The sequence below is a fragment of the Pseudomonas capeferrum genome (assembly GCF_000731675.1).
Lineage (GTDB): Bacteria > Pseudomonadota > Gammaproteobacteria > Pseudomonadales > Pseudomonadaceae > Aquipseudomonas > Aquipseudomonas capeferrum.
The window spans coordinates 2,444,272-2,674,957 of record NZ_JMIT01000001.1 but is presented as its reverse complement, the minus strand read 5'-3'; the positions used below and the strand labels follow the sequence as shown (position 1 = coordinate 2,674,957).

Annotated in this window: 186 protein-coding genes, 5 tRNA genes and 2 pseudogenes (2 of these 193 running past the window's edge); 124 read left to right on the top strand and 69 right to left on the bottom strand. The window is 62.5% G+C overall.

Annotation, left to right across the window (positions count from 1 at the left end; all coding sequences use genetic code 11):
• The 4 genes from PC358_RS11840 to PC358_RS11825 form a co-directional block, all read left to right on the top strand.
• On the top strand, window positions 1-52 hold the end of the coding sequence (locus PC358_RS11840; RefSeq protein ID WP_033699766.1) for an NAD(P)/FAD-dependent oxidoreductase. Its footprint begins 1,268 nt before the window's first position; 52 of the gene's 1,320 nt are visible here — the last part of the coding sequence; the start codon falls outside the window, past its left edge; it ends in the stop codon at window positions 50-52.
• A gap of 184 nt (window positions 53-236) precedes the next feature.
• Window positions 237-1,565: an MFS transporter gene (locus PC358_RS11835; protein ID WP_033699764.1), complete on the top strand. Its 1,329-nt coding sequence runs from the start codon at window positions 237-239 to the stop codon at window positions 1,563-1,565.
• Between the two features lie 74 nt (window positions 1,566-1,639).
• Window positions 1,640-2,524: a dihydrodipicolinate synthase family protein gene (locus PC358_RS11830; RefSeq protein ID WP_033699761.1), complete on the top strand. Its 885-nt coding sequence runs from the start codon at window positions 1,640-1,642 to the stop codon at window positions 2,522-2,524.
• 2 nt (window positions 2,525-2,526) lie between these two features.
• A complete protein-coding gene (locus PC358_RS11825) occupies window positions 2,527-4,017 on the top strand; it encodes an aldehyde dehydrogenase (RefSeq protein ID WP_033699759.1) in 1,491 nt (496 codons plus the stop codon).
• A gap of 110 nt (window positions 4,018-4,127) precedes the next feature.
• Here PC358_RS11825 and PC358_RS11820 read toward each other — a convergent pair whose 3' ends face one another.
• Both PC358_RS11820 and PC358_RS11815 read right to left on the bottom strand, forming a co-directional pair.
• The gene (locus PC358_RS11820) at window positions 4,128-4,598 is read right to left on the bottom strand and encodes an RNA methyltransferase (RefSeq protein ID WP_033699757.1); all 471 of its coding nucleotides are present in this window, start codon (window positions 4,596-4,598) and stop codon (window positions 4,128-4,130) included.
• Between the two features lie 71 nt (window positions 4,599-4,669).
• Entirely contained in the window at window positions 4,670-5,041 is a 372-nt protein-coding gene (locus PC358_RS11815) for a YajD family HNH nuclease (RefSeq protein WP_027594605.1), read from the bottom strand.
• 132 nt (window positions 5,042-5,173) lie between these two features.
• Between PC358_RS11815 and PC358_RS11810 the strand changes: the two genes are divergently transcribed.
• Entirely contained in the window at window positions 5,174-5,452 is a 279-nt protein-coding gene (locus tag PC358_RS11810; protein WP_033699755.1) for a hypothetical protein, read from the top strand.
• A gap of 38 nt (window positions 5,453-5,490) precedes the next feature.
• Here PC358_RS11810 and PC358_RS11805 read toward each other — a convergent pair whose 3' ends face one another.
• On the bottom strand, window positions 5,491-7,533 hold the full coding sequence (locus tag PC358_RS11805; protein WP_033699753.1) for a S9 family peptidase: 2,043 nt from the start codon (window positions 7,531-7,533) through the stop codon (window positions 5,491-5,493).
• 111 nt (window positions 7,534-7,644) lie between these two features.
• Between PC358_RS11805 and PC358_RS11800 the strand changes: the two genes are divergently transcribed.
• From PC358_RS11800 to PC358_RS11790, 3 genes are read left to right on the top strand one after another with little or no spacing between them, the layout of a single operon-like run.
• Window positions 7,645-8,139: a hypothetical protein gene (locus tag PC358_RS11800; RefSeq protein WP_033699750.1), complete on the top strand. Its 495-nt coding sequence runs from the start codon at window positions 7,645-7,647 to the stop codon at window positions 8,137-8,139.
• A gap of 14 nt (window positions 8,140-8,153) precedes the next feature.
• A complete protein-coding gene (locus tag PC358_RS11795) occupies window positions 8,154-8,927 on the top strand; it encodes a class II glutamine amidotransferase (RefSeq protein ID WP_033699748.1) in 774 nt (257 codons plus the stop codon).
• Window positions 8,928-8,936: 9 nt separating this feature from the next.
• Window positions 8,937-9,458 (top strand): DUF2937 family protein, encoded by a 522-nt coding sequence (locus tag PC358_RS11790; protein ID WP_033699746.1) that lies wholly within the window; start codon window positions 8,937-8,939, stop codon window positions 9,456-9,458.
• Between the two features lie 64 nt (window positions 9,459-9,522).
• Here PC358_RS11790 and PC358_RS11785 read toward each other — a convergent pair whose 3' ends face one another.
• Complete coding sequence (locus PC358_RS11785; protein WP_033699744.1) at window positions 9,523-10,440, bottom strand: LysR family transcriptional regulator; 918 nt, start codon at window positions 10,438-10,440, stop codon at window positions 9,523-9,525.
• Between the two features lie 131 nt (window positions 10,441-10,571).
• On the opposite strand from PC358_RS11785, the gene PC358_RS11780 reads away from it, so the two are divergent.
• The 5 genes from PC358_RS11780 (at window position 10,572) to PC358_RS27140 (ending at window position 15,178) form a co-directional block, all read left to right on the top strand.
• Window positions 10,572-11,858 (top strand): MFS transporter, encoded by a 1,287-nt coding sequence (locus PC358_RS11780; protein ID WP_033699742.1) that lies wholly within the window; start codon window positions 10,572-10,574, stop codon window positions 11,856-11,858.
• A 9-nt stretch (window positions 11,859-11,867) separates the two neighbouring features.
• On the top strand, window positions 11,868-12,647 hold the full coding sequence (locus tag PC358_RS11775) for a 5-oxoprolinase subunit PxpA (protein ID WP_033699740.1): 780 nt from the start codon (window positions 11,868-11,870) through the stop codon (window positions 12,645-12,647).
• Complete coding sequence (gene pxpB, locus PC358_RS11770; RefSeq protein ID WP_033699738.1) at window positions 12,644-13,339, top strand: 5-oxoprolinase subunit PxpB; 696 nt, start codon at window positions 12,644-12,646, stop codon at window positions 13,337-13,339. Before PC358_RS11775 ends, pxpB begins: the two co-directional genes overlap by 4 nt.
• Window positions 13,336-14,253: a 5-oxoprolinase subunit C family protein gene (locus PC358_RS11765; protein WP_033699735.1), complete on the top strand. Its 918-nt coding sequence runs from the start codon at window positions 13,336-13,338 to the stop codon at window positions 14,251-14,253. The genes pxpB and PC358_RS11765 overlap by 4 nt, the downstream gene beginning before the upstream one ends.
• A gap of 145 nt (window positions 14,254-14,398) precedes the next feature.
• Window positions 14,399-15,178 (top strand): RHS repeat-associated core domain-containing protein, encoded by a 780-nt coding sequence (locus tag PC358_RS27140; protein WP_077068506.1) that lies wholly within the window; start codon window positions 14,399-14,401, stop codon window positions 15,176-15,178.
• A gap of 45 nt (window positions 15,179-15,223) precedes the next feature.
• Here the strand turns inward: PC358_RS27140 and PC358_RS11760 are convergent, their stop codons facing one another.
• The 3 genes from PC358_RS11760 to PC358_RS11750 form a co-directional block, all read right to left on the bottom strand.
• On the bottom strand, window positions 15,224-16,402 hold the full coding sequence (locus PC358_RS11760) for a vWA domain-containing protein (RefSeq protein ID WP_033699733.1): 1,179 nt from the start codon (window positions 16,400-16,402) through the stop codon (window positions 15,224-15,226).
• A gap of 12 nt (window positions 16,403-16,414) precedes the next feature.
• Window positions 16,415-17,260, bottom strand: a complete 846-nt coding sequence (locus tag PC358_RS11755) for an AAA family ATPase (RefSeq protein ID WP_033699731.1) — start codon at window positions 17,258-17,260, stop codon at window positions 16,415-16,417.
• A gap of 196 nt (window positions 17,261-17,456) precedes the next feature.
• Window positions 17,457-18,530 (bottom strand): DUF748 domain-containing protein, encoded by a 1,074-nt coding sequence (locus PC358_RS11750; protein WP_033699729.1) that lies wholly within the window; start codon window positions 18,528-18,530, stop codon window positions 17,457-17,459.
• Between the two features lie 133 nt (window positions 18,531-18,663).
• Between PC358_RS11750 and cysK the strand changes: the two genes are divergently transcribed.
• On the top strand, window positions 18,664-19,638 hold the full coding sequence (gene cysK, locus PC358_RS11745) for a cysteine synthase A (protein ID WP_033699727.1): 975 nt from the start codon (window positions 18,664-18,666) through the stop codon (window positions 19,636-19,638).
• A 172-nt stretch (window positions 19,639-19,810) separates the two neighbouring features.
• Complete coding sequence (locus PC358_RS11740; RefSeq protein ID WP_033699725.1) at window positions 19,811-20,746, top strand: aspartyl/asparaginyl beta-hydroxylase domain-containing protein; 936 nt, start codon at window positions 19,811-19,813, stop codon at window positions 20,744-20,746.
• A 359-nt stretch (window positions 20,747-21,105) separates the two neighbouring features.
• Here the strand turns inward: PC358_RS11740 and PC358_RS11735 are convergent, their stop codons facing one another.
• Together PC358_RS11735 and azu are read right to left on the bottom strand one after the other, a co-directional pair.
• The gene (locus PC358_RS11735; protein ID WP_033699723.1) at window positions 21,106-22,758 is read right to left on the bottom strand and encodes a cyclic peptide export ABC transporter; all 1,653 of its coding nucleotides are present in this window, start codon (window positions 22,756-22,758) and stop codon (window positions 21,106-21,108) included.
• A 46-nt stretch (window positions 22,759-22,804) separates the two neighbouring features.
• Window positions 22,805-23,257, bottom strand: coding sequence for an azurin (gene azu, locus PC358_RS11730; protein ID WP_033699721.1), 453 nt, complete (start codon window positions 23,255-23,257; stop codon window positions 22,805-22,807).
• Between the two features lie 181 nt (window positions 23,258-23,438).
• Here azu and PC358_RS11725 point away from each other — a divergent pair, with 181 nt between their 5' ends.
• The 5 genes from PC358_RS11725 to PC358_RS26660 all read left to right on the top strand — a co-directional run bounded on the left by PC358_RS11725 (window position 23,439) and on the right by PC358_RS26660 (window position 60,435).
• Entirely contained in the window at window positions 23,439-24,422 is a 984-nt protein-coding gene (locus PC358_RS11725; RefSeq protein WP_033699720.1) for a TauD/TfdA family dioxygenase, read from the top strand.
• A gap of 397 nt (window positions 24,423-24,819) precedes the next feature.
• The gene (locus PC358_RS11720) at window positions 24,820-31,296 is read left to right on the top strand and encodes a non-ribosomal peptide synthetase (protein WP_033699717.1); all 6,477 of its coding nucleotides are present in this window, start codon (window positions 24,820-24,822) and stop codon (window positions 31,294-31,296) included.
• A gap of 1 nt (window position 31,297) precedes the next feature.
• Window positions 31,298-39,151 carry a non-ribosomal peptide synthetase gene (locus PC358_RS11715; RefSeq protein WP_033699715.1) on the top strand — a complete coding sequence of 2,618 codons (7,854 nt, stop codon included), beginning with the start codon at window positions 31,298-31,300 and terminating at the stop codon, window positions 39,149-39,151.
• A 259-nt stretch (window positions 39,152-39,410) separates the two neighbouring features.
• Window positions 39,411-42,764: a non-ribosomal peptide synthetase gene (locus tag PC358_RS11710; protein ID WP_033699713.1), complete on the top strand. Its 3,354-nt coding sequence runs from the start codon at window positions 39,411-39,413 to the stop codon at window positions 42,762-42,764.
• 22 nt (window positions 42,765-42,786) lie between these two features.
• The gene (locus PC358_RS26660; protein WP_050506090.1) at window positions 42,787-60,435 is read left to right on the top strand and encodes a non-ribosomal peptide synthase/polyketide synthase; all 17,649 of its coding nucleotides are present in this window, start codon (window positions 42,787-42,789) and stop codon (window positions 60,433-60,435) included.
• Between the two features lie 411 nt (window positions 60,436-60,846).
• Here the strand turns inward: PC358_RS26660 and PC358_RS11695 are convergent, their stop codons facing one another.
• The gene (locus tag PC358_RS11695) at window positions 60,847-63,306 is read right to left on the bottom strand and encodes a TonB-dependent siderophore receptor (protein ID WP_033699711.1); all 2,460 of its coding nucleotides are present in this window, start codon (window positions 63,304-63,306) and stop codon (window positions 60,847-60,849) included.
• A 128-nt stretch (window positions 63,307-63,434) separates the two neighbouring features.
• Entirely contained in the window at window positions 63,435-64,295 is an 861-nt protein-coding gene (gene pvdO, locus PC358_RS11690; protein WP_077068505.1) for a dihydropyoverdine dehydrogenase, read from the bottom strand.
• A gap of 441 nt (window positions 64,296-64,736) precedes the next feature.
• On the opposite strand from pvdO, the gene PC358_RS11685 reads away from it, so the two are divergent.
• On the top strand, window positions 64,737-65,618 hold the full coding sequence (locus tag PC358_RS11685) for a DMT family transporter (RefSeq protein WP_033699709.1): 882 nt from the start codon (window positions 64,737-64,739) through the stop codon (window positions 65,616-65,618).
• Between the two features lie 4 nt (window positions 65,619-65,622).
• On the opposite strand, the gene PC358_RS11680 is transcribed toward PC358_RS11685, so the two are convergent.
• Both PC358_RS11680 and PC358_RS11675 read right to left on the bottom strand, forming a co-directional pair.
• Entirely contained in the window at window positions 65,623-66,081 is a 459-nt protein-coding gene (locus PC358_RS11680) for a DUF4265 domain-containing protein (RefSeq protein ID WP_033699708.1), read from the bottom strand.
• 13 nt (window positions 66,082-66,094) lie between these two features.
• Complete coding sequence (locus tag PC358_RS11675; RefSeq protein ID WP_033699707.1) at window positions 66,095-66,970, bottom strand: DMT family transporter; 876 nt, start codon at window positions 66,968-66,970, stop codon at window positions 66,095-66,097.
• A gap of 149 nt (window positions 66,971-67,119) precedes the next feature.
• Here PC358_RS11675 and aceK point away from each other — a divergent pair, with 149 nt between their 5' ends.
• The gene (gene aceK / locus PC358_RS11670; protein WP_033699706.1) at window positions 67,120-68,835 is read left to right on the top strand and encodes a bifunctional isocitrate dehydrogenase kinase/phosphatase; all 1,716 of its coding nucleotides are present in this window, start codon (window positions 67,120-67,122) and stop codon (window positions 68,833-68,835) included.
• A 29-nt stretch (window positions 68,836-68,864) separates the two neighbouring features.
• Here aceK and PC358_RS11665 read toward each other — a convergent pair whose 3' ends face one another.
• Entirely contained in the window at window positions 68,865-69,725 is an 861-nt protein-coding gene (locus PC358_RS11665; RefSeq protein WP_033699705.1) for a DUF6279 family lipoprotein, read from the bottom strand.
• A 129-nt stretch (window positions 69,726-69,854) separates the two neighbouring features.
• On the opposite strand from PC358_RS11665, the gene PC358_RS11660 reads away from it, so the two are divergent.
• Window positions 69,855-70,691 carry a CvfB family protein gene (locus tag PC358_RS11660; protein WP_033699704.1) on the top strand — a complete coding sequence of 279 codons (837 nt, stop codon included), beginning with the start codon at window positions 69,855-69,857 and terminating at the stop codon, window positions 70,689-70,691.
• Here the strand turns inward: PC358_RS11660 and PC358_RS11655 are convergent, their stop codons facing one another.
• Window positions 70,692-71,072, bottom strand: coding sequence for a hypothetical protein (locus tag PC358_RS11655; protein ID WP_033699702.1), 381 nt, complete (start codon window positions 71,070-71,072; stop codon window positions 70,692-70,694).
• A gap of 118 nt (window positions 71,073-71,190) precedes the next feature.
• Window positions 71,191-72,663 (bottom strand): right-handed parallel beta-helix repeat-containing protein, encoded by a 1,473-nt coding sequence (locus tag PC358_RS11650; protein WP_033699701.1) that lies wholly within the window; start codon window positions 72,661-72,663, stop codon window positions 71,191-71,193.
• Window positions 72,664-72,907: 244 nt separating this feature from the next.
• On the opposite strand from PC358_RS11650, the gene PC358_RS11645 reads away from it, so the two are divergent.
• From PC358_RS11645 to def, 3 genes are all read left to right on the top strand, one after another.
• Window positions 72,908-73,087 (top strand): CsbD family protein, encoded by a 180-nt coding sequence (locus tag PC358_RS11645; protein WP_033699700.1) that lies wholly within the window; start codon window positions 72,908-72,910, stop codon window positions 73,085-73,087.
• Between the two features lie 198 nt (window positions 73,088-73,285).
• Window positions 73,286-74,245, top strand: a complete 960-nt coding sequence (locus tag PC358_RS11640; protein ID WP_033699699.1) for a YihY/virulence factor BrkB family protein — start codon at window positions 73,286-73,288, stop codon at window positions 74,243-74,245.
• A complete protein-coding gene (def, locus tag PC358_RS11635) occupies window positions 74,242-74,778 on the top strand; it encodes a peptide deformylase (protein WP_033699698.1) in 537 nt (178 codons plus the stop codon). Before PC358_RS11640 ends, def begins: the two co-directional genes overlap by 4 nt.
• Here def and PC358_RS11630 read toward each other — a convergent pair.
• Complete coding sequence (locus PC358_RS11630; RefSeq protein WP_033699697.1) at window positions 74,733-75,101, bottom strand: GNAT family N-acetyltransferase; 369 nt, start codon at window positions 75,099-75,101, stop codon at window positions 74,733-74,735. The genes def and PC358_RS11630 overlap by 46 nt on opposite strands.
• A gap of 376 nt (window positions 75,102-75,477) precedes the next feature.
• Here PC358_RS11630 and PC358_RS11625 point away from each other — a divergent pair, with 376 nt between their 5' ends.
• Window positions 75,478-75,735 carry a DUF2790 domain-containing protein gene (locus tag PC358_RS11625; RefSeq protein ID WP_033699696.1) on the top strand — a complete coding sequence of 86 codons (258 nt, stop codon included), beginning with the start codon at window positions 75,478-75,480 and terminating at the stop codon, window positions 75,733-75,735.
• Window positions 75,736-75,799: 64 nt separating this feature from the next.
• Here PC358_RS11625 and PC358_RS11620 read toward each other — a convergent pair whose 3' ends face one another.
• A complete protein-coding gene (locus PC358_RS11620) occupies window positions 75,800-77,161 on the bottom strand; it encodes an aminotransferase-like domain-containing protein (protein ID WP_081874737.1) in 1,362 nt (453 codons plus the stop codon).
• Between the two features lie 76 nt (window positions 77,162-77,237).
• On the opposite strand from PC358_RS11620, the gene PC358_RS11615 reads away from it, so the two are divergent.
• The 7 genes and pseudogenes from PC358_RS11615 (at window position 77,238) to PC358_RS11585 (ending at window position 82,113) form a co-directional block, all read left to right on the top strand.
• On the top strand, window positions 77,238-78,197 hold the full coding sequence (locus tag PC358_RS11615; RefSeq protein ID WP_033700196.1) for a threonine dehydratase: 960 nt from the start codon (window positions 77,238-77,240) through the stop codon (window positions 78,195-78,197).
• A gap of 117 nt (window positions 78,198-78,314) precedes the next feature.
• Window positions 78,315-78,959, top strand: a complete 645-nt coding sequence (locus tag PC358_RS11610) for a LysE family translocator (RefSeq protein ID WP_033699695.1) — start codon at window positions 78,315-78,317, stop codon at window positions 78,957-78,959.
• 6 nt (window positions 78,960-78,965) lie between these two features.
• Window positions 78,966-79,196 (top strand): annotated as a pseudogene (locus tag PC358_RS26655) (transposase); the annotation flags it as partial.
• 357 nt (window positions 79,197-79,553) lie between these two features.
• A complete protein-coding gene (locus PC358_RS11600) occupies window positions 79,554-79,979 on the top strand; it encodes a YybH family protein (protein WP_033699694.1) in 426 nt (141 codons plus the stop codon).
• 44 nt (window positions 79,980-80,023) lie between these two features.
• Window positions 80,024-80,368, top strand: coding sequence for a YciI family protein (locus PC358_RS11595; protein ID WP_033699692.1), 345 nt, complete (start codon window positions 80,024-80,026; stop codon window positions 80,366-80,368).
• Between the two features lie 21 nt (window positions 80,369-80,389).
• Window positions 80,390-80,875 carry an SRPBCC family protein gene (locus tag PC358_RS11590; protein ID WP_033699690.1) on the top strand — a complete coding sequence of 162 codons (486 nt, stop codon included), beginning with the start codon at window positions 80,390-80,392 and terminating at the stop codon, window positions 80,873-80,875.
• Complete coding sequence (locus PC358_RS11585; protein ID WP_033699688.1) at window positions 80,875-82,113, top strand: RNA polymerase sigma factor; 1,239 nt, start codon at window positions 80,875-80,877, stop codon at window positions 82,111-82,113. The genes PC358_RS11590 and PC358_RS11585 overlap by 1 nt, the downstream gene beginning before the upstream one ends.
• A 67-nt stretch (window positions 82,114-82,180) precedes the next feature.
• On the opposite strand, the gene PC358_RS11580 is transcribed toward PC358_RS11585, so the two are convergent.
• Together PC358_RS11580 and PC358_RS11575 are read right to left on the bottom strand one after the other, a co-directional pair.
• The gene (locus PC358_RS11580) at window positions 82,181-82,651 is read right to left on the bottom strand and encodes a MaoC family dehydratase (RefSeq protein WP_033699686.1); all 471 of its coding nucleotides are present in this window, start codon (window positions 82,649-82,651) and stop codon (window positions 82,181-82,183) included.
• Between the two features lie 35 nt (window positions 82,652-82,686).
• A complete protein-coding gene (locus PC358_RS11575) occupies window positions 82,687-83,631 on the bottom strand; it encodes an alpha/beta hydrolase (RefSeq protein ID WP_033699684.1) in 945 nt (314 codons plus the stop codon).
• A gap of 224 nt (window positions 83,632-83,855) precedes the next feature.
• Between PC358_RS11575 and fadD2 the strand changes: the two genes are divergently transcribed.
• Both fadD2 and fadD1 read left to right on the top strand, forming a co-directional pair.
• Window positions 83,856-85,544, top strand: a complete 1,689-nt coding sequence (fadD2, locus tag PC358_RS11570) for a long-chain-fatty-acid--CoA ligase FadD2 (RefSeq protein ID WP_033699682.1) — start codon at window positions 83,856-83,858, stop codon at window positions 85,542-85,544.
• 265 nt (window positions 85,545-85,809) lie between these two features.
• On the top strand, window positions 85,810-87,507 hold the full coding sequence (fadD1, locus tag PC358_RS11565; RefSeq protein ID WP_033699681.1) for a long-chain-fatty-acid--CoA ligase FadD1: 1,698 nt from the start codon (window positions 85,810-85,812) through the stop codon (window positions 87,505-87,507).
• A 167-nt stretch (window positions 87,508-87,674) separates the two neighbouring features.
• On the opposite strand, the gene PC358_RS11560 is transcribed toward fadD1, so the two are convergent.
• Entirely contained in the window at window positions 87,675-88,982 is a 1,308-nt protein-coding gene (locus PC358_RS11560; protein WP_033699680.1) for an NAD(P)/FAD-dependent oxidoreductase, read from the bottom strand.
• Window positions 88,983-89,007: 25 nt separating this feature from the next.
• Window positions 89,008-90,372, bottom strand: a complete 1,365-nt coding sequence (locus PC358_RS11555; protein ID WP_033700192.1) for a glutamine synthetase family protein — start codon at window positions 90,370-90,372, stop codon at window positions 89,008-89,010.
• A 445-nt stretch (window positions 90,373-90,817) separates the two neighbouring features.
• On the opposite strand from PC358_RS11555, the gene hrpA reads away from it, so the two are divergent.
• Window positions 90,818-94,723: an ATP-dependent RNA helicase HrpA gene (gene hrpA / locus PC358_RS11550; RefSeq protein WP_033699679.1), complete on the top strand. Its 3,906-nt coding sequence runs from the start codon at window positions 90,818-90,820 to the stop codon at window positions 94,721-94,723.
• A gap of 177 nt (window positions 94,724-94,900) precedes the next feature.
• Window positions 94,901-96,022, top strand: coding sequence for a beta-ketoacyl-ACP synthase III (locus PC358_RS11545; protein WP_033699677.1), 1,122 nt, complete (start codon window positions 94,901-94,903; stop codon window positions 96,020-96,022).
• A 139-nt stretch (window positions 96,023-96,161) separates the two neighbouring features.
• Here PC358_RS11545 and PC358_RS11540 read toward each other — a convergent pair whose 3' ends face one another.
• Window positions 96,162-97,406, bottom strand: coding sequence for a putative porin (locus PC358_RS11540; RefSeq protein ID WP_033699675.1), 1,245 nt, complete (start codon window positions 97,404-97,406; stop codon window positions 96,162-96,164).
• Window positions 97,407-97,668: 262 nt separating this feature from the next.
• On the opposite strand from PC358_RS11540, the gene PC358_RS11535 reads away from it, so the two are divergent.
• Entirely contained in the window at window positions 97,669-98,796 is a 1,128-nt protein-coding gene (locus PC358_RS11535) for a GNAT family N-acetyltransferase (RefSeq protein WP_033699673.1), read from the top strand.
• 27 nt (window positions 98,797-98,823) lie between these two features.
• On the opposite strand, the gene PC358_RS11530 is transcribed toward PC358_RS11535, so the two are convergent.
• The 4 genes from PC358_RS11530 to PC358_RS11515 form a co-directional block, all read right to left on the bottom strand.
• A complete protein-coding gene (locus PC358_RS11530; RefSeq protein ID WP_033699671.1) occupies window positions 98,824-100,656 on the bottom strand; it encodes an ABC transporter ATP-binding protein in 1,833 nt (610 codons plus the stop codon).
• A gap of 62 nt (window positions 100,657-100,718) precedes the next feature.
• Complete coding sequence (locus PC358_RS11525; RefSeq protein WP_033699669.1) at window positions 100,719-101,276, bottom strand: peptidylprolyl isomerase; 558 nt, start codon at window positions 101,274-101,276, stop codon at window positions 100,719-100,721.
• On the bottom strand, window positions 101,270-102,082 hold the full coding sequence (locus tag PC358_RS11520; protein ID WP_033699667.1) for an alpha/beta fold hydrolase: 813 nt from the start codon (window positions 102,080-102,082) through the stop codon (window positions 101,270-101,272). The genes PC358_RS11525 and PC358_RS11520 overlap by 7 nt, the downstream gene beginning before the upstream one ends.
• 13 nt (window positions 102,083-102,095) lie before the next feature.
• Window positions 102,096-103,019 (bottom strand): LysR family transcriptional regulator, encoded by a 924-nt coding sequence (locus tag PC358_RS11515; protein WP_033699665.1) that lies wholly within the window; start codon window positions 103,017-103,019, stop codon window positions 102,096-102,098.
• 48 nt (window positions 103,020-103,067) lie between these two features.
• Between PC358_RS11515 and PC358_RS11510 the strand changes: the two genes are divergently transcribed.
• From PC358_RS11510 to PC358_RS11495, 4 genes and pseudogenes are all read left to right on the top strand, one after another.
• Window positions 103,068-103,382, top strand: coding sequence for a hypothetical protein (locus PC358_RS11510; RefSeq protein ID WP_033699663.1), 315 nt, complete (start codon window positions 103,068-103,070; stop codon window positions 103,380-103,382).
• A 109-nt stretch (window positions 103,383-103,491) separates the two neighbouring features.
• The gene (locus tag PC358_RS11505; RefSeq protein ID WP_033699661.1) at window positions 103,492-104,091 is read left to right on the top strand and encodes an FMN-dependent NADH-azoreductase; all 600 of its coding nucleotides are present in this window, start codon (window positions 103,492-103,494) and stop codon (window positions 104,089-104,091) included.
• Between the two features lie 612 nt (window positions 104,092-104,703).
• A complete protein-coding gene (locus tag PC358_RS11500) occupies window positions 104,704-105,579 on the top strand; it encodes a carboxylate/amino acid/amine transporter (protein WP_033699658.1) in 876 nt (291 codons plus the stop codon).
• Between the two features lie 22 nt (window positions 105,580-105,601).
• Window positions 105,602-105,787, top strand: a pseudogene (locus PC358_RS11495) (AEC family transporter); the annotation flags it as partial.
• A 50-nt stretch (window positions 105,788-105,837) separates the two neighbouring features.
• On the opposite strand, the gene PC358_RS11490 reads toward PC358_RS11495, so the two are convergent.
• Window positions 105,838-107,139 (bottom strand): mechanosensitive ion channel family protein, encoded by a 1,302-nt coding sequence (locus tag PC358_RS11490; RefSeq protein WP_033699654.1) that lies wholly within the window; start codon window positions 107,137-107,139, stop codon window positions 105,838-105,840.
• A gap of 104 nt (window positions 107,140-107,243) precedes the next feature.
• On the opposite strand from PC358_RS11490, the gene PC358_RS11485 reads away from it, so the two are divergent.
• Window positions 107,244-108,605, top strand: coding sequence for a DEAD/DEAH box helicase (locus PC358_RS11485; protein ID WP_033699652.1), 1,362 nt, complete (start codon window positions 107,244-107,246; stop codon window positions 108,603-108,605).
• Between the two features lie 54 nt (window positions 108,606-108,659).
• On the opposite strand, the gene PC358_RS11480 is transcribed toward PC358_RS11485, so the two are convergent.
• Window positions 108,660-108,932 carry a hypothetical protein gene (locus PC358_RS11480; RefSeq protein WP_033699650.1) on the bottom strand — a complete coding sequence of 91 codons (273 nt, stop codon included), beginning with the start codon at window positions 108,930-108,932 and terminating at the stop codon, window positions 108,660-108,662.
• Window positions 108,933-109,178: 246 nt separating this feature from the next.
• Here PC358_RS11480 and PC358_RS11475 point away from each other — a divergent pair, with 246 nt between their 5' ends.
• The 4 genes from PC358_RS11475 to PC358_RS11460 all read left to right on the top strand — a co-directional run bounded on the left by PC358_RS11475 (window position 109,179) and on the right by PC358_RS11460 (window position 111,194).
• Window positions 109,179-109,457, top strand: coding sequence for a BrnT family toxin (locus PC358_RS11475; RefSeq protein ID WP_033699648.1), 279 nt, complete (start codon window positions 109,179-109,181; stop codon window positions 109,455-109,457).
• A complete protein-coding gene (locus PC358_RS11470) occupies window positions 109,435-109,689 on the top strand; it encodes a BrnA antitoxin family protein (protein ID WP_033699646.1) in 255 nt (84 codons plus the stop codon). The genes PC358_RS11475 and PC358_RS11470 overlap by 23 nt, the downstream gene beginning before the upstream one ends.
• A gap of 76 nt (window positions 109,690-109,765) precedes the next feature.
• The gene (locus tag PC358_RS11465; RefSeq protein WP_033699644.1) at window positions 109,766-110,161 is read left to right on the top strand and encodes a transcriptional regulator; all 396 of its coding nucleotides are present in this window, start codon (window positions 109,766-109,768) and stop codon (window positions 110,159-110,161) included.
• Window positions 110,162-110,267: 106 nt separating this feature from the next.
• Entirely contained in the window at window positions 110,268-111,194 is a 927-nt protein-coding gene (locus PC358_RS11460) for a DMT family transporter (RefSeq protein ID WP_033699642.1), read from the top strand.
• Between the two features lie 9 nt (window positions 111,195-111,203).
• Here PC358_RS11460 and PC358_RS11455 read toward each other — a convergent pair whose 3' ends face one another.
• Window positions 111,204-112,385 carry an MFS transporter gene (locus PC358_RS11455; protein WP_033699640.1) on the bottom strand — a complete coding sequence of 394 codons (1,182 nt, stop codon included), beginning with the start codon at window positions 112,383-112,385 and terminating at the stop codon, window positions 111,204-111,206.
• A 105-nt stretch (window positions 112,386-112,490) separates the two neighbouring features.
• Here PC358_RS11455 and ptrR point away from each other — a divergent pair, with 105 nt between their 5' ends.
• Together ptrR and PC358_RS28275 are read left to right on the top strand one after the other, a co-directional pair.
• The gene (gene ptrR / locus PC358_RS11450; protein ID WP_033699637.1) at window positions 112,491-113,384 is read left to right on the top strand and encodes a putrescine utilization regulator PtrR; all 894 of its coding nucleotides are present in this window, start codon (window positions 112,491-112,493) and stop codon (window positions 113,382-113,384) included.
• A 125-nt stretch (window positions 113,385-113,509) separates the two neighbouring features.
• Entirely contained in the window at window positions 113,510-113,638 is a 129-nt protein-coding gene (locus PC358_RS28275) for a PA1414 family protein (RefSeq protein ID WP_256214945.1), read from the top strand.
• 77 nt (window positions 113,639-113,715) lie between these two features.
• Here the strand turns inward: PC358_RS28275 and PC358_RS11445 are convergent, their stop codons facing one another.
• Window positions 113,716-115,095, bottom strand: a complete 1,380-nt coding sequence (locus PC358_RS11445) for a sodium:solute symporter family protein (RefSeq protein WP_033699635.1) — start codon at window positions 115,093-115,095, stop codon at window positions 113,716-113,718.
• 159 nt (window positions 115,096-115,254) lie between these two features.
• Complete coding sequence (gene speB, locus PC358_RS11440) at window positions 115,255-116,205, bottom strand: agmatinase (RefSeq protein ID WP_027593127.1); 951 nt, start codon at window positions 116,203-116,205, stop codon at window positions 115,255-115,257.
• A gap of 224 nt (window positions 116,206-116,429) precedes the next feature.
• Here speB and PC358_RS11435 point away from each other — a divergent pair, with 224 nt between their 5' ends.
• The 3 genes from PC358_RS11435 (at window position 116,430) to PC358_RS11425 (ending at window position 119,677) form a co-directional block, all read left to right on the top strand.
• The gene (locus tag PC358_RS11435; RefSeq protein WP_033699632.1) at window positions 116,430-117,323 is read left to right on the top strand and encodes a LysR family transcriptional regulator; all 894 of its coding nucleotides are present in this window, start codon (window positions 116,430-116,432) and stop codon (window positions 117,321-117,323) included.
• Window positions 117,324-117,458: 135 nt separating this feature from the next.
• A complete protein-coding gene (locus PC358_RS11430) occupies window positions 117,459-119,024 on the top strand; it encodes a methyl-accepting chemotaxis protein (protein WP_033699630.1) in 1,566 nt (521 codons plus the stop codon).
• A gap of 53 nt (window positions 119,025-119,077) precedes the next feature.
• Window positions 119,078-119,677: a tRNA-uridine aminocarboxypropyltransferase gene (locus tag PC358_RS11425; RefSeq protein WP_033699628.1), complete on the top strand. Its 600-nt coding sequence runs from the start codon at window positions 119,078-119,080 to the stop codon at window positions 119,675-119,677.
• A gap of 18 nt (window positions 119,678-119,695) precedes the next feature.
• Here the strand turns inward: PC358_RS11425 and PC358_RS11420 are convergent, their stop codons facing one another.
• The 3 genes from PC358_RS11420 to PC358_RS11410 all read right to left on the bottom strand — a co-directional run bounded on the left by PC358_RS11420 (window position 119,696) and on the right by PC358_RS11410 (window position 122,406).
• Window positions 119,696-121,069 (bottom strand): TolC family outer membrane protein, encoded by a 1,374-nt coding sequence (locus PC358_RS11420; protein WP_033699626.1) that lies wholly within the window; start codon window positions 121,067-121,069, stop codon window positions 119,696-119,698.
• Between the two features lie 376 nt (window positions 121,070-121,445).
• A complete protein-coding gene (locus PC358_RS11415) occupies window positions 121,446-121,811 on the bottom strand; it encodes a YbaN family protein (RefSeq protein ID WP_033699624.1) in 366 nt (121 codons plus the stop codon).
• Between the two features lie 7 nt (window positions 121,812-121,818).
• Window positions 121,819-122,406: a YecA/YgfB family protein gene (locus PC358_RS11410; RefSeq protein WP_033699623.1), complete on the bottom strand. Its 588-nt coding sequence runs from the start codon at window positions 122,404-122,406 to the stop codon at window positions 121,819-121,821.
• 245 nt (window positions 122,407-122,651) lie between these two features.
• Here PC358_RS11410 and recQ point away from each other — a divergent pair, with 245 nt between their 5' ends.
• The gene (gene recQ, locus PC358_RS11405; protein ID WP_033699621.1) at window positions 122,652-124,796 is read left to right on the top strand and encodes a DNA helicase RecQ; all 2,145 of its coding nucleotides are present in this window, start codon (window positions 122,652-122,654) and stop codon (window positions 124,794-124,796) included.
• A 150-nt stretch (window positions 124,797-124,946) separates the two neighbouring features.
• The gene (locus tag PC358_RS11400; protein WP_033699619.1) at window positions 124,947-125,384 is read left to right on the top strand and encodes a MarR family transcriptional regulator; all 438 of its coding nucleotides are present in this window, start codon (window positions 124,947-124,949) and stop codon (window positions 125,382-125,384) included.
• Between the two features lie 30 nt (window positions 125,385-125,414).
• Here PC358_RS11400 and PC358_RS11395 read toward each other — a convergent pair whose 3' ends face one another.
• A complete protein-coding gene (locus PC358_RS11395) occupies window positions 125,415-127,601 on the bottom strand; it encodes a patatin-like phospholipase family protein (RefSeq protein WP_033699617.1) in 2,187 nt (728 codons plus the stop codon).
• Between the two features lie 67 nt (window positions 127,602-127,668).
• Between PC358_RS11395 and PC358_RS11390 the strand changes: the two genes are divergently transcribed.
• Entirely contained in the window at window positions 127,669-127,950 is a 282-nt protein-coding gene (locus PC358_RS11390) for an Rdx family protein (RefSeq protein WP_033699616.1), read from the top strand.
• Here the strand turns inward: PC358_RS11390 and PC358_RS11385 are convergent, their stop codons facing one another.
• Window positions 127,951-128,841, bottom strand: coding sequence for a DMT family transporter (locus PC358_RS11385; RefSeq protein WP_033699614.1), 891 nt, complete (start codon window positions 128,839-128,841; stop codon window positions 127,951-127,953).
• A gap of 175 nt (window positions 128,842-129,016) precedes the next feature.
• Window positions 129,017-129,790: an AraC family transcriptional regulator gene (locus tag PC358_RS11380; protein WP_033699612.1), complete on the bottom strand. Its 774-nt coding sequence runs from the start codon at window positions 129,788-129,790 to the stop codon at window positions 129,017-129,019.
• A gap of 127 nt (window positions 129,791-129,917) precedes the next feature.
• Here PC358_RS11380 and PC358_RS11375 point away from each other — a divergent pair, with 127 nt between their 5' ends.
• Entirely contained in the window at window positions 129,918-130,730 is an 813-nt protein-coding gene (locus PC358_RS11375; RefSeq protein WP_033699610.1) for a UDP-2,3-diacylglucosamine diphosphatase, read from the top strand.
• A 40-nt stretch (window positions 130,731-130,770) separates the two neighbouring features.
• Here PC358_RS11375 and PC358_RS11370 read toward each other — a convergent pair whose 3' ends face one another.
• Window positions 130,771-131,082 (bottom strand): Mpo1-like protein, encoded by a 312-nt coding sequence (locus tag PC358_RS11370; RefSeq protein WP_033699608.1) that lies wholly within the window; start codon window positions 131,080-131,082, stop codon window positions 130,771-130,773.
• A 153-nt stretch (window positions 131,083-131,235) separates the two neighbouring features.
• On the opposite strand from PC358_RS11370, the gene PC358_RS11365 reads away from it, so the two are divergent.
• On the top strand, window positions 131,236-132,297 hold the full coding sequence (locus PC358_RS11365) for an AraC family transcriptional regulator (RefSeq protein ID WP_033699606.1): 1,062 nt from the start codon (window positions 131,236-131,238) through the stop codon (window positions 132,295-132,297).
• Here the strand turns inward: PC358_RS11365 and PC358_RS11360 are convergent.
• Window positions 132,254-133,708, bottom strand: coding sequence for a TrkH family potassium uptake protein (locus tag PC358_RS11360; RefSeq protein ID WP_033699604.1), 1,455 nt, complete (start codon window positions 133,706-133,708; stop codon window positions 132,254-132,256). The two genes, PC358_RS11365 and PC358_RS11360, sit on opposite strands and share 44 nt — an antisense overlap.
• Window positions 133,709-133,810: 102 nt before the next feature.
• Here PC358_RS11360 and PC358_RS11355 point away from each other — a divergent pair, with 102 nt between their 5' ends.
• Window positions 133,811-134,368, top strand: coding sequence for an NAD(P)H nitroreductase (locus tag PC358_RS11355; protein WP_033699602.1), 558 nt, complete (start codon window positions 133,811-133,813; stop codon window positions 134,366-134,368).
• A gap of 39 nt (window positions 134,369-134,407) precedes the next feature.
• Here PC358_RS11355 and PC358_RS11350 read toward each other — a convergent pair whose 3' ends face one another.
• The 5 genes from PC358_RS11350 to PC358_RS11330 form a co-directional block, all read right to left on the bottom strand.
• The gene (locus tag PC358_RS11350; protein ID WP_033699601.1) at window positions 134,408-135,745 is read right to left on the bottom strand and encodes a sensor histidine kinase; all 1,338 of its coding nucleotides are present in this window, start codon (window positions 135,743-135,745) and stop codon (window positions 134,408-134,410) included.
• Window positions 135,746-135,805: 60 nt separating this feature from the next.
• On the bottom strand, window positions 135,806-136,222 hold the full coding sequence (locus PC358_RS11345) for a Spy/CpxP family protein refolding chaperone (RefSeq protein ID WP_033699600.1): 417 nt from the start codon (window positions 136,220-136,222) through the stop codon (window positions 135,806-135,808).
• 141 nt (window positions 136,223-136,363) lie between these two features.
• Window positions 136,364-137,041 carry a response regulator transcription factor gene (locus PC358_RS11340; RefSeq protein ID WP_033699599.1) on the bottom strand — a complete coding sequence of 226 codons (678 nt, stop codon included), beginning with the start codon at window positions 137,039-137,041 and terminating at the stop codon, window positions 136,364-136,366.
• 145 nt (window positions 137,042-137,186) lie between these two features.
• Window positions 137,187-137,486, bottom strand: a complete 300-nt coding sequence (locus PC358_RS11335) for a YciI family protein (RefSeq protein WP_033699597.1) — start codon at window positions 137,484-137,486, stop codon at window positions 137,187-137,189.
• A 1-nt stretch (window position 137,487) separates the two neighbouring features.
• The gene (locus PC358_RS11330; protein WP_033699595.1) at window positions 137,488-138,081 is read right to left on the bottom strand and encodes a septation protein A; all 594 of its coding nucleotides are present in this window, start codon (window positions 138,079-138,081) and stop codon (window positions 137,488-137,490) included.
• A 67-nt stretch (window positions 138,082-138,148) separates the two neighbouring features.
• Here PC358_RS11330 and PC358_RS11325 point away from each other — a divergent pair, with 67 nt between their 5' ends.
• The 6 genes from PC358_RS11325 to PC358_RS11300 all read left to right on the top strand — a co-directional run bounded on the left by PC358_RS11325 (window position 138,149) and on the right by PC358_RS11300 (window position 144,745).
• Window positions 138,149-139,009, top strand: coding sequence for a PHP domain-containing protein (locus tag PC358_RS11325; protein ID WP_033699594.1), 861 nt, complete (start codon window positions 138,149-138,151; stop codon window positions 139,007-139,009).
• Window positions 139,010-139,022: 13 nt separating this feature from the next.
• Window positions 139,023-139,652: an L-threonylcarbamoyladenylate synthase gene (locus PC358_RS11320; protein WP_033700191.1), complete on the top strand. Its 630-nt coding sequence runs from the start codon at window positions 139,023-139,025 to the stop codon at window positions 139,650-139,652.
• A 92-nt stretch (window positions 139,653-139,744) separates the two neighbouring features.
• A complete protein-coding gene (locus PC358_RS11315; protein ID WP_162181148.1) occupies window positions 139,745-140,503 on the top strand; it encodes a segregation and condensation protein A in 759 nt (252 codons plus the stop codon).
• Complete coding sequence (gene scpB, locus PC358_RS11310) at window positions 140,490-141,275, top strand: SMC-Scp complex subunit ScpB (protein WP_033699591.1); 786 nt, start codon at window positions 140,490-140,492, stop codon at window positions 141,273-141,275. The genes PC358_RS11315 and scpB overlap by 14 nt, the downstream gene beginning before the upstream one ends.
• 274 nt (window positions 141,276-141,549) lie before the next feature.
• Window positions 141,550-142,680, top strand: a complete 1,131-nt coding sequence (gene rluB / locus PC358_RS11305; RefSeq protein WP_033699590.1) for a 23S rRNA pseudouridine(2605) synthase RluB — start codon at window positions 141,550-141,552, stop codon at window positions 142,678-142,680.
• A 643-nt stretch (window positions 142,681-143,323) separates the two neighbouring features.
• Window positions 143,324-144,745 carry an amino acid permease gene (locus tag PC358_RS11300; RefSeq protein WP_077068546.1) on the top strand — a complete coding sequence of 474 codons (1,422 nt, stop codon included), beginning with the start codon at window positions 143,324-143,326 and terminating at the stop codon, window positions 144,743-144,745.
• A 78-nt stretch (window positions 144,746-144,823) separates the two neighbouring features.
• On the opposite strand, the gene PC358_RS11295 is transcribed toward PC358_RS11300, so the two are convergent.
• Window positions 144,824-145,708: a LysR substrate-binding domain-containing protein gene (locus PC358_RS11295; RefSeq protein WP_033699588.1), complete on the bottom strand. Its 885-nt coding sequence runs from the start codon at window positions 145,706-145,708 to the stop codon at window positions 144,824-144,826.
• 151 nt (window positions 145,709-145,859) lie between these two features.
• Between PC358_RS11295 and ydiJ the strand changes: the two genes are divergently transcribed.
• Window positions 145,860-148,880, top strand: a complete 3,021-nt coding sequence (gene ydiJ / locus PC358_RS11290) for a D-2-hydroxyglutarate dehydrogenase YdiJ (protein WP_033699587.1) — start codon at window positions 145,860-145,862, stop codon at window positions 148,878-148,880.
• Window positions 148,881-148,939: 59 nt separating this feature from the next.
• On the opposite strand, the gene PC358_RS11285 is transcribed toward ydiJ, so the two are convergent.
• From PC358_RS11285 to phhA, 5 genes are all read right to left on the bottom strand, one after another.
• Window positions 148,940-150,142: an MFS transporter gene (locus PC358_RS11285; protein ID WP_033699586.1), complete on the bottom strand. Its 1,203-nt coding sequence runs from the start codon at window positions 150,140-150,142 to the stop codon at window positions 148,940-148,942.
• 103 nt (window positions 150,143-150,245) lie between these two features.
• Window positions 150,246-154,445: a deaminase domain-containing protein gene (locus PC358_RS11280; protein WP_033699584.1), complete on the bottom strand. Its 4,200-nt coding sequence runs from the start codon at window positions 154,443-154,445 to the stop codon at window positions 150,246-150,248.
• A gap of 151 nt (window positions 154,446-154,596) precedes the next feature.
• Entirely contained in the window at window positions 154,597-154,725 is a 129-nt protein-coding gene (locus tag PC358_RS28270) for a hypothetical protein (RefSeq protein ID WP_077068497.1), read from the bottom strand.
• Between the two features lie 232 nt (window positions 154,726-154,957).
• The gene (locus PC358_RS11275) at window positions 154,958-155,314 is read right to left on the bottom strand and encodes a 4a-hydroxytetrahydrobiopterin dehydratase (RefSeq protein ID WP_033699581.1); all 357 of its coding nucleotides are present in this window, start codon (window positions 155,312-155,314) and stop codon (window positions 154,958-154,960) included.
• Window positions 155,315-155,351: 37 nt separating this feature from the next.
• Window positions 155,352-156,140, bottom strand: coding sequence for a phenylalanine 4-monooxygenase (phhA, locus tag PC358_RS11270; RefSeq protein ID WP_033699579.1), 789 nt, complete (start codon window positions 156,138-156,140; stop codon window positions 155,352-155,354).
• A gap of 251 nt (window positions 156,141-156,391) precedes the next feature.
• Here phhA and PC358_RS11265 point away from each other — a divergent pair, with 251 nt between their 5' ends.
• A complete protein-coding gene (locus tag PC358_RS11265; protein WP_033699577.1) occupies window positions 156,392-157,951 on the top strand; it encodes a sigma-54-dependent phenylalanine hydroxylase transcriptional regulator PhhR in 1,560 nt (519 codons plus the stop codon).
• Window positions 157,952-158,031: 80 nt separating this feature from the next.
• Here PC358_RS11265 and PC358_RS11260 read toward each other — a convergent pair whose 3' ends face one another.
• Window positions 158,032-158,286, bottom strand: a complete 255-nt coding sequence (locus tag PC358_RS11260) for a DUF2790 domain-containing protein (protein ID WP_033699576.1) — start codon at window positions 158,284-158,286, stop codon at window positions 158,032-158,034.
• Window positions 158,287-158,402: 116 nt separating this feature from the next.
• Window positions 158,403-158,660 (bottom strand): hypothetical protein, encoded by a 258-nt coding sequence (locus PC358_RS27750; RefSeq protein WP_143500693.1) that lies wholly within the window; start codon window positions 158,658-158,660, stop codon window positions 158,403-158,405.
• A gap of 32 nt (window positions 158,661-158,692) precedes the next feature.
• Between PC358_RS27750 and acs the strand changes: the two genes are divergently transcribed.
• From acs to astE, 13 genes are all read left to right on the top strand, one after another.
• On the top strand, window positions 158,693-160,654 hold the full coding sequence (acs, locus tag PC358_RS11255; RefSeq protein WP_033699574.1) for an acetate--CoA ligase: 1,962 nt from the start codon (window positions 158,693-158,695) through the stop codon (window positions 160,652-160,654).
• 499 nt (window positions 160,655-161,153) lie between these two features.
• A complete protein-coding gene (locus PC358_RS11250) occupies window positions 161,154-161,939 on the top strand; it encodes an ABC transporter substrate-binding protein (RefSeq protein ID WP_033699573.1) in 786 nt (261 codons plus the stop codon).
• 88 nt (window positions 161,940-162,027) lie between these two features.
• Window positions 162,028-162,717, top strand: a complete 690-nt coding sequence (locus tag PC358_RS11245; protein WP_033699572.1) for an ABC transporter permease — start codon at window positions 162,028-162,030, stop codon at window positions 162,715-162,717.
• Window positions 162,714-163,412, top strand: a complete 699-nt coding sequence (locus PC358_RS11240) for an ABC transporter permease (protein ID WP_033699570.1) — start codon at window positions 162,714-162,716, stop codon at window positions 163,410-163,412. Before PC358_RS11245 ends, PC358_RS11240 begins: the two co-directional genes overlap by 4 nt.
• Window positions 163,413-163,434: 22 nt before the next feature.
• Window positions 163,435-164,199, top strand: coding sequence for an ABC transporter ATP-binding protein (locus tag PC358_RS11235; protein ID WP_033699569.1), 765 nt, complete (start codon window positions 163,435-163,437; stop codon window positions 164,197-164,199).
• A 102-nt stretch (window positions 164,200-164,301) separates the two neighbouring features.
• The gene (gene argR / locus PC358_RS11230) at window positions 164,302-165,282 is read left to right on the top strand and encodes a transcriptional regulator ArgR (RefSeq protein ID WP_033699568.1); all 981 of its coding nucleotides are present in this window, start codon (window positions 164,302-164,304) and stop codon (window positions 165,280-165,282) included.
• Window positions 165,283-165,546: 264 nt separating this feature from the next.
• The gene (locus tag PC358_RS11225) at window positions 165,547-166,767 is read left to right on the top strand and encodes an acetylornithine transaminase (RefSeq protein WP_033699566.1); all 1,221 of its coding nucleotides are present in this window, start codon (window positions 165,547-165,549) and stop codon (window positions 166,765-166,767) included.
• A gap of 142 nt (window positions 166,768-166,909) precedes the next feature.
• The gene (gene aruF / locus PC358_RS11220) at window positions 166,910-167,929 is read left to right on the top strand and encodes an arginine/ornithine succinyltransferase subunit alpha (RefSeq protein WP_033699565.1); all 1,020 of its coding nucleotides are present in this window, start codon (window positions 166,910-166,912) and stop codon (window positions 167,927-167,929) included.
• 86 nt (window positions 167,930-168,015) lie between these two features.
• Window positions 168,016-169,044: an arginine N-succinyltransferase gene (gene astA, locus PC358_RS11215; protein WP_033699564.1), complete on the top strand. Its 1,029-nt coding sequence runs from the start codon at window positions 168,016-168,018 to the stop codon at window positions 169,042-169,044.
• Window positions 169,045-170,508 (top strand): succinylglutamate-semialdehyde dehydrogenase, encoded by a 1,464-nt coding sequence (gene astD / locus PC358_RS11210; protein WP_033699563.1) that lies wholly within the window; start codon window positions 169,045-169,047, stop codon window positions 170,506-170,508.
• A gap of 23 nt (window positions 170,509-170,531) precedes the next feature.
• The gene (astB, locus tag PC358_RS11205) at window positions 170,532-171,881 is read left to right on the top strand and encodes an N-succinylarginine dihydrolase (protein ID WP_033699562.1); all 1,350 of its coding nucleotides are present in this window, start codon (window positions 170,532-170,534) and stop codon (window positions 171,879-171,881) included.
• Between the two features lie 14 nt (window positions 171,882-171,895).
• Entirely contained in the window at window positions 171,896-172,186 is a 291-nt protein-coding gene (locus PC358_RS11200) for a topoisomerase II (protein WP_033699561.1), read from the top strand.
• A gap of 10 nt (window positions 172,187-172,196) precedes the next feature.
• Window positions 172,197-173,204: a succinylglutamate desuccinylase gene (gene astE / locus PC358_RS11195; protein WP_033699560.1), complete on the top strand. Its 1,008-nt coding sequence runs from the start codon at window positions 172,197-172,199 to the stop codon at window positions 173,202-173,204.
• A gap of 5 nt (window positions 173,205-173,209) precedes the next feature.
• Here astE and PC358_RS11190 read toward each other — a convergent pair whose 3' ends face one another.
• Window positions 173,210-174,046, bottom strand: coding sequence for a hypothetical protein (locus tag PC358_RS11190; RefSeq protein ID WP_033699559.1), 837 nt, complete (start codon window positions 174,044-174,046; stop codon window positions 173,210-173,212).
• Window positions 174,047-174,470: 424 nt separating this feature from the next.
• Between PC358_RS11190 and alaS the strand changes: the two genes are divergently transcribed.
• The 8 genes from alaS to mgtE all read left to right on the top strand — a co-directional run bounded on the left by alaS (window position 174,471) and on the right by mgtE (window position 181,256).
• The gene (gene alaS, locus PC358_RS11185) at window positions 174,471-177,095 is read left to right on the top strand and encodes an alanine--tRNA ligase (protein ID WP_033699558.1); all 2,625 of its coding nucleotides are present in this window, start codon (window positions 174,471-174,473) and stop codon (window positions 177,093-177,095) included.
• 83 nt (window positions 177,096-177,178) lie between these two features.
• The gene (locus PC358_RS11180) at window positions 177,179-178,414 is read left to right on the top strand and encodes an aspartate kinase (RefSeq protein WP_033699557.1); all 1,236 of its coding nucleotides are present in this window, start codon (window positions 177,179-177,181) and stop codon (window positions 178,412-178,414) included.
• 163 nt (window positions 178,415-178,577) lie between these two features.
• The gene (gene csrA, locus PC358_RS11175; RefSeq protein WP_003254503.1) at window positions 178,578-178,766 is read left to right on the top strand and encodes a carbon storage regulator CsrA; all 189 of its coding nucleotides are present in this window, start codon (window positions 178,578-178,580) and stop codon (window positions 178,764-178,766) included.
• Window positions 178,767-178,838: 72 nt separating this feature from the next.
• Window positions 178,839-178,929: transfer RNA gene (locus PC358_RS11170), tRNA-Ser, on the top strand.
• A gap of 107 nt (window positions 178,930-179,036) precedes the next feature.
• Window positions 179,037-179,113 (top strand) — tRNA-Arg (locus PC358_RS11165).
• A gap of 72 nt (window positions 179,114-179,185) precedes the next feature.
• Window positions 179,186-179,262 (top strand) — tRNA-Arg (locus PC358_RS11160).
• Window positions 179,263-179,335: 73 nt separating this feature from the next.
• Window positions 179,336-179,412: transfer RNA gene (locus PC358_RS11155), tRNA-Arg, on the top strand.
• 401 nt (window positions 179,413-179,813) lie between these two features.
• Entirely contained in the window at window positions 179,814-181,256 is a 1,443-nt protein-coding gene (gene mgtE, locus PC358_RS11145; protein ID WP_033699555.1) for a magnesium transporter, read from the top strand.
• Window positions 181,257-181,352: 96 nt separating this feature from the next.
• On the opposite strand, the gene PC358_RS11140 is transcribed toward mgtE, so the two are convergent.
• On the bottom strand, window positions 181,353-181,679 hold the full coding sequence (locus PC358_RS11140; protein WP_033699552.1) for an Arc family DNA-binding protein: 327 nt from the start codon (window positions 181,677-181,679) through the stop codon (window positions 181,353-181,355).
• A gap of 72 nt (window positions 181,680-181,751) precedes the next feature.
• Here PC358_RS11140 and PC358_RS27110 point away from each other — a divergent pair, with 72 nt between their 5' ends.
• From PC358_RS27110 to PC358_RS11130, 3 genes are all read left to right on the top strand, one after another.
• Window positions 181,752-182,015, top strand: a complete 264-nt coding sequence (locus tag PC358_RS27110; RefSeq protein ID WP_077068496.1) for a hypothetical protein — start codon at window positions 181,752-181,754, stop codon at window positions 182,013-182,015.
• A gap of 12 nt (window positions 182,016-182,027) precedes the next feature.
• The gene (phnN, locus tag PC358_RS11135) at window positions 182,028-182,657 is read left to right on the top strand and encodes a phosphonate metabolism protein/1,5-bisphosphokinase (PRPP-forming) PhnN (protein WP_033699550.1); all 630 of its coding nucleotides are present in this window, start codon (window positions 182,028-182,030) and stop codon (window positions 182,655-182,657) included.
• Between the two features lie 87 nt (window positions 182,658-182,744).
• Window positions 182,745-182,821: transfer RNA gene (locus PC358_RS11130), tRNA-Arg, on the top strand.
• A 24-nt stretch (window positions 182,822-182,845) separates the two neighbouring features.
• On the opposite strand, the gene PC358_RS11125 is transcribed toward PC358_RS11130, so the two are convergent.
• From PC358_RS11125 to PC358_RS11105, 5 genes are all read right to left on the bottom strand, one after another.
• On the bottom strand, window positions 182,846-183,172 hold the full coding sequence (locus PC358_RS11125; RefSeq protein WP_033699548.1) for an AzlD domain-containing protein: 327 nt from the start codon (window positions 183,170-183,172) through the stop codon (window positions 182,846-182,848).
• On the bottom strand, window positions 183,169-183,912 hold the full coding sequence (locus PC358_RS11120; protein ID WP_033699547.1) for an AzlC family ABC transporter permease: 744 nt from the start codon (window positions 183,910-183,912) through the stop codon (window positions 183,169-183,171). The genes PC358_RS11125 and PC358_RS11120 overlap by 4 nt, the downstream gene beginning before the upstream one ends.
• Window positions 183,913-184,040: 128 nt before the next feature.
• Window positions 184,041-184,985 (bottom strand): dihydrodipicolinate synthase family protein, encoded by a 945-nt coding sequence (locus PC358_RS11115; RefSeq protein ID WP_420847908.1) that lies wholly within the window; start codon window positions 184,983-184,985, stop codon window positions 184,041-184,043.
• Between the two features lie 37 nt (window positions 184,986-185,022).
• A complete protein-coding gene (gene abaF, locus PC358_RS11110; RefSeq protein WP_033699544.1) occupies window positions 185,023-186,396 on the bottom strand; it encodes a fosfomycin efflux MFS transporter AbaF in 1,374 nt (457 codons plus the stop codon).
• A 185-nt stretch (window positions 186,397-186,581) separates the two neighbouring features.
• On the bottom strand, window positions 186,582-187,202 hold the full coding sequence (locus tag PC358_RS11105; RefSeq protein ID WP_152604616.1) for a GntR family transcriptional regulator: 621 nt from the start codon (window positions 187,200-187,202) through the stop codon (window positions 186,582-186,584).
• Window positions 187,203-187,482: 280 nt separating this feature from the next.
• Between PC358_RS11105 and PC358_RS11100 the strand changes: the two genes are divergently transcribed.
• The gene (locus tag PC358_RS11100; protein WP_050506089.1) at window positions 187,483-188,517 is read left to right on the top strand and encodes a sensor domain-containing diguanylate cyclase; all 1,035 of its coding nucleotides are present in this window, start codon (window positions 187,483-187,485) and stop codon (window positions 188,515-188,517) included.
• Window positions 188,518-188,589: 72 nt separating this feature from the next.
• On the opposite strand, the gene lpdA is transcribed toward PC358_RS11100, so the two are convergent.
• Genes lpdA through PC358_RS11080 form a run of 4 tightly spaced genes read right to left on the bottom strand, consistent with a single transcriptional unit; the run spans window position 188,590 to window position 193,551 of the window.
• On the bottom strand, window positions 188,590-189,969 hold the full coding sequence (gene lpdA, locus PC358_RS11095; RefSeq protein ID WP_033699542.1) for a dihydrolipoyl dehydrogenase: 1,380 nt from the start codon (window positions 189,967-189,969) through the stop codon (window positions 188,590-188,592).
• 2 nt (window positions 189,970-189,971) lie between these two features.
• The gene (locus tag PC358_RS11090) at window positions 189,972-191,258 is read right to left on the bottom strand and encodes a dihydrolipoamide acetyltransferase family protein (protein ID WP_033699540.1); all 1,287 of its coding nucleotides are present in this window, start codon (window positions 191,256-191,258) and stop codon (window positions 189,972-189,974) included.
• Window positions 191,259-192,317 carry an alpha-ketoacid dehydrogenase subunit beta gene (locus tag PC358_RS11085; protein ID WP_033699538.1) on the bottom strand — a complete coding sequence of 353 codons (1,059 nt, stop codon included), beginning with the start codon at window positions 192,315-192,317 and terminating at the stop codon, window positions 191,259-191,261. It lies immediately after the preceding gene.
• 1 nt (window position 192,318) lies between these two features.
• Window positions 192,319-193,551 carry a 3-methyl-2-oxobutanoate dehydrogenase (2-methylpropanoyl-transferring) subunit alpha gene (locus PC358_RS11080; RefSeq protein WP_033699536.1) on the bottom strand — a complete coding sequence of 411 codons (1,233 nt, stop codon included), beginning with the start codon at window positions 193,549-193,551 and terminating at the stop codon, window positions 192,319-192,321.
• A gap of 197 nt (window positions 193,552-193,748) precedes the next feature.
• Here PC358_RS11080 and bkdR point away from each other — a divergent pair, with 197 nt between their 5' ends.
• From bkdR to PC358_RS11065, 3 genes are all read left to right on the top strand, one after another.
• Window positions 193,749-194,234, top strand: coding sequence for a Bkd operon transcriptional regulator BkdR (gene bkdR / locus PC358_RS11075; protein WP_027593063.1), 486 nt, complete (start codon window positions 193,749-193,751; stop codon window positions 194,232-194,234).
• Between the two features lie 291 nt (window positions 194,235-194,525).
• Window positions 194,526-195,767 carry a glutamine synthetase family protein gene (locus PC358_RS11070; RefSeq protein ID WP_077068544.1) on the top strand — a complete coding sequence of 414 codons (1,242 nt, stop codon included), beginning with the start codon at window positions 194,526-194,528 and terminating at the stop codon, window positions 195,765-195,767.
• A 127-nt stretch (window positions 195,768-195,894) separates the two neighbouring features.
• On the top strand, window positions 195,895-197,235 hold the full coding sequence (locus PC358_RS11065) for an MFS transporter (protein ID WP_033699534.1): 1,341 nt from the start codon (window positions 195,895-195,897) through the stop codon (window positions 197,233-197,235).
• A 72-nt stretch (window positions 197,236-197,307) separates the two neighbouring features.
• Here PC358_RS11065 and PC358_RS11060 read toward each other — a convergent pair whose 3' ends face one another.
• The 5 genes from PC358_RS11060 to flgA all read right to left on the bottom strand — a co-directional run bounded on the left by PC358_RS11060 (window position 197,308) and on the right by flgA (window position 200,634).
• The gene (locus PC358_RS11060; protein WP_033699533.1) at window positions 197,308-197,886 is read right to left on the bottom strand and encodes a hypothetical protein; all 579 of its coding nucleotides are present in this window, start codon (window positions 197,884-197,886) and stop codon (window positions 197,308-197,310) included.
• Window positions 197,887-198,069: 183 nt separating this feature from the next.
• Entirely contained in the window at window positions 198,070-198,813 is a 744-nt protein-coding gene (locus PC358_RS11055) for a flagellar brake protein (RefSeq protein WP_033699532.1), read from the bottom strand.
• Between the two features lie 79 nt (window positions 198,814-198,892).
• Window positions 198,893-199,360 carry a flagella synthesis protein FlgN gene (locus PC358_RS11050; RefSeq protein ID WP_033699531.1) on the bottom strand — a complete coding sequence of 156 codons (468 nt, stop codon included), beginning with the start codon at window positions 199,358-199,360 and terminating at the stop codon, window positions 198,893-198,895.
• Window positions 199,361-199,410: 50 nt separating this feature from the next.
• Window positions 199,411-199,725 carry a flagellar biosynthesis anti-sigma factor FlgM gene (gene flgM, locus PC358_RS11045; protein ID WP_033699529.1) on the bottom strand — a complete coding sequence of 105 codons (315 nt, stop codon included), beginning with the start codon at window positions 199,723-199,725 and terminating at the stop codon, window positions 199,411-199,413.
• Between the two features lie 156 nt (window positions 199,726-199,881).
• The gene (gene flgA / locus PC358_RS11040; protein WP_033699528.1) at window positions 199,882-200,634 is read right to left on the bottom strand and encodes a flagellar basal body P-ring formation chaperone FlgA; all 753 of its coding nucleotides are present in this window, start codon (window positions 200,632-200,634) and stop codon (window positions 199,882-199,884) included.
• A 77-nt stretch (window positions 200,635-200,711) separates the two neighbouring features.
• Between flgA and PC358_RS11035 the strand changes: the two genes are divergently transcribed.
• The 29 genes from PC358_RS11035 to PC358_RS10900 all read left to right on the top strand — a co-directional run.
• Complete coding sequence (locus PC358_RS11035) at window positions 200,712-201,641, top strand: chemotaxis protein CheV (protein WP_033699526.1); 930 nt, start codon at window positions 200,712-200,714, stop codon at window positions 201,639-201,641.
• A 51-nt stretch (window positions 201,642-201,692) separates the two neighbouring features.
• Window positions 201,693-202,520, top strand: coding sequence for a protein-glutamate O-methyltransferase CheR (gene cheR / locus PC358_RS11030; protein ID WP_033699524.1), 828 nt, complete (start codon window positions 201,693-201,695; stop codon window positions 202,518-202,520).
• 296 nt (window positions 202,521-202,816) lie between these two features.
• Window positions 202,817-203,224: a flagellar basal body rod protein FlgB gene (flgB, locus tag PC358_RS11025; RefSeq protein WP_033699522.1), complete on the top strand. Its 408-nt coding sequence runs from the start codon at window positions 202,817-202,819 to the stop codon at window positions 203,222-203,224.
• 2 nt (window positions 203,225-203,226) lie between these two features.
• The gene (gene flgC, locus PC358_RS11020) at window positions 203,227-203,670 is read left to right on the top strand and encodes a flagellar basal body rod protein FlgC (RefSeq protein ID WP_033699519.1); all 444 of its coding nucleotides are present in this window, start codon (window positions 203,227-203,229) and stop codon (window positions 203,668-203,670) included.
• Between the two features lie 12 nt (window positions 203,671-203,682).
• The gene (flgD, locus tag PC358_RS11015; RefSeq protein ID WP_033699516.1) at window positions 203,683-204,384 is read left to right on the top strand and encodes a flagellar hook assembly protein FlgD; all 702 of its coding nucleotides are present in this window, start codon (window positions 203,683-203,685) and stop codon (window positions 204,382-204,384) included.
• A 27-nt stretch (window positions 204,385-204,411) separates the two neighbouring features.
• The gene (gene flgE, locus PC358_RS11010) at window positions 204,412-205,734 is read left to right on the top strand and encodes a flagellar hook protein FlgE (RefSeq protein ID WP_033699514.1); all 1,323 of its coding nucleotides are present in this window, start codon (window positions 204,412-204,414) and stop codon (window positions 205,732-205,734) included.
• 60 nt (window positions 205,735-205,794) lie between these two features.
• Complete coding sequence (locus tag PC358_RS28125) at window positions 205,795-205,986, top strand: hypothetical protein (RefSeq protein ID WP_077068494.1); 192 nt, start codon at window positions 205,795-205,797, stop codon at window positions 205,984-205,986.
• Window positions 205,987-206,144: 158 nt separating this feature from the next.
• Window positions 206,145-206,885 (top strand): flagellar basal body rod protein FlgF, encoded by a 741-nt coding sequence (locus tag PC358_RS11005; RefSeq protein ID WP_033699512.1) that lies wholly within the window; start codon window positions 206,145-206,147, stop codon window positions 206,883-206,885.
• Between the two features lie 46 nt (window positions 206,886-206,931).
• Window positions 206,932-207,717 carry a flagellar basal-body rod protein FlgG gene (gene flgG / locus PC358_RS11000; RefSeq protein WP_033699511.1) on the top strand — a complete coding sequence of 262 codons (786 nt, stop codon included), beginning with the start codon at window positions 206,932-206,934 and terminating at the stop codon, window positions 207,715-207,717.
• A gap of 48 nt (window positions 207,718-207,765) precedes the next feature.
• Window positions 207,766-208,461, top strand: a complete 696-nt coding sequence (flgH, locus tag PC358_RS10995) for a flagellar basal body L-ring protein FlgH (RefSeq protein ID WP_033699509.1) — start codon at window positions 207,766-207,768, stop codon at window positions 208,459-208,461.
• A gap of 12 nt (window positions 208,462-208,473) precedes the next feature.
• Window positions 208,474-209,583, top strand: a complete 1,110-nt coding sequence (locus tag PC358_RS10990) for a flagellar basal body P-ring protein FlgI (RefSeq protein ID WP_033700185.1) — start codon at window positions 208,474-208,476, stop codon at window positions 209,581-209,583.
• A 9-nt stretch (window positions 209,584-209,592) separates the two neighbouring features.
• The gene (flgJ, locus tag PC358_RS10985) at window positions 209,593-210,747 is read left to right on the top strand and encodes a flagellar assembly peptidoglycan hydrolase FlgJ (protein WP_033699507.1); all 1,155 of its coding nucleotides are present in this window, start codon (window positions 209,593-209,595) and stop codon (window positions 210,745-210,747) included.
• Window positions 210,748-210,759: 12 nt separating this feature from the next.
• Window positions 210,760-212,802 (top strand): flagellar hook-associated protein FlgK, encoded by a 2,043-nt coding sequence (gene flgK, locus PC358_RS10980; RefSeq protein WP_033699506.1) that lies wholly within the window; start codon window positions 210,760-210,762, stop codon window positions 212,800-212,802.
• 13 nt (window positions 212,803-212,815) lie between these two features.
• On the top strand, window positions 212,816-214,378 hold the full coding sequence (locus PC358_RS10975) for a flagellar hook-associated protein 3 (RefSeq protein ID WP_033699504.1): 1,563 nt from the start codon (window positions 212,816-212,818) through the stop codon (window positions 214,376-214,378).
• A gap of 401 nt (window positions 214,379-214,779) precedes the next feature.
• Complete coding sequence (locus tag PC358_RS10970; protein ID WP_033699503.1) at window positions 214,780-215,709, top strand: ketoacyl-ACP synthase III; 930 nt, start codon at window positions 214,780-214,782, stop codon at window positions 215,707-215,709.
• A gap of 305 nt (window positions 215,710-216,014) precedes the next feature.
• A complete protein-coding gene (locus PC358_RS10965; protein ID WP_033699502.1) occupies window positions 216,015-217,457 on the top strand; it encodes a flagellin N-terminal helical domain-containing protein in 1,443 nt (480 codons plus the stop codon).
• 76 nt (window positions 217,458-217,533) lie between these two features.
• On the top strand, window positions 217,534-217,887 hold the full coding sequence (locus PC358_RS10960) for a flagellar protein FlaG (protein WP_033699500.1): 354 nt from the start codon (window positions 217,534-217,536) through the stop codon (window positions 217,885-217,887).
• Between the two features lie 83 nt (window positions 217,888-217,970).
• Window positions 217,971-219,356, top strand: coding sequence for a flagellar filament capping protein FliD (fliD, locus tag PC358_RS10955; RefSeq protein ID WP_033699499.1), 1,386 nt, complete (start codon window positions 217,971-217,973; stop codon window positions 219,354-219,356).
• 128 nt (window positions 219,357-219,484) lie between these two features.
• The gene (gene fliS / locus PC358_RS10950; RefSeq protein ID WP_033699497.1) at window positions 219,485-219,886 is read left to right on the top strand and encodes a flagellar export chaperone FliS; all 402 of its coding nucleotides are present in this window, start codon (window positions 219,485-219,487) and stop codon (window positions 219,884-219,886) included.
• Window positions 219,887-219,901: 15 nt separating this feature from the next.
• Window positions 219,902-220,195 carry a flagellar protein FliT gene (gene fliT, locus PC358_RS10945; protein WP_033699495.1) on the top strand — a complete coding sequence of 98 codons (294 nt, stop codon included), beginning with the start codon at window positions 219,902-219,904 and terminating at the stop codon, window positions 220,193-220,195.
• Between the two features lie 168 nt (window positions 220,196-220,363).
• Window positions 220,364-221,839: a transcriptional regulator FleQ gene (gene fleQ, locus PC358_RS10940; protein ID WP_033699493.1), complete on the top strand. Its 1,476-nt coding sequence runs from the start codon at window positions 220,364-220,366 to the stop codon at window positions 221,837-221,839.
• A 239-nt stretch (window positions 221,840-222,078) separates the two neighbouring features.
• Window positions 222,079-222,849 carry a glucose-1-phosphate cytidylyltransferase gene (gene rfbF, locus PC358_RS10935; protein ID WP_033699490.1) on the top strand — a complete coding sequence of 257 codons (771 nt, stop codon included), beginning with the start codon at window positions 222,079-222,081 and terminating at the stop codon, window positions 222,847-222,849.
• Window positions 222,840-223,907 (top strand): CDP-glucose 4,6-dehydratase, encoded by a 1,068-nt coding sequence (gene rfbG / locus PC358_RS10930; protein ID WP_033699488.1) that lies wholly within the window; start codon window positions 222,840-222,842, stop codon window positions 223,905-223,907. The genes rfbF and rfbG overlap by 10 nt, the downstream gene beginning before the upstream one ends.
• On the top strand, window positions 223,900-225,225 hold the full coding sequence (rfbH, locus tag PC358_RS10925) for a lipopolysaccharide biosynthesis protein RfbH (RefSeq protein ID WP_033699487.1): 1,326 nt from the start codon (window positions 223,900-223,902) through the stop codon (window positions 225,223-225,225). Before rfbG ends, rfbH begins: the two co-directional genes overlap by 8 nt.
• A complete protein-coding gene (locus PC358_RS10920) occupies window positions 225,225-226,754 on the top strand; it encodes an N-acetylneuraminate synthase family protein (protein ID WP_050506088.1) in 1,530 nt (509 codons plus the stop codon). Before rfbH ends, PC358_RS10920 begins: the two co-directional genes overlap by 1 nt.
• A gap of 1 nt (window position 226,755) precedes the next feature.
• The gene (locus tag PC358_RS10915) at window positions 226,756-228,585 is read left to right on the top strand and encodes a thiamine pyrophosphate-binding protein (RefSeq protein WP_033699484.1); all 1,830 of its coding nucleotides are present in this window, start codon (window positions 226,756-226,758) and stop codon (window positions 228,583-228,585) included.
• The gene (locus tag PC358_RS10910) at window positions 228,585-229,220 is read left to right on the top strand and encodes an HAD family hydrolase (RefSeq protein WP_033699482.1); all 636 of its coding nucleotides are present in this window, start codon (window positions 228,585-228,587) and stop codon (window positions 229,218-229,220) included. The genes PC358_RS10915 and PC358_RS10910 overlap by 1 nt, the downstream gene beginning before the upstream one ends.
• 104 nt (window positions 229,221-229,324) lie before the next feature.
• Window positions 229,325-230,251, top strand: a complete 927-nt coding sequence (locus tag PC358_RS10905) for a class I SAM-dependent methyltransferase (protein WP_033699480.1) — start codon at window positions 229,325-229,327, stop codon at window positions 230,249-230,251.
• A protein-coding gene (locus PC358_RS10900) for an NAD-dependent epimerase/dehydratase family protein (RefSeq protein ID WP_241380839.1) crosses the window boundary here: on the top strand, window positions 230,202-230,686 show its start. It continues 595 nt past the right edge of the window; only the first 485 of its 1,080 coding nucleotides appear in the window; it begins with the start codon at window positions 230,202-230,204; the stop codon falls past the right edge of the window. The genes PC358_RS10905 and PC358_RS10900 overlap by 50 nt, the downstream gene beginning before the upstream one ends.

Sequence of the window (230,686 nt, the reverse complement as noted above, 5' to 3'; positions counted from 1 at the left end):
CTTGAACGCAAACTTGATGTGGGGGCAACTGCGCGCTGGCAAAGAAAGCTGATCCTTATCTGAGTTAGGCCATTGAACATTTAACGCCGGGTGTGAGTTAGCCGGCACGGGCGCGCTTTGCCCGAATTTGATGATCGAGATGCGCTGTCCGGTCACCCGGGGCTGAACCGTGTTTTCAGTTTCGCGGCCGCGCTCGCCTTGAATATGTGCATGCAGATGAAGTGGTAGGAACAATAATGACAAGTCCGAATATTTCGATTGAAGAAGTACCGATCAACCGCTTCCACCAGTTGCTGACCCTGCGCTCGGGTGGCGGATCGTTCGTCGATGGCTATGTGTTGAGCATCATTGGCGTGGCCATGGTGCAAATGTCTGCAGGCCTTGGCCTGAACAGCTTCTGGCAGGGCATGATCGCCGCCTCGGCGCTGATCGGCATTTTCTTCGGCGGCTTCTTCGGCGGTTGGTTGACTGACCGCTTTGGCCGCAAGCGGGTGTTCTTCGTAGGCCCGACCCTGTTCATCCTGGCCTCGCTTGCGCAATTCTGGGTGGAGTCGGCGCTGGCGTTGTTCCTGCTGCGGTTTGCCATCGGTATCGCAGTGGGCATCGAGTACCCGGTGGCCACTTCGCTGCTGGTGGAGTTCTTGCCGAAGAAGAACCGCGGCCCGCGCCTGGCTACCTTGACCGTGCTGTGGTTCGCCGGTGCCGCTACCGCCTACGTGGTCGGTGAAGCGCTGCTGCGCAACGGAGGCGAGGATGCCTGGCGCCTGGTGCTGGCCAGTGCAGCGGTGATCGGCGCGCTGCTGTTCGTCATGCGCCTGGGCACCCCGGAGTCGCCGCGCTGGTTGATCAGCAAAGGCCGTTCGTCCGAGGCCGAGCAGGTGATCAAGCGCGTCTATGGCGAGGGCTTCTCGCTGCGCAACCTGCCGGAAGAGCCCAAGGCCCGCAAGCTGTCGTTCTTCAGCCTGCTGCACTCCGGCTACGGCAAACGCATGCTGTTCGTCACCATGTTCTGGACCTGCTCGGTGATCCCGGTGTTCGCCGTGTACGCCTTCGCCCCGAAAGTGCTGGGTGCACTGAACCTGAAGGGTGACTGGGCATCGATCGGTTCGGTCGCCATCACCTGCCTGTTCGTGGTCGGTTGCATCGTCGGCACCCGCTTGCTGAACACCATTGGCCGGCGCACTACGCTGCTGCACAGCTTCTTCTGGTCGGGGCTGGCCCTGCTGGGCCTGGCGGCGTTCAGCAACGGCAACGAGATGCTCATCCTGGTGCTGTTCGGGGCCTATGCATTGTTCATTGGCGGTGCCCAAGTACTGCAGCTGGTCTACCCCAACGAGCTGTTCCCTACCGAAATCCGCGCTGGCGCCGTTGGCGTGGGCACCTCCATGTCGCGGGTCGGTGCTGCGGTCGGCACCTGGCTGGTCCCCATCGCCCTCGACAACTATGGCATCGGCGCAACCATGTATGCCGCTGCCGCCGTCACCTTTGTCGGCCTGGCCTTCTCCGTCGCCCTAGCACCGGAAACCCGTTCGCTGAACCTGCAGCAAGCAGCTTCGCTGACCTGAACCCATGACCACCGGCCGCAGCGTCGCACCGCTGCGGCCTCTACAACACTGATCAACGCACTGGAGAACCTACCGTGAAATTCGAAGGCATCTACACCCCGGCAATCACTCCGCTGGCTGCGGACGGTTCGATCGACAAGGCGGCGTTCGCCGAAGTGCTCGATTACCTGGTCGAATCGAAAATCCACGGCGTGATCATCGGTGGCTCCACCGGCGAGTACTACGCCCACACCGCGCAAGAGCGTATCGAACTGGCCGCCCAGGCCAAGGACGTGCTCAACGGCCGCCTGCCGCTGATCATCGGCACCGGCGCGATCCGCACCGAAGACTCGGTGGCGTTCGCCAAGCACGCCAAGGAAATCAAAGCCGATGCGCTGCTGGTGGGCACCCCGCCGTACGCGCTGCCGACCCAGCAGGAAATCGCCCTGCACGTCAAAGCGGTCGACGCTGTGCTCTACAACTACCCAGGCCGCATGAGCGTGAGCATGGGCGAAGCGTTCTTCGATGCGGTCGCCGATGTGAAAAACATCGTCGCCATCAAGGAAAGCTCTGGCGACATGGCCCAACTGCACCGGCTGGCCATCCAGCGCCCGAACATCCAGCTGTCGTGCGGCTGGGACGACCAGGCCCTGGAGTTCTTCGCCTGGGGCGCCCAAAGCTGGGTGTGCGCCGGCTCCAACTTCATCCCGCGGGAGCACGTGGCCCTGTTCGAGGCCTGCGTGGTCGAGAAAGACTTCGACAAAGGCCGCCGCATCATGAGCGCCATGATGCCGCTGATGGACTTCCTGGAAGGTGGCAAGTTCGTCCAGTCGATCAAGTACGGCGTGGCCCTGAACGGCCTGAGCACCGGTGGCGTGCGCAAGCCGCTGTCCGAGCTGGACGCTGCCGAGAAGCAGGCACTCGAGCGCGTGGTCACTGAACTCAAGCGCAACATCGCCCAGATCACCGGAGGTGCCTGAAAATGGCTGAATTACTGAGCAAGGCACAGTACGCGGCCATCGCCGCCGACCTGCAACTGCGTACCCAGGCGTTCATCGACGGTGAATTCCGCGATGCTGTCTCGGGCCGCACCTTCGTCACCAGCAACCCGGCCACCGGCAAGCAACTGGCCGAAGTCGCCGCTTGCGACGTGCAGGATGTCGACCTTGCCGTGGCAGCAGCCAAGCGCGTGTTCGAAGACGGTTCGTGGTCCAAGCTGCAACCGGGTGAGCGCAAGCACATCCTGCTGAAGTTCGCCCAGTTGCTGGAAGACCACAGCCATGAGCTGGCGGTACTGGAAGCGTTGGACAGCGGCAAGCCGGTCAGTGAATGCCAGAACGTCGACGTGCCGGAAACCATCCACACCATCCGCTGGCACGCCGAGCTGATCGACAAGATCTACGACAGCACCGCGCCGACCGGCAACGCTGCCGTGACCATGGTGGTGCGTGAAGCCATCGGTGTGGTCGGCCTGGTGCTGCCCTGGAACTTCCCGCTGCTGATGCTGGCCTGGAAGATCGCCCCGTCGCTGGCCGCCGGGTGCTCGATCGTGGTCAAGCCGGCCAAGGAAACCACCCTCAGCGCCCTGCGCGTGGCCGAACTGGCCCACCAGGCTGGCGTACCGGCGGGTGTGTTCAACCTGGTGCCTGGCGGTGGCCGTGAAGTGGGCGAAGCCATCGGCCGCCACATGGACATCCCGATGGTCAGCTTCACCGGCTCCACCGACACCGGCCGCCTGTTCCTGAAATACGCCGCCGAGTCCAACCTCAAGCGCATTGTCCTGGAGCTGGGGGGCAAGAACCCGGCCGTGGTCATGAATGACTGCGAAGACCTGGACGAAGTGGCCCAGTTCGTCACCGCCGGTGCGTTCTGGAACATGGGCGAGAATTGCTCGGCCTCTTCGCGCCTGATCGTGCACAAGGACGTCAAGGACGAACTGCTGACCCTGATTGGCAAGCACTTGAAGGACTGGAAGCTGGGCGACCCGCTCGACCCGGAAAACCGCCTGGGCGCGATGGTCAGCAAATCGCACTTCGAGAAGGTGAAGTCTTACCTGGAATATGCCGCCGAGCAGAAGCTCAACGTGGTGCAGGGCGGTGAGACCGAGCAGGGCGTGTTCGTGCAGCCGACCATCGTTGACGGGGTTACGCCTGACAATCGGTTGTTCGTCGAGGAAGTTTTCGGCCCAGTGTTGAGCGTAACGTCGTTCGAGACCATTGAGGAAGCGATCGAGCTGGCCAACGACACCGTCTACGGCCTGGCCGCTTCGGCCTACACCGGCAGCCTGCGCAATGCCTTGCGCCTGTCACGGGAAATCCGCGCGGGGGTGGTGACGGTGAACTGCTTTGGCGAGGGCGATGCGTCGACGCCGTTCGGTGGCTACAAAGAGTCCGGCTTTGGTGGGCGTGACAAGTCCATCTGGGCCCATGACCAGTACACGGAGTTGAAGACCATCTGGATCAACGCTGCGTGAGCTGACTGCAGGACGGTGCTGTTCTGACGGAGCTCAGCACCTGGCCGCTTCTGGTTTGTCTGTGCCGGCCTCTTCGCGGGGCCGGCATGAGCACCATCAGAAGTGGCTTTTTATTTGAACTTGGGCCCGGAACGGGTATTCAGGCCTTTGGCCAACCGGTCATACAGCACCACATTCACCGTCGCCGCCAGGTTCATGCAACCTTCGGTCGGGATGTAGATGGTTTCTTCACACCACGCCCGCACGCTGGCATCGAGGCTGCCGTCTTCCGGCCCGAAGATGTAGATGGCGCGATCCGGGTGGGTGTATTCGGGCAGCGGCCGTGCGCCTTCGACCAGTTCCACTGCCACAGGCGTGCAACCCAGCGGGATGATGCGCTGCAGGTCGTCGATGCCAATCAGGGGGATGTCGTAGTGCACACGCTTGGTGTCGGTGACGAAGTCGCGGGCGCGTTCATAGCGCTTGCCGGTGTAGAACACCGAGTTGACGCCGTAGCAACCTGCTGCGCGCATCACCGAGCCGACGTTTTCTGCCGACTTGGGGTTGAACAGGCCGATGCAGCTGTATCGTTTGTTTGCCACGTACCGGGGCCCTTCGCGTAAAAAGCGCGATTATACGGGCTCGCCGGTAGCAGCGGGGGGCGAATCGATGTTCAGTCTTTCTTCAGCAGACCCGCCAGCCCGGCAAACGGGTTGTGGGTGGCCTTGGCGATGCTCGGGGTGCTGGTCGAGCCTTCGCTGAAATACTGCTGGTCGGTATAGCGCGAGTGTTCGTTGTCGTGGCAGTACAGGCACAGCAACTCCCAGTTCGAACCGTCCTGCGGGTTGTTGTCGTGGTTGTGGTCACGGTGGTGCACCGTCAGCTCGCTCAGGCGCTTGCCGGCGAACTCGCGGGCGCAGCGGCCACACACATGCGGGTACATCTTCAGGGCCTTGTCGCGGTAGCCCATTTCTTTGTCGCGCTTGGCATCGGCGAGGATGCGGTCGAGGCGCGCGGTGGCGGCGGAAGTAGAGGCCGAGCTCATGGTGTTTCCTTTGTTCTGATCAGGCAAATGACGGTTATGCCACTGAGTCTAGCGCGCTTGCAGGCCAGGCGGACAGGCGAAAGCTGTCATTTAGGCGTAGCCTGTAGAAAGGTTCCCGACAGGAGGTTGCTGATGTTGCATGCGATCCTCGCCGCGTTGTTGCTGGCTGGCTTGCCCATGGCCGAAGCGGCCAGCACGCCACCCAGGCTCAATACACCCGTGCCCGGTGCGCCTGGCACGCCTACGCCCACGCCTTACCCGCAGATCACCCCAAGTACGCCGCCCAAGGCATACGACAGCCAGCCTGGCGCGCCGCTGTTGCCACCGATGCCGGTGCCGGGGCCCCCTAAAGACCAGCCTTTGCCGGGGTTGCGGCCAGAGCCGGCCAAGGTGCCGGTGGAGGAGGACTGAGGGTTTGTGAAAGGGGCGCAGAGCGCCCCCAGCATGGGTCAGTTCACGCCCAGTTCACCAAACACAAACGCATACTCCAGCGCCACATCCTTGAGCCCCTGGTACCGCCCACTCATGCCGCCATGCCCGGCGCCCATTTCGGTCTTGAGCAGCAGCAGGTTGTCATCGGTCTTGCGTGTGCGCAGGCGGGCCACCCACTTGGCCGCCTCCCAGTACTGCACGCGGCTGTCGTTGTAGCCAGCCACCACCAGCATGGCCGGGTAGGCCTGGGCCTTGACGTTCTCGTACGGGGCGTAGGCCTTGATGCGCTCATACACCTCAGGCTCCTGCGGGTTGCCCCATTCGTCGTACTCGGTGACGGTCAGCGGCAGGTCGGGGTCGAGCATGGTGTTGAGCACGTCGACGAAGGGCACTTCGGCGATCGCGCAGCGGAACAGCTCAGGGCGCAGGTTGAGCACCGCCCCCATCAGCAGCCCGCCGGCGCTACCACCACTGATCGCCAGGCGCTCGGGCGAGGTCACGCCTTCGGCGATCAGGTGCTCGGCACAGGCGATGAAGTCGGTGAAGCTGTTCTGCTTGTGTTCCTGTTTGCCGGCCCGGTACCAGGCCTCACCCAGTTCGCCGCCACCGCGCACATGGGCAATGGCGAAGGCCACGCCGCGCTGCAGCAGGCTCAGGCGCGCATGCGAGAACCACGGGTCGAGGCTTTCGCCATAGGCGCCGTAACCATACAGGTACAGCGGCACGGTCTTGCCCAGGTCTTCGCGGCGACGCACCAGGCTGATCGGTACCTGGGTGCCGTCCTGGGCGGTGGCCCACAGGCGCTGGCTGACATAGTCGTCGGCATCGAACACGCCCAGCACCGGGGTTTGCTTGAGCACCACCTGCGCACCGCTGGCCAGCTCCAGCTGGCGCACCTGGGCCGGGCGGTTGAGCGCTTCGTAACGCAGGCGCACGCGGCTGCTGGCGAATTCCAGGCTGTCTTGCACGTAAAGGCTGTAGGCCGCATCCGGCAATTCGACGCGATAGGCAGGCAGGCCCTGCGGGCGCACTTCGATGATCGGCAGGCCACCTTCGCGCAGGCTCAGGGTCAGCGCCCCCGCGTTGAGGCTCAGGCCCTCGAGCATGACCTTGTCGTTGTGCGGCACCAGCAGTTGCCAGCGATCACGGGTCGGGACCTGGTCGGCCGGGGCGTGGTAGAGGGCGAAGTTGATGCCGTCCTGGTTGCTGCGCACGAACCACTGCCACTGGCCATCGAGCTGGCCGTGGTCGGGGAAGTACTCATGGCCCTCCACCCGCGGCGCCAGGCAGGTGAACGGCAACTGCGGGGTTTGGGCATCGAGTACCCAGGCCTCGCTGGTGGTCTTGCTGTTGAGCAACAGCACCAGCTGGCGTTCGGAGCTTGTGCGGTAGCAATGCAGGAAGAAGCGGCCGTCCGGCTCTTCGAACACAGTCGGCGCGTCGCTGCCGCCCAAGGTGTGGCGGCGCAGGCGCCAGGGGCGGTGGGTGTCATCGAGTTCGGCGAAAAACAGCGTCTGGCTGTCATTGGCCCAGGTCAGGCTACCGTCGCAGTCCTCGAAGGGCAGGGCGGTGACACGGTCGTTGCCCAGGTCCTTGACGTACAGGGTGTAGACCTCATCGCCGCTGGTGTCGAGGCTGTAGGCCAGCAGGCGATGGTCGGGGCTGACGTTGAAGGCACCCAGCGACAGGAAGCCGCCGTTGGCCAGGGCGTTAGGGTCGAGCAGCAGTTGCTCGCGGCTTTCATCCACCGTGTTGGAGTCGTCGGCCGGGCGCGGGCAGCGGTAATGGCGTGGGTACTCGTCGCCGGCGGTGGTGCGGGTGTAGTACAGGTACGGGCCCCAGGGCGAGGGCAGTGACAGGTCGGTCTCGAGGATGCGGCCCTTGATTTCCTCGAACAGTTGTTCGCGCAATGGCGCCTGATGGGCCAGGCAGGCCTCCTGGTAGCTGTTTTCGGCCTGCAGGTAGTCGAGCACCTCGGGGGTGTCACGCTGCTGCAGCCAGGCATACGGGTCACTGGACTGGTCTGCGCGGGCAATGGGGGGCTGGGGCTGGGTGGGCATCTGCATTCTCTTGGCTGGGAGGTCGGCGCGGGCCTCCGAACAGCGGAGGGGCGCCTGCGCCCTGAAAAGTGTTTATCATAGGCAACTCTTTGCCTGGCTTGCACGAACACCATGACCGAGAACGACTATACCCTCGCCTGGGGCCTGTACGCCCTTGCCGCCCTGGGCTGCCTGCTGGTGGGCTTCAAGCTCACCGGATGGATGTGGCGCTGGCTGCGCGAACCGCTGCGGGTGATCCTGGCGGTGCTGCTGCTGACCCCGACCGTCGTCGACCCGGTCAAGGACAGCTTTGCCCCGGCGATTGCCATCACCGCCCTGGACGTTGCCTTCAAGGTGGGCAACAACGCCTGGCGCGCGGTTTCCGACTTTGCCATGTACGGCATGATCGCCTTTGCCCTCTACCTGCTCTTCGTGCTGTTGCGCTGGCCGCTGGAAAAGCGCGCCCGTGAGCGTCGCGAGCAAGCCGAGGCAGCGGCCAAGCGCCAGGCCGTCGAGGATGCCGACGTCACGGCCCAGGCCCCCTTGTCGGCCGAACGCCGCGACCGTTACCGCAACGATCCCCCTGCCGCACCTGCTGGCGGCGGCCGGGTCGAGCCTCGTCTGTAACCGGAGACACGCGCATGTGCGAATTGCTGGGCATGAGTGCCAACGTCCCCACCGACATCGTTTTCAGTTTCACCGGCCTGATGCAGCGCGGTGGCCGCACCGGCCCGCACCGTGATGGCTGGGGCATCGGCTTCTATGAGGGGCGCGGCCTGCGCCTGTTCCAGGACCCGGCGGCGAGCAGCGAGTCGGAAGTGGCCAACCTGGTGCAGCGTTACCCGATCAAGAGCGAAGTGGTCATCGGCCATATCCGCCAGGCCAATGTCGGCAGGGTTTGCCTGTCCAACACCCACCCGTTCGTGCGCGAAATGTGGGGCCGCAACTGGTGCTTTGCGCATAACGGCCAATTGGGCGAGTTCAAGGGTGAAGCCACCTTCTACCGGCCTGTGGGTGACACCGACAGCGAAGCGGCCTTCTGCGACCTGCTCAACCGCATTCGTGCGGCGTTCCCAGAGCCGGTCGCCGTGGAACAGCTGCTGCCGGTGCTGGTCGAAGCCTGTGCCGGCTACCGTGGCAAGGGCGTGTTCAACTGCATGCTCAGCGATGGCGACTGGCTGTTCTGCTTCTGCTCGACCAAGCTGGTGCACATCACCCGTCGCGCACCCTTTGGCGCTGCAAGGTTGAAGGATGTCGACCTGATCGTCGATTTTCACACCGAAACGACCCCCAATGACGTGGTCACGGTGATTGCCACCGAGGCCCTGACCGAGAACGAGACCTGGCAGCGTTACGCGCCGGGTCAATGGGCACTGTGGCGGCACGGAGAGTGCGTTGCGCAAGGCCAGAGCTAAGGACGCTGCATGTTCAGAAGTTACCTGCGGTTGTTGCTGTTCACGTTCGGCCTGCTGGCCGGTATCCAGGTTCCGGGGCTGATCAACGACTACAGCCAGCGGGTCGAGGCGCACCTGTTCGAGTCGCGCCAGGCGCTTGATGGCTTCAAGCAGACTGCCGAACGCTTCTTCAATGGCGACCTGCAGGCATTGCTGCGGCATTACCGCAGCAGTGACGACCCGGTGTTCAACAGTGATGCCAACAGCATCGAAAGCCTGATGATCCGCAATGAACTGCTGGAAAACGAATGGCAGGCGTTGCAGGGTTCGTGGGCCAGCCGCACCTGGCATGTGCTGGTGCAGCCAGACCCGCAAATGCGTGAAGAAACGCTGAAGGGCTACAGCTACCAGATACTGCTGGTGCCGGAAGCGATTGGCTGGGGCATTGGTGCCGGGTTTGTGCTGGCCTTCATGGTCGAGAGCCTGTTGCTTGCCATTGGCTGGGTAATCATGGGCGGGCGGCGCAGGGTGGTGAAGGAAAGCTGGCGCTGAGGTTGCACCGGGCTCTAGCGGTTGCTTGGGGCCTCATGGACACAGCATATCCAATGGCAAGCACCTACTGTGCAACCAGCACAATTCTCTGAGCCCCCACATCCCGCGCATACTGTTCCAGCACCTGCCGGCAAACCCCTACCACCTCATCCACCAATGCCACGCCGGTCTGCCAGGCCACCACCAGTTCCAGGCTCGGGGGTGGTTGCAAGCCCTCCAGCAGCACCAACTCACCAAGGCCCAGCTCCGCATCCACCAGCGCCGGTGGCAGCGCACCGATCGCGAAGCCGTCACGCAGTAGCCGGGTAATCGCCGCCACCGAGTTCACGCAATTCAAGCGCGGTGTTTGCACCCCTGCGCCCTGCAGCAGGCTGAGTACCTCCTGATGCGGCCGCGAGTTCTTCGAAAAGGTCACGATGCGCTCGCGGCCAAGCTCGGCCAGCGAGGCATAATCGCGCTGCTGGAGCGAGCCTGCAGCGACGATCCAGCCCATCGGGTAGCGCGCCAGGTCCAGGCTGCGGATCGACTGTTCGCGCAACAGGTCGGTCTGCAGGATCACATCGAGAAAGCCTTTTTGCAGCTGCTCGCGCAGGTTCAGCGCGGTATCGGCCACCAGCTCGATCTCAACCTGCGGGTAGCGTTCGGTCAACGCGGCCACCAGCGCGCTCATCCAGGTGTGGATCACCGTGTCCATCACGCCGATGCGGATGCGCCCGACCTTGGCCCGGTCGCTGTCCAACGACTGCTTCATGGCCTTGGCGGTGTCGAGCATACGCTCGGCGTACTCCAGCACCTTGCTGCCCTCTGGGGTCAGGCTGACGCCGCGTGAATCGCGCAGCAGCAGCTTGACGCCCAGGTCAGCCTCCAGCGCGGCGATGCGGCTGGAGACCGAGGCCTGGGTGGTGAACAGCTTTTCTGCCGTCAGACGGAAGCTCTTGAGCCGGGCGACCCAGACGAAGGTTTCGAGGAAGCGAAGGTTCATGATCAGTTTTTCTTGTTCCAGACCGGGGGTTTTTCTCGTTGGACGCAAGCCGCGCGGCCTCTGAACAATGATGCCCAGGCCGCGACGCATCTGGTCGCCCCATAAAACAATACCAACAAGCCGAGGCAAGCATGAACCCCACCGGCGTGCAGCAGCAGGTCGCTACACCTCCTTCGACCGGGCCCTTCGCCTGGTATCGCGACATCGACAAACAGCAACGGCGTACTTTCTGGAGCTGCAAGATCGGCTATGGCCTGGACGGCATGGACACGCAGATGCTCAGCTTCGTCATCCCCACGCTGATCCTGATTTGGGGCATCAGCACCGCCGAGGCCGGGCTGATCCACACCAGCACCCTGATCGCCTCGGCTGTCGGTGGCTGGGTCGCCGGCATCCTCTCCGACCGCATCGGCCGTGTTCGCACTCTGCAACTGACGGTGCTGTGGTTCGCGTTCTTCACCTTCCTTTGCGGCTTTGCGCAAAGCTACGAGCAACTGTTGATCGCCCGTACCCTGATGGGCTTTGGCTTTGGCGGCGAATGGACGGCGGGTGCGGTACTGATCGGTGAAGTGATCCGCGCCGAGCACCGCGGCAAGGCCGTGGGCATGGTGCAGTCGGGCTGGGCGCTCGGCTGGGGCCTGACGGCGATCCTCTATGCCTTGCTGTTCTCCTACCTGCCACCCGAGCAGGCCTGGCGTGCGTTGTTCCTGCTGGGTATCGTGCCGGCCGTGTTCGTGATCTTCGTGCGCCGTCTGGTCAAGGACCCTGAGGTGTACCGCGAGGCCAAGGCCGCTGCAAAGGCCGAGGCGCCGTCGCACTTCTACGAGATTTTCGCCCCTGGCATGCTCTGGACCACCGTACGCGCTTCTTTGCTGACCACCGGTGCGCTGGGCGGCTACTACGCGATCACCTCGTGGCTGCCGACCTTTCTCAAGAGCGAACGTGGCCTGAGCGTGCTGGGCACTGGTGGCTACCTGGCGATGGTGATCGTGGGGTCTTACATCGGCTATGTGGTCAGCGCTTATTTGTCTGACCTGCTGGGGCGCAAGAAAAACTTCATCCTGTTCGCCGTGGGCTCGTTCGTCATCGTGCTGCTGTACACGCAGATGCCGGTCAGCGATGGCGTGATGCTGTGGCTGGGCTTCCCGCTGGGTTTCTTTGCCTCGGGCATTTTCAGCGGCATGGGGGCCTTCCTGACCGAATTGTTCCCCACGCGCATCCGCGGCTCGGGGCAGGGGTTTTGCTACAACATCGGCAAGGTCATCGCTGCGCTGTTCCCGTTGCTGATCGGCATGCTTGGCGAGAAGGTGCCGCTGGGGCTGGGTATTGGCGTGTTCTCTGCGGTGTCGTATGGCGTGGTCATTCTGGCGGCGCTCAGCCTGCCGGAAACACGCGGCAAACAACTCCAGTCACGGTAAGGTAGGCCTATGAACATCGACAAGGGAGTCCGTGTGGTGGAACGCCTGCTTCTCAATTGCGACATGGGCGAAAGTTTCGGCAGTTGGCGCATGGGCCTGGACGCCGAGGTGATGCCGTATATCGATTGCGCCAACATCGCCTGCGGCTACCATGCCGGTGACCCCGGCATCATGCGCCGCACCGTGGAAATGGCCCTGGCGCATGGGGTGACCATCGGCGCGCATCCGGCCTACCCGGACCTGGTTGGCTTCGGCCGCCGCGCCATGGCCTGCAGCCAGGACGAAATCCGCGACCTGTTGCACTACCAGATCGGTGCGCTGGACGGCATCTGCAAGGTGCTCGGCGGCCGAGTGGCCTACGTCAAACCCCATGGTGCGCTGTACAACGACATGATGGCCGACCCGCTCAAGTTGCGCGCGGTGCTCGAAGCCGTGGCGGCCTACGACAGCAGCCTGCCGCTGATGCTCATGGCCACCGCCGATAACCGTGCAGCCCAGGCCCTGGGCGACGAAATTGGCGTGCCGCTGTGGTTTGAGGCCTTTGCCGACCGGGCCTACACCGCCAGCGGCCACCTGGTGTCGCGGCGCCTGCCTGGCGCCGTGCATCACGACCCGGCGCTGGTGGTCGAGCAGGCGCTGCGCCTGGCCCGTGGCGAAGCGCTGGTGGCGGACGATGGCAGTGCGCTGCACCTGCAGGCCAGCACCCTGTGCGTGCACGGCGACAACGACAGTTCAGTGGCGGCGGTGCGGCAGATCCGCCAAGCCCTCGATGCGCTGGAGCGGGCATGAAGCTGCGCATTGAAGTGGTCGCCATCGACAGCCTGATGGTGCGCCTGTTCGACACCATCGACGAAGCCAACATGCCGTGGATCCTCGCGGCCTGCCAGCGCTTGCATGCAGCCTTCGGCGAGCGGTTGATTGAGCTGGTGCCGTCCTACACCACCTTGATGGTGCAGTACGACAGTGCGCCGAGCACGGCGAGGGCGTTGATCGCCCAGGCGCTGGAGGGGTTGCAGCCTGATGCAGGCAACAGTGGTCGGCGCCATGAGATTGCGGTGTGGTACCACGCCAGTGTCGGCCCCGAGCTGCCTGCCTTGGCCAGCCGAAGCGGGCTGACCGAGGCCGAAGTGGTTCGCTTGCACACCGGGCGCGAGTACCCGGTTTTCGCCCTGGGCTTTGCGCCGGGCTTCGGCTTCATGGGGCTGGTGGACGAACGCCTGGCCACGCCGCGCCTGAGCACCCCTCGCAAGCGCGTGGCGGCTGGCAGCGTGGGCATTGCCGAGCGCCAGACCGCCGCTTACCCGGCGGTATCGCCAGGCGGCTGGAACCTGATCGGGCGCACCCCGGTGCGCCTGTTCGACCGTGAGCGCGAGGGCTACAGCCTGTTGCAACCGGGCGACCGGGTGCGCTTCGTGGCTGTATCCCACGCCGAGTTCATGGCGTTGGGCGGAGATGACAGCCCGCTGGAGGCACAGGCATGACGCAGTTGAAGATCGAAGCCAGCACCGCGCTGTGCCAGTTGCAGGATGCCGGGCGCTTTGGCGTGCGTCACCTGGGCGTGACCCAAGGTGGGGCGCTGGACTGGGTGGCGATGCACTGGGCCAACTGGCTGCTGGGCAATCCGCTGGGGGCGCCGGTGATCGAGGTAGCGCTGGGCGGATTCAGCGTGGTGGCTGAGCAGGATTGCGTACTGGGCTTGGCTGGCGCCGATCTGGATGCGCGGGTCGATGAACAGCCCCTGGCACCGTGGCGCAGTTTTGCCCTGGCCAAAGGTCAGCGCCTTACCCTGAAGCAGCCCAAGCAGGGCGTGCGGGCCTATCTTGCAGCCCCGGGCGGGTTCCAGGCAGGGTCTGTGCTGGGCAGTTGCGCCACGGTTGTCCGTGAAGCGCTGGGCGGCATTGATGGGCGCGGGGAAGCGCTGGGCAAAGGGCAGGTGCTCGCGTTTGCGGGTTCAGCACCGGCCCTGCGTGAAGTGCCCGAAGCGTTGCGACCCGTGTATTCGGCAAAGCCTGTGCTCGACCTGGTGATGGGCGCGCAGATTGGTGACTTCAGCGGTATGAGCCTGTTTGAAGCCTTCAACAGTGATTGGACTTTAGACAGCCGAGCAGACCGCATGGGTATCCGATTGCTTGGGCCACAGCTGGTCTATCAGGGTGCGGCGATGATCTCCGAAGGGATCCCGCTCGGGGCGGTGCAGGTGCCGCCAGATGGGCAGCCGATTGTGCTGCTCAATGACAGGCAGACCATTGGTGGGTACCCGCGGTTGGGGGCGTTGACGCCGTTGGCGTTGGCGCAACTGGCGCAGTGTATGCCGGGGGCGGCTGTGCGGCTTAGGGCAGTGGTTCAGGAAATGGCGTGGCAAGAGCATCAGGCCTGGGGCAAACGCTGGCAATGAGATGGGCTGACTGGCATTTTTACCAGTTGCCCAGTGCTGGCACTAACTCAATACTGGGGCGTAGCGATTCATAGGGTTGAACTTAACCTTATGACGAGGGGGATAATTCAATCCTCGGTCAGTGTGTGAAGCGCATGGCGGGGCGATGAAACTAGCAAACGGTGCGAGACCTGTGATTTACACGGCTTATGGTTTCAGCAAGCAGCATGCACCGTGGGTGAGTTTCAATGGTCAGCGGTATGATTTCATGATCGGGTGTTATCCACTGGGCAATGGCCATAGAAATTTCAGCCCTCTATTGATGCGCTTTTTGTCGCCGGATGCCCTCAGCCCCTTTGCCCAAGGTGGTCGCAACGCCTATGGATACTGTCTGGGCGACCCCATAAACGGTGATGATCCCACCGGTCGTATGCCCCGTTTCGCTAAAGTGTTTGGTGAAGTATTTTTCGGTAGACTTTCAAACGCGCAGCGACAGGAACAAACGAAGTTTTGGTCAAATCAACGCTTGCGAGAAGAGAAACGTCAGGCAGCCGTTAATTTTTCTGAATTTGAACGCCTGTTAGAACTGGAGGATCCAAAGTCCAAGCGTCTTAGGAAAATTGCCTACTTGAAGGCCCTTCCGGATAATTTATTCGAGCGTAGTAAGGCACGTTTAACGTTGGTCAGAGAAACTATTTCTTTGTTGGAAACAGCAGAATTTATTGCGAGCGGTACAATGCTTAGTCAGCCAATACCTGAAGGTATCTTGCCGTCCGATGTTGAGAGACTGAATCATTATCTTCAGGCTGCTTGGAAGTCTCAAGAGCCAGGCACAAGTGAGAGGGCGCGGATATCCCTGGTTGCTTTGCAGATGGCCTATGGAAGGCTGGCAGGTGAGACTAACAAGTTGCTTAATAAAAACCTACAGTATTTGCGTCGAGCCTAATAGGTGCACGGGGCTGCGAAAACCCACCGCAGGGGTGGGTTTTTTCTATTTCGACAGATACCGCATCCCATCCTCCAACCCCTGCAAGGTCAGCGGATACATCTTGTCCTCGATCAAATCCCGCACCAAATGCGTGGACGCGGTGTAGTCCCACGCCTGTTTCGGGTAGGGATTGATCCAGATGATCTTCTTGAATTTCTCCATGAAGCGCTGCATCCACACATACCCGGCTTCTTCGTTCCAGTGCTCGACGCTGCCACCGGGCTGGGTGATCTCGTAGGGCGCCATGGCCGCGTCGCCGACGAACACCACTTTGTAGTCATCGCCGTACTTGTGCAGCAGGTCGAAGGTGGAGAAGCGCTCCGACGTACGCCGCAGGTTGTTCTTCCACACCGACTCATACACGAAGTTATGGAAGTAGTAATACTCCAGGTGCTTGAACTCGGTCTTGCAGGCAGAAAACAGCTCTTCGCAGACTTTGACGTGGGCATCCATCGAGCCGCCGATGTCGAACAGCAACAGCAGCTTCACGGTGTTGCGCCGCTCCGGGCGCATCTGGATGTTCAGCAGCCCGGCGTCGCGGGCGGTGTGGTCGATGGTGCCGTCGATATCCAGCTCTTCGGCCGCGCCTTCACGGGCGAACTTGCGCAGCCGGCGCAGGGCCAGCTTGATGTTGCGCGTGCCCAGCTCGACCTGGTCGTCGAGGTTCTTGTACTCGCGCTGGTCCCACACTTTGACCGCCTTGCCCTGGCGCTGGCCGGCTTCGCCCACGCGGATGCCTTCGGGGTTGAAACCGCCCGAACCGAACGGGCTGGTGCCGCCGGTGCCGATCCACTTGTTGCCGCCGGCGTGGCGTTCCTTTTGCTCTTCAAGGCGCTTCTTGAATTCCTCGATCAGCTTGTCCAGCCCGCCCAGGGACTGGATCTGCGCACGCTCCTCATCCGTCAGCGAGCGCTCGAATTCCTTGCGTAGCCAGTCTTCGGGGATCAGCGCTTCGAGGTGGCGGTCGAGGTTTTCCAGGCCCTTGAAGTAGGCGGAAAAGGCCCGGTCGAACTTGTCGAAATGGCGCTCGTCCTTCACCAGGATGGCCCGCGCCAGGTAGTAGAACTCGTCCATGTCGGCGAACACCACGCGTTGCTGCAGGGCGTTCAGCAGGTCGAGCAGTTCGCGTACCGACACCGGCACCTTGGCCGCACGCATTTCGTTGAACAGGTTGAGCAGCATGACCGGCTCCTGTCAGCGGTTGCCGCGCCGGCTCATGAAGGCCAGGCGCTCGAGCAGCTGCACGTCCTGCTCGTTCTTTACCAGGGCGCCTGCCAGCGGCGGGATGGCTTTGGTTGGGTCACGCTCGCGCAGTACCGCTTCGCCGATGTTGTCGGCCATCAGCAGCTTGAGCCAGTCGACCAGCTCGGAGGTGGAGGGCTTTTTCTTCAGGCCCGGCACCTTGCGCACGTCGAAGAACACGTCCAGCGCCTCGCTGACCAGCGATTGCTTGATGTTCGGGTAGTGCACGTCGACGATCTGTTGCAGCGTAGTGCGGTCGGGGAAGGCGATGTAGTGGAAGAAGCAGCGGCGCAGGAAGGCGTCCGGCAGTTCTTTTTCGTTGTTCGAGGTGATGATGATGATCGGGCGTTGCTTGGCCTTGATGGTCTCGTCTGTTTCGTAGACGTAGAACTCCATCTTGTCGAGCTCTTGCAACAGGTCGTTGGGGAACTCGATGTCGGCCTTGTCGATTTCGTCGATCAGCAGAATCACCCGCTCCTCAGCCTCGAAAGCCTCCCAGAGCTTGCCCTTTTTCAGGTAGTTGCGTACATCGTGGACTTTCTCGGTACCCAGCTGCGAATCGCGCAGGCGGCTGACCGCATCGTATTCGTAGAGGCCCTGGTGGGCCTTGGTGGTGGATTTGATGTGCCAGGTGATCAGGCGGGCGCCGAAGGAGGCGGCGAGCTGCTCGGCGAGCATGGTCTTGCCGGTGCCCGGTTCGCCTTTGACCAGCAGCGGGCGTTCGAGGGTGATGGCCGCGTTTACCGCCAGTTTCAGGTCGTCTGTGGCGACGTAGTCGCGGGTGCCTTCGAACTTCATGGGAGTGTCCTCTGCGGGGTGCCTGGGCCGTTCTCTACGCACAGAGACTGCATAACCCCTGTGGGAGCGGGCTTGCCCCGCGAAAGGGCCGGCCCAGGCAACACATGTTTATCGTTTGTCAGCGACTATACCCCGGCCCCAGACGCCTGCAAACGCAGACCGGGTATTCAGTCCCTGAATGCCCCGTCACGCGCTTTCAGTCAGGCTTGGGCGCAGGCTGCTCATAGCGCGCATTGAATGCCTGGACAAAGCCGTTACGCAGTATCTGCAAGACAGCCTCGAAAGCGCTGACATCCTGCTTGTGCACGCTGCCACTAAGCTCTACGCGGGTGGCGAACTGGTTTTTCGGCTGGTTCTTCAGCACGGTTTCAGTCGCCCCCACCAACGCCTCCCACACCGAGCGGAAGAAGCCCTTGTCTTTGTCCTGCACATCCTGCTGCCAGTTGAACACATCGACATCGCGCAGCAGCGGCTTGATATAGCCATTGAGCCGCCCGTTCTCGGCCTGCGCTTCGATCACCAGGTCGCCGTGCCCGGCATTGAAATCGAACTTGCCATAGGCACTGGCGAAGTCATTGAGTTGGCGCAGCTGTATGCCGGTGGCACGCAGGCGGAACTCGAAGTCGTCGAAGTCGCTGAAGGGGTCGAACGTGGCGCGGCTCTCGACCTTGGCATCGCCAAATAACAGGGCATGGGCGTCGAAACTGGCGTCGCGCCGGCCTTTCTCATTGCGCACGTTGGTCAGGTTGCGAATGCGCGCGTCGAGCTGGGTGGCCTTGAGGTCGACCGGCGGCTTGGAGGTGAAGTTGCGAAAGGTCAGCACGCCATCTTGAATGCGTACTTCGTTGAGGGTGATGGGCAGCAGTTTTTCCAGCTGCTGGCGCCAGTCGGTGCCTTGGCCAGTCTGCGAAGCCTGCTTGCTGCCGCCATCGACGAAGTTCAGCTCGGGCCGCACGAAGGTCACCTCGGCCACCACGGCGCGGTCGTACCACAGTGCATGCCAGCTGACCGAAAGGTCGATCAACGGCGCGTCGAGCAGCGGCACCGGGACCTTGCCGGTGGTCTTGACGATTTTCAGGCCGTTGACCTGGTAGGCGCCGCGCCACCAGGCCAGGTCCACGTCAACGACCTGGCCGCGGTAGTCGCCCATGTCGGCCAGTTTGTCGTTGAGGTAGTCGCGTACCAGGTAGGGCAGGGCCAGGTGCAGGGCAACCAGCAGCACGACCAGGCTGGCCAGGCCGACCAGCGGCCAGCGGTAGCGAGCTTTCATTGTCGGCTCTCCAAGGCAGGATGTGCGGTTGACCGCAGGCGCCGCTCGGGAGTTCGAACAGGCTTTACGGGCCAACGGGGCAGGCTTACCCTTGAAGTCTTTCCCTGCTTCTTCACGTTCAAGGACCCCTGCCATGAGCCGTATCTACGCAGACAACGCCCACTCCATCGGCAACACGCCGCTGGTACAGATCAACCGCATCGCCCCGCGTGGGGTGACCATCCTGGCCAAGATCGAAGGGCGCAACCCAGGCTACTCGGTCAAATGCCGGATCGGCGCGAACATGGTCTGGGACGCCGAGAGCAGCGGCAAGCTCAAGCCCGGCATGACCATCGTCGAGCCCACCTCGGGCAACACCGGCATTGGCCTGGCCTTCGTCGCCGCCGCCCGAGGCTACAAGCTGATCCTGACCATGCCGGCCTCGATGAGCCTGGAGCGGCGCAAGGTGCTCAAGGCGCTGGGCGCCGAGCTGGTGCTGACCGAGCCGGCCAAGGGCATGAAGGGCGCGATCGAGAAGGCCAACGAAATCGTCGCCTCCGACCCGGCCCAGTACTTCCTGCCAGGCCAGTTCGAAAACCCGGCCAACCCGGCGATCCATGAAAAAACCACCGGCCCCGAGATCTGGAACGACACCGACGGCGCAGTCGATGTGCTGGTGGCGGGTGTGGGTACGGGCGGTACCATCACTGGCGTGTCGCGCTACATCAAGCACACCCAAGGCAAGTCGATTTTGTCGGTGGCGGTGGAGCCGCTGGCCTCGCCGCTGATCAGCCAGACCCTGGCCGGTGAAGAACTCAAGCCCAGCCCGCACAAGATCCAGGGCATTGGCGCAGGCTTCGTGCCGAAAAACCTCGACCTCTCCATCGTCGACCAGGTCGAGACGGTGACCGACGAAGAGTCCAAGGCCATGGCCATCCGCCTGATGCAGGAGGAGGGCATTCTGTGCGGTATTTCCTGTGGCGCAGCAATGGCGGCAGCGGTGCGCCTGGCTGAAAAACCGGAGATGCAGGGTAAGACCATCGTCGTAATTTTGCCCGACTCGGGCGAGCGTTACCTGTCGAGCATGCTGTTCAGCGACCTGTTCAGCGAGCAGGAAAACCAGCAGTAAACGCCCCGTCCGCTGACCAGGCGCAACACTCGGTCATCCGGTTTATTGCAAAATCTTCATGACTCAGATCCCGCCCAGGTTGTTTGTACCGGGGCGGGATGGGTTTATGATGGCCGGATGATTTTTTTGGGAGCAGGCAGCGCAGGCCTGTTTCCTTTCCAAGGAGTGTTGCATGACCTTTTCCTTTGCAGCCAAGGCGGGTGTCCTGCTGGTGTTTTTCGGCAGCGTGCTTTTCGTGCACCTGCGCGGCAAGGCGCGCCTGCCGGTGCTGCGCCAGTTCGTCAACCATTCGGCGCTGTTCGCCCCGTATAACGCCCTGATGTACCTGTTCTCCGGCGTGCCGTCCAAGCCCTACCTGGACCGCCAACGCTTCCCCGAGCTGGATGTGCTGAAGGACAACTGGCAGGACATCCGCGAAGAGGCCATGCGCCTGTTCGACGAGGGCTATATCCGCGCGGCTGAAAAAGACAACGACGCAGGCTTCGGCTCGTTCTTCAAGAAGGGCTGGAAGCGCTTCTACCTGAAGTGGTACGACAAACCGCTGCCATCGGCCGAAGCCCTGTGCCCGCGCACCGTCGAGCTGGTCAGCAGCATCCCCAACGTCAAGGGCGCAATGTTCGCCCTGCTGCCAGGCGGCAGCCACCTGAACCCGCACCGCGACCCGTTCGCCGGCTCGTTGCGCTATCACCTGGGCTTGTCCACACCCAACTCCGACGATTGCCGCATCTACGTCGACGGCCAGGTGTATGCCTGGCGTGACGGTGAGGATGTGATGTTCGACGAGACTTACGTGCACTGGGTCAAGAACGAAACCGACGTCACCCGCGTGATCCTGTTCTGCGACATCGAGCGCCCGCTGAGCAGCCCGCTGATGACCCGCATCAACCGCCAGGTCAGCGCATTCCTCGGCCGCGCCACTGCGCCGCAGAACACCGACGACGAGCGCGTTGGCGGGATCAACCAGGCGTATGCCTGGAGCAAGCGTTTCAGCAACAAGATCAGTGGCCATGTGAAGCAGTTCAAGCGCGCCAATCCGAAGGCTTACCGCATTCTGCGGCCGGTGTTGGCGGTGGTGGTGGCGTATCTGTTGTATCGCTGGTTGTTCTGATTTCTACTCGCCTGCAGCGCCAGGCGGGGCTTGCGCTTGCGCGGCGTGTTCAGCCAGCCCTTGTAATGCACCATCAGTGCGGATATAGAGGGTTGACCAGTTGGCGGACTGACGGGCCTTTCGCGAAATGTTGTGGGCGGATGGCTGCGATGTGTTCGTCGGGCGCTAGGGTGAAGGCAACTATGTGCCTGTCTTTAGTTTTGCAGGGGTGCCTATATCGAGCGCCGCCCGCGCGGCGCTCGATCTCCCGGGCGCTATAAATACCAAGACAAGTCCCTTGCTGCGCCCATGCATTCTCAGCGCGCACAAAAAAGGGCGGTCATTACCCTGACCGCCCCTCAAGCCCTCATAACGCTATCTCACGCCGGCTCCAGCGCCTCAACCACCTGCCCGCGGCTAAGGTGCACCACCTTGTCCGCCGTATCGAAGTACCGGTCATCATGCGAAATCACGATGATGGTCTTGCCCAGCCGCTTCAGGTCCGGCAGCAGCTCGGTATAGAACACCCGGCGGAAGGTCGGGTCCTGGTCGGCCGCCCATTCGTCGAACACCAGCACCGGCCGGCCATCCAGCCATGCATTGACCAGCGCCAGGCGCTTGCGCTGCCCGGTCGACAGGTCGGTGGTGGTGAACGCGCCATCGCGCACGCTGACCTTGTGCGCAATCTCCAGCCGCTCCAGGTAGCGCGTGGCATCACTCGGCAGGCTGTGCTCGTGCTCGGGCAGGTCTTCGAACAGGTAGTAATCGGCGAACACGGTGGTGAACAGCTGGCGATAATCATCCAGCCCTTGTGGCCCGACTGCCACGCCGTTCAGGCGCACTTCGCCGCGCTGCGGGGTATACAGGCCCAGCAGCAGCTTGATCAGCGAGGTCTTGCCGCAGCCGTTCTCACCGACGATGAACAGAATCTCGCCCGGCTCGATGCTCAGGTTCACCGGCCCCACGCGAAACGGCTCTTTGCCGTCCACCGGTGGGTAGGCGTATTCGACATTGTGCAGCTCCAGGTGGGCGCTGCCCGGGGCGCTGCGTTTGACCGGCTGGTCCAGCAGCAGGTGCGGTTCGGGCGAGGAGAAGCGCTCGGACAGGTCGGCGATGCGGCGGAACGCCACCTGGGCGCGGCCGAGAATCGGCAGGTTGCCGATCAGCGTCTCCAGCGGGCCTTTCATGTACAGCAGCACCAGCACGAAGCCGCTCATTACCGCTGGGTCGTTGCTCGGCCACAGCGATTGCAGGGCCAGGGTCAGGCCGATGACCACGAAGAACAGCATCGAACCCAGGCTCTTGGCTGCCACGAAAATGTTGATGGAGCGGATGTGGGTGTTGGCGATGAAGTCCGCCGTGCCCTGAATATTGCGGGTCAGCATGGCGTGGCGGCGGCGGCGGTCGATGCGCAGCTCCTTGGCGCCTTCGGCGATCGCCGAGTAGTGCTTTTGCAGGTTGTCCTCGGCGTCGCGGGCGGCGTTGAAGCCGGCCACGCCTTTTTGCCGGGCGACATACTGAATCGCGCTGCCAATGCCGATCGCCACCAGGGTGATGAGGAAGATCGGCCACGACAGCCAGGCCAGGTAGGCCATGCAGCCGATCACGGTGGTGAGTGAGATCGCCAGCGGCGCGAAGGCGAAGGCGAAGTCGCTGATGGTGTCGACGTCGCGGGTCAGCACCGGGATCAGGCGGTGGGTGCGGTAGCGCTCGATCTGCTCGATGGGCGCAGACAGCACCTTGGCGCCCAGGTCTTTGCGCAACCGGGCAATGACCTTCTGGCCGACGTAGTTGGTGCCGCTGTCGGCGGCCACGCTGCTCACCAGTGCCAGTACGCACAGGCCGGCGAAGGCCAGGATCACGCCCTGGCTCATGCCGTCGGCGGCATGCAGGCCCTGGTTGACGGTGGCCAGCAGCGCGGTCACGGCCAAGCCGCCGACCATGCCCAGCAGCACCGAGACGATGACCGCCGGGCGGTAGGGTTTCAGCAGGCCCAGCAATTCGCGGATGGCCCCGGGGGAAGACGTTTTCATGAAGCGCGATCTCGGTGATGGAGTGGGGGTGGGCGGCGCAGCGGGGTCAGCTCCCGAGGGCCAGGGTGCCCTTCATCAAGGTGCTGTGGAACGGGAACGAGCAGTAGAAGCTGTAGGCGGTCCCGGCCTTCAACGACCGGGTGTCGAGGGTGACGCTGTCTGTTTCACCGCCGCCGATCAGGCGGGTATGGGCGAGCACCCGGGTGTCGCCTGGCTTCACGTAATCCTGTGCCTCACCGGCCTTCAGGCCATCGTCCAGCACGCCTTGCATGTCTGCCTGGGTGCTCAGTACCCAGTTGTGGCCCATGACGTTCTTGGGCATCTGGCCGGGGTGGGCGAGGGTGACGGTGAACGACGTGCAGGCCTTGGGTACGGTGATTTCGGCCTTGTCGAAGGTCATCTGGTCGGTGCCGTGGATCTCTACGGCGCAGTCCACGGCCGACCAGGCCACGGCAGGGGCCGCGGCAAGCAGGGCGAGGAGCAGAAGCTGGCGTGTCATGTAAGGTTCCTGGACGATAAAAGGGTGCACATCGTTCAGACGAACCGGCGCGCGCTCGCTTTACCTTGTGAGTGGGGGCGGGTGAATTTCTGCCGGGCACGCTCGTTCATCTAGTCAGGCGCCCTGATGGCGCAGCATCCGATTTCGCCGCCATGGCGGCCCTGGCTTGAGGTGACGGTACATGAGTGAATTGCTGAGCTTTGCGATCGAACCCCTGGACGCCGCCCGCGGCGACCTGCCGCTGCTGGTGCGCGCGCCAGAGCCCGGCATCGACCTGCTCGACGCATTCGAAGAACTGAAGCCGCTGGTGGAACGCCACCTGCTGCATGCGGGCGGCATCCTGTTCAGGGGCTTTCAGGTGGGTGGGGCCGAGGCTTTCCGCCAGTTCGCTGCCGCCTTCGGCCACCCGCTGCTCAACTACGAGTTCGGCTCCACGCCGCGCAGCAACGTGACCAAAGGGGTGTACACCTCGACCGAATACCCGGCGCACCAGAGCATCCCCTTGCACAACGAACAGGCCTATACCCTCGAGTGGCCGATGAAGATCTGGTTCTACAGCGTGATCCCTGCCGAGACCGGGGGCGAGACGCCGATTGCCGACAGCCGCGAGGTCTACCGGCGGATGCCGGCGCGTATTCGCGAGCGGCTGGTCGAGAAGGGGCTGATGTATGTGCGCAACTACGGTAATGGGCTGGATGTGGAGTGGTCGCAGGTGTTCAACACCGAAGACCCACGCCAGGTCGAGGCGTACTGCCGGGCGCATGCCATTGAATGCATCTGGAAGGAAGATGGCGAACTGCGCACCCGACAGCGCTGCCAGGTGGTGGCGCGCCATCCGGTGACGGGGGAGGACGTTTGGTTCAACCAGGCGCACCTGTTCCATGTCTCGAACTTGCAGCCGGAGGTGCGGGAGTCGCTGATGGACATTGTCGAGGAGGAGGACCTGCCGCGGAATGTGTATTACGGCGATGGTTCGACCATTGAGGATTCGCTGCTCGATGAAGTCCGTGGAGTGCTGGATGAGTGCACGGTCAGTTTTCCTTGGCTGGAGAATGATGTGCTGATGCTCGACAACATGCTTGCGGCCCATGCGCGGTCGCCGTTTACCGGGAAGCGCAAGGTGGTGGTGGCGATGGCGGAGGGGTATTCGCAGGTTTTGCGTTGATTGGTTTTTTTTGGGGGGCAGGGGTGCATGCCTTGAGGTTTGCAGCGCCCTGGAGATCGAGCGCCGCCCGCGCGGCGCTTCGCGGCGCAAGGCCGCTCCCACATTTGTTGCGGGCCAATTATTCCTGAAGCATTGGCGCGCGGCCCCTTGGCGCCCGCCTCGATATAGCGTCGTACAGACAAGGGGTCGCGCGCCTATATAACAGGACTCACTGGCCCGAAACAGATGTGGGAGCGGGCTTGCCCCGCGAAGCGCCGCGCGGGCGGCGCTCGATCTCCAGGGCGCTGCAAACCTCAAGGCATGCACCCACCGCCCCCCCCAAATTCCTGCGCCCCTAAATCAGCCCCCCATGCCTTCGTCTGACAGTTACCGCTCGACTGCCAGGACATCGCTCGACATGAATGCTGAACAGACGCTCAAACTCGCTCGCCGCTTCATCGAACTCAGCCCCGACAAGCGCCGCCTGTTCCTCAAGGCGCTGCAGGGCGAGGGCATGGACTTCTCCGTGCTGCCGATCGCGCCAGGTGTCGAGGTCGACGAGCGTGACCAGCTGTCCTACGCGCAGCGGCGCATGTGGTTCCTCTGGCAGCTCGACCCCCAAGGCGCAGCCTACAATCTGCCCATGGCCGTGCGCCTGCATGGCCCGCTGAGCCGGGTGGCCCTGCAGCACGCCTTCGATGCCCTGGTGGCCCGCCACGAAACCCTGCGCACCCGCTTCGTCGCCGACGGCGATGATGTGCGTCAGCAAGTCGATGCAGCCGCCGCCCCGCTGCAGTTGCGCCAGGACGGCTTGAGCGAGCTGGCCGAAGAGGCCCGCCATCACGCCCTCGAATCCATCGCCGAAGAAGAAGCCCTGGCCCCCTTCGACCTGGCCGCCGGCCCGCTGCTGCGCGTGCGCCTGCTGCAACTGGCAGAACAGGACCATGTGCTGCTGCTGACCCTGCACCATATCGTCGCCGATGGCTGGTCGATGAACGTGCTGATCGACGAGTTCCTGCACTTCTACGATGCCGCCGTGGCCGGCACCGAAGCCACACTCGAACCCTTGCCGATCCAGTACCGCGACTACGCCCTGTGGCAGCGCAGTTGGCTTCAGGCTGGCGAGCAGGACCGCCAGTTGGCGTACTGGCAGGCGCGCCTGGGCGACGATCACTCGCCGCTGGAGCTGCCACTGGACCGCGCCCGCAGCGGCCGGCCGAACTACCGCGGCGCGCGTCACGAATTCCCGATTGCCGCCGATGTCGCTGAACGCCTGCGCGGCCTGGCGCGTCGGCACAACGTCACCCTGTTCATGGTCCTGCTGGCAGCCTTCAAGCTGCTGCTGCAGCGCTATGGCGGGCAGAGCGCCGTCCGCGTCGGGGTGCCCATTGCCAACCGCAACCGTGCCGAAAGCCAGGGCCTGATCGGCTGCTTCATCAATACCCAGGTGCTGCACACCGAAATCGACCCACTGCTGGATATCGCCGGCCTGCTGCAGCGCGTGCGCGAAACCGCCGTGGGCGCGCAAAGCCACCAGGACCTGCCGTTCGAACAACTGGTCGAGGCCCTGGAGCTGCCGCGCAGCACCGAGAGCCCGCTGTTCCGGGTGCTGTTCAACCACCAGGCCCAGGTGGCGGATGTCGAAGCCATCAAGACCCGCTCCGGGCTGAGCCTGGCACCGATCACCCTGCAAAAGCACAGCGCCCGTTTCGACCTGGCACTGGATACCCACGAGCGGGCCGGCCAGCTGCATGCTGCCTTCACCTATGCCCTCGATGTGTTCGATGCGGCCACTGTCGAGGCCCTTGGCGAACAATGGCTGGCGCTGGTGCAGGCGCTGGCCGACGAGGCCCCCGGTGCGGTGGGCGAGTTGCCGTTGCCAGGCCTGGCCGCCACCCTGAATGCGCATGGGCAGGCCGCCGAGCCGTTGTTGGTCCACCAGCGCTTTGCCGAGGCTACCCAGCGCCACCCCGAGCGCACCGCCGTGATGGCAGCAGGCGAGGCGGCCAGCTTTGCCGGGCTTGATGCCCGTGCCGAGGCCATCGCCGACAGGCTGGTCGAAGCTGGCGTGCAGCCGGACACTCTGGTCGGCGTGCTGGCCGACCGCAGTGTCGGCATGCTCGCCAGCATCCTCGGCGTGCTCAAGGCGGGCGGCGCCTACCTGCCACTGGAGCCCGAGCAACCGGCCGAACGCCTGGCCTACATGCTCGCCGACAGCGGCACCCGCCTGGTGCTGGCGCCCGGCAATTGGCAGGCAGCGCTGCCAGGTGGCGTCCATCGGCTGGCCTGGGAACACACCCAGGCCGCTCGTGAAAGCGCCCCACGGCGTGCCGTTGCAGCGGCCAACCTCGCCTACGTGATCTACACCTCCGGCACCACCGGCCAGCCCAAGGGCGTAGCAATCAGCCATGGCGCGTTGGGCAACTATGTCGAGGGCATCGCCGCGCGCCTGCCGATGAGCCAGATCCACAGCATGGCGCAGGTCTCGACCCCGGCTGCGGACCTCGGCCACACCATGCTATTCGGCGCCCTGTGTGGCGGCCAGACCTTGCACCTGCTGCTGCGCGATCAGGTACTGGATGCCGAAGGCTTCGCGGCCTACCTGGCGCAGCACCAGGTGGATGCACTGAAAATCGTGCCCTCGCACCTGGAGGCCATGCTGGTCGCCGGCCGCTCGGCACTGCCGGGGCAGTGCCTGGTACTGGGCGGCGAAGCCATCAGCCCGGGCCTGCTCGGCAAGATCCGCGCGCTGGCCCCAGCACTCAAGGTGTTCAACCACTACGGCCCGACCGAGACCACGGTCGGCGTGCTGGTGGCCGAACTGGACAACCAGGCTTCGCTCGGCCAACCGCTGGCCAATGCACGCGTCAGCGTGCTCGACTGCTGCCTGCAGCCCTTGCCGGCCAAGGCCAAAGGCGAGCTGTACATCGGCGGGGCAGGCCTTGCCCGTGGCTACCTCGCCCGCCCGGCGTTGACTGCTGAGCGTTTTGTGCCCGACCCGAACGGTAATGGCGAGCGCTTGTACCGCAGCGGCGACTGGGTACGGCAGAGCGCTACCGGCGAGCTGCAGTTCGCCGGGCGCATGGACGGCCAGGTGAAAATCCGTGGCTACCGCGTGGAGCTGGCCGAAATCGAGAACCAGCTGCGTGGGCTGGAGGGCGTCGCCAATGCCCTGGTGCGGGTCCAGGGTCAGGCGCCGGAGCTGCAACTTGCGGCCTGGCTGGTGCCCAGCCAGATGCCGGCAGACAGCCAGGCCTGGCAGGAGGCGATTCGCGCCACGCTCAAAGGGCTGCTGCCCGAGCACATGGTACCCACCCACCTGATGGTACTGGAGCGCCTGCCGGTGACGGTCAACGGCAAGGTCGACATCAAGGCGCTGCCCGCGCCGGTCGCCACCCAGGTGGCCTACCAGGCACCGGTAACCCCGTTGCAGGTGCAGCTGGCGCAGATCTGGGCCGAGGTGCTGCAGGTGCCGCAGGTGGGCCTGGGCGACAACTTCTTTGCCCTGGGTGGGCATTCGCTGCTGGCCACCCAGGCCGTGTCGCGGGTGCGCAAGCACCTGGGCCTGGACATCCCGCTGCGCACGCTGTTCGACACGCTCGACCTGCAGGCCTTTGCCCAGGCCGTGGCCGAGGGCGAGCAGGGCGCGGGGCTGGAGATCGAGATCCTCGACCGCCAGCAGCCGCTGCCGGTGTCCCGCTCGCAGAACCGCCAATGGCTGTTCTGGAAACTCAACCCGCAAAGCCTGGCCTACAACACACCGATGGCCGTGCGCATGCAAGGCGCCCTCGACCGCGCAGCCGTGCAGGCCGCGCTGGATGCACTGGTGGCACGCCACGAATCACTGCGCACGGTGTTCGTCGAAGCCAACGGCTTGCCGTGGCAGCGCATTCTGCCCGCCGCTTCGGTACCGATCGGCTTCGAAGACCTCAGCGGCCAAGACGAGGCCGCGCAGATGCGCAAGCTCGAAGCCGAAGCCTTTACCACGTTCGACCTGGAGCACGGCCCGCTGCTGCGTGCGCGCCTGTTCAAGGTGCATGCGCACGAGCACCTGCTGTCGCTGACCTTGCACCACATCGTCTCTGACGGTTGGTCGATGAGCCTGCTGGTACGCGAGTTCGCTGCTGCCTACAACGCGGCTGCCAGCGGCCAGGCAAGGGCCATCGAGCCGCTGCCGGTGCAGTACGCCGACTTCGCCGCCTGGCAGCGCAAATGGCTGGCCGAGGGGCAGATGCAGGCACAGATCGACTATTGGAAGGCGCGCCTGGAGGACGATTTCGAAGTGCTCGAACTGCCCGCCGACCGTATTCGCCCGCCGGCCAAAAGTTACCAGGGCAGCCGCTTCGACCTGCGCCTGCCGTTGGCCCTCACCGAGCGCCTGAGGGCCCTGGCGGTGGCGTCCAATGCCACGCTGTTCCATGTGTTTCTGGCGGCCTACGCCATCGTGCTGTCGCGCTACAGCCGCAAGGACACGATCAATATCGGTGTCCCAGTGACCAACCGCAACCGCCTGGAGCTCGAAGGGCTGATCGGCTTCTTCATCAACGTGGTGGTGGCGCGGGTCGGCGTCGATGGCAGCCTGCCGTTCCCGCAGTTGCTGGCGGCGATCAAGGAAACCACCCTGCAGGCGCAGGCCAACAAGGACGTGCCGTTCCTGGAGGTTGCCGAGGCCCTGTACCCAGAGCGCGACCAGGGCGTGAACCCGTTCTTCCAGGTGCTCTACAACCATTTGCGCGACCTGGGCGAGCAGGTGTCCAGCGATGCCCTGCATGGCCTCAAGGTCCGCGAAGTGGACTTGCTGGAGCCGGGCGCGCAGTACGACATCTCGCTCAATACCCTGGAGCGCTCCGACGGTGTGACCGCCTCGTTCAACTACTCCACCGACCTGTTCGATGCGCCGCGCATCGAGCGCATGGCCGGGCACTGGCAAGCGCTGCTCGAAGCCATCTGCGCCGAGCCGCAGCGCTGCATCGCCGAGCTGGACTTCCTGGGCGACGATGAGCGTCGCCAGCTGACCCATGGCTGGAACCCAGCGCCAGCAGCCAGCAGCGGCCTGTGCGCCCACCAGTTGCTGGAGCGCCAGGCGCGTGCGCAGCCAGACGCCGTAGCACTGATCTTCGATGATCAGCAACTGAGCTATGCCGAGCTGGACCGCTGCAGCAACCAGTTGGCCCACCGTCTGCGTGCAATGGGCGTAGGCCCTGACTGCCTGGTGGGTGTGGCCGTCGAGCGTGGCCTGGGCATGGCGCTGGCGCTGATCGCCATCCACAAGGCCGGCGGTGCCTATGTGCCGCTGGACCCGGACTACCCGCAAGAGCGCCTGGCGTATATGGTCGAAGACAGCGGCATCGGCCTGCTGCTGGCCGATGCGCCGTCGTTGGCGCGTTTGCAATTGGACCCGCAGCTGCCTTGCCTGGTGCTCGAACCCGGCACCCAGTGGCTGCACGCCTGGCCGGCCGAGCCGCTGCCTAACCTGGTGGCGCTGCACAACCTGGCCTACGTCATCTACACCTCGGGTTCCACCGGCATGCCCAAGGGCGTGGCCATCGACCACCATGCGCTGTCGGTGTTCTGCCAGGTGGCCGCCGACTACTCACGCCTGAGCCCGAGTGATCGCGTGCTGCAGTTCGCCACCTTCAGCTTCGACGGCTTTATCGAGCAGTTCTTCCCGCCGCTGGCGCAAGGCGCTTGCGTGGTGCTGCGCGACCTGCGGCTGTGGGACACCGCCACCCTGCTGGACGAAATCAACCGCCACGGTGTGACCGTGGCCGACTTGCCCGCCGCCTACTGGCGCCTGCTGGCCCTGGAGCGTCGCGGGCCAGAGGCCTATGGCCGGCTCAAACAGATCCACGTTGGCGGTGAAGCGGTGCCGGAAGACGCCCTGCGCGCCTGGCTGGCCGATGGGCCGCCGGCGGTGCGTCTGTTGAACACCTACGGGCCGACCGAAGCGACCGTGGTCGCCACCACCTTCGACTGCTCGCAGATGACGCCCGCGCAGATCAGCCAGGGCGGTGTACCGATTGGCCGAGCGCTGCCGGGCCGTACCCTGCACGCGCTGGACGATGGCCTGGCGCCGACCCCAGTGGGCGTCTCTGGCGAGCTGTTCATTGGCGGGGCAGGGTGCCTGGCGCGGGGTTACCACCAGCGCCCGTCGCTGACGGCCGAGCGCTTCATCCCCGACCCGTTCGACAGCGTGGGCGGTGGCCGCCTGTATCGTACCGGCGACCTGGGCTACTACGACCCACATGGGCAACTGGCCTATCGCGGGCGGGCTGACCACCAGGTCAAGGTGCGCGGTTTCCGCATTGAACTGGGCGAGATCGAGCAGTACCTGCGCGCGCACCCGGACGTTCGCGAGGCCACGGTACTGGCCATCGACCTGCCCAGCGGCAAGCAGCTGTGCGCCTATGCGGTACCTGCTGAAGGCGCCAGCGGCGATCTGCGCCAGGCCCTCAAGCAGTACCTCAAGGCCAGCCTGCCGGACTACATGATCCCGTCCTACCTGGTGACCCTGCCGAGCATGCCGCTGACCCCCAGCGGCAAGCTCGACCGCAAGGCGCTGCCATTGCCCGACCCCAGCCAGCCACAGCACGACTACGAAGCGCCGCAGACCGAACTGCAACAGCAACTGGCGCAGATCTGGGCGCAGTTGCTCAACCTCGGCCAGGTCGGCCTGAACGACAACTTCTTCGAACTCGGCGGCCACTCCCTGCTGGCGGCGCAAGCGGTATCGCGCATCAACGTGGAACTGGGCCTGGACATACCGCTGCGGCTGATCTTCGCCCACCCCGAGCTGCGCGCGTTCGCCCAGGCACTGGATGAACAAGGCCTGTCGCTGAGCGACGACGGCCTGAGCGATATCGAAAAAATGATGAACGAATTCACCGAGGCCTGACATGCAACTCACCCCCGCACAACGCATTGCCCAACGCTTCGTCAGCCTGACTGTGGAGCAGCGTCAGCAGATCCTGGCGAAAATGCAGGCCACCGGGCAGAGCTTCCGCCTGCTGCCCATCGTGCCTGCACGCCAGGGCCTGGCGCGCATTCCCTTGTCGTTTGCCCAGCAGCGCCTGCTGTTTCTCTGGCAGTTGGAACCCGACAGCCCGGCCTACAACGTGCCGATGGCCGTGCGCCTCAAGGGCGCTCTGGAGCTAACGGTGCTGCAGCAGGCGCTGGATGCGCTGGTCAGCCGTCATGAGTCGCTGCGTACGCGCTTCGTTTCGGATGAAGGCGAGTTCCACCAGGAGATTCTCGGCGCCTGCCCGCTGGTGCTGGACGTGGTCGAGTTCCAGGCGGGCGACGATGAAGCCGCCTTGAGCGAAGCCGTCGATGCCGCGCTAAAGCAACCGTTCGACCTGCTGACCGGGCCGCTGATGCGGGTCACCCTGCTGCGCCTGAGCGCCGAGCACCACGTGCTGGCCCTGAGCATGCACCACATCATCTCCGACGGCTGGTCGAGCGACTTGCTGGTGCAGGAGTTCATCCAGCTGTACACCGCCCTGGCTGAAGGCCGCGAGGCGCAATTGCCGGCCCTGCCGATCCAGTACGCCGACTATGCGATCTGGCAGCGCGCCTGGCTCGAGGCCGGTGAGGCCCAGCGCCAGCTGGCGTATTGGCAGGCGCAACTGGGTGACGAGCAGCCGCTGCTGAGCCTGCCGCTGGACTTCGAACGGCCCGCCACGCCGAGCTACCGCGGCGCGGTGCTCAAACTGCAGATTGGCGCCGAGCAGGCCGAAGCGCTGCGCAGCCAGGCGCGCAAGGGCGGGCACACGCTGTTCGTGCTGATGCTGGCGGCCATGGCGGTGGTGCTGTCGCGCTACAGCGGGCAGTCGGACATCCGCATCGGCGCGCCGAATGCGGGGCGTAATCGCAAGGAGCTGGAAGGCCTGATCGGCTTCTTCATCAACACCCAGGTGCTGCGCGTGCAGGTAGACGAACGCGCGACCTTCGCCGAGCTGCTAGAGCAGGTCAAGGACGTGATCGGCGGCGCCCAGTCGCACCAGGAGCTGCCGTTCGAGCACCTGGTCGATGCCTTGCTGCCAGAGCGCAACCTGGCCCACAACCCGCTGTTCCAGTTCAAGATCAACCAGCACGTGGCGGCGGGCGACGCGTCGCGCAAGCGCCTGGGCACGCTGGAGGTGGAAGGCTTCGCCCGTGAAGGTGGCGATGCGCGCTTCGACCTGGCGTTCGACTTCTCGGATAAACCCGATGGCATCGAGGGGTACTTCACCTACGCCACCGACCTGTTCGAACCCGCCACCATCCAGCGCCTCGCCGATTCGCTGCGGCGCGTGCTGGACGTGCTGAGCCATGCCCAACAGCAGCCGATCGTCGACCACCTGGAGGTAGCGGCGCAGCAGCCGACCGCAGCAGAAACCTACCCGCACCGCGACTTCCTCGCCCTGTGGCACCAGGCGATGGCGCAAGGGCAGGCCCAGGGCGGCGTGCGCGCTGGTGAGCGCTTCATGACCCAGGGCGGGCTGGACGCTGCGTCCAACCGCGTAGCCGACTACCTGCGCCAGCGTGGCGTCGGTGCCGGCAGCATCGTTGCCCTGTGCCTGCCGCGCTCCATCGATTGGGTCACGGCCTTGCTGGCGGTGCTCAAGACCGGCGCCGCCTACCTGCCGCTGGATACCCAGCAGCCGCAAGAGCGCCTGCAGCAGTTGATCGTCGACAGCGGCGCCGCCGTGCTGTTGCATGAGCCTGGCGATACCCGCTTCGCTGGCCTCGACGGCTTGCAGGCGGTTGCCTGCGAGCCCCCGACGTGGGCGGCCTGCAGCGACAGCCCGCTGGCGGTCGCGGTCAGCCCTGAGCAGCCGGCTTATCTGATCTACACCTCGGGTTCGACCGGCCAGCCCAAGGGCGTGGTGGTCAGCCACGGGGCATTGGCCAGCTATATCCAGGCTGTGCTCGAACGCCTGCAACTGCCGGTCGGGGCGAGCATGGCCATGGTGTCCACCACCGCCGCCGACCTTGGCCACACCGTACTGTTCGGCGCCCTGGCCTCGGGCCGCTTGCTGCATTTGCTACCGCAGGAGCTGGCCTTCGACCCGGATGGTTTCGCCAGCTACATGGCGCAGCATCAGGTGGGCGTGGTGAAGCTGGTGCCAAGCCACCTGCAGGGCCTGCTGCAGGCTGCCTGCGCCGCCGATGTGCTGCCTGCTGAAGCACTGATTCTGGGCGGTGAAGCATGCCCTTGGAGCCTGCTGGAAAAAATCCGCGCATTGCGCCCCGAATGCCGCGTCATCAACCACTACGGCCCGACCGAGACCACGGTCGGCGTGCTCACCTTCGAACCCGACCAGCGCCTGGCCAACTGCCGCACGGTGCCGGTCGGTCGCCCGCTGGGCAATGCCTGCGCCGAAGTGCTCGATGGCTACCTCAACCCGCTGGCGCCGCAGGTGGTCGGCGAGCTCTACCTGGGTGGCCAGGGCGTTGCCCAGGGTTACCTGGGCCAGCCCGCGCTGACGGCCGAACGCTTCGTGCCGGCGGCCGATGGCGCCCGCCTGTACCGCACCGGCGACCGGGCGCGGTTGAGCGCTGAAGGCCTGGTGGAATTTATCGGGCGTGCCGATGACCAGGTGAAAATCCGTGGCTATCGCGTCGAACCGGGTGAAATCGGTCGCGTGCTCGCCGGGCTGTCCGATGTCAGCGACGCCGTGGTCCTGGCATTGCCGCTGGAAGGCGATGCCGAGCGCCTGCAACTGGTGGCCTACGTGGTGGCCGAAGCGGGCGTGACCGTGCCGCAGTTGCAGGCGCAACTGCAGGCCCGCTTGCCCGACTACATGGTGCCTGCGCAGGTGCTGTTGCTCGAGCGTCTGCCGCTGACCGCCAACGGCAAGCTCGACAAGCGCGCCTTGCCGGCGCCGGGCGCGGTAAGCCGTGGTTACGTGGCGCCTGAAGGCGACATCGAGGAGAAGCTGGCCGCGGTATGGGCCGACGTGCTCAAGCTGGAACGCGTGGGCAGCAGCGACAACTTCTTCGAGCTGGGCGGCGATTCGATCCTCAGCCTGCAGATCATCGCCCGGGCCAAGCGCCAGGGCATCAAGATCACCCCCAAGCAGCTGTTCGAACAGCAGACCGTCGGCCAACTGGCCCAGGTCGCCAAGCGCATCGAAGCCAAGCAGCCGGCAGCCGCTGCCCCGGTGGACACCGCTGTCAGCGGTGAAGTGGTGCTGCTGCCCGCGCAGGCGCGCTTCTTCGAGATGGACATCGCCCAGCCAGGGCACTGGAACCAGTCGATGCTGTTGAAACCGTCCCAGCGCGTGCAGGTGGAACACCTGGAGTCGGCCCTGCGTGCGGTGCTGGAGCAGCACGATGCCTTGCGCCTGCGCTTCAGCCGCCAGAACGGCCAGTGGCAGGCCCGCTTCCAGGCCCTGGACAGTGCGCCGCTGGTGCGCCAGCGCAGCCTCGCAGCGCTGGGCGAACTGGACGCCGCTGGCACCGAGGTGCAGGCCAGCTTGAACCTTGAGCAAGGCCCGCTGCTGCGTGCCGAACTGTTCGACCTCGCCGATGGCCAGCAGCGCTTGCTGTTGGTCATTCACCACCTGGTGGTGGACGGCGTGTCCTGGCGGGTGCTGCTCGAGGACCTGCAAGAGGCTTATCAGCAACGCCTCAAAGGTCAGCCGGTAAGCCTGCCAGCCAAGACCTGCTCGGTGAAAACCTGGGCCGAGCGGCTGGTTGCGCATGCCAGCAGCTCGGCGCTGCAGGCACAGGGCGACTACTGGCTGCAGGTGCTGCAAGGCAGCCCGGCAGAACTGCCGCGTGACAACCCGCAGGGCAGCCTGGGCAACCAGCACGCCCGCACTGCTGCGTCGCGCCTGGATGCCGCGCGTACCGCGCAGTTGCTGAAGCAGGCCCCCGCTGCCTATCGCACGCAGATCAACGACCTGCTGCTGACCGCGCTGGCGCGCACGCTGTGCCAGTGGAGCGCGCAGGATGAGGTGCTGGTGCAACTGGAAGGCCATGGCCGCGAAGACCTGTTCGACGACCTTGACCTCAGCCGCACGGTCGGCTGGTTCACCAGCCTGTTCCCGGTACGTCTGGCCCCTGGCCAGGCCGTTGGCGAGTCGATCAAGGCGATCAAGGAGCAACTGCGCGCCGTGCCGGACAAAGGCATCGGCTATGGCCTGCTGCGCTACCTGGGCGATGCCCAGACCCGCGAGCGGCTCAGCGGCGCCGCGCAGGCACGCGTCACCTTCAACTACCTGGGCCAGTTCGACGGCAGTTTCACCGCCGCCGACGCGGCATCGTTCAGCCCTAGCGGCGAAAGCGCCGGCCGCACCCAATGCGCCGGTGCGCAGTTGGGCAACTGGCTGAGCATCACCGGCCAGGTGTACGGCGGCGAGCTGTTCCTGGAGTGGACCTACAGCGAAGACGTCTACCGCCCGGAAACCATCCAGCACCTGGCCCAGGCCTACGAGCAGGCGTTGGCCGAGCTGGTCGAGCATTGCTGCCAGGCTCAGCACCAGGGCGTGACGCCGTCGGACTTCCCGCTGGCGGCACTCACCCAGGCCCAGCTGGACAGCTTGCCGCTGGCCCCGGGGCAGATCGCCGATGTCTACCCGCTGTCGCCGATGCAGCAGGGCATGCTGTTCCACACCCTCTACGACCAGCAGGCCGGCAACTACATCAACCAGTTGCGGGTCGATGTCGAAGGGCTGGATGTGCAGCGCTTCAAGCAGGCTTGGCAGGCCGCACTCGATGCCCATGACATCCTGCGCAGCGGGTTCGTGCTGCAGGGCGAGCTGGAGCAGGCCGTGCAAGTGGTGCGCAAGTCGGTAGCGTTGCCGTGCAGCGAGCATGACTGGCGTGGCCAGCCGGCGCTGGAAGCCGCCTTGCAGGCCTTGGCCGAGGGCGAGCGCCAGCGCGGCTTCGAACTGGCCGAGGCGCCGCTGCTGCGGCTGGCCTTGGTGCGCACGGGCGAGGCGCGCCACCACCTGATTTACACCAACCACCATATCCTGATGGATGGCTGGAGCACCTCGCGTTTGCTGGGCGAAGTGCTGCAACGTTACGCGGGGCTGGCGCCACAGGCCCAAGCCACGCATTACCGCGACTATATCGCCTGGCTGCAAGGCCAGGACACAGCGGTTGCCGAAAGCTTCTGGAAGGCCCAGCTGGCCGGGCTCGACGAGCCGACCCGGCTGGCCCAGGCCATTGCCGGTAGCGCAGGGGTTGCAGGCACCGGCTACGGTGATCATCGCCTGGCCTTCGATGCGGAGCAGACGGCGCGCATCGAAGCCTTTGCTCGCGCCAACCGCGTTACCGTCAACACCCTGGTGCAATCGGCCTGGCTGCTGCTGTTGCAGCGCTGCACTGGCCAGGCCAGCGTGTGCTTCGGCGCCACGGTAGCGGGTCGCCCGGCAGACCTGGCTGGGGTCGAAGAGCAGATCGGCCTGTTCATCAACACCCTGCCGGTGATCGGCGCACCCCGTGCCGAACAGACCGTGGCCGAATGGATTGGCCAGGTGCAGGCCAGCAACCTGGCCGTGCGCGAGTTCGAGCACACCCCGCTGTATGACGTGCAGCGCTGGGCAGGGCAGGGCGGTGATGCGCTGTTCGACAGCATCCTGGTGTTCGAGAACTACCCGGTGTCCGAGGCCTTGCAGCAAGGCGCGCCTGGCGGGTTGCGCTTTGGCGACGTGGCCGTGCAGGAGCAGACCAACTACCCGCTGACCCTGGTGGTGGAACTGGGCGCGACCCTGTCGATGCACTACAGCCACGACCGTGCGCTGTGGAGCGACGAGGCCATTGGCCGACTGGCGGGTTGCTTCGCCAACGTACTGCAGGCGCTGGTTGCCAATGCGCAGGCAGTGGTCGGCGAGCTGCCGATGCTGGGCCTGCAAGAAGAGCAACTGATGGTCGAGCGCTGGAACGACACCCAAGCGGCGTACCCGGATCAGCGCAGCATCCATTCGCTGATCGAAGCCCAGGTGTTTGCCACCCCGCACGCCCCGGCACTGGTGTTTGGCGAGCAGTCCCTGAGCTATGCCGAGCTCAATGGCCAAGCCAACCAGCTGGCGCACAAGCTGCGTGAACTGGGCGTTGGCCCGGACGTGCTGGTGGGCATCGCCATGGAGCGCAGCCTGGAGATGGTCATCGGCCTGCTGGGCATCGTCAAAGCCGGTGGCGCCTACGTGCCGCTGGACCCGGAATACCCGCAAGACCGCCTGAGCTACATGTTCGCCGACAGTGGCATCGCCTTGCTGCTGACCCAGTCGCACCTGCGCGATGCCTTGCCGATCCCGGCCGGCCTGCGCAGCCTGGACCTGGACACCGAGCAGCTCGGTGCTTACAGCGACACCAACCCGAACATCGACGTGGCGCCGCTGAACCTCGCTTACGTGATCTACACCTCCGGCTCCACCGGCCGCCCGAAAGGCGCCGGCAACAGCCATCAGGCGTTGGTCAACCGCCTGTGGTGGATGCAGAAGGCCTACGGCCTGGACGCCAGCGACAGCGTGCTGCAGAAGACGCCGTTCAGCTTCGACGTGTCGGTGTGGGAATTCTTCTGGCCGCTGATGACCGGCGCCCGTCTGGTCATGGCCCAGCCAGGTGCCCACCGCGACCCGCAACTGCTGGTCGACACCATCAACCAGTACGCCATCAGCACTTTGCACTTCGTGCCGTCGATGCTGCAGGCGTTCATGACCCACGAAGCAGTGGAAAGCTGCGTCAGCCTCAAACGCGTGGTGTGCAGCGGTGAAGCGCTGCCCGCCGAGCTGGCCCGCCAGACCCTGCAGCGCCTGCCAGCGGCCGGCCTGTACAACCTGTACGGCCCGACCGAAGCTGCCATCGACGTCACCCACTGGACCTGCCAGCCGGACGAAAGCATCAGCGTGCCGATCGGCCAGCCGATCGACAACCTCAAGGCCCACATCCTCGAAGGCAGCCTGCAACCTGCGGTACGCGGCAGTGCCGGCGAGCTGTACCTGGGGGGCGTGGGCCTGGCCCGTGGTTACCACCAGCGCCCAGCGCTGACTGCTGAACGCTTCGTGCCAGACCCGTTCAGCGACAACGGCGGGCGTCTGTACCGCACCGGTGACCTGGCACGTTACGACGCCGACGGCGTGATCGACTACGCCGGGCGTATCGACCACCAGGTGAAGATCCGCGGTTTGCGTATCGAACTGGGTGAAATCGAAGCGCGCCTGCTGGAGCTGCCGAGTGTGCAGGAGGCGGTGGTACTGGCCCTGGATGGCCTGAGCGGCAAGCAGTTGGTGGGTTATGTGGTACCGGCCGACAGCACGCAAGACGAGGGCGCACTGCGCGACAGCCTGCGGGAGGCGCTGAAGGTCGGCCTGCCGGATTACATGGTGCCTGCGCACCTGCTGCTGCTCGGCAAGCTGCCGGTAACACCGAACGGCAAGCTGGACCGCAAGGCCCTGCCGCAGCCGGATGCCAGCCAACTGCAAGGCGAGTACGTAGCGCCGCAGAGCGAGCTGGAACAGCAGATCGCGGCGATCTGGGCGGATGTGCTGAAGCTGGAGAGGGTCGGGTTGACCGACAATTTCTTCGCGCTGGGCGGTCACTCCCTGCTGGCCACCTCGGTGATCGTTCGCATACAGGAGCAAGCTGGTGTTTCGGCCGAACTGAAAGAACTCTTCGAGTTCCCTGTACTGGCCGACTTCAGTCGTCAGCTCGAAGGTAAGGCGCCAGTCGTCGACACCACCCAGGACCAATTGGCCAAGTCGCTGGCATTACTCGAAAGCTTGAGCACGGAGGAGCTCGATGAGCTGATTTCCTAGTCTTTGCGCGCGGCAGACTAAACGCGTCTCTCACCCATGGCGCAAACGGTGTAGGAGCGGCCTTGCGTCGCGAAAGGGCTGCGTAGCGGCCCCAGCAATTTAGGCGGCGAAGCTGAGACCCAGGGGCCGCTACGCAGCCCTTTCGCGACGCAAGGCCGCTCCTACGGGAATCGTGCACGAGGGGGGCCTAAATCCTTGGCAGTGCTCAATCGTCTAACTACGGAGGAAATTGAAGAGCTGATTTCTTAGGAGATTCCCTGTGCAAGAGCTGCTCGATACAGTCGTATCGTTGTCCACCCAAAAACGTAAGGCGTTGGCAGCCTTGCTCAAGAAACAAGGCGTCAACCTGTATGGGGTCACGCCGATCTTCCCGAGGGATCCAGAAGCGCCGGTACTGCTTTCCTATGCCCAGCAGCGGCTATGGATTCTGTCACAGCTGGGCGAGGTGGGTACCGCGTACAACCTCTCGTCCGTCCTGCGCTTCAAAGGGCATTTGGACACGGGTGCCCTGCAGCGTAGCTTCGAGGCTTTGATCGCCCGTCATGAGACCCTGCGCACCACGTTCCGCCTGGAAGCGGAGCAGGCCGTGCAGGTGGTCCATCCGCACAGTCCCTTCAAGTTGATGTTCGAGCAGTTGGAGCAGACCGATGACGCCAGCGTGCGTGGTCATGTCGAGCACGAAGCTCATCTGCCTTTCGACCTGCAAACCGGCCCGCTGCTGCGGGTGAAGTTGCTGGGCCTGGCACAGGACGAACATGTGCTGGTGCTGACCCTGCACCACATCGTGTCCGACGGTTGGTCGATGCCCGTGATGATCAATGAGCTGGTGCAGCTCTACCACGGCTACAGCCAAGGGCAGAAGGTGGACCTGCCTGTGCTGCCGGTGCAGTACGCCGACTACGCCACCTGGCAGCGTAACTGGATGGAGGCCGGCGAGCAGGCGCGACAGCTGGCCTACTGGACGGCGCAACTCGGTGACGAGCAACCCGTGCTGGCGTTGCCTGCCGATCGGCCGCGGCCAGCGATAAGCAGCTATCAGGGCGCCCGAATTACCGTGGCCATCGACAACACGTTGGCTGGCGCGCTGAAGCAATTGGCCCAGCAACAGGGCGCCACGCCCTTCATGGTGTTGCTGGCCAGCTTCCAGGCATTGCTGCACCGCTACAGCGGGCAGTCCGACATCCGCGTCGGTGTGCCGGTCGCCAACCGTAACCGGGTCGAGACCGAGCGGCTGATCGGCTTCTTCGTCAACACCCAGGTGCTGCGCGCCGAATTCGACCTGCAGATGACCTTCAATCAGCTGCTGCAACAGGTCAAGCAGCGTGCGCTAGGCGCTCAGGCGCATCAGGACCTGCCGTTCGAACAGCTGGTGGAGGCCCTGCAGACCGAACGCAACCTCAGCCACAGCCCTCTGTTCCAAGTGATGTACAACCACCAGACCCAGGCCAAAGGCGAGCGCCGCAGTTTGCCAGGCCTGGAAATGGAAGAGCTGGCCTGGGACAGCCACACGGCCAAGTTCGACCTGACCCTGGATACCTTCGAGCATGAGCAAGGCATCAGTGCTGCGCTGACCTATGCCACCGACCTGTTCGAGGCCAAGACCGTCGAGCACATGGCCAATCATTGGCTGAATCTACTGCAGGGAATCGTCCGCGAACCAGAGCAGCGCATTACCGACCTGCCTCTGTTGGCAGAGCATGAGCAGGCTCGGATCGTTCAGGACTGGAACCGCAACCCGACTAAATTCCCCAGCGAGCACACGCTCCATCAGTTGATCGAAGCCCAGGTCGAGTTATCGCCTGGTTCACCCGCCGTGAGTTTTGGCGCTCAGACACTGAGCTACGGCGAATTGAACCGCCGCGCCAACCGCCTGGCGCACAAGCTGCGCGAACTGGGCGTGGGGCCCGACGTGCTGGTGGGGCTTGCCGTAGAGCGCAGTCTGGACATGGTCGTGGGCCTGCTCGGCATCCTCAAGGCGGGCGGCGCCTATGTGCCGCTGGACCCGGAGTCCCCCCAGGATCGCCTCGCTTACCTGTTCGAGGACAGTGGCATCGGCTTGTTGCTGACCCAAAGCCACTTGCGTGACGCCTTGCCCATTCCGACAGGCATCCAAAGCCTGAATCTGGACGAAACGGCACTGGCCGACTACAGCGAAGCCAACCTGGCTTGCGTGGTATCGCCGCAGAACCTGGCATACGTGATCTACACCTCCGGGTCCACTGGCAAGCCCAAAGGTGCACTGTTGACGCACCATAACGTGGTGCGTTTGTTCGCGGCCACCCAGGAGTGGTTCCGCTTCGACGCCAGTGACGTGTGGACGGTGTTCCACTCCTACGCGTTCGATTTTTCCGTGTGGGAGCTGTACGGCGCGCTGCTGTATGGCGGCAAGGCGGTCATCGTGCCGCGAGACGTGGCGCGTTCTTCGCAGGATTTCCATGCGTTGTTGCTCAGCGAGCAGGTAACGGTGCTGAACCAGACGCCATCGGCATTCCAGCAACTGATTCCGCTTGCCTGCGAAGCCGCGCGAGGCGGCAGCCAGCTGGCATTGCGGTATGTGGTGTTTGGCGGTGAGGCGCTGGATCTGAGCAGCCTCAAGCCATGGCTCGACGTATTCGGCGACCGTCAGCCACGCCTGATCAACATGTATGGCATCACCGAGACGACGGTGCATGTGACCTACCGGCCGATCAGCCTGGATGATCTCAAGAGTGTTGGCAGCAGCCCCATTGGCGAGGTCATTCCAGACCTGAGTTGCTACTTGCTCGACGGCACCTTGAACACGATCGTGCCAGGCAGCCACGGTGAACTGATGATTGGCCAGGATGGCCTTGCGCGTGGCTATCACGGTCGTCCGGCGTTGACGGCTGAGCGTTTCGTGCCGAACCCTTTCGATAGCCAGGGCGGTCGCCTGTACCGCTCGGGCGATTTGGCCCGCTATGGCGGTGATGGCGTAATCGACTACCTGGGGCGAATTGATCACCAGGTGAAGATTCGTGGTTTCCGTATCGAGCTGGGTGAGATCGAAGCACGCCTGCAGGAGCAGGGCGCTGTGCGTCAGGGCGTGGTGCTGGCTCAGGATGGCCCGCAGGGCAAGCAGTTGGTGGGGTATGTGGTGCCGGGTGACAGCTCGGTCCTGGACAGCCTCGAAAGCCAGGTTCTTCTGCGGGGTTCCCTGCGCGAAGCGCTCAAGGCAAGCCTGCCGGACTACATGGTGCCGGCTCATGTGCTGTTCCTGGCCAGCTTGCCGCTGACCGGCAACGGCAAGTTGGATCGCAAGGCGCTGCCGCAACCGGATGCCAGCCTGCTGCAGGGCCAGTTCACTGCGCCGCAAAGTGCATTGGAGCAGCGGATTGCGGCGATCTGGGCCGATGTGCTGAAGCTGGACAACGTGGGCCTTTACGACAACTTCTTTGAGTTGGGTGGCCACTCCTTGCTGGCGACCCAGGTGATGGCTCGCCTGCAGGTTGAGCTGGGCATCAACCTGCCGCTCGCCTTGCTGTTCCAGGCGGAAAACCTGCAGGCATACGCAGCCATGATCAGTGGCTTGAATACCAATACCGATGCGGACCTGGACGACCTCCAGGACTTCATGAGCGAGCTTGAGGCAGTTTGAGATGCAAACGGATAACAGAAACATGGAACTGGTAAAACGCTTCATTGGCCTGCCCCTGCCGCAGCGCAAGCTGTTTCTTGAAAAGCTCGCATCGAAAGGCATGAGCCTTGCGCAGTTGCCGATCCCACAAAGCCGTGGTGATTTCGACCAAGTTCCGCTTTCCTTCGCTCAGCAGCGGCAGTGGTTTCTGTGGCAGCTTGAGCCGCAAAGTTCTGCCTACAACATTCCCGCTGCCTTGAAGTTTACCGGTGCGCTGGATATCGCCGCTTTGCAGCGCAGCTTCGAGTCGTTGATCGCCCGCCACGAAACGTTGCGCACTACCTTCCGGTTGGAGGGTGAGCAGACCGTACAGGTCATTCATCCGCACATGCCGTTCGAGCTGGTTGTGGAGGCTGTCGAGGCCACAGCGCCGAGCGGTGTTTGTGCCAGCCTGGAAGATGAGGCCCAGCAACCCTTCGATCTGGAGCATGGGCCGCTGATGCGGGCCAGGCTGCTGCAGTTGGGGGCGCAAGAGCACGTGCTCACACTGACGTTGCACCACATCGTGGCGGACGGATGGTCCTTGCCGGTGATGGTGGATGACCTGGTCAGGCTCTATGAGGGCTACAGCCAAGGCCGCGACGTGCTGTTGCCGACGCTGGCGATCCAGTACGCCGACTATGCCATCTGGCAGCGGGCCTGGATGCAGGCCGGTGAACAGGACCGGCAACTGGCCTACTGGAAAGAGCAGTTGGGGGACCAGCAGCCGGTGCTGGAGCTGCCGACTGATCGCCCGCGCCCGGCGGTCTACAGCCAGCAAGGCGCACGGCTGGAAATCCCGTTGGGCGGGGAACTGGTCGGTTCGCTCAAGCAATTGGCACAGCAGCAGGGCGTGACACCCTTCATGCTGTTGCTCGCCAGCTTTCAAACGCTGTTGCACCGTTACTCCGGGCAGGCGGATATCCGCGTGGGTGTGCCGATCGCCAACCGCAACCGTGCCGAGACGGAGCGCCTGGCGGGCTTCTTCGTCAATACCCAGGTACTGCGTGCCGAATTCGAACTGAGCACCACCTTTACCGAGCTGCTGGAGCAGGTCAGGAAACGTGCATTGGGCGCACAGGCGCACCAGGACTTGCCGTTCGAACAACTGGTCGAGGCCTTGCAGCCAGAGCGCAGCCTCAGCCACAGCCCATTGTTCCAGGTGATGTACAACCACCAGACCGAGACCAAAAAGGGCGCAGGGCGCAACCTGCCTGGCCTGGTGATGGAAGAGATCGCCTCGGACAGCCACGTGGCCAAGTTCGACCTGGCACTGGACACGTTCGAGCACGAAGCCGGTATCAGCGCGGCGTTGACGTATGCGACCGATCTGTTCGATACGGCCACCGTCGAGCGCATGGCAGGGCACTGGTTGAACTTGCTCGTCAGCATCGCAGGGCAGCCGCACCAGCCTGTTGCTGGCTTGGCAATGCTGAGCCCGCACGAACAGCAGTTGGTCATCAAAGACTGGAACAGTACCCAAGCCGATTACCCTGCCGAACGCAGCCTGCACCAGTTGTTCGAGGCCCAGGTCAAGGTGTCACCCGATGCGCCGGCATTGCTGTTCGGCGAGCAGGTGCTGAGCTATACGGCGTTGAATCAACGGGCCAACCAGTTGGCACACAGACTTCGCGAGCAGGGGGTGGGGCCGGATGTGCTGGTGGGCATCGCCATGGAGCGCAGCCCCGAAATGGTGGTTGGCCTGCTGGCGATCCTGAAGGCGGGTGGCGCCTATCTGCCGCTCGACCCTGAGTACCCGCAGGACCGTATCGAGTACATGCTTGAGGACAGCCAGTCGATCTTGCTGCTGTCCCAGTCGCACCTGCTTGCGCGCATGCCTGAAGCGTTTCATGCCCGGACCTTGTTGCTCGATCAGTTGTCGCTGGAGGGCTACCCGGTAACCGATCCGGTCTGCATGACCGAACCGGGCAATCTGGCCTACAGCATCTACACCTCCGGGTCCACGGGCAAACCCAAGGGCGTGTTGATCGAGCATCGCAACGTAACGGCGCTGATTGGCTGGGCGCTGACGGTCTATAGCCAACAGGACCTGTGTGGTGTGCTGGCATCTACTTCGATCTGTTTCGACCTGTCGGTGTGGGAGCTGTTCGTCACGCTGTCGGCTGGAGGCTACGCGGTGCTCGCTGCCAACGCCCTCGAGCTGCCGCACCTGGCGGCCAAAGACCGGGTGCGTCTGGTCAACACCGTGCCATCGGCGATCAAGATGCTGCTTGAGACCGGCGAACTGCCGGCGACCGTGCGCACCATCAACCTTGCTGGAGAGGCGCTGAAGCAGTCGCTGGTCGACGAGTTGTATGCGACCGGGCATGTGCAGCAGGTTTATGACCTGTACGGCCCCTCCGAGGACACCACCTACTCCACCTTTACCCTGCGTTGCGCCAATGGCAGGGCGAACATCGGCCGGCCGATTGCCAACAGTGCGGTTTATCTGCTGAGTGAGGCCGTAGCGCCGGTACCGGTAGGGGTAAACGGTGAGTTGTACATGGCCGGTGCTGGGTTGGCACGGGGTTATCTCGGCCGCCCTGGGTTGACGGCCGAACGCTTCATTCCTGATCCGTTCGATGAGCAGGGCGGCGGCAGGATGTACCGCACCGGGGACCTTGCCCGTTATCAGGACAATGGGCTGATCGAGTACGCAGGTCGCATCGATCATCAGGTGAAGATCCGCGGGTTCCGTATCGAACTGGGGGAGATCGAGTCACGTCTGCAGGCTCAGGAGGCTGTCCGCGAAGCGGTCCTGTTGGCTCAGGACGGCCCAACTGGCAAACAGCTGGTAGGTTATGTGGTACCGGCCGACGAGACCGTGATGGCCACTCTCGCGCGGCAATCAGCGCTGCGCGATGCGCTGCGTGGCCAGCTCAAGCAAACCCTGCCGGAGTACATGGTGCCAGCGCAGTTGGTATTCCTTGAGGCGCTGCCGCTGACCCCGAATGGCAAGCTGGATCGCAAGGCACTACCGCAGCCCGATATCAGCCTGTTCCAAGTGGAATACCTTGAACCTCGTACTGAACTGGAGCGGGATATTGCGGCTGTCTGGGCCGGCGTGTTGAAACTGGACAAGGTAGGGCTTACCGACAACTTCTTCGAACTCGGTGGCGACTCGATCATTTCCTTGCAGGTGGTCAGCCGTGCGCGCCAGGCGGGCATCCACTTCACGCCCAAGCAACTGTTCCAATACCAGACCGTACAAGGTTTGGCTTCGGTTGCCCGGTGTGCGGACAACGTTGTCATCGACCAGGGGGCAGTTACCGGCACCACGCCGCTGACTCCGGTTCAGCACTGGTTCTTCGATCAGGCGATGGCGCAACCTCACCACTGGAACCAGTCGGTGCTGCTGGCACCAAGCGTGAGCATTGATCCGCAGCATCTGGCTACGGCGCTGCAACGCGTACTGCAGCAGCATGACGCCCTGCGCCTTGGTTTCGATCAGGCAGACGGACAGTGGCAAGGCACGTTCAATGAGGTCGATACGCAGGGCATCCTGTGGGATCGCTCGTTTAGCGACATGGACTCGCTTTTGCACGCAGCCGGTGAGGCGCAGCGCAGTTTCGCGCTCGGCGGCCCGTTGGTGCGGGTGCTACTGGGCACGCTGCCGCAGGGTGAACAGCGACTGCTATTGGTCGTCCATCACCTGGTCGTTGACGGTGTGTCATGGCGCGTGCTGCTGGAGGACCTGCAGCAGGCCTACCTGGCAGCCTCGGCCGGCCAGCCTGCCGAACTGCCTGCCAAGACCAGCGCCTACAAGGCGTGGGCCGAACGTTTGCAGGCTTATGCCAAGAGTGCCGATCTGGCCCAGGAGCTGACCTACTGGCACGCACAACTGCAACATGCTGACGATGATTTGCCTCGTGATCATCAGCAAGGTGGCAATCAAGTAAGTCACGCCGCCTATGCGAGCACCCATCTGGACGCGGAGTGGACCCGCAAGCTTCTGCATGAAGCGCCCATGGCCTACCGTACCCAGATCAACGACCTGCTGCTTGCAGCGCTGGCGCGGGTGGTAGCACGTTGGACCGGGCGCTCCAACGTGCTGGTACGCCTTGAAGGACATGGCCGCGAGGACGTGTTCGACGACCTGGACCTGACACGCACCGTGGGCTGGTTCACCAGTATCTATCCGGTGAGCCTGAGCGCTCAGGCGCAACTGGATAGCTCGATCAAAGTCATCAAGGAACAACTGCGGGCAGTACCCAACAAAGGTATTGGTTACGGGCTGCTGCGCTATCTTGGCAGCGATGACAGTCGGCAGGTTCTGGATAACCTGCCGCAGGGCGAAATTGTCTTCAACTACCTGGGGCAATTCGACGGCAGTTTCCAGGAAGAAGGCAGCGTCTTCACGCCTGCCAAGGAGTACGGCGGGGCCAATCAAAGCGACGATGCGCCATTGGGTAGCCTGTTGGCATTGAACGGGCAGGTTTACGCTGGCGAGCTGAAGATGGGGTGGACTTTCAGCCGGGAACTGTTCAACGAGTCGACCATTCAGCGGTTGGCTGATGAGTACGCCGAGGAACTCAAGGCGCTCATCACTCATTGCTGCCAGAGAACGAATCGTGGGATTACCCCGTCGGATTTCCCTCTGGCGTGCTTGAGCCAGGCTCAACTGGATAGCCTGCCCGTACCCGCTGCCGACATCGCCGATATCTACCCGTTGGCACCCATGCAGCAGGGCATGTTGTTCCATACACTGTATGAGCAGGCGGCCGGCAACTACATTAACCAGCTACGGGTGGACGTGGACGGCTTGGACGTGGAGCGTTTCAGGCAGGCCTGGCTGGGGGCACTGGGTGCGCACGATATTCTGCGAACCAGTTTCGTCTGGCAGGGGGATCTGGACCAAGCGGTGCAGATCGTGCACAAGCATGTCGAGCTGCCGTTCAAAGAACATGACTGGCGTAATCAAGCGACAGAAGATCATGCACTTGAGGCATTGGCCGAACGCGAGCGACAGCGCGGTTTTGTGTTGGATGCAGCACCTTTGCTGCGCCTGGTGCTGGTAAGGACAGCTGAAAATCGACATCACCTAATATGCACCCATCATCACATCCTGATGGATGGATGGAGTACCTCGCGTCTGTTGGGTGAAGTGCTCCAGCGCTATGTTGGCCACCATCTGCCGGCCCAGACGATGCACTATCGCGACTATATTGCCTGGTTGAAGCGCCAGGACGCTGGCGCTGCCGAAACCTTCTGGAAGGCTCAACTGGCCGAGCTGCAGGAACCCACTCGCCTGCTCCGGGCAACACGAATGTCCCCACCAGCGAGCGCTTCTGGGTATGACGCCCATCACCAAGTGTTCGATCGTGCACAGACTTTGTCGATCGAAGCCTTTGCCCGGGCCAATCGGGTCACGGTAAACACGCTTGTGCAGTCGGCATGGCTGCTGCTATTACAGCGCTACACTGGTCAGGCTAGCGTGGCTTTCGGCGCGACTGTGGCAGGTCGCCCCGCAGACCTGCCAGGCGTGGAAGAGCAGATCGGTCTATTCATCAACACCCTTCCTGTGGTGGGCACACCGCGTGCTGAGCAAACCGTCGCGGATTGGATTTCTCAGGTCCAGGCGGGCAACCTCGCAGTGCGTGAATACGAACATACACCGTTGAACGAAGTGCAACGGTGGGTTGGGCTGGGCGGTGAGTCCCTGTTCGATAACGTCTTGGTGTTCGAAAACTACCCAGTATCCGAAGCCCTGCAGCAGGGAGCACCTCAGGGGCTGCGTTTTGGTGAAGTCGCGAATCGCGAACAGACCAACTACCCGCTTACCGTGCTGGTTAACCTCGGTTCGACGCTCTCGATTCAGTACAGCTATGATCAAGCACTATGGGCCAACCCTGCCATCTGCCAGGTAGCGGAACACTTCCAGAATCTTTTGCATGCCTTGGTCCTTGATGCAACACGAGTAATCGGCGACCTGCCGTTGATGGGGGCGCAGGAGCAAGCTCTGGTCATAAAGGACTGGAACCACAGCCAGAAGAGTTTCCCAAGTGATCGTACGCTTCATCAATTGATCGAGGCCCAGGTCGAAGCCTCACCACATGCGCCCGCGCTGAGCTTTGGCGAACAGACGCTGAGCTATGATGAATTGAACCGTCGCGCCAACCAGCTGGCGCACAAGCTACGTGAGCTTGGCGTAGGCCCGGACAGTCTGGTGGGCATTGCTGTCGAACGCAGCCTGGAGATGGTCGTAGGTTTGCTGGGCATCCTGAAGGCCGGTGGCGCCTATGTACCGCTGGACCCGCAATCCCCGCAGGATCGCCTGAGCTACCTATTAGAAGACAGCGGCATTGATCTGCTGCTGACCCAGGGGCACCTGCGTGAAGCCTTGCCAATTCCTGCCGGCATCCACTGTGTGAACCTCGGCGACGCATCGCTGGCCGACTACAGCGAAGCCAATCCGCAGGTAGCTGTTTCGCCACACAACCTGGCCTATGTGATCTATACCTCGGGTTCCACTGGCAAGCCCAAAGGGGCACTGCTCGCTCACCACAACGTGGTGCGCTTGTTCGCGGCAACCCAGGATTGGTTCCAGTTCGACGCTAGCGACGTGTGGACAGTGTTCCATTCCTATGCCTTCGACTTCTCGGTCTGGGAGTTGTATGGCGCATTGCTGTATGGCGGCAAGGCCGTCATTGTCCCGCAGGATGTGGCGCGTTCTTCGCAGGACTTCCACGCCTTGCTGGTAAGCGAGAAGGTGACGGTGCTCAATCAGACACCTTCGGCGTTCCAGCAACTTATACCGATCGCCTGCGAGGCAGCACAGGCCGGCAATCAGTTGGCTTTACGTCACGTTGTGTTTGGCGGTGAGGCTCTGGATGTGAGCAGCCTCAAACCGTGGTTCGAGGTGTTTGGTGATGCCCACCCACGCATGATCAACATGTATGGGATCACCGAAACCACTGTACATGTGACCTACCGCCCGATCTGCCGGGATGACTTGAAAAATGTCGGCAGCAGCCCGATTGGCGAGGCTATTCCCGACCTGACCTGGTACCTGCTCGACGATGCTCTGAATCCGATCGTACCGGGTAGCCAGGGTGAGTTGATGATCGGTCAGGACGGGTTGGCTCGCGGTTATCACGGTCGGCCGGCATTGACCGCTGAACGCTTCGTGCCGAACCCGTTCGATACCCAAGGAGGGCGCTTGTATCGTTCGGGCGACTTGGCACGTTACTGCGGCGACGGGGTGATCGAATACCTGGGGCGGATTGACCATCAGGTGAAGATTCGCGGATTCCGAATTGAGCTGGGGGAAATCGAGGCACGTCTGCAAGACCAGGTTGCTGTGCGCCAAGGCGTGGTACTGGCCCAGGATGGCCCAAGTGGCAAACAGTTGGTGGGCTACGTGGTGCCGGCCGATAGCGCGGTCCTGGAAAGTTTCACAGCCCAGGCTTTACTGCGCGATGCCTTGCGCGAAACGCTCAAGGCGAGCTTGCCGGAATACATGGTACCGGCTCATGTGCTGTTCCTCGCCAGCTTGCCGTTGACCGGCAATGGAAAGCTGGACCGCAAGGCCTTGCCCCAAGCGGATGCGAGCCTGCTGCAGGGCGAATATGTCGCCCCGCAGAGCGCGCTTGAGCAACAGATAGCAGGTATCTGGGCCGATGTGCTGAGGCTGGACAAGGTCGGTCTGAACGACAACTTCTTTGAATTGGGTGGCGACTCCATCGTGTCATTGCAGGTGGTCAGCCGTGCGCGTCAGCAGGACATTCAGTTTACGCCCAAAGATTTGTTCCAGAATCAGACTGTGCAAGCACTGGCTGCGGTTGCGCAGCGTTCGACCAGTACAGCTATCGACCAAGGGGCAGTTATCGGCGCTACTGCGCTGTTGCCGATTCAGCATTGGTTCTTCAACGCTGATATTCCTCAGCGTCATCATTGGAACCAGTCCGTGTTGCTGATGCCGCACGAGACCTTGGCGCCGGAGCCGTTGAACAAGGCTCTGCAGGCTGTCGTGGCGCATCACGATGCGTTGCGTCTGCGCTTCGAACAGGGCAATGATGGTTGGCAGGGTTCATTCAGCGATGCCATGTGCGAAGTACTCTGGTGCCGCAAGGTCGACGATGCGCAGGCTCTGCAGCACCTGGCGGTCGAAGCCCAGCGCAGCCTTGATCTTCAACAGGGGCCGTTGCTTCGGGCAGTACTGGCGGAGTTGGCTGATGGAACTCAACGGCTGCTGTTGGTAATTCACCATCTGGTGGTGGATGGCGTCTCCTGGCGCGTGCTGCTGGAGGACCTGCAACAGGCTTACCAGGCGCAGCAAGCTGGCCATCCGCTGAAATTGCAGGCCAAGACCAGTTCATTCAAAAACTGGGTCGAGCATTTGCAAGGCTATGCCACAAGCGACAGCCTGCGATCAGAACTGAGCTACTGGCAGGCGCAGTTGCAAGGGACGAGTGATGAGCTGCCCTGTGATTATCCGCACGGCAGTAACCTGGAGCGCGACTCGGCGTCGGTCAGTATCCGTCTGGACCGGGAACTCACGCGACAACTCCTGCAGGAAGCACCGGCAGCCTATCGTACGCAGATCAATGACCTGCTGCTGACCGCGCTGGCACGGGTGATCGGCCGCTGGACCGGTCGCTCCGATGTGCTGGTGCGTCTGGAGGGCCATGGACGTGAAGACCTTTTCGACGGCGTCGACCTGAGTCGCACCGTGGGCTGGTTTACCAGCGTGTACCCGGTAAAACTCAGCCCGAAAACCAGCCTTGTCGATTCGATCAAGACCATCAAGGAGCAGTTGCGAGCGGTGCCTAACAAAGGCCTCGGCCATGGTCTGTTGCGCTACCTGGGCAGCCCGGAGGCGCAGGCGACCTTAGCGGCTTTGCCGCGTGGCGAGATTGTGTTCAACTACCTCGGGCAGTTCGACGCAAGCTTCGACCAGCAGTCGGGCTTGTTCGTCCCAGCGAAGGAATATGCTGGCGCCACTCAGGACGAGCATGCACCGCTAGGCAGCCTGTTGGCCCTGAATGGCCAGGTTTACGGCGGTGAGCTGAAACTGGGTTGGAGCTTCAGTCGGGCACTGTTCGACGAGTCCACCATCCAGCGCCTTGCCGACGACTATGCGCAAGAGCTTACGGCGCTGATTACCCATTGCAGCGAGCTTGAGCACCGTGGAGTGACGCCTTCGGACTTCCCGCTGGCCGAGCTTACACAGTTGCAGCTCGACAGCCTGCCGCTGCCTGCCGAGCAGATTGCCGATATCTATCCGCTATCGCCGATGCAGCAGGGCATGTTGTTCCATACCTTGTACGAGCAGCAGTCCGGTGACTACATCAACCAGCTGCGGGTCGATGTTCACGGCTTGGATGTGGAGCGTTTCAAGCAGGCCTGGCAGGCGGCGGTGGATACTCACGCCATCCTGCGGACCGGCTTTGTCTGGCAGGGCGAACTGGACCGGGCGGTTCAGGTGGTGCACAAGCAGGTCGTGCAAGCGCTCGTCGAGTATGACTGGCGAGGCCAGCCGGCGTTGCAGGAGGCCGTGCAAACGCTGGCTGAAAGTGAGCGACAAGCTGGCTTCGAGCTCGACCAGGTACCGTTGCAGCGTCTTACGCTGGTGCGCACGGACGACAATTGTCATCACTTGATCTACACCAACCATCACATTCTGATGGACGGCTGGAGCACCTCGCGCTTGCTGGGTGAAGTTCTGCAGCGATATGCAGGGCAACATGTACCGGCGCTGACGGCGCCCTATCGCGATTACATCGCTTGGCTGCAGCGCCAGGATGCAACGGCCGCTGAAACCTTCTGGAAGGCTCAACTGTCCACGTTGGAAGAGCCGACACGACTGTCGCAAGTGGTACGTCACGGTGCTGGCGAGCTGCATGGCCAGGGTGAATACCATCAGGTGTTCGACTCCGCGCAGACCCAACGCATCGAGGCCTTCGCTCGCGCCAACCGGGTTACCGTCAATACCCTGGTGCAATCGGCATGGTTGCTGTTGCTGCAACGCTATACCGGGCAGTCCACTGTTTGCTTCGGCGCCACAGTGGCAGGGCGCCCGGCGGACCTGCCAGGGGTGGAGGAACAGATCGGTCTGTTCATCAATACCTTGCCGGTAATCGGGTCGCCGCGTTGCGAGCAGACTGTAGCCGAGTGGATTGCACAGGTGCAGGCGTGCAACCTGGCGTTGCGCGAGTTTGAACATACGCCGCTGAATGCTGTTCAGCGGTGGGCGGGCCTCGGGGGGGAAGCACTTTTCGACAGCCTCCTGGTATTCGAGAACTACCCGGTGTCACAAGCCTTGCAGGAGGGTGCGCCAGACGGCTTGCGCTTCGGGCAGGTCGCCAACCTGGAACAGACCAACTATGCCCTCACCCTGGCGGCTACCATGGGTGAAACACTGTCGATTCAGTACAGCCATGCCCGTGCCTCTTGGGGCGATGCTGCCGTCGAGCGCCTGGCGGAGCACTTCGCAAACCTGCTGCGAGCACTGGTCGAAGATGCCAACGTAGCGATCGGAGAGTTGTCGCTCCTGGGGGGCGCCGAACGCCAGTTGCTTCTCGATGACTGGAATCGCAGCGAGGCAATTGCCTTGTCGGGCCAATGTGCCCATCAACGCTTCGAGGCGCAAGCCAATGAGCGGCCGAATGCTGTGGCGCTGGTATTCGGTGAGCAGCAGCTGAGCTACCGTGAACTGGACGTGCAAACCAATCGTTTGGCCCACCTGCTGATCGCGCGTGGGGTTACCGCCAACAGCCTGGTTGGGGTCGCTGCGGAGCGTGGCCTTGCGCTTGCCGTCGCATTGATCGCCATTCACAAGGCGGGAGCAGCCTACGTGCCGCTCGACCCTGAGTATCCGCAGGATCGCCTGGCCTATCTAATCAAGGACAGCGGTATTGGATTGCTGTTGGCAGATGCAGTGTCCATGAAGCGACTGCCGGTTCCTGCCGACCTGCCTTGTGTTGGCCTCGAACCTGGAACGCGGTGGTTGGAAACATTCAGCGCCGCGCCCCTGCAATGCGCGGTCACGCCGGACAGCCTGGCCTATGTCATCTACACCTCCGGCTCCACCGGTATGCCTAAAGGCGTGGCCATACCTCATCATGCCCTCTCGGTTTTCTGCGAGGTCGCCAGCGGCTACTCGCGGCTGACTGCCGATGACCGGGTGCTCCAATTCGCCACGTTCAGCTTTGACGGATTCATCGAGCAGTTCTTCCCGCCATTGTCCTGTGGGGCGTGCGTGGTGATGCGTGATCAGCAGCTCTGGGACACCGACACCTTCAGCGAGCAGGTCATACGTCATGGCGTCACGGTGGCCGATTTACCGGCGGCCTACTGGCGTCTGCTGGCGCTGGATCGACGTGAACCGCAAGCCTATGGCCAGTTGAAGCAGATCCATGTCGGTGGTGAAGCTGTCGCACTAGATGGTCTGCAGGCGTGGCTGGCAGATGGCCCGGCGAATGTGCGGCTGCTCAATACTTATGGGCCGACCGAGGCCACTGTGGTTGCTACGACTTATGACTGCTCGAGACTGGCGCAAGCACCCTTGCCGGAGAGCGGGGTACCGATTGGTCGCGCAATTGGCGGGCGGGTGATGCGGGTGCTGGATGACAGCCTGTCGCCTACACCGATCGGTGTTCCGGGGGAGTTGTACATCGGTGGCGATGGCTGCCTGGCGCGCTGTTACCACCAGCGCCCGTCGCTGACTGCCGAACGGTTCGTCCCTGACCCGCTGGCTGAAAAAGGTGGCGCACGGTTGTACCGCACGGGTGACCTGGGTTATTTCGATGAGCAGGGTGAACTTGCCTATCGTGGCCGCGCCGACCATCAGGTCAAGGTACGCGGTTTCCGCATCGAGCTTGGTGAGGTCGAACAACATCTGCAAGCGCATCCACAGGTGCGCGAGGCGGCGGTGATTGCCGTGGATCATGCTGGCGGCAAACAGCTGTGTGGTTATGTAGTGCCAGCGGAGGGTGCGCCCGATGAACCTGCATTGCGCGACGCGTTAAGGGAGTCGCTCAAGAGCAGCTTGCCGCACTACATGGTTCCGAGCTACCTCATAGTGCTAGATAAGATGCCCATGACGCCGAGTGGGAAGCTTGACCGCAAGCGTCTGCCTAGCGTCGATCAAAGCCAGTTGCACAACCAATACGTGGCGCCCTGTAATGAGATTGAGCAGAACTTGGCGGATATCTGGGCGGCTGTACTCAAACTCGAAAAAGTTGGGGTCACCGATAACTTCTTCGAGCTAGGGGGCGACTCGATCATTTCCCTGCAGGTTGTAAGTCGGGCCCGCCAGGTCAGCATCCAATTCTCTGCAAAAGAGTTGTTCCAGCATCAGACGGTACGCCAACTGGCGGCTGTCGCACGCCGTGAAGAGGGGACATCGATCGACCAAGGCCCTGTCACCGGGTCTAACGCGTTGACGCCCATCCTGCAGTGGTTCTTTGAGGAGGACATTCCATCACGTCACCACTGGAACCAATCGGTGCTGCTCAAGACCCGAGAGCCTGTGATGGCCGAGTGGTTGGAAGCTTCGTTGCGAACATTGCTTACGCATCATGACGCGCTGCGTCTGCGTTTTGCATCACAGCAGGGCAGTTGGCAGGCGCAGTTTGCCACTGACACCGATCAGGATTTGGTGTGGGTGCGCAGGCTGGAAACGGCACAAGAGCTTGCTCCATTACTGGAGCACGCCCAGCGCAGTCTGGATCTGGCACAAGGCCCGTTATTGCGAGCAGTGCTGATCGAAATGCCGGATGCTACACAGCGAATACTTCTGGTGATCCATCACCTCGTGGTTGATGGCGTGTCGTGGCGGATACTGTTAGAAGACTTGCAGCAAGCCTATAAATCACAAAGCACCGGACAGCCGCTGACGCTGCCAGCGAAGACCAGCTCGTTCAAGGCATGGGCTGAGCGTCTGCAGGCATATGCCACAGCCCCCGTACTGCAAGAGCAATTGAATTATTGGCAAGACCAGTTGCGAAATGTGGACGATGCGCTTCCTTGTGATCACCCCCAAGGCAGTAATCAGATCAAGTGTGCCACCAGCGTAAGCAGTCGACTCGATGCTGAGTGGACGCGAAAGCTGTTGCAGGATGCACCCGCAGCCTACCGGACGCAGATCAATGATCTTCTACTAACAGCCTTGGCCTGCGTGGTCGGACGATGGACTGGACGCTCCAACGTGCTGGTACGCCTGGAAGGCCATGGTCGCGAAGATATATTCGACGACGTTGACCTGAGCCGTACGGTCGGCTGGTTTACCAGCATGTACCCGGTCCGTCTCAGCCCGCAGCTGACAATCGACAACTCGATCAAGGCCATCAAGGAACAACTGCGCGCAGTGCCAGACAAGGGGCTGGGCTACGGCCTGCTACGTTATCTTGGGGGCGAGGAATGCGCGGCGACGCTGGCGGCATTACCGCAGGGCGAAATCGTCTTCAACTATCTGGGACAGTTCGACGGCAGCTTCGATGAGCCATCAGGGTTATTCGTGCCGGCCAAAGAAAATGCGGGCTCTACGCAGGACCCGAACTCGTCTCTAGGTAGCCTGCTGACTTTGAATGGTCAAGTGTTCGGGGGGGCGCTGGAGCTTTCCTGGTCCTATAGCCGCGAGCTGTTCGATGAATCGACCATCCAGGGGCTGGCAGATGCGTATACCGAGGAATTGAAAGCGCTGATCGCACATTGCTCCCAGAAGCCGCATCAAGGCGCGACCCCATCGGATTTCCCGCTGGCCGGCCTTACACAGGCACAGATGGACAGCCTGCCTGTGCCTGTGGCGCAAGTAGCCGACATCTATCCGTTGTCACCGATGCAACAGGGCATGTTGTTCTACAGCGGTCAGGGTGGCGAAACGGGGCTTTACATAAACCAGACTTCGGTCGCTGTCGAAGGGTTGGAAGTCGAGCGATTCGTTGAAGCGTGGAATCAAGTGATTGCGCGTCACGATATTCTGCGCACCGGATTCTGGTCGTCTGCGCAGTTGGGACACCCCCTGCAGATTGTTCATCGACAAGTGGACTTGCCTGTACGCGTACTCGATTGGCGGGACCGGGATGCTGCCGAAAGCGCGCTGCAAGTGCTGGTAGATGGCGATGCGGCGCAAGATTTCGACATGCTGCGGGCGCCATTGATGAGGGTGACACTGGTGAGGCTGGACGATCAGCGGATGCAGCTGATCTGGACGCGCCACCATATTTTGATGGACGGTTGGAGCAATTCACGTCTGCTGGGTGAAGTGTTCCAGGCTTACCATGGCCAAGCCTTGGTGGGGGCTGCTGGGCGCTTCGGTGAATACATTCGTTGGCTTGAAGCACAATCGCAGAAGGAACTGGAGACGTTCTGGACGGCCAAGGTGAGCCAGATTGAAAGCCCGACACTGCTCGCCCAGGCAGTATTACCAAGGCCGGACACCGACTTGTCAGGGCACGCGGCGCTTTACTTGCATTGGGATTTAGAGCGTACGGAGCGGCTGCGCTTGACAGCGCAAGGCCTACGTGTGACGCCCAACACGCTTGTGCAGGCAGCTTGGCTGCTGCTGTTGCAGCGCTACAGCGGACAAGAGGCAGTATGCTTTGGTGCCACTGTAGCTGGTCGGCCAGCCAGCCTGCCAGGTGCTGACGAAATGCTGGGCTTGTTCATCAATACCTTGCCTGTGGTGCAAGCACCTGCTGCCCAGCAGCGAGTCTGTGACTGGTTACAGCAACTGCAGAGCTACAACCTGGAACTACGCGATCATGAGCATGCGGCGTTGTCCAATGTTCAGCGTTGGGCCGGGCGCCCAGGCCAGGCATTGTTCGACAGCATTCTGGTGTTCGAGAACTACCCAATCGATGAGCGCTTGAACAGTAGCAGCAACAACGCTCTGCAATTTGGTGAGGCCAACGATCGCGATGTCACAAACTATGCGATGGATCTGGCTGTGCACCTGACTGATACCTTCTCGGTCGAATTCATGTACTTACGCGACAGTTTCAGCGAGGCCGGTACTGCTGCGATTCGCGATAGTTTCGAGTGCTTGCTCAACGCGATTCTGGCGAATCCGCAGGCTACCGTGGGTAGCCTGGACATGCTTAGCCCTGCCCAGATAAAGCAAGCCAGCCAGCGCAACGAGTTGCACACGAACCCAGTCGACATGCCGCTTTTGGCCAAGCGCATCTGCGCGCAGGCTCAGGCACAGCCTGACGCAGTGGCGCTGATCTGCGGCGAGCAGCAACTGACCTACAGCGAACTGGAGGAACGCGCTAACCGTCTTGCCCACTACTTGATAGCGTTGGGTGCCAAACCTGAAACAACGGTGGGTGTTGCACTGGAGCGCTCGGTGGAAGTGATCATCGCTTTCTTCGCAGTGATGAAAACCGGTGCTGCTTATGTGCCTCTGGACATCGATTACCCTCAGGATCGACTGCAGTGGATCGTCGAAGATTCGGCAATGCACTTGCTGCTGACCAGTAGTGGTTTGCGTCAGCGCTTCACCGAGGTGGCGCAATGTGTAGAACTGGACCTTTTGGACACGGTGGGCCTCACGGCGAGCGTGCCGCAGGTGCAGGTGCAAGATGACAATCTTGCCTACCTGATCTACACCTCCGGTTCGACCGGTAAGCCAAAAGGCGTGGCGGTCAGCCATGGGCAGATCCGCATGCATTGCCTGGCCATTGCCAAACTCTACGAGATGGATGAACGCACGCGCGAGTTGCTGTTCATGTCATTCGCTTTTGATGGTGCTCAAGAGCGTTGGTTGTCGACGCTGACGTCGGGTGGATGCCTGGTCATTCGCGAAAACCGCCTCTGGACCGCTGAAGAGACGTGGCAAGTGTTGCATGCACAACGCATCGATATCGCTTGCTTCCCTCCGGCCTATCTCCAGCAGTTGGCAGAGTTCGGCGAAACCCAACAGCAAGCAACACCACCTGTTCGGATCTACTGTTTCGGTGGCGATGCGGTGCCAGATGCCTTGTTCGAGTTGGTCAAACGCACATTGCGTCCGCAGTACTTGACCAATGGCTACGGACCGACAGAAACGGTGGTAACACCCTTGCTGTGGAAAGTGTCGGCAGAACAGTCCTGTCAGGCGGTGTATGCACCGATCGGTGAGCGGGTCGGCGAGCGAACCTTGCACGTCCTGGACCAGAACCTGAACCCATTGCCTGATGGTGTGGCCGGCGAGTTGTATATTGGGGGCCATGGACTGGCGCGTGGTTATCACCAGCGTGCGGCGCTCACCTCCGAACGCTTTGTCGCGGACCCGTTCGCCGTGGGTGCACGCCTTTATCGTACAGGTGACCGAGTTCGCAGGCGTGCCGATGGCGTTATCGATTTCATTGGCCGCCTGGACAACCAACTGAAAATACGTGGCTTCCGAATCGAACCGGGCGAGATCGAAGCACGTCTGCGCAATCAGGTGGATGTCCGCGACGCGGTGGTTGTTGCGCGTGAAGGCGCCATCGGCAAACAACTCGTAGGCTATGTGGTAAGTGGCGCTCAGGCAGCCACTGCTACGCAGCTTCGTGAAGCTTTGCGGTGCGAGCTACCTGACTACATGGTACCCGCGCAGATTGTGGTACTGGAGGCGATGCCGCTTACACCGAACGGCAAGATTGACCGTAATGCGTTGCCGGCGCCCGACTTTGTCGGCCATAGGATGCACCTTCCTCCGCGCAACAACGTAGAGCAGGCCTTGGCGCAGATCTGGCAAGAGGTGTTGAGCGTTGATCAGATCGGCATCAATGACAACTTCTTCGAGCTGGGTGGCGATTCTCTGCGGGTGTTGAAAATGCTGTCCAAGGTTCGCTCGCATGTCGGTCTGCATTTGGATCTGAAGCTACGCGATGTGATGGCAAAGCCGACTATTGGTGAGCTGTCGGGCTACTCAAGCGTAGAGGTGGATCTTGACCCCGTGCTGTTACTCAATGCTCGTGTTGAGACGGCTACGCCGCTTTTCTGTCTGCATGCAGGCTTTGGCACTGTATTTGACTACGAGCCACTGGCGCGTCGTCTAGAAGGTGTGTGCAGTGTGTATGGCGTGCAGTGCCGTATGTTGCTTGATCGTCAGTGGAAGGACGAGTCTCTTCAGGCGATGGCCATCGATTATGCGCAGTACATCCGTCAGAAACAGCCAGAAGGGCCGTATCGACTTGCAGGCTGGTCATTGGGTGGCACGCTCGCAATATTGGTGGCTCAGGAACTGGAAATCCAAGGCGAGACAGTTGCAATGCTTGGTCTGGTGGACAGTTTTGTTCCTCAAGCAACTGATGATCAGACGGCAGAGGATTGGAGCGATGACTTGCACGGCTTCCTCAGCGTGTTGCTGGGCGTTTCCAAGGACGCGCTGGAGGTTCCACCTGTACCCGCTGGCATGGGGGGCGCGTCACTGCAGCTGCTTATTGAGGAGATTCGTTCTAACCCGCTCGGGCAATCTATGTACGCCGATATCGACAGCTCTGAACTGGCTCATACGTTCGAGGTGGCGATGCGTTTGAAAGCGTTGTCGCTCAACATTTCAAGCTTGCCTCGGCTCAAGGCTCGTGCGACATGCTGGTGGGCGGGGCATGTGACGCCTGCATGGAACATCACTGTTCGCACAAGTCAGTCGGTGGCTGCAGGGCATTACGACATTCTCAAGCATGCTGACGTAATTGAGGGCTTAGCGGCGCAGTGGTTGTTGGAGGGCTCCATGATCGATTGAGCGAGGTTGATTGATTTATCCAGCGTCAATTGACATGGCCCCGATCCCGCACCTTGAGGTTGCGGGTTCGGGGCCATGCGCTTTTTAGGCACCACGAAAAACGAGAGAAATCCACTAGCACAGCAGAGTGATTGGCTATGGAACGGACAGTGTCTTATGAATTTCGCGGGCACGCTCGTTAAGCGCTTGCTGTGAGCTCCCCGCAGCCTGACGTCACTAAAGTCCTATCGCATGGCAAGCAAGCTCAGGTGAGGCGGCGCTTGGTGGGGAGGATTTTAGTGCGCGGCCTTTCGAACAGTCGACACAGTAACAGGAGGGATTGATACAGAGAGGACGAGAGGATCAGAGAGGGGGGAGAGCAGCAGAGTATGGCCAGACCCAGGAGCAAGCCCAGGTTCTGGCCAACGAGCCTCAGAAGTCGTAGCGCAGTGTTACCGTGGCGTTGCGTGGTGCCCCGTAATGACCATAACTGCCAGCCATGCCAGCGTAGTACTTCTTGTCGAAAATATTATTGACGTTCAAGGTGGCGGCAAGGCTCTCATTGATCCGGTAGCGCGCCATCAGGCTGGTGACGAAGTAGTCATCCTGGGTCACATGGCTGTTGTAGCGGGCAAAGTTCAGCGTGGATTTCGAGTTCCAGTTCACACCACCGCCCAGGGTCAGTTTTTCCCACTCGCCAGGCAGTCGGTAAGTGTTCCAGAAGCGGAAGGTGTCCATCGGTAGTTGCGGGGTCAGGCGCTTGCCGTCAGCATCTTCGGTGCGGGTATGACTATAGCCGGTAAAGACATTCCAGCCTGGCAGCACTTCGCCCGACAATTCTACGTCCACACCTTTGGTTTCTGCACCGTCAACTGCGCGAGAAGCGATGAGACCACCCGAGTCAGGAACCACTTCATTGGTCGACTCGGCCAGGTTGTCTCGCTTGACCATGTACAACGCAATGTTGGCGTTCAGCCGGCCCTCGAGGAACTCACCTTTCCAACCTAACTCGTAGTTCTTTCCGACTTCAGGATCAAGCGGTTTGCCTGTGATATCTACGTTATTCTGTGGCTTGAAAATGTCGGTGTAGCTGGCATAGACGGATTGCTCATTCGTCAGGTCATAGACGATGCCTGCATACGGCGTGACGACACCGCGTTCTACCATTTTGTAAGGCGCGGGTTCATTACCAATACGCCACAGGGCGTAGTCGAACCGATAATTGGACGCCCGTGCCCCGAGAATCAGATGCAGATCATCGGTCAAATTAAAGCGGCTCGCCACAAAATAGCCGGACTGGCGGTTGGAAATATTGTACTGAATGCCGGGAATGATTTCGTCATCACCCGGTTTGGGGGTCTGGTTATCCCAATCGTAAAAATTGATATTCACATCGGGTCCAGAATCACCCCGGTGTTTATTTTCGTACTCGAGATAGTTATACCCAACTATCAGTTCGTGTGTTTGCCCCAACAGTTGGAATGGCCCCTGGAGCGTGGCGTCGACGCCTTTTTGGTGCTGTTTGGCAGTCACGATACCTGCGCTGATTTCGGTTGAACCATCGAGCTCCAGATAAGAGCGGTTGGTCGTAGTCGAGTAATAGGACGAAAACGAATCACGGTCAACATCCATGTAGGCAGCCGCCAGCTTGAATTGCCAGTCGTGGGCCAGTTGCTGCTCAAGGCCAAATGTGTAATTGGTCGTCGTGTAATCGTCGTAACCCCAACGTGCATCAGAACTGGTCGAGCGGGAAAAGTTTGTGGGTTGGCCGTTGGTGTAAATGATAGGTACACCCGGTGCACCGTTGACTTTGTAAGTCTGGCGATCAATCCCGAACCGAGCCACTGTGGTGTCTGTTACATCAGCTTCAACAACACCGTACAAGACATCTCGGTCTTGCGTGTACCAGTCCATGAACGTGTGGTTGTCCTGCTTGGCGGCAAAGAAGCGCCCCCGAACTCGACCGTCATCCGTCAGCGGGCCAGAGACGTCAGCTTCTGCGCGGTAGTAGTCCCAAGAGCCAACGCCTGCCTGAATGTGAGATTTGAATTCGCGTGTTGGACGCTTGCGGATCACGTTGACCACGGCACTGGGGTCACCTGCCCCCGTCATCAGGCCGGTTGCGCCACGGACGATTTCGATACGGTCGTACAACCCCACGTCCATAAGCGTACTGGGCATGTTACGCGTCTGGTTATCCTGATAGGTCGTCACACCATCAAACTGATAGATATTGATAGCGCTACCGCGAGAATAAATGTTGAAGCGTTCGCCACCATCCTGCGACATGGTGATGCCAGGGGTCTGGGTCAGGACCTCGTTCATGCTGCCCAGATGCTGGTCGTCCATGCGTTGACGCGTAACCACTGTAATGGTCTGGGGCGTTTCGCGAATAGAAAGGTTCATCTTGGTGGCCGTGCTGGTAACTCCCGTTGTGTAGGAGCCCGTTCCTTCCGTGGTTTCGCCCAGCCCGGCACTGTTCACATTGGTCGCTGACAGTTCGATTTGGCCGTCTTTTGCCGCCGCGCTGGCCGTCACGGTCACGGTATTACCATCAATCTGATACCGCAGCCCCGTCCCCTGCAACAGAATCCGCAACGACGACTGCAGATCATGCCGCCCCTTCAGCGCCGAAGACCGCAGCCCGCCAATGTCTTCCGGGCTGTACAGCAGCTGCGTATCCGTCTGCTTGGCCAGCGCCTGCAGCGCGGAGTTCATCGACTGCGCCGGGATATCCAGCGTCCACTCCTGCGCCTGCACCTGGAAAACCAGCGCGCTAGACAGCGCCAGGCCCATGCCGATGCGTGACAGCGCATGCCGGGGACGAAGCGAATGACGAATCAGTAAGGCTTTGGCGAGCGGGTTGAGCGCACTGGGCAAGGGCTTGGACATCGGGTTGCGTTCTCGTTGGCAGAGGGGTTTTTTTCTATGTGCTGTATGTGACGCAGCACCTGTGAAAAACCGGAACGATTCTTATTGACTGTTTTTTCGCAGGCGCAGCGTTAACCGTGTCACACGTTTCAGAGTTCGCGTGCTACGCGGAAACCGAGAAAATCACCACGGGTGGTTTTCAGCCGGTCATTGCGGTTGGCCGAGCGCGAGAAGATCGGTGGCTCACCCCAGTCGTTGCCGCGCATGTGCGCGCGGATGCACGTGGGGTCCTGGACCCAGGCGCTGCCGTCGCTGGGGGCGCCTTCGTAGCTTTCGTGGTAGCAGTCGGCGACCCATTCGTAGACGTTGCCGTGCATGTCGTACATGCCGAAGGCATTGGCCGGGTAGCTGCCCACGGGGGCGGTGAAGGTGTAGCCATCGCGGGGGCCATAGGTGTTGGCGTGCTTGCTGATTTCGTACTTGCCCGGCTCATCGAAGGGGAAGGGGAACGGGCCGGTGGAGCCGCCGCGGGCGGCGTATTCGCGTTCGGCCTCGCTGACCATGCGGTACGGTTTGCCGGTTTTTTTCGCCAGCCATGCGGTGTAGGCCTGGACTTCGTCATAGTCGACGCACACCGCAGGTTGGCGGGCGGTTTGTTTGTAGGTTGGCTTGCTGGCCTCGCACCAGCGGCCGGGGCGGTCGTCGCCGCTCTTGATGACGGTGCCGGTGGCCTTGATATAAGCGTCCAGCTCGCCAGCGGTGACCTGGTAGCGGCTCATGGCGAATGGCTTGGCAAAGGTCACGGTATGCAGCGGGCCTTCGTCGGGCTGGCGGCCGACTTCGTCGTCGGGGGCGCCCATCACGTAGCTGCCGGCGGGCAGCACTACCATCTCTGGGCAGTCCTTGCAGTCCTGGAATACGTCACCTGGCTTGGCCGCGTGGGCGTAGGCGCTGACCAGCAGCAGGCAGGTGATCTGGGCTGGCCGGTAGAGCCAGGTTTTTGCGTTCATTGGGGGTCCTCGGAGCGGGTGAATGCGTGCGGCGTTTCGCATTCAGACGAGCCAAGGCGGTGAAAAATTAACCAGCGGCCGCCCCTGCATCGGTCGGTTTAGCGAGTTGCCCGCCAGAAAACGCCGGGCTATAGTCCAGGCCATTGATCTCATCCGAAGACCTGTTCATGCCTGCCATCCCTTCCACCACATGCTTTGCCCTCGCGCCAGTCGCGGGCAGTGTCGTGCGTGGCAGCCAGCAGCCGGCCATGATCAGTCACTACCCACCACCTGTCAGTGGCGTTGTAGGCGGCGTAGCTCCGCCTCGCTGCGTGGTCGTGCTGGGCTGATCGGCTTTTTGCCGCATCCCACCGCACCCGCAACCTACTGAACACGGTCGGCTACTTCCCTCGCTGAAAGTTCGCCCTCCGTTCGGCTTATTCGCCCGAAAGGTGGCACTACATGTCTGTCATTTCCAAAGCATCCGTGGCCTCGGCGGCCACCACCAGCCTGTTCGTCCTGCTGTGGAGCAGCGGGGCAATCGTCTCCAAGCTGGGCCTGGCGCACGCCAGCCCGTTCGCCTTCCTGCTGTTGCGCTCGGCGCTGGCACTCGCCGGCCTGTTGCTGATCGGCCCGTTGCTGGGCTTGCGCTGGCCGCGCAGTCGCGGGGCGATTGTGCGCGCCCTGGGCACCGGCTGTGTGCTGCTGGGGGCCTATCAGATCTTCTATCTGTTGGCGCTCAATACCCATGTCACCCCCGGCGTCATGGCCACGGTGATGGGGGTGCAGCCGATCCTTACTGTGGTACTGATGGAGCGTCAGCGCTCCTGGAGCCGGTTGTTCGGCCTGGGGTTGGGCCTTGCCGGGCTGGTGATGGTGGTCTATCAGAGCATCAACCTTGGCGGGGTGTCCCTGGCCGGCATGCTGTTTGCGCTGCTGGCGTTGGGCAGCATGACCTTTGGCTCGATCCTGCAAAAACGCATCACCGACAACCCCATGGGCACGCTGCCGCTGCAGTACCTGGCAGGGTTTGCCCTGTGCGCGCTGTTCGCGCCGTTGCAGCCGTTGCAGGTGCAGTGGAGCGGTGGTTTCGTCGGTGCGCTGTTGTGGATGGGGCTGGTGGTGTCGTTGCTGGCGACCTTGCTGCTGTATCGCCTGATCGCCAAGGGCAACCTGGTCAACGTCACCAGCCTGTTCTACCTGGTGCCTGCGGTGACGGCGGTGATGGACTTCCTGATCTTCGGTAACCGCCTGGCACCGCTGAGCCTGCTGGGGATGGGGCTGATCGTGGTGGGCTTGCTGTTCGTGTTCCGCAAGCCAGCTGCGCAATTGGCCCAGGCGTAAGCCTTTAGCGGAATTCTTCGGGGATGGTGTGCCGTAGCACGCCTTCCTCGAAGTCCAGCAGGTCGGCTTCGCGCTGGGTCAGCAGGTAGTAAAGCAAGGTGTCGAGCGAGCGCTGTGTGGCGACTTCGACAGCGAGCATCCTCACTGCCTGTTCCGCTTCGCATTTGCAGCCGAAATCCTCCAGTGCCGTGCGCACTTGGTCGAGGGTTTCCGGTGGCTTGACGATCACCCGGAACACCGAGCGGCCGCCGCTGCTGCGCAAGGCGTCGAACCAGGTTTCACCTGCTTCGTCCCGCGTGCCAATGATGTCGCCCGGTGCAATGCCGTAGACATAGAACGGGATGTTGTCGACTTCGTAGCCGCCCTCTGTTGCCTTGGCCCACAGGCCCTCGACCGAGGCGGGCGGGTAGCCGTCCGCGTCCTGCTGCAGGCGGAACAACACCTTCTTGTATGCATCGCTCATCGTGGCTCCTGCTTCATTTGCGTGCCGGGCGCAGCACCAGCCATAGGGCGGCGCCAATCAGCAGCCCGCCGTACAGGTGCGCCATCGACAGCGGCTCGTCCAGCAACCACGCGCCCCACAACACGCCGAATACCGGGATCAGGAAGGTCACGGTGCTGGCCTTGACCGGGCCGATTTCTTCCAGCAGACGGAAGTACAGGATATACGCGAATGCGGTGCACAGCAGGCCCAACCCGAGCAGCGACAGCCACACGTTCCAGCCACCCCAGCTGGCGGGTGGCTGGGTCAGCGCGCTCCAGGCGAACAGCGGGCTCAGCAGCAAGGTTGCGCCGAGCATGCTGCCCAGGGCCGAAAGGCGGCTGTCCAGGCCGCTGACCCAGCGGCGGGCGAGGAAGCCGGCAAAACCATAACAGGTGGTGGCCGCCAGGCAGGCGAGGGCGCCTTGTAGCAGGGCCATGTCCAGGGCGACGGGGCCGGCGCCGCTGAGGATGCCGACGCCGAACAGGCCCAGGAAGATGCCGCAGAGTTTGGGCAGGGTCATCGGTTCGCGGAAGAACAGCACGCCGATCAGCACGCCCATCAGCGGTGTGGTGGCGTTGAAGATCGCCGAGTAGCCGGCGGGCAGTACTTGCGCGGCCACGGAGTAGAAAGTGGCCGGGATGCCCGAGTTGATCATGCCCAATACCAGGCAGGCGCCGAGTTTGCCCTGGAAGTCCCAGCGTACCCGCGCGGCGGCGAGGATGGCGATCAGCCCTAGGCAGGCAATCGACACCCGGAAAAACGCAGTCGGCACGGTGCCGAGTTCGGGGGCGATGATGCGCATGAACAAAAAGCTCGCCCCCCAGACAGCGGCAAGGGTCAGCAGGCGGGCTAGGGCGATGGGGCTCACAACGGTCTCCGGGTTTTGGGCAGGGCGCGAGTTTACGCCAGGGGGGAGCGGGATTCTTGTGCTTTCTTGCGCAGTGAATCGGTGCGCGCCCTTTCGCGGGCAAGGGACCGGCTAAGCTGTGTATCTCACCCTGCAACGAGATGCCTCGCATGCACCAGCACTGGCCCGCCGGCGAAATCGCCCGGATGATCCTCGACGGCTTCGATGACTACCGCGAGCACTTTCGGCGCATCACCCTCGGTGCCCGTGAGCGCTTCGAGCAAGCGCGCTGGCAAGACATCCAGCGCGCAGCAGCGGCGCGTATCAACCTGTATGAAGAGAAGGTGGCCGAGGCCAACGGCTGGCTACGCCAGCGCTTCGCCGAGGATGTATTGCTGGAGGTGGAGCAGTGGCCGCTGGTCAAGAGCGCCTACATTCGCCTGATCGACCCACGGCTCGACGATGAGTTGTCCGAGACCTGGTACAACTCGCTGTTCTGCAGCCTGTTCAGCCATGACCAGATCAGCGACGGCTGCATGTTCATCCACACCACCCGGCCGTCGATGCGCAGCCACGAGCGCGCCGCGCAAACCCGCACCTACGCACTTGGCGATGGTCTCAAAGGCTTGCTGCGGGCGATCTTCGCCGACTACCCGTTCGATGTGCCCTATGGTGACCTGGAAGGCGACCTGACGCGCCTGGAAGAACAACTGCGCGAATGCCTGCCGGACTGGGTGTGCAAGGACCCGGCACTGGCAGTCGAGCTGTTCTCGCCGGTGCTGTACCGCAACAAGGGCGCTTACCTGGTCGGCCGCCTGTACACCCCCGACGAACAGTGGCCGTTGGTGATCCCCTTGCTGCACCGCGAAGGCCATGGCATCGAGGCCGATGCGCTGATCACCGACGAGGCCGAGGTGTCGATCATCTTCTCCTTCACCCGGTCTTATTTCATGGTCGATGTGCCGGTGCCGGCGGAGTTCGTCAACTTCCTCAAGCGCATCCTGCCGGGCAAGCACATTGCCGAGCTGTACACCTCGATTGGTTTCTACAAGCATGGCAAGTCGGAGTTTTACCGGGCGTTGATCAACCACCTGGCCAGCAGCGACGACCGTTTCATCATGGCCCCGGGGGTGCGCGGGATGGTCATGAGCGTGTTCACCCTGCCGGGCTTCAATACGGTGTTCAAGATCATCAAGGACCGGTTCGCGCCCTCGAAGACGGTCGACCGCGCCACCGTGATCGACAAGTACCGGCTGGTGAAGAGTGTCGATCGGGTAGGGCGCATGGCCGATACCCAGGAATTCGCTGATTTCCGCTTTCCGCAGAGCAAGTTCGAGCCGCAGTGCCTGGCCGAGTTGCTGGAGGTGGCGCCGTCCACGGTCGCGTTGGAGGGTGACACGGTGCTGATCCGCCACTGCTGGACCGAGCGGCGCATGACGCCCCTCAACCTGTACCTGGAACACGCCAGTGAAGGGCAGGTGCACGAGGCGCTGGAGGATTACGGCCTGGCCATCAAGCAACTGGCGGCGGCGAATATTTTCCCCGGCGACATGCTGCTGAAGAACTTCGGCGTCACCCGCCATGGCCGGGTGGTGTTCTACGACTATGACGAGATCTGCTTTCTGACCGAGGTGAACTTCCGCCATATTCCACCGCCGCGCTACCCGGAGGACGAGATGTCGGGCGAGCCGTGGTACTCGATCGGGCCGCATGATGTGTTCCCCGAGGAGTTTCCGCCGTTCCTGTTTGCCGATATGGGCCAGCGGCGGCTGTTCAGCCGGTTGCATGGGGAGTTGTATGACGCGGATTACTGGAAGGGGCTGCAGGCGACGATTCGTGAGGGGAAGGTGATCGATGTGTTTCCGTATCGGCGCAAGTTGCGGTGAACCCGGGGCCGCTTTGCGGCCCCAGCATGTCAGCCCTTCAAACACTTCAACTCACTGAAATCATTCCGCACCTTGCCCAGCCGCTGCTGCAGCAACTGGCGCTGCGCCGGGGTACTCAGTTGCATCAGGTCGACCAGCAACGTGCGCGCCTGTTGCTCGGTGTTCTGGTAGGCCATGCGATATGCCGGCGTCCACAGGCTCTCCTTGCGCTGTAGCAATTGCGCCAGGCGTGGTTCGAAGCTGGCGTCGCTACGCTGGTCCATCGCCAGCACCAGCTGTTGCTGCCAATGCGCGCGGTTGGCGATCCACTGGCGGTTCTGGTCGCCCAGCGCCTGTGACCAGGCTTGCACCCGCAGCCGCTGCGCCGCACTGAGCTCACCCAGCCACGGCGTCAGGCGTTTTTCCATGCGTTCGGTACGGCGGGCAATCTGCTTGGGCAAGGGCGTGTCGACATACTTCTTTTGTCGCTCGCTGATGTCGTCGCGGAAGGCCTGGCGCATTTCTGCCACCTGGGCGTCGCTCATGCCACGTAACAATTCGGTAGCGGAAGGGGTGATCTCTTCGGCTACACGGCCTATGGCCGCGCGCGCTTCGCGGGTGCGTTGCTGCAACGCCTGGTCGGTCACCTGGTCCTCGGCGACCATGGTGCGCACCCGGTCCAGCCAGTCGAGGTAGCTGGGCAGCTGGGTTTTGCAATGCCAGGCCAAGTGCTGCTTGAGGCGCTCGTCGAGCAGTACTTTCTGCTCGCGGTTCATGTCCAGATAGTCGCCCAGCGACCACGGCACCAGGCGGTCGAGGTTGCGGTAGGCCAGGTCTATGCGGCTGCACGCCGCCAGGGCCAGGGCGAACGCCACGGCGATGAGCAGGGGCTTGAACAGGCGTGAAAGCATGTGCTGATCCTTGCAGTGGCTGCCAATCAGTAGACGTAAGGGTAAGGTGGCGGTTCCACCGAATCAGCGGTCAGGCAGCGCGGCGGCTTCGGGTGTAGAATAGCCGTCTTGTCTTGAGGAACATTGGAAATGGCTCTGCTTGGGCGTTACAACAGTTTGCAAATCGTTAAACACGTGGAATTCGGCCTGTACCTGGACGGCGGCGCCGATGGCGAGATCCTGCTGCCGGGGCGCTACATCCCGAAGAACGCCGAGACCGAGGTCGACGATTGGTTGAACGTGTTCATTTACCTGGACAGCGAAGACCAGCTGATTGCCACCACCGAGAAGCCCAAGGTGCAGGTCGGTGAGTTCGCCAGCCTCAAGGTCAAGGACATCAACGGCGCCGGCATCTTCCTGGACTGGGGCCTGCCCAAAGACCTGCTGATGCCTTACTCGGAAGAGTTGCAGCCGCTGAAGATCGGTGACTACTGCGTGGTGCACGCCTACCTCGACAAGCGCACCCGCCGCATCACCGCAACGGCGCGCCTGGACCGCTACCTGGACCGCACCCCGGCCGATTACCAGGTGGGCCAGCCGGTCGAGCTGCTGGTGGCGGGCGAGACGCCGATGGGCTTCAAGGCGATCATCAACAACCGCCACTGGGGCCTGATCCACAAGAACGAAGTGTTCAAGTTCCTGCGCTCGGGCATGCACGAGAAGGGCTTCATCAAAGAGATTCGCCACGACGGCAAGATCGCCCTGAGCCTGCAGCCAGTGGGCGCCGCCCTGGCGGACAGCCTGCAAGAGCTGATCATGCAGCGCCTTGAAGCCGAAGGCGGCATGCTGCCGGTGTGCGACAAGAGCGACCCGGCAGTGATCAGCAAGCTGTTCAACGTCAGCAAGGGCAACTTCAAGAAGGCCATTGGTGCGTTGTTCAAGCAAGGCCGCATCGTCATCCATGACGATCGCATCGAGCGGGCCTGATCAGTCCTGCACGAAGGTCCGGAAGTCCAGCTGCTCGCCACCTGGGCGGGTGTCGCGCAGCAGCGAATCGCGGTCGGCGCTCAGGGCCAGGCTGATGGTCGAGCGGCGCTTGCCGGGCTTGCGCACTTCCATCTGCTCCAGGTGAGCCTTGAGGAAGTTGGTCGGCACCTTCAGGTGCTGTAGTTCATCGGTGTCGGGGGTGTGCAGCAGCAGGTTGACCCAATCGGGCTGGCCCTTGCCCAGCAACGCTACCGGCACCTCGAACCACCACAGGTTGCGTTTCGGGTCGAGGATAGCGAACAGGGTGTTGCTGCTGGTCAGTACTGGCCGGGCCAGTGCTTCGTTACGCCGTGCGATGGCGGCGGGTTTGTCGAGTTTCATGCAGGTTCCTGCGGGTTGACGCTTGATAAGGCCTGCATTGTGAGGGGTGGCGGGTGGCTGAGCAAGGTTTGCCTGGGCCGGCCTCTTCGTCTGTAAACCCGCGAAGAGGCCGGTTGCCTCAGCGACGAACCGGCAGGCTCAACTCGGAAGTCGCCCCGTCGGCCGTGGTCACGGTCGCCGTGAAGCTGTGCAGCCCGTCACTGTTCTCCAGCACCTGGGCAAACCGGGCCTGCCCCTTGGCATCGCTGTTCACCAGCACTTCCCCGAGATACTGCTCCGCTTCGCTGCCCGTTGCTTGCGCATTGCCGAACAACTCGACGCGCAACAGGCTCGACGCCGGCCCCTGCACCTCACCGCGGATCACGTTCCCCTCCAGCGCCATCAGCCGTGGTGGTTGCTGGTTGTGATTAGGCAACGGCTGGCACGGCTTGGGTTCACCCTGGGCATTGCAGATGATCGCCTGGTCCTTCTTCGCCAGCTCCGCCCCCACCCCGCGCGACCCCACGTACAACGCATGCGCCTGCGCCGGCACGCCGAACACGATAGCGCCGGTGCGCTGGTCTGGTACGCAAGAGCCGCCAGCCTCGCAGCGGCGGATGTCCTGGCTGTTGCCCCAGATACGGTTGGCGCTCAGGCGGGTGGCGGTGATTGCCGGCTCCGGGCGCAGGGCCACGCCGATGCGGTTGCCGTGGATCAGGTTGCCATCGAGCATGTTGCCCTCGCCGGTGACGCTGACACCGATCGAGTTGCCGCTGAAGGTATTGGCGCCCAAATAGTTGCGGTTGCCCCAGTTGATCTGCAGGCCGTCGGAGTAGTTCTCGAAACGGTTGCGGACCACGCTGTTGTCGTTGCCCAGCAGAATTTCGATGCCCTGGGAGGGCTCTGGGTTGGCCGCCGTGGAACGGAACAGGTTGTCGGCCACCAGGTTGAAGGCTGCGCCGCGGGTCAGTTCCAGGCCGTCGCCGTTGTCGATCAGCTGGTTGCGCAGCACCTTGTTGTTGACCGTGGTGGTTGCAGTCGGGTTGCCGGCACCGTCGTCGCCGGTCAGCATGATGCCAGCGCCGCCCTTGTTGGCGATGACGCGGTTGTCTTCGATGACGTTGCCACTGGCGCGATTGACCAGGATGCCAATGCAGAAGTTGCGCACTTCCAGGCCGCGCAGATGCACGCCCTGGGTGTCGCGCAGTACCAGGCCTGGGTGGGTGGTGGTTCGCACGTTGGTGCCGAACTGGCCGGGCAGAGCGCCGGGGCAGGTGTGCACACCCTGGTCCTTGATGTAGCCCGAGCCGTCGATGGCGATGTACTGGCCGTCGCGGGCCCACGCCTGGCCGGTGATGCGCACCGGTCCTTTGATTTCAGGCAGCGCGCGCGTCGGGCGGATGACATAAGGCGCCTGGCCGACCGCAGCGATTTCGATGCGGTAGTGGCCGGGGTTCTGGTTGTTGGTCTCGATTGCCCAGCGCAGGCTGCCGGGTTGGCCGTCGTCGGCATAGCGGTCGACGCGCAGGGTTTCGGTTACGGCCGGCGAGGCGGCAAGGGCGGGCAGGGGAAGCAGTGGCAGCAGGGCCACGAGCACAGGCATCAGACGCATGGGGGCGGGTTTTCCGAAAATCGTTGTTTTTATGACTGGCCTGCCCTATGTGAGCGGGCGTATGCCGCGATTCTAGGGCAGCCGGCAGGTACTGGGCAGTTGGGCGGGGTAAATGGGTGCGATATTCGCACGCAGATTTGCCGCTCGGCTTGTTCGGGTGAAATTGGTTGAAACTCTTGCGAAAGGCCCTGGGTCCACAGACTGTCGACACGGTTCACGTGTCTCCATTTGCAGGAGTTTTGCCATGAGCGGTACTAAAGACAAAGCGAAAGGCTTGGCCAACGAAGCAATCGGCAACGTGAAACAGGGCGTCGGCAAGGTGACCGACAACGACAAGCTCAAGGCTGAAGGCAAGGCCCAGGAACTCAAGGGTGAAGCGCAGCAGATCAAGGGTGACGTCAAGGATGCCGTGAAAAAGCCTTGATGCCGTATTGAGCGTTCCATCGATTCGCGGGCAAGCCCGCCCCTGCAGGTAGCACGTAGCCGGTGGGGGCGGGCTTGCCCGCGAATGCCTGGGCCCAGTTACGTAGGCATTTTCTTTATAACCCTCGGGAGCAGCACGGCAACGGCGTGGTCTATTAGACTTGCCTGTTGTATCGATCGAGCGGCGAAAGGAGACGCTATGATATTTTCCGCCCTGCAGGGCCTGCCCTTGCACCGCGTGCTGGTGCGCACCGTCAAGGAGTTCCTTGACGACGAGATGTCCACCTATGCGTCCGCGCTGGCTTACCAGATGCTGTTTTCGCTGTTCCCCTTCCTGTTGTTCCTGATTGCCCTGATCGGTTTCCTGCATTTGCCAGACTTCTTCTCCTGGTTGCGCCTGCAATCGGAACTGGTGCTGCCGCCCCAGGCGCTGGAGCAGGTGAACCCGGTGATCGACCAGTTGCAACAGTCCAAGGGCGGGCTGTTGTCGGTGGGTATCGTGATTGCCCTGTGGACCGCTTCGGCGGGTGTGCGCTTGATGATGAGCGCCATGAACGCCGCTTACGATGTGCCGGAAGGCCGCCCGGTGTGGAAGCGCATACCGCTGTCCATCTTCTACACCGTGGGCATCGCCGGCATGCTGCTGGCTGCGGCAGCGCTGATGGTGCTCGGGCCGCAGGTGATGGAGTGGATTGCCGCCCAGGTCGGCATGCAGGAGGTCATCGTCACGGTCTGGACCATCCTGCGCTGGCCGGCGATCATCATCCTGATGATGGTAGCGGTGGCCTTGATCTACTACGTGATGCCGGATGTGAAGCAGAAGTTTCGCTTCATCACCCCAGGCTCGGTGCTGGCGGTGGTGGTGTGGATCGTCGCCTCCCTGGGGTTTGCCTACTACGTCAAAACCTTTGCCGATTACAACGCCATGTACGGCAGCATCGGTGCAATCATCGTGCTGTTGCTGTATTTCTATATTTCCGCCGCTGTGCTGTTGCTCGGCGCGGAAATGAACGCGGTGATCGAGCACATGTCGGCCGAGGGCAAGAACCCTGGCGAGAAGGATTTCGACGGTGAAAAACCCCAGGAAACCCTGACCGTGCTGGGCCACGAACACCCGCAACCGAGCCAGCATCAACCTTCCGAGCCGAACCCCAGATGATCCGTGACATTCTCAAGATGGGCGACGAACGCCTGCTGCGCATCGCCCCGCCCGTGCCCGAACACCTGATCGGCAGCGCCGAACTCCAGCAGTTGATCGACGACATGTTCGAGACCATGCGCCATGTCGGGGGTGTGGGCCTGGCCGCACCGCAGATTGGCATCGACCTGCAACTGGTGATTTTCGGCTTCGAACGCAGCGAGCGTTACCCCGATGCCGAAGCGGTGCCGCAGACCATCCTGATCAACCCGGTGATCACGCCGATGACCACCGAGGTCGAGGACGGTTGGGAGGGCTGCCTGTCGGTACCCGGATTGCGCGGCGTGGTGCCGCGCTACAAGCACATTCGCTATGAAGGGCTCGACCCGCAAGGCAACCCGATCAACCGTTTTGCCGATGGCTTCCATGCGCGGGTGGTGCAGCACGAGTGCGACCACCTGATCGGCCGGCTTTACCCCTCGCGCATCCAGGACTTCGCCAAATTCGGTTACACCGAGGTGCTGTTCCCCGGGTTGGACGCCAGCGACGACTGACCACGCTGCAGGGCCACCAGCGGCTTGCTGCGCTGGTAGCGCTGCAGGCGGGCAGCCAGGGGTTCTGGCAGCGCGGTTGCCGTGTCGAAGCCAAGGCGCTGGTAGAAGGGCACAAGGTCGGGGTGGCAGAACAGCCAAGTCGGCCCAACGGCCTGCGCCAGCGCGGCTTCGACCAGCCGCCCAGCCACACCTTGGCTGCGCTGTTGCGGGTCGACGAACAGCCCAGTAAGCCAGTAGCCATCGCCCACCGGGGTCAAGTTCAGCCCTGCAATAATGCAATTGGCACGCGCCACCCACAGTTCGCCGTCACTGGCCGAGCGCATGCGCGAGCCGTGCTGGCGGTAGAAGTGATCGAGCAGGCGTCGTTCAGGGTCGAGCAGCCTTGAGCAACACAGGTAATCAGAAATCGCGCATTTCCCTTGTTGAATCGGCCTGGTCGGGCAGAGACCAACCAACGGCTCTACGCCACTATATACCGCCCATTATGTCGCAGATTGTTGCAAATCCGGCAAGGGTGAATATCCGACTTCGGGGTTCAACTATTGCCAACCCGGAGTAGACTTTTACTCATCCCACCAGCAGTACGACGAAGCGGGATCGGTACTTCGTGTCATCTTTGCAGTCGATGACAACTTCTCCGCGCCAATGACGGCATTAGAAGTCAATCGATCAGCTTGATTGCTTTATAGGCACTCCCACATGAAACCATTACTGATTCTTGCATTGGTCGGTATGTCCTCGTTCGCCCTCGCCGATGAGGTCCAACCTGTCTCCAACCAGCCTGTGGCCCAGCAGTACGACTACTCCATGAACCTGGATATCAAACGGGTCATCAACCTGTCGACCATCCCCAATGTTTGCGAAGTAGTACCTGCAACCATGACCTATGAAGACCACCAGGGCCAGGTGCACACCATTCAGTACCGCGCCATGGGCGAGGGTTGCCAGCAGGGTTGATCGTTCAAGGTCAGCGGCCTCTTCGCGCCGCGCCGACGCGAAGAGGTTGCAGGCTTCTCCCGGTTCATTCACTGGAAAGCACCTGCCGCACCACCTCCAGCCCTTGTTTCAGTTCAGCCCGGCTGGCGGCCGCCGACAGGCTGATACGCAGGGCCTGCACCTCGCTGGCGCCAATGGCGAACACACTGGCCGGGACAACCTCCACGCCTCGTTCGCGACACTGCTTGACCACCCCCTCTGCACCTTGCGGTGTGGCCAGCCACGCGTGCGGCGAAGGCTGGCCTGTGTTGTGCAACCCATCGCCCAGCAGCTTTCGCGCGAGGCGCCAGCGCTCGGTAATTTCAGCACGTTGCCAGGCCAGCCGCAGCGCTGCGGTGCCATCTTCTATCCACTGGCAGGCGATATGCAGGTTCAGTGGCGACACCGGCCAGTGACTCGCCTGGGCGTGCGGGTCGATGTGTGCAAGCAGCTGTGGGTTGGCCGCAATCCACCCTACACGCAAACCTGCTGCCACCGTCTTGGACAAGCTGCTGATGAGCACCCCTTGCTCGCCCAGCAGTGGGTACAGCGGCGGTCGGTCGCTGAGTGCGCCATACACGTCATCCTCGATCACCAGCAGCCCCAGGCGTTTGACGACCGCCGCGAGCGCTTCGCGGCGGGCGTCATCCATGCAGGCGCCCGTGGGGTTGTGCAGGGTCGGTGTGGTGACCAGTACGCGGGCACCGCTGGCGCGTGTGACACGGTCAAGGTCGTCGGGCCGCAGGCCTTGGCTGTCCAGTGCCACGCCATGCACGGGCAGGCGTAGCTGTCGGCAGGCTGCCTTGATGCCAGGTGCGGTCAAGGCTTCGAGCATGACCGGTTCACCGGCCTGGCAGAACGACTGCAGCACCAGGGTCAGTGCCTGCTGAGCGCCGCCACTGAGCAGCAACTCGTCCGGGGCCAACGCCAAGCCACGCTTGGCCAGCCAGTGCGCGCCCTGAATACGGCCGCGCAGCAGTTGCTCGGGGCCCAGGTAGTGATCCAGCAGGCTGCTGTCGCGCTGCTCCAGCACGCTGTGCAGGCTGCGCTGCAGGTCCTGATTGTGCGGGTCGGCCACCGGTACGTTGGTCGACAGGTCGATCAGCGGCTTTGGCCCGTCTTGGTGTTTGAGGCGAAACAGGGTCGCTTCCTTGCTGCCTGCCAGCACGTAGGTGCCGCGGCCGACTTCGCCGGCCACCAGGTGGCGGGCGGCAGCTTCCCGGTAGGCCTGCTGGGTGGTGCTGGGGTTCAGGTCGAGTTTCCAGGCCAGGCGCCGTTGCGGTGGCAGGCGGTCACCGACCTTGAGCTCGCCGCGCTCGATGGCATCGGCGATCGCATCGACCAATGCCAGGTAGCGGGGCTGGTCATCGTTTGCGAGCGTTGGGATCCACACGAAATTGCTACCCATGCAATATAAGGTTGTACCCATACAATGCCCGGGGCTTAGGATCGGATCAACCACCTACCGAAGAGGGATGATCGCCATGTTCGACCTGAATGCCCTGCGCGAAGCCGCCGATTTCGTTCACCAGCACGTGCCTGCAACACCGCAGCACGCCTGGCCTTTGCTGGCCGAACGGCTGGGCTGCCAGGTGTGGGTAAAGCACGAGAACCACGCGCCCACCGGTGCATTCAAGGTGCGTGGCGGGTTGGTCTACGTGCGCTCGCTGCTGGCGGGCGGCAAGCCGCCGCGCGGCCTGGTCACCGCCACGCGTGGCAATCACGGCCAGAGCATGGCACTGGCTGCCCGCCAGGCTGGCATCCCCTTGGTGATTGTGGTGCCTGAAGGCAATTCCACCGAAAAGAACGCCGCCATGCGCGCCCTCGGCGCCGAACTGGTGGAGCACGGTGTCGATTTTGATGTGGCCCGTGAAGAGGCTGCCCGGCTGGCTGATGAATTGGGGTACGCGATGGTGCCGTCGTTTCACCCGGAGCTGGTGCGCGGCGTGGCCACGTATGCCCTGGAGCTGCTCGAGGCGGTGTCTGACCTGGACAGCGTGTACGTGCCGATCGGCATGGGGTCGGGGATCTGCGGGCTGATCCAGGCACGCAACCTGCTGGGGTTGAAGACCGAGATCGTGGGGGTGGTGTCCAGTGCTGCCGATGCCTATGCGCAAAGTTTCGAACTGGGCCGCATCGTCACCACCGCCACCGCCCAGACCTTCGCCGATGGCATGGCCTGCCGCGTGCCGCACCCGGAGGCGTTCGCCTTGGTGTGCGAGCATGCCGCGCGCATCGTGCGGGTCACCGACAGTGAAGTCGCCGAGGCCATGCGGCTGTACCACGAAGCCACGCACAATACTGCCGAAGGTGCAGGGGCTGCGGCGCTGGCGGCGTTGATGCAGGAGCGCGAGCGACAAGCCGGTAGGCGGGTGGCCGTGGTGCTTAGCGGGGCGAATGTGGATCGGGCGCTGTATGCGCGCGTGCTGGCGGGCATCGACTGAGCTTGATTGGCATCAGGGGGGTACCGCGCCCACTGTCATTGGGAATTTGCGCTTTCAATCGAGTGATCACTCGTGGCAGGCTCTACGGCGCTTAATTGGCCGGTCATCGAGTGCTCAATGCCTTTTTCCAATGGATTTCTCCTCAGCCTGTCCCTGTGTCTGGACATCGGCATCGCCAACATCGCCATGATCACCTTGGCCATGCAGCGTGGTTTTCTCAAAGGTTTCTGGCTGGGGCTTGGGACTTGCGTGGGTGACTTGATCTATGCCGTTGCCGCGCTGGCCGGGATGACCGTGCTGTTGCAGTTCGAAAGCGTGCGCTGGACCTTGTGGCTGGGCGGTTCGGCGCTGCTGGTGTGGTTTGCGGTGAAGATGCTGCTGGCCGCGTGGCGCGGCGGGCACATGGAGGCGCGGGCAGACGTGGTGGTGGAGTCCGGTTGGCGCGAGTTTTTGCGTGGGATCTTTTTGGCCATGTCGTCACCCACCGCGATTTTGTGGTTCGCGGCTGTCGGTGGGGTGCTGATTTCACGCTCCGGCGGTGGCAGTTTGCTGGATGCCGGGTTGTTCCTTAGCGGCTTTTTTGCTGCAGGGTTGGTCTGGTGTCTGAGCCTGTGTGGTATTGCCAGCCATGGCGGGCGCTTGCTTGGCGACCGGCTGCTGACCTGGTCGTACCTGTTGTCGGCGGCGATCTTCTGCTATTTCGCGGTTTATGTGATTGTTTCGGGGTATCGTGAATTTATTCTCGCCAGTTCGGCAGTGTAGGCAGGGGGGCATGCCTATTTAAGGGCTGCCATGTATATGCCTGCATTGACCGCAGTGCGCTGCGACCCTTATGCAAAAGCCTTTTACGAGTCGCTGATCAGCAGGGGCAAGAAGAAAATGCAGGCTATTGCTGCTGTCATGCGCAAGTACCTGACTGGCATCTGGGCGTGCATGCACGGGGATGAGCCATTTCATACGGCCAAGCTTTTCAGCTCTGAACACCTCAGAAAAGCTTGACCGCTAACAGAGTATCTACATTTGTTTCGGGCCAGTTATTCCTGAGGCATTGGCGCGCGGCCCCTTGGTGCCCGGCTCAATATCGCGTCGGACCAACAAGGCGGTCGCGCGCAAATGCCACAGGCCTCACTGGCCCGAAACAGATGTGGGAGCGGGCTTGCCCCGCGAAGCGCCGCGCGGGCGGCGCTCGATCTCATGGGCGCTACACAACTCCAGGCATGCACCTGCCGGCCCAACCCTCTCTTTCCGGCAACAAAAATAATTTCACACCCTGTCGATTCCCCCAGCTCCCGTTCGACCAGAGTTGAAGGCCCAGCCCAAATCTGTGCCAAAACCTCAAACGATCGGAGCACCCCGATGAGCACCTCAGCCGAAAACGAAATCCGCCAACTGATCGACCGCTGGATGCAAGCCGTGCGCGACCGCGACATCCAGGCCATCACCGCCCCCTATGCCGACGACATCGTCGCTTTCGATGCCATCAAGGCACTGCAATTCAAAGGCAAAGCCACCTACCAGGCCCACTGGGAAATGTGCATGGGCTTTTGCACCGGCCCGATGGTCTTCGAACTGGCCGAACTCACCGTGTACGCCGACGGCGACCTGGGCCTGGCCCATTGGCTGAACCGCTGCGGCCCGTCCGATGACGAGAGCCAGTGTGGCTTCATGCGCGTCACGGTCGGCTATCGCCGCCAAGGCGGGCAATGGCAGGTGATCCACGAACACTGGTCGGCACCCTTCGACATGGAAACCCAGAAAGCCCTGTTCGATCTCAACCCCTGAGCCGATATCGCCAAACGCACTGTGCCAATGCCCTGGAGGCGACCATGAAATACCTGTGCCTGGTCTATTGTGACGAAGGGCTGCTGCACAGCCTGCCCGACAGCCCGGAAGACGCCGAGTGCATGGCGTACGCCGAATCCCTGCAGGGCGGCGGGCGCATGCTCGCGGCCGAGGCGCTGAAGTCGGTGCAGACCGCCACCACGGTGCGTGTGCGCAATGGGCAGATGAGCCTCACCGATGGCCCGTTCGCCGAGACCAAGGAGCAACTGGCCGGCTTCTATCTGGTGGATGCCCGCGACCTCAACGAGGCGCTGAACATCGCCAAGGGCATCCCCGCCGCCAGGGTCGGTAGTGTGGAAGTGCGGCCTGTGCGCGAACTGCAACCCTGACAATAACGGAGAACAACCAGCATGAGCCTTGCACACCCTGCGCAAGCGCAGCACGAGTTGTCCATCAGCCGCCTGATCGACGCACCACCGGCCAAGGTGTTCCGCGCCTGGACCGAGCCCCAGTGGCTGATGCAATGGTGGGGGCCACATGGCATGACCACCCCCGAATGCGAAATGCAGCTGTGGGTCGGTGGCCTGTTCCGTACCTTGATGCGCGCCCCGGACGGTACCGAGTACCCAACCCAGGGCGTGTTCCTGGAGATCGCCGCGCCCCGGCGGTTGGTGTTCACCGACGCTTTCGGGCCAGGGTGGGTGCCTTCAAACAAAGCCTTCATGACCGCCGTGGTGACCTTCGACGAGGAACACGGCAAAACCCGATACACCGCTCGCGCCTGGCACTGGAGCGCCGCCGACAGCCGTGCCCATGAAGAAATGGGGTTTCACCAGGGCTGGGGAGAAAGCCTGGACCGCCTGGTGGAGGTGGTGGCCCAGCGGATGCCGGACTGATGGTGACGCTGGCGCAGGTGCGCGCCGAGGTCGAGGCAGTCTACCGTCGCGATTCCCGGCGCATCCTGGCGACCTTGATTCGCCTGCTGGGGGATTTCGACCTGGCCGAGGAGGCCATGCACGATGCGTTCTTCATTGCCGTCGAGCGCTGGCAGCGTGATGGCATCCCCGACAACCCGCGGGCGTGGCTGGTTTCGACCGGCCGTTTCAAGGCCATCGACGCGTTACGCCGACGTGCCCGCTTCGACCGCTCCCAGGCGGACCTGATCATGCTGCTGGAGGGCCAGGCGCAAGACCCCAGCGACGAAGAACTGCTCGGCGACGACCGTTTGCGGCTGATCTTCACCTGCTGCCACCCGGCGTTGGCCGCCGACGCCCAGGTGCCGCTGACCCTGCGCGAGGTCTGCGACCTGACCACCGAGCAGATTGCCCGAGCGTTTCTGCAAAGCCCGGCCACCATTGCCCAGCGCATCGTGCGGGCCAAGGCCAAGATCCGCGATGCCGGCATCCCCTATCAGGTGCCGGTGCTCAATGAGTTGCCCGAGCGCCTCGAGAGCGTATTGCGGGTGATCTACCTGGTGTTCAATGAAGGGTACTCGGCATCGTCCGGCGACGCCCTGCTGCAGCAAGATCTGACTGACGAGGCGATTCGCCTTGGCCGCCTGCTGGTGCAACTACTACCCGACCCGGAGGGGTTTGGTTTGCTGGCGTTGATGCTGTTGCAGGCGTCGCGCCAGCGTGCGCGTACAGACGCCGAGGGCAATCTGGTGCTGCTCGAGCAACAAGACCGCAGCCTGTGGGACCGTGAGCGTATCGAAGAAGGCTGCGCGCTGGTGCGCCACGCCCTGCGAAGCCAGGCCTATGGCGCCTACACCGTACAGGCGGCGATTGCTGCGGTGCATGCCGAGGCGGCCACGGCCGATGCGACGGACTGGGACGAAATCGTCGGGCTGTACGATGTGTTGCAACGCTACTGGCCGTCCGCGGTGGTGGCGCTAAACCGGGCGGTGGCGCTGGCCAAGCGTGATGGGCCGCAGGTGGGGCTCGCGGAGGTTGAAGCGATTCTGGCGGCGGGGGAGTTGCGCGATTATCACCTGGCCTATGCGGCAAGGGCGCAGTTGCATGCTCAGTTGGGTCATGTCGAAGAGGCACGCGCGGCCTGGCAGCAGGCACTGGCGTTGACCCGGCAGGCGCCGGAGCGACGGCATATCGAAAGCCGTCTACGCGAATTAGGGTAAGGGTATTTGCAGCCCTTTTCGCGGTGGTTCGGCGCCCCGAACCTCCGCGAAGCGGCCTGTGCTGAAATCAGCTGGCCACGAAATGCGGTGGCGATACCAGCTCGACGGTCTGCTGCTTGCGCGGCGCCAGGATTTCGGCCTCGCCTTCGACGACCAGCTCATCGTTCTGGTTGTACACATTGGTGGCGATGCGCACCTTGAACTTGGGCAGCTTCTCGAGGATTTCCAGGCGCACGGTCAGGGTGTCGCCTATTTTTACCGGCTTCTGGAAGCTCATCTTCTGGCCCAGGTAGATGGTGCCAGGCCCAGGCAGGGTGCAGGCCACTGCGGCACTGATCAGCGCGCCGCTGAACATGCCATGGGCAATGCGTTCACGGAACATGCTCTTGGCCGCAAACTCGGCATCCAGGTGCACCGGGTTGTGGTCACCGGACATCGCAGCGAACAGCTGGATGTCGCGTTCTTCCACAGACTTCTCATAGGTGGCTTTCTGGCCGACCTCAAGGGCTTCGTAAGGCGTGTTGGTGACCTGGGACATCGGGGCTTCCTTAAGCGGTGGGGCGAGGGTGCCTATCATTCACTGCGCGCAGGGCGGCCAAGGGCCAGCGCCTGTTCGAGCCAGCCGAGAATATCGGCGGTGACCTCGTCACGGTTGGTTTCGTTGAGCACTTCGTGCCGCGCTTGTGGGTAGACGCGCAGCTGTACATGCCGGTTGCCGGTCGCGCGCAGCGCGTCGGCCAGATGGGTGAGACGCTTGCCGGCACTGACCGGATCACATTCGCCGCCAATCACCAGCAATGGCAGGTTCGGATCGATCTGCGCGAGGGTACTTGCCTGGCTGATCTGCGCCAAGCCTTGCAGCAAGTCGAGCCACAGTTGGTTGCTGCAGCGAAAGCCACACAGGGGGTCATTCACGTACAGGTCCACTTCGCCAGGGTCGCGGCTAAGCCAGTCGAAGGCCGTGCGGTTAGGCTTGAAGGCCTTGTTGAACGCGCCGAACGACAGCCAGTCTATCAGCGCACTCTTGCCCAGCGGCCCCTGGCGCCACGCCTCCAGCCGGGCAATCAGCCGCGCCACCCGGTACAACGCAGCCGGCTGGAAGTTGGAGCCGCTGAGGATCGCCCCCTGCACGCTGGCGCTGTGGTGCAGCAGGTACGCCTGGGCGATGTAGCTGCCCATGCTGTGGCCAAACACGAACAACGGTGTGCCGGGGTACTGCTGACCGATGTGCTGGGCGAGCAAGCCCAGGTCATTGACCACGGCATTCCAGCCATGATTGCGGGCGAACAGGCCCAGGCTGCCCAGCTCGGCGGTGCGGCCATGGCCGCGCTGGTCGGCGGCGAACAGCGCAAAGCCGGCCTCGCTCAACGCCTGGCCCAGGCGCCGGTAGCGCCCGGCGTGCTCCGCCATGCCATGGGCCAGCAACACCACGGCCTTCACCGGGGTTGTCGGCAGCCATTGGTGCACATAGAGGCTGCAATGCTCGCTGGCGGGTAGCCAGAAGGCGTCGTGGGGCATGGCCGGTCCTTTGCGCAGGGGTACGCGCACAGTGTATGCGCAACCGGCTGGATTGCAGGAAGGGCACAAATAAGATTCACAATGTTAATGGCGGAGCTTGGCGTATATGCCGCCTTCGGCTTACCTGCTAACGTCGGTTCAACGCCTGTTTGCCATTGGCGACCAGGTCAAAGGATTACATGACCCGCTACCGGTAGCAGGTCCAGGCAGAGGAACAATAATAAATGCAAGCCGACTTCTGGAATGACAAGCGCCCGGCGGGCGTGCCTTCCACCATCGATATCCATGCCTATACCTCTGTCGTCGAGGTGTTCGAACGCTCCTGCAAGCGCTTTGCCGACCGCCCGGCGTTCAGCAACCTCGGCGTCACCCTGACCTACGTGGCGCTGGAGCGCCAGTCGGCGGCCTTCGCAGCCTGGCTGCAGCACAATACCGACCTGGCCCCGGGCGATCGCATCGCCGTGCAGATGCCCAACGTGCTGCAGTACCCGATCGCCGTGTTCGGTGCGTTGCGCGCGGGCCTGATCGTGGTCAACACCAACCCGTTGTACACCGAGCGTGAAATGCGCCACCAGTTCAAGGACTCCGGCGCCCGTGCCCTGGTGTACCTGAACATGTTCGGCAAGCGCGTGCAGGAAGTGCTGCCCGATACCGGCATCGAATACCTCATCGAAGCAAAGATGGGCGACCTGTTGCCCACCGCCAAGGGCTGGCTGGTCAACACCGTGGTCGACAAAGTGAAGAAGATGGTGCCGGCCTATCAATTGCCCCAGGCGGTGTCGTTCAAGCAGGTGCTGCGTGAGGGCCGATCGCTGAGCCACAAACCGGTGCCGCTGAGCCTCGACGACATCGCCGTGTTGCAATATACCGGTGGTACCACTGGCCTGGCCAAGGGTGCCATGCTCACCCACGCCAACCTGGTAGCCAACATGCTCCAGGTGCTGGCGTGTTTCTCGCAGCACGGGCCAGACGGGCAGAAGATGATCAAGGAAGGCCAGGAGGTGATGATCGCGCCGCTGCCGCTGTACCACATCTACGCGTTTACCGCGAACTGCATGTGCATGATGGTCACAGGCAACCACAACGTGCTGATTACCAACCCACGCGACATCGCCGGTTTCGTCAAGGAGCTGGGCAAGTGGCGTTTTTCCGGCCTGCTGGGGCTCAATACCTTGTTCGTCGCGCTGATGGACCACCCAGGCTTCAGGCAACTGGACTTTTCCGCGCTGAAGGTCACCAACTCTGGCGGCACCGCGCTGGTCAAGGCCACCGCCGAGCGCTGGGAGAGCCTCACGGGCTGCCGTATCGTCGAAGGCTACGGCCTGACCGAGACGTCGCCGGTAGCCAGCACCAACCCCTATGGCCAGCTGGCGCGCCTGGGCACGGTAGGCATCCCGGTGGCAGGCACGGCGTTCAAGGTTATCGACGACGAGGGCAACGAGCTGCCGCTGGGCGAGCGGGGCGAGCTGTGCATCAAGGGCCCGCAGGTGATGAAGGGCTACTGGCAACAACCCGAGGCCACGGCGCAGACCCTGGACGCCCAGGGCTGGCTGAAGACCGGCGACATCGCGGTGATCGACCCCGATGGTTTCACCCGTATCGTCGACCGCAAGAAAGACATGATCATCGTCTCGGGCTTCAACGTGTACCCCAACGAGATCGAGGACGTGATCATGGCCCATCCGCAAGTCGCCAGTTGCGCCGCCATCGGCGTACCCGACGAGCGCTCCGGCGAGGCGGTGAAACTGTTCGTGGTGCCGCGTGATGGCGGGGTCAGCGTGGATGAGCTCAAGGCTTACTGCAAGGCCAACTTCACCGGTTACAAGGTGCCCAAGCACATTGTGCTGCGCGACTCGCTGCCGATGACACCGGTGGGCAAGATTCTGCGGCGCGAGCTGCGTGACATTGCCTGACAAGGCTGCAAATACGCCTCTAGAGCGGGCCTTTCGGCCCGTTTTGCGACATTTTGGATAATTACTCTAAAAATGACCTGTATTGTTCATTGAGTCATTTTTGTGACCGTAAGGCCTGTTTTGGCCTCTAGGCGACCCCTGGCAAAGCTGTTACTCTCGGGCCGCTTTCAGATGATCCGGTTTGCAATGAGCCGTCATCACATATCAATAATAAGCGCATCGACGCGTGAATCGAACTTCGCTGTTGCTGAAGGAGTGGGCTTCCATGATCGAACATTTTTGGAAGGATAAATACCCAGCCGGGATTACGGCGGAAATCAATCCTGACGAATTCCCCAATATCCAGGCGGTACTCAAGCAATCCTGCCAACGCTTTGCCGACAAACCGGCCTTTAGCAACCTGGGCAAGACTATCACCTATGGCGAACTGTATGCGCTGTCGGGGGCATTTGCCGCCTGGCTGCAGCAGCACACCGACCTGAAACCGGGTGATCGCATTGCCGTGCAACTGCCCAATGTCCTGCAATACCCGGTAGCGGTATTCGGTGCCATGCGTGCAGGGCTGATCGTGGTCAACACCAACCCGCTGTACACCGCGCGGGAGCTGGAGCACCAGTTCAACGACTCCGGCGCCAAGGCGCTGGTGTGCCTGGCCAACATGGCCCACCTGGCTGAAAAAGTGCTGCCCAAGACTCAGGTCAAGCATGTCATCGTCACCGAAGTGGCCGACCTGCTGCCGCCGCTCAAGCGCCTGCTGATCAACAGTGTCATCAAGTACGTGAAGAAGATGGTGCCGGCCTACAACTTGCCGCGTGCCGTGCGCTTCAACGACGCCCTGGCACTGGGCAAGGGCCAGCCGGTCACCGAAGCCAACCCGCAAGCCAGCGACGTCGCGGTGCTGCAATACACTGGCGGTACCACGGGCGTGGCCAAGGGCGCGATGCTGAGCCACCGCAACCTGGTGGCCAACATGCTGCAGTGCCGGGCGCTGATGGGCTCGAACCTGCATGAAGGTTGCGAGATCCTGATCACGCCGCTGCCGCTGTACCACATCTACGCCTTCACCTTCCATTGCATGGCGATGATGCTGATCGGCAACCACAACGTGCTCATCAGCAACCCGCGTGATTTGCCGGCGATGGTCAAAGAGCTGGGCAAGTGGAAATTCAGCGGCTTCGTCGGCCTCAACACCTTGTTCGTCGCCCTGTGCAACAACGAGGGGTTCCGCGCCCTGGACTTCTCGGCGCTGAAAATCACCTTGTCTGGCGGCATGGCCCTGCAACTGAGCGTGGCCGAGCGCTGGAAGGCCGTGACCGGGTGCGCCATCTGCGAAGGTTACGGCATGACCGAAACCAGCCCGGTGGCTGCGGTCAACCCGTCCGAGGCCAACCAGGTCGGTACCATCGGTATCCCGGTGCCCTCGACGCTGTGCAAGGTTATCGACGACAGTGGCAATGAACTGCCGCTGGGCGAGGTGGGTGAACTGTGCATCAAGGGCCCGCAAGTGATGAAGGGCTACTGGCAGCGCGAGGACGCCACCGCCGAGATCCTCGACAGCCAAGGCTGGCTCAAGACCGGTGACATCGCGTTGATTCAGCCGGACGGTTACATGCGCATCGTCGACCGCAAGAAGGACATGATCCTGGTCTCGGGTTTCAACGTGTACCCCAACGAGCTGGAAGACGTGCTCGCCGGCTTGCCCGGTGTGCTGCAGTGCGCGGCCATTGGTGTGCCGGACGAGAAGTCGGGTGAAGTGATCAAGATGTTCATCGTGGTCAAACCGGGCATGACCGTGACCAAGGAGCAGGTGATGGAGCACATGCGTGCCAACGTCACCGGTTACAAGGTGCCGCGCTACATCGAGTTCCGCGATACGTTGCCGACCACCAACGTGGGCAAGATCCTGCGCCGTGAATTGCGTGACGAAGAGCTGAAGAAGCAGGGCCTCAAAAAGATCGCCTAACCCACGCAGCGATCGATGTAGGAGCGGCCTTGCGTCGCGAAAGGGCCGCAAAGCGGCCCCGACAATCTATGCGGCGAAGCTGAAACTATGCGGCGAAGCTGAAATCTAGGGCCGCTACGCGCCCCTTTCGCGACGCAAGGCCGCTCCTACACCAGCACGCGCGTCGATCAGCGCAGTTTCTCAAGCATCTGGTAGTACCACATTCCCGCCGCCAACAGCGGATTCCCCAGCAGTTCCCCCATTGGCACCCGCACATGCTTGCACTGGGCAAAGGTATCGAACTTCTCCAGAGTCCCGGTCAGCGCTTCGGCCATGATCTCGCCCATGATGTGGCTGGTGGCAATGCCATGCCCGGAATAACCCTGGCAGTACCAGACATTGTCCGAGAGCTTGCCCAGTTGCGGGATGCGATTGACCACGATACCCATGGCGCAGCTCCACTGGAACTCGATCGGTACCCCTTTGAGCGCCGGGAAGGTGCGCTCGATGCACGGGCGCAGCTCTGCTTCGATATCGCGTGAATCGCGCCCGGAATAGTTGGCGCCGCCGCCAAATAGCAAACGCTTGTCGGCAGTCAGGCGGTAATAGTCGAGGACAAAGCGGCAGTCGTATACCGCCAGGTCCTGCGGGTTGATCTGCTCGGCCAGCTCGCCCAGCGGTGCGGTGGTGACGATGCCGCCCATGGCCGGAAAGATCTTGCCCTTGAGCTTGCGCTGTTCCAGCTTGTGATAGACATCGCCCGCCAGCATCACCTGGCGGGCTTCGATCCGCCCCTGGGCTGTCACTACTGCCGGGCGCGGGCCGTGGACGATGTCCAGCACCTCTGAGTTTTCAAAGATCAATGCCCCCAGGCTATGGGCGGCACGCGCCTCGCCCAGGCACAGGTTGAGCGGGTGCAGGTGCAGGTTGCGTCGGTTCTTCAATGCACCCAGGTACAGCGGGCTTTGCAGGTGCTGGGCCATGGCGTTGCGGTCGAGCATCTGCACCTGGTCGCCCATGCCGCGACGCTGGGCTTCGGCCTCGAACCCGCGCAGCTCGTTCAGGTGCGACGGTTTCATCGCCGCATGCAGGTGGCCGCGCTTGAGGTCGCAGTCGATACCGTAGCGGGCCACCCGTTGCTCGATGACCTGGTGCCCGCGCCAACGCAGGTGCCAGATGAAATCATCCACCTCGCTGCCCAGGCGGTTGCGCATCTGTGTACGCATGGCTTCGTCGCCCGACAAGCTGCCGGTCACCTGCCCGCCATTGCGCCCGCTGGCACCCCAGCCGATGCGGTTGGTTTCGACGATAGCCACTTTAAGGCCGCGCTCGGCCAACTCCACGGCAGTGGCCACGCCGGTGAACCCACCGCCGATGATCGCCACGTCTACCTGCTCGGTGCCCTTGAGGGTCGGGTACTGCGTATGGTCATTCAGGGTGGCGTTGTAATAGGACGGCGCACGTTGGGCCGGCCCCTGGTTCAGTGCTGCGTTCATGGGTGTTCCTTGTTATGAATGGGGCTCAGGCCTGGTGCAGGTACCAGCGCCAGTCCTGCTCGCTGACTTCGGCCATGAACTGGCGGTACTCGGCGCGCTTGACCTTCAGGTACACGCCGAGGAAGTCCGCGCCCAGTGCTTCGCGCGCCCAGTCCGAATGCTGCAGGGCATCCAGGGCGGTCAGCCAGTCGGTGGGCAGGTGCTCGGTGGCCTGGGCGTAGCCGTTGCCTTCAACGGGGGCGCCAGGGTCCAGCTGTTCGCGAATACCTCGGTGGCTGGCGGCGAGGATTGCCGCTGCCGCCAGGTACGGGTTGGCATCGGCGCCACAGATGCGGTGCTCCACGTGCCGGCTGTTGGCCGGGCCGCCTGGTACCCGCAGGCTGACCGTGCGGTTGTCGACCCCCCAGGTCGGCGCAAGTGGCGCGTAGCTGTTGGCCTGGAAGCGGCGGAACGAGTTGGCGTTGGGGCAGAACAACAACAGCGAATCGCGCAGGTGGCGCAGCATGCCGGCCACCGCTTGGCGCAACAGTGGCGTACCGGCCTTGTCTTCGCTGGCGAACAGGTTGTTGCCGGCGCTGTCGGCCAGGCTCAAGTGCATGTGCATGCCGGTGCCGGCCAGTTGCGCGAACGGTTTGGCCATGAAGCAGGCCTGCATGCCATGGGCATGGGCCACGCCTTTGACCAGGCGCTTGTAGCGTACGGCCTGGTCCATTGCCGCCAGGGCATCGCCGTGCTCAAGGGTGATTTCCACCTGACCGGGTGCATACTCGGAGATCGCCGTGCGGGCCGGAATGCCCTGGGCCTTGCAGGCAGCGTAGAGGTCGGCGAGAAACGGCTCGATCTGCTCAAGCTCACGCAGGCCATACACCTGGGTGCTGCGTGGCCGGCCGCCGTCGTTGTCCAGGGCAGGCTGCGGTCGGCCCTGGGCATCACGCTTCTGGTCGAGCAGGTAGAACTCAAGCTCGCAGGCCATCACCGGGTGGTAGCCGTCAGCCTTGAGTGCATCGATGGTGCGCAGCAGCACATGGCGCGGGTCGGCAATGCTGGCCGGCAGGCCCTCGCTGGGGTGCATGCTGACCTGCACTGCGGCAGTCGGCACGCGCCGCCACGGCAGGCGTACCAGGCTGCCCTCCAGCGGGTAGGCGCGGCAGTCGATGTCGCCGACATCCCAGACCAGGCCTGAGTTTTCGACGTCATCGCCGTTGAGGGTCAGGCCCATGATGGTGCTGGGCAGCGGGCGACCGGTCTGGTACACCGCCAGCAGTTCCTCGCGGTGCAGCAGCTTGCCGCGGGGTACACCGTTGGCGTCGAGGATGAACAGTTCGATCAGCTCGATATCGGGGTTGTCGGCCAGGAACTGGCTGGCGTGTTCGGGGTTTGCAAAGTGCATGTCGGATTCGCTCATGGGCGCACATGACCGCCGCGGGCAACCGTGGGGTCAAACTGAAACGATCGGCCAGCAGCGGGCCGGGTTTGGTCAGTGATGCGTGAGCGAAGTATCCGGTGGGCGCGCGTGGCGACAGTGCCACAAGGCCCAGAACGCGAGGATGATGTGCACCAGCGGATTTTCACCGGCACGGGTCCGGGCCTTCGGGAGCGAAGGGCGGGACTGCGGGGGCACGGTGAACGGGGCAGGGATCATGCCTTTGATACTCACATGCGGCGTAAGGTTGATTAAAGCAGTGAATGGCAACCTTTACATCGGTGTCGGCTAAACATTTGCGGCGAGGTGCTGGGTGCAGGAGCCAGCAGAGAACGGGCAAATCTGCGACAATCGCGCCTCTTCAAATGCCGATCATGAAAAAGCAGGCCCACCTGCATCACTAAAAAGCCCCATGACAGATCAAGCCATCGACCAGCTCCTGAAAAACATCGACCACGCCATGATCGCCGACCGCCATCGTCTGCGTCGGCAACTGCATGAGCTGCGCAAGCGCCCCGACGAGGCCAAGCTCGCCCAGTGGGCGGAAAAGGTCCAGGCCTCCTGCGCCCAGGTCACCGCGCGCCAGCAAAGCGTGCCGACCGTGCGTTACGACGACAGCCTGCCCATTGCAGCCAAGCGTGACGAGATCAAAAAGGCGCTGGCCGAGCACCAGGTGCTGGTCATCGCCGGTGAGACCGGCTCGGGCAAGACCACCCAGTTGCCGAAGATCTGCCTTGAGCTGGGGCGTGGCAGCCATGGCCTGATTGCCCATACCCAGCCACGCCGGATTGCTGCGCGCAGCGTCGCCGCCCGTGTCGCCGAAGAACTCGGCACGCCGCTTGGTGGGCTGGTTGGTTACCAGGTGCGTTTCGAGGACCAGAGTGATTCCAACACCCTGGTCAAGCTGATGACCGACGGCATCCTGCTGGCTGAAACCCAGCACGACCGCTTTCTCGAACGCTACGACACGATCATCGTCGACGAAGCCCACGAACGCAGCCTCAACATCGACTTCCTGCTCGGCTACCTCAAGACCCTGTTGCACCGCCGCCCGGAACTGAAGCTGATCATCACCTCGGCGACCATCGACCTCGAGCGTTTCTCCAAGCACTTCGACGGTGCACCTATCATTGAAGTCTCCGGGCGCACCTTCCCGGTAGAAACCTGGTACCGCCCGCTGACCAGCGAGCAGGACGAGGAAGGCAACCAGATCGAGGATGACCTCACCGTCGACCAGGCCATCCTCGCCACCCTGGATGAACTGGCGCAACACGAGCGCAGCCAGGGCAAGGGGCCGGGTGATGTCTTGATCTTCTTGCCGGGTGAGCGGGAAATCCGCGACGCGGCCGAGATCCTGCGCAAGGCGCAACTGCGCCATACCGAGATTCTGCCGCTGTATGCACGCCTGTCGCCCGCCGAGCAGCAGCGCATTTTCCAGTCGCATACCGGGCGCCGGGTGATCCTGGCCACCAACGTTGCCGAGACCTCGCTGACGGTGCCGGGCATTCGCTACGTGATCGACACCGGCACCGCCCGCATCAGCCGCTACAGCTACCGGGCCAAGGTCCAGCGCCTGCCGATCGAGGCGGTATCCCAGGCCAGTGCCAACCAGCGTAAAGGCCGTTGCGGCCGGGTCGAGCCTGGCATCTGCGTGCGCCTGTACAGTGAAGAGGATTTCAACGGCCGGCCGGCGTTCACCGACCCGGAGATTCTGCGCACCAACCTGGCGGCGGTGATCCTGCAGATGCTGCACCTGCGCCTGGGTGCGATCGATGCGTTCCCGTTCATCGAGCCGCCGGATGGCAAGGCTATCAGCGATGGTTTCAACCTGTTGCAGGAGCTCTCGGCGGTCAACCGCGAAAACCAGTTGACCCCGCTCGGGCGGCAACTGGCGCGTTTGCCCATCGACCCACGGTTAGGCCGCATGCTGCTTGAAGGCGCCCGTCAGGGCAGCCTGCAGGAAGTGTTGATCGTCACCAGTGCGCTGTCGGTGCAAGATCCGCGCGAGCGGCCGCCGGAGCGCCAGCAGGCGGCCGACCAGGCGCATGCCCAGTGGAAGGACGTCGACTCCGACTTCGCCGCGCTGGTCAATTTGTGGCGGGGCTTCGAGGAGCAGCGCCAGGCGTTGACTGCCAGCCCGCTGCGCAACTGGTGCCGTAAGAATTTCCTCAATTACCTGCGGCTGCGCGAATGGCGTGACGCCCACCGCCAGTTGGCGCTGATCTGCCGGGACCTGCAATTGACGGTCAACAAGGAACCGTCCGATTACCAACGGATGCACAAGGCAATCCTCAGCGGCCTGCTCAGCCAGATCGGCCAGAAGACCGAGGAGGGCGATTACCAAGGTGCCCGCCAACGGCGCTTCTGGGTCCACCCGTCCTCGGGGTTGGGCCGCAAGCGTCCGCAGTGGGTGATGGCCGCCGAGCTGGTGGAAACCACCAAGCTGTATGCGCGCATGGTCGCCCGCATCGAGCCCGACTGGATCGAGCCGCTGGCGGCCCACCTGGTCAAGAAGAACCACTTCGAACCGCATTGGGAGAAGAAGCGCGGGCAGGTGGTGGCGTACGAGCAGATCACCTTGTACGGGCTGATTCTGGTTGGCCGCCGCCCGGTTCACTTCGGCCCGATCGACCCGGTGACATCGCGGGAGCTGTTCATTCGCGAGGGGCTGGTGGGCGGCGAAATCCAGTCGCGGGCCAAGTGCCTGTCGGCCAACAAGCGCCTGCTCGAACAGCTCGACGAACTTGAGGCCAAGGCCCGCCGGCGCGACATTCTGGCCGACGAAGAGACCCTCTACGCCTTCTACGAAGCGCGCCTGCCTGAGGACATCCACCAGACCGCGACCTTCGATGCCTGGTACCGCATGACCAGCCAGAAGGACGCCAACCTGCTGATCATGCGCGAGGAAGACGTGCTGGCCCGTGAGGCCAGCGAAGTCACCGCAGCGCAGTACCCGGACAGCCTGCAGGTGGGGGACTTGCGCCTGTCGTTGAGCTACCACTTCGAACCGGGCCACCCGCGCGACGGCGTGACGGTGCGGGTACCGGCACCGCTGTTGCCGAGCCTGCCGGGCGAGCGCCTGGAGTGGCTGGTGCCGGGCCTGCTCGAAGCCAAGTGCGTGGCGCTGGTGCGCAACCTGCCCAAGGCGCTGCGCAAGAATTTCGTGCCGGTGCCGGACTTCGTCAAAGCTTCGCTGGCCCGCATGACTTTCGGCCAGGGCGCGCTGCCCCAGGCGTTGGGCCAGGAGCTGCTGCGCATGACCGGTGCACGTGTTTCCGACGAGGCCTGGGCAGAATCTGTCAGCCTGGTCGAAGGCCACCTGCGGATGAACATCGAAGTGGTCGATGCCCAGGGCAAGTTCCTTGGCGAAGGCCGCGACCTGGCCGAGTTGACCGCGCGCTTCGCCGCTGCCAGCCAGGCCGCGCTGGCGGTGCCACGCAGCGAAAACGCCGAACGGCCGGTGCAGGCGAAGGCGTTCAGCGAAGTGGCGCAGACCACCCAACAGAAGATCGCCGGCCTGTCGATGACCGTGTACCCGGCGCTGGTGGAGGAAAACGGCACTGTTCGCGAAGGGCGTTTCTCGACCCAGGCCGAAGCCGAGTTCCAGCACCGCCGCGCCTTGCAGCGCCTGTTGTTGCAGCAGTTGGCAGAGCCTGCCAAGTTTTTGCGCGGCAAGCTGCCTGGGCTGACCGAACTGGGCTTGCTGTACCGCGAGCTGGGCCGTGTCGAGGCGCTGGTCGAAGACATTCTGCTGGCCAGCCTGGACAGCTGCATCCTTGAAGGCGAACAGCCGCTGCCCCGTGACGGCGCGGCCTTGGCCGGGTTGGCTGAGCGCAAGCGTGGCAGCTGGGCCGAGCATGCCGAGCGCCTGGCGCGCCTGACCCTGGAGGTGCTCAAGTTGTGGCATGGGCTGCAGAAGCGCTTCAAGGGCAAGATCGACCTGAGCCAGGCGGTGGCGCTGAACGACATCAAGCAACAATTGGCCAACCTGGTGTACCCGGGCTTCGTGCGCGAAACCCCGGGTGCCTGGTTCAAGGAGCTGCCGCGTTACCTCAAGGCCGTGGAGCTGCGCCTGGAGAAGCTGGGCTCGCAGGTGCAGAAGGATCGCGTCTGGAGCGGCGAGCTGGCCAACCTCTGGGCCCAGTACAAGACGCGCGCCGACAAGCACGCCCAAGAGGGCAAGCGCGATGAGCAACTGACGTTGTACCGCTGGTTGCTGGAAGAATACCGGGTGTCGTTGTTCGCGCAGCAGCTAGGGACGAAAGTGCCGATTTCTGACAAGCGATTGAGCAAACAGTGGAGCCAGGTGGAAGGCTAACTGCCTTGATTTGTGGCACACTTCAAGGCGTTTGGGGGCCGCATTGCGGCCCTTCGCGGGTAAACCCGCGCCCACAAGGGCGCGGCCCTCGCCTTTGAATTGGCACTAAAGTGCCATTATTCAGTCATGTTTCCAGCCAGCGCCCCGTGGCGATGGCCTTTGACCAGAGGAACGACCGTGCATAACGTCGTGATCAGCGGCACCGGCCTGTATACCCCGGCCCAGAGCATTTCCAACGAAGAACTGGTGGAGTCCTTCAATACCTGGTCGCAGCAGTTCAACCGCGACAACGCCGCCGCGATCGAGCGCGGTGAGATCGAGGCAGCGCCGCTGTCCGACGCTGCTTTCATCGAAAAGGCCTCGGGTATCAAGAGCCGCTTCGTGCTGGACAAGGCCGGCATTCTCGACCCGCAACGCATGAAACCGCGCCTGCCAGAACGCTCCAATGACGAGCCGTCGGTTCTGTGCGAAATGGCCGTGGCTGCAGCGCGCCAGGCACTGGAGCGTGCAGGCCGCACCGCTGCCGATGTCGATGGCGTGATTGTCGCCTGCTCCAACCTGCAGCGCCCGTATCCAGCCATTGCCATCGAAGTGCAAAAGGAACTGGGCATCGAGGGCTTCGCCTTCGACATGAACGTGGCCTGCTCGTCGGCCACCTTCGGCATCCAGACCGCCGCCAACAGTGTGCAACTGGGCCAGGCGCGTTCGGTGCTGATGGTCAACCCCGAGGTCTGCACCGGGCACCTGAACTTCCGCGACCGCGACAGCCACTTCATCTTCGGCGATGCCGCCACTGCGGTGCTGATCGAGCGGGCCGACCAGGCCACGTCCAGGCACCAGTTCGAGATCGTCAGCAGCAAGTTGTGGACGGGGTTCTCCAACAACATCCGCAACAACTTCGGCTTCCTCAACCGCGCGGCGGAGGAGGGTGAAGGGGCGGCAGACAAACTGTTCATCCAGGAAGGGCGCAAGGTGTTCCGTGAAGTGTGCCCGAAGGTCGCCGAGCTGATCGGTGAGCACCTGGAGGCGAACGACCTGCAGCCGAGCGACGTCAAGCGCTTCTGGCTGCACCAGGCCAACCTGAGCATGAACCACCTGATCGTCAAGAAGCTGCTGGGGCGTGAAGCCACCGAGGAAGAAGCACCGGTGATTCTGGACCGTTATGCCAACACCAGTTCGGCAGGGTCGGTGATTGCCTTCCACCTGTACCAGGATGACCTGGCCGAGGGGGCGGTGGGCGTGCTGAGCTCGTTTGGTGCGGGGTATTCGGTGGGGAGTGTGATTCTGCGCAAGCGCTAGGTTTTTTTAAGGACCTGTACCGGCCCCTTCGCGGTTTTATCCGCGAAGGGGCCGGCGCATTTCTGGCAGACGAAAAAAGGCAGGAAATGCCGGATGGGGTCGGCATTTCCCGCCTTGAGTGAAACAGAGAAGCGGTTGCTTAGAACTTGGCTTCCAGGTCGACCTGCAGCGTATCGACATCCGCATTGCTGTTCGGCAACTGCGACAGATCGGTCTTGGCCATCAGGTAAGCAGCGCCCAGCGAGAAGTTCTTGTCGATTTCGTAACCGACCTTGAACTTGTGCCCGCGCGAACCGGTGAAGCCGTTGCCGAAGTCGGAGTCGGTGAACAGGCTGACCACAGCGTTGCGCTGAACATCACGGTAGTTGTAGTCCAGGCTCCAGGCGCCAACCTTGGTCTTCAGACCGGCCAGCCAGGCCTGGTCTTCACCGTCGGTGCTCTCGGTGTTTTTCACGTACTGGCCGTAGGCCGACAGCGGGATGGCGAAGCCGGTGAAGTCCAGCTGGCCGAAGCCTTCCACCAGGTTGAACTCGTTGGTGGTGTTGCCGAACGACTGCAGAATGGCCGCTTCCTTGTCGTTGTCGTAGCCATAGATGCTCGCACCCACGGTGACCTTCAGCACGTCGGCGGGGGCGAACTTGGCACCCAGCTGGCCGTGGTAGACCTGCGCGTCATGCTTGTACTGCACACCGTCGCCGTCGACGTTGTCCTTGAGGGTGTACTGGCCCGCACTGGCGAACACTTCGGCGCCGCCCAGGTCGGCCTTGTAAGTCGCTGCTACGCCTTCGGGGTTGATATCGCTGTCCCAGATGATATCGCCCATGCTCACCCATGGCTGGGGCATCTTGCCGCCGATCAGGTGCAGGTTCGGCACCGCCATCGGGTGCCAGTCGAGGTAGGCCAGGTCGACCCACAGCGACTTCTTGTCGAAGTAGTTGTCAAGGCTCTGGTTGGTGGAGCGACGGTCGGCGCTGCTGCCGGTGGCGATGCGTACGCCGGCATCGACTTGCGGGTTGATCTCGCTGTAGAAGCCGACACGGGCACGAACGCGCTGGCGGTCCTGGTTGCCGCTGCTGCTGTTCGGCTCGTCGACGTTGACGTCTTCGTAGCGCAGGCGCACATCACCCTTGATCTGGGTCTTGGCGGCCCATGCCACTTTCTGTTCAAAGGAACTCATACGTTCGGACTGAGCTTTCTGGTCGGCCTTTTCCTTGGTCTCTTTTGCCAGATCGCCTTGCAGTTCGTTGTACTGCGCCTGGTTGATCGAGCCATTGGCGCGGAGCATTTCGAGCAACTTGGCGTCGACAGCAGCACTGGCCGGAGTACTCAGAGCCAGCATCATGCCGGTGAGGCTCACTCCGGTAAGTGTGGAAACAAGACGCATAAGGTTCTCCCTACTGAAAAAAATGGGGGAGGCTCAGCGCCCGCCCCTGTGTTGGCATGTCTTCGGAAAGGGCCTGAATAGACAGGTTCTGGGGTTCCGGAAAACAGGCGCAAGTATTGCGAGGGGGGATTACAGATTAATGTCGAATTAGTGGCACTGTTGTTAAGCCATCGGGCATGAATGAGTTGGCCGGGCGATCGTCATTTGAGTGATGGGCCCTTCTTCCGGGATACTGAGCGCCTCAAGAAAGCGAGTCGAAACCGTGACCAGCCTGTACAGCCTTGCTCATCTGCGTGATCTTCCGGCGGCCACCTGGGATGCCCTGGTGCCCGCTGGCCAGCCGTTTCTGCGCCACGCCTTCCTCACTGCGCTGGAGGACAGCGCCAGCGTTGCACCGTCGACCGGCTGGGCGGCCGAGCACTTGGTGCTGGAACGGGAAGGGCAGGTGCGCGCGGTCATGCCGGCCTACCGCAAGTGGCATTCGTTTGGCGAGTATGTGTTCGACCACGGCTGGGCCGATGCCTGTGAGCGGGCAGGCATCGCCTATTACCCCAAGTTGCTCGGCGCGGTGCCGTTCAGCCCGGTCAGCGGCCCGCGCCTGCTGGCTGCCGACCCCGCCGACGGCCTGCTGGTGTTGCAAGCGCTACCCGAATACCTGGGCAAGGGCGGGCTTTCTGGTGCGCACATCAACTTCACCGACCCGGCCCTGGACCAACAGATGGCCAGCTTGCCAGGCTGGATGGAGCGCCTTGGTTGCCAGTTTCACTGGCGTAACCGCGGTTATCGAGACTTCCAGGATTTCCTCGACACGCTCAGCTCGCGCAAGCGCAAGCAGATGCGCAAGGAGCGCGAACAGGTGGCCGGGCAGGGCATCGACTTCCAGTGGTACCGGGGGGAGCAACTGACGGAGGCGCAGTGGGATTTTGTCTACCTGTGCTACGCCAACACGTATGCGGTACGCAGGCGCGCCCCGTACCTGACCCGTGAATTCTTCAGCCTGCTGGCCGAGCGCATGCCCGAGGCACTGCGGGTGGTGATGGCGAGGCAGGGTGGGCGTGACGTGGCCATGGCCCTGAGCCTGGTGGGCGACGACAGCCTGTATGGCCGTTACTGGGGGTGCCTGGATGAATTCGACCGGCTGCACTTCGAGACCTGCTTCTACCAGGGCATGGACTTTGCCATTGCTGAAGGCTTGCAGCGCTTTGATGCGGGGGCCCAGGGCGAGCACAAGCTGATCCGTGGGTTCGAGCCGGTGCTGACGCGGTCGTGGCATTACCTGTTGCACCCGGGGTTGCGGCGGGCGGTCGAGGGGTTCTTGTTGCAGGAGCGCGAAGGGGTGCAGGGGTATGCCGAGGAGGCGCGGGGGATGTTGCCCTACCGCAGGGATTGAAACCTGCCTCGGCTGCACCGGCCGGGCTCAATCCACCCCGACGAACCCCCCGGTCTGGTGATGCCACAACCGCGCATACAACCCTTGTTGCGCCAGCAGTTCACTGTGGCTGCCGCTTTCGACGATATGCCCCTTGTCCAGCACTACCAGGCGGTCCATCCGGGCAATGGTTGAAAGCCGGTGCGCGATAGCGATTACCGTCTTGCCTTGCATCAGGGTCTCCAGGCTTTCCTGGATCGCTGCCTCGACCTCCGAGTCCAGCGCCGAGGTGGCCTCGTCCATGATCAGGATCGGTGCATTCTTCAGCAGCACCCGCGCAATGGCGATACGTTGGCGCTGGCCGCCAGACAGCTTGACCCCACGCTCGCCCACATGGGCATCGAAGCCGGTACGCCCCTGGGCGTCGGACAGCTGTGGTATGAACTCGTCGGCGCGGGCGCGGCGCACCGCTTCGTGCAGTGCCGCTTCGCTGGCCTCGGGGCGGCCGTACAGCAAGTTGTCACGGATCGAGCGGTGCAACAGCGAGGTGTCCTGGGTGATCATGCCGATTTGTGCGCGCAGGCTGGCCTGGCTCACTTCGGCGATGTCCTGGCCATCGATCAGGATGCGCCCGCCCTGCACGTCGTACAGGCGTAGCAGCAGGTTGACCAGGGTCGATTTGCCCGCGCCTGACGGGCCGATCAGGCCAATCTTCTCGCCCGGGCGAATGTCCAGGTTGAGCCCCTCGATCACGTTGCTGGCCTTGCCGTAGTGGAAGTCCACGTCGTCGAAGTGCACCGCGCCACGGCTTACCTTCAGTGCAGGCGCATTGGGCTTGTCGGTGACGGTGACCGGCTGGGCGATGGTCTGCAGGCCGTCCTGGACCATGCCGATGTTCTCGAAGATGCCGTTGACCACCCACATGATCCAGCCCGACATGTTGACGATGCGGATCACCAGGCCGGTGGTCAGGGCGATTGCGCCCACGGTGATCAGCGACTGGCTCCACAGCCACAGCGCCAGGCCCGTGGTGCCGACCACCAGCAAGCCGTTGAGGGTGGTGATGACCACGTCCATGCTGGTGATGACGCGGGAGGCCAGCTGGGTTTTCTCGGTCTGTTCGCGGATCGCCTCGCGGGCGTACTGCTGCTCGTAGTCGGTGTGGGCGAACAGCTTCAGGGTGGCGATGTTGGTGTAGCCGTCGACGATGCGCCCCATCAGCTTGGAGCGTGCGTCGGACGAAATCACCGAGCGCGCCTTGACCCGGGGCACGAAGTAGAACAGCGCGCCGATGTAGCAGGCGATCCACGCCAGCAGCGGCAGCATCAGGCGCCAGTCGGCCTCGGCGAACAGCACCAGTGCACTGACGGCGTAGATCAGGACGTGCCACAGCGCATCCACCGCCTGTACCGCCGAATCACGCAGCGAGTTGCCGGTCTGCATGATGCGCTGGGCAATGCGCCCGGCGAAATCGCTCTGGAAGAAATTCAGGCTCTGTTTGAGCACATAGGTGTGGTTTTGCCAGCGAATCATGCTGGTCATGCCCGGGTTGATGGTCTGGTGCACCAGCAGGTCGTGCAGGCCGAAGAACAGCGGGCGTAACAGTAGCACCACCACCAGCATCCAGATCAGCTCACCGCTGTGCTCGCTGAAGAAGTTGGCATTGGGCGTGCCCTGGGCCAGGTCGATGATGCGGCTCAGGTAGCTGAACATCGCCACTTCGATCAGCGAGGCAATCAGCCCTACCACCAGCAGGGCGACAAAGCTGGGCCAGACCTGGCGCAGGTAATACAGGTAGAACGGCCACACCGTGCTCGGCGGCGCTTCGCTCGGTGCCTCACGGAAAATATCGATCAGTCTTTCGAAACGGCGGTACAGCATGGGTGACAACACTCCTGTTCGTCCGACCCTCAGGCGGTTTCACATCCCTGTGAAGCCTGCGGTCAGTCGATGCGTTTGGCGGACTTGATGTAGACCGGATCGGCCGGCACGTCGCGCATACCGTTCTTGACAGTGGTCGGTGAGTTGACGATCTGGTCGACCACTTCCATGCCTTTGGTCACCTTGCCGAACACCGCATAGCCGCGGTCACGGCCCGGGTTGAGGAAGTCGTTATCGGCCACGTTGATGAAGAACTGGCTGGTGGCCGAGTTCGGGTCCGAAGTGCGGGCCATGGACAGGGTGCCGCGGGTGTTCAGCAGGCCGTTGCTGGCCTCGTTACGGATTGGGGCCTGGGTGTCTTTCTGCGCCATCCGATCGGTAAAACCGCCGCCCTGAACCATGAAGCCCGGGATCACGCGGTGGAAGATGGTGTTGTTGTAGAAACCGCTGTCGACGTACTGGAGGAAGTTCTTGGTACTGATCGGCGCCTTTTCGGCATTCAACTCGATTTCGACCTGACCGAAGCTGGTGTCCAGCAATACGTGAGGGGTCTTGTCGGACGCCATGACGCTGGTGGCGAAGGCAACCGAGCAGGCGGTGAGCAGGAGTTTTTTCAGCATGGGCTCAAAGATCCTTGAGAGGTGGAAGCGGCTGCAAGGAACTGCAGCAGGGTCTGGTTGAAGACCTCGGGTTGATCGAGGGGCGTAGCGTGCCGGGAATCGTCGATGACTACCAGCCTGGCCTGGGGCATCAGGGCGACGTAGCGCTCTTTGAGTTGTATCGGCGTGTAATCGTGGTCGGCGGCGATCACCAGCGTGGGACAGCGGATTTGCCCGATGCGTTCCTGCACGCCCCAGTCGACGATGGCGTCGAAGCTCTTGAGGTAGGCGCGCTTGTCGTTGCGTGCCCAGCGCTGGGCCATCTTCTGGCGCAGGTCGGCTTGCCCGGGCTTGGGGAATAGCCGTTCGGCCAGCCCTTTGCCAACGGTCTCGACACTGAGCAGGCGTGCCAGGCCCCAACGCTTGGCCCACCAGGCCCAGTCACTGCGGGTGCGGCGCTTGACCTCGGGGGCGCTGTTGACAATGCACAGGCTGCGCAGCCACTGCGGGTGGTCGACGGCGAACTGGAAACCGACCATGCCGCCCATCGACAGGCCGACGAAGTGCACCGGGCCGGTCTGCAAGTGTTCGAGCAAAGCCAGCAGGTCTTCGCTGAAGGTGGCGATCTGGTAGCCGTCGCGGGGCTTGTCGGAGCGGCCGTGGCCGCGGATGTCCATGGCAATCACCCGGTAGTGATGGCTCAGCAGGGGTATCTGCAGCTCCCAGTCCTGGCAGCTGGAGCCCAGGCCATGCAGCAGCACCAAGGGTTCGCCCTGGCCATATTGCTCGTAATGCAGCAAGCATCCTTCGTGTTCGAAATAGGCCATGGGCGCGGTCCTCTCAGGCTTGCGGGGGGGCTGCGAAGGGCACGTCCAGGGGCGCGGTGTCGAAGTTGCGCAGCAGGTCGATGAGAATCTGCGTGGCCGGGCCCAGGGTCTTCTCTTTGCTCGAATAAAGGTAGAACAGTGGGTGGCGGCTGCCACCCTGGTCCAACGGCAGCGCCTTGAGCACCCCCTCGCGCAGCTCCCGTTCGATCATGTGCCGGGGCAACCAGGCAAAGCCCAGGCCGCTGCTGACGAAGGTGGTGGCGGTGCCCAGGCTGCCGACGGTCCAGCGCTGCTCGGCACCCAGCCAACCGACATCGAGCGGTTGCGCGCGGCCGGAGTCGCGGATCACCACCTGCAGCTGGCTTTCCAGGTCCTGGAAGGTGATGTCCCGGCCGAGGCGGTGCAGGCTGTGTTCGGGGTGGGCAACGGCGATGAACTCCACCGCGCTCAGTTCGGCACCCAGGTAGCCGCCGATGCTGTAGCTGCTGATGGCAAGGTCGGCGATGCCTTCACGCAGCACTTCTTCGACGCCCGACAGCACCTCTTCGCGCAGACGCACCCGGCAGCCACGGCTCTGCGGCATGAATGCACTCAAGGCACGTACCAGCCGGGCGCTGGGGTAGGCGGCATCGACCACCACGCGCACTTCGGCTTCCCAGCCTTGCTCCATGTGATGGGCAAGGTCTTCGAGCTGGCTGGCCTGCTTGACCAGGTGGCGCGAACGGCGCAGCAGCACGTTGCCGGCTTCGGTGAGCACGGCCTTGCGCCCGTCGATGCGCAGCAGCGGTACACCGAGCTGCTCTTGCATGCGTGCCACGGTGTAGCTGACCGATGACTGCGAACGGTGCAGTGCCTCGGCGGCCTGGGCAAACCCCCCGTGATCGACCACTGCTTGCAGGGTTCGCCACTGATCAAGGGTTACGCGCGGCGCTTTCATGTTTCGCTCCTGTTGTCCTAAGCTGCGCTCTTCCAAGGAGAGCGCCCCATGAAGAAATGTTGTGCGGCAATACTGATGTGCCTGCCCCTCGGGGCCATGGCTTACCCCATCGATGTGGAGAAGCAGCTGGACGGGGTCAAACTCGACTACACCGCCTACGACACTGCCTACGATATTGGTGCCATCACCCTCAACAACTACGGGCAGGTACCGGCAGCCTGCAAGGTAACGTTCCGCAACGGCCCGGAAGCGCCGCGGGTGCGCCGGGTGAACGTACCGGCAGGTAAAAGCGTCGATGTGACCGCCAAGTTCAATCGCCAGATCATCAAGCTGCGGATCGGCGTGAACTGCGCGGCCGAATAAAACTGATTAATCGATTGATTGAACCCACTTTTTACGCTTTTTTATCGATAGGTCAAGCCTTAATCTCACCTCCATCGAATCGCACCCTATTTGCCGATGGAGGCACCCCATGTCCCGCGTACTGATCATCGAAAGCAGCGCCCGCCAGCAGGATTCCGTTTCCCGTCAGCTGACCCGCGACTTCATCCAGCAATGGCAGGCGGCCCACCCGGCCGACGAGATCAACGTACGTGACCTGGCCGTGAGCCCGGTGCCCCACCTGGATGCCAACCTGCTCGGTGGCTGGATGAAGCCCGAGGCGCAGCGCAGCGCCGCCGAACTGGACGCGCTGGCCCGCTCCAACGAATTGACCGATGAGCTGTTGGCGGCCGACGTGCTGGTGATGGCCGCGCCGATGTACAACTTCACCATCCCCAGCACCCTCAAGGCCTGGCTGGACCATGTACTGCGCGCCGGCATCACCTTCAAGTACACCCCGACCGGCCCGCAAGGCCTGCTGACCGGCAAGCGCGCCATCGTCCTGACTGCCCGCGGCGGTATTCATGCCGGCGCCACCAGCGACCATCAGGAACCGTACCTGCGCCAGGTGATGGCATTCATCGGCATTCACGATGTGAACTTCATCCATGCCGAGGGCCTGAACATGAGCGGCGACTTCTTCGAGAAGGGCCTCAACCAGGCCAAGGCCAAACTGGCTGCGGTGGCCTGAGCGTCAACGAATTCCCAAGCCTGACACCTTGTTTGCTCCTTTGGGTGTACCTGCCCGGCCAATGGCCGGGCTTTTTTTTGGGGGGAGGTTGTGGATGCCTGGAGATTGGATTCGGGGCCACCAGGTGCCTGGCTTGGCATTTTCAGCGCCTATCAGATCGAGCGCCGCCCGCGCGGCGCATCGCGACGCAAGGCCGCTCCTACATTTGTTTCGGGCCAGTGAGACCTGTGGCATTTGCGCGCGACCGCTTTGTTAGTACGACGCGATATTTAGGCGGGCACCAAGGGGCCGCGCGCCAATACCTCAGGCATAATTGGCCCGAAACAAATGTAGGAGAGGCCTTGCGTCGCGATGCGCCGCGCGGGCGGCGCTCGATTTCCGCCCCACCTCCAAATCCAAGACAGGCAGCTAGCCGCCATCACCCTATCTCCCGACAAGCGCATAGCAGCCCCACTTCCCCAACATTCTGTGAAGAACCTATTTTACCGTGGCCAAGGCGGTCTGCTTTTAGGACCGGAACGGTCGCGCGCGCTGCCATCCCTACATTCCTCATGGTTGAACACAGCGGCCGCAACCCGCTAAGGTCGCCGCCTTGATCCACGAGAGGCAACCATGGGCTACCTGATTATCGTCGCGCTGATCCAGGCGTTTTCCTTCAGCTTGATCGGCGAGTATCTGGCCGGGCACGTCGACAGCTACTTTGCCGTGCTCGCGCGGGTGCTGCTGGCGGGCCTGGTGTTTCTGCCGCTGACCCGCTGGCGCCAGGTCGAGCCGCGCTTCATGCGCTCGATGCTGCTGATCGGCGCGCTGCAGTACGGCATCACCTATGTGTGCCTGTACCTGAGCTTTCGCGTGCTCACCGTGCCGGAAGTGCTGTTGTTCACCATCCTCACGCCGTTGCACGTCACCTTGATCGAGGACGCCTTGAACCGGCGTTTCAACCCGTGGGCGTTGCTCGCGGCGCTGGTGGCGGTGGCCGGGGCCGCGGTGATCCGCTTCGACAGCATCAGCGGCGAGTTCTTCATCGGCTTCCTGCTGCTGCAGCTGGCCAACTTCACCTATGCCGCCGGCCAGGTGCTGTACCGCCATCTGGTCGCCCGAAACCCCAGCAACCTGCCGCACTACACGCGCTTCGGCTACTTCTACCTGGGGGCCTTGATCGTGGTGTTGCCGGCGTTTGTGCTGTTCGGTAATGCCCAGCACTTGCCGAGCACCGATGTGCAATGGCTGGTGCTGTTGTTCCTCGGGCTGTGCCCTACTGCATTGGGCCTGTACTGGTGGAACAAGGGCGCGTGCCTGGTCTCCGGGGCGACACTGGCGGTGATGAACAACCTGCATGTGCCGGTGGGGCTGTTGCTCAACCTGTTGATCTGGAACCAGCACGAGCCGCTAGGGCGGCTGTTCATCGGCGGGGCAGTGATTCTGGCGTCGGTGTGGCTGAGCCGGTTGGGCAGCCGTGCTCAGGTACCGCTTGGCAACAAGGCGTGAATGAACCCGCATGGCTACATCGGTATCCCCTTGTGCGTCGGCGGCCTGGGCGGTTTCTGGTTTGGGCCTGGCGGAGCCGGTGCTGCATTTTCTCGACATGCTGGCGCTGGCGACCACCCCGTGCGCGCTGATTTCACTGGGGGCGTTCCTGGCCGAGAAACGGGGCATGGGGCAAGCCAGCCCGTGGCCGTTGGTGGGGCTGAAACTCGAGTAGGCGCTGGCTTGCCTGCGATGGGCCGCAAAGCGGCCCCGTCAGCCTCAAGCCTCGCTCATGTCTTCCAGACGACGCGGCACAGGTTCATTTGACAGTCGCCCCGCCAACCCCGCCCGCATGTCATTGCCGCTAGGCTGCTGGTACAAGCTCAACCCGAACTCCGGCAACACCGCCAACAGGTAATCGAAGATATCCCCCTGGATCCGCTCATACTCCGCCCACACCGTGGTCGTGGTGAAGCAGTAGATCTCCAGCGGCACGCCTTCGGCGGTGGTCTGCATCTGGCGAACCATGCAGGTCATGCCTTGATGCACGTTGGGGTGGTTCTTCAGGTAAGCCAGAGCAAAGGCGCGGAAGGTGCCGATGTTGGTCAGCTTGCGCCGGTTGGCGGACAGCTCGGCCACCGGCCCCAGGGCTTCGTTCCAGGTTTGCAGTTCCTGGCGCTTGCTGGCCAGGTAGTCGCCCAACAGGCGCACCTGGGTGAGGCGCTGCTCCTCTTCGCGTGTGAGAAAGCGCACACCTGCGGCGTCGATGAACAGGCTGCGCTTGATGCGCCGGCCGCCCGACTGCTGCATGCCGCGGTAGTTGCGGAACGACTCGCTCATCAGCCGCCAGGTCGGGATCGAGACGATGGTCTTGTCGAAGTTCTGCACCTTCACCGTGTGCAAGGTGATGTCCACCACGTCACCGTCGGCGCCCACCTGGGGCATTTCGATCCAGTCACCCACATGCAGCATGTCGTTGCTGGTCAGCTGCACGCTGGCCACGAACGACAGCAGCGTGTCCTTGTAGACCAACAGCAGCACCGCCGACATGGCACCCAGGCCCGACAGCAGCAGCAATGGCGAGCGGTCGATCAGGGTGGCGACGATGACGATGGAGGCGAAAATCCACAGCATCATCTTGGCCAGTTGCACATAGCCCTTGATCGAGCGGGTGCGGGCGTGCTCGGTGCGGGCGTAGATGTCGAGCAGGGCATCGAGCAGGCACGACAGGGCCATGGTCATGAACAGCAGGGTGAAGGCCAGGGCGACGTTGCCGAGGAAGTGCTGCGCCGTGTCGGACAACTCCGGCACCAGTTTCAGGCCAAACTGCAGCACCAGCGATGGTGTGGTCTGGGCCAGCCGGTGCAGGACTTTATTGTGGCGCAGGTCATCCAGCCATTTCAGCGCCTGTTGGCGTGCCAGCAGGCGGGTACCGTGCAGCATCAGGAAGCGCGCCAGGCGGCCGACCACCAGGGAAATCAGCAGCAGGACGGCCAGGCCGATGGCGGCGTGGAGCATGGGATGTTGGTCGAGGGTGCCCCAGAGGTCGAGGGAGTCACGCCAGATTCGTTGGATATCCATGGGGTTGTGAGCGGTCTGTATTGCCAAACGAAGCGCCATTAGAGCGCGGAAGCCGATAAAGTTGCCAAAAGAAATTCGGCTATGGCGGCAGAAAACGTTACCCTATGCAACTGAATTTCCCGCACTTGCCTGAGGTTACCTCCGTGTTTTCCCAATTCGCCCTGCACGAACGCCTGCTTAAAGCCGTGGCCGAGCTTAAATTTGTCGAGCCGACCCCGGTGCAGGCAGCGGCCATCCCCCTGGCCCTGCAAGGGCGTGACTTGCGTGTGACCGCGCAGACCGGCAGCGGCAAGACCGCGGCATTCGTCCTGCCGATGCTCAACCGCCTGGTCGACCTGAGCGGCCCACGCGTGGAAATCCGCGCGCTGATCCTGCTGCCTACCCGCGAGCTGGCGCAGCAGACCCTCAAGCAGGTGCAGCTGTTCTCCCAGTTCACCTACATCAAGGCTGGCCTGGTTACCGGCGGTGAAGACTTCAAGGAACAGGCCGCCATGCTGCGCAAGGTACCGGACGTGCTGATCGGCACCCCGGGCCGTCTGCTCGAACAGCTCAATGCCGGTAACCTGGACCTGTCCCATGTCAAGGTGATGATCCTCGACGAAGCCGACCGCATGCTCGACATGGGCTTTGCCGAAGACATGGAGCGCCTGTGCAAGGAGTGCGAGAACCGCGAGCAGACCCTGCTGTTCTCCGCCACCACCGGTGGTGCGGCACTGCGTGACATCATCGGCAAGGTGTTGAAAGACCCTGAGCACCTGATGCTCAACAGCGTCTCGCAACTGGCCGAGGGCACGCGTCAGCAGATCATCATGGCTGACCACGACCAGCACAAAGAGAAGATCGTCCAGTGGTTGCTGGAAAACGAGACCTACCAGAAGGCGATCATCTTCACCAACACCCGTGCCCTGGCAGACCGCATCTATGGTCACCTGGTGGCCAAGGACGTCAAGGTCTTCGTACTGCACGGTGAAAAGGACCAGAAAGACCGCAAGCTGGCCATCGACCGCTTCAAGCAGGGCAGCTCCAAGGTGCTGGTGGCGACCGACGTGGCGGCCCGTGGCCTGGACATCGACGGCCTTGACCTGGTGATCAACTTCGACATGCCGCGCAGTGGCGACGAGTACGTGCACCGCATTGGCCGTACCGGCCGTGCCGGGGGGGAAGGCCTGGCCATCTCGTTGATCACCCACAACGACTGGAACTTGATGTCGAGCATCGAACGCTACCTCAAGCAGCAGTTCGAGCGCCGGGTTATCAAGGAAGTCAAAGGTACCTACAACGGGCCGAAAAAGGTCAAGGCCTCGGGCAAGGCTGCCGGGACCAAGAAGAAAAAGGTCGAGAAGAAGTCGGGGGACAAGAAGGCTGCAGCCAAGCGCAAGCCAACCGCCAAGCCAAAGGCCAACGCGCCACTGGCCAGTTCCGACGGCATGGCTCCGCTGAGAAAGCGTCAGCCTGCAGCTGAGTAAATCGACTTGTGCCCTATCGTCGGCTTGCCGGCGATAGGGCTTCACAACCTCGCATCAGTCAGCTTTTTTCTCCGCTGTCTTCAGTTCCTTGATCCGTGTATCGATCAACTGGCATTTGTCGGGCAAGTCCTTGCTCGCCGTCCCCAGCTCCATCCCTTGGAGCTCATCATTGATTTCCTTGGCCTTCTGCGGGTTCTGCTCGGTGAGCTGACTGACCAGGCCGGCCAGTTCTTCACGCTTCTGCGTGGCCTCTTCCGGTGTGCAGGCCCAGGCGGGTAGGGCGCAGAGCAGGGCGGTGGCGCAGGCAATGCTTAGCAGCGGTTTCATCCTTCTTACCTCTCGCGTCGGCTATGCCTGATGGAGCGTGCTGGCCGCTGGTAAGTTCAGCGTCTGCGACAGGTGGCCTGCAACTGCGTAATGGCTACCGATTTACGCGGTTTCCTGTTTGGCAGTAGTCCCTTTCTGAATCGCTCTCAAACAGCCAAGGCACCCTTGATGAGGGCTGTGCCATATCGCTAGTTTTGGCCGAAAAGAGGGGGTATCGTATGTACAGCTGTAAATACAGGGCATCCCATGTTCTTTGAGTGGGACGAAGCCAAAAATGAAATCAACATCCGTAAACACGGTATCGACTTCGCAGATGTACCGGACATGTTCAATCATCCTATGCTGGCGCGACAGGATGAAGACGTGGCATGCGGTGAAGAGCGCTGGGTGTGCCTGGGCTGGCTCAAGGCTTTGATAGGCGTTGTTGTGTATACGGAGAAGCGGGGCGAGGTAATACGCATTATCTCTGCCCGCAAAGCCACCAAATGGGAGGCCAAACACTATGAGCAAAACTTCGAGAACTGATTGGGGCCGTTTGGCTCGGCAGGAAGACAAGGACATCGACACGTCTGATATCGCCGAGCTGGATCAGGACTTCTTTCGCCAGGCCGAATTGCGGGTCCCCGCCAAGCAGACCGTGACCATTCGCCTGGACTCTGATGTCCTCGCCTGGTTCAAGGAGCAGGGGGCTGGGTATCAGACCCGTATCAATCAGTTGTTGCGCCAATACATGCAGGCTCAGCAAAGACAGCGCTGATATCTTTCTGAACGCAGCCGCGCTCCGGCAGGTCCACCCTGTGTACCCCTTCCGTCCACAGCAGGAGCCTGCCGCCATGAGCATTACCTACGACTGGGACCTGATCGAGCGCTTGCTGCATGAAGCCCAGAACAGCGCCGGTCACAGCTTCACGCCACGCCCCTATGCCGAGCAGCACGCCGCAGCGTTGGCCGCCAAAGGCCAGCCGGTTGGCGACCTTGACCACCTGAAGACCCGCGCTTGCGAGTATGAAAAGCTGCTGTTCGAGCGCGGCTTCATCGAAACCCGGCCCGCAGAAGACGGTGGCAACGGTGAAAACTTTGTCCTCACCGAGCGCGGATCACGCCTGTTGAGCCTGATCGACAGCAGCATCCCAGGCTTCGAGCACCCCCGCCAAGTGCTTGAAGAACAGGAAGACGCGCTGGATGAGGCAACCTTTGAGCAGGTGTCCTCCAAGGCGCAGATTGCTTGAGGTCGTTTTGAGGGTGGCACGGGTGGCCAAGGAAAACCGATAATCGGTAATTCTTGAAGACTGCCGAGTTGACGCCCATGCCATCGATTATCCGTAAGGCCCGCTCATGAGCGCGGCCCGGAAGAACCCCGACGCCTTTGCTTTCCAGGTCATGCTCGGGCTGTGCCTGATCTGGGGCTGCCAGCAGGTGCTGATCAAGACGGCCGCCGTCGACATTGCCCCAGTGATGCAGGCCGCCCTGCGTAACTGCATCGCTGCAGTGCTGGTGGGCCTGATGATCTGCTGGCGCGGTGGTTGGGAGCAGGTGGGCACTACCTGGCGCGCCGGGCTGTTGGCCGGCGGGCTGTTCGGCGTGGAGTTTCTGTTCATCGCCGAGGGGCTGAAGCTGACGTCGGCAGCGCACATGTCTGTCTTCCTGTATACGGCACCCGTGTTTACTGCCTTGGGCCTGCACTTCTTGCTGCCCAGCGAGCGGCTGCGACTGCTGCAGTGGTTGGGGATCTTGCTGGCGTTCGGCGGGATCGCCACGGCATTTGCCGGCGGTATGTCGTTCGAGCAGATGGACAGCCGCACCTTGCTGGGCGATGCCTTCGGTGTCGTGGCAGGGTTGGCCTGGGGCGCGACGACGGTGGTGGTGCGCTGTTCGCGGTTGTCGGAAGCGCCAGCGACCTTGACCTTGTTCTATCAGCTGGCCGTCGGTTTTGCCGGGTTGCTGCTGATTGCCTTGCTCAGTGGCCAGATCGGGGCGGTGTCGCTGACGCCGTTGGCGATTGGCAGTGTGCTGTTCCAGGGGATCGTGGTGTCGTTTGTCAGCTACCTGACCTGGTTCTGGCTATTGCGCAAATACCTGGCGTCGAACCTGGCGGTGTTTTCGTTCATCACGCCGTTGTTCGGCGTGACGTTCGGAGTGCTGCTGCTGGATGAGCCACTGAGCGTGAACTTCGTACTCGGCGCAGTGATGGTGTTGCTTGGGGTGGTGCTGGTGAGTGCCGAGCCCTGGGTAAAGCAGCAATTGCGTAAGTGGGTGGGGTGACGGTTGCACCTACACCGAGCGCGCATCCGCCGAGTGTTGGGCAGGGCAGGTGCGATGGGCTTGGGCGCCAGCCAGCACCAGCCCCCCGGCCACTGCCAGACCACTGGCAGCCAGCAGCAATGCGGGCTGCAAACTCCCCGTGTAGTGGTTGCTGACGGCCGCCAACAACGGCCCGCTCAGTTGCCCGAGCGCAAAGCACGCAGTGAGCAGCCCGGCATTACGCTGTGTCGCCTGCGGCGCCAGCTCCCGCGAACGCTGCATCACCAGCTGCATGCAGGCCAGGAACGGCGCACCGCACAGCACCACGCCCAAGGCCAGGCCAAGGCCGCCGCCCCACAAGCAAGCCAGCACGCCCAGCCCTTGCAGCCACAGGGTGGCGGTCAGCCAGGCGGAGGTCCGGCCGCCCCGGCGCAGGCTCACCAGCACCACGCCCAGCGCTGCCGCCACGCCAAACGCAGGCCAGAACAGGTCGGCCAGCCATTGTCCCTGAAACTGCTGATTGGCCATCTGTGACAAGAAAGTGGCCGGCAAGATGTAACCGACGCCGTACAAGGCATACACCAGCCCAAGGCGCCCAATACCGGCACCGTGCCTTGTACCTGGCTGCACAGTGGCCGGGATCACCGCCGGCGCCTGCGGCCGTGGCAACCAAGGCCTTACTGCCAGCAGCATTAGCAGCGCGGCGGTGGCATAGATCAGCCAGAGCGCTGCCGAACCCAGCCCCAGCACATGCGCACCCAGCGCCAACAGTCCGCTAACGGCGATACCCACCCCGGGCCCTGCGAACACCAGCGCACCCAGGCGCTGGCGCTGGTGTGCATTGGCGACCTGCTGGCTGAGGCTGGTGATCATCACCAGTACCCAGGCGCTGGCCACGCCGGTGCCGAAACGCAGCAGCAGGTGACTCCAGAAGCCATCGGCGGCCCAAGAGGCCAGGGTCAACAGCACGCACAGCCACAGCCCGCCATGCAGGCGCAGCCGAACCTGGGCAGGGGTGCGGGCGAACATGGCATCCACTGCACCCAGGAAGTAGCCCAGGTAATTGGCTGCTGCGACCAACCCAGCGGCCGTGAGGTCGAACTGGCCTTCAGCGATCAATTGCGGCAGTTGCGGGGTCAGGGCGAAGCGGCCTATGCCCATGGCCATCATCAGCGCCACGGCGCTGGCCAGCAGTTGTATGAGCGGTGACATGGAGGGACTCCTGCACGGGGTAAGCGATGGCTGGCAGGTTAAGGGGCTTTTATCTTCAATAAAATTGAATAATGATTATGAAGTTGTTCTGTTTTGGAGAATAGTATGGAGTTCAGCCAACTGCGCATCTTCCAGGCGGTTGCCGAGGAAGGCTCGGTGACCCGCGCCGCCGAGCGCTTGCATCGGGTTCCCTCGAACCTGTCGACGCGCCTGCGCCAACTCGAAGACCAACTGGGCGTCGAGCTGTTTTTGCGCGAGCGCCAGCGCTTGCAGCTGTCACCTGCGGGCAAGGTGTTGCTGGACTACGCCAATCGCCTGTCGGCCCTGCGTGACGAGGCGATGGCGGCCGTGCAGGGTGGCCAGCCGGCCGGGGAGTTTGTGCTGGGCACCATGTACAGCACTGCAGCGACCCACCTGCCGGCCTTGCTGGCGCGTTACCACCAGGCGTACCCGGCGGTGAACCTGCAGGTGCGCGCGGCGCCCAGCGGCGAGTTGTTCGAGGGTTTGCTCAGCCATGGCCTGGATGCGGCCTTGGTGGATGGCCCGCCGAGCCTGGCCGGGTTGGATGGCGTGCCACTGTGCGAAGAGCAACTGGTGTTGATCACCAGCCCCGAACACCCGCCCGTGCACACGGCAAAAGACGTGGCAGGCAAGGCGGTGTTCACCTTCCGCCAAGGCTGCTCGTACCGCATGCGCCTTGAAGCCTGGTATGCCCACGCGCATACGCCGATGGGGCGGGTGATGGAGATCGAGTCCTACCAGAGCATGCTGGCCTGCGTCATCGCCGGCGCCGGCGTGGCGATGATGGCGCAGTCCATGCTCGACAGCCTGCCGGGGCGTGACCGGGTGCGGGTTCATCGCCTGCAGGCGCCGTTCGATCAGGCGGTGACCTGGTTGATGTGGCGCCAGGGGATGCGAGGGGCGAATTTGCAGGCGTGGATCGATCTGCAACAAAGCGAAACGATTAGCCAATCGTCGGAATGCGGCGTTTCCCCTTGATCCGCGTCAAAATGGCCCCTATCTCTAGGAACAGATACATGCGCAATACAGGACATCGGGCTATGATCTGTATGAAACATGACTGGATTGATTGACCGTGAGGCTGACCCGTCAAAGGGGGCACTATGAAGAAACCACTGTTCAACTGGCTCCACGACTTGGCTGTCGCACTGGGGCTGATACCACCACCCTTGCAGCCGGTGCCGATCCCGACTGACGAAGAGCAGCGCAAGCGCCAGCCGCGTCGTCGCTGAAATGAAAAAGGCCGCCGCATCATGGCTGATGCGGCGGCCTTTTTGTTGCCGGGTGTTATCTAAGCGCGTATCGGCTATCAGGCCAGCTTCATCGCTGCCACCGATTTACGCGTCATCAGGCTGATCCCCACAAAGCTCACCAGGCCGATCGTCAGGCTGTAGTAAATCGGCGTGTTGGCTTCCAACCCATCCTTGAACATGAACAACAGCGCGGTGGCGAAGCCCAGCGACATGCTGGCGATTGCGCCTGCGGTGGTTGCGCGCTTCCAGAAGATCGCACCGATCAGCGGGATCAGCATGCCGCCGACCAGCAGGTTGTAGGCCAGGGTCAGGGCGTTGATCACATCGTTCACCACCAGGGCGATACCCAGCACCACCAGGCCGGTGAGCAAGGTGAACAGGCGGCTGATGCCCAGGCTCGATTGCTTGCCGCCACGCAGCTTGGGCAGCAGGTCTTCGGTCAGGGTGGTGGACGCGGCCAGCAGGCCGGCGCTGGCGGTGGACATCATGGCTGCCAGGGCCGCCGCCATCAGCAGGCCGCGGATGCCATCGGGCAGGGTGCTCTTGATCATCTCGGCAAAGGCATTGTTCGGGTTTGCCAGGTCTGGCATCAGCACGTGTGCAGCCATGCCGATCAGGGCGCAAGCCAGGCCGTACACTACGCAGTACACACCGGCGGTGGTACCGGCGCGCTGGCAGACCTTCTCGTCACGGGCGGTGAACACCCGCTGCCAGATGTCCTGGCCGATGAGGATGCCGAAGAAGTAGATCAGGAAGTAGGTGATGATGGTGTCCCAGCCGATGCTGGTCAGCTGGAAGCTCGACGCTGGCAGCTTGGCCACCAGGGTGTCCCAGCCGCCGGCCTTGTACAGGCAGACTGGCAGCAGGATGAACATCAGGCCGACGGTCTTGATCACGAACTGGACGATGTCGGTCAGGGTCAGCGACCACATGCCGCCGATGGTCGAGTACAGCACCACCACGCCACCGCCGAGCAGCAACGACATCCAGAACGGCAGTTCCAGCAGCACCTGCAGTACGGTTGCCATGGCCAGGGTCGAGGTGACGCCGATCATCAGCGCATATGCCAGCATGATCGCTGCACTGGCCTGGCGTGCCATGGGGTTGTACCGACGCTCCAGCACCTGGGTGACGGTGAAGATGCGCAGGCGCAGCAGCGGTTTGGCGAGGAACAGGTTGAGGGCGATGATGCCCAGGCCCAGCGCAGCGCATAGCCAGAAGCCCGAAATGCCGTGGACATAGCCCAGGCGCACGGTGCCGACGGTGGACGCGCCGCCCAGCACGGTGGTGGCCATGGTGCCCATGTACAGGGTGGGGCCGAGGTTGCGTCCGGCCACCAGGTAGTCTTCGTGGGTTTTCGCACGCCGCATGCCATACCAGCCAAGCCCGAGCATGCCGGCGGTATAGATCATTACAACAATGATGTCCAAGGCCATTGGGAGTCTCCCGATTATCTTTATTATGGCGAGATCGACCGCCCGGGCACCTTACGGCGCCTGGCGGTCTTGTCTTGTGTTGACGGGCCTCAATGGCCCTCCCTCATGGCTCCTGCCAGGGTAAAGCGGGTATCGCGGTTGGCGCGGCGCAGGCCTGGTTCAGCGACGCACTACGCCGGGTAGCACGCAGAGCATTTCGAACAGCAGGTTGGCGCCGAGCAGCGAGGTGTTGCCGGTGGTGTCGTAAGGCGGGGAGACTTCGACAAGGTCACAGCCGATCAGGTCCAGGCCGTGGCAGCCGCGAATGATCTCCATCGCCTGGATCGTGGTCAAGCCCCCAATTTCCGGCGTGCCGGTGCCCGGTGCCCAGGCAGGGTCGATGCCGTCGATATCGAACGACAGGTAAACCGGGCCACCGCCGACCTTTTCGCGTACTTCGGCCATCAGCGGTTCAAGCGATTTGTGCCAGCATTCCTCGGCCTGAACTACGCGAAAGCCCTGGCGACGGCTCCAGTTGAAGTCGTCGGCGGTATAGCCTTGGGCGCGCAGGCCGATCTGTACCACGCGGTCGCAATCGAGCAGGCCTTCTTCCACGGCGCGGCGGAAGGTGGTGCCGTGGGCGATCTTCTCGCCGAACATGTGGTCGTTGACGTCGGCGTGGGCATCGATATGTACCAGGCCGATCTTGCCGTGCTTTTTATGCAGGGCACGGAGGATTGGCAGGGTGATGGTGTGGTCGCCACCCAGGGTCATCGGGATGACGTTGTGCTCGACGATCTCGTCGTAGGCTTCTTCGATGATGCGCACGGCGTCGAGCAGGTTGAAGGTGTTGATGGCCACGTCACCGATGTCGGCTACCGACAGCGAGTCGAACGGCGCAGCACCGGTGGCCATGTTGTACGGGCGGATCATCACCGATTCGGCGCGGATCTGCCGTGGGCCGAAGCGGGTGCCGGAGCGCAGGGAGGTGCCGATGTCCAGCGGCACGCCGATGAACGCGGCGTCCAGGCCGGCGGCGCTTTGCAGGTGGGGGAGGCGGAGCATGGTGGCGATGCCGCCGAAACGCGGCATTTCGTTGCCGCCCAGTGGTTGGTGGAGAGTCTTGTCCACGGTGGGCCTCATCAGTCGGTCGATTGTTGTGTTTGTTCGAACCTGTGCCGCGGCGCGCCTGTTTGCTTTGGTTGTGCCGGCGGGCAGGACATTTCGGCCGAGTTTGCGCAAGGTAGTGCCCGGGAAGAATCGCTACCGGCAAATACTTACTTCAGGAATTTCTGAACTAATGCCTGCGCAACCGGTTAGAATTGCCGCCATTAACTTTGCGGAACCGTTGCACCATGGCCTCGACCCTGCCCGATCTGAAACTGCTGCGCATCTTCGTCAGCGTGGTGCGCCACCAGGGCTTCGCCAACGCCCAGCGCGAGCTGAACCTGTCGACGTCGGCTATCAGCACCTACATGAGCCAACTGGAGGGCGGGCTGGGGATTGTCCTGTGTCACCGTGGGCGCGGCGGTTTCAGCCTGACCAGCAAAGGTGAACTGTTCCACCAGGAGAGCCTGCGCCTGCTGGCCGAGCTGGATGGCTTCGAGCAATATGCCGCGGCGCTCAAGGGCGAGCTGCGGGGCACGCTCAACCTGGGGGTAATTGACTCGACCGTGGGTGACCGCGCGTTGCCACTGGCCGAAGCCATCGGTGCCTATAGCCAGGAGCACCCGGGTGTTCACCTGCACCTGTCGGTGTCCAGCCCCTACGAGCTGCAATTGGGGGTGCAGGACAACCGCCTCGACCTGGCCATCGGGGCGTTTTCGTCGCGCATGAGTGGCCTGGTCTATCAGCCCCTGTACCGTGAGCAGCACTGGCTGTATTGCAGCAGCCGCCACCCGTTGTTCGCCGAGCGGCGCATCCCCGAGCAGGTGGTGACCCAGCAGCGCATGGTCGGGCGCGGCTACTGGAGCCAGGCAGAACTGGCCCGGCACGGCTTCAAGCACAGTGCGGCGACCGTGGAGAGCATGGAGGCGCAGCTGATTCTGATCCTGTCGGGTGCCTACATCGGCTACCTGCCAGAGCACTACGCCCAGGCATGGGTGGACAAGGGCGACCTGCGCGTCTTGTCGCCGTCTACCTTCGGCTATCAGGCGCCATTTTCGCTGATCGTTCGCCGCGGCCGTAGCCGCGAACCGTTGATTCAGACCTTCCGCGACCTGCTTAAAAGCCAACTCAACGTCGGCTGATACACCGTGTGTTCATGCATTCCGTCGGGACGGGCTCAATTCCTACAAAACTGGACCGCTAACCTGATAGCGCTCTGCTAAATATCAACTTGCGCTGATGATTTCCCCCTCTTCATCCTGCAAGGATCGCCCAAGATGCGCATGAATTTGCCCGTCACTGAGCACGAAAGAACCTTCTCCAGCGATCAACGCCTGATCTCCACGACGGACCTCAACAGCCGCATCACCTACTGCAATGACGCCTTCGTGGCGATCAGCGGGTTCACCTACGACGAACTGGTCGGCCAGCCCCACAACCTGGTGCGTCACCCCGACATGCCCCCGGCCGTCTTCGGCCACATGTGGGACACCATCAAGCAAGGCAAACCCTGGATGGGCGTGGTCAAGAACCGCGCAAAAAACGGCGATTACTATTGGGTCAGCGCCTACGTCACCCCGGTGTATGAGCAAGGGCGGGTCAGCGGCTACGAGTCGGTACGCTCGGTGCCGACGCGCGAGCAGATTCGCCGTGCCGAAGCGCTATACGCGCGCCTGCGTGCCGGCCGCTCAGCGGTGCCCTGGGCCGCGCGGCTAGGGCATCAGCTGGGCCACGGCTGGCCGCTGATTGGCGCAGGCCTGCTGTCGGCCGCAGGTTATCTGTGGTTGCCGCCGTATGCGGCGCTGGGGGTATTAATGGCCAGCCTGCTGCTGGCCTGGTACTTGATCGAACACCGGCAGAGCCATGCCATCCGGCGTACCCTGGACGAGCACCCGAAAGCCTTCACCAGCCCGTTGGTGGCGTTGACCTACAGCGACAACCCGGGGCTGCAAGGCCAGCTGGACCTGGCCATCATCAGTGAAGAGGCGCGCTTGCAAACCGCCTTGACCCGCCTGGTGGATGCAGGAGTCGGGGTCAAGTCACGTGCGGCGCAGTCGGCCGACCTGTCAGACGCCCAGGCGCAGATGCTTGACCGCCAGCGCAGCGAAACCGACCAGTCCGCCACGGCGATCGCGCAGATGGCAGCGACCATCCAGGAGGTCACCCATAACGTGCAAAGCACCGCCCATGCCGCAGGCGATGCCGACCAGTTGGCGCAGCATGGCAGCGAGTTGGCCCAGCAGAGCCTGAAGGCGATGGGGAGCATGAGCGATGCAGTGAATGATATCGGCCAGGCAGTCAATGCACTGGCCGAGCAGACCCAGTCGATTGGCAGCGTGGTCGACACGATCACTTCGATTGCCGACCAGACCAACCTGCTGGCACTCAATGCCGCCATCGAGGCTGCGCGGGCCGGTGAACAGGGGCGCGGGTTTGCCGTGGTGGCTGATGAGGTGCGTTCGTTGGCCCAGCGCACCCGTGCCTCGACCGAAGAGATTCATCAGATCATCGCCTCGTTGCGGGTGGGGGCAGAGCGGGCAGTGAGTACCGCCACCCGCGGCGAGCAGATTTCGCGCGACAGCGTGCACAGTGTCGAGGCGGTGCAAGTGGCGTTGGCCGGTATCGCCCAGGCGGTCAGCCGCATTACCGGCATGAGCCAGCAGATGGCGACGGCTTCGGAGCAGCAAAGTCATGTTGCCGAGGATATCAACCAGCAGATCGTGAGGATTGCACACCTGTGTGACCAGAGCGCGGGGCAGGCCAGGCAGGGTGCGCAAATCAGCCAGGACCTGGAGCGGATGGCCGAATACCTGCACAGCCTGGCTGAGCGCTTCAACCGCTGAGGCAGGGGATTTCGAACAAGCTGTGGCACACTGCGCCCGGTAAGGAGAGCCCTATGCCCAGACCCCGCTGCGAGCGCTGCCAGCGCCCGCTTGACCACTGCCTATGCCCACTGATCCCCTCGCTCGCCAGCCGCACCCGTATCGTCCTGCTGCAGCACCCCAGTGAAACCGCCCATGCCCTGAATACCGCGCGCCTGGCGGCCCTGGGGCTGAACAATGCCGAGTTGCGGGTCGGAGAGGTGTTCGATGGCCTGGATGAGCTGCTTGCCACGCCCGGTTACCGTGCCGCGTTGCTGTTCCCGGGCGATCAAGCCCAGGTGCTGACGGCTTATACCGAAGTGGATGACCAGCCGTTGCTGTTGATCGTACCCGACGGTACCTGGCGCAAGGCCCGCAAGCTGCTGTACCTGAACCCAATGCTTGCGGCATTGCCGCGGGTGACGCTGGGCGCGGTTGCGCCTTCGCGCTACCGGCTGCGCAAGGCGCCGGAGGCGGGTGCGTTGTCGACCCTGGAGGCGGTGGTCGAGGCGCTGAACGTGCTGGAGCAGCCAGTCAGCTTTGACGCGCTGCTCAAACCGTTCGACGCGCTGATCGAGGGGCAGATAAAGGCCATGGGCGCCGAGACCTTCCAGCGCAATCACGGCCCTTCATAGGCGCTCTGAGGCTTGCGCTCAGCGCATGTCAGGCAGCCTGGCTTCGGTCTTCACCTCATTGCTGGCAATGGCTTCCGGCGGCAGCGAGATACGTTGCTTGCTCAGCAGTTCACCCATGGTGGCCAGTACCCGGTACATCGAGAACTCCTCGGTGTAGCGCACTTCGGTGTAACGGCGGTCGGCGTTGTACAGCTCGTTCTCACTGTCGAGCACGTCGAGCAGGGTACGCTGGCCAAGGCCGAACTGGTCCTGGTAGGCAGCACGCACACGTTTGGTGGTCTCGGCGTATTCACGCGCGGTCGGGGTCTGCTTGCGCGCGTTGTTCATGGCGTTCCAGGCCAGGCTCAGGTTCTCGGTCAGCTCGCGCAGGGCGTTGTTGCGAATGTCCAGTGCCTGGTTGATCTTGTGGGCATCGGACTGCAGGCGGGCCTTGTCGCTGCCGCCGCGGAACACGTTGTAGTTGAGCTCGACACCGGCCTGCCAGTCGTTGTTGCTGTGGCCTTTCTCGCCGCCGAGGTTGTTGTTGGCGCCGGTGGCCAGTATCGCGTCCAGGCGTGGGTAGAAGGTCGACTTGGCCACTTCATACTGCTGCTCGGCAGCATTGACGTCGGCCTGGGCAGACTTGATGTACGGGTTGTTCTGGCGCATGCCTTCACGGGCATCGTCGAGGGTGCCGGGGATCTCCACCTTGATCGATTGCGGCCCCTCCAGTTCATCGGGCTGTCGGCCGATGACGCTGAAGAAGTTGGCCTCGGCATCGGCCAGGTCGACTTCGGCGGTGTCCAGGTTGTTTTCTGCCAGTGCACGACGGGCGCGGGACTGATCGAGGTCGGCGGTGCTGCCGACGCCGCGCTCGGTGCGCAGGCCGATCTGGTCGTTGACCCGCAGGTGCGCTTGCAGGTTGTTCTTGGCCAGCGTCACCAGCTCACGGCGCTTGAGTACTTCCAGGTACACCTCTACCGCGCGCAGGGCAACATCCTGGGCGACGGCCTGGGTGTAGTAGGCGCGCGAGGTGGCGACCGCCTCGGTGCGGCCTACTTCGTTCGAAGTGTTGAAGCCGTCGAACAGCATCTGGCGCAGGCGCAGTTCCGACTGGGTGTAGCTGAGGGTGGCCTTGTCGTGGCTGCGCGTACCGTCGGCATTGGTGCCGCGGGTGTTGAGGTTGTCCGAACGCTGGCGGCCATAACCTGCAACCAGGTCCACGGAAGGGTAGTAGCCGCCACGCGCGAATTTCACGTCTTCATCAGCGGACAGCTTGCTGTTGCGGTTGGAGCTGATCTGCGGATGGTAATCCACGGCGCTCTGGACAGCCTCGGTAATCGACATCGCCTGTACGTTGGCACACGCCATGGCCAACAGTAATGCACTGGTGATGGGGTTCAAAACGCGCATGGGTACCTCTCCCTGATCCTAAAATAAGTCCTGCTTGTCGCCAAAAAAATGACGATATAGTTATCCTGCAAATCGTGTCAGGTTTTTAACAACAGAGCTAAGAACATTCAATCAAAGTCGTAAGAAGATTTTCTCATAACAATTACTGTTATTTGACTTATGTGGTCTAAGAGGGGCTGGGCGCTGATCCATAACAGCGAAATTGAAAGCTGCTGAAAGTCTCGTTTTTCAAGGTTTACAGAGAGTTCCAGAACTTTTGTAGCTAAAAAAATGCCTGGATAGGCGAAATAGATATTTGGCGACAAAAAATTGACTATCTGTGCTTTTCGACAGCCACGGCACGCCCTGCGAGGGTGCCTTTACTGGCGCGCCGCGTTCAGCGTGGTCTGTGCAGGGTCTTCTGCTTGAGGATATACAGGCTCACCAGTACCGCACTGGTGAGCATGAAGGCGCGTGCCCAGAACAGCGGTACCAGGTAGCACGACAGGCCGATGCTGGCCCACATCAGGCCGATAGCGTAGACCTTGCCTTTGAGGGGGATGCCTTCGCCACTGAGGTAATCGCGGATCCACGGCCCGAGCTTCGGGTGATGGACCAGCCAGTGATGAAAGCGCGGCGAGCTGCGGGCAAAGCAGGCTGCCGCCAGTAGCAGAAAAGGGGTGGTGGGCAACACCGGCAGGAATATCCCCAGCACCCCCAGCGCGACGCTGAGCCAGCCGATGGCCAGCAGCAGGTAGCGCACAGCCGACTCAGTGGTGGCGTGGCTTGAGCAGCGCCGGCTTCTCGTCAGGGGCGTGCAGCAGCAGGAACAGCGCGCTCAGTGCCTCTGGGATCTGCACGATCATGTCGTCCTGCAGGTTGGCATTGCTGGCGATGTCGGCAAACTCTGGCTGTTCGTCGAACAGGCCCGAACCGACCATGATCGGCAGCAGCATCTCGCTGACTTCTTCCTCGGCGCTCTCGAACCAGGCCTCTTCACGCAGGAACACGCCCTCCATGAAGCCGATGCACCAGCCGCGCAAGTCGGAATCGTCCGGCTCGTCGGTCAGGTCCAGGTCGCATGGCAGGTCGAACTCCTCGTCGCTGGCCAGTTGGCGGGCGATGTGAGCCTTCAGCGCCACCAGGGTCGCTTCGATCTCGGTGCGCTGGGCATCGCTGGCGTAGTGCGGCTCTTCGGCGAACAGGGCGTCGATCCACTCGCGCTCGGGAACGTCCTCGGCATTGATCGAAAGTGCCGTGAGGTAGCCGTGGGCGGCGACGTAGTCCAGCGCTTCTTCGTGCAGCTCGTCGGCGTCGAGGAAGGCTTGCAGGCGGGTGAGTTGCTCGGCGAAGGACATTACAGGGCTACCTTGGGGAATAAACGATAACGAATTCTAGCATCTTGCGGCGAAAGCAGGGCAAAGGGAACGTCTGTCACCGCAGCCTCCTGCGGGGGTTGGCACTGGGGTATAATCCGCGATTTTTCATCCAGGGCGGGCTGTTGCGGCCGTCTGGCAAAAACCGCTTACGCATTCGGCGTGTGCGGGGCGGGTTTTTCGTCCAGCCTGTATCCAGGATGGTACGGCGATTTGTGGAGTTGCACATGCTCGAACAGGCTCAGCGCGTTCTCAAGGATATCTTCGGCTACGACAGTTTCCGTGGGCGCCAGGCAGCAATCATCGAATGCGTGGCCAACGGCGGCGATGCGCTGGTACTGATGCCCACCGGCGGCGGCAAGTCGCTGTGTTTCCAGGTGCCTGGGCTGTTGCGCCCCGGCCTCACGGTGGTGGTTTCGCCGCTGATCGCGCTGATGGACGACCAGGTCGCCACGCTCGATGAGCTTGGGGTGGCTGCGGCCGCGCTGAACTCCACCCTGAACGCCGAGCAGCAACGTGAGCTGGCCGGGCGCATGCGCCGCGGTGAGCTGAAGATGCTGTACCTGGCACCCGAGCGCCTGGTGCAGCCGCGCATGCTCGATTTCTTGCGCGAGCTGGACGTCTCGCTGTTCGCCATCGACGAGGCCCACTGCGTGTCGCAATGGGGCCATGACTTCCGCCCGGAATACCTGCAACTGGGCCAGTTGGCCGAGCTGTTCCCGCATGTGCCGCGCATCGCCCTGACCGCCACCGCCGACATGCGCACCCGCGAAGAGATCGTCCAGCGCCTGCACCTGCAGGGCGCCGAGCGTTTCCTTTCCAGTTTCGACCGGCCGAACATCTTCTACCGTATCGTGCCCAAGGAAGCGCCGCGCAAGCAGCTGATGGCCTTCCTCGGCGAGCGTCGTGGCAACGCAGGCATCGTCTACTGCCTGTCGCGCAAGAAGGTCGACGAGACCGCTGCTTTTCTCTGCGATCAAGGCTTCCCTGCGCTGCCTTACCACGCCGGCCTGGCGGCCGAGACGCGGTCTGCCAACCAGCACCGCTTCCTCAACGAGGAAGGGCTGATCATGGTCGCCACCATCGCCTTCGGCATGGGCATCGACAAGCCCAACGTGCGCTTTGTCGCCCACCTCGACCTGCCCAAGTCGCTCGAGGCCTACTACCAGGAAACCGGCCGTGCCGGCCGTGACGGCTTGCCGTCCGATGCCTGGATGGCCTACGGCCTGCAGGACATGGTGATGCTCAAGCAGATGTTGCAGAACTCAGAAGGCGACGAGCGCCACAAGCGCATCGAGCAGCACAAGCTCGATGCCATGCTGGCCCTGTGTGAAGAAACCCGCTGCCGCCGCCAGTCGCTGCTGGCCTACTTTGACGAAACCCTGGAGCAGCCCTGCGGGCATTGCGACAACTGCATCGACCAGGTACAGACCTGGGACGCCACGGAGCCGGCTCGCCAGGCGCTGTCAGCGGTGTTCCGTACCGGTCAGCGCTATGGGGTCGGGCACCTGGTCGATGTGTTGCTGGGCAAGGACACCGAGAAGGTGCGCAATTTCGGCCACGAGAAGCTTTCGGTGTTCGGTGTCGGCAAGTCGCTGGCCGAAGCCGAGTGGCGCTCGTTGTTCCGCCAGTTGGTCGCGCGCGGCCTGGTGGATATCGACCTGGAAGGCTACGGCGGCTTGCGCCTCTCCGACAGCTGCCGGCCGCTGCTGCGCGGCGAGGTGAACCTGCAACTGCGCCGTGACCTCAAGCCGCAGACGGTGGCCAAGAGCGCCTCTGGCGGCGGCAGCCCGGCCAGCCAGTTGGTGCGTGCCGAAGAGCGCGAACTGTGGGAAGCGCTGCGTACCCTGCGGCGCAAGCTGGCCGAGGAGCACAGCGTGCCGCCTTACGTCATCTTCCCCGATTCGACGCTGCTCGAGATGCTACGCAGCCAGCCGGCCAGCCTCAGCGACATGGCTCAGGTCAGCGGCGTGGGCGCGCGCAAGCTTGAGCGCTATGGCCAGGCGTTCCTTGAGGTGCTCAACAACAGCGGTGGCACTGACGAGGCACCGAAAGTGGTGTTGGACCTGCGTCACGAGCTGGTCAGCCTGGCACGCGCGGGGATGACCCCGGCGCAGATCGCCGGGCAACTCAATTGCAGTGAAAAGAACGTCTATAGCCTGCTGGCCGAGGCGCTCGGCCGTCAGGAACTGAGCCTTGATCAAGCCATCGACCTGCCAGAGGACTTGCTGGCGGAGGTGCAGGACGCCTTCCTTGACGGGGAGGGCGAACTGCCGCCGGTATCGACCATCGCGCCGCTGTTCGGGTCGCGTATACCTGAAGGTGTGCTGTATTGCGTGCGCGCCGCGTTGGCGGCGGAGTTCGAGCTCTGAGCGCGACAAGGTTCGAGGCCAGACCCGCCAACTGCTGACCTTTGTCATGTTTTTTGACGATTATCGGACACTGGCAAGTGCCCGAGCCTTGCCACGTGGTCCGGGTCATGGTTAGCTGCCTAATAATTAGATCTATCCAATGAGTTGCTTATGCCCCTGACCGACAACCAACACCGCTTCGGCATGCAGCTGGCCCAGATGTCCCGGGGTTGGCGTGCCGAGCTGGATCGCCGCCTGGCCGGGCTCAACCTGTCCCAGGCGCGCTGGCTGGTGTTGCTGCACCTGGCCCGTTTCGAGGAGGCCCCCACTCAGCGTGAATTGGCCCAGAGCGTTGGGGTCGAAGGCCCGACCTTGGCACGCTTGCTCGACAGCCTCGAGGCGCAGGGCCTGGTGCGGCGCCAAGCGGTGCTTGAAGACCGGCGGGCGAAGAAAATCCTGCTATGCCCACCGGCCAAGCCGCTGATCGAACAGATCGAGACCATTGCCAATGCATTGCGGCTTGAGCTGTTCACCGGCGTGGATGAAGCGGACCTGGAGGTGTGCATGCGCGTGCATGCGAAAATCCTCGGCAACCTCGAAAAGCCCTGATTTTTGGGGGCCGCACAGCGGCCCCACGTTTCAGAACGTATGCCCCAGGTTCAGATACACCGCCTGCTCATGTGCGCTGTTGGCCCCGTAGCTCAGGTTCAGCGGCCCCAGCGGCGTCTCCATCCCCAGGAAGATGCTCGCTGCATTGATATAGCCGCTGTCAAATTCGTTGTCGTTGTTCCACGCCCGGCCACGCTCCAGCGACCCGCCGATATACAGCGGGAAGTCCAGTGGCACGTAGGCCCGCGGGGTCAGGCGGCGGTAGTAGACCATGCGCAGCAAGCTGACGTTTTGCCCCGACACCGAGTCCTGGCGGAACCCTGACAGCTCCCGTGCGCCGCCCATCACGAAGCTCGACGGCACCACCTCCGTTTCATCCAGCGTGCGCCCGTAGCGCCCGCCCAGCACCCAGGTGTTCGGGCCACTGCTGATGGCCTTGTCCAGGCTGAACAGCCACTGGCGATAGTCCTCGTCGGAATCGAGCGATTTGTCGTACTTGCGCAAGGTCAGGCCGATGTCTTCGCCACTGTGCGGGAAGTACACGTTGTCGAGGGTGTCGAACGAGTACTTGAGCTCGTAGAAGCCTTCATTGAAGCTGACCTTGGGCAGGTCCTGGTCGCCGATGCGCACTTCGGCTTCGCCCCAGGCCTTGCCCGCACCCAGTCGTACCTCGCCGTAGGTGCCGATCTGCCGGCCCACATTCAGGCCGAAACCGTAGCGCTCCAGGCGGTACTCGGCGACCGGGTCGTTGTCCAGGGTCGCCTCGATGTTGCGCGAGCCCACGTCCAGGTAGGGGGCAATGAAGAAGCGCGAGCCTACGTCCAGCGGTTGGTAGAACTCGCTGTAGAGCTCCTGTTGGTCGCCGATCTGCGCGCGGGTCAGCCATTCGGCGCCCAGGCTGTTGATGCCGTTGACCCGGTAGCTGGCGCCGAGGTTGAAGGCGCTGTCGCCGCGCAGGTCGTCCGACAGGTTAAGCCCCAGGCGCAGGTAGTCGGTGCCGCCGCGTCTGCCACGGGCATTGATCACCAGCGTGTTGTCGGCGCCCTTGTGCACCACACGGTATTGCACCCGGTCAAAGTAGTCCAGGCCATACAGCGTGCCCATGTCGGTCTGCAGGCGGTCCAGCTCAAGCGGCGCATTGATCGGCTGGCGGATATAGGAGCGGATCACGTCGTCGTTGACCTTGGAGTCGTTCTCTACCCTGATGGCGGTAATCACCGGGGTGCGTTGGTGCGGCGAGCGGGCAATGGCCAGGCTGCTGTCACCTTCGGGCTGGCGCAACGCCGCCAGACGCGGGTCGAGCAGGCGCGTGGCACGGTAGCCAGCTTCGATCATTTCGCGGGCCCGGCCGAAGTCGGTCACGCCAAACGCGGCCAGCGGTGGCTGCACCAGGATGTCATCACGGTGCAGGCTGGCCAGCTGCTCTTCGGAGTTGCGCCGGGTCATCAGGGTAATCGACTGGTTCAGCACATCGACCACCGTGGCCAGTTGCTTGCGGTCACGCAGTGGCGTGCCGATGTCGACCACGATGGCCAGGTCCACCCCCATGTCGCGGGCCACGTCCAGCGGAATGTTGTCGACCATGCCGCCATCCACCAACAGCCGGCCATCCAGCTCGACCGGGGCGAACACGGCAGGGATCGACATGCTGGCGCGGATTACCTGGGGCAGGTGGCCGCGGCGGAACACCACCTTTTCGCCACTGGCGATGTCGGTGGCCACCGCACGGAAAGGGATCGGCAGCTTGTCGAAGTCGCGGGTGTCGGCGGTGTGGGCCAATTTGCTTTCAAGCAGCAGTGACAGGTTCTGGCCCTGAATCACGCCCAGGGGCAAGCCCAGGCTGCCGTCGTCGCGAAAGCTCAGCTTCTGCTTGACCAGAAAGTCGCGGTCGTCCTGCTTACGGCGGAAGGGGATGTCCTTGCGCGGGGGCGCGTCGGACAGCGCTTGCTGCCAATCCAGGGTGGTGGCCAGCTTTTCCAGTTCTTCGACACTGTAGCCGGAGGCGTACAGCCCGCCGATCACCGCGCCCATGCTGGTGCCGGCGATGGCGTCGATGCGCACGCCCTGTTCCTCCAGGGCCTTGAGCACGCCGATATGGGCCAGGCCACGGGCCGCGCCGCCAGACAGCACCAAGCCGACCTTGGGCCGAGCCTGTTCGGCGGCATGTGCCGTGACAGCAACGAATATCGACAACAAACAGAACAGCAAACGGCGCATCGTGAGTCTCAAACCGTGGGCGAAAGACCGCTAGTATAAGCGGCCCCTTACCTGGAGATGCTTCACCATGGCCATCAGCAAGCCGGAAATCGTCATCATTTATTGCACCCAGTGCCAGTGGTTGCTGCGCGCCGCCTGGTTGGCCCAGGAGCTGCTCAGTACCTTTGCCGACGACCTCGGCCGGGTGGCGCTGGAGCCTGGCACCGGTGGCATCTTCCGCATCACCTGCAATGGTGTGCTGATCTGGGAGCGCAAGGCCGACGGTGGGTTCCCGGAGGCCAAGGTGCTCAAGCAGCGGGTACGTGACCAGATCGACCCGCAGCGCGACTTGGGCCACAACGACCGCTGATTACGTACCCTCTGCCAAAGGCCGGGGCTTGGCGGGTTGTTCGGCAGCCGGGCGGCTGGACAGCACAATGGCGAAAATGATCAGCGCGCCCCCCAGCAGCATGCGCACAGTAGGGGTCTCGGCGAACACCGCCCAGGCCACGGCGATGCCATACACCGGCTCCATACCGAACACCACGGCGGCGGTACGCGCCTTGATCACGGCCAGGCTGGCGACGAACAAGCTGTGGGCCACGCCGGTGCAGAAGATGCCGAGCAGGGCGATCCACACCCAGTCCATCGGCGTCACCGCCGCCAGCCCCGACGCTGCGAACGGCAACAGGCAGAGGCTGACCACCAGGTTCTGCCACAGCGCTGCCTGCACTGCTGGCAAGCGCCCGGAGCCGGCGCGGTTGGTCAGCGACAGCAGCGAGAACAGCAGCCCCGACAGCATTGCCCAAAGCAGGCCCCCGGTGGCCTGGCTGGCCAGGTCGAATGCCGGGGTGACCAGCACCAGGCCGATGCACACCAGCACGACCAGCACGGCTTCGTTGCGGCGGATGCGTTCGCGGAACAGCACCCCTTCAAGGATCACGGTAAAGGCCGGGAAGCTGGTAAAGCCCAGGGTGGCGATGGCTACACCGCCGACCTTGACGGCAATGAAGAAGCTGACCCAGTGACCCGCCAGCAGTACCCCGCCCAGCAGCAAGCGGCGCACATCCGGGCCTGTCAGCCGGTGCCAGCCTTTGCGGGCGAACTGGGCGAACAGCGCCAGGGCGATGACGGCGAAGGCCGCGCGGCCGAAGACGATGATCGCCGGGCTGGCGCTGGCGGCCAGTTTGCCAAACACCCCGGTGAGGCCGAAAAACAGCGCGCCGATGTGCAGGGCGCCTAGGGCAGTGCGGTGGTTCATGGTGGGTCCTTGAGCAAGAGCAGGTCAGCACTGGCCCTTCGCGGGGCAAGCCCGCTCCCACAAGTATTGCATCACCCTCAGGATCAATGCTGTATGTGTGGGAGCGGGCTTGCCCCGCGAAAGGGCCAGTGCAGGCACAGTGTAAGTCCTCAGGCCAATACGATCTGTCGCGCGCCTAGCGTCCGTTGTCGCCAGACGCTCGCCGCAAGGCTAGCGGTGTACAGCCAAACGCCCGTAGCATCGCCGCCGAAAACGCACTCTGCGAGCTGTACCCCACCTGCGCCGCAATCTCGCCCAACGGCAGCAAGGTCCGCTCCACCAGCTGCCGCGCCTTGAGCAGGCGCCGCTGGCGAATGTAGTCCATCGGCGTCATCGCGCATTCGGCGATGAAGCGCGCATGCAGCCGCGCAGTGGACAGGCCGGCCAGGCGCGCCAGGTCGGCCACCTGCAAGGGGTGGGCGGCATGTTGCTCGATATGCGCATCGAAGGCGGCATAAGGCAGGCGCTGGCTGGGCCGGATGCTTGCGGCTGCCGCGGGGTTGAGGCTGGCCAACAGCAGCGCCGCGCCTTGCCGGGCAATCAGCGGGTCGTCGATGGGGCTGGTCGCCAGCCAGTCGACCAACTGCTGCTGGCGGCTATCCAGGCCCAAGGCAGCGGGGCGATCGAGCAGGCGACGGCTGGCATCGGCATGCTCGCCCAGCTGTTCACGCAACCAGTGCTCCCCGGGCACATCCAGCACCAGGCAATCGCTGCCAGCATCGCTGGCGCAGGTGTGATGTGCGCCTGCCGGCACCACCATCAGGCCCTGGCGATCAACCCGTGCCCCGTGGCCCTGGACCTCGAAGTGCAAGCGTCCAGCCAAGCCGAATACCAGTTGCGGATGTTCGTGGCTGTGGGTAATCAGGCTGTTCCGGTAACGGCGCAGCGAGAGAATCGGGCCGGTGGTCATGGGGGCGTCCTCGCAGGGCAGGTGCGCATTGTGCCTCATTCACGGCAGGCCATCACGGGTAACCGTTTTGCCACTGCACTGTCATGTGCACCTGCCAGGCTCCAGCAAACTGCGCCGGAGCCCGCCCATGACCCATGCCGAACTCTCCCGTCCCTCGCGCAAGCAGCGCGTGCGCACCTTATGGATATCCGATGTACATCTGGGCACCCGTGACTGCCAGGCCGAGTATCTGTCGCGGTTTCTCAAGGGCTACCAGGCCGACCGCATCTACCTGGTGGGCGATATCATCGATGGCTGGAAGCTGCGCGGCGGCATCTATTGGCCGCAGGCCCACACCAACGTGATCCGACGCCTGTTGACCATGAGCAAGCGGGGCACCGAGGTGATTTATGTCACCGGCAACCATGACGAATTCCTGCGCCGCTATTCCAAGCTGATGCTGGGCAATATCCAGTTGGTGGACGAGGCCGAGCACCTGACTGCCGATGGCCGACGCCTGCTGGTGATCCATGGCGACCAGTTCGATGTGATTACCCGCTACCACCGCTGGCTGGCGTTTCTGGGGGACCGCGCGTATGAGTTCACCCTGGTGCTCAACCGTTGGCTCAACCATTGGCGTGCCCGTTACGGCTATGGCTACTGGTCGTTGTCGGCCTACCTCAAGCACAAGGTCAAGGGCGCGGTGAACTTCATCAGTGACTTCGAGGCTGCCATTGCCCATGAGTGCACCCGCAGAGGCTTTCACGGGGTGGTTTGCGGGCATATTCATCATGCCGAAATGCGCAAGGTGGGGGAGGTCGAGTACCTCAATTGCGGGGATTGGGTGGAGTCGTGCACGGCGTTGATCGAGCACTGGGATGGCTGCATCGAATTGTATCGGCTGGCGGATGTGCAGGCGCAGAGCGCGCAGAAGGTGGCGACGGTGCGCGAATCGGCGTGAGGCTTGAGCGGCATGGGGCGCGCAATGCGGCCCCGGCGATTTACAGGCTGATCTTGCCCAGCAGAATATCGCGGAACATGGCGAAATCCCCCATCAGGCTATAGAACGGGTAGGTAAACGTCGCCGGCCGGTTCTTCTCGAAAAAGAAATGCCCGACCCAGGCAAACCCATAGCCGAACAGCGGCACGGCCAGCAGCAGCAACCATTTGCCGCTGCCGATGGTGTACGCCAGCAGGGCAATTACCAGGCTCGTCCCGACAAAGTGCAGGCGGCGGCACGTGGGGTTGCTGTGCTCGCCCAGGTAGTAGGGGTAGAACTCGGCAAAACTGCGAAACTGCGCTGTGCGGGTCATGGCAGTGCTCCGGGATTAATACTTGTGGATAAGATGCACGGCGTGGAGCCTGAATCGAGTCTAGAGTCATTGGCGGGGCCTACCAGTGACAATAGGCGCCAATTGAGTATCCTTGGGGTTCACCGCAGGAGCGGTCAGCATAAGAAGCCTGTCATGAGTGAAAGAACCACGTCAGCCAGCTGGGCATCAGGGATCGTCAAGGCACTCGAGCTGGAAGGGCTCGACTGCCCGGCCATGTTCAAGCAGCTAGGGCTGGACTTCGCTGCCCTCGATGACCCCGACGCGCGTTTCCCCCAGGACGCCATGACCCGGCTCTGGCAGCTGGCGGTAGAGCTGTCGGGCAACGAAGCCATCGGCCTGAACATGGCGCGGGTGGTGCGCCCGGCGTCGTTCCATGTGGTGGGCTATGCGTTGATGTCCAGCCGCACCCTGGCCGAAGGTTTCGAGCGGCTGGTGCGGTACCAGCGCATCATTGCCGAAAGTTCCGACCTCAGCTTTCGCCTTGGCCCAGAGGGCTATTCGCTGGTTCTGACCGTGCATGGCGACCATCTGCCGCCAACCCGGCACAGCGCCGAAGCGTCGTTGGCGTGTGCGCTGGCGTTGTGCACCTGGCTCAGCGGGCGTGACATTCAGCCACGACGTGTGCTGATTCAGGGGCCGCAGCCCAAGAACGTCGAACCTTACAAGGTGGCGTTCCACTCACCGCTGGTGTTCGACGCACCGCACGATGCACTGGTGTTCGAGCGTGCCGACATGGAGGCGCCGCTGCCGACTGCCAACGAGGCGATGGCGGTGCTGCATGACCGTTTTGCCGGTGAGTACCTGGCGCGCTTCTCGGAAAGCCGGGTGACCCACAGGGTCCGCCAGGTGCTGTGCCGCATATTGCCCCAGGGCGAGCCCAAGCGCGAAACCCTGGCCCAGGCCCTGCACCTGTCTCAACGTACCTTGCAGCGGCGCCTGCAAGAAGAAGGTACCAGCTTCCAGACCTTGCTCGACGATACCCGGCGTGAGCTGGCCGAGCAGTACCTCGCCCAGCCGGGCATGACCTTGCTGGAAACCGCCTACCTGTTGGGCTTTGCCGACCCGAGTAATTTCTACCGGGCGTTCCGTCGCTGGTTCGATGCCACACCCAGCGAGTACCGCGCCCGTCTGGGCGCGGAGCCTGAGGGGCTCAGTGACGCCAGAACGCCGGCATGCACAACACTAGCACCGTGATGATCTCCAGGCGGCCCAGCAGCATACCGCCGGCGAGGATCCACTTGGCGGCGTCCGGCAACGTGGCATAGTTGCCGGCCGGGCCGATCACTTCGCCCAGCCCCGGGCCTACGCCCGACACCGTGCCGGCAGCACCGGTCAGTGCGGTCATCCAGTCCACGCCCAGCAGCGACAGCAGCAACGCCATCACGCAGATGGTGATCGCGAAGAAGAACGAGAAGGTCAGGATCGAACGCACGATTTCTTCGTCGAGGCGGTGCCCGTTGTACTTCTGCTTGATCACTGCGCGCGGGTGGATCAATTGGTTGAGGCTGGCCTTGAGCAGGATGTAGGCGACCTGGAAGCGGAAAATCTTGATACCGCCTGCGGTCGAGCCAGAGCAGCCGCCGATGAAGCCCAGGTAAAAGAACAGCATCAGCGAGAAATTGCCCCACAGGCTGTAGTCGCCCAGGGCGAAGCCGGTGGTGGTCACCACCGAAGTCACGTTCAGCGCCACGTGGCGCAAGGCATCCAGCCAGTGCAGGTTGGTGGTGGCCCAGTACCAGGAGCCCAGCACCAGCCAGGTGACCACCAGCATGCCGAGCAACCCCTGAACCTGCTGGTCGCGGAGCAACGCCCTGCGGTTGCCGCGCAGGGTTGCCACGTACAGGGTGAAGGGCAGGCTGCCGAGGATCATGACCACCACCGCGACCCAGTGCACGGCAGGGATATCCCATTTTGCCAGCGACTGGTCGGAGGTCGAGAACCCGCCGGTGGAAATCGCCGACATGGCATGGTTGATGGCATCGAACGGCCGCATGCCGGCCCACCAGAAGGCCAGCGCGCCGAGCACGGAGAAGCCGACGTACACGCCGACGATCGACTTGGCCACCATGTGCGAACGGGGCATGACCTTTTCGGAACGGTCCGAGGACTCGGTCTGGAACAGGCGCATGCCACCAATGCGCAGCAGCGGCAAAATCGCGACCGCCATGGCGATGAAGCCGATGCCGCCGAGCCAGTGCAGCATCGAGCGCCACATCAAGATCCCCGGCGACATGCTGTCCAGGCCGCTGAGCACCGTGGCGCCGGTGGCGGTGATGCCGGACATGCTCTCGAAGAAGGCGTCGGTGTAGCTGATGTGCTGGGTCAACAGGAACGGCAGGGCGGCGAACACGCACACTACCAGCCAGCTGCTGACAGTCAGCAGGTACATGTCGCGCGGGCGCAGGTGCACATGCTCGGGGCGGCCCTGTACGACCATGAGCAGGCCGGCGATGAACGTGATCAGGCTGGACCAGAGGAACGACGGCATGTCGCCGGTGCGCTCGAAGATCACCAGGGTGGCCATGGGCACGACCATGCTGACGGCCAGGGTGATCAGAAAGATGCCGATGATGAAACCAATGATCCTTAAGGTCGGCAACGCCATGTGATCTGCTCTGACTCGAAACGGAAGGGCGCCATTCTACCTATGGGTCTGGTGATGTAAACGCTAGAATGGCCGCACATTCACCTGCCAGGAGGGTAGCCGATGGAGGCTCTCGACGCATTGCTCAACCGTGTTTCCGTGCCACGCCTGACCGACCCCGCGCCCAATGATGCCCAGCGCGAGGCGTTGTTCCAGGCCGCATTGCGTGCACCGGACCATGGCCAGCTGCGCCCGTGGCGGTTTCTGACCATCGAAGGCCAGGGCCGCGAGAAGCTCGGCGAGTTGTTCGCCGAAGCGGTGCAGAACAAGGGCGATGCCAGCCAGGCAGCGCTGGACAAGGCTCGCGCCATGCCGCTGCGTGCGCCGTTGCTGATCGTGGTGATCGCCAAGCTGCAGGACCACTTCAAGGTGCCCAAGTCCGAGCAGCGCCTGGCGGCGGGGTGTGCGGCCCATGGCATTCTGATCGCGGCGCATGCCCAGGGGGTTGGCGCGGTGTGGCGTACCGGTGACATGGCCTTTGACGCGCATGTGCACAAGGGGCTGGGGTTGGCCGAGAGCGAGGAGTTGATCGGTTACCTGTATGTCGGCACGCCGGTGAACGAGCCGCGTACGGCGCCAGTGCTGGAGACTGCTGATTTCGTCAGTGCCTGGGGTGAGTAACCGCTGAGAATGCTGGGGCGCGTAGCGGCCCCGGCAATCTCAAACCATAACCTCCGTTACAGGTAACTCCAGCCTGGCCACAAACCCGCCCTGCGGATGATTCGCCAATACCAGGCTGCCGCCATGGCGCTCCGCCGCCTTGCGCGCAATCGCCAGCCCCAGCCCATGCCCAGCTGCTTGCTGCCCCGGCGCACGGAAGAACGGCTCACCCAGCTGCGCGAGGTACTCTACCGCTACCCCAGGCCCATGGTCGCGTACTGTCAACACGATACGGTCCTGCTCACGCTCGGCGCTGATTTCGATCGGCTGCCCGGCCGGGTTGAAGCGCAAGGCATTGCGCAGCAGATTGTCAACGGCGCGCTCGATCAGTGTTGGCCAACCCTGCAAGGTCAGCCCTGCTTGCGCCTGCAGCCGCACCTCCTGCTCCGGTGCGCTGAGCAACGCATCCTTGCGCACGCCGCCCAGCAAGGCGTTGAGGTCGACCGGCTCGGCGTGGGCCTGCTCGGCATCGACGCGGGCCAGGGCGAGGATTTCGCTGATCAGGTCTTCGAGCCGGTCGCATTCACGGGTCAGCCGTGGCCACAAGGCCTGGCGCTGCTCGGGCTCGGCACGCTCGGCCAATGCCAGGGCAATGCGCAGCCGTGCCAACGGTGAGCGCAGTTCATGAGACACATCGCGCAGCAACTGGCGCTGGCTGCCGATCGTACTCTGCAGGCGGGCGCCCATCTTGTTGAAGTCGTTGGCCAGTACCCCGAACTCATCGCGGCGGGCGGCCAGGCGGGCCAGGCTGTTCTGCTGGTAGCTGGTTTGGCCGAGGTCGTGCACGGCGCTGCGCAGGCGGCTCAAAGGGCGGGTGATGGACAGGGTCACCAGCAGGCTGAACAGGGTCAGCACCACCAGGGCGATGCCCAGCGCACTGAGCGGCCAGAGCAGGCTCTCGCGGTGCCAGGCGTCCAGCTCAGGGTGGGGGATGCGGTAGATCAGCAGGTAGGTTTCACCACTGTAGGGGCTGGTGTATTCCTCGGTCAGACGGCGCCACGGCAGGCGCCGCTCGTCATTGTGCTGGCGTGCCTCGAACGCGGCGGCGCGGCGCGGGAAGGTACCAGGCACGACGGCGTCGCCGCTGTCGTCGAGCACCTGCACGTCGATCTTGAAGCGTTGCTTGCGGCGTTCGAGAAAGTGCTGCGCCGAGTCCATGCCTTCCTGTTCGTAGTGCTTGGCCCAGTGGCTGGCCAGGGTGTTGAGGCCCGGGTGGCGGCTGAGGATCCAGGCGTCCTGGTTGAGCATGTGGCCGAGCAGGATCGACAGGCCCGCAACCAGGGTAATGGCCAGCCAAAAGCTGGCCAGGATGCGCCAGAACAGTGAACGCAAGTGCACCTCCTGCAAACGGGAAAAGCCCGGCCCGCAGGGGTGCGGGCCGGGCGTGGGGCGGACAGCTTACTGGGCCTTGCCGCCTTTTTCAGCTTTCCAGGCCTGGAACTCTTGCCATTCGGCTTTCTTCGCGGCGCGTTCTTTTTGCAGCTCGTCGAACTGCTTCTGTTGCTCAGGCTTGAGCAGGCCGCGGACCTGGCTGTCGGTCTTGTCGCGGCTGGCCTTGAGTTCGTCCTTCATGGCCTTCTGGTCGGCGGCCGGCAGCTTGGACAGGTAGCGCTCGGTGATGTCGCGGCGTTGCTTCATCTGCTCGCCCATCAGCTTGCCAATCTGCTGGCGCTGGTCGCGGCTCAGGTCCAGTTGGGCGAAAGGCGCATCACCGCGATGATGCGGGCCGTCGTGACGCGGGCCGCCTTCAGGCATGGCCATGGCCACGGTCGGCAGGGCGGCGGCGAACATCAGGGCGATAAGGGTCTTGCGCATGGTGTCTCTCCTTTCATAGGCCGGTGGTTACCGGATGAGCACAGTCTACGCAGCTGACCGTCAAGGGCGGTCAGGGGAGGGTAAAGGCTGGGTAAAGATGAGTTGCCGAGCGTGTTGGGGCTGCGAGGCGGCCCCGGCACGTCACAGGCTGTAGTAATAGCCGCGGCTGCGCAGCGCAACGATGCGTGGGCGCCCATCGGCATGCGGCCCGATCTTCTTGCGCAGGTTGCTGACGTGCATGTCCAGGCTGCGGTCGTACAGGGTCAGCTTGCGGCCCAGGCCGATCTGCGCCAGTTCCTGCTTGTCCAGCGGCTCGCCCGGCTGGCGCAGCAGGGCTTCGAGGATGCGGCTTTCGGACAGGGTCAGGGTCATCTCGCGGCCATCGATGCTGGCCACGCCACGTGCCGGGCTGTAGACCAGGTCGCCGATCTCTACCTGGGTGGTGGTGGCTGCCGGGTGGCTGCGGCGCAACACGGCGCGCAGGCGGGCCGTGAGCTCGCGCGGGTCGCAGGGTTTGGCCAGGTAATCGTCGGCGCCGAGCTCAAGGCCGAGGATGCGGTCCAGGGGTTCGCCCCGTGCCGAGAGCATCAGCACAGGCAGGTCGGCATGTTCGCTGCGCAATTGCTTGAGCAGTTCCAGGCCGCTGCCGTCTGGGAGCATCACATCCAGCACCACGGCGGCCGGGGCATGTTCGGCCAGGGCCTGGCGTGCGCTCAGGCCATCGTGGCAGGCGCGGACGGTAAACCCTTCCTGGGTCAGCCAGCTGCCGAGCAGCTCGCACAGCTCCTGGTCATCATCAATCAGTAACAGCTCGCTCATGACTCACTCAATTCAACCATTGACGGCGAGTATTCGGCCCGCCAGTGGCAAAGATACCGCAGACTGATGGCAAGCGTATAACCGCCAGTACCGCGCGGCCCTGTGGGTGCGGCTTTACCCGCGAAAAGGGCCGCGCGGTGTCGGGTCAAGGCAGGACTTGCTTGAAGGGTTTGACGATGACGTTGTCGTACACGCCCGCAGCAATATACGGGTCGGCATCGGCCCAGGCCTGTGCCGCAGCCAGGGAGTCGAACTCGGCCACGATCAGGCTGCCGCTGAAACCGGCTTCACCTGGGTCGTTGCTGTCGATGGCCGGATGTGGGCCTGCCAGCACCACGCGGCCTTCGGCCTTGAGCTGCTGCAGGCGCTCGATGTGTGCCGGGCGGGCAGCCAGGCGCTTTTCCAGGGAGTTTGCGACGTCGCTGGCGATGATGGCGTAGAGCATGTCAATCCTTGGGTTTGGAGGTAGTAGGGTCGTCGTGCAGGTGGCGTGACAGGTACACACCCTGGGCCACCAGGAAGATCACGGTCATGCCCAGGCTGCCGAACACCTTGAAGTCGACCCAGAAGGCCTGGAAGGTGAAGGCGACGAACAGGTTGGCCGCACCGCAGACCAGGAAGAAGCAGATCCAGGCCAGGTTCAGGCGGGCCCAGATGGCATCGGGCAGGGTCAGGGCGTGGCCCATGATGCGCTTGATCAGCACTCGGTCGCCGATGAAGTGGCTGCCGGCGAAGGCCAGGGCGAACAGCCAGTTGACCACCGGCGCTTTCCATTTGAGGAAGGTTTCGCTGTGGAAGGTCAGGGTCAGGCCGCCGAACACCAGGCAGGCGATCAGGGTCAGCCATTGGCCCTTTTCCAGCTTGCGCTGGCGCAGGAACAGGGCACCGTAGACCACCAGGGAGCTGACGATGAGCATGGCCGTGGCGCTGTAGATACCGCCGAATTCGAAGCTGTGGCCGGCAACCTCCAGGGGCCGCGGGTCGAGCTTGTAGACGATGAAGAACAGTAGCAACGGGATGAAATCGATGAATTGTTTCACAATGGCAGCCAGAATCGGGATGTGACGGCATAATAACAAACATCGATTCCAGCGAAAGCGCTCCTCCATGAATGTTGATCTGCACTGTCACAGCACGGCCTCCGACGGCGCCCTGTCGCCCACGGTCCTGGTCGCCCGGGCCCATGAGCACGGGGTGCAAACGCTGGCACTCACCGACCACGACACCCTCGAAGGGCTGGCCGAAGCGCGCCAGGCCTGCCGCGAGCGCGGCATGCACTGGGTCAGCGGGGTAGAGCTGTCGTGCACGTGGGGTGGGGCGACCATCCATGTGCTGGGGTATGACTTCCCCCTCGACGCACCGCCGTTGCTCGAAGCCATCGAAGCCCTGCACCGTGGCCGCTGGCTGCGTGCCGAGGAAATCGACAAACGGCTGGCGGCCAAGGGCATGCCCGGCGCGCTTGAGGGTGCCAGGGCCGTGCAGCAAGCGTTGGGCGACAGTGGCAACGCCCCGGCGCGCCCGCACTTTGCCGAGTTTCTGGTGCGTGCCGGTCACGTCAAGGATCGCGGCGAAGCGTTCCGCAAGTGGCTGGGCGCCGGCAAGCTGGGTGACGTCAAGCAGCACTGGCCGACCCTGGATGAAACTGTCGCCACGCTGCGCCAGTCCAACGCTTGGGTAAGCTTGGCGCATCCGATGCATTACGATCTGACCCGCAGCAAGCGCAGACGGCTGATTGCCGACTATATTCAGGCAGGCGGGCAGGCGCTTGAGGTGGTCAACGGGATGATGCCGGCCGAGCAGGTGGGCACGATGTCCATCCTCACCCGTGAGTTCGGCCTGCTGGCAAGCGCTGGCAGTGACTTCCACGGCCCCGGCACCTGGGGCGAAATCGGTGCCTACCGGCCTTTGCCCGAGGACCTGCCACCTCTGTGGCGCCGATTCAGCCATGAACAGCCTTTGGCGGTATGAACAGGAAGACTACGTGAGCCAATTTTTCCAGATACATCCGGAGAATCCGCAGCAGCGGCTGATCCGCCAGGCGGTGGAGATCATCCGCAAGGGCGGGGTGGTGGTCTATCCGACCGATTCGGCCTATGCGCTGGGTTGCCAGATTGGCGACAAGGGCGCGGTGGAGCGCGTACGGCGCCTGCGTGGCCTGGACAAGACCCACAACTTCACCCTGATGTGCTGCGACATGTCGCAACTGGGGCTGTATGCCAAGGTCGACACCGTCACCTTCCGCCTGCTCAAGGCGCATGTGCCGGGGCCGTACACCTTCATTCTCAACGGCACCCGTGAAGTGCCGCGCCTGCTGCTGCACGAGAAACGCCGCACCATCGGCCTGCGCGTGCCGGACCACGCCATCACCCTGGCGCTGCTGGCTGAACTGGGCGAGCCACTGATGAGTGTCAGCCTCATCCTGCCGGGCGACGACCAGCCGATGACCGACCCCTACGCGATCCGTGAGCGGCTGGAGCATCATGTGGACCTGGTGATCGACGGCGGTTTCGGTGATCTCAAGGCATCGACCATCATCGACCTGTCCGGCGACGAGCCCGAGCTGATCCGCGAAGGTTGTGGCGACCCCACGCCATTCATGGTCAATGCGTGAGCCAGGTGGAGGCGCCCGAGGCGCCGGCCGAGGAGGCCGAGTCGCCTCAACAGTTGCAACTGGCCCTGGTCTATGGCGAAGCCCTGACCGAGATGCCGGTAGACCTGTACATCCCGCCGGATGCGCTTGAAGTCATTCTCGAGGCGTTCGAAGGCCCGCTGGACCTGCTGCTGTACCTGATCCGCAAGCAGAACATCGATATCCTCGACATCCCGGTGGCGGAGATCACCCGCCAGTACATGGGCTATGTCGAGCTGATGAAGAGCGTGCGCCTGGAACTGGCAGCCGAGTACCTGGTCATGGCGGCCATGCTGGCCGAGATCAAGTCGCGCATGTTGCTGCCCCGCTCGGCCGAGATCGAGGAGGAAGAGGGCGACCCGCGCGCCGAGCTGATCCGCCGCTTGCAGGAATACGAGCGCTTCAAGGCCGCTGCAGAAGGGATCGATACACTGCCACGGGTGGGTCGCGACATTGTCGTGCCGCGCCTGGAAGCACCGCAGGCCAAGGTGCGCAAGCTGCTGCCCCAGGTGAGCCTGGAGGAGCTGCTGGTATCGATGGCCGAGGTGATGCGCCGCAATGACCTGTTCGAAAGCCACCAGATCACCCGCGAAACGCTGTCTACCCGTGAACGCATGAGCCAAGTACTCGAACGCCTCAAGGGCGGGGCCTTCGTGCCCTTCGTCGAGCTGTTCGGTGCAGAAGAGGGCAAGTTGGGCGTGGTGGTGACGTTCATGGCGATTCTTGAGCTGGTGAAGGAATCACTGGTCGAACTGGTGCAGAATGAGCCTTTCGCCGCGATCCACGTCCGGCTTCGCGCCGAGTTTGTTGAAGAACCTGATGAACCTGAATGAACCCCGCGACCTGGCGTCGCTGATCGAAGCTTTTTTGCTCGCTTCGGGCAAGCCGCAATCCCTTGAGCGCTTGTACGAGCTGTTCGAGGAGGCCGAGCGCCCGGAGCCCAAGGTGTTCAAGAAGGCCCTGGAAGTGCTCGGCAAGTCCTGCAGCGGGCGTGCCTTCGAGCTCAAGGAAGTAGCCACCGGCTATCGCCTGCAGATCCGCGAAACCTTTGCCCCTTGGGTTGGGCGCCTGTGGGAGGAGCGGCCGCAGCGCTATTCCCGTGCGCTGCTCGAAACCATGGCGCTGATTGCCTACCGCCAGCCCATCACCCGTGGCGAGATCGAGGACGTGCGCGGCGTGGCGGTGAACAGCAATATCATCAAGACCTTGATGGAGCGCGAGTGGATTCGCATCGTGGGTTATCGCGAAGTGCCGGGGCGGCCGGCGATGTTCGCCACCACCAAGGCATTTCTCGACCACTTCAATCTCAAGAGCCTTGAGGAGCTGCCGGCATTGGCCGAACTGCGCGAGATGGAACCGGAGCCGTTGCTCGACCCAGATGACGCGCCAGTACCTGCGCACCTGCAGGCGCTGGCCGATGCCAGCCTTGGCGAGGGCGAAGCCGAGGCCGAGGTGCCGAAGGATGAGACCAGCTTCCGCAGCCTGCTGGTGGAGCTGGATGCGATGGAAGAGGGGCTGAAGACCGATTTCGATGATTTGCGTGAAGAAGAGGACGTGGTTGAACCCGAGGCTTCACTGGAGGACGAGGGCAAGTTGCAGACCTGAGGCTTATGCTGGCAGTGCGGGCCTCTTCGCGGGGCAAGCCCGCTCCTACAGGTTGGCCGCTCACCGTCAGAGCCCACAAACCGGTGGGAGCGGGCTTGCCCCGCGAAGAGGCCCGCACTGACAGCGCAAAACCACTGGGCAGAAAACCCTGCCGGCCCCCGCAAAACCCACTACGCTCGAGTGCGTTCCTGATACGAACCGCGTATGATGCGCGGCCCTTTGGCGCGTTCGTCGCCAAGACCCCTTTTTCATTCCTACACCGGGAGGTGCCCAGATGAGTGAGCAAGACCTGCAAAACACCGAAATTACCCCTCCATCCGGCGAAAAGCTGCAGAAAGTACTGGCGCGCATTGGCGTCGGTTCGCGCCGTGACGTCGAGGCCTGGATCAGCCAGGGCCGCATCAAGGTCAATGGCGTGGCCGCCACCCTCGGCCAGCGCGTCGACCTGCACGACGCCATCGCTGTCGATGGCAAGCTGATCAAGCGCGAAGAAGCCGCCGAGGCCACCCGCCGGGTAATCATGTACAACAAGCCCGACGGCGAGATCTGCACCCGTGACGACCCGGAAGGCCGCCCGACGGTGTTCGACCGCCTGCCGCGGCCGAAAGAAGGGCGCTGGATCAACATCGGCCGCCTGGACATCAACACCACCGGCCTGTTGCTGTTCACCACCGACGGTGAGTTGGCCAACCGCCTGATGCACCCTTCCTACGAGATGGACCGTGAGTACGCGGTACGTGTGCGGGGCGAGGTCGACGACGAGATGCTCGATCGCCTCAAGGCTGGCGTGATGCTCGAAGACGGCCCGGCCAAGTTCACCGACATCCAGAAGGCACCGGGCGGCGAAGGCTTCAACCACTGGTACCACTGCGTGGTGATGGAAGGCCGTAACCGTGAAGTGCGTCGCCTGTGGGAGTCGCAGGGCATGGTGGTCAGCCGCCTGAAGCGCGTGCGCTTCGGCCCGGTGTTCCTCAACTCGGACCTGCCGATGGGCCGCTGGCGGGAAATGACCCAGGGTGAAATCGACATCCTGGCCGCTGAAGTGGGCCTGCAGCCAGTTGCGCTGCCGACCTTGAACCTCAAGGCCAAGGACAAGATGGAGCGCATGCAGCGCAAGTCGAGCCGTCCGATGGGCCGTGGCGAGCGCGTGCGCAACCTGCGCCCTGCCAGCGAAGGGGCTACCGAGCGCCCAGCACGCCAACCGCGTGACAGCGCTGGTGAGCGCCCAGCCCGCCAACCGCGTGATACCACCGGTGAGCGCCCTGCGCGCCAGTCGCGTGACGACGCGCGTAAAGGCAACCGTGGCAGCGCGGTGGCCGAGCGCCCGAGCGAGATGCGCAAGCGTACCGCCAAGCCAGACGGCGACAAGCCGGCAGGCCGTGGTCGCGGCAAGCCGCGCGGTTGATCTGCAGCGCTAGATAAGAACCAGCCTCCGGGCTGGTTTTTTTTGCTTTGGATTCAGCGGGGGCACCTTAGGCTGTCGCCAAGATATTGAACAAAAAGAATTTTTCTGACGACTGGCAAGTTTTCAAACCGACCTGTAAAGAAATTTATACGGATGCAGGCAAAATACGCCCTGAATTCAGATTTCCCCTACCTGTGTAAACATAACTTGCCGCACCCCGCGCGGCGAGGCACTCCTGTCGCTCACTCCCCCTATTGCCCAAACCCCCGCCGCACGCTGATATAGCGGCCATTGCCGTGTGCAAAAGCCCGCCCAGAGAGGCGTGCTGACAAAACAACAAATGGAGGCGCCATGTACGCCGATCACTTCGCCTTTCAAGGCTTTCACCACAGGAACGCTGCGTTTTTCCCCGGGGAAATGACGCAACGCGTTGACGCCTGCGCGCTTGCAGGGGTATACAGTGCGCCGCGTTTTACCTGTGACCCTCTTGCGTACCGCGCACTCTTGATCACACCCGGCTGACCCGCCCTGGCGGCGCCCGCGTTCAAGAAACCCAAGGTAACCACCTTGCCCATTCCGCTGCGCCACGAGCGCGGTGGGTCCGATTTCGTCACAGATAAAAACAATGCAGGTGACTTCGTTCATGAGTGGACAAAACATGCATTCAGGCGAGCTAAAGCGGGGCCTGAAGAACCGCCATATCCAGTTGATCGCCCTCGGCGGAGCGATTGGTACCGGCCTGTTCCTGGGTTCGGCAGGCGTGATGAAATCCGCCGGCCCGTCGATGATTCTTGGCTATGCCATCTGCGGCTTCATCGCCTTCATGATCATGCGCCAGCTGGGCGAGATGATCGTCGAAGAGCCGGTGGCCGGTTCGTTCAGCCACTTTGCCCACAAGTACTGGGGCGGCTTCGCCGGCTTCATGTCGGGCTGGAACTGTTGGGTGCTGTACATCCTGGTGGGCATGTCGGAGCTGACGGCGGTCGGCAAGTACATTCACTACTGGTGGCCAGAGATCCCGACCTGGGTCACGGCGGCGGGCTTCTTCCTGCTGATCAACTTCATCAACCTGATGAACGTGAAAGTCTTCGGCGAGGCAGAATTCTGGTTCGCCATCATCAAGGTCGTGGCCATCGTCGGCATGATCGGCCTGGGTGCGTACCTGCTGACCAGCGGTAGCGGTGGCCCCGAGGCGTCGGTTACCAACCTGTGGGCGCACGGCGGCTTCTTCCCGCATGGCGTCAGCGGCCTGGTGATGGCGTTGGCGTTCATCATGTTCTCCTTCGGTGGCCTGGAAATGCTCGGCTTCACCGCAGCCGAGGCCGACAAGCCGAGGACCGTGATTCCCAAGGCCATCAACCAGGTCATTTACCGCATCCTGATCTTCTACATCGGTGCGCTGGTCGTGCTGCTGTCGCTGACCCCGTGGGACAACCTGGTCGCCAGCATCGACGCCTCTGGCGGCAGCTACGGCAGCAGCCCGTTCGTTCAGGTGTTCTCCCTGCTGGGTAGCGATGTGGCCGCCCACCTGCTGAACTTCGTGGTCCTGACCGCAGCGCTGTCGGTGTACAACAGCGGTACCTACTGCAACGCCCGCATGCTGCTGGGCATGGCCGAGCAAGGTGACGCCCCGGCGGCCCTGGCCAAGGTCGACAAGCGCGGTGTGCCGGTGCGGTCGATCCTGGTGTCGGCTGCGGTGACCCTGATTGCAGTGCTGCTCAACTACTTCATTCCGCAGAATGCGCTGGAGCTGTTGATGTCGCTGGTCGTGGCGACCTTGGTGATCAACTGGGCGATGATCAGCTACTCGCACCTGAAATTCCGCCAGCACCTCGACCGCACTGGCCAGAAGCCGCTGTTCAAGGCGCTGTGGTACCCCTACGGCAACTACCTCTGCCTGGCGTTCGTGGTGCTGATCCTCGGCATCATGCTGCAGATTCCGGGTATCAATATTTCGGTGTATGCGATCCCGGTGTGGTTGTTGGTGATGTTCATCTTCTACATCCTCAAGCCCAAGCGTGATGCACAGGCCAATGGCACCGCTGCCGGTACTGTTGCTAAGTAAGCGCTGCAGGCGATAACGCAAACCCGATGTCAGGTCATTGGCATCGGGTTTTTTGTTGCCAATAAAGCAGTCAAAAACTCAGATCTGCTCGAGCAACCAGCTGCGAAACGCCCGCAACGACGGCAGCGCTTCATTGCGCGGCGGGTAGATCAGGTAATAGCTGCGCTGGCTGGCAAATGCTGCGCCGGGGCTGAACAGCTCGCCCTTGGCCAGCTCCTCTTGCACCAGAATCCGCGGCACCAGGCCAATGCCGATGCCGGCCCGCACCGCCTGGATCAGGTGTGAGGTCAGCTCGAAACTCGGCCCCAGGCGCATCGCCCGGTGCGGCAGCTGGTGATGCGAGAACCACTCGCCCCAGGCATGCGGGTTGTTGGCGACATTGAGCAGCACTTCCTCGCTGACCCGGGCGGGGCTCCAGCCATGCGGGTCGACGGCTGCCTCTGGCGGCAGGATCACCAGCAGCTCCTCGGCATGCAGGCGGTGGCAGATCAAACCTGGCAGGTCGTGGCTCGCCACCCCGATGGCCGCATCAATCTCGCTGGTGTCGAAGTTGATCGCTTCTATCCGTGAATGGATATGCACCAACATGCCCGGGTGGGCGCTGTAGAACGCATGCAGCCGCGGCAGCAACCATTTCGAGCCGAAGGTGGGCAGCGTGGCCAAGCGCAGCGTGCCGACGCCCGACTGGTAGGCCAGCGCCTGCAGCGTGGCGCTGCGGATGCGCCCTAATGCCTCGCTCAGCTCGCGCTGGTACAGCCGGCCGACGTCAGTCAACTGCACCTGGCGGCCCTCGCGGCGAAACAGCGTCAGCCCCAATTGCTGCTCCAGCGCCTGCACCTGGCGACTGACGGCGCTCTGGGTCAGTGACAGTTCGGCGGCGGCGCGGGTGTAGCTTTCATGCCGCGCGGCGGCTTCGAATGCCAGCAGCAGTGACATGGACGGTGTCAGGTGGCGGTAATTCATTCATAAAAGTCATCGATAGCGGCAGGATTATCCGTTTGCCCCTGGCGCGAAAGTACAGGAACATTGACCTATTCGTCATCAGGTGTGAAACGACTCATGCCGGCGTGACAGGATTTCCGTGAATTAGCCCATATCAAGAGGCCATCCTTCGATGATCGCCCAGCTGCCGACCAGTGCACCGTCCGCGAACTACCCAGAATTCCTCGAAGCCCTGCGCAACAGCGGCTTCCGTGGCCAGATCAGTGCCGATTACGCTACCCGTACGGTGCTGGCCACCGACAACTCGATTTACCAGCGCATGCCCCAGGCGGCGGTGTTCCCACGTGACGCCGATGACGTGGCGCGGGTCGCCGCGCTGATGGGAGAGGCGCGCTTTGCGCAGGTCAAGCTGACCCCGCGTGGCGGCGGCACCGGCACCAACGGCCAGTCGCTGACCGACGGCATTGTGGTCGACCTGTCGCGGCACATGAACAGCATCCTCGAAATCAACGTCGAACAGCGTTGGGTACGGGTCCAGGCCGGTGTGGTCAAGGACCAGCTCAATGCCGCGCTCAAGCCCCATGGGCTGTTCTTCGCGCCTGAACTGTCCACCTCCAACCGCGCCACGGTCGGCGGCATGATCAACACCGACGCCAGCGGCCAGGGCAGCTGCACCTACGGCAAGACCCGCGATCACGTGCTCGAATTGCACAGCGTACTGCTCGGCGGCGAACGCCTGCACAGCCTGCCCATCGATGACGCCGCGCTGGACCAGGCCTGCGCCGCGCCGGGGCGGGTTGGCGAAGTCTATCGGGTGGCCCGCGAAATCCAGGAAACCCAGGCCGAGCTGATCGAAAGCACCTTCCCCAAGCTCAACCGCTGCCTGACCGGTTACGACCTGGCGCACCTGCGCGACGAGCAGGGGCGCTTCAACCTCAACAGCGTGCTGTGCGGTGCCGAAGGGTCGCTGGGTTACGTGGTCGAAGCCAAGCTCAATGTACTGCCGATCCCGAAATACGCGGTACTGGTCAACGTCCGCTACACCAGCTTCATGGATGCCCTGCGTGACGCCAATGCCTTGATGGCGCACAAACCCTTGTCGATCGAAACCGTCGACTCCAAGGTACTGATGCTGGCGATGAAGGACATCGTCTGGCACAGCGTCGCCGAATATTTCCCCGCCGACCCCGAGCGCCCGACCTTGGGTATCAACCTGGTGGAGTTCTGTGGCGATCAGCCTGACGAGGTCAATGCGCGGGTGCAGGCGTTCATCCAGCACCTGCAAAGCGATACCAGCGTCGAGCGCCTTGGGCACACCCTGGCCGAGGGCGCCGAGGCCGTCACCCGCGTCTACACCATGCGCAAACGCTCGGTGGGCCTGCTTGGCAACGTCGAGGGCGAGGTGCGCCCGCAGCCATTCGTCGAAGACACGGCAGTACCGCCGGAGCAACTGGCCGACTATATTGCCGACTTCCGCGCGCTGCTCGACGGCCATGGCCTGGCCTATGGCATGTTCGGCCACGTCGACGCCGGCGTGCTGCACGTGCGCCCGGCGCTGGACATGAAAGACCCGGCCCAGGCCGCACTGGTCAAGCCGATTTCCGATGCCGTGGCGGCACTGACCCAGCGCTATGGCGGGCTGCTTTGGGGTGAGCACGGCAAGGGCCTGCGTTCGGAGTACGTGCCCGATTACTTTGGCGAACTGTACCCGGCGTTGCAGCGCCTCAAGGGTGCATTCGACCCACGCAACCAGCTCAACCCCGGCAAGATCTGCACACCGCCAGACAGCGCCGAAGGCCTGACCAAGGTCGATGGCGTGACCTTGCGCGGTGACCTCGACCGCACCATCGACGAGCGCGTCTGGCAGAACTTCAGCAGCGCCGTGCACTGCAACGGCAACGGCGCCTGCTACAACTACGACCCCAACGACGCCATGTGCCCGTCGTGGAAGGCCACCCGTGAGCGTCAGCACTCACCCAAGGGCCGTGCCTCGTTGATGCGTGAATGGTTGCGCCTGCAAGGTGCAGCGGATATCGATGTGCTGGCGGCAGCGCGCAACAAGGTGTCCTGGCTCAAGGGCCTGCCGGCGCGGCTGCGCAACAACCGCGGGCGCGACCAGGGGCAGGCAGACTTCTCGCACGAGGTCTACGATGCCATGGCCGGTTGCCTGGCGTGCAAGTCGTGCGCGGGGCAGTGCCCAATCAAGGTCAATGTGCCGGACTTCCGCTCGCGTTTCCTCGAGCTCTACCACGGCCGCTACCAGCGCCCGCTGCGTGATTACCTGATTGGCTCGCTGGAGTTCACCATCCCGTACCTGGCGCATGCGCCGGGGCTGTACAACGCGGTAATGGGCTCGAAGTGGGTCAGCAAGCTGCTGGCCGACAAGGTCGGCATGGTCGACAGCCCGTTGATCAGCCGTTTCAACTTCCAGGCCACCTTGACCCGCTGCCGCGTCGGCGTGGCCAGCGTGCCGGCCCTGCGCGAGCTGACGCCGGCCCAGCGTGAGCGCAGCATCGTGCTGGTGCAGGATGCCTTCACCCGTTACTTCGAGACGCCGCTGCTGGCTGCCTTCATCGACCTGGCTCACCGCCTGGGCCACCGGGTATTCCTGGCGCCATACAGTGCCAACGGCAAGCCCTTGCATGTGCAGGGCTTCCTGGGGGCCTTCGCCAAGGCGGCGATCCGCAACGGTACCCAGCTCAAGGCCCTGGCCGATTGCGGCGTGCCGCTGGTGGGGCTGGACCCGGCCATGACCCTGGTGTACCGCCAGGAGTACCAGAAGGTGCCGGGCCTGGAAGGCTGCCCGAACGTACTGTTGCCGCAGGAGTGGCTGATGGATGTGCTGCCCGAGCAGGCGCCGACCGCACCCGGCAATTTCCGCTTGATGGCCCACTGCACCGAGAAAACCAACGTACCGGCCAGCACCCGGCAGTGGGAGCAGGTGTTCGCACGCCTGGGCCTGAAGCTGGTGACCGAGGCTACCGGTTGCTGCGGCATGTCCGGCACCTACGGGCATGAAGCGCGTAACCAGGCGACTTCACGGACCATCTTCGAGCAGTCCTGGGCGACCAAGCTGGACAAGGAAGGCGAGGCGCTGGCGACAGGTTACTCGTGCCGCAGCCAGGTCAAGCGCATGACCGAGCGGCAGATGCGTCATCCGCTGGAAGTGGTGTTGCAGTACGCACAGCGGTAAACCTGTAAGGCCCTCTTCGCGGTGTTACCCGCGAAGAGGGCAGTCCAGGCCTTGCAAGCTCAAGCATCCTTGGCCTGTTTGCGGCCATGTCGCGCCTGCCGATACAGGTACAGGCTCAACACCAGCCCGCACCCCGAAGCCCCCGCCGCAAACAAGAACATCGAAGCAAACCCGAACCCCGCCGCCACCGCGCCCACCAACGGCCCGGTAATGCCCAGCGACAAATCGATGAACAGCGAATACGCACCTACCGCCGCCCCGCGGTTGGCCGCCGACACCTGGTTCACCGCCTCGACCCCTAGTGCCGGGAACACCAGCGAGAAGCCAAAACCACTGAGCGCCGCCCCGGCCAATGCCAGCTCGGCGCTGGGCGCCAGCCACAGCATCAGCAGGCCAAGCGTCTCCACCGCCAGGCAGGCGATCGCCACCCTGAAGCCGCCCAGCCGGTTGATCAGGTTGCCGAACAGCAGCCGCGCACAGATGAAACTGGCCCCGAACAGGCTCAGGGTCAGTGCCGCATTCGCCCAGCCACGGCTGGCGTAGTACAGGGTGATGAAGGTGGCGATGGTGCCAAAGCCGATCGAGCCCAGTGCCAGCCCCGAGCCATGCGGGAACACTTTGCCCAGCACCCGCAGGAACGGCAGGCGCACCCCGCTGACCACTGGCGCGGCGCGCTTCGGCCAGGCCAGCAGCAGGCCGAGCACGCACAACAGGATGATGCTTGCGCCCATGCTCCACAGCCCCAGGCTCTTGACCATCAGCACACCCAGTGGGGCGCCGATGGCCAGCGCGCCGTAGCTGGCGATGCCGTTCCAGGAAATCACCTTGGCCGTGTTTTCGGCGCCAACTCGGCCGATCCCCCAACCAATCGCGCCAGAACCCACCAGGCTTTCGGCGCTGCCCAGCACCAGGCGGCCGACCAGCAGGCAGGTCAAACTCAGCCAGGGCAAGTGGGTGAGGAAGGCGCAGGCCAGCATGAATACGCCGCTGAGCCCGCATCCGGCCAAGCCGTACATCACTGCCTTCTTGCTGCCGAGGTTATCGATGATGCGGCTGGCCGTAGGGCGGCTGAGCAATGTGGCCAGGTACTGCACACTGATCACCAGGCCGGCGATCACGGTGCTGAAGCCCAGGTCGTTATGCACATAACCCGGCAGCACGGCCAGGGGGATGCCGATATTCAGGTAGCCGATGAACGTGAAAAGGACGATGGACACCACCTGCGCGGTGATCGCAAGGTGTGACGTGGATTTGGCGGGCATGGCAGATCCATTGGGCTAGACGGGCGAGAACGGTGTAATCATATCCACCCTGGCCCGGCCTGTGGGCAGGTCTTTGATGAACAAGCCTGCCCACGGCGCACGGTTACTCCTTGTAGTCCACCAGCCAGCTGACACTGAAGGATGCCTTGCCGTAGTCCAGTCGCAGCCGCGGCAGCACGTAGCCTCCGCATGAGCGGCAGGTACTGAACAGGGTGAAGACGTCGATGCTGCGCACGCTGGCGTGCGTGGCAAGCAGGTCGTCGTTGAGCACTGTGGCGATCAAGCGTTCGGAGTCCAGGTGCCTATGATGCTCGACGATATTCAAGTGGTCGGGGCGACGCAATGTGGGCAGCTCAGTAAAGCGGGGGGACGGTGGCTGGCCCTCCATGCGCGCGCGTGCATCGATGTAGGTCACGCGTGTGTGCGGTTCGGCTGGCGGTGTTGGTATGCCTACCTTGCGGTTTTTCCAGCCACCGGACAGCGAAAAGTAGACCCGGCGGCTGCCATCTTCCAGTGTCGCGGTGGCGAAAGCCAGGTTAGCACCAGGCAAGTGTCGGCGAAGTTGCAGCGCGCCAGCTTCGCTGAGTAGTTCGGCCACGCTCATCGGCATGAAGGGTGCGTCGGTGCCGGTGGCGGGCAGCAAGGTGTTGAGGACAAGGGCTACGTGATCCTGCTCAGTCAGCGCGGCTTGGCGCAGTGGCCGCCAGGCGGGAATGATTTCCCGGTTCAGACCTGCCAGGTTGAGCTTGGCGACACCGGTGAGGGCATCCTGGGCGGTGGGAGCCGTGAGAATGCTCTTGGCGTATTCCGGCAGCATGCGCGCCTCGGCGGCATCGAGTACTTCCTTGAACACGCTGGGCGCGGGCGGGTGGCTGGCGCGGCTGTGTTCAAGCCAGTCGCGCAGGAGGGCGGTCAGGTTGTCGATGTCACGCTGCAGATTGGGGCGAGTCGCGACGATCCGGTAGGTTTCGCTGACCTGCAGATAACGTTCGATCATCTTGTCGTCGCGCACCCGCGACAGGGTTTGTCGCGTGCTGGAGGGTGGCGTGGGCAGGTCACCTGGCCGCAATGTACCGGCTGCAAGCGCGTTCAACTGGCGTGCTTGCCAGGGCGATATCACCCACTGCGCTGCATAGAAGACGCCGACATCGGCCTCGACGATTATCCAGTCGCGGCTTTGCCACGCGATGATTGCCGCCCTCAACGTGCGGCGGTCGGGCACGGTTCTGGCCAGCCCGCCCAGGCGCACCGGTGGGCAGACGCGGGCGATCAGTTGCACTTGGGCGGCTGAAAACGTTTCGGGCAAGCCAAACCAGAATTCCGCCAAAGGGTCGGCAGTGATGCGTCGGTGGTAAACCGGGGGGGTGATGATACCCAGGCGAACCCGAGCCTCCAGTGCCTTTATCGGGGCGAGCGGTTTGGACGACTGGCCGGTGTAGTTCACCACCTTGCCCTCATGCACCATGGCCTGTGTCCAGGCGTCAAACCGGCTGTCGCCTCCGTGCATGCGTATGGGCGCAGGCTCGATACGCACATGCTGGAAAGCATGGCTTACCTGCTGGCCGAACAGGGGGGTATGCGCTTCGTTGGCGGCCGGGGAGAAGCTCAAGGCGATATGCCTGTCACCTTCGTTACGGTACGGCGCGTTTTGCAGGGTTGGGGCAGGTGCAGACGACAACTTCTGGTTGTCGATGCGGCGAAGCGTATTGCTGAGTTCGCCGGGGTGATGGCGATAGATAGCGCCGTTGATGAGTGTATCCACGTGGCCATCGCTCCTGGCAATTGACAGGGGGCGGGGATGGCCTTGCCACGCCAAAGGTGCATCCGGCGGTGTCAGGCGGTCGCGCATGAACTGGCCGGGGGTCAGGCCGGGCGGGGGCGGCTGATCGAGCCTGAAGTTGTCCGGCCAAGTGGCATGAGTGGGAAGTTCAGGCTGACTGTGCCAGCGCCTGGGTCCAACGGTTCGGGCATAAACCGCAGGCGGCAATTCGGATAACTCGGACCAGCGCCTGGCTGATTTGACCAGCCCTAGGCGCATCGCCTGAGCGGCTTGGCTGTTGGCAGCGGACAGGCGCGCCAGTGGGTTGGCTGCGCGGCGGATCGCACGGGTTGCCGAGCCTGCGCCGGCTGCCAGGTCCAGTATGCAACTCACTGCATCTTGCCCGTTCTGGGCATCGATGCACGCAGCCCCCGGCACAGTGTGTTTGATCAGCTTCCACAGGTAACCCCAGTTGCTGGTTTGGCGCTTTTCGGCAAGAAATGCCTCGTGTCGCGTGGCGCCTTTGCTGACGGCATGCAACGCTGCGCTGTTACCTAGCCCGACGTATTGGACGTAGGCGTTGGTCAGAGCCTCCAGTCTGTGCTGCGCCGGCGCTTGGATGATGGTGCTCAGGCTGGAATGGAACGTGGCGACATCCCAGGTAGGGGGCGCTTCGTTATAGGCCTGATAGGGCAGTGTCACGATGTCCGAGAGGCGGTGGGCGGCAGCCGAGGGGATGGCGCGCTCGTGCCATGTCAAGCGCTGCGGGAACAGTTCCAGCAACGTGTGGTCGTGTTCACCTTGCAACAAAACCAGCATGCCCAGTGTGCCTACCTCTTGCTGCCAGTGTTCCTCGGGGCTGTCACCATAGGGCGGGACCGGGTCAGGTTGCCGATAACGTGGCCAGGTCGCGGCGTAACAAGTCCACGGGCCTTCGCGCAGTGCCTGCAGATAATCTTCCGGTAGATGCCTGAGCAGCCGTTGCATCAGGCCTTCATGGAGTATTCGGGCTGAGGCCAGCCAGCGGTCAAATGCCTCTTCGAACCATTGCGTGACGTCTGGTAGGCCTTTCGCGCTGTAGCGGGTTTGTAGATCGAGATACGCTTCAAGGTGAAGCTGGCCATCGGCATTGTGCCCGGCCGGGTCGATGTTGGCCGCCTCCAGCAACCTGCACGCTTCGGCAATGCGGTCTGGCCGCTGCTGCAGTTGCGCCACATCCCAGGCAATCAGGTAGTGATCGTAGACCGTGCGCCATTGCTGGGCCGACCACGGCGGCATGTACGCGATGTGACCTTGCAGCGGCCCCCACTGGGCGAGCGTGTCGCGCAGGGCTTCACTGCTGCCAGCGGAGTCTTCGACGGTCTGGCTGAGTATCTGCTCTGCCTGTTCATGGCTCAGCGGGCGCTGCAGGTCGCGCAGCAGCATGACCCCTTGGCGCAGAATGGCCCAGTTCAGGTCGGGTCGATAAGGTATCGCTGTGGGGGTGTCGTCGAGCAGCAGTTCGGGGGCGAAATGGCGCAGCAGTAACTCGGCGGCCAGTTCAGCAACGGCGGGGCGGCAGCCGAGGCTTGCCTGCACACTGTTGGTCAGGTCCAGGCGTATGTCGGCATAGGGCAGCCTCTGGTTCTGCGGGTTGAACAGTTCGAAGTCCAATACATAGCCGGCACGTCGCGCATGCGGTGGGTAGAGCCAATCGGTCATGGCCTGCTCGGCAAGGTCACGGCTGTTGATTGCCTCGGGCAATTGCAGGGCTTGTGCCAGGCGAGCGGCCCACTGGCTGAAAGCTTGGGCGTGCAGCAATGCATCCAGTACATGGGCGACGGGGGCATTCAATGCTGCACCCGGCAAGGTGACTTTGCCGTATTGGTTGGGCTCATGGCCGGCTTCGCGTTCACGCAGGGTCGGGGGGCGATAGCGCAGCCCCTGGTAGTAGACGTCTGCCTCAAGTGTCGCGAAAAGGTGCTCGGCTGGGTTGGTGCCTGCCGGGGTGGCCAGCAGGTGGTGTGACAAGGCATTGAGGTCCAGGGCATGCGCAAGTTCCACTGTCGTTACCGGCGCAAGGGGTGGCGGGGCCTCGTCGGGCAGGTCGTTGTGAAGCAGCAGGGTCGCCATGAGGAAGGCGTCACGGCGCTTGTGGCAAAGGTGCCTGGCCCAGAGTGTCTGGGCCAGGCTGCAGCTTTGATAGGCAGCGGCACCCGATGGGCCAGTAAGGTCGTCGGGAAGTGCCCGTACCACCAAGGTTCTGAAAAAATAGGCACACTCGCCGGTGGCCAAGGGTGTGGCTGGCGGGCGTTTGAAAAAGGCGTTGAGGTGGCTCGCGGCTGCCTGGCTGGCAAATGCCTGGTTTAGGGCCTTGCGCAACTCATGGTCCTGGAGCTGACGCGGAAACAGGTCGTCGAAGTCGAATGCCCGGTCAAAGTGCAGGCTCAGCGAAGTCTTCAGGTCGAGGGGGCCGGACGTATCATTCGCCAGCAGGATGTCCTGGGCAGTGATCGCCTCTATGCGGCGGCGGTACTCGTCGGGAGCGGGGGAGGGTGAATGCATGGTGCAATCTCCGGTAAGGGAGCCGCAACGATGCATAGCCTGGCAGGTGAGCGGGGGGTAGCAGGCTACTGCCTGAGGCTGAACGGTGTGAAAACGTGTTGACCGCGGTGGCCCGCAGGTCAGCCGTTTTCACACAGTTGTGATGCGCGGTTTATTCCTGATCAGCGCTGGATTGATCGTCACCATCCTGGTCGACGGCAGGCGTCGGCTCGGCGTGGACGGAAACGGTTTGCTCTTCTGGGTTCAGGCTTGGGAAGGGAAGATTCGGGATTTCATGCATCTCGTCGTTCCTCGCAAGTGTGAGTGAAAAGGCTGCGCCAGGCGCGTTTAGGGCTTCGGAAAGCTGGGGCAGGATACAGCAGTCTGGATGACAGTTTGAACTTTTTCCCGTTCGCTTGTCGGGTTTACGGGCGAATAACGGACATTTGTCCTACAAAAAAAACGGGGCCGCTGTGCCCCCCCTTCGCGCCGGAACGCCGTATAGGGGGGCACAGCGGCCCCGTCTTCAGGTGTTACTTGCGGCCTTCAGCCGACTCGGCAACCTTGTCGGTACGCGCGCACATGATGAAGTCGTTGCGGTGCAGGCCCTTGATCGAGTGGCTCCACCAGGTCACGGTGACTTTGCCCCACTCGGTCAGCAGGCCAGGGTGATGGCCTTCGGCTTCAGCGATTGCACCCACGGCGTTGGTAAAGTCCAGGGCATGCTTGAAGTTCTTGAACTTGAACACGCGCTCCAGCTCCATGTGGCCGTCGCGCACTTCGATGTTCCAGTCCGGGATTTCGCGAATCAGCTCCGCCAGTTCCTCGTCGCTGACTTTCGGTGCATCGGCGCGGCAGGCTTCGCAATGGGCTTGGTTCAAGGCATTCATGATTACTTTTCCGGTTCGAGTTGTTATCAGGGTGGCTTCAGGCAGCAACCTTGGGTGGAAACTTGGGGGCGTGCAGGCCCAGCTGCATGGCCTGCTGAACCATGCCCATGATGTCTTCATGGGCCAGGTCGAACAGCCGCTTGAGGTTGGGCAAGACGAAATACAGCGGCTGCAGGATGTCGATGCGGTACGGCGTGCGCATCGCCTCTATCGGGTCGAACGCCTGGTGTTCCGGTTCATTCGACAGGCTGTAGACCGTTTCTTTCGGCGAGGAAAGGATGCCGCCGCCATAGATCTTCTGACCTTGCGGGGTCTCCATCAGGCCGAACTCGATAGTCATCCAGTACAGGCGTGCCAGGTACACGCGCTGCTCTTTGCTCGCGGCCAGGCCGAGTTTGCCATAGGTGTGGGTGAACTCGGCGAACCAGGGGTTGGTCAGCAGCGGGCAGTGGCCGAAGATCTCGTGGAAGATGTCCGGTTCCTGCAGGTAGTCCAGTTCTTGCGGGGTGCGGATGAACGTGGCAACCGGGAAGCGCTTGCTGGCCAGCAATTCGAAGAAGGTCTGGAAGGGGATCAGTGCCGGTACGCGGGCGACCTGCCAGCCAGTGGTGGCGCCCAGCACCTTGTTGACCTCGCCCAGTTGCGGGATGCGGTCGTGGGGCAGCTTGAGCTGGTCGATGCCGTCCAGGTATTCCTGGCACGCACGGCCTTCGATGACTTTCAGCTGACGGGTGATCAGCGTATTCCACACCGCATGCTCTTGCTGCGGGTAGTCGATAAAACCATGCGCATCGGGCTCGCGTGCCACGTATTGCGTCTGTTTCATGTGGCTCTCCTGGTGAGGGCTTTTCTTGTTATGTGCTTACCCTAGGAATATCCCCTCATCCGGCAATTTGCACCGGGGCGCGTGCTTCTGTCAGGTGATGGGTTGGCGGCTATTCGTAACGAAAATTTTACAAAACGACGCGAGTGACGGAAAATCCGGGGCATAGGGCTGATGGTTTACCTGTTTTTGTCAGCTTATCTTTACGAATTTTCCGCGCCCAGGTGAAAAACATCGGCGCTTAGAGAGCTCTCATGCGTATCAAAGTGCATTGCCAGAACCGCATCGGCATCCTTCGCGACATCCTCAACCTGTTGGTGGAGTACGGCATCAACGTGCTGCGCGGCGAGGTGGGGGGGGATCATGGCAATGCCATCTACCTGCACTGCCCGAACCTGATCAACCTGCAGTTCCAGGCCCTGCGGCCGAAATTCGAGGCCATTGCCGGAGTGTTCGGCGTCAAGCGCGTGGGGCTGATGCCCAGTGAGCGTCGGCACATGGAACTGAATGCGTTACTGGGCGCGTTGGACTTCCCCGTGCTGTCGATCGACATGGGCGGCAGCATCGTTGCCGCCAACCGCACGGCGGCGCAGTTGCTCGGGGTGCGGGTCGATGAGGTGCCGGGCATGCCGCTGGCGCGTTATGTCGAAGACTTCGACCTGCCCGAACTGGTGCGGGCCAACAAGTCGCGCATCAATGGTTTGCGGGTCAAGGTCAAGGGCGACGTGTTTCTCGCCGATATCGCGCCGTTGCAATCCGAGCATGACGACAGCGAGGCGCTGGCCGGCGCGGTGCTGACTTTGCACCGCGCCGACCGTATCGGTGAGCGCATCTATAACGTGCGCAAGCAGGAGTTGCGCGGCTTTGACAGTATCTTCCAGAGCTCGCGGGTGATGGCGGCGGTGGTGCGTGAGGCGCGGCGCATGGCGCCCCTGGATGCACCCTTGCTGATCGAAGGCGAGACGGGCACCGGTAAAGAGCTGCTGGCGCGCGCCTGCCACTTGGCCAGCCCGCGTGGGCAGTCGCCGCTGATGGCGCTCAATTGCGCGGGGTTGCCCGAGTCGATGGCCGAGACCGAGCTGTTCGGCTACGGCCCGGGTGCCTTCGAAGGGGCGCGGGCCGAAGGCAAGCTGGGGCTGCTGGAGTTGACGGCTGGCGGTACGCTGTTTCTCGATGGGGTCGGGGAGATGAGCCCGCGGCTGCAGGTAAAGCTGCTGCGTTTTCTGCAGGACGGTTGCTTTCGCCGGGTAGGCAGTGATGAAGAGGTGTACCTGGATGTGCGGGTCATTTGCGCGACCCAGGTGGACTTGTCCGAGTTGTGCGCACGCGGCGAGTTCCGCCAGGACCTGTATCACCGCCTCAATGTGTTGTCTTTGCACATCCCGCCCTTGCGTGAGTGCATGGATGGGCTGGAAGGGCTGGTGCAGCACTTTCTCGATCAGGCCAGCCGACAAATTGGCTGTGCGTTGCCACGCCTACTGCCGGCAGCGATGGATAAACTCAGCCAGTACCACTGGCCCGGTAATGTACGGCAACTGGAAAACGTATTGTTCCAGGCGGTTTCGTTATGTGAAGGCGGCGTGGTTAAAAGCGAGCATATTCGTTTGCCGGATTATGGCGTGCGTCAACCGCTGGGGGAGTTTTCCCTGGAAGGGGACCTTTCGCAGATTGTCGGGCGCTTTGAAAAGGCCGTACTGGAAAGTTTGATGGGGGAATTTACAAGTAGCCGCGCATTGGGCAAACGATTGGGTGTTTCGCACACGACCATTGCCAACAAGTTGCGCGATTATTCGCTGGGCAAGACGCCAGAATAATAGTCGTCGATGTAAGTTTGAATGGCGTGTGGCAGCGGGTTTACCCGCGAAGGGCCCCAGCGGGGCCCTGATCTCAAGGGTTAGCCGTTAGAGCAGCCATTCCCCATCACGCGGTATTCAAGAATGTGCGTCTGGCCCTTGGAGTCCTCGTAGGTCATGCGGGCGGGCACGACTTCACAGACGTTGGGCACTTCGCTCATGGAGATGACGCGGGCAATGTCCAGGTGCTGCGAATAACTGTACTGTTCAACCGGAATCTGCTCGGCATCGTTTGCTTCGCCGGCCATTGCCGCGCCGCAAAGACTGCCAAGTACCAATACCAGTAAAGCTTTCATTTTCTATTTACCTGTCTAAGGTCGTGAGGGGGTGCGCGGCGTGTGTAACGCCGCACGTGCTGCGGGTTTTAACTATCGAAGTAGAGGGGGATTAACGCTTGCCTTCGTGGGGGCTGTTACCAGAAGTTAATCGCCTTGCCGTTGTTGGCGAGATGAATTTTAGGGGGGCGGCTTGCGCTGAAACAGTAGGCCTTTTGATAAAGTGTTTTGACAGAATCTGTAACAATCACCCCAAAAGCACCCTGCTTTTTTCGGGCCAGGGCTACGAGCCGCGAGCTAGAGCGCTCTGCTCGTACGTCAGTACCAAATTCGGCCGCTTTACTACCAACGTCGAATGGCTTTTGTCGCTCTGGTACAGTTACAAACGGTTCCATACAAAAACAACTATTACACCGAGGTAACACAGATGAGTGCGGCTCCACTGTATCCCGTTCGTCCCGAGGTTGCGGCCACTACCCTGACCGACGAGGCCACCTACAAGGCCATGTACCAGCAATCGGTGATCAACCCGGACGGCTTCTGGCGCGAGCAGGCCCAGCGTCTGGACTGGATCAAGCCGTTTACCAAGGTCAAGCAGACCTCCTTCGATGACCACCATGTCGATATCAAGTGGTTTGCCGATGGCACTCTGAACGTTTCCTCCAACTGCCTGGACCGTCACCTTGAAGAGCGTGGCGACCAGTTGGCGATCATCTGGGAGGGCGATGACCCTTCCGAGCACCGCAACATCACCTACCGCGAGCTCCACGAGCAGGTCTGCAAGTTTGCCAACGCCTTGCGTGGCCAGGACGTGCACCGCGGCGACGTGGTGACCATCTACATGCCGATGATCCCCGAGGCCGTGGTCGCCATGCTGGCCTGTGCCCGCATCGGTGCAATCCACTCGGTGGTATTCGGCGGCTTCTCCCCCGAGGCGCTGGCCGGCCGAATCATCGACTGCAAGTCCAAGGTGGTGATCACCGCCGACGAAGGTTTGCGCGGCGGCCGTCGTACCCCGCTCAAGGGCAACGTCGACCTGGCCCTGACCAACCCTGAAACCAACAGTGTGCAGAAGATCATCGTGTGCAAGCGCACCGGTGGCGAGATTGCCTGGCACCAGCACCGCGACATCTGGTACGAAGACCTGATGAAAGTGGCTTCCAGCCACTGCGCGCCGAAAGAAATGGGTGCCGAGGAAGCGCTGTTCATCCTTTATACCTCCGGCTCCACCGGCAAGCCCAAGGGCGTGCTGCACACCACGGGGGGTTACCTGGTGTATGCCGCGCTGACCCATGAGCGGGTGTTCGACTACCGCCCGGGTGAGGTCTACTGGTGCACCGCAGACGTGGGCTGGGTCACCGGCCACAGCTACATCGTCTACGGCCCGCTGGCCAACGGCGCAACCACCTTGCTGTTCGAGGGTGTGCCGAACTACCCGGACATCACCCGGGTGTCGAAAATCATCGACAAGCACAAGGTCAACATCCTCTACACCGCGCCTACCGCGATTCGCGCCATGATGGCCGAAGGGCAGGCGGCCGTTGACGGCGCCGATGGTTCCAGCCTGCGCCTGCTGGGTTCGGTCGGCGAGCCAATCAACCCCGAGGCATGGAACTGGTACTACAAGGCGGTCGGCAAAGAGCGTTGCCCGATCGTCGATACCTGGTGGCAGACCGAAACTGGCGGCATCCTGATCAGCCCGTTGCCAGGCGCCACCGGCCTCAAGCCGGGTTCGGCAACCCGTCCGTTCTTCGGTGTGGTGCCGGCGCTGGTGGACAACCTGGGCAACCTCATTGATGGCGCCGCCGAAGGCAACCTGGTGATCCTCGATTCCTGGCCGGGCCAGTCGCGTTCGCTGTATGGCGATCACGACCGTTTCGTCGACACCTACTTCAAGACCTTCCGTGGCATGTACTTCACCGGTGACGGCGCGCGCCGCGACGAGGATGGTTACTACTGGATCACCGGCCGTGTGGATGACGTGCTCAACGTGTCCGGCCACCGCATGGGCACTGCCGAAATCGAAAGTGCCATGGTTGCCCACGCCAAGGTTGCCGAGGCGGCCGTGGTGGGTGTGCCGCACGACATCAAGGGGCAGGGCATCTATGTCTATGTCACCCTCAATGCCGGCGTGGAGCCCAGCGAGCAACTGCGCCTGGAGCTGAAAAACTGGGTGCGCAAGGAGATCGGGCCGATTGCTTCGCCGGACGTGATCCAGTGGGCGCCTGGGCTGCCGAAGACCCGCTCGGGCAAGATCATGCGGCGTATCCTGCGCAAGATCGCCACGGCGGAGTACGGCTCATTGGGGGATATCTCGACCCTGGCCGACCCGGGTGTGGTGCAGCATCTGATCGACACGCACAAAGCGATGAACCTGGCTTCGGCGTGATGCGCAGGGGGTTGTAGCACGCCCCCCCTCAGGCCCTGATAAAAACCCCGCTCGGGCAACCGGCGGGGTTTTTGCTTTACTGTTACCCGACATTCATCGGTAACTCTTCTGTCACCTTGGGTGATCGCAAACGGGGCGCGAGGAAACAGTTCGGCCCACTTTCGGTGCATTTTTGCAGGCATTTTTGCCTGGGTGGTACGCTGCACTTGCCGTGACACAAGGCTTTGCCAATAATAGGCCCAGTATTTGCTAGTTCAATGGGTTCTAATTCTTGCGCTCTTGCATATCTTGCAATGGCTGTCAACATCGCCCGCAGCGGTTTCAAGCGCTTCTGTAAGTAGTTGTCGCTTTGAAGAAATATCGACTACCGGGCTGTCGTTAAAATGCCACTCACTCGCTCGTGGTCTCCGACCGACCCTGCGCGGCTCGCGTTGTACCCATTCGCATATCGGGCAGCCGTTACCTGCCTTGTATTGCCCCGTACCGATGGAGTTACCTGATGAAGAAGCTCGCACTGCTTGGCGCCCTGGCGCTGTCCGTGTTTTCCCTTGTGTCGCAGGCCGATGAAAAACCATTGAAAATCGGTATCGAAGCCGCCTACCCACCCTTTGCCTTCAAGCAGCCCGACGGCAGCATTGCCGGTTTCGACTACGACATCGGCAATGCCCTGTGTGAAGAGATGAAAGCCAAGTGCACCTGGGTCGAGCAAGAGTTCGACGGCCTGATCCCGGCACTGAAGGTGCGCAAGATCGACGCGATTCTGTCGTCCATGTCGATTACCGAAGACCGCAAGAAGTCGGTCGACTTCACCAACCGCTACTACCTGACCCCAGCACGCCTGGTGATGAAGGAAGGCACCACGGTCAGCGACAGCCTGGGCGAACTGCAGGGCAAGAAGATCGGCGTGCAGCGCGGCTCGATCCATGACCGCTTCGCCAAGGAAGTGCTGGGCGCCAAAGGTGCCACCGTGGTTCCTTACGGCACCCAGAACGAAATCTACCTGGATGTGGCTGCCGGCCGCCTCGATGGCACGGTGGCTGACGCCACCCTGCTGGAAGACGGCTTCCTGAAAACTGACGCAGGCAAAGGCTTCGCCTTCGTTGGCCCAGCGTTCACCGACGCCAAGTACTTCGGCGACGGCATCGGCATTGCCGTGCGCAAGGGTGACAAGGCCAACGTCGACCGCATCAACGCGGCCATCGACGCCATCCGTGCCAATGGCAAGTACAAAGAAATCGAGAAGAAGTACTTCAACTTCGACATCTACGGTCCAGACTCGAACTAAGACGTCGGGTTTCACCTGTGCAATGGTGCAAACAGCAGAGGCTCTGAGGTTTGCACCATTTTTCATTCTTTAGGTCGAGGACCTCATCATGTTGAAAGGCTACGGGGCAGTCATCCTCGACGGGGCGTGGCTGACGCTGCAGCTCGCCCTGTCGTCGATGGCCCTGGCCATCGTGCTCGGCCTGATTGGCGTGGCGCTGCGCTTGTCGCCGGTGCGCTGGCTGGCCTGGTTGGGCGATATGTATGCCACGGTGATCCGTGGTATTCCGGATTTGGTACTGATCCTGCTGATCTTCTACGGTGGGCAGGACATCATCAACCGGGTAGCGCCGCTGTTTGGCTACGAAGACTACATCGACCTGAACCCGCTGGCTGCGGGCATCGGCACCTTGGGCTTCATCTTTGGCGCGTACCTGTCGGAAACCTTCCGTGGCGCCTTCCTCGGCATCCCCAAGGGCCAGGCCGAAGCCGGCGTGGCCTATGGCATGAGCAACCTTCAGGTGTTCTTCCGCATCCAGGTGCCACAGATGATCCGCCTGGCCATTCCGGGCTTCACCAACAACTGGCTGGTGCTGACCAAGGCCACGGCGCTGATCTCGGTGGTCGGCCTGCAGGACATGATGTTCAAAGCCAAGCAGGCGGCTGACGCCACCCGCGAACCCTTCACCTTCTTTCTGGCGGTGGCGGCCATGTACCTGGTACTGACCAGTGTCTCGCTGCTGGCCTTGAAGTATCTTGAAAAACGCTACTCGGTGGGCGTCAAGGTGGTTGAACTATGATCTTCGACTACAACGTGGTGTGGGAGGCCATGCCGCTGTACCTCGGCGGGCTGCTGACCACCCTCAAGCTGCTGGCGCTGTCGCTGTTCTTCGGCCTGCTTGCAGCGGTTCCGCTGGGCTTGATGCGGGTGTCCAAGCAGCCGCTGGTTAACCTCAGTGCCTGGCTGTACACCTATGTGATTCGCGGCACGCCGATGCTGGTGCAGCTGTTTCTGATCTACTACGGCCTGGCCCAGTTCGAAGCGGTGCGCGCGAGTATCTTCTGGCCGATGCTGTCCAGTGCCACCTTCTGCGCCTGCCTGGCCTTTGCCGTCAACACCAGTGCCTACACCGCAGAGATCATCGCCGGCAGCCTCAAGGCCACGCCCCATGGCGAGATCGAGGCAGCCAAGGCCATGGGCATGTCGCGCCTCAAGATGTACCGGCGCATCCTGCTGCCGTCGGCCTTGCGCCGGGCGCTGCCGCAGTACAGCAACGAAGTGATCATGATGCTGCAGACCACCAGCCTTGCCTCGATCGTTACCCTGATCGACATCACTGGCGCGGCGCGCACGGTCAATGCCCAGTACTACCTGCCTTTCGAGGCCTACATCACGGCGGGCGTGTTCTACCTGTGCCTGACCTTCATCCTGGTGCGCCTGTTCAAGATGGCCGAACGCCGCTGGCTCGGCTACCTGGCGCCGCGCAAGCACTGACCGCTCTGTGAGAATCGACAGCATGTACAAACTCGAAGTCCAAGACCTGCACAAGCGCTACGGCAGCCATGAAGTGCTCAAGGGCGTGTCCCTGGCGGCCAAGGCTGGCGATGTGATCAGCATCATCGGCTCCAGCGGTTCGGGCAAGTCGACCTTCCTGCGCTGCATCAACCTGCTCGAGCAGCCCCACGCCGGCAAGATCCTGCTCAACAACGAAGCGTTGAAGCTGGTCGCCGGCAAGGATGGCGCACTCAAGGCGGCCGACCCGCGTCAGTTGCAGCGCATGCGCTCGCGCCTGTCGATGGTGTTTCAGCATTTCAACCTGTGGTCGCACATGACTGCGCTGGAAAACGTCATCGAGGCCCCCGTGCACGTGCTCGGGATGAACAAGAAAGAGGCCCTGGAAAAGGCCGAGCACTACCTGGCCAAGGTCGGTGTCGCCCACCGCAAGGATGCCTTCCCGGGGCACATGTCCGGTGGCGAGCAGCAGCGCGTGGCGATTGCCCGTGCCCTGGCCGTGGAGCCTGAGGTGATGCTGTTCGACGAACCGACCTCGGCGCTCGACCCCGAGCTGGTGGGTGATGTGCTCAAGGTCATGCAGGCACTGGCCCAGGAAGGCCGGACCATGGTGGTGGTGACCCACGAGATGGGCTTTGCCCGCGAGGTGTCGAACCAGTTGATATTCCTGCACAAGGGCCTGGTGGAAGAGACCGGTTGCCCGCGCGAGGTGCTGGCCAACCCGCAATCGGAGCGGCTCAAGCAGTTCCTCTCCGGCAGCCTCAAGTAAAGAACGCTGCATCTTTGCACCAGAATAGGGCATGCTGCGCAGCGAGCGCAGCCTGACCCTGCGCCACAGACTCGAACGACCCCAGGTTTCGGACCGCACCCTATGACCACCCAGCGAATCGGTTTTCTCATCTGGCCCAGCACCAAGCCCTTGACCCTGGCGCTGGCCGAGGAAGTGTTGCAGGTGGCCCAGCGGGTGCATCCGGATGTGGTCTACGAATTGGCCTTTCTTCAGGCCGAGCCTGCCGTTGAGGGTGCCTGGCGCCTGCCGGGCGAGCCGTGGAATGGCCGCCTGGAGGGCTGTCAGAAGCTCTTGTTGCTGGCCGACGAGCCACCGCAGGCCGTCGGCTCGGTGCTATCGACCGCGCTCAAGCAGCAGGCGCGAAGTGGTTGCGTGATCGGTGGCTTGTCTGCCGGTGTGTATCCGCTGGCCCAGCTTGGCCTGCTCGACGGTTATCGTGCGGCGGTGCACTGGCGCTGGCAGGACGATTTTGCCGAGCGCTTCCCCAAGGTCATCGCCACCAGCCACCTGTTCGACTGGGACCGTGACCGCCTGACCGCCTGTGGTGGCATGGCGGTGACTGATCTGTTGCTGGCCGTGCTGGCCCGTGATCATGGTGCGGAGCTGGCGGGGGCGGTGTCTGAAGAACTGGTGGTCGAGCGTATCCGCGAGGGGGGCGAGCGTCAGCGTATTCCGTTGCAGAACCGCCTGGGCTCCAGCCACCCCAAGCTGACCCAGGCCGTATTGCTGATGGAAGCCAATATCGAAGAACCGCTGACCACTGACGAGATCGCTCAGCATGTGTGCGTGTCGCGTCGGCAGCTGGAGCGCATCTTCAAGCAGTACCTGAACCGGGTACCCAGCCAGTATTACCTCGAGCTGCGGCTTAACAAAGCGCGGCAGATGCTGATGCAGACCAGCAAGTCGATCATCCAGATCGGCTTGTCGTGCGGGTTCTCCTCGGGGCCGCATTTTTCCAGTGCGTACCGCAATTTCTTTGGCGCGACGCCGCGTGAAGACCGCAACCAGCGGCGTAACAGCAGCCCGTTCGAGTTGAGTTCGGCGCCTGCCGAGAAGGGTTGACGCTTGTCTGACGGTGCAGGCCCCACGAATGGGTCGGTGCCGGCAGCATCCAATCCCGGTGTGAACACCCGTTCACCCAGCCACCCACTCCCGTTACACTGCGCGATTGCGACAGTGTTTGTCGCATTGCCGAAAGCCTGGGTAAAACAGGGTTTTGCGCTGTAACAAGTTGTCGCTTGGCCGCAAGGACAGGCGCCCATCAGTCCTTACAATCCCCCCATCGCTCGCCACTTCCAGGCCAGCGTTCCTCTTCAGGAGACTCAGATGTCCGTTGAGCAAGCCCCGGTGCAACGTGCCGATTTCGACCAGGTCATGGTCCCCAACTATTCGCCGGCGGCCTTCATTCCTGTGCGAGGCGAGGGTTCCCGAGTCTGGGACCAGTCGGGTCGCGAGCTGATCGACTTCGCTGGCGGTATCGCCGTCAACGCCCTGGGTCACTGCCATCCGGCACTGGTCAAGGCACTGACCGAGCAGGCCAACACCCTCTGGCACGTATCCAACGTATTCACCAACGAGCCTGCGCTGCGCCTGGCCCACAAACTGGTGGACGCGACCTTTGCCGACCGAGCCTTCTTCTGCAACTCCGGTGCCGAAGCCAACGAGGCCGCCTTCAAGCTGGCCCGTCGCGTTGCCCATGACCGTTTCGGCCCTGAAAAGCACGAAATCATCGCCACCGTGAACAGCTTCCACGGGCGCACCCTGTTCACCGTCAGCGTCGGCGGCCAGCCAAAGTACTCCGACGGCTTCGGGCCGAAGATCACCGGCATCAGCCATGTGCCGTACAACGACCTGGAAGCGCTCAAGGCACAGATTTCCGACAAGACCTGCGCCGTGGTGATCGAGCCGATCCAGGGCGAGAGCGGTGTGGTCCCGGCCGACAAGGCTTACCTGGAAGGCGCACGCAAGCTGTGCGATGAGCACAATGCACTGCTGATCTTCGACGAAGTGCAGACCGGCGTCGGCCGTACTGGTTCGCTGTACGCCTATCAGCACTACGGTGTGACCCCCGACATCCTGACCAGCGCCAAGAGCCTGGGCGGCGGTTTCCCGATCGGCGCCATGCTGACCACCACCGAGCTGGCCAAGCACCTGGCTGTCGGCACCCACGGCACCACCTATGGTGGCAACCCGCTGGGCTGCGCCGTTGCCTGCGCCGTGCTGGACGTGATCAACACCCCGCAAACACTGGCCGGCATCAAGGCCAAGCACGAGCGTTTCAAGGCCCGTCTGGATCAGATCGGGCAGAAGTACAGCCTGTTCACCCAGGTGCGTGGCGTTGGCCTGCTGATTGGCTGCGTGTTGACCGACGCCTGGAAGGGCAAGGCCAAGGACGTGCTCAACGCCGCCGAGAAAGAAGGGGTGATGGTGCTGCAAGCCGGCCCGGACGTGGTGCGTTTCGCGCCTAGCCTGGTGGTTGAAGACGCCGACATCGATGAAGGCCTGGACCGCTTCGAACGCGCCGTGGCCACACTGACCCAGGGCTGATAAGCCTGCGGTCCTGTCGTCGGCCCAGAAGGGGCCGGCGATACCTGAATTCCAGCGCGGGCGCGTGCTTGCAGTGTCAATCGCGCGCCCGCCGTTTTTTCGTGCCGCCATAAGCGGCCCGCTTTACCAAAGGAGTGACACCATGCTGGTGATGCGCCCCGCGCAAATGGCTGACCTGAACGAAGTGCAGCGCATGGCTGCCGACAGCCCCATTGGTGTCACCTCGCTGCCGGACGATTCTGCCCGTCTGGGCGACAAGATCGCCGCGTCGGAAACCTCCTTCGCCGCCGAGGTCAGCTTCAATGGCGAAGAAAGCTACTTCTTCGTGCTCGAAGACAGCGTCACCGGCAAGCTTGCCGGCTGTTCGGCCATCGTCGCCTCGGCCGGCTACTCCGAGCCGTTCTACAGTTTCCGTAACGAGACCTTCGTGCACGCCTCGCGCGAGCTGAAGATCCACAACAAGATCCATGTCCTGTCGCTGTGCCATGACTTGACCGGCAACAGCCTGCTGACCAGCTTCTACGTCTTGCCTGAACTGGTCGGCAGTGGCTGGGCCGAGCTCAACTCGCGTGGCCGCCTGCTGTTCATGGCCGCGCACCCGGAGCGCTTCGCCGACTCGGTGGTGACCGAGATCGTTGGCTACAGCGATGATCAGGGCGAATCGCCATTCTGGGATGCCATAGGGCGCAATTTCTTCGACCTCAACTACGCCGACGCCGAGCGCCTGTGCGGGTTGAAGAGCCGCACGTTCCTGGCCGAGCTGATGCCGCACTACCCGATCTATGTGCCGCTGCTGCCCGACGAAGCCCAGGAAGCCATGGGCCAGGTTCATCCGCGGGCGCAGATCACCTTCGACATCCTGATGCGTGAAGGTTTCGAGACCGAGCACTACATCGACATCTTCGACGGCGGGCCGACCTTGCATGCGCGGGCTTCGGGCATTCGCTCGATTGCCCAGAGCCGTGTGGTGCCGGTCAAGCTTGAAGATGCCCCGGTCAAGGGCGGGCGCCCGTACCTGGTGTGCAACGGCCAGTTGCAGGACTACCGTGCAGTGTTGCTGGAGCTCGACTGGGTGCCCGGCAAACCGGTCAGCCTGGGGTGCGATGCGGCCGACGCCCTGGGCATTGGTGAGGGTGGCAGTGTGCGTCTGGTTGCCGTCTGAGGCGCGAGCCTGCGCAGACAGCTCGTAACAGCAAGCTCGAAACGAAGCGTTTCGCGGTGGCAGAGGTCGCCGCTCAAGGAGATAGCATGATCGTTCGTCCCGTACGCAGCAGCGATTTACCCGCGCTGATCGAACTGGCTCGCAGCACAGGCACCACTGGGCTGACTACGCTGCCGGCCAACGAAGAACGCCTCGGGCATCGCGTGGGTTGGGCCGAGAAGAGCTTCCGTGGTGAAGCCGAACGTGGCGATACCGACTACCTGTTCGTGCTGGAGAATGACGAAGGCATGGTGGTGGGCATCAGCGCCATCGCCGGTGCCGTCGGCCTGCGTGAGCCCTGGTACAACTACCGGGTCGGCCTGACCGTCAGCGCGTCGCAGGAGCTGAACATCTACCGCGAGATCCCCACCCTGTTCCTGGCCAACGACCTGACCGGCAACTCCGAGCTGTGCTCGCTGTTCCTGCGTAGCGACTATCGCTCTGGCCTCAACGGCCGCTTGCTGTCACGCGCACGCATGCTGTTCATCGCCGAATTCCCGGAGCTGTTCGGCAAGAAGATTATCGCCGAGATGCGCGGCATGTCCGACGAGCAGGGGCGTTCGCCGTTCTGGGAAAGCCTGGGCCGGCACTTCTTCAAGATGGAGTTCAGCCAGGCCGACTACCTGACTGGGGTGGGCAACAAGTCGTTCATCGCCGAGCTGATGCCCAAGTTCCCGCTGTACACCTGCTTCCTGTCCGAGGCGGCGCGCAATGTGATCGGCCGTGTGCACACCGACACCGAGCCTGCGCTGGCCATGCTCAAGCAGGAAGGGTTCAGCTACCAAGGCTATGTCGACATCTTCGACGCCGGCCCTGCCATCGAATGTGAGACCGCGAAAATTCGCGCCGTGCGCGAAAGCCAGACCCTGGTGCTGGCGGTCGGTACCCCCGGCGATGACGCGACGCCTTACATCATCCACAACCGCAAACGCGACGACTGCCGCATCACGGCCGCGCCCGCACGCCTGGCGGCAGGCACCCTGGTGGTCGACCCGCTGACCGCCAAGCGCCTGCGCATGGGGGCTGGCGACAACGTGCGGGCCGTGCCGCTGTCGGCTAGCCGGGAGGCCCAGTAAATGACCACCCATTACATCGCCGGCAACTGGCAGGCCGGCCAGGGCGCCGCCCTGCAATCGCTCAACCCGGTGAGCCAGGCCGTAGTCTGGGAAGGGCAGGGTGCCGATGCCAGCCAGGTTGATGCCGCCGTGCGGGCTGCTCGCCAGACCTTTCCGGCCTGGGCACAGCTGAGCCTGGAAGCGCGTATCGACGTGCTGGAAAAATTCGCTGAACAGCTGAAGCAGCATGCCGAGGCGCTGGCGCATTGCATCGGTGAAGAAACCGGCAAGCCGCTATGGGAGTCGGCGACCGAAGTCACCAGCATGGTCAACAAGGTGGCGATTTCGGTGCAGAGCTACCGCGAGCGGACCGGCGAAAAAAGTGGCCCGCTGGCCGATGCCACCGCCGTGTTGCGGCACAAGCCACATGGTGTGGTGGCGGTGTTCGGGCCTTACAACTTCCCGGGCCACTTGCCCAATGGGCATATCGTGCCGGCACTGCTGGCGGGCAACAGCGTGGTGTTCAAGCCCAGCGAGCTGACGCCCAAGGTTGCCGAGCTGACCGTCAACTGCTGGATCGCTGCCGGCCTGCCCGCCGGTGTGCTCAACCTGGTGCAGGGCGCGCGCGAAACCGGTGTGGCGCTGGCGGCCAACCCGGGGATCGACGGGCTGTTCTTCACAGGCTCCAGTCGCACCGGCAACCTGCTGCACCAGCAGTTCGCCGGGCGCCCGGACAAAATTCTCGCGCTGGAGATGGGCGGTAACAACCCGCTGGTGGTGGACGAGGTCAAGGATCTCGACGCTGCGGTGTACACCATCATCCAGTCGGCATTCATTTCCGCTGGCCAGCGCTGCACCTGCGCGCGTCGCCTGCTGGTGCCGCAAGGGGCCTGGGGCGATACGCTGATCGCGCGGCTGGTCGAGGTGTGCAGAAGCATCACGGTGGGCGCATTCGACCAGCAGCCAGCGCCGTTCATGGGCTCGGTGATTTCGCTGCAGGCGGCCCAGGCGCTGCTTGCAGCCCAGGCCGACCTGGTGGGCAAGGGCGCTGTGAAGTTGCTGGAGATGACCCAGCCGCAGGCCGACGCCGCACTGCTGACGCCTGGCATCCTCGATGTCAGCGCCGTTGCCGGGCGCCCTGACGAAGAGTTCTTCGGCCCGTTGCTGCAGGTGATTCGCTACACCGACTTCGATGCCGCCATCGATGAGGCCAACAACACCCAGTACGGCCTGGCCGCCGGGTTGCTCTCCGACTCCCGCGCGCGCTACCAGTATTTCTGGCTGCGCAGCCGGGCGGGCATCGTCAACTGGAACAAGCAGCTGACCGGTGCCGCCAGCAGCGCGCCGTTCGGTGGCGTCGGCAACAGCGGCAACCACCGCGCCAGTGCCTACTACGCAGCCGATTACTGCGCTTACCCCGTGGCCTCGCTGGAGACCGCCAGCCTCGCCTTGCCGGCAACCCTGACGCCGGGCGTCACCCTATAACAAACGGTCTCGGAGCCTAGCCGATGAAATCCTACGAAGTGAATTTTGATGGCCTGGTGGGGCCAACCCACAACTATGGCGGCTTGTCCTACGGCAATGTAGCTTCGCAGAGCAACAGCCAGCAGTCGTCCAACCCGCGCGAAGCCGCGCGCCAGGGCCTGGCAAAAATGAAGGCCCTGGCCGACATGGGCTTCAAGCAGGGCGTGCTGGCCCCGCAGGAACGGCCAGACGTGGCCGCGTTGCGCCGGCTGGGCTTCTCAGGCAGCGATGCCGAGGTGATCCAGCGCGCAGCGAGGGAAGCCATGCCCTTGCTGGTCGCCAGTTGCTCGGCGTCGAGCATGTGGGTGGCCAATGCCGCCACGGTCAGCCCCAGTGCTGACACGGCCGATGGCCGCGTGCATTTCACGGCCGCCAACCTCAACTGCAAGTACCACCGCAGCATCGAGCACCCGACCACCAGCCGTGTGCTGGGTGCGATGTTCGCCGATGACAGGCACTTCGCTCACCACCCGGCGTTGCCGGCGGTGGCGCAGTTCGGCGACGAGGGTGCGGCCAACCACACACGCTTCTGCCGTCGCTACGGCGAAGCGGGCGTCGAATTCTTCGTCTACGGCCGCAGCGCGTTCGACAGCCGCTACCCCGCGCCGCAGAAGTACCCGGCGCGCCAGACCCTGGAAGCGTCCCAAGCCGTGGCCCGGCTGCATGGCCTGAGCGACGACGGCGTGGTCTACGCTCAACAGAACCCGGCGGTGATCGACCAGGGCGTGTTCCACAATGACGTGATTTCGGTGGGTAACGGCGAGGTGCTGTTCTACCACGAAGACGCCTTCCTCGAGACCGATGCGGTGCTTGGCCAGCTGCAAGCTAAACTGGCCAGTAAGGGTGGCAACTTCCAGGCCATCCGTGTGCCGCGTGCGGCAGTGGCGGTGGAGGATGCGGTGCGTTCCTACCTGTTCAACAGCCAGCTGCTCAGCCGCGATGACGGCTCCATGCTGTTGGTGGTGCCGGAAGAATGCCGGAGCAACGAGCGGGTCTGGGCTTATCTTGGCCAGTTGACCCAGCAGGGCGGCCCGGTAAGCGAGGTCAAGGTGTTCGACCTCAAGCAAAGCATGCAGAACGGCGGAGGCCCTGCTTGCCTGCGTCTTCGCGTAGCGTTGAAGGAATCGGAACTGGCGGCGGTCAATCCAGGCGTTATCATGACCGCGCCGCTGTACGACACGCTGCTGCAGTGGGTAGACAAGCATTACCGCGACCGCATGGGCGAAGCGGACCTTGCCGACCCGCAGTTGTTGGTCGAATGCCGTACGGCACTGGATGAGTTGACTCAGATTCTGCAATTGGGTTCGGTCTATCCGTTCCAACGCCAACCTTGAAGAGAGACTAAGTAATGACCGATGCCCTGCGCCTGATCCTCGAAGACGAAGACGGCACCCAGCTGGAAACTTCCTGCACCCGCTTTGCCGTTGTCTGGCAAGGCAAGGAAGTGTGGATTCAGCAGGACGGCCGCGGCCAGTTGCTGATTGGCGTGGACGTCGAGGAAGACGACACCGAGTACGCCAACCTGCTGCTGCGCCCGATGGCCACCAACCTGGTCAGCCTGCAGCTGGAGATGGAGCCGGCCGAAGTCGCTGACGGCGACGATCACGTCCATGGCCCCGACTGCGGCCACCAACACTAAGGAAGTGCCTATGCTCGCCCTCGGCAAATTGCTTGAGCTGACCTTGACCGATCACGAACCGGCCGAGAAGACCCAAGTTACACCCAAGGGCGTGCGTTTGCGCTGGCTGGGGGAGGGCGCACTCGAAGTGCGCCCGACCGAGGCTGAAGATTGCGGGCTCGACCTGCTGTTGTCGGCCGGCATCCATGGCAACGAAACAGCGCCGATCGAATTGCTCGAACGGCTGCTGCATGGCGTGGCCAATGGCAAGATCAAACCGTGCGCGCGGGTGTTGTTCCTGTTCGGTAACCCGGCGGCCATCCGCAAGGGCGAGCGCTTCATCGAGCAGGACATCAACCGCCTGTTCAATGGCCGTCACGAGCTTTCCAGTGGTTTCGAGGCGCTGCGCGCCGCGGAGCTTGAGCAGTTTGCCCGGGTGTTCTTCAGCAAGCCCGAGCGCTTGCGCTTGCATTACGACCTGCATACCGCCATCCGTGGTTCGAAGATCGAGCAGTTCGCCCTGTACCCGTACAAGGAGGGGCGCAAACATTCTCGTCGAGAGCTGGCGCGCCTGGCGGCAGCCGGCATGGAGGCGGTGCTGCTGCAGAGCAAGTCGTCCATCACCTTCAGTGCATTCACCTATGAGCAGCTCGATGCCGAGGCGTTTACCCTGGAGTTGGGCAGGGCGCGGCCGTTCGGGCAGAACGAAGAGGTCAATCTGGACAAGCTGGAAAAGCGCCTGATCCAGATCATCGAAGGCACCGAACCCGAGGCGCAAGACTCGCTCGATGGCCTGAAACTGTTCAGTGTCGCCCGCGAGATCATCAAGCACAGCGAGGGCTTCCGCCTGCACTTGCCGGCGGATATCGAAAACTTCTCCGAGTTGAGCAAAGGTTACCTGTTGGCTGAAGACCTGGCCGAGATGCGCTGGGTAGTCGAAGAGGAGGGTGCGCGCATCATCTTCCCCAACCCCAAGGTCAGGAATGGCCTCAGGGCAGGGATTCTCATCGTGCCTGATGAAGGGCGTAGTCTGTCCTGAACCGGTCAGTCGGCTGACGTTGGGGCAGGGGCCCGCATGTCTGGTGCCAGTGCGTCATAGGCCTGCTGCAGGATTCTCGCCAACGTGGTCAGTCCGTCGAGGCCGCTAGCGTCATAGGGGTCGTAAAGCATAGCGGTGTAGCTGCCCGGCAGCAGATGTGAATACTTGGCAGGGATCACGCGTTGCAGGTCAAAGCCCGGGCCCTGTTGCGGCGGCCCGGCATGGCGCTGCATGAGCACGATATCAGGCACGCTGGCGTACTGTTGGCGCGCTGTATCCAGAAGCCGCTTGAGTTCGGGGTAGCCCGGCAGAAGGGCCAGCTGTTCGAAGACGCGTGCCAGGAACTGTGGGGTGCCGTAGAGGTACAGGTTTTCGATGGCGGTGATTTCAAAATGCCTGTCCGGGTCGGCGCTGGCGTCAATGCGCAGCGGGCACGTGACGCCAGCGCCAATCGTTTCTGGCAGCGCTGTGCCCATGAACAGCAAATGAAGCCGCTGCTCAGGTGAGGCCTGCTGAATGATGAAAGACTCGCCTTCGACTTCCAGGGTGATATCGCTACCCTGGCTCAATTTCACATTGGCGGTACTCAACCAGACCAGAATCTCGTCCAGGTTACCGACGCTTTCCTCGTCATCGATGGCCTCGATGACCCTGCGCTGAAAATGTACCAAGGGCGCCTTGTAGAGATCGAACAGTTCGTAATTGAAATACACCCGAGAGACGCCGAGCCCTGAAGGCGACGGGTTGTCATAGCCGATTGCTTCATCCATTTCGCCGAAACCGGCGCCTTTGCTTCTGTCATTACCGTCCACGCGCTGCGCAGTTACTGCATGGGTAGTCATGTGCATGTGCTCTGGGAAAATGGCTGGCCAGACTAGGTATGAACGCAGGACACAGGGCGCTACACAAATAGCGCTGAGACATTCTTCAGTGTGCTATGCAGGGTGCCGCTTGCGGGTCGGCGCGGCCAACCCGCCGCCAGTGAGAGAGTCGGTTTGGATCCGATTTCAGATGAAAACCTTTTAATTCACCGTCTATTCCATTTTCCCTTCCCTTCGGCCGTAATGGGCTTGCCAGTGGCGAAAGGCTGCAATTAGCATCCGGTCATGTCATTTTCGTTTGCAACCGCCTGAAAACCGTCTAATCGACGTTTTCCATCGCATAAACACACTGCACCGAGCTTGCAGGACCGATATAATGCGGCCCTTTGCCGTCGTTTCGTCGACGCGTTTGCCCACCAGGGCCGCCGTTTCCGTGGAAGAACCTATGAAAAGCGCAGAAATCCGTGAAGCCTTCCTTCGCTTCTTCGAGGAGCAGGGGCATACCCGAGTCGCCTCCAGCTCCCTGATTCCGGGCAATGACCCGACCCTGCTGTTTACCAACGCCGGCATGAACCAGTTCAAGGACTGCTTCCTCGGCCAGGAAAAACGCGCCTACACCCGCGCGGTCAGCAGCCAGAAGTGCGTACGCGCCGGCGGCAAGCACAACGACCTGGAAAACGTCGGCTACACCGCGCGTCACCATACGTTCTTCGAGATGCTGGGCAACTTCAGCTTCGGCGACTATTTCAAGCGTGACGCGATCACCTACGCCTGGACCTTCCTGACCTCGGACAAGTGGCTTAACCTGCCCAAGGAAAAGCTCTGGGTTACCGTGTACGCCACCGATGACGAAGCCTACGACATCTGGACCAAGGAAATCGGCGTGCCGGCCGAGCGCATGGTGCGCATCGGTGACAACAAAGGCGCCCCCTACGCGTCCGACAACTTCTGGACCATGGGTGATACCGGCCCATGCGGCCCCTGCACCGAGATCTTCTACGACCACGGCGCCGACATCTGGGGCGGCCCACCCGGCTCCCCGGAAGAAGACGGCGACCGTTACATCGAGATCTGGAACAACGTCTTCATGCAGTTCAACCGCACCGCCGATGGCGTCTTGCACCCGCTGCCAGCCCCGTCGGTAGACACCGGCATGGGCCTGGAACGGGTCAGTGCGGTACTGCAACATGTTCACTCGAATTACGAGATCGACCTCTTTCAGAACCTGCTGAGCGCGGCGGCCAAGGCCATCGGTTGCAGCAATTACAGCCAGGCGTCGCTGAAAGTGGTCGCCGACCATATCCGTTCTTGCGGCTTCCTGATTGCCGATGGCGTGCTGCCGTCCAACGAAGGCCGTGGCTACGTGCTGCGCCGCATCATCCGCCGCGCTTGCCGCCACGGTAACAAGCTGGGTGCCAAGGGCAGCTTCTTCTACCAGATCGTTGCCGCGCTGGTGGCCGAAATGGGTGAAGCCTTCCCTGAACTGAAAAGCCAGCAGGCGCATATCGAACGCGTGCTCAAGGCTGAAGAAGAGCAGTTCGCCAAGACTCTGGAGCAAGGCCTGCGTATCCTCGAACAGGACCTGGCGCAACTGCAGGGTGACGTAGTCCCGGGTGACGTGGTGTTCAAGCTGTATGACACCTACGGTTTCCCCATGGACCTGACCGCCGACATCGCCCGTGAACGCGAGCTGACCATCGACGAAGCCGGTTTCGAGCGCGAAATGGACGCCCAGCGTGAGCGTGCCCGCTCTGCCAGTGCCTTCGGCATGGACTACAACAGCCTGGTCAAGGTCGACACCGCCACTGACTTCGTGGGCTATACCACCACCGAAGGCCAGGCCAAGGTCATCGCCCTGTACAAGGACGGCCAGGCCGTCGAGCAACTGGGCGAGGGCGAACAGGGGGTAGTGGTCCTCGATCGCACGCCGTTCTACGCCGAGTCCGGTGGCCAGGTCGGTGACTGCGGTTACCTGCAGGCTGGCGCCGTGCGCTTCGACGTGCGCGACACCACCAAGACCGGCGGTGCCTTCCTGCACCACGGTGTGGTGGCCAGCGGAGCGCTGAGCGTGGGTGCCGAGGTCGAGGCCAAGGTCGATGCCGAAGTGCAGCACGCCACTTCGCTGAACCACTCGGCCACCCACCTGCTGCACGAAGCGCTGCGCCAGGTGCTGGGCGACCACGTACAGCAGAAGGGCTCGCTGGTCGACAGCCAGCGCCTGCGTTTCGACTTCAGCCACTTCGAGGCGGTCAAGCCAGAGCAGATCAAGGCGCTGGAAGAGATCGTCAACCGTGAAGTGCGCCGCAACACCGAGGTGCTGACCGAGGTGACCGACATCGAAACCGCCAAGCGCAAAGGCGCCATGGCCCTGTTCGGCGAGAAGTACGGCGACACCGTGCGTGTGCTGAGCATGGGTGGCGATTTCTCGGTGGAGCTGTGCGGTGGTATACACGCCAAGCGCACGGGTGATATCAGCCTGTTCAAGATCATCAGCGAAGGCGGCGTGGCCTCTGGCGTACGTCGTATCGAAGCGGTTACCGGCGCGGCTGCACTGGCCTACCTGAACGCTGCCGAAGAGCAGGTCAAGGAAGCCGCGCAACTGGTCAAGGGTAATCGTGACAACCTGATCGACAAGCTGTCGGCTGTGCTCGAGCGCAACCGTCAGCTGGAGAAGCAGCTGGAACAGCTGCAGGCCAAAGCCGCCAGCGCCGCCGGGGATGATCTCTCCAACGCGGCCGTTGAGGTCAAAGGTGCCAAGGTACTTGCCGCTCGCCTGGATGGGCAGGATGGCAAGGCCCTGCTGGCCCTGGTCGATCAGCTGAAGAACAAGCTCGGCCACGCAGTGATCCTGCTGGGCAGCGAGCATGAGGGCAAGGTCGTGCTGGTGGCCGGCGTGACCAAAGACCTCTCCAGCCAACTCAAGGCTGGCGATCTGATGAAACAAGCCGCAGCAAAAGTGGGTGGCAAGGGCGGTGGCCGTCCGGACATGGCCCAGGGTGGTGGCGTCGACGTCGCTGCGCTGGACCAGGCCCTGGCGCTGGCCGTGCCGTTCGCAGAGCAGGGACTTTGAGATGAGGGGGCCGGCGGGTAGTCGCCGGCCCCTTCATGTTGGATTGTTTTTTGGGGCCCTGTATGGGCTGAGGCACCATTGAAATGGCGTTGATCGTACAGAAATTTGGCGGCACCTCTGTCGGTTCCATCGAGCGGATCGAGCAGGTAGCCGAAAAGGTCAAGAAACACCGTGAGGCAGGCGACGACCTGGTGGTTGTGCTGTCGGCCATGAGCGGTGAAACCAATCGCCTGATCGATCTGGCCAAGCAGATCACCGATCAGCCGGTTCCACGTGAGCTGGACGTGATCGTGTCGACCGGTGAGCAGGTCACCATTGCCCTGCTGACCATGGCCTTGATCAAGCGTGGTGTGCCAGCGGTGTCCTACACCGGCAATCAGGTACGCATTCTGACCGATAGCTCGCACAACAAGGCGCGCATCCTGCAGATCGACGACCAGAAGATTCGTAACGACCTCAAGGAAGGGCGCGTGGTCGTGGTTGCAGGCTTCCAGGGCGTCGACGAGCACGGCAGCATCACCACCCTCGGCCGTGGTGGCTCCGACACCACCGGCGTGGCCCTGGCGGCGGCGCTCAAGGCCGATGAGTGCCAGATCTACACCGACGTCGATGGCGTCTACACCACTGACCCGCGCGTTGTGCCGCAGGCGCAGCGCCTGGAGAAGATCACCTTCGAAGAGATGCTGGAAATGGCCAGCCTCGGCTCCAAGGTGCTGCAGATCCGTTCGGTGGAGTTCGCCGGCAAGTACAACGTCCCGCTGCGCGTGCTGCACAGCTTCAAGGAGGGTCCAGGTACCCTCATTACCATTGATGAAGAGGAATCCATGGAACAGCCGATCATTTCCGGTATCGCCTTCAACCGTGATGAAGCCAAGCTGACCATTCGCGGCGTGCCGGACACCCCGGGCGTGGCCTTCAAGATCCTCGGCCCGATCAGCGCCTCGAACATCGAAGTCGACATGATCGTGCAGAACGTTGCGCACGATAACACCACCGACTTCACCTTCACCGTACACCGCAACGAGTACGAGAAGGCGCAAAGCGTGCTGGAAAACACCGCCCGCGAAATCGGTGCCCGTGAAGTGATCGGCGACATCAAGATCGCCAAGGTCTCGATCGTTGGCGTTGGCATGCGCTCACACGCCGGCGTTGCCAGCCGCATGTTCGAAGCCCTGGCCAAGGAGAGCATCAACATCCAGATGATCTCCACCTCCGAGATCAAGGTGTCGGTAGTGATCGAAGAGAAGTACCTGGAGCTGGCCGTACGCGCGCTGCACACCGCGTTCGAGCTCGACGCTCCTGCCCGACAGGGCGAGTAAGGCGCTGCCTGGAAGGGCGCGGCTTGCCGCGCCCTTCGCGTTTCTGCTCGCCAGGCAGGCGCTTGCCCTGCGTGGCGAACAACCAGGGCCTGGGTCGTCGTCCACGGCCAGGCCCTGATACCCAAGACTGTTACCCCTGAAAGTTATGCGTAAGGAGAAAGCTATGTTGATTCTGACTCGTCGGTGCGCCGAGAGCCTGATCATTGGAGACGGCGAGATCACCGTGACGGTGCTTGGCGTCAAAGGCAACCAGGTGCGTATTGGCGTCAGCGCCCCTAAAGAAGTGGCTGTTCACCGCGAGGAAATCTACCTGCGGATCAAGAAGGAGAAGGATGAAGAGCCAAGCCTTTAATTTTTTTGAAGTTTTTTTCAAAAAAAGGGTTGCAAAGGTGAAAGAGGTTCTTTAATATTCGCCTCGTGTTGCGGTGAGGTGGCCGAGTGGCCGAAGGCGCTCCCCTGCTAAGGGAGTATACCTCATAAGGGTATCGGGGGTTCGAATCCCCCCTTCACCGCCATTATTCGCTTAGGGCGCTGTAATCGGTAAGAACGCTAAGTCGTTGAAATCAAACGAAAAAAGTTCTTGCCAAAATGATTCAGCGGCCTATAATGCGCGGCAAGACACGGACTCATAGCTCAGCTGGATAGAGTACTCGGCTACGAACCGAGCGGTCGCAGGTTCGAATCCTGCTGAGTCCGCCACTTTTGAAGTGGCTTTGCTTACAAGGCTACTTCAAACAACCAGTGGTAATCTGGTCTAAAACTACCTATTGCGGACTCATAGCTCAGCTGGATAGAGTACTCGGCTACGAACCGAGCGGTCGCAGGTTCGAATCCTGCTGAGTCCGCCACTTTTTGAAGTGGCTCTGCTTGCAAAGCTACTTCAGACAACCAGTGGTAATCTGGTCTAAAACTACCCATTGCGGACTCATAGCTCAGCTGGATAGAGTACTCGGCTACGAACCGAGCGGTCGCAGGTTCGAATCCTGCTGAGTCCGCCACACACAAACAAGAAGCCCGCTTATTCAAGCGGGCTTTTTGTTTTTCTGTTTCGCTGAATTGTCGGCGATGTCCAACTAAGCTTTTCTGTAATCGCTGGGGTGCCGCCAGAAGCTGGCGCGCCGCCTGCCAAGAAAACAAATGTGCTTCCTGATCCAGTACAGCCGTCGCACTGATAGCTTCGAGCGTTGTCCTAGCTTTATCTCGCAAACGATTGTTCTGGCCAAAAATTTAAGCGATCTGCCCGCCGAGGCAGTGTATGATTGCGCCCGTCAGCCCCGCCGGGGCTTGTGGAATACCACCATGGACTTACCCAGTAGTTACTCCTTAACAAGTTTCATACAGAAAGATCTGACCGATTGATTCCCCCGGCGTGCTCCGCTGCTGGGAGTGGAGCTCGCCTATGACTGAAGTAGAAGTAAAGAAAGCGCAAGAGAGCCTGCAGGATCGCCTGGCCCAGGTGGTCGAACTGCTGCAGCGTCAGCGTGTGGTCGAAGACCTCACCCACCGCCAGGAGGGTGCTCACCACGACCTGGTGGAAAACCTGGTCCACCGCCAGAACCTGGTCGAGCTGCAACGCAAGCTCGATGACCTGCACCCCGCCGACGTCGCCTACATCCTCGAAGCATTGCCCCTGGAAGACCGCCTGACGGTCTGGCAGCTGGTGCGCTCGGACCGCGACGGCGACATCCTGCTTGAAGTTTCCGATTCGGTTCGTCAGTCGCTGATCGCCGACATGGACGATCACGAACTGCTCGCCGCTGCCAAGGAAATGGACGCCGACGAACTCGCCGACCTGGCGCCAGAGCTGCCGCGCGACGTCGTTCACGAGTTGATGGAAACCCTCGATGCCCAGCAACGCGAGCGTGTGCGCTCGGCGTTGAGCTACGACGAGGAGCAGGTGGGTGCGCTGATGGACTTCGAGATGGTCACCATCCGCGAAGACGTCAGCCTCGAAGTCGTGTTGCGTTACCTGCGCCGCCTGAAAGAGTTGCCGAACCACACCGACAAACTCTTCGTGGTCGACTATGACGGCATCCTCAAGGGCGTGCTGCCTATCAAGCGCCTACTGGTCAATGACCCGGACAAGAAGGTGGCGGAGGTCATGGCGACCGACCCTGTGTCCTTCCATCCCGATGAAGATGCCTACGACGCTGCTCAAGCCTTCGAGCGTTACGACCTCGTATCCGCCCCGGTGGTGGACAAGAGCGATCGCTTGATCGGCCGTCTGACCATCGACGAAATGGTCGACCTGATCCGTGAGGAGAGCGAGAGCGAAGTGCTGAACATGGCAGGTCTGCGCGAAGAAGAAGACATCTTCGCTTCGGTCTGGCGTTCGCTGCGCAACCGCTGGGCGTGGCTGGCCATCAACCTGATCACGGCGTTCCTGGCCTCGCGCGTGATCGGCCTGTTCGAGGGGTCGATCGAGAAGCTGGTGGCGCTGGCTGCGCTGATGCCGATCGTGGCAGGTATTGGGGGTAACTCGGGTAATCAGACCATCACCATGATCGTGCGCGCCATGGCGCTGGACCAGGTGTCGCCAGGCAATACCAGTCGGTTGATGCGCAAGGAACTGGCGGTGTCGCTGCTCAACGGCCTGATCTGGGGCGGTGTGATTGGTGTGGTGGCGTTCTGGCTGTATGACAGCTGGTCGCTGGGCCTGGTGATGACCGCGGCGATGACGCTAAACCTGTTGTTGGCCGCGCTGATGGGCGTGTTGATCCCGATGACGCTGACGCGTCTGGGGCGCGATCCGGCGATGGGGTCGAGTGTGATGATCACTGCGGTTACCGACAGTGGCGGGTTCTTCATCTTCCTCGGGCTGGCGACGCTGTTCCTGCTCTGAACCCTGGCGTGTGGGGGCGGGTGAACCCGGCTCCCACAGGCAGAACCAAAAAAGCCAGCTTACGCTGGCTTTTTTGTACTCGATTGCAAGCTGACGTCAGGAAGCGTCTGCGGCCATTTCCACATCGTGAGCGATGAGGGCGACCAGAGCGTTCTGCTGTCGGTGCGACAGTTGGCGGAAGCGCTGCAGCAGCTCGCGCTCATGCAGGGACAGTTCAGGGCTGTCCAGGCGCATGCTCAGCTCGTCACCCAACGCACCTTCCTGGATAAGGCTCTGTTCCAGGCGCGCGATGATTTCGGAGTTCATGCTGCGGTGATGGTTGCGCGCTACCTCGGCAATGCGCTCACGCATCCCGTCTGGCAGGCGGACGACAAACTTGTCAGCAGTGCGGCTCGAATAAATAGCCTGTTTCAATGGGCGCATATAAATTGACCGGATTTTCTGGTTCAGGGGACGCGGTTGTCAAATTGGCCGCACGGGGGTGGAAGTACGACCGTGACGACGACAAAATGTTCAACCGACATGGAAAATTGGATGCTCATCTTGCCTCATGCTCGCCGTTTCCTTGGCGTCAATTCTGTGACAAATAGTGAGCTGGATAAAGGCTTTATGCCAGTACCAATTATCAGAAATGAGCACTGGTTTGAAAAGTTTTACCTGCCCCAACTTGCCCTGCCGTCATTCTTCTGCCGTCAAAAACTGGTAAAACGCAGCAAAAGGCCAAGAAAACACCTAGAATGCGCGGGTTTCCTTCCTTAGAGCATAGTGGCTATGCAACATGACGCAAGCGCTCGTCGATCAGCGACAGGCCGGCTGATATTTCTCATAGGACCCTCGGGTTCCGGGAAAGATTCCCTGATCGATGCCGCGCGCGAACAACTTGTTGCAGCCGGGGTGCAAATCGCCCGTCGCGTCATCACCCGTTCGGCCGAAGCCAAGGGTGAAGCTGCCCATGGCGTCACTGCCGAGCAGTTCGAAGCGCTGTGTGCCCAAGGTGCTTTCGCCATGCACTGGCGCGCCAATGGCCTGGGTTACGGCATCCCGCTACAGGTCGATCAATGGCTGCAGGCGGGCAGGCCGGTACTGGTCAACGGTTCCCGGGCCTACCTGAGCGAAGCGCGGCGGCGCTACCCAGACCTTCTGCCGGTGCTCATCGACGTGAAACCGCAGGTGCTGCGCGAGCGCTTGCTTGCCAGAGGCCGGGAGACCGCGCAAGAGATCGAGCAGCGCCTGGCACGTAACAGCGGGCTGCAGGCGGTCGCCGATCCGTCAGTGCATGTGTTGGACAACTCCACCACGCTCGAAGCGGCGGTGACCAGGTTGTTCAAACTGCTGCACGATGAAGGCGTGATTGCCGGGCCAGACGCGCCCGGCACCGGCCCGCAGAAAAGGATTACGTGAAAAAGGCCTGTTGCAGCATGACAAACGCCAGCATGCTGGTTAACATGCTGGCCGTCCAACCGTGCAGTGCTCACTGCCGGTGTTTGCGTCTCAGTAGCTCAATTGGATAGAGCATCCCCCTCCTAAGGGGAAGGTTGCAGGTTCAATTCCTGCCTGGGACGCCATTTCTTCACACCCTCCGCCAAAGCCTACAGCCCCCAGTGCTTCAACGCCCACAGCGCGCCCATGCCCACGCCCAGCGTCAGCAGCGTGCTGCGCGTGCGCCAGGCAACCAGGCCCGCGAGTATCGCGGCCGGTATCTGCGGGTTCAGCCAGTCGAAGTCGGCCTGCCGGTCAGGCAGCACCACGGCCGGCAGCACCAGTGCGGCCAGCACGCTGGCCGGCACATACGCCAGGGCGCGGCGAAACAGCGGCGGTATGCGCAGCACGGCGTAGAACTCGATGAACGACAAGCGCACCGCGAAGGTGCCCAGGCCGATCAGCAGGAAGGTCATCCACGGGGTCATTTCGCTCATGATGCTTCCTGTTCGCGGTTTTCATCAGCCACAGGCTGCACGGTTCTGCCTTTTTGCAGGCGCTCGAGGAGCAGGCCGGCGATGATCCCGCCCAGTGCACCCGCCAACAGGCCCAGGTTATAGGGCAGGTCTACCGCCAGCACGGCGAGTACACCACCGGTCAATGCCGCGCCAATGGTCGCCGGGCTGCGCAGGCTGGGGATCAGCAGCGCCAGGAACGACAAGGGGATGGCAAAGCCCAGGGACCAGTCTTCCGGGATGCCCGCGCCCAGGTATATGCCGGCCAGCACCGAGAGGTTCCAGCCGAACCACATGGTAATGGCCGTGCCGGCGTAGTAGTGGAAGGCGAAACGGCCCAGTTCCCCCGAGGCCATTTTCAACGAACACAAGGCAAAGGACTGGTCCGAAAGCAGGTAGGCCATCGGCCACTTGTGCCGCCGTGGCATATGGCCAAGGTGCGGGGCCAGGCTGGCGCTGTACATCAGGAAGCGGAGGTTGATCACCAGCGCCGTGACCACCATGGTTACCGGCAGGGCGCTGTTCTGCATCAACTGCATCACCACCATTTGCGCCGAGCCTGAATAGAACAGCAAGGTCATGCCGATGGCATCGGCGGGCGACAGGCCCATGCCGATGGCCGTGACCCCGGTGATCAAGCCGAACGGCACGACCCCGGAGGTCAACGGCAGGACGCTGTGGGCGCCCTGTCTGAACGCTTGGGTCGCGCTGGGGTACGGCATTTGAAGTCCTTGGCGGTGTCCGGGAGGGCGAGGGTTGCTGCCAAGGTAATGCCCGTGAAAGCTGGCCGCAAGGGTAGATCTTGCACACTGCCCCCCTGCCCAGGGGAAGGGGGCATGGCTGCGCGTTGTCAGTCCACGTTGTTGGCCGCCGACCAGTCGGCGTACCAAGCGCGGAACAGCGCGTACTGCTGTTCGGCATAGCGGCGCTGGGCGTCGGTCAATGCATCGGTTTCGTTGAAGTGCAGGGCGTATTCCGGGTTGCCGTTGAGCACCATCAGGTGCTTGTAGTACAGCACCAGGTCGCAGCCTTCATCGAAGGACGACAGCACGGCCAGGGCCGCTTCCAGTTCCCCGGCAAGGCGCCGCGCTTTGGCATCGCCCTGGGCTGCACGTTTGGCCAGCGCCACCAGGTGCAGCACCTCGCGCGGCAGCGCATTGCCAATGCCGGTGATGGCGCCGGTGGCATTGCAGTTGACGAACCCGTGCACCACCTGGGTATCGACGCCCACCATCAAGGTGACGTCATCATCTTTGGCGGTGATGAACTCTGCGGCATAACGCATATCCGCAGCGCCGCCGAACTCCTTGAAGCCGATCAGGTTGGGGTGCTCGCGGCGCAGTTCGAAAAACAGGTCGGCGCGGGTCGCGAACCCGTAGTACGGGCTGTTGTAGATCACCGCCGGCAGCTGCGGGGCGGCATCGAGGATGGCCTTGAAGTGGGCCTTCTGGGCCACTGCCGACGCACCACGGGACAGCACACGGGGGATCACCATCAACCCCTGGGCGCCAACCTTAGCAGCATGGGCGGCATGGGCCACGGCTTCGCGGGAGTTGACCGCACCGGTGCCGACGATGGTCGGGATGCCGGCCGCTACCAGGCGTGCCACCCCCTCCTGGCGCTCTGCCTCGGTGAGCAGCGGCCAGTCGCCCATGGAGCCGCAATACACCACGGCGCTCATGCCGGCTTCGATCAGTTCGCGGCCTTTGCGCACCAGGGCGTCATAATCGGGCTTGCGCTCGGGGGTGCACGGGGTCATCAGTGCGGGGATGGTGCCGGTGAAGATGTTGCTCATGGTCATTACCTCGAGGGTTATCGTTCTTGTTGGTCTGTCAGCGGTCGGCGGTGCGTGCCAGGGATTCTTCATCCACCGCCCGCAGCGACTTGCCACGTGTTTCCCTGGCACCGGCGACGGCAATGATCGAGATCACGGCGGAGGCCACCAGGTACCAGGCGATCGGCGTTGAGCTGTTGTATTCCTTCAGCAGGGTCACGGCGATCAGCGGCGCCAGCGAACCGGCCAGGATCGGCGCCACCTGGTAGCACAGCGACAGGGCGGTGTAGCGCACATGGGTCGGGAACAGTTCGGCCATCAGGGCGGAGTAGGGCGCGTAGGTCATCGACTCGATGGCCAGGCCCAGGGTGATGGCCGCCATAATCAGCCAGTCGTTGCCGGTGTCCATCATCGGGAAGCCGACGAAGCCCCAGAACGCGGTGAGCACGGCGCCGATCAGGTACACAGGCTTACGGCCGATGATGTCCGAGAGGTAGCCCATGAGCGGGATCATGAAGAAGTGCAGCAGGTGAGCGCCAAACATCAGCAGCAGGATCTCTGACGTGTCCTTGTGCACCACCAGCTTCAGGTAGGTGATGGAGAAGGTGACGACGATGTAGTAGAGGATGTTCTCCGCAAACCGGGCACCGATGCCGATCAGCACTTCGCGCCAGTATTTGGTGACCACCTCGACCACGCCCAGTTGCTGGCTTTCCACCCGCTGCTGGCGGGCCTGGGCTTCTTTGAAGATGGGCGCATCATCGACCCGGGTGCGGATCCAGTAGCCAATCAGCACCACCACGGCCGAGAACCAGAAGGCGACGCGCCAGCCCCAGTCGAGAAATTGCGCTTCGGACAGGTTGGTCGAGAGCAGCAGAAGGATGACCGTGGCAATCAGGTTGCCTGCCGGCACGCCCGCTTGCGGCCAGCTGGCCCAGAAGCCGCGACGGTTGTCCGGGCTGTGTTCGGACACCAGCAGCACGGCCCCACCCCATTCGCCGCCAAAGGCAAAGCCTTGGATCAATCTCAATACCACCAGCAGGATGGGGGCGGCATAGCCGATGCGTTCGAAGGTGGGCAGGCAGCCCATGAGGAAGGTGGTCACCCCGACCACGATCAGGCTGATCTGCAGCAAGTGTTTGCGCCCGACCTTGTCACCGTAGTGGCCAAATACCAGGCCGCCGATGGGGCGGGCGAGAAAGCCCACGGCATAGAGGGCGAATGCCGCGATGATGCCGTCCATCGCGCTGCCGGTCTGGCGGAAGAACAGTTGGCCGAAGACCAGCGCGGACGCGGTGCCATACAGGAAGAATTCGTACCACTCGGCAACGGCGCCCGCCATGGCGGCTGCCACCACGCGTTTGATGCCCGCAGGCGCCTTTTCTGCTGTGTTCGCGGCACTCACTGATGCCGCAGTTGTGGGTGTGGTCATCGTTTTGCACTCCGATACGTATTATTGGAAGAAGGAGTAGGCAGTTCGGCATCGTTGGGTGCCGTCCATTCCTTATATTGTATTTCGTATACGATATCTAGATAAGCAAAAACGAAGCCAAGGACAGGCGGTCGCGGGCGGGCGGCGCTCGCTATACGCCACCCTAAAAATCAAGGCAGGGCTGCTCAGTTATGGGGCAGATGATCGTAAAGGCTTTGGCACACCCCATTGATGTGCGTCTCGATCAGCCGGGCAGCCAGCTCCACGTCCCGTGCGCGGCAGGCGGCGACAATGTCGCGATGCTCGTGATCCGCGCGGTCCTTGCCGGCCGACAAGCTCATCTGCATGCGCAGATAGCGTTCGACCTTGTCATGGATGGAGCGAATCAGGCCGATCAGGTAGGGGCGTTTTGCGGGCTCGTACAAACACGCATGCAGCGCCCAGTTGAGGTCGGCCCAGCGGCCGATATCGTCCTCGCCGATGAACTCCGCGCAGATGGCTTCGGCACGGGCAAAGTGCGCTTCGGTCATGTTGGGGATCGCCAGGCGAATCGCCTTCACCTCCAGCAGCACTCTGACCTCGAACATCTGCGCCAGCTCAGGCTCGGAAATGCGCGTAACCAGGGCACCACGGTTGCGATGAAAGTCCACCAGGCCTTCCGCTTCAAGGCGTTTCAACGCCTCGCGCACCGGAATCTTGCTGACATTGAAGGCCTGCGCCACCTCGTCCTGGCGCACCGGTTCGCCTTCGGCGAGCTGCCCCGAGATGATCGCCTCGCGCAGGTGCTTGGCGATGATTTCGGACATCGAAGGTGTGGCACCCAGGTTGGTAGCTTTGAACGACGGCAGCGGCACGGGATTTTCCAGCAATCAGGCTTTGTGGATATCTTATACGAAACGCAATGCCAGCCAAACCAGCCGCCGCCGCGAGGCCCATCGAGAAATAGCCCCTTGGTACTATTCCGGTTGCACCCTGGCGGGCATATGCTTGCCCGTCAGCGGCATTGCCTTGCCGCCTGCGGCCCCTATCAAAACTGTCGGCAGCTCTTGACCGGGGCGCAGTTGCTGGACATCAGGGAGAGCGTCCATGAGTCAAAACACCAGGCCGGCACCCGCCGGCTTCAGTGAGCAGCAGCTGCATACCTTGTTCGAATTGATCAGCGACGGCATCTGGGACTGGAATGCCAACACTGGCTACGTCTATCGCAACCCGGGTTGGTACGCCATGCTCGGCTACGCCAGCCATTCCATGGCCAACTCGGTGCTGACCTGGGAAAGCGTGATCCACCCGGAGGACTATCCGCGGGTAATGGCGCACTTCGAGGCCTACATCACCCAACGCAACGAGCGCTACCTGATCGAGTACCGATGTCGTTGCCAGGATGGCAGTTATCTGTGGGTCGAAGACAGCGGCTACATCATCGCCCGCAACAGCGACGGCTCGGTGGCGCGCATGCTTGGCGCCCACCGCAACATCGATGCCGGCAAGCGGCGGGTAGCGCAGCTTGAGCAACAGAACCTGTCGCTGGAAAGCCTGGTGGCCGAACGCACCCGTGAGTTGTCCTGGGTCAACCAGCAGTTGCAGCGCCAGCTGGATGAAAACCGCGAACTAGCCGAGCGCGATGCGTTGACCCGGATCGCCAATCGCTATCGGCTGGACAAGGTGCTGCAGCAGGAATGCGAGCGGAGCCAACGCTTCCGCCAGCCGTTGTCGCTGATTGCCATGGACGTGGACGACTTCAAACCGATCAATGACCGCTATGGCCATGCCCGTGGCGATGCGGCGCTGGTCCAGGTGGTCGACAACCTGCGTACCTGCCTGCGCGAATATGACCTGCTGGCGCGTTGGGGCGGCGATGAGTTCGTCATTGTGCTGCCGCAGACGCTGCTGGACGAGGCGCTTGAAGTGGCTGCAAGGTTGCGCCAGGTGATGGAGAAGGTGGCGCCGGTCGGCGAGTGTCGCCTGACCATGAGCTATGGGGTGGTGCAGTGGCAGGAAGGTGATGCGCCGGATGACCTGCTGGCCCGTGCCGACAAGGCCCTGTACCGGGCCAAGGGGGCGGGCAAGAACGCGATAGCGTATGACCTGACTGCGCTTGCAGAACAACACGGATCTTGCTGATTTAGCGGGTGCCTGAGGGGAGCGGTTTTACCCGCACCCCCAGGGACTCAATCGGCCTGAGCCCTTTCAGCGTCAGATATGCAGGGCGTGGCCCAGCGCACGCAATGCCGCTTCCTGGACCGCTTCACCCAACGTCGGGTGGGCGTGGATGGTGCCCGCGATATCTTCCAGGCATGCGCCCATTTCCACTGACTGGGCAAAGGCCGTGGACAATTCCGAAACGGCCACGCCCACCGCCTGCCAACCCAGGATCAGGTGATTGTCGCGGCGCGCTACCACGCGCACGAAGCCGGCTTTGGACTCAAGGCTCATGGCCCGGCCGTTGGCGGCGAACGGGAACTGCGCGACGATGCAGTCAAGGCCCTGCTGGCTGGCCTGCTCAGGCGTCTTGCCGACCACCACGATCTCCGGGTCGGTAAAGCACACCGCAGCGATTGCGCTGGGTTCGAAGCGCCGTGCCTTGCCAGCGATGATCTCGGCGACCATCTCGCCCTGGGCCATGGCCCGGTGCGCGAGCATCGGTTCACCGGCCACGTCGCCGATGGCCCAGACATTGTGCATGCTGGTCTGGCAGCGCTCGTCAATGGCGATGGCGGCGCCGTTCATCTTCAGCGCCAGGGATTCAAGGTTGAAACCCTGGGTGCGGGGGCGGCGGCCCACGGCCACCAGTACCCGGTCCGCTTCCAGGCGCAGTTGCTCGCCCTGGCCGTCACGGGCCAGCAGGCAGCCGTTATCGTAACCCTCGACGCTATGGCCCAGGTGCACGGCGATGCCCAACTTCTTCAGCGCCTCGGCCACCGGGGCAGTCAGTTCGCTGTCGTAGGTTGGCAGGATGCGCTCGCGTGCTTCCACCACGCTCACCTGTGCGCCCAGCTTGCGGTAGGCGATACCCAGCTCCAGGCCGATATAGCCACCGCCTACCACCACCAGGTGCTGCGGCAAGGCCGCCGGTGCCAGTGCCTCGGTCGAGGAAATGATCGCCCCGCCCAGCGGCAGCATCGGCAGTTCGACGCTGTTGGAGCCTGTAGCCAGCAGCAGGTGCTCGCACTGGATGCGCTGGCCATCGACGTCGACATGCTTGCCGTCGAGGATCTTCGCCCAGCCGTGGATCACCTTGACCCCGTGCTTTTTCAGCAAGGCCGCAACCCCACTGGTCAGGCGGTCGACGATACCGTCTTTCCAGGCCACGCTCTGGGTGATGTCCAGGCGCGGCGCGCCGACACTGATGCCCAGTGCCGACGGCGCGGTGTACCGCGAGGTCTGGTGAAACTGCTCGGCGACATGGATCAATGCCTTGGACGGAATGCAGCCGACGTTCAGGCAAGTGCCGCCCAGCGCCTGGCCTTCGACCAGCACGGTGGGGATACCCAGTTGCCCGGCGCGGATGGCGGCCACATAGCCGCCAGGACCGCCGCCGATGATCAGCAGGGTGGTTTCGATAGTCTGTTGCATGCTCACTCCACGAACAGGCAGGCGGGTTGTTCAAGCAGGCCACGCACGGCCTGGATGAACAGCGCGGCATCCATGCCATCGACCACACGGTGGTCGAACGAGCTGGACAGGTTCATCATCTTGCGCACGACGATCTGGCCGTCGATCACCATCGGCCGCTCGACCATGCGGTTGACGCCGACGATCGCCACTTCCGGGGTGTTGACCACCGGCGTACTGACGATGCCGCCCAACGCACCGAGGCTGGTCAGGGTGATGGTCGAGCCGGACAGTTCTTCGCGGCTGGCCTTGTTGCTGCGCGCGGCAGTGGCCAGGCGCGAGATTTCGCTGGCATTGCCCCACAAGTTGCCGGCTTCGGCATGGCGCAGCACCGGCACCATCAGGCCGTTGTCACCCTGGGTGGCGATGCCCACATGCACCGCGCCATGGCGGGTGATGATCTGTGCTTCGTCGTCATAGGTGGCGTTGATCTGCGGAAAGTCGCGCAGGGCCACGACCAGGGCGCGGACCAGGAACGGCAGCAAGGTCAACTTGCCACGGCTGTCGCCGTGCTTCTGGTTGAGCTGCTGGCGCAGGGCTTCCAGGGCGGTGACGTCGATTTCCTCGACATAGCTGAAGTGCGCGACCCGGCGCTTGGCGTCCTGCATGCGCTGGGCGATCTTGCGGCGCAGGCCGATGACTTGCACCTGCTCGCTGTCGGTACGCTTGGCGTAGCCGCTCGGGGCTTGCCCGGCTGCGGTCTGCGGTTTGCTCATGAAACCGTCGAGGTCTTCGTGCAGGATGCGCCCGGCCGGGCCGCTGCCGTGCACGTAGCGCAGTTCGATACCGGCATCCAGCGCACGTTTGCGCACGGCCGGAGAGGCCAGTGGCTTGTCGCCGGCCTGGCGCGGCACGATGGGCGCGGCGGTGTGGGGGGCTGCGCCCTGGCAGGCGGGCGCTGGCACTGCGGCACGCGGTTGCGGCGTGCTCGCGACTGGCGCGACAACTGCCTCGGCCGGCTTGGTGTCGGCCGGCTTGCCCTGCGGCGCGTCGACATGGTTGCCGCTGCCCTCTACTTCGATGCGGATCAGCTCGCTGCCGACCGCCATCACTTCACCCGGCTGGCCACCCAAGGCCAGCACCTTGCCGCTGACCGGCGAAGGGATTTCCACGGTCGCCTTGTCGGTCATGACATCGGCCACTACCTGGTCCTCGGCGATCACATCGCCGACCTTGACGAACCACTCGACCAACTCGACCTGTGCGATGCCTTCGCCAATGTCCGGCATCTTGATGACGTGCGTGCCCATTCAGACCTCCATGACCCGTTTCAATGCCGCACCTACCCGCGAAGGCCCTGGGAAGTAAGCCCATTCCTGTGCGTGGGGGTAGGGGGTGTCCCAGCCGGTGACGCGCTCGATCGGCGCTTCGAGGTGATGGAAGCAGTGTTCCTGAACCAGCGACACCAGCTCGGCACCGAAACCACAGGTACGGGTGGCCTCATGCACCACCACGCAGCGGCCGGTCTTCTTCACCGACGCGACGATGGTTTCCAGGTCCAGCGGCCACAGGCTGCGCAGGTCGATGACTTCGGCGTCGACGCCGGTCTCCTCGGCGGCCACCTGGGCCACGTAGACCGTGGTGCCGTAGGTCAGCACGGTGACATCATTGCCCGGGCGGGTGATCGCCGCCTTGTCCAGTGGCACGGTGTAATAGCCATCCGGCACGGCGCTGTGCGGGTGCTTCGCCCAGGGCGTCACAGGGCGGTCGTGGTGGCCGTCGAACGGGCCGTTGTAGAGGCGCTTGGGCTCGAGGAAGATGACCGGGTCGTCGCATTCGATCGAGGCGATCAGCAGGCCCTTGGCGTCATAGGGGTTGGACGGCATGACCGTGCGCAGTCCGCACACCTGGGTGAACATCGCCTCCGGGCTCTGGCTGTGGGTCTGGCCGCCGTAGATTCCACCCCCGCACGGCATGCGCAGGGTCAGCGGCGAGATGAACTCGCCGGCCGAGCGATACCGCAGGCGGGCCATTTCCGAGACGATCTGGTCGGACGCAGGGTAGAAATAGTCGGCAAACTGGATTTCCACCACCGGGCGCAGGCCGTAGGCACCCATGCCCACAGCGGTGCCGACGATACCGCTTTCGGAGATCGGCGCGTCGAACACGCGCGACTTGCCGTATTTGTTCTGCAGGCCTTCGGTGCAGCGGAACACGCCGCCGAAGTAACCGACGTCCTGGCCATAGACCACGACATTGTCGTCACGCTCAAGCATGATATCCATGGCCGAGCGCAGGGCCTGGATCATGGTCATGGTAGTGGTGGCCATGGCGGTTTCCGGGTTGATGCTGTTGTTATGGTCGTTCATCTCAAACCCCCAGTTCCTGGCGTTGACGGCGCAGGTGTTCGGGCATTTCCTTGTACACGTCCTCGAACATCGAGGCTGCGCTCGGGATGTGGCCGTTGGCCAGGGTGCCGTACTGTTCGGCTTCCTTCTGCGCCGCGATGACCGCAGCTTCGAACTCGGCGGTGACGGCCTGGTGTTCTTCCTCGGACCAGTGGCCGATCTTGATCAGGTGCTGCTTCAGGCGGGCGATCGGGTCGCCCAGCGGGAAGTGGCTCCAGTCATCGGCGGGGCGGTACTTGGACGGGTCGTCGGAGGTCGAGTGCGGGCCGGCACGGTAGGTGACCCACTCGATCAGGCAAGGACCCAGACCACGGCGGGCGCGTTCGGCAGCCCAGCGCGAGGCGGCGTAGACAGCGACGAAGTCGTTGCCGTCGACGCGCAGCGAGGCGATGCCGCACCCTACGCCACGGCCGGCGAAGGTGGTCGATTCACCGCCAGCAATCGCCTGGAAGGTGGAGATCGCCCACTGGTTGTTGACCACGTTGAGGATCACCGGCGCGCGGTACACATGGGCGAAGGTCAGGGCGGTGTGGAAGTCCGACTCGGCAGTGGCGCCGTCGCCGATCCAGGCCGAGGCGATCTTGGTATCGCCCTTGATCGCCGAGGCCATGGCCCAGCCGACCGCCTGCACGAACTGGGTCGCCAGGTTGCCGCTGATGGTGAAGAAACCTGCCTCGCGCACCGAATACATGATCGGCAGTTGGCGGCCCTTGAGCGGGTCACGCTCGTTGGACAGCAGCTGGCAGATCATCTCCACCAGCGACACGTCGCGGGCCATGAGGATGCTCTGCTGGCGGTAGGTGGGGAAGCACATGTCGGTGCGGTTCAGCGCCAGGGCCTGGGCGCTGCCGATGGCTTCCTCGCCCAGGCTCTGCATGTAGAAGGACATCTTTTTCTGGCGCTGGGCAACCACCATGCGGCTGTCGAAGATACGCGTCTTGAGCATGGCGCGCATGCCTTGACGCAGGACCATTGGGTCGATGTCCTCGGCCCACGGGCCAAGTGCGTCGCCATGCTCGTCCAGCACTCTGATCAAGCTGTTGGACAGCTCGGCGGTGTCGGCAGCGTCGACGTCGATCGAAGGTTTACGGGCAGTACCTGCATCGTTCAGACGCAGGTAGGAAAAATCGGTCTGGCAGCCTGGCCGGCCGGTTGGCTCGGGCACATGCAAACGCAGGGGGGCGTACTCGTTCATGCTTTTTACGCTCGCTCGAATGTTGTTTTTGTGAGCTCTGAAGCGGCCGCCGCTGAGTACCGGCTCGTGACTGGCAAGTCAGCGTCCCCTACATCTTAGTGGCACGGCAGAAGAATATTTCTCTCAAGTTGGTTGCCTTTGCCGACGGGCGCAGATAAACATTCCGCATAAACACAAAAAACCGGTGAATTTGTCTCATGCGCAAACTCGATCGTACCGATATCGGCATTCTCAACAGCCTTCAGGAAAACGCCCGCATCACCAATGCAGAGCTGGCGCGTTCGGTTAACCTGTCGCCCACCCCCTGTTTCAACCGGGTCAAGGCCATGGAGGAACTTGGGGTGATCCGCCAGCAGGTGACCTTGTTGTCACCGGAGGCGCTGGGGCTGGATGTGAATGTGTTCATCCATGTGAGCCTGGAAAAACAGGTGGAGCAGTCGCTGCACCGGTTCGAGGAGGAGATCGCCGAGCGCCCCGAGGTGATGGAGTGCTACCTGATGACCGGCGACCCGGACTACCTGCTGCGGGTGCTGTTGCCGAGCATTCAGGCGCTGGAGCGGTTTCTCGATTACCTGACGCGGTTGCCGGGAGTGGCGAACATTCGCTCGAGTTTTGCCTTGAAGCAGGTGCGCTACAAGACCGCCTTGCCGTTGCCGGCCAATGGCATGACCCTGCGCGAATAAAGGGTTGCCAGTGCTGGCCTCTTCGCGGGACAAGCCCGCTCCCACACCGGTGAATCAAAGAGCAACAGGGTACCTGTGGGAGCGGGCTCGCCCCGCGAAGAGGCCGGCACTGGCAACCCAGTAGGTGCTTGATATTTTAAACACCCCCAGCCTATGTTGTTGTCAGCCATAACAACAAGGACACGCGTCATGACCACCGCAGGCCAGAGCACCCTCGCCGAACACCTTCACGGCATCGATGAAATCGAATGCGTCACCCCTGACCTCAACGGTGTGCCGCGCGGCAAAGTGATGACTGCCGAGGGCTTCCTCGAAGGCCGGCGTCTGCAGATGGCCCGTGGCGTGCTGTTGCAATGCATCATGGGCGGCTACCCGCCGGCAAGGTTCTACGGCAGTGATGACGGCGACCTGGCGCTGGTGGCCGAGCCCACGCAAATTCACCGCCTGCCCTGGAGCGAGGATGGCCGCGCCCTGGCCATCTGCGACGCCAACGAACTGGATGGCAGGTCGTCTGCGTTGTCCACTCGCGGCCAGCTCAAGGCGGTGATCGCCCGCTACGCAGCCTTGGGCCTGGCCCCGGTGGTGGCAACCGAACTCGAATTCTTTGTCTTTGCACCCAACACCGACCCCGTGCAGCCCTTTCTGCCGCCCCTGGGCAAGGATGGCCGCCGGGAGCTTGGCCATTCGGCGTTCAGTGTCAGCTCCAACAATGGCTTGCGGCCGTTCTTCAACGAGGTCTACCAGTGCATGGCAGCGCTCGGCCTGCCACGTGACACCTTCATGCACGAGATGGGCATCAGCCAGTTCGAGATCAACCTGTTGCACGGTGACCCGCTGCTGCTGGCCGACCAGACCTTCCTGTTCAAGCACCTGCTCAAGGAAGTAGCGCTCAAGCATGGGCTGACCGTGGTGTGCATGGCCAAGCCCCTGGCCAAGACCCCCGGCAGTTCCATGCACATTCATCAGAGCCTGGTGGAGATCGGCAGCGGGCGTAACGTGTTCAGCGATGAGCAGGGACAGCCGACCGCCACCTTCCTGCACTTCATCGGTGGCCTGCAGGCGTGCATGGCGGACTTCACCGCGTTGTTTGCGCCCAATGTCAATTCCTACCAGCGCCTGTGCCACCCGTACGCCTCGCCCAACAACGCCTGCTGGTCCGAGGATAACCGCGCGGCGGGCTTGCGCATACCGGCCAGCGCGCCCGTGGCCCGGCGCGTGGAAAACCGCTTGCCCGGCGCCGATGCCAATCCGTACCTGGCGATTGCCGCAAGCCTGGCTGCCGGGTTGCACGGCATCGAGCAACGCTTGCAGCCGGCGCCGGCCATCCAGGGTGAGTTCGAGGTGCCAGAGCACCTGAGCCTGCCGTGCACCCTGCACGCAGCACTGCAGCGCCTCAAGCGCAGCGCGCTGGCGCGGGAACTGTTCGGCAACGAGTTCATCGAAGGCTATGTTGCCAGCAAGACGCTGGAGCTGACCGACTTCTTCGACGAGATCACGCCGTGGGAGCGTCGGGTGCTGGCAGCACAGGCCTGATCGCGACACAACCGCTACTGGACGCGTCCCCTGCACGCTATTTCGCAGGCAAGGGACTGCGCTGCAACACAATTGCTTTTATGCTTGCCAGGCCAACGCCACCTGACCAAGGAGCCCGACGGGACGTATGCGAAACATCTGGAAGCCGTTTCAGTCGCTGTATTTCGCTGCCTTGATGATGCTTATCGGCTCAGGCCTGCTCAGTACCTACCTGGCACTGCGCCTGGCGGCCGACCATGTCGACAGCTTGTGGGTCGGTGCGTTGATGGCGGCCAACTACTTCGGCTTGGCCGTGGGCGGCAAGGTCGGCCACCGGCTGATCGGCCGGGTAGGGCACATTCGCGCGTATGCCACCTGCGCCGGTATCGTCTGCGCGGCGGTGCTCGGCCATGGCATGACCAATTGGTTGCCGGCCTGGGTCGGGCTGCGGATGGTGGTCGGCCTGGGGATGATGTGCCAGTACATGGTCATCGAAAGCTGGCTCAACGAACAGGCCGATGCCAAGCACCGCGGTGCGGTATTCAGTGGCTACATGATCGCCTCTTACCTGGGGTTGGTGCTCGGCCAGCTGATTCTGGTGGTGCACCCCGAGCTCGGCCCTGAACTGCTGATGCTGGTCGCCATGTGCTTCGCCCTGTGCCTGGTGCCGGTGGCGATGACCCGGCGCATTCACCCGGCGCCTTTGCGCCCGGCCCCGATGGAGCCGAAGTTCTTCATCAAGCGGGTGCCGCAGTCGTTGAGCACGGTGCTCGGTTCGGGCCTGATCGTCGGTTCGTTCTACGGCTTGGCGCCGCTGTACGCTTCCAATCAGGGGCTGTCCACCGAGCAGATCGGTCTGTTCATGGGTAGCTGCATCTTTGCCGGGCTGCTGGTGCAGTGGCCGTTGGGCTGGCTGTCCGACCGCTACGACCGCGCGTTACTGATCCGCAGTGCTGCCGTGGGCCTGGCGGTGGCCTCTGCGCCGCTGGCCCTCTTGCCCAGCGTGCCGCTGGAGTTGCTGTTCGGTATCGGCTTTGTCATTTCATTATTGCAGTTCTGCCTGTACCCCTTGGCAGTTGCGTTCTCCAATGACCACGTGGAGAGCGAGCGGCGGGTCTCGCTGACCGCCATGCTGCTGGTCACTTATGGTGTGGGCGCTTGTATCGGCCCTCTGGCGGCGGGCGTATTGATGAAAGTGCTGGGCGCGCAGATGCTGTATGCGTTCTTCACGTTCTTCGCGCTGGTGCTGGTGTGGCGCATTCGGCCGAAAGCGGTCACCGGGCTGCACCAGGTGCAGGACGCGCCGCTGGGCCACGTGGCAATGCCGGCGGCCGGTTCGCCGTTGTCGGCAGCGCTCGACCCACGGGTCGATGAGCAGACGGTGCAGGATGTGATGCAGGCGCCGGTGGCGGCGGAGGATACGGAAGCGGACCAAGGCTCGGTAGAGCGCGAAGCCAAGGCGCAACCTGAAGTCGACAAGTCTGTGTGAGGTCAGGCCGCCCAGCGTTGAAGGCCGAATGAGCCGTATCCGTCGCTGGGCGTCGCGGTGACTCACCGCCGATCACAACACCTTGATGGCGTGCAGGTGGAATTTCAGTATCGTTCCGTCCTTGGTGCCTGCGTGCAAGAACCAGTGACGGAGTGTCTCGAATCGGTCTTTGTAGACCGACAGAACCTGCGAGACCCGATGGCCGTCTTTGTCACGTAAGTAAAACTCGACGTCTTCGGCGCCCGTCAGGTTGCCGTCCCATTTGTCGAGTAATTCAATCTTCCATTGATCCTGGAAGAAGGGGGCCTTGTTCAGGAGCACCGAAGGATTGAGTCCGCTGGTGAGCTCATGTGTCAGCCCGTACCCATACATACCCAGCCAGCCGTTGCTGTTTTGCTCAAGCCTTGCGTTATTGAACTTGGCGTCTGCGGTGCTGTTGATTCGATAAATGAGGCGGTTCGCCGTTTCTTCGATGAAGGTGAATTTGAATGTGAGCGGTTTGAAACTGACTGAATCACCTCGTTCGTCATCGGTACACAACCAGCCGTCCTGGTTTGCAGCAAAAGGCGGATAGGCCCAATAAGGTGTATCAACCACCCCGATCCGGCCAAACTGGCTATGCAATTCTGCGGTAAATGTGGAACGAATCATGCGCTGTCTGCTCCTCTGACCCGCCCAGCCGGGCGGTACAAAACCACATTAAGCAGCCGACAAAACAGCGGTAAGCGGGAAACCTTGCTGGTCAGCAAACCCGGTTGCCCGCATGCAAGGTCGGTAATGGCGCCAACAAAAACGCCACCCGTTTGGGTGGCGTTGGCGCATCAGGCGATGACCTCAATAGTCGTCTTTATCGAACCGTCGCGCTTCACGCTGCAACTGGTAGACGAAGCTTTCGATCTTGCGTTGCGCCTGGCCGTTGAGGTTATGAAAGCGCACGCCGGCGAAGGTGGTGTTGATACGCTCCTCGAAGTGCAGGTGGCGCAGCTCGACCATGGTGTCGATCAGGCCCAGCGGGTTGCCGGCCTTGAAGCGCTCGTACACCTGGCCCAGTTGCAGGCGGTCCTCGACGTTGCCTTCGAAGCGCAGCTTGCAGCCGGTGGCAGAGATGTCCAGCAGCTTGCCGCGCAGGGCACCGTTGCCTTTGAGGTGGGTGCCGTCGAGGATGACATCGACCAGCTGCGACAGCTTCAACGCAGCGCGAAAGGCGTTGCGGCGCTGGTGGTAGGTCATTTCTTCCGGCATCGCGCCGCGGTAGCAGCGGTGGCCGTCGACTTCGCTGATGGTCAGCGGGGCAGTGCATTCCCAGGCGATGCGCACGCCATCGTGGAAGCCTTCGACGCGGAACGGTTCGCCGTTCTCGATGAATTTTTCGCCGTCGCGGGGGATCATTTCGTCCAGCGCCAGGGTATTGCTGTCGCGGTCAACATTCACCACGTAGCTCTGGAACCGCTGGTTGCGATCATGGAAGGTGATGATCAGGGGGTCATGGCTTTCCTGCAGCTGTCGCAGGTTGGCTGCGATCTCCAAAGGTGTACTCAGCACCTTCGGCGGCTGCGGGGCATCGGCTTCATTGAACACGGCTAATCAATCTCCAGGCAAAAACGACACACGCAAGTAACGGCATTTTGCCAGTATGTTCCGTGCCTTGATAGAAGTATCACACTTGGCTGAGGGCGCGCGGCTTGGCCAGCAGCGAGGTGCCGCCACGGCTGTCGTAGAGCGACGGAGAATCGCCACCCATGAGGATTCTGATCTGGTTGTTGGTGACGTGTTGCTGCACTTGGATGATGCGCCCGTTGGTCTCGTTGATCTGCTGGCAGGTGTCCATCAGTTGCGAGAGCATATCGAGCCGTTGCAGCATTGTTTCGCCATGCTGCGACTGCGCTGCCACTGCCTGCACACCGGCGCGGTCGGCGCTAAGGCCGAGGCCGGTGAGCAACTGGCTGCGCCGCTGCCCATGCTGCTCGAGCAAGATGATCAATGACTGCTTGCGGGCCAGGATCTGTTCCAGCAGCGCCATCTCGCGGCCATGCAGGGCGACCGCTTCTTTATGAAGGAGGTCGAGCAGTTCCTGCATCGGGGCGATGTCATCTTCGATCAGTTGCAGCAAGGTGGTGTCGTGCATGGCTAACTCTTGGCTTTGTTAAGCGTCCGTGAAGTCAGCGCGCCGAACGGTCAGCGCTGGGCTTCGAAATCGAGCAGTTTGCTGGCGACCCGGCCGGCATCGACCTGGTAGCTGCCATCGGCGATCGCCTGTTTCAACTCGGCCACGCGGGCACTGTTGACCACGGGCTGTTCGCGCAGCGTGTCGCTGATCTTTTGCAACTGCTGTGCCTCTTGGCTGAGGTGTACGGCTTCTCCGCTGGCGCTGGTGCTTTTAGGCGCTTCCTGGCTCGCGCCGGGCTTTTCGGCGGTGCCGGGCGCGGCATTGCCGCGAACGCCGCCCGTGACGGACGGAGAGTTATTCAAACGACTGAAGTCGATGACCATGATCAGAAACCCCTGGGTATTTGGACGCTTGCCTTGTTTTCGGCCAACCCGAAAGAAACTTTAGGCACAAATGCATAGCCGCCTGTCAGCAAGCTCGCGAACCCGTGTTCTGACACAGTTTAGGAAAAGCGGTTCCACACTGCCAGCGCAATCCTGCTACATCGTCACCTCGACCTGGCCGGGGCCGGTCACCCGGGCCTTGATCACCCGTTTAGAGTTGAGGTTGCGCACCCGGATCTGTTCACTCAGGCCACCCTTGCTCAGCGCTTCGCCTGGCATGCGCACGCTCAGGCTGCCGCTGCGGGCGATGATCACCACGTGGTCGCCCTTGCGCACCACTTCGGCTTGCTCAAGGTGCTGCGGGGTGAGCACCTGGTCGATGACCGTAGGGCGCAGCATCTTCATGCCCACCGCCTGGTCCAGCTCGCTGAGAAAGCCCTGGCCGAGGGTGCCGACATCACGCTCGCGCAGGGCCACGTCACCTTCGCCGACCACGTTGTCACGCTTGAGCGGGCGGGTGACCACCACCACATCGCGAAACAGCCGCACCGTTGCCGGCACAAACACGGTCCACGGTGCCGCACTGTCGCAACGCACCCGCACCGTGACCCGTCCCAGTGGCTGCGCGGGGCTTTCCAGCGAAGCGTCCAGCGGCTGGCTGCACAATGGCATGCGCAAGCGCGGGTCGAGGGTGCTGACCTGGATCTCGTAACGGCCGACGGTTTGGGTGGTGGCCAGATAATCTTCTACGGTGAATTCAAGAAACCCTTGGGTGACACCGATAAGCTGTTCAGGCAAGGTAAACGCGTCCGCCAGCGTGCGAACGCCGGGCGCCAGCAGGCACAGCGTGGCCAGCGAGCCAGTCAGCAGGTGCGTCAATCGTCGGAAAAATGTCGTTTTCGTGTACATGGCGCTCAAAAAAGCAAAGCCCGTGCCGACTCGGTACCTGATTTGCAACGAAAGGCTGAAACGTAAAGGAGTCTGGCATGGCGGGTGTTATGGATTCGGTCAACCAGCGCACACAGCTGGTGGGGCAGAATCGCCTGGAATTGTTGCTGTTTCGCCTCAATGGCGGCCAGCTCTACGGCATCAACGTGTTCAAGGTCAGGGAGGTGCTGCAGTGCCCTGCGCTGACCGTGCTGCCCAAGTCCCACCCGGTGGTGCGCGGCGTGGCCAACATTCGCGGGGCGACCATCCCGATCCTCGACCTGTCGATGGCTACTGGTTTGGCGCCACTGCAGGAGGACACGCGCAACAGTTTTGTGATCATCACCGAGTACAACACCAAGACCCAGGGCTTTCTGGTGCACTCGGTCGAGCGCATCGTCAACATGAACTGGGAAGAAATCCATCCGCCACCCAAGGGCACCGGCCGTGACCACTACTTGACTGCGGTCACCCGGGTGGATAACCGCATGGTCGAGATCATCGACGTGGAAAAGGTGCTGGCCGAAGTGGCGCCGTCGTCCGAGCAGGTGTCTGCCGGTGTGGTCGATGCCGAGGTGCAGGACAAGGCCGTGTTGCTGCGGGTGTTGACCGTCGACGATTCGTCGGTGGCGCGCAAGCAGGTCAGCCGCTGCCTGCAAACCGTCGGCGTCGAAGTGGTGGCGCTCAACGATGGCCGCCAGGCGCTCAACTACCTCCGGCAATTGGTGGAGGAGGGCAAAAGGCCGGAGGAAGAGTTCCTGATGATGATCTCGGACATTGAAATGCCAGAAATGGACGGTTACACGCTGACCGCGGAGATCCGCAGCGATCCGCGCATGCAAAAATTGCACATCGTCCTGCATACTTCGCTGTCCGGGGTATTCAACCAGGCGATGGTCAAGAAAGTCGGCGCCGATGATTTCCTGGCCAAGTTCAAACCGGACGACCTGGCGCAGCGCGTGGTCGACCGGATCAAGGCAACACATTGAAGCAGCCGGGAGCCCGCTCCCGGCACCAGCGATTGAAAAGAGGCGGCAGTAGTGTCTACGGGTAATTTGGATTTCGAACAGTTCCGGGTCTTCCTGGAGAAAGCCTGTGGCATCCTGCTGGGCGAGAATAAGCAGTACCTGGTCTCCAGCCGTCTCAACAAGCTGATGGAGCAACAAGGTATCAAGAGCCTGGGCGAGCTGGTGCAGCGCATCCAGACCCAGCCGCGCAGCGGTTTGCGCGAACAGGTGGTCGACGCGATGACGACCAACGAGACCCTGTGGTTCCGTGATACCTACCCGTTCGAGGTGCTGAAGAACAAGGTCATCCCCGAGTTCATCAAGAACAACCCGGGCCAGCGCCTGCGCATGTGGTCGGCGGCCTGCTCGTCGGGGCAGGAGCCGTACTCGATCTCGATGGCTATCGATGAGTTCGAGCGCAGCAACCTGGGCCAGTTGAAGATGGGCGCGCAGATTGTCGCGACCGACCTGTCCGGGACCATGCTGACCAACTGCAAGACCGGCGAATACGACAGCCTGGCGATTGCCCGCGGCCTATCGCAGGAGCGCCTGCAGCGCTACTTCGACCCCAAGGGGGCGGGGCGTTACGCGATCAAGCCGGCCATTCGCAGCCGCGTCGAGTTCCGCTCGTTCAACCTGCTCGACAGTTACGCGAGCTTGGGCAAGTTCGACGTCGTGTTCTGTCGCAACGTGTTGATCTACTTTTCGGCCCAGGTGAAGAAAGACATCCTGCTGCGTATCCACAGCACCCTCAAGCCGGGCGGGTACCTGTTCCTTGGCGCCTCCGAGGCGCTGAACGGGTTGCCGGACCATTACCAGATGGTGCAGTGCAGCCCGGGGATTATCTACCAGGCCAAGTAGGGTTTGCCTTGAGGGTTGTGGCGCCTATGAGATCGAGCGCCGCCCGCGCGGCGCTCGGTCTCATAGGCGCCACACCGCTATCGCCAAGCACGTCAATTTTTTGTTTTGCCGCCCATGCCGACCGGCAATTGCCGCTTGCGCCCCTTCAAGCGGAAGACCTTTGCCGCTTTTCTGGCATCACCCTGACAGCATTCCGTCTTACTAGCCCGTATTTCCGGGCCTTTCCGCTGGTTGGCACAGCCCTTGCTATGCCTTGCTCAACGACACTCCGGTCAACCTTCGAAGGTTTCCCCGACATGAGCATCAGCTTCGACAAGGCGCTTGGCATTCACGAAAAGGCCCTGGACTTCCGCGCCCAGCGCGCCGAAGTGCTGGCCAACAACATCGCCAACGCCGACACGCCCAACTACAAGGCGCGTGACATGGACTTCTCCTCGGTGCTCGCCGCCGAAAGTGAAAAACAGCAAAGCGGCCGCTTCGCTCTGGACCGGACCAACAGCCGGCACATCGAGGCCGATGGCCTGGCCCTTAGCGACGAGGCGCTCAAGTACCGCACGCCGCTGCAGCCGTCGATCGACCAGAACACCGTGGACGCCCAGATCGAGCAATCGAACTACACGGAAAACGCCATCGGTTTCCAGGCCAGCTTCACCTTGCTCAACAGTAAATTCAAAGGGCTGGTTTCGGCCCTGCGCGGAGAGTAACCATGTCCCTATCCAGTGTCTTCAACATTGCCGGCAGCGGCATGAGCGCGCAAAACACTCGCCTCAACACCGTGGCCTCGAACATCGCCAACGCCGAGACCGTGTCGTCGAGCATCGACCAGACCTACCGCGCACGCCATCCGGTATTCGCCACCACCTTCCAGGACGCGCAAGGCGGTACCAGCCAGTCGCTGTTCGAGGACCAGGGCGAAGCCGGGCAGGGCGTGCAGGTCAAAGGTATCGTCGAAGACCAGAGCAACCTGGAAGCGCGCTACGAGCCCAACCATCCGGCGGCGAACAAGGACGGCTACGTCTACTACCCGAACGTCAACGTGGTCGAGGAGATGGCTGACATGATCTCTGCCAGCCGTGCGTTCCAGACCAACGCCGAGCTGATGAACACCGCCAAAAGCATGATGCAGAAAGTCTTGACCTTGGGTCAGTGATAGGAAGCCGACATGACCACGACCAATTCCACCAGTGACGTCGGCAGCGCGTACCTGACCTCGCTGCAAAAGCAGACCAGCAAGACCGACAGCAGCACCGGCGCTGCCGGCAGTGCGCTGGGCAAGGATGCGTTCCTGCAGTTGCTGGTAACGCAGATGAAAAACCAGAACCCGCTCGACCCGCAGGAAAACGGCGAGTTCGTGGCGCAGCTGGCGCAGTTCAGCAGCCTTGAAAGCATGCAGACGCTCAACGAAACGGTGAACTACATCGCCGGTTCGTTCCAGTCGTCCCAGGCCTTGCAGGCCTCGTCGCTGGTTGGGCGCAACGTGATCGTCCAGACCGACAAGGCCGTGGTCGACACCAGCAAGGAGCTCAAAGGCTCGGTCAACCTGACCTCTTCGAGCACCGCCACGTCCGTCGGTATCTACGACAAGGACGACAAGCTGGTGCGCACCCTGGACCTGGGTACCAAGGCTGCGGGCAAGACTGACTTCACCTGGGATGGCAAGGGTGAGGATGGCGAGGTACTGGCGGAGGGCACTTACACCTTCAAGGCCACTGCCAGCATCGATGGCAAGGCCACGGCCATGACGACCAACCTGCCGGCCACGGTCACCAGCGTGACCATGGGTAGCAATGGCGCGGAAATGACGCTCAACCTCGCCGGGCTGGGCAGTATCGCGCTTTCCAAAGTTCAAAGCATTGGCATTTAGGGCCTAACCCAACGACAGGAGTAGCACATGTCTTTCAATATCGGCCTTAGCGGCCTCTATGCAGCAAACAAGGCCCTGAACGTTACCGGCAACAACATTGCCAACGTCGCCACCACTGGCTTCAAATCGTCGCGCGCCGAGTTCGCCGATCAGTATTCCAACTCCATCCGCGGTACCAGCAGCGGCAAGAATGCCATCGGCAGCGGTGTGAAGACTGCCGCTGTTTCGCAGCTATTCACCCCGGGCAACATCAATGCCACTGGCCAAGCGCTGGACTTGGCCATCGATGGCAACGGCTTCTTCGCCCTCAGTGACAATGGCTCGAAGATCTATACCCGTGCCGGCGCGTTCTACAGCGACAAGGAAGGCTATGTGGTCAGCGCGTCGGGCGGCAATCTGCAAGGCTATGCGGTGGATGAAAACGGCAAGGTCATTCAGGGCGTGCTCACCGATCTGCAAATCGATACCTCCAACCTGACGCCGAACCCGACCGGGCGTATTGCCGAAACCGTCAACCTCAACTCCAGCGCCGCCGCGCCGACCGAGACGCCGTTTGACCCGACCAATGTCAAGACCTACAACTTCACGTTCAACACTGATGTTTATGACAGTCAGGGCAATGCGCACCAGCTGAACCAGTACTTCGTCAAAGATGCCGCCAGCAACTCATGGACCATGTACAGCACTGTTGATGGTCGCAATCCGGCTGACCCGACGTCCACCACGGCGCTGGTCAACAAACTGCCATTCAAGACCGACGGCACCCTGGATACTGCCGCGATGACCGCAGGCCCGGTGGCGGGCGGCATGACCATCGCCGCCAACAAGACCTTCACTCTCGACGGGTGGGTTCCAGCACAGAAAAACGCTGCAGGCGCTTGGGCTGCCAATGGTGCTACCGCACATGACGGCGGGGTTAACTTGGACATGCTCGGTACTACCCAGTACAACGCAGCGTCTGCGGTCACTGCCAAGACACAAGACGGTTTCGCCACGGGTGAACTGTCCGGCTTGACCGTGGATCAAGGTGGCTTCTTGTTCGCCAACTTCACTAACGGCCAGAACAAAGTGATCGGCCAAGTAGCCATTGCCAACTTCGCCAACTTGCAGGGCCTGACTCCGATCGGCGGCACCAGTTGGAAAGAGTCCTACGCATCGGGTGTGCCGGTCATCGGCGCGCCAGATACCGGCACCCTCGGCCAGATCGCCGGTGGTGCGCTGGAAGATTCCAACGTTGACTTGACTGGCGAGTTGGTCAACCTGATCAAAGCGCAGAGCAATTACCAGGCGAACGCCAAGACCATCTCCACTGAGAGCACCATCATGCAGACCATCATCCAGATGACCTGATGGTGAGCGTTGGGTGGCGATTGGGTTTGGCACAAACCCTGGCCTGGGCAGGAGTGCGATATGAAAAAGCTGTGGGTTCTAGCCCTTGTGTCTGTGCTGGGAGTTGCTATGGCGGCTTACGCTGCACCGGCTCCTTTCTATCTCTGGCAAAGTCTTGCCACCGGGCGCTATATGTGCTCGGCGAACAACCCAGGGTCGGGCTGGGCCCGCTTTTCAGGGCCTTACAACAATGCAGGCTGCCGGGACTATTGACGGGCAGCCGGCTACCGTTGGCCTGAATACGCCGACAAACTGACACTTCCCTGACACCGGTGCGTGGAAAGCCCCAATTCAAGGGGCTTTAAAGCTGGTTCGATTATTGCTTGATGCTCGCCAGTGACAGCGCGGCAGGTACGCGCAGAGGAGATGCTGTGGACAAGATGCTTTACGTGGCCATGACCGGCGCCAGCCAGAACGCGCTGGCGCAGAAGGCCCATGCCAACAACCTGGCGAACATTTCCACCAACGGCTTCCAGCGCGACCTGGAACAGGCGCGCTCGATGCCGGTGTTTGGCGACAGCTTTCCGGCGCGCGCCTTTGCCATGACCGAGCGCCCGGCCACTGACTTCAGCGAAGGCCCGATGATCGAGACCGGTCGCGAGCTGGACGTCACCGTGACCGGCAAGGGCTTCATCGCCGTGCAGGCCCCGGACGGCAGCGAAGCCTACGTGCGCACCGGCAGCCTGAACATCGATGCCCTGGGCGTGCTGCGTGCCGGCAACGGCATGCCGGTGATCGGCAACGGTGGCCCGATTGCCATCCCCCCGGAGCAGAAGGTTGAAGTGGGCGCCGACGGCACCATCAGCATCCGCGCCATGGGTGAAGACCCGCGGGTAATGGCCGAGGTCGACCGTATCAAGCTGGTCAACCCCGACACCAAAGGCCTGACCAAGGGCCTGGACGGCATGATCCATACCAGCAATGGCCAACCGGCCGACGCCGACGTCAATGTGCGCGTGGTGTCGGGCTTCCTGGAAGGCAGCAACGTCAACGCCGTCGAGGAAATGACCTCGGTGCTGGCGTTGTCCCGTCAGTTCGAGCTGCACGTCAAGATGATGAACACGGCCAAGGAAGGCGACGAAGCCATGGCGCGTGTTTTGCAAATCGGCTAATCACATTTGAACGGGTGCCGTAAAACAGGCGCACGAGGAGAACAGCATGCTTCCGGCTCTTTGGGTCGCTAAAACCGGCCTGTCCGCCCAGGACACCAACCTGACGGTCATTTCCAACAACCTGGCCAACGTCTCGACCACCGGCTTCAAACGTGATCGCGCCGAGTTCCAGGACCTGCTCTACCAGATCAAGCGTCAGCCTGGCGCCCAGTCGACCCAGGACAGCGAGCTGCCTTCGGGCCTGCAAGTGGGTACCGGTGTGCGCATTGTCGGCACCCAGAAGAACTTCACCGCCGGCAGCCTGCAGACCACCGAAAACCCGCTGGACATGGCGGTCAACGGCCGTGGCTTCTTCCAGATTCTGCAGCCCGATGGCACGGTTTCCTACACCCGTGACGGCACCTTCCACCTGAACTCCGATGGCCAGATCGTCACGGCCAACGGTTTTGCCCTGGAGCCTGCGGTGGTCGTGCCGAACGACGCGCAGACCTTCACCGTCGGCCAGGATGGCACCGTGTCGATCACCACTGCCGGCAACCCGGCGGCCCAGGTCATCGGCAACATCCAGACCGCTGACTTCATCAACCCGACCGGCCTGCAGGCAATCGGCGACAACCTGTTCCTGGAAACCGCCGCCAGCGGTGCGCCGCAAGTCGGTACCCCAGGCCTGAACGGCTTCGGCACCACCCTGCAGCAGACCTTGGAAAACTCCAACGTCAGCACCGTGGAAGAGTTGGTGAACATGATCACCACCCAGCGTGCCTACGAGATGAACTCCAAGGTCATCTCCACCGCCGACCAGATGCTGTCGTTCGTCACCCAGCAGCTGTAACACCCTGAACCTGATCCACGTAGCCCAGTTACACCGTGAGGTAGCGTCATGAATCGTCTGTTGTCCGTCTTCGCCCTGGGGGGGGCGGTGTTGCTGGCAGGTTGCGTCGCGCCGACGCCCAAGCCCAACGACCCGTACTATGCGCCGGTGTTGCCGCGCACCCCGTTGCCGTCGGCGGCCAACAACGGTTCGATCTACCAGGCCGGTTTCGAGCAGAACCTGTACAGCGACCGCAAGGCGTTCCGGGTCGGTGACATCATCACCATCACCCTCAACGAGCGCACCTCGGCCAGCAAGAACGCCGGTTCGCAGATCCAGAAAAACAGCAAGGCCGACATCGGCCTCAGCTCGTTGTTCGGCAGCACACCCAACACCAACAACCCGTTCGGCGGCGGTGACCTTTCGCTGGAGGCCGGCTACAGCGGCGAACGTGCCACCAAGGGCGACAGCAAGGCCACCCAGGGCAACACCCTGACCGGTTCGATCACCGTGACCGTGGCCGAAGTGCTGCCCAACGGCATCATCGCCGTGCGCGGCGAGAAGTGGCTGACCCTGAACACCGGCGAAGAGCTGGTGCGCATTGCCGGCATGATCCGCGCCGACGACATCGCCACCGACAACACCGTGCCGTCCACCCGCGTGGCCGATGCGCGCATCACCTATTCGGGGACTGGCTCGTTTGCCGATGCCAGCCAGCCCGGGTGGCTGGACCGCTTCTTCATCAGCCCGCTTTGGCCTTTCTGAGTACGGATGACCATGTTCAACGTGAGGCAGCTGATTGCCGCAACCCTGCTCCTGTCCTGTGCCTTCGCGGCCCAGGCCGAGCGCTTGAAGGACATCGCCAGCATCTCTGGCGTGCGTTCCAACCAGTTGATCGGCTATGGCCTGGTGGTGGGGCTCAACGGCACGGGTGACCAGACCACCCAGACGCCGTTCACCCTGCAGACCTTCAACAACATGCTGTCGCAGTTCGGCATCAAGGTGCCGGCCGGTTCCGGCAACGTGCAGTTGAAAAACGTCGCTGCGGTGTCGGTGCATGCCGACCTGCCCGCCTTCGCCAAACCCGGCCAGGTGGTGGACATCACCGTTTCGTCGATCGGTAACTCCAAGAGCCTGCGCGGCGGCAGCCTGCTGCTGACCCCGCTCAAGGGTATCGACGGCAACGTCTACGCGATCGCCCAGGGCAACCTGGTGGTCGGCGGCTTCGATGCCGAAGGCCGCGATGGCTCGAAGATCACCGTCAACGTTCCGTCGGCCGGGCGTATCCCGGGGGGCGCCAGCGTCGAGCGGGCCGTGCCGAGCGGGTTCAACCAGGGCAACAGCCTGACCCTGAACCTCAACCGCCCAGACTTCACCACCGCCAAGCGCATCGTCGACAAGGTCAACGAACTGCTCGGCCCGGGCGTCGCCCAGGCCTTGGACGGTGGCTCGGTACGTGTCAGTGCGCCGATGGACCCAAGCCAGCGGGTGGATTACCTGTCGATCCTGGAAAACCTCGAGATCGACCCGGGCCAGGCGGTGGCGAAAGTCATCATCAACTCGCGTACCGGCACCATCGTCATTGGCCAGAACGTCAAGGTGTCGCCGGCTGCGGTGACCCACGGCAGCCTGACCGTGACCATTACCGAAGACCCGATCGTCAGCCAGCCGGGGCCGTTCTCCAATGGCCAGACTGCCGTGGTGCCACGCTCGCGGGTCAACGCCGAGCAGGAAGCCAAGCCGATGTTCAAGTTCGGTCCGGGGACCACGCTGGATGAAATCGTCCGCGCGGTGAACCAGGTTGGCGCGGCGCCCAGCGACCTGATGGCGATCCTCGAAGCCCTGAAACAGGCCGGCGCCTTGCAAGCCGACCTGATCGTGATCTGAGGACGCAGGATGAACAGCAAAAACCTGGTATCCGGCAGCGTCGACAGCGGCGCCTACACCGACCTCAACCGCCTGAACTCGCTCAAGCACGGCGACCGCGACAGCGAAGCCAACGTGCGCAAGGTGGCCCAGGAGTTCGAATCGCTGTTCATCAGCGAAATGCTCAAGGCCTCGCGCAAGGCAAGCGATGTGCTGGCCGCCGACAACCCGATGAACACCGAGACGGTCAAGCAGTACCGCGATATGTATGACCAGCAGCTGGCTGTGAGCATGTCTCGCGAGGGGGGCGGTATCGGCCTGCAGGACGTGCTGGTGCGCCAGTTGACCAAGAGCAAGAGCACGGCAGGCGCCAGCAGCCCGTTTGCGCGCGGCGAGGGCAGTGGCCCGGCGCTGTGGGGCAACAAGGTGGCTGAGCCGGTGCATGCCACCGAGTCGGGTGCCACCCGCAACGACGTCGCGGCCCTCAATGCGCGGCGCCTGGCGCTGCCGAGCAAGCTCACCGACCGCCTGCTGGCCGGCATCGTGCCGTCGGCCGCGACCAGCAACGGCGCCGCCGTGCCGGCCCGTGACGGCCAGCAAGTGGCCAAGGCCTTTGCCGTGCCGGAAAACGGCCTGCGCATTGTCGGGCGTGCCGTGGCCCAGCCGCCGCTGGCGCCGAACAAAGCCTTCAGCGACAGCGACACGTTCGTGGCGACCATGCTGCCGATGGCCGAGCAGGCCGCCAAGCGCATCGGTATCGACCCGCGCTACCTGGTGGCCCAGGCGGCGCTGGAAACGGGCTGGGGCAAGTCGGTCATGCGCAACACCGATGGCAGCAGCAGCCACAACCTGTTCGGCATCAAGGCCAGTGGCAACTGGCAGGGCGAGCAGGCGAGGGCGATCACCAGCGAATTCCGTGATGGCCAATTCGTCAAGGAAACGGCGGCGTTCCGCTCGTACGATTCCTACCAGGACAGCTTCCATGACCTGGTGAATCTGTTGCAGGGCAATTCCCGCTATCAAGGTGCGCTGGACGCGGCCGATAACCCTGAGCAGTTTGCAAGAGAGCTGCAAAAGGCAGGTTATGCGACTGACCCGGGCTATGCGAAGAAGATCATCAGCATCGCCCAGCAAATGCAAGCAACCCCTCAATACGCCATGGCTGGCAGAACCACGAATCTATAAAAGGACTAAATCATGTCGAGCCTGATTTCGATCGGCCTGAGTGGCCTGAGTGCCAGCCAGGCGGCATTGTCGGTTACCAGTAACAACATCGCCAACGCCGCCACCAGTGGCTATTCGCGCCAGCAGACGATCCAGGCCGCAGGGGCCTCGCATAACATCGGCGCGGGCTTTCTCGGTACCGGTACTACGCTGTCGGACGTGCGCCGTATCTACAGCGCTTACCTGGACAACCAGCTGCAGACCGCCACCTCGCTGCAGGCCGACTCGGTCGCGTTCCAGGACCAGATCACTAGCGTCGACAAGCTGCTGGCTGACCGCGACACCGGTATCAGTTCGGTCCTTACCGCGTTCTTCTCGGCCTTGCAGACGGCGGCGGCCAAGCCCGGCGACGTTGCTTCGCGGCAGTTGCTGCTGACCCAGGCGCAGACCTTGAGCAACCGCTTCAACGCGGTGTCCAACCAGCTCACCCAGCAGAACGAAACGATCAACTCGCAGCTCGATACCATGGCGGGGCAGGTCAACAAGCTCACGGCCAACATCGCCGAGTACAACAAGCAGATCTCTGCAGCGACGGCCACCGGCAATACCCCCAACAGCCTGCTGGATGCGCGCAGCGAAGCGGTTCGCCAGCTCAACGAGCTGGTCGGCGTGACCGTGCAGGAGCGCGACGGCAACTACGACGTCTACCTGGGCAGCGGCCAGTCGCTGGTCACCGGCAACAAGGCCAACACCCTGTCGGTGCAGCCGGGGGTTGCCGACAAGAGCCAGGCCAGCCTGCGCATCAACTATGAGTCGTTCAGCTCTGACGTGACCTCGGTGGTGAGCGGTGGCGCGATCGGCGGCCTGCTGCGCTACCGTCAGGACGTGCTGACGCCGTCGATGAACGAGCTCGGCCGCGTCGCCCTGGTAGTGGCTGACAGCATCAACAGCCAGCTGGGCCAGGGCCTGGATGCCAATGGCCAGTTCGGCAGTTCGCTGTTCTCCAGCATCAACAGCGCTACCGCCATCGCCCAGCGCAGCCTGGCGTCGTCGAACAACAGTGCAGGGTCTGGCAACCTGAATGTGAGCATTGCCGACAGTGGCGCGCTGACCACCTACGACTACGAGGTGAAGTTCACCAGCGCCAACCAGTACAGCGTGCGCCGCTCCGACGGCACCGACATGGGCAGCTTCGACCTCAATGCCGACCCGGCACCGGTGATCGACGGCTTCAGCCTGGCGCTCAAGGGCGGCGGCCTGGCGGCAGGTGACAGCTTCAAGGTGATCCCGACCCGTGCGGCGGCAGGCAGCATCACCACTGCCCTGACCGATGCCAACAAGTTGGCGTTCGCCGGGCCGATCAGCGCCGCAGCGGGTAGCGGCAACAGCGGCACCGGCACCATCACCCAGCCTACCCTGGGCGAATCGCTGGACATCTACGGCGGTGCCGATACCGCGTTGATCCAGCAGTCGATTCGCAACTCGATGCCGGTACGCGTGGTGTTCGACGCCGCCAGCGGTGGCTCCCAGGGCTACAAGCTGTTCGATGCCAAGGGCACTCAGATCGGCACCGGCAGCGTGGTGCCTGGCCAGGACAACAAACTGGCCGTGGCCGTACCCATGCTCGATGCGGCGGGTAATCCAATCCTCGATGGCAGCGGCAACCCGCGCACCTTCAGTGTCGAAACCACGATCGGCGGCAGCCCGGCGGCGAATGACAGCTTTACCCTGTCGTTCAACGCCGACGGCAAGGCAGACAACCGCAATGCCACGGCACTGCTCGACCTGCAGACCAAGTCGACGGTGAACACCGGGTCTGGTGGCGGCACCAGCTTCACCTCGGCCTATGCCTCGCTGGTCGAGCGTGTGGGCGCCAAGGCCAGTCAGGCTGCCATCGACACCACCGCGACCGAGGCGGTCATCAAGTCCGCCAGCGAGAGCCGCAGCGCGGTTTCCGGGGTCAACCTCGATGACGAGGCGGCGAGCCTTGTGAAGTTCCAGCATTACTACACGGCGTCGTCGCAGATCATCAAGGCGGCGCAAGAAACCTTCAGCACCCTGATCAATGCTTTGTAAGGAGTAGACTCTCGTGCGTATTTCCACTGCTCAGTTCTACGAGTCCAGCGCCACTAGCTACTCCAAGAATTTCTCTGGCATGAACAAGACCAACGACCAGGTCACCTCGGGTATCCGTATCCAGACGGCGGCCGATGACCCGGTCGGCGCAGCGCGCCTGCTGCTGCTGCAACAACAGCAGGCACTGCTGGACCAGTACGGCGGCAACATCAATACGGTGAGCAATGCACTGCTGCAGGAGGAGAGCGTGCTCTCCACCGTCAACGACGCCATGCAGCGCGCCAGTGAACTGGCGATCCGTGCGGGTGGGCCTGGGGTCACCGACTCCGACCGGGTGGCCATCAGCACCGAGCTCAAAGAGATCGAAGCCAACATCTTCGGCCTGCTGAACTCGCGCGATGCCAATGGCGACTACATGTTCGGCGGCTCCAAGAGCACTTCGCCACCCTATGTGCGCAACTCCGACGGCACCTACAGCTACCACGGTGACCAGACCCAGCTGAGCCTGCAGGTGTCCGACACCCTGAACCTGGCGACCAACGATACCGGCTTCAGCGTATTCGACTCGGCCAGCAACAAGAGCCGCACCCAGTCGACGCTCTTGGTGCCGGCCACCGACGATGGCGTGGTCGGGGTGTCGCCAGGCTTGATGACCTCGAGCAGCAGCTATAACAACAACTTCACTGCAGGCCAGCCCTACAAGCTGACCTTCACCAGTGCGACCCAGTACGTGATCACCGACAGCACTGGCCGCGATATCACCGCTGAAACCGCCACCAACGGTCACTTCGACAGTAACACCGAAGGCGCCAACCGCATCGCCTTGCGTGGCGTCGAGTTCGAAATCACGGTCACGCTGGAAGAGGGCGCCGATGCCGACGCTTCGGTGGCGGGGCGCGAGTTTTCCCTGGCGGCGCGGCCGGATTCGTTCAACACCACCCGCAGCGCCGGCAACACTTCCAGCGCCCAGGTCACCAGCAGCACCGTAAGCGACGAGGCGGCCTACCGCAGCACGTTCCCCAGTAACGGTGCGGTGATCAAGTTCACCGGGCCCGGCAGCTACGAGTTCTACGCGCAGCCATTGACGGCTGACAGCAAGCCTGTGGCTACCGGTACGTTCACGGCGCCAGCCTTGACGGTGGCGGGTGTGACCTACCAGGTTTCCGGTTCGCCGGAGGCGGGTGACCAGTTTGCCGTTACCGCCAACACTCACCAGAACCAGAACGTACTGGAAACCCTCAGCCAGCTGCGCGCTGCGCTGGATACGCCGGTCACGGGCACAGGCCAGGCCAACTCGCTGAAGGATGCTGCGGCTTCGGCCATCGCCAACCTGGCCAGCGCCCGTGAGCAGGTCGATGTCACCCGCGGTTCGATCGGTGCCCGGGGCAACTCGCTGGAGATCCAGCGCCAGGAGAACACCAGCCTGGGCCTGGCCAACAAGACCACCCAGAACGCCATCGGCAACACGGACATGTCGCAGGCTGCGATTACGCTGACCTTGCAGCAAGCCATGCTCGAAGCCTCGCAGCTGGCTTTCTCGCGCATTTCCCAGTTGAGCCTGTTCAACAAGCTCTGATCCGCTGCTGCCCCTACAGGCTCGCACAATCCTTGTAGGAGCGACCTTGCGTCGCGAAAGGGGCGCGTAGCGGCCCCGGCGATTTTTGCTGCGCCACAGAACCTGGGGCCGCTACGCGCCCCATTCGCGACGCAAGGCCGCTCCTACGGGGATCTGTGCCTGCCTGGTCACTCCTCGAATTCCTCAGTCTCCACGCCCGGCGCACGGCTTTCGTAGCATTTCAATGTGACCAATGAGTCAAAACGCTCATCTTCCCTGTATTCTATGCAGCAGCTGTTGCAGCATTTTGTTACCGGTGCGCAGGCGAGCTCTGCTTTCAACCCTTGGCGGTGACGCTCCGGTATTTGGCGCCCTCAATTCATCGAGTGGTGGTCTTTGGCTGTTTTCATTGGGAAGCCAGAATGATTGGCATCAAAAGCATCGCGAGTTACGTGCCCACCGCTGGCCTGGACAACTATGTCCAGGGTGCGAAGTTCGGCAAGGACGAAGAGTTCATGTTCGGCAAGATCGGCGCGTCGTTCTTGCCGCGCAAGGCCGAAGAGCAGGAAACCTCCGACCTGTGCGTAGAGGCCGCCCAGGCCCTGTTCGCCAGCAACCCTGACCTTGATCCGCAGTCGATCGATGCGCTGATCGTGGTCACGCAGAATGGTGATGAAGAGGGCCTGCCGCACACCGCTGCCATCGTCCAGAGCAAACTTGGCCTGTCTACCCGCGTGGCGGCGTTCGACGTGTCGCTGGGCTGTTCCGGCTATGTGTATGGCTTGTATGCGATCAAAGGCTTCATGGAAGCGGCAGGGCTGAAGAACGGCTTGCTGATCACCGCCGACCCGTATTCGAAGATCGTCGACCCGGAAGACCGCAACACCACCATGCTGTTCGGCGACGCCGCCACCGCCACCTGGATGGGTGAAAACGCGGTGTGGAACCTGGGTCAAGCGCGTTTCGGTACTGACGGCTCCGGTGCCGAGCACCTTAAAGTCACTGACGGCAAGTTCTTCATGAACGGCCGCCAGGTGTTCAACTTTGCCTTGGTCAAGGTGCCGGCGCACCTGCACGAACTGCTGGATGCCAGTGGCCTGACGTCGGCGGATATCGACGCCTTCTGTATTCACCAGGGCAGTGCGGCGATTGTCGATGCCGTGGCCCGGCGCTTCGAAGAGCAACACCCGGAGAAGTTCGTCAAGGACATGCTGGAAACCGGCAACACCGTGTCCTCCAGCGTGCCGCTGCTGTTGCAGAAGCACATGCTTGACGGCAGCTGGAAGCGTGTGGCGATCAGCGGCTTTGGTGTGGGCTTGTCGTGGGGTTCGGCCATCCTGTATCGCGACTGAATGCTCGCAGACCCCAAAAAAGCGCCCGGCGGCCACCGCCTGGCGCTTTTTTTATGCCTGCAGGAAAACCGCTCTCGTGGTGGTGTTGCAAGCCGTTATCTGGCGCATTTCATAAGGTTTTTGACGCCAATAAAATGCCCTTAAGCCCTTGATTTTCCGAGGGTGGCCGCTTGCCAGTATTTTTTTTTCGAAAAAGCCCTCAAGCAACCCGCGCACCCGACGATAACTATTACGAAGGTTCTCTAGGCCAAGCCGGCGGTTGCCAAGGCCGGAAGCCGCAGTACCCATCCAACGAGGATTTCGTCATGGCTTTAACTGTAAACACCAACATTGCGTCGATCACTACTCAGGGCAACCTGACCAAGGCTAGCAACGCTCAGACCACTTCGATGCAGCGTCTGTCCTCGGGTCTGCGTATCAACAGCGCTAAAGACGACGCTGCTGGCCTGCAGATCGCCAACCGTCTGACCAGCCAGATCAATGGCCTGGGCCAGGCTGTGAAGAACGCCAACGACGGTATCTCGATCGCCCAGACCGCTGAAGGTGCGATGCAGGCTTCGACCGACATCCTGCAAAAAATGCGTACCCTGGCTCTGTCCTCGGCTACTGGCTCCCTGAGCGCCGACGACCGTAAGTCGAACAACGACGAATACCAGGCGCTGACCGCTGAGCTGAACCGTATCTCGGAAACCACCACCTTCGGTGGCCAGAAGCTGCTGGACGGTTCCTACGGCACCAAGGCCATCCAGGTCGGCGCCAACGCCAACGAAACCATCAACCTGGCCCTGGACAACGTTTCCGCCAAGAGCATCGGCTCGCAGCAGATCAAGTCGGGCACTATCTCGCCAAGCGCCAGCGGCGTCGCCGCAGCCGATCTGGTTGTCACTGGCAACGGTCAGAGCAAAACCGTCAGCTACGATGCCGGCTCCTCGGCCAAAGACATCGCTGCCAAACTCAATGGCTCGATCGGTGGCCTGACTGCTACTGCCAGCACCGAAGTCAAACTGGCTGTTGCCAGTGGCGCTGCAGCTACTCCAGCCAACTTCGACCTGACTGTAGGCGGTAGCACCGTCAGCTTCATCGGTGTTAAGGACACCGCAAGCCTGGCTGATCAGTTGAAGTCCAACGCCGCCAAGCTGGGTATCAGCGTCAACTATGACGAATCGACCAAGAGCCTGTCGGTCAAGTCGGACACTGGCGAGAACCTGGCCTTCACCTCCAAAGCTGGCGCAGACGCCATCTCGGTGGGTGCGCGCAACGGCAGCGGTGATTTCCCAGGTACTCTGACCACGCTTTCCGCTACCCTTAACGACAAATCGACTATCACTGGCCAGATTTCTCTGGACTCCGCCAAAGGTTACTCGGTCGCTGACGGTGCAACCGGTACGGGTGCTACTGACCTGTTCGGCGCGGCGTCCAAGTCCTCGGATAAAACCACCATCGCTGATACCGATGTTACCGACGCCGTCAACGCTCAGAACGCTCTGGCCGTTATCGACAAGGCCATCGGTTCGATCGACAGCGTCCGTTCGGGCCTGGGTGCTACCCAGAACCGTCTGCAAACCACCGTCGACAACCTGCAGAACATCCAGAAGAACTCCACCGCTGCCCGCTCCACCGTGCAGGACGTGGACTTCGCTTCGGAAACTGCCGAGCTGACCAAGCAGCAGACCCTGCAGCAGGCTTCGACTGCGATCCTGTCGCAGGCTAACCAGCTGCCATCTTCGGTCCTGAAACTGCTTCAGTAATTCAGGCGCCTGAGTAAAGGGTGAAAGGGCGCGTTTACGTGCCCTTTCACCCTTTTTGGCATGAGGAGTTCGAAACATGGACATGAATGTCAAGCTGAGCCAGGTGTATCCGTCTGTGTTACCCCAGGCGCCAGTCGCTGACCGGGACCCGGTAGTGCCTGCCAAAGTGCAGGAGGCTGCTGCTGCCCCCGACAGTCAGCCGCACTCGCGCGAAGACCTGGAGAAGGCGGTTGGCGAGATTCGTGATTTCGTCCAGTCGAGCCAGCGTCAGCTGGACTTTTCCATTGATGATTCCACGGGGCAGGTTGTGGTCAAGGTGATCGCCACCCAATCAGGTGAAGTGATTCGCCAGCTCCCGTCGGAAACAGCGCTGAAGCTTGCACAAAGCCTGAGTGAAGCCGGCAGCCTGCTGTTCACTGATCAGGCATAGGCTGGCATGATTTTTGTTGCTGTTATCTATTTGATGGATTTATCCGCCAAGGATCCGGCAGCTACTGAACAAGGAGAGCAATGATGGCAGGTACAACAGTCAGCGGTATTGGCTCGGGCATTGATACCCAGGCGATTGTCGATTCCCTGGTAGCCGCGCAGAAGGCGCCGAAGCAGGCGCAGATCAATACCCAAACGCTGAAGGCAACCACCACGTTGTCCTCTATCGGCAAGATTCAGTCGGCCCTGGATGCCTTCCGCGGCGCCTTGACCAACATGACCGACACCAACAGCTTCGGCGGTTTGAGCCTGAAGTCTTCGGATGAGAAGGTCGCGACCGTCACCATGGGTACCGGTGCTGCCAACGGTTCGTTCAAGTTGATTGTCGACAAGCTGGCGACTGCGTCGAAAATCTCGACCAAGGTCTATGCGAACGGCGCGGGCTCGGTAGTCAATGCCGGTAGCACACCGACCACCTTGACCATTCGTCAGAATGACAAGAACTACGATCTGAGCGTTCCTGCCGGCGCAACACTGCAGCAGGTGCGCGATAACATCAACAGCCAGTTCGGCGTGGCGGGCCTCAGCGCCAACGTGCTGACGGATGCCAATGGCTCGCGTTTGATCATCACCTCGACCAAGATGGGTGAAGGCTCCGACATTACGCTGCTGGGCGATTCAGGCATCGATACGGGCTATACCGTTGTCGATGAGCCGGCCGACGCTGAGTACACGCTCGACGGCATTGCCATGAAGTCCAAGACCAATGACATCACCGATGCCGTCAGTGGTCTGAACATCAAGCTGATTGGCACTTCACCGAAAAACGCTACCTCTGGCGAAGTGACCGCTACCATCCTTTCGCTGAGTACCAGTTCCACGACGCTGAAGTCGGGCCTCAAGGGTTTCATCGATACCTACAATGCCTTGCTCAATGTCATGAACGCAGAAACCAAGGTCACCAAGAATGCCAACGGCACCATGACCGCCGCGGCGCTGACCGGTGACGCCGCGATGCGCACCTTGATGTCCTCCATTCGTGAGGAGCTCAATGCGGTGTCGGGCAAAGGTACCTTGAAATCGCTCGCGGCCTTCGGTGTCACCTCGGCCCAGGATGGCGGTGCGCTGAGCCTGGACGACAAGAAATGGGACAAGGTTGCCTCGACCAATGCGGCAGACCTGACCAGTATTTTCAATGGCAAGGACGGCTTGCTGGCGCGCCTGCAGAAGGTCACCGAGCCATTCGCCAAAGCCGCCACTGGCTCCCTCGCCGAGCGCTCCAAGACCCTGAGCGAGAGCCTGACCAAGCTCAAGAGCGAGCAGGACTCGCTGGATGCCCGTATGGAAGCCCTGCAGAAAAGCCTGCAGGACAAGTACAACAACATGGATACCCTGGTCACTCAGTTGCGTCAGCAGCAGAACTCGGTGCTGAGTACCCTCAACGCACTGAACAAATCGAGCGACGATTGATCAGTGGGCGGTGCGTGAAGCCCGGGCGTGACGCCCGGCTTCATGTCATCGGCCGGTAAAGTTTTCCGCCTTTTGCCCGATACAGGGAATATCACCCCCCTTTAGCCTGCCCGTCACGAGGTCGCAAGATGAATCCCATGAGAGCCCTTCGTCAGTACCAGAAGGTCAATTCCCATGCCCAGATTTCCGAAGCCACGCCGCATCGCCTGGTGCAGATGCTGATGGAGGGTGGCCTTGATCGCATGGCGCAAGCCAAGGGTGCAATGGCCCGTGGCGACATCGCGGAAAAGGGGCTGATGCTCGGCAAGGCGATCGACATCATCATCGGCCTGCGCGATGGGTTGTTGCCTGAAAAGAGCGAAAACCCGGAGTACGTCGAAAAGCTCGACGCCCTTTACGTCTATATGACCAACCGCTTGATGCAGGCCAACGTCGACAACGATGCCGGCATTATCGACGAAGTTGCCCAGCTGCTGATTACCGTGAAAAGCGGTTGGGACGGCATCGCCGACGCCCAGCCCGCCAGCTGACGGAAGGAGATTACCGTGACCGCACTGCAACGCCTCGATGACACCTGTGATGCCCTGATCGGCGCCTTGGGTGAACGTGACTGGGATGCCATTGCCAAGCTGGATGTGGCGTGCCGCGCGTGCATCGACGAGGTACTGGAAACCCACGCGATGGACCAGGTGTTGCTGCGCGGAAAGTTGGAAGGGGTGCTGCGGGTCTACCGCAACCTGATCGATGTGACAACCGGTGAACGCCAGGCAATTGCCGAAGAGATGATGCAGATCAACCAAGCGAAAAATGCTTCGAAGGTTTATCATCTGTTCAGTTAATATGCGCACAACTGAATAAAAGGCGCCATAAATTTGACTGTTTGGGCCTTTTTGACTTTACTAGTGGCTGTTTTCGAATTTCAGACGTCCGAACACTGACCATTCAGTCGGAATGATGTCGAGCATGCCCTTGCAGGGCGCCGATATGACTAGGGAAGTTGCTATTGCATGTGGCGTGAAACCAAGATTCTGCTGATCGATGACGACAGCGCGCGCCGCCGCGACCTTGCGGTGGTGCTGAACTTTCTCGGCGAAGAAAACCTCGCTTGCTCAAGCCAGGACTGGCAACAGGCGGTCGAGACGTTGTCCTCGAGTCGTGAAGTGCTGTGCGTGCTCATCGGCGCTGTAAACGCTCCGGGCAATCTCCTAGGGCTCGTTAAGACAGTGGCGGGTTGGGATGAGTTCCTTCCTGTTCTGCTTTTAGGTGAAATTTCTTCTGCCGAGCTCCCGGAAGACCTTCGTCGCCGGGTACTGTCCAACCTGGAAATGCCACCAAGCTACAGCCAGCTGCTGGATTCGCTGCACCGTGCTCAGGTCTATCGCGAGATGTACGACCAGGCCCGCGAGCGTGGCCGCCAGCGCGAACCCAACCTGTTCCGCAGCCTGGTCGGCACCAGCCGTGCCATCCAACACGTGCGGCAGATGATGCAGCAAGTGGCCGATACCGACGCCAGCGTGCTGATTCTGGGTGAGTCCGGCACCGGCAAGGAAGTGGTGGCGCGCAACCTGCACTACCACTCCAAGCGCCGCGAAGCGCCGTTCGTGCCGGTCAACTGCGGCGCGATCCCGGCCGAGCTGCTCGAAAGCGAACTGTTCGGCCACGAGAAGGGCGCCTTTACCGGGGCGATCACCAGCCGTGCCGGGCGTTTCGAACTGGCCAACGGCGGTACCCTGTTCCTCGACGAAATTGGCGACATGCCGTTGCCGATGCAAGTCAAGCTGCTGCGTGTGCTGCAGGAGCGTACGTTCGAGCGCGTGGGTAGCAACAAGACCCAGAGTATCGACGTACGCATCATCGCTGCGACGCACAAGAACCTCGAGAGCATGATCGAGGACGGCACCTTCCGCGAAGACCTGTACTACCGGTTGAACGTGTTCCCCATCGAGATGGCGCCGCTGCGTGAGCGGGTAGAAGACATCCCGTTGCTGATGAACGAGCTGATTTCGCGCATGGAGCACGAAAAGCGCGGCTCGATCCGCTTCAATTCGGCTTCGATCATGTCGCTGTGCCGCCACGGCTGGCCCGGCAATGTGCGCGAGCTGGCCAACCTGGTCGAGCGCATGGCGATCATGCACCCGTACGGGGTGATTGGCGTGTCCGAGCTGCCGAAAAAATTCCGCTACGTCGATGACGAAGACGAGCAGATGGTCGACAGCCTGCGCAGTGACCTGGAAGAGCGCGTGGCAATCAATGGCCACGCGCCGAACTTCAGCAACCCTGCGATGCTGCCGCCTGAAGGGCTGGACCTGAAAGACTACCTCGGTAGCCTGGAACAGGGCCTGATTCAACAGGCGTTGGACGACGCCAACGGTATCGTTGCGCGCGCGGCTGAACGTTTGCGCATTCGCCGTACTACGCTGGTGGAGAAGATGCGCAAGTACGGCATGAGCCGCCAGGGCGGCGAGGACCAGGCGGAGGATTGACGCCTGGGCCGGGGTTTTCGCCTCGGTTTTTCTGTCGCCCATTAGTTGAGCGCCGCCCATGCGACGCTCGATTTCCTCCCTGTCACACATCCCAAGCCCTGCCTCGATTCCCTTCGCCTATAAAACCGATTCCGCAGCGAATGCCAGCATAAAGCAGGCATGCGTTTTGCTTTGCATAGCATAAAGGGCCAGGGGTCAGTTTTTTGTCACCCCTCCGACCAATGCGGACAAACAGCATAATGAAAGCAGTCATTCTGGCCGGTGGGCTGGGCACACGCATCAGCGAAGAATCCCACCTGCGCCCAAAGCCGATGATCGAGATAGGCGGCAAGCCGATCATCTGGCACATCATGAAGATCTACTCGCACTACGGTATCAACGACTTCGTCATTTGCCTGGGCTACAAGGGCTATGTGATCAAGGAGTACTTCGCCAACTACTTCCTGCACATGTCGGACGTCACCTTCGACATGGCGGAAAACCGCATGGATATCCATAACCGCCACGCCGAACCTTGGCGGGTGACGCTGGTGGATACCGGGGAAAACACCGCCACCGGGGGCCGCCTGAAGCGTGTCCGCGACTATGTTGGCGATGAAACCTTTTGCCTGACTTACGGCGATGGTGTGTCCGACGTCGATATCCCCCAACTGATCGACTTCCACCGGCAGCACGGCAGGCTGGCCACGGTTACCGCCGTGCAGCCGCCGGGGCGTTATGGCGCGCTGGATGTGCAGGGCGAGCAGGTACGTGGCTTCCAGGAAAAACCCTTGGGCGACGGCGGTTGGATCAATGGCGGCTTCTTCGTGCTGGAGCCGGCCGTGCTCGATTACATCGAAGGTGACGACACCACCTGGGAATACGAGCCGCTGCGTCGTCTGGCCAAGGAGGAGCAGCTGATGAGCCACCTGCACCGTGGCTTCTGGCAGCCGATGGACACCCTGCGTGATCGCATGCTGCTTGAAGAACACTGGAAAAACGGCGAAGCAGCATGGCAGCTATGGCGCTGAACCCGGCATTCTGGGCTGGGCGCCGAGTCCTGCTGACCGGGCATACCGGCTTCAAGGGCGGCTGGCTGGCCGTCTGGCTGCGCCAGCTTGGCGCCGAACTGCGCGGCTTTGCCTTGCCTGCCGCGACCACGCCATCGTTGTGGCAGGCCGCGCAGCTGCAGCAGCAGATAGCCGGCGATTTCGCCGATATCCGTGATGCTTCGGCCCTGGCTCGTGCCTTGAAGGATTTCCAGCCGGAGGTGGTGCTGCATCTGGCGGCTCAGCCGCTGGTGCGCGAATCCTATCGTGCGCCAGGCGACACCTACGCAACCAACGTCATGGGCACGCTCAACCTGCTGGAGGCCGTGCGTGCCACGCCTTCGGTACGCGCGGTGCTGGTGGTGACCACCGACAAATGCTACGACAACCGCGAATGGCCCTGGCCCTACCGGGAACAGGACGCCCTAGGCGGCTTCGACCCCTATAGCAGCAGCAAGGCCTGTGTCGAACTGCTGTGCGCGAGCTACCGCGATTCGTTCTTGCGTACCACCGGCGTGGCCCTGGCTACGGCGCGCGCTGGCAATGTGCTAGGGGGCGGGGACTGGTCTGCCGAGCGCTTGCTGCCGGATATCTTGCGTGCCTGGGAGGATGGCCAAGAGGTGATCTTGCGTTATCCCGATGCGACGCGCCCCTGGCAGCACGTACTCGACCCGCTGATGGGCTATCTGCAGCTGGCGCAGGGCTTGCTGACCGATGCCGAGCGACACGCCGCAGCCTGGAACTTCGGCCCTGACAGCGCAGGGCTGGCCAGCGTCGGCGAGATCGTCCGGCGCCTTGCCGAACGTTGGCCAGGCGAGGCGCGCTGGTCGGTTGCCGGCGATGCCCAGCCGCACGAAGCCGGCCTGCTGGCGCTGGACTCCAGCAAGGCGCGGCAGATGCTTGGCTGGTCGCCCCGCTGGTCGCTGGATGACACCCTGAAACAGACCCTGGACTGGCATCTGGCCTGGCGCGCAGGGCGTGATATGAACATCGTTACCCGCGAGCAGATCGCGGTTCACCAAGGCGGATCCCATGAGTGACAGTACGGCGCAGCAGTTGCGCCAACAGATTGCCGAACTGGTCGGGCGCTATGCCGATCTGCAGATGGCGCCGAAACCCTTCGTGGCGGGGCAGAGCAGCGTTCCGCCTGCCGGCAAGGTGATCGGCGCGGGCGAACTGCAGGCGATGACCGAGGCCGTGCTGGATGGCTGGCTGACCACCGGGCGCTTCAACGAAGCGTTCGAGAAGCGCCTGGCCAAGTACCTGGGCCGTCGCTGCGTACTCACCACCAACTCGGGTTCGTCGGCCAACCTGCTGGCGTTTTCCGCGCTGACCTCGCCACGTCTCGGCGACCGCGCGATCAAGCCCGGCGACGAAGTGATCGGCGTTGCCGCCGGTTTCCCGACCACCGTCAACCCGATCCTGCAGTTTGGCGCGGTACCGGTGTTTGTCGATGTCGAGATGGGCACCTACAACATCAACCCGGCGCTGATCGAAGCGGCCATCGGCCCGAAGACCAAGGCCATCATGCTCGCCCATACCCTGGGCAACCCTTTCGACCTGGGCGTGATCCGCGCCCTGTGCGACAAGTACGGCCTGTGGCTGATCGAAGACTGCTGCGATGCCCTGGGCTCCACCTATCAGGGGCGCATGGTCGGCACCTTCGGCGATATCGGCACGCTCAGCTTCTACCCGGCGCACCACATCACCATGGGCGAGGGTGGGGCAGTGTTCACCGACTCGCCGTTGCTCAAGCGCATCATCGAGTCGTACCGCGACTGGGGCCGCGATTGCTACTGTGCGCCCGGCGAAGACAACACCTGCAGCAAGCGTTTCTGCTGGAAACTGGGTGGCCTGCCGCAAGGCTACGACCACAAGTACACCTACTCGCACCTGGGCTACAACCTGAAGATCACCGACATGCAGGCCGCCTGCGCGCTGGCGCAGATGGACCGGGTCGATGATTTCGTCGCTGCGCGTAAACGCAACTTCGGCTGGCTCAGCGAGCGTCTGGCCGGTTGTGCGGACCAACTGATTCTGCCCCAGGCCACCCACGACAGTGACCCCTCCTGGTTCGGCTTCCCGATTACCCTGCGCGACGGCAGCGGCGTGAAGCGCCTCGAGCTGTTGCGTTACCTGGATGAACAGGGCGTGGGTACCCGCCTGCTGTTCGCCGGCAACCTGACGCGCCAGCCTTACATGCAGGGGCTGAACTACCGGGTTTCCGGCGAACTGCCGGTCACCGACAAGATCATGAACGACACGTTCTGGATCGGCCTCTGGCCGGGCTTGAGCGATGACCATCTGGAACATGCGGCCAGTCACATCGAAACCTGGCTCAATCGAGGAACCCACTGATGAGCACTGCCTCTTCCGCCAACACCGGTACGTTGTTCGACAAACCGCTGTTCATCCTCGAAATGGCCAACAACCACATGGGCGATGTGGCGCATGGCGTGGCGCTGATTCGCGCATTTGCCGAGGTGTGCAAGGCGTTCCCGTTTCGCTTTGCCTTCAAGCTGCAATACCGTGACCTGGATACCTTCATTCACCCGGCGATGCGCGGCCGTGACGATGTGAAGTACATCAAGCGTTTCGGCGAGACACGTTTGTCCCGTGAGCAGTTCGATACCCTGGTGGCGGAAATCCGTGCCAACGGCTTCCTTTGCCTGTCCACGCCGTTCGATGAGGCATCGGTAGGCGTGATCGAAGAGCAGGGGCTGGATGCGATCAAGATCGCCAGTTGCTCGATGAGCGACTGGCCGTTGCTGGAACGCGTGGTACAGACTCAGCAGCCGCTGATCGTCTCCACGGCCGGTTCGACCCTGGATGAGCTCGATCGTCTGGTCAGCTTCCTAGCCCACCGGGAAAAGAGTTTCGCCATTCTGCATTGCGTAGGGGAGTACCCGACCCCGGATGCCAACATGCACCTGTCGCAGGTGGATTTTCTGCGTCGGCGCTACCCTGACGTGCGCGTGGGCTTTTCCACCCATGAAAACCCGGACAACACCGATATCGTCAAGATCGCGCTGGCCAAGGGCGCGCGTATTTTCGAGAAACACGTCGGCTTGCCCACCGAGCAATTCCCCATCAACGCCTACTCGGCAAGCCCTGAGCAGGTTCGGCACTGGCTGGAAGCGGCGCAATATGCCTTGTTGCTGTGTGGTGAAGGCGAGCAGCGTCTGCCGGTGAACGAGCGTGAACGCGACAGCCTGCGCTCCCTGCGTCGTGGTGTGTTTGCGCGCAGGCCCATTGCCGCGGGTGAGGTGGTGCAGGCAGACGACGTGTATTTTGCCTTCCCGCCGCAAGACGGGCAGGTCACTGCCAACGACTGGTCGAAGTACGCCACCTTCACTGCCCAGGCGGATATCCCTGAGCATGGTGCGCTGAGCACGCAGAACAGCACACGGCGCGATGTGCGTGACAAGGTCTGGGCGATTGTCCAGCAAGTGCGCGCACAGTTGAGCGGCAGCCATGTAGTGGTGCCGGGGCGGGTCGACCTGGAGATCTCCCACCACTATGGCCTGGAGCAGTTCGACGAAATCGGTTTGACCATGCTCACGGTGGTCAATCGCGGTTACTGCAAGAAACTGCTGATGCTGCTGCCAGGCCAACAGCACCCTGAGCAATACCACAAGCGCAAGGAAGAAACCTTCCACGTCCTGCATGGCGAGCTGACGCTGCAGCTGGACGGTGTCAAGCGGGTCTGCCGTCCGGGGGATGTGGTCACCGTCGAGCCGGGTGTTCGCCATGCCTTCCACAGCGAGAGTGGGGCCATTATCGAAGAGCTGTCCTCCACGCATTTCAGCAATGATTCGTTCTATACCGACGAAGCGATCAATGCCAATCGCGACCGTAAAACCCTCTTGAGCTATTGGATGGACTGACGTGCCAAGCCCCTATCGTGTTGCAGACTACATTGCTGACTTCATTGCCGATCTGGGTGTGAAGCACGTCTTCCTGTTGCCAGGCGGAGGTGCCATGCACCTCAACGACGCGGTCGGCAAGCACCCCAACCTGGATGTGGTGGCCTGCCACCATGAACAGGCCGCCGCGATTGCCGCCGAAGCCTACTGCCGGATCAACGAGAACATCGGTGTGGCGATGGTCACCACTGGCCCGGGAGCGACCAATGCGGTGACTGCCGTTGCCGGTGCCTGGATCGAGTCGGTGCCGTTGCTGGTCGTCTCCGGCCAGGTCAAGCGTGCCGACCTGCTGCGTGGCGCGCCACTTCGGCAGAAGGGCGTGCAGGAAGTGGATATCGTCAGCGTGGTCGAGCCGATCACCAAGTATGCGGTGACCGTCCAGCAGCCAGAAGATATTCGCCGCGAGTTGGAGCGCGCTGTCTTTGTAGCGCGAGATGGCCGTGCCGGCCCGGTATGGATCGACGTACCGCTGGACGTGCAGGGCGCGCCGATCGATGCCGACAGCCTGGTGGGCTGGGACGAGGCCACAGCACCCGTTGCAGCGCTGGACGCGGCAACGCTGGAGCAGATCCGCAGCTTGCTTGACGGTGCCCAGCGGCCGCTGATCCTCGCCGGCCATGGCGTTCGCTTGAGCGGTGCGGCTGCAGCCTTCCGTGATTTGATCGAAAGCATGGGCGTGCCGCTGGTGACGACCTGGAATGCAATGGACCTGCTGCCTCACGAGCACCCGCTGTATGTCGGTCGCCCAGGCGTGGTAGCGCTGCGTGCACCGAACTTCGCAATACAGAATGCCGATCTGCTGATCACCATCGGCTGTCGTCTGGACAACATCATCACCGCCTATGCGCCGCGCGACTTTGCGCGCAACGCACGCAAGATCGTCGTGGATGTGGATGCCAACGAGATCGCCAAGCTCGACATGGACATCGATGTCGCCGTTACCCGCGATGCCGCCAGCTTCATCGAAACACTGGCCGCTTCGCTGAAAGGTGCCTCGTTCAACCGCCCGCAATGGTTGGCACGTTGCCGCGACTGGAAGTCACGCTATGGCGTCAACGACGGCAAGCCTTTCGCGGCCAGCGGGCCAATCAGCCACTTCCAGTTTGCAGACGCGCTTTCCAACGCCGTGCCGGAAAATACCCTGGTCAGCACCGGCAGCTCGGGGTTGGCGGTCGAGGTCTTCTACACCGTGTTCCGCAATCGCCCAGGCCAGCGTGTATTCCTGACCTCTGGCCTGGGCGCCATGGGTTACGGCCTGCCCGCTGCGATTGGTGCGTGCTTCGCCAACGGCAGCAAGCCGATGGTGGCGGTGGAGAGCGATGGCAGCCTGCAACTGAATATTCAGGAGCTGGCCACGCTGCGCGGGTTCAACCTGCCGATCTGCCTGGTGGTGATGAACAACGGCGGTTATGCCTCGATTCGCAACACCCAGCGTAACTACTTCGAAAGCCGCTATGTCGGCACCGGCCCCGAGGCGGGCTTGTGGATGCCGGACCTGGAAGAACTGGCACGTGCCTACCACTTGCCGTTCAAGCGCATCAGCGATGCCGCCGAGCTGGAGCAGGGCCTGGCCGAGGCCGTGCAAATGCCGCGTCCGATGATCGTGGAAGTGGTGTTGATGAAGGATGAGGCGTTGAGCCCGAAGGTTGCGGCAATTCCGCAGGCGGATGGCTCGATGACCTCGATGCCGCTGGAAGACATGAGCCCCTTGCTGCCGCTGGCGGTATTGGAGGAAGAAATGGCTGGCAACATCGCCCCGGTATCGCGCCAGGTTCGGCAGCAGGTCAATTGATGAAACGCCACGTCCTGTTCGACTTTGACGGCACCTTGGTGGACTCGGCGCCGGCCATTCTTGTCTGCTTTACCCGTGTGCTGAAGGCGCACGGGCTGCAGGCCATGCGCCCCATCGATGCCAGCCTGATCGGGCCGCCCTTGCGCCAGACGCTGGCGACACTGAGCGGCAGTGACGACGCAGCATTGCTGGATGCCCTGAGCGCCTCGTTCAAGGACATTTACGATTCCGAAGCCTGCCTGGAAACACCGGCCTATGCGGGTTGCCAGGCGATCTTGGAGCAGCTGCGCGAGCAAGGCTTCAGTCTGTCCATCGCGACCAACAAACGTCTGCTGCCGACCCAGCGCATCATTGCGGCATTGGGTTGGCAAGGGCTGTTCAGCGACGTGTATGCCAGTGACTCCTACCCTGATCGCTACACGGACAAGGCCGGCATGATCGCTGCCTTGCTGGGGGATGGCGGCATTGCCGCGCAATCGGCCCTTTACATTGGCGATACCGTCGCAGACGGTCGTGCAGCGGCGGCCAATGGTGTCGAGTTCTGGCCAGTCGCTTGGGGCTATGGTCAATTTGCCAGTCATGAGCAGCCATTGCCTTCGCCGCAACAGTTGCTGGAACGCCTGGTGCGCGCATGAACACAGCCGCTACAGCCAACACATGCCCCTGCTGCGCAACGGTCGAGCGCGTATTGCCCCGCCCGCAATATACCGCTTGCCGGCTGTGTGGACATCGTTGGCGGATGCCGATGGACGAGGCGGGCTACTATGAAACGCTGGTCGCTCGTAACGATCTGAACACGCCTTGGTTCAAGCGCAAGATGCGTGAACGTGTCGCCGCGGTATCCGACTTGCTGAAGACAGGCAAGGAACGCGTGCTCGAAGTCGGCTGTGCGGAAGGTGAACTCGGGCGCGAGATCAAGGCGCGCTTTGCCGTCACCTATGAGGGTGTGGAGTTGTCGCAGGACAGGGTGCTGGCGACGCAGAAACTTGACCGCGTATTCCACACGCCAGCCAGCGAGATTGAGGCAACGCCGTACCAGTTGATCGTGTCCTTCCATGTGCTGGAGCATATTGCTCGACCCGAGCAGGAGCTTGCGGCCTGGGCGAGCCTTCTGAGTGCGGACGGGCGTGTGCTGATCGAGGTGCCGAACCAGGCCGGGCATCCGCTGCTGGCCAGTGATCGCAATCCCGAGCACCTGCACCAGTTCACCCCGGCGTCGCTGGCCCTGCTGCTCGCACGTTGCGGCTTTACCTGCGAAGCGTTGTCCGTGGGGCATTACGAATCGCCGGTCTACTCGGACTCGGTGCGCCTCGTCGCCCGCCTGCAGCCTACGGCAGCGCAACGCGAGCAGCGTCTGCTGCAGCGTTTTCGTGAGCAAACCGGCGGCCCGTTCCTGGTGTACGGCATTGGCGGCGACTACCTCAATTATCTGGCACCGATTGCCGAGTCGCTGGATATCCACGCCCTGCTGGACTCATCAGAAACCAAATGGGGGCAGCGCCTGGGTAAACACGTGGTGTGTGCCTACGATTCGCAAGTGCACGCGGAGTTGCCCATCCTCATCTGCTCCATTCGCTTCGCCATGGACATCCGTCAGCACCTGCTCGACCTTGGGATTGCAGCGCAGCGCATCATTGGCCTGGATAGCATCTATGAAAACGCCTGATCCCGTTCTCGCTGCGGACTTGAGCGGGATGCTCGCAGCCCTGCTGCCCTGGGAAGCCCTGCACGGCCGTCATATTCTGGTCACTGGCGCCTCGGGCTTCATTGGTGGGCATGTCGTCGAAGCCCTCGTCTGGCTCAATCGGCGTCAGCCTCAGGCGAAGGTGCACGTGTACGCACTGGCGCGGGACCTGGCAAAACTGCGTCAGCGCATGCCCTGGCTGGATATTCCAGGCGAAGTGACGCCTCTGATCCAGGATGTCACCCAGCCCTGCGGCCTTGCTGCACCGCTGGATTTCATCGTCCATGCCGCCAGCCCTGCCAGCCCCAAGGACTATCTGCAACGGCCGGTCGATACGATCCGTGCCAATACCGATGGCACCCGGGCACTGCTTGAGCTGGCCCGGGACAAGCAGGCACGTTTTCTGTTTCTCAGCAG

Excerpts from the sequence above, each read along its gene's own strand:
- PC358_RS11715 (WP_033699715.1), top strand. The coding sequence starts at position 31,298 with ATGCAACTCACCCCCGCACAACGCATTGCCCAACGCTTCGTCAGCCTG.
- PC358_RS11530 (WP_033699671.1), bottom strand. The coding sequence starts at position 100,656 with ATGCTGTACCGCCGTTTCGAAAGACTGATCGATATTTTCCGTGAGGCA.
- PC358_RS10905 (WP_033699480.1), top strand. The coding sequence starts at position 229,325 with ATGCCGATGGACGAGGCGGGCTACTATGAAACGCTGGTCGCTCGTAAC.
- PC358_RS11180 (WP_033699557.1), top strand. The coding sequence starts at position 177,179 with ATGGCGTTGATCGTACAGAAATTTGGCGGCACCTCTGTCGGTTCCATC.
- PC358_RS11615 (WP_033700196.1), top strand. The coding sequence starts at position 77,238 with ATGTTCGACCTGAATGCCCTGCGCGAAGCCGCCGATTTCGTTCACCAG.
- PC358_RS11190 (WP_033699559.1), bottom strand. The coding sequence starts at position 174,046 with ATGACTACCCATGCAGTAACTGCGCAGCGCGTGGACGGTAATGACAGA.
- def (WP_033699698.1), top strand. The coding sequence starts at position 74,242 with ATGATCCGTGACATTCTCAAGATGGGCGACGAACGCCTGCTGCGCATC.
- PC358_RS11780 (WP_033699742.1), top strand. The coding sequence starts at position 10,572 with ATGAACCCCACCGGCGTGCAGCAGCAGGTCGCTACACCTCCTTCGACC.
- PC358_RS11800 (WP_033699750.1), top strand. The coding sequence starts at position 7,645 with ATGACCGAGAACGACTATACCCTCGCCTGGGGCCTGTACGCCCTTGCC.
- PC358_RS11640 (WP_033699699.1), top strand. The coding sequence starts at position 73,286 with ATGATATTTTCCGCCCTGCAGGGCCTGCCCTTGCACCGCGTGCTGGTG.
- fadD1 (WP_033699681.1), top strand. The coding sequence starts at position 85,810 with ATGATCGAACATTTTTGGAAGGATAAATACCCAGCCGGGATTACGGCG.
- PC358_RS11260 (WP_033699576.1), bottom strand. The coding sequence starts at position 158,286 with ATGAAAGCTTTACTGGTATTGGTACTTGGCAGTCTTTGCGGCGCGGCA.
- PC358_RS28275 (WP_256214945.1), top strand. The coding sequence starts at position 113,510 with ATGAAGAAACCACTGTTCAACTGGCTCCACGACTTGGCTGTCGCACTG.
- PC358_RS27750 (WP_143500693.1), bottom strand. The coding sequence starts at position 158,660 with ATGGAACCGTTTGTAACTGTACCAGAGCGACAAAAGCCATTCGACGTT.
- PC358_RS11755 (WP_033699731.1), bottom strand. The coding sequence starts at position 17,260 with ATGAAGTTCGAAGGCACCCGCGACTACGTCGCCACAGACGACCTGAAA.
- PC358_RS11280 (WP_033699584.1), bottom strand. The coding sequence starts at position 154,445 with ATGCATTCACCCTCCCCCGCTCCCGACGAGTACCGCCGCCGCATAGAG.
- ydiJ (WP_033699587.1), top strand. The coding sequence starts at position 145,860 with ATGATCGCCCAGCTGCCGACCAGTGCACCGTCCGCGAACTACCCAGAA.
- flgK (WP_033699506.1), top strand. The coding sequence starts at position 210,760 with ATGTCGAGCCTGATTTCGATCGGCCTGAGTGGCCTGAGTGCCAGCCAG.
- PC358_RS11825 (WP_033699759.1), top strand. The coding sequence starts at position 2,527 with ATGGCTGAATTACTGAGCAAGGCACAGTACGCGGCCATCGCCGCCGAC.
- flgC (WP_033699519.1), top strand. The coding sequence starts at position 203,227 with ATGTCCCTATCCAGTGTCTTCAACATTGCCGGCAGCGGCATGAGCGCG.
- flgB (WP_033699522.1), top strand. The coding sequence starts at position 202,817 with ATGAGCATCAGCTTCGACAAGGCGCTTGGCATTCACGAAAAGGCCCTG.
- fleQ (WP_033699493.1), top strand. The coding sequence starts at position 220,364 with ATGTGGCGTGAAACCAAGATTCTGCTGATCGATGACGACAGCGCGCGC.
- PC358_RS11510 (WP_033699663.1), top strand. The coding sequence starts at position 103,068 with ATGAAGAAATGTTGTGCGGCAATACTGATGTGCCTGCCCCTCGGGGCC.
- PC358_RS11785 (WP_033699744.1), bottom strand. The coding sequence starts at position 10,440 with ATGAACCTTCGCTTCCTCGAAACCTTCGTCTGGGTCGCCCGGCTCAAG.
- PC358_RS11555 (WP_033700192.1), bottom strand. The coding sequence starts at position 90,372 with ATGCACTTTGCAAACCCCGAACACGCCAGCCAGTTCCTGGCCGACAAC.
- PC358_RS11120 (WP_033699547.1), bottom strand. The coding sequence starts at position 183,912 with ATGCCGTACCCCAGCGCGACCCAAGCGTTCAGACAGGGCGCCCACAGC.
- PC358_RS11050 (WP_033699531.1), bottom strand. The coding sequence starts at position 199,360 with ATGCACGACACCACCTTGCTGCAACTGATCGAAGATGACATCGCCCCG.
- cysK (WP_033699727.1), top strand. The coding sequence starts at position 18,664 with ATGAGCCGTATCTACGCAGACAACGCCCACTCCATCGGCAACACGCCG.
- recQ (WP_033699621.1), top strand. The coding sequence starts at position 122,652 with ATGCTCGAACAGGCTCAGCGCGTTCTCAAGGATATCTTCGGCTACGAC.
- PC358_RS11465 (WP_033699644.1), top strand. The coding sequence starts at position 109,766 with ATGAGCATTACCTACGACTGGGACCTGATCGAGCGCTTGCTGCATGAA.
- flgA (WP_033699528.1), bottom strand. The coding sequence starts at position 200,634 with ATGTACACGAAAACGACATTTTTCCGACGATTGACGCACCTGCTGACT.
- PC358_RS11115 (WP_420847908.1), bottom strand. The coding sequence starts at position 184,985 with ATGAGCAACATCTTCACCGGCACCATCCCCGCACTGATGACCCCGTGC.
- PC358_RS11070 (WP_077068544.1), top strand. The coding sequence starts at position 194,526 with ATGACTGCCGAGGGCTTCCTCGAAGGCCGGCGTCTGCAGATGGCCCGT.
- PC358_RS11410 (WP_033699623.1), bottom strand. The coding sequence starts at position 122,406 with ATGTCCTTCGCCGAGCAACTCACCCGCCTGCAAGCCTTCCTCGACGCC.
- aceK (WP_033699706.1), top strand. The coding sequence starts at position 67,120 with ATGCACCAGCACTGGCCCGCCGGCGAAATCGCCCGGATGATCCTCGAC.
- flgH (WP_033699509.1), top strand. The coding sequence starts at position 207,766 with ATGAATCGTCTGTTGTCCGTCTTCGCCCTGGGGGGGGCGGTGTTGCTG.
- PC358_RS11285 (WP_033699586.1), bottom strand. The coding sequence starts at position 150,142 with ATGCCCGCCAAATCCACGTCACACCTTGCGATCACCGCGCAGGTGGTG.
- PC358_RS11520 (WP_033699667.1), bottom strand. The coding sequence starts at position 102,082 with ATGGCCTATTTCGAACACGAAGGATGCTTGCTGCATTACGAGCAATAT.
- argR (WP_033699568.1), top strand. The coding sequence starts at position 164,302 with ATGACCACCCAGCGAATCGGTTTTCTCATCTGGCCCAGCACCAAGCCC.
- PC358_RS11580 (WP_033699686.1), bottom strand. The coding sequence starts at position 82,651 with ATGTCCCAGGTCACCAACACGCCTTACGAAGCCCTTGAGGTCGGCCAG.
- PC358_RS11365 (WP_033699606.1), top strand. The coding sequence starts at position 131,236 with ATGAGTGAAAGAACCACGTCAGCCAGCTGGGCATCAGGGATCGTCAAG.
- PC358_RS11060 (WP_033699533.1), bottom strand. The coding sequence starts at position 197,886 with ATGATTCGTTCCACATTTACCGCAGAATTGCATAGCCAGTTTGGCCGG.
- phnN (WP_033699550.1), top strand. The coding sequence starts at position 182,028 with ATGCAACATGACGCAAGCGCTCGTCGATCAGCGACAGGCCGGCTGATA.
- PC358_RS11345 (WP_033699600.1), bottom strand. The coding sequence starts at position 136,222 with ATGCGCAAGACCCTTATCGCCCTGATGTTCGCCGCCGCCCTGCCGACC.
- PC358_RS11100 (WP_050506089.1), top strand. The coding sequence starts at position 187,483 with ATGAGTCAAAACACCAGGCCGGCACCCGCCGGCTTCAGTGAGCAGCAG.
- PC358_RS11485 (WP_033699652.1), top strand. The coding sequence starts at position 107,244 with ATGCAACTGAATTTCCCGCACTTGCCTGAGGTTACCTCCGTGTTTTCC.
- fliD (WP_033699499.1), top strand. The coding sequence starts at position 217,971 with ATGGCAGGTACAACAGTCAGCGGTATTGGCTCGGGCATTGATACCCAG.
- PC358_RS11665 (WP_033699705.1), bottom strand. The coding sequence starts at position 69,725 with ATGCTTTCACGCCTGTTCAAGCCCCTGCTCATCGCCGTGGCGTTCGCC.
- PC358_RS11385 (WP_033699614.1), bottom strand. The coding sequence starts at position 128,841 with ATGAACCACCGCACTGCCCTAGGCGCCCTGCACATCGGCGCGCTGTTT.
- rfbG (WP_033699488.1), top strand. The coding sequence starts at position 222,840 with ATGGCGCTGAACCCGGCATTCTGGGCTGGGCGCCGAGTCCTGCTGACC.
- PC358_RS11265 (WP_033699577.1), top strand. The coding sequence starts at position 156,392 with ATGCGTATCAAAGTGCATTGCCAGAACCGCATCGGCATCCTTCGCGAC.
- PC358_RS11590 (WP_033699690.1), top strand. The coding sequence starts at position 80,390 with ATGAGCCTTGCACACCCTGCGCAAGCGCAGCACGAGTTGTCCATCAGC.
- PC358_RS11090 (WP_033699540.1), bottom strand. The coding sequence starts at position 191,258 with ATGGGCACGCACGTCATCAAGATGCCGGACATTGGCGAAGGCATCGCA.
- PC358_RS10920 (WP_050506088.1), top strand. The coding sequence starts at position 225,225 with ATGAGCACTGCCTCTTCCGCCAACACCGGTACGTTGTTCGACAAACCG.
- rfbH (WP_033699487.1), top strand. The coding sequence starts at position 223,900 with ATGAGTGACAGTACGGCGCAGCAGTTGCGCCAACAGATTGCCGAACTG.
- PC358_RS11620 (WP_081874737.1), bottom strand. The coding sequence starts at position 77,161 with ATGGGTAGCAATTTCGTGTGGATCCCAACGCTCGCAAACGATGACCAG.
- flgJ (WP_033699507.1), top strand. The coding sequence starts at position 209,593 with ATGAACAGCAAAAACCTGGTATCCGGCAGCGTCGACAGCGGCGCCTAC.
- PC358_RS11585 (WP_033699688.1), top strand. The coding sequence starts at position 80,875 with ATGGTGACGCTGGCGCAGGTGCGCGCCGAGGTCGAGGCAGTCTACCGT.
- PC358_RS11725 (WP_033699720.1), top strand. The coding sequence starts at position 23,439 with ATGAGTGAATTGCTGAGCTTTGCGATCGAACCCCTGGACGCCGCCCGC.
- PC358_RS11515 (WP_033699665.1), bottom strand. The coding sequence starts at position 103,019 with ATGAAAGCGCCGCGCGTAACCCTTGATCAGTGGCGAACCCTGCAAGCA.
- PC358_RS11435 (WP_033699632.1), top strand. The coding sequence starts at position 116,430 with ATGGCCTCGACCCTGCCCGATCTGAAACTGCTGCGCATCTTCGTCAGC.
- flgG (WP_033699511.1), top strand. The coding sequence starts at position 206,932 with ATGCTTCCGGCTCTTTGGGTCGCTAAAACCGGCCTGTCCGCCCAGGAC.
- PC358_RS11420 (WP_033699626.1), bottom strand. The coding sequence starts at position 121,069 with ATGCGCGTTTTGAACCCCATCACCAGTGCATTACTGTTGGCCATGGCG.
- PC358_RS11695 (WP_033699711.1), bottom strand. The coding sequence starts at position 63,306 with ATGTCCAAGCCCTTGCCCAGTGCGCTCAACCCGCTCGCCAAAGCCTTA.
- PC358_RS11370 (WP_033699608.1), bottom strand. The coding sequence starts at position 131,082 with ATGACCCGCACAGCGCAGTTTCGCAGTTTTGCCGAGTTCTACCCCTAC.
- PC358_RS11600 (WP_033699694.1), top strand. The coding sequence starts at position 79,554 with ATGAGCACCTCAGCCGAAAACGAAATCCGCCAACTGATCGACCGCTGG.
- PC358_RS11200 (WP_033699561.1), top strand. The coding sequence starts at position 171,896 with ATGACCGATGCCCTGCGCCTGATCCTCGAAGACGAAGACGGCACCCAG.
- PC358_RS11140 (WP_033699552.1), bottom strand. The coding sequence starts at position 181,679 with ATGCGCCCATTGAAACAGGCTATTTATTCGAGCCGCACTGCTGACAAG.
- csrA (WP_003254503.1), top strand. The coding sequence starts at position 178,578 with ATGTTGATTCTGACTCGTCGGTGCGCCGAGAGCCTGATCATTGGAGAC.
- PC358_RS11445 (WP_033699635.1), bottom strand. The coding sequence starts at position 115,095 with ATGGCCTTGGACATCATTGTTGTAATGATCTATACCGCCGGCATGCTC.
- PC358_RS11815 (WP_027594605.1), bottom strand. The coding sequence starts at position 5,041 with ATGAGCTCGGCCTCTACTTCCGCCGCCACCGCGCGCCTCGACCGCATC.
- PC358_RS11475 (WP_033699648.1), top strand. The coding sequence starts at position 109,179 with ATGTTCTTTGAGTGGGACGAAGCCAAAAATGAAATCAACATCCGTAAA.
- PC358_RS11105 (WP_152604616.1), bottom strand. The coding sequence starts at position 187,202 with ATGTCCGAAATCATCGCCAAGCACCTGCGCGAGGCGATCATCTCGGGG.
- PC358_RS11685 (WP_033699709.1), top strand. The coding sequence starts at position 64,737 with ATGTCTGTCATTTCCAAAGCATCCGTGGCCTCGGCGGCCACCACCAGC.
- PC358_RS11080 (WP_033699536.1), bottom strand. The coding sequence starts at position 193,551 with ATGAACGAGTACGCCCCCCTGCGTTTGCATGTGCCCGAGCCAACCGGC.
- PC358_RS11380 (WP_033699612.1), bottom strand. The coding sequence starts at position 129,790 with ATGACCACCGGCCCGATTCTCTCGCTGCGCCGTTACCGGAACAGCCTG.
- phhA (WP_033699579.1), bottom strand. The coding sequence starts at position 156,140 with ATGAAACAGACGCAATACGTGGCACGCGAGCCCGATGCGCATGGTTTT.
- PC358_RS11315 (WP_162181148.1), top strand. The coding sequence starts at position 139,745 with ATGCCGGTAGACCTGTACATCCCGCCGGATGCGCTTGAAGTCATTCTC.
- PC358_RS11425 (WP_033699628.1), top strand. The coding sequence starts at position 119,078 with ATGCCCAGACCCCGCTGCGAGCGCTGCCAGCGCCCGCTTGACCACTGC.
- PC358_RS11835 (WP_033699764.1), top strand. The coding sequence starts at position 237 with ATGACAAGTCCGAATATTTCGATTGAAGAAGTACCGATCAACCGCTTC.
- PC358_RS11335 (WP_033699597.1), bottom strand. The coding sequence starts at position 137,486 with ATGCTCTACGCCATCATCGCCAGCGACGTCGCAAACTCCCTGGAAAAG.
- astD (WP_033699563.1), top strand. The coding sequence starts at position 169,045 with ATGACCACCCATTACATCGCCGGCAACTGGCAGGCCGGCCAGGGCGCC.
- PC358_RS11035 (WP_033699526.1), top strand. The coding sequence starts at position 200,712 with ATGGCGGGTGTTATGGATTCGGTCAACCAGCGCACACAGCTGGTGGGG.
- PC358_RS11455 (WP_033699640.1), bottom strand. The coding sequence starts at position 112,385 with ATGTCACCGCTCATACAACTGCTGGCCAGCGCCGTGGCGCTGATGATG.
- PC358_RS11610 (WP_033699695.1), top strand. The coding sequence starts at position 78,315 with ATGCCTTTTTCCAATGGATTTCTCCTCAGCCTGTCCCTGTGTCTGGAC.
- PC358_RS11750 (WP_033699729.1), bottom strand. The coding sequence starts at position 18,530 with ATGAAAGCTCGCTACCGCTGGCCGCTGGTCGGCCTGGCCAGCCTGGTC.
- PC358_RS11065 (WP_033699534.1), top strand. The coding sequence starts at position 195,895 with ATGCGAAACATCTGGAAGCCGTTTCAGTCGCTGTATTTCGCTGCCTTG.
- fliS (WP_033699497.1), top strand. The coding sequence starts at position 219,485 with ATGAATCCCATGAGAGCCCTTCGTCAGTACCAGAAGGTCAATTCCCAT.
- alaS (WP_033699558.1), top strand. The coding sequence starts at position 174,471 with ATGAAAAGCGCAGAAATCCGTGAAGCCTTCCTTCGCTTCTTCGAGGAG.
- PC358_RS11235 (WP_033699569.1), top strand. The coding sequence starts at position 163,435 with ATGTACAAACTCGAAGTCCAAGACCTGCACAAGCGCTACGGCAGCCAT.
- PC358_RS11625 (WP_033699696.1), top strand. The coding sequence starts at position 75,478 with ATGAAACCATTACTGATTCTTGCATTGGTCGGTATGTCCTCGTTCGCC.
- PC358_RS11680 (WP_033699708.1), bottom strand. The coding sequence starts at position 66,081 with ATGAGCGATGCATACAAGAAGGTGTTGTTCCGCCTGCAGCAGGACGCG.
- PC358_RS11760 (WP_033699733.1), bottom strand. The coding sequence starts at position 16,402 with ATGCTGCTCAACCTGTTCAACGAAATGCGTGCGGCCAAGGTGCCGGTG.
- PC358_RS11470 (WP_033699646.1), top strand. The coding sequence starts at position 109,435 with ATGAGCAAAACTTCGAGAACTGATTGGGGCCGTTTGGCTCGGCAGGAA.
- PC358_RS11500 (WP_033699658.1), top strand. The coding sequence starts at position 104,704 with ATGGGCTACCTGATTATCGTCGCGCTGATCCAGGCGTTTTCCTTCAGC.
- PC358_RS11765 (WP_033699735.1), top strand. The coding sequence starts at position 13,336 with ATGACGCAGTTGAAGATCGAAGCCAGCACCGCGCTGTGCCAGTTGCAG.
- PC358_RS11390 (WP_033699616.1), top strand. The coding sequence starts at position 127,669 with ATGGCCATCAGCAAGCCGGAAATCGTCATCATTTATTGCACCCAGTGC.
- aruF (WP_033699565.1), top strand. The coding sequence starts at position 166,910 with ATGCTGGTGATGCGCCCCGCGCAAATGGCTGACCTGAACGAAGTGCAG.
- pxpB (WP_033699738.1), top strand. The coding sequence starts at position 12,644 with ATGAAGCTGCGCATTGAAGTGGTCGCCATCGACAGCCTGATGGTGCGC.
- PC358_RS11660 (WP_033699704.1), top strand. The coding sequence starts at position 69,855 with ATGGCTCTGCTTGGGCGTTACAACAGTTTGCAAATCGTTAAACACGTG.
- fadD2 (WP_033699682.1), top strand. The coding sequence starts at position 83,856 with ATGCAAGCCGACTTCTGGAATGACAAGCGCCCGGCGGGCGTGCCTTCC.
- PC358_RS11300 (WP_077068546.1), top strand. The coding sequence starts at position 143,324 with ATGAGTGGACAAAACATGCATTCAGGCGAGCTAAAGCGGGGCCTGAAG.
- rfbF (WP_033699490.1), top strand. The coding sequence starts at position 222,079 with ATGAAAGCAGTCATTCTGGCCGGTGGGCTGGGCACACGCATCAGCGAA.
- PC358_RS11810 (WP_033699755.1), top strand. The coding sequence starts at position 5,174 with ATGTTGCATGCGATCCTCGCCGCGTTGTTGCTGGCTGGCTTGCCCATG.
- PC358_RS11630 (WP_033699697.1), bottom strand. The coding sequence starts at position 75,101 with ATGCGCTCGGCCAGTGACGGCGAACTGTGGGTGGCGCGTGCCAATTGC.
- astA (WP_033699564.1), top strand. The coding sequence starts at position 168,016 with ATGATCGTTCGTCCCGTACGCAGCAGCGATTTACCCGCGCTGATCGAA.
- PC358_RS11295 (WP_033699588.1), bottom strand. The coding sequence starts at position 145,708 with ATGAATTACCGCCACCTGACACCGTCCATGTCACTGCTGCTGGCATTC.
- PC358_RS11480 (WP_033699650.1), bottom strand. The coding sequence starts at position 108,932 with ATGAAACCGCTGCTAAGCATTGCCTGCGCCACCGCCCTGCTCTGCGCC.
- scpB (WP_033699591.1), top strand. The coding sequence starts at position 140,490 with ATGAACCTGAATGAACCCCGCGACCTGGCGTCGCTGATCGAAGCTTTT.
- PC358_RS11740 (WP_033699725.1), top strand. The coding sequence starts at position 19,811 with ATGACCTTTTCCTTTGCAGCCAAGGCGGGTGTCCTGCTGGTGTTTTTC.
- PC358_RS11375 (WP_033699610.1), top strand. The coding sequence starts at position 129,918 with ATGACCCATGCCGAACTCTCCCGTCCCTCGCGCAAGCAGCGCGTGCGC.
- PC358_RS11505 (WP_033699661.1), top strand. The coding sequence starts at position 103,492 with ATGTCCCGCGTACTGATCATCGAAAGCAGCGCCCGCCAGCAGGATTCC.
- PC358_RS11395 (WP_033699617.1), bottom strand. The coding sequence starts at position 127,601 with ATGCGCCGTTTGCTGTTCTGTTTGTTGTCGATATTCGTTGCTGTCACG.
- PC358_RS11400 (WP_033699619.1), top strand. The coding sequence starts at position 124,947 with ATGCCCCTGACCGACAACCAACACCGCTTCGGCATGCAGCTGGCCCAG.
- PC358_RS11460 (WP_033699642.1), top strand. The coding sequence starts at position 110,268 with ATGAGCGCGGCCCGGAAGAACCCCGACGCCTTTGCTTTCCAGGTCATG.
- PC358_RS11325 (WP_033699594.1), top strand. The coding sequence starts at position 138,149 with ATGAATGTTGATCTGCACTGTCACAGCACGGCCTCCGACGGCGCCCTG.
- astB (WP_033699562.1), top strand. The coding sequence starts at position 170,532 with ATGAAATCCTACGAAGTGAATTTTGATGGCCTGGTGGGGCCAACCCAC.
- PC358_RS11720 (WP_033699717.1), top strand. The coding sequence starts at position 24,820 with ATGAATGCTGAACAGACGCTCAAACTCGCTCGCCGCTTCATCGAACTC.
- PC358_RS11355 (WP_033699602.1), top strand. The coding sequence starts at position 133,811 with ATGGAGGCTCTCGACGCATTGCTCAACCGTGTTTCCGTGCCACGCCTG.
- PC358_RS11790 (WP_033699746.1), top strand. The coding sequence starts at position 8,937 with ATGTTCAGAAGTTACCTGCGGTTGTTGCTGTTCACGTTCGGCCTGCTG.
- PC358_RS27140 (WP_077068506.1), top strand. The coding sequence starts at position 14,399 with ATGAAACTAGCAAACGGTGCGAGACCTGTGATTTACACGGCTTATGGT.
- PC358_RS11525 (WP_033699669.1), bottom strand. The coding sequence starts at position 101,276 with ATGCTGAAAAAACTCCTGCTCACCGCCTGCTCGGTTGCCTTCGCCACC.
- PC358_RS11645 (WP_033699700.1), top strand. The coding sequence starts at position 72,908 with ATGAGCGGTACTAAAGACAAAGCGAAAGGCTTGGCCAACGAAGCAATC.
- hrpA (WP_033699679.1), top strand. The coding sequence starts at position 90,818 with ATGACAGATCAAGCCATCGACCAGCTCCTGAAAAACATCGACCACGCC.
- PC358_RS11250 (WP_033699573.1), top strand. The coding sequence starts at position 161,154 with ATGAAGAAGCTCGCACTGCTTGGCGCCCTGGCGCTGTCCGTGTTTTCC.
- PC358_RS11125 (WP_033699548.1), bottom strand. The coding sequence starts at position 183,172 with ATGAGCGAAATGACCCCGTGGATGACCTTCCTGCTGATCGGCCTGGGC.
- PC358_RS28125 (WP_077068494.1), top strand. The coding sequence starts at position 205,795 with ATGAAAAAGCTGTGGGTTCTAGCCCTTGTGTCTGTGCTGGGAGTTGCT.
- PC358_RS11775 (WP_033699740.1), top strand. The coding sequence starts at position 11,868 with ATGAACATCGACAAGGGAGTCCGTGTGGTGGAACGCCTGCTTCTCAAT.
- PC358_RS11225 (WP_033699566.1), top strand. The coding sequence starts at position 165,547 with ATGTCCGTTGAGCAAGCCCCGGTGCAACGTGCCGATTTCGACCAGGTC.
- pvdO (WP_077068505.1), bottom strand. The coding sequence starts at position 64,295 with ATGAACGCAAAAACCTGGCTCTACCGGCCAGCCCAGATCACCTGCCTG.
- PC358_RS11595 (WP_033699692.1), top strand. The coding sequence starts at position 80,024 with ATGAAATACCTGTGCCTGGTCTATTGTGACGAAGGGCTGCTGCACAGC.
- PC358_RS11245 (WP_033699572.1), top strand. The coding sequence starts at position 162,028 with ATGTTGAAAGGCTACGGGGCAGTCATCCTCGACGGGGCGTGGCTGACG.
- PC358_RS11275 (WP_033699581.1), bottom strand. The coding sequence starts at position 155,314 with ATGAATGCCTTGAACCAAGCCCATTGCGAAGCCTGCCGCGCCGATGCA.
- bkdR (WP_027593063.1), top strand. The coding sequence starts at position 193,749 with ATGCGCAAACTCGATCGTACCGATATCGGCATTCTCAACAGCCTTCAG.
- PC358_RS11360 (WP_033699604.1), bottom strand. The coding sequence starts at position 133,708 with ATGGCGTTGCCGACCTTAAGGATCATTGGTTTCATCATCGGCATCTTT.
- astE (WP_033699560.1), top strand. The coding sequence starts at position 172,197 with ATGCTCGCCCTCGGCAAATTGCTTGAGCTGACCTTGACCGATCACGAA.
- abaF (WP_033699544.1), bottom strand. The coding sequence starts at position 186,396 with ATGACCACACCCACAACTGCGGCATCAGTGAGTGCCGCGAACACAGCA.
- PC358_RS10910 (WP_033699482.1), top strand. The coding sequence starts at position 228,585 with ATGAAACGCCACGTCCTGTTCGACTTTGACGGCACCTTGGTGGACTCG.
- PC358_RS10970 (WP_033699503.1), top strand. The coding sequence starts at position 214,780 with ATGATTGGCATCAAAAGCATCGCGAGTTACGTGCCCACCGCTGGCCTG.
- PC358_RS10990 (WP_033700185.1), top strand. The coding sequence starts at position 208,474 with ATGTTCAACGTGAGGCAGCTGATTGCCGCAACCCTGCTCCTGTCCTGT.
- PC358_RS11805 (WP_033699753.1), bottom strand. The coding sequence starts at position 7,533 with ATGCCCACCCAGCCCCAGCCCCCCATTGCCCGCGCAGACCAGTCCAGT.
- PC358_RS11240 (WP_033699570.1), top strand. The coding sequence starts at position 162,714 with ATGATCTTCGACTACAACGTGGTGTGGGAGGCCATGCCGCTGTACCTC.
- PC358_RS11340 (WP_033699599.1), bottom strand. The coding sequence starts at position 137,041 with ATGAGCGAGCTGTTACTGATTGATGATGACCAGGAGCTGTGCGAGCTG.
- PC358_RS10960 (WP_033699500.1), top strand. The coding sequence starts at position 217,534 with ATGGACATGAATGTCAAGCTGAGCCAGGTGTATCCGTCTGTGTTACCC.
- flgE (WP_033699514.1), top strand. The coding sequence starts at position 204,412 with ATGTCTTTCAATATCGGCCTTAGCGGCCTCTATGCAGCAAACAAGGCC.
- PC358_RS11655 (WP_033699702.1), bottom strand. The coding sequence starts at position 71,072 with ATGAAACTCGACAAACCCGCCGCCATCGCACGGCGTAACGAAGCACTG.
- PC358_RS11735 (WP_033699723.1), bottom strand. The coding sequence starts at position 22,758 with ATGAAAACGTCTTCCCCCGGGGCCATCCGCGAATTGCTGGGCCTGCTG.
- flgM (WP_033699529.1), bottom strand. The coding sequence starts at position 199,725 with ATGGTCATCGACTTCAGTCGTTTGAATAACTCTCCGTCCGTCACGGGC.
- flgD (WP_033699516.1), top strand. The coding sequence starts at position 203,683 with ATGACCACGACCAATTCCACCAGTGACGTCGGCAGCGCGTACCTGACC.
- PC358_RS11540 (WP_033699675.1), bottom strand. The coding sequence starts at position 97,406 with ATGCGTCTTGTTTCCACACTTACCGGAGTGAGCCTCACCGGCATGATG.
- PC358_RS10965 (WP_033699502.1), top strand. The coding sequence starts at position 216,015 with ATGGCTTTAACTGTAAACACCAACATTGCGTCGATCACTACTCAGGGC.
- PC358_RS11430 (WP_033699630.1), top strand. The coding sequence starts at position 117,459 with ATGCGCATGAATTTGCCCGTCACTGAGCACGAAAGAACCTTCTCCAGC.
- PC358_RS28270 (WP_077068497.1), bottom strand. The coding sequence starts at position 154,725 with ATGCATGAAATCCCGAATCTTCCCTTCCCAAGCCTGAACCCAGAAGAG.
- acs (WP_033699574.1), top strand. The coding sequence starts at position 158,693 with ATGAGTGCGGCTCCACTGTATCCCGTTCGTCCCGAGGTTGCGGCCACT.
- PC358_RS11575 (WP_033699684.1), bottom strand. The coding sequence starts at position 83,631 with ATGCCCCACGACGCCTTCTGGCTACCCGCCAGCGAGCATTGCAGCCTC.
- mgtE (WP_033699555.1), top strand. The coding sequence starts at position 179,814 with ATGACTGAAGTAGAAGTAAAGAAAGCGCAAGAGAGCCTGCAGGATCGC.
- ptrR (WP_033699637.1), top strand. The coding sequence starts at position 112,491 with ATGGAGTTCAGCCAACTGCGCATCTTCCAGGCGGTTGCCGAGGAAGGC.
- PC358_RS11650 (WP_033699701.1), bottom strand. The coding sequence starts at position 72,663 with ATGCGTCTGATGCCTGTGCTCGTGGCCCTGCTGCCACTGCTTCCCCTG.
- PC358_RS11795 (WP_033699748.1), top strand. The coding sequence starts at position 8,154 with ATGTGCGAATTGCTGGGCATGAGTGCCAACGTCCCCACCGACATCGTT.
- rluB (WP_033699590.1), top strand. The coding sequence starts at position 141,550 with ATGAGTGAGCAAGACCTGCAAAACACCGAAATTACCCCTCCATCCGGC.
- lpdA (WP_033699542.1), bottom strand. The coding sequence starts at position 189,969 with ATGCAACAGACTATCGAAACCACCCTGCTGATCATCGGCGGCGGTCCT.
- PC358_RS26660 (WP_050506090.1), top strand. The coding sequence starts at position 42,787 with ATGGAACTGGTAAAACGCTTCATTGGCCTGCCCCTGCCGCAGCGCAAG.
- PC358_RS11490 (WP_033699654.1), bottom strand. The coding sequence starts at position 107,139 with ATGGATATCCAACGAATCTGGCGTGACTCCCTCGACCTCTGGGGCACC.
- PC358_RS11560 (WP_033699680.1), bottom strand. The coding sequence starts at position 88,982 with ATGAACGCAGCACTGAACCAGGGGCCGGCCCAACGTGCGCCGTCCTAT.
- PC358_RS11085 (WP_033699538.1), bottom strand. The coding sequence starts at position 192,317 with ATGAACGACCATAACAACAGCATCAACCCGGAAACCGCCATGGCCACC.
- azu (WP_033699721.1), bottom strand. The coding sequence starts at position 23,257 with ATGACACGCCAGCTTCTGCTCCTCGCCCTGCTTGCCGCGGCCCCTGCC.